Below are 230,686 nucleotides of genomic sequence, written 5' to 3' on the forward strand. Positions count from 1 at the left end.
GCGCCGTAGAGGGCGAGCTGGTCGGCAACCTGCTTCGCTTCCTGCTCCAGCGGAGCGAGCGAGGCGCGCACCTGCTGCTCCTCGATGCGGCGGCTCTCGCCCACGGCCCGCAGCTCATCGAGCTGCCGGTTCGCTTCGGCAATCTCCTCACGCAGCGATACGGCCTTATTCCGCAGGCCCTGCAGCTGGGACTCGGACATGGTAATCTCCTTGTCCATCTCCTCGATCTGCCGCTGCCTTGAGAGCAGGCTGCCCGTCTTCTTCTGCTGCGAGCCCCCGGACATCGATCCGCCCGGGTTGACGATATCGCCGTCAAGCGTCACGACGCGGTACCGGTACTGGACGCGGGCTGCGATGCGGTTCGCCACTTCCAGCGTGTCGGCTATAATCACATTGCCGAGCAGGCTGCCGGCGATATTGCGGTACGGCTCGTCGAACTTCACCAGATCGACCGCGACGCCGACGAACCCTTCCATGTCCTGAATGTTGCGCTGTTCATGCTCCGGCACGCTGCGGCCCCGGATGACATCCAGGGGCAGGAACGTCGCCCGGCCGAGCTGGCGCTTCTTCAGGAAGGCGATCGCCTCCCGCCCGTTCGCCTCGTTCTCGACGACAATGTGCTGCAGCGCCCCGCCGAGCGCCGTCTCTACGGCCGTCTCGATGTGGGCCGGCACCTTGACGAGCTCGGCCACCGCACCGCGGATGCCTCGGAGGTCGCCGCGGTCCTTCGCCTTCAGCACTTCCTTGACGCCGTGCACGAAGCCGTCGTAGTCATTGGCCATCTCCCGCATCGTATCCCGGCGGGAGATCATGCTGTCAATCTTCTGCTCCCACTTGCGCAGCGCGCCCTGTGCCTCTTCGAAGAGCGACTGCTTCGACTTCAGCCCCTGGCTCACCTCGATATAGCGGCTGCGCATCTCCTCGATGCCGGTGACCGCTTCCTCAAGACGCTTCTCAAGCTCCGCCTTGCGCTGGGCGATGCTCTCCTGCTGCTCCTTCCACTTGCGGTTCTCCCCGCCGAGCCGGTCCATCCGGCGGCCGAGCGCCTCGAGCTGCTGCTCTGCGTAACGCGCTTCGTTGCGTGCATTGGCCGCTTCGTTCAGCACCTCGAGCAAGTCGCCCTTCAGGCGTTCCTCCTCTTCACTGGAGATGCCTCCCGCAACGCCAAGCAGCCGGTCCTCCTCGGCGCGCAGCTTGCCTTCCGTCTCGGCGAGCAGCGCCGCCACGTCGCGCAGGCGCCCCTGAAGCTCGGCCATCTCCGCCTCACGGCCGCTGAGCCGCACTTCTTGGCCCCGGATCGCTAATTCGAGCTGCGCGCGGTTCGCGGCGTAGTTCTTTTTTGTCGCTCCTTGAGCACCTCGCCCTGGCCTTCGCACTTCTCGAACTCCGCGCTCAGGTGCAGCAGATGGTGCTGCAGGCGCTCCACCTGCTCCTCGAGGCTGCGCATCTCCAGACGGTGTGTCTCAAGCTGCGCATCATGCACGGATACGAAGTTCGAGAGCTGCAGCTGTTCTTCCTTGAGCACCTCGAGCTTCTTGTTCGTCTCCGTCCACGTCTCATAGATCTGCTCGATCTGGTAGACATACATCGCGATCTCGCTGGATTTGAGCTCCGCCTTCAGCTCCTTGAAGCGGATCGCCTTCTCGGACTGCTCGCGCAGCGGCTCGAGCTGGTCCTCCAGCTCCGTCACCAGGTCATGGATCCGCAGCAGGTTCTGCTCGGTCTCCTGCAGCTTTTTCTCGGTTTCGCGCTTGCGCGATTTATATTTGACGATGCCCGAGGCCTCTTCGAAAATCCCGCGCCGGTCCTCCGACTTCGTACTCAGAATTTCCTCAATGCGCCCCTGCCCGATGATCGAGTACGCTTCCTTCCCGATCCCCGTATCCATGAAGAGCTCCGTAATATCCTTCAAGCGGCAGGCCTGCCGGTTGATCAGATACTCGCTCTCGCCGCTGCCGGTGCACCCGCCGGGTGACCGTCACCTCCTGAAAATCCAGGGGCAGCGACTGGCTCGAATTGTCCAGCGTAAGCGAAACTTCCCCGTAGTTGACCGCCTTGCGGGCGTCACTGCCGGCGAAGATGATATCCTCCATTTTGCCCCCGCGAAGGGACTTGGCGCTCTGTTCGCCGAGCACCCAGCGGATGCCGTCCGAGATATTGCTCTTGCCGCTTCCGTTAGGGCCCACCACGGCGGTAATGCCCTGCACGAACTCCAGTTCGGTCCGGTCCGCGAACGATTTGAAGCCTGAAAGTTCAATACGTTTCAAAAACAACGTTCACTCACCTCTGCACCTATTGTACCACATTCCTCTTCCAAAAAGGGAGAAAGGAGCCGCCGCACGGCCCGTCGTGCCTCACCGCTGCCGGCTTTCTTCAGAACTCCGTCAGCCGTAAATCCTCAATAGAGGCAATCATATCATCACTGCCCTATGTATACGTTCAAACCAACCCTCGGGCTGTTCCTGTTCCTGTTTCTGTTTCCTCCTCAGGTTCCCGCCCCGCCATCCGGACATTCACCGTACGAATGCAGGGCAGCCCCCTTGCGGGAGTCACAACTTGCCCGTCGCATTCGTTCATCTGCCGCGCGGGCCTGCAGCAGCTTACTCCCCGGGCAGAGAACCAGCCGTTCGCCAACCCACCACCCTTGCTGCTCCCAGGCCCCCCGGAGACCTATCGCAGCCGGCCCAGGGTCCCCTGCCCGCAACGCAAAAACGGCGTCCGCCCCCGGCGCCGCCGCTTCCTACGATCTTCTTACTTATGCTCCACTTTGACTTTCAGCTTGGCAAGCGCTTCCGCTGCCGCGTGCTGTTCCGCCTCTTTCTTGGAACGGCCCGTGCCTTCGCCGAGCAGCTGCTCGCCGAGGAACACCCTTGCCACGAACTCGCGCTCATGGGCCGGCCCCCGCTCATCGACAATCTTGTATTCGAGCTGCCCCATGCTGTGCTGCTGGGTATGCTCCTGCAGATGCGTCTTGTAATCGGCTGTCAGCAGCCTGCCCTGCTGGGGAAGATGCGGGAACATATACTGCTGCAGGAAGGTACGGACTCTCTCCAGCCCTTGATCGAGATACAGCGCGCCGATGAAGGATTCGAACACATCCGCCAGAAGTGCGGGCCGTGTCCGGCCGCCGGTAAGCTCCTCACCTTTGCCGAGCAGCACATAGGATCCGAACTCGAGCTGCTCGGCGAAGCCGACAAGCGACGGTTCGCAGACGATGGAAGCGCGGAGCTTCGTGAGCTCCCCCTCCGAACGGTCGGGATATTTGTCGAACAAATATTCCGAGACGGTTAGCTCCAATACCGCGTCACCGAGGAATTCCAGGCGTTCATTGTCTTTGTACTGGCCGATCCGGTGCTCGTTCACATAGGACGAATGGGTGAACGCCTGCCGGAGCAAATCAGGGTTGCTGAATGTGATGTTGAGCTCAGACTGAAGCAGCTTTAGGTTGCGATGCATGTCTTTATCACCTTCGTGTTAGCAGTTTGTTTTCCGGGAAGCGGGTACACGACTTCCCGGAAACAATTATTTTAGTATAGACAGCCGCATAAAAGGTTATGCTTCGTATTTCTTCAGCACGATCGTGGCATTGTGTCCGCCGAAGCCAAACGAGTTCGACATCGCCACGTTCAGGCTCGCTTCGCGGGCCGTGTTAGGGACATAATCCAGATCGCATTCCGGATCCTGGTTCTCGAGGTTGATCGTCGGTGGAATCTTGCCGTTCTTCAGCGCCAGCGCGCAGACAATCGCTTCGACGCCGCCCGCCGCTCCGAGCAGGTGGCCCGTCATCGACTTCGTCGAGGAGACCGCCAGCTTGTAGGCATGCTCGCCGAACGCCTTCTTGATCGCCGTCGTCTCCGAACGGTCGCCCACCGGTGTGGATGTTCCGTGCGCATTGATATAATCCACAGCCTGAGGCTCGATGCCCGCATCCTTCACGGCTTTGGCCATACAGCGTGCCGCGCCGTCCGGATCCGGATCGGTCATGTGGTAAGCGTCGCCGCTGCGGCCGTAGCCGATCACCTCGGCGTAGATCTTCGCCCCGCGCTTCTGCGCATGCTCGAGCGATTCGAGGATCAGGATGCCTGCGCCCTCGCCCATGACGAACCCGTCACGGTCCGTATCGAACGGCCGGCTGGCCTTCTCCGGCTCGTCGTTGCGGGTCGACATCGCCCGCATCGCACAGAACCCGGCGACTCCGGTAGGGGAAATCGTCGCTTCGGCGCCGCCGCAGATCATCGCATCCGCTTCGCCGTACTGGATCGCCTTGAAGGCGTCCCCGATGGAATGCGTGCCCGTTGCGCAGGCCGTGACCGCCGTGCTGTTCGGTCCCTTGGCGCCTGTAAGCATGGAGATCATGCCGGCCGCCATGTTGGCGATCATCATCGGGATGAAGAACGGGCTGACCCGCTTCGGTCCCTTCTCCAGAAGAATCTTATGCTGTTCTTCCCACGTCGACAGCCCGCCGATCCCGGAACCCACGTACACGCCGATGCGCTCGGCATCCACGCCTTCTTTCGGATTCAGGTCGGCATCTTTCAAGGCCATCTTCGTTGCGGCTACAGCGAGCTGCACGTACCGGTCCATCTTGCGGGCTTCTTTGCGTTCCACATAATCTTCCGCATTAAAGTCCTTGATTTCCGACGCGATCCGGGTCGGATACTCGCTGACATCGAAAGACTCGATGAGCGAGATCCCGGATTTGCCTGCAAGCAGGGAGTTCCAAAACGTCTCATGGTCCTTGCCGAGCGCCGACATCACGCCGATTCCTGTAATTACAACTCTCTGTTTCAAATGTGTCCACCTCTATTATGAATAACTCTCGTTATTATGGTCGTTATGGGTAAAGAATCAGGCCGCCTGCAGCATCTGCCGCCTGGCGTTTGGCACTGCCGTGGAATGGAGATAAGTCCCGTTCTATTACAAACGGGACTTATTGCTTAGGTATGAGATTTTATGTACTCCACTACTTGACCTACAGTAGCGATCTTCTCTGCATCTTCATCAGAGATTTCCATATCAAACTCATCTTCCAACTCCATAACCAATTCTACTACATCGAGAGAATCGGCACCAAGGTCATCCTTGAAATTAGCTTCAAGCGTCACTTCCGCCTCATCCACTCCGAGTCGGTCGACGACGATTTTTTTAACGCGATCCAAAATATCGGACATCCGGTTCACCTCCTCCATGGTATTATACTGAACTTAGGGACAAAATGCCATAGCACGTCCCAAGCTTAACAAAAAACAGGAACAGCCTTACATGTACATGCCGCCGTCGACATGAATCGTCTGCCCGGTCAGGTAAGAAGCGTCCTCCGAAGCAAGGTATCTGACGGCCTTGGCGATGTCCTCCGGCTGCCCGAGGCGCGCCAGGGGAATCTGCGTCAGAAGCGCCTGCCGCAGCTCCTCGTTCAGCTTGTCGGTCATGTCCGTCTCGATGAAGCCCGGAGCGACGCAGTTCACGGTAATCCCGCGGGAAGCGAGCTCCTTCGCCGCCGTCTTGGTCATGCCGATCACGCCGGCTTTGGCGGCCACATAGTTCATTTGCCCCGCATTGCCGAGCGCTCCCACCACCGAGGAGATATTGATAATGCGTCCCGAGCGCTGCTTCATCATCGGACGGGTCGCGGCCTTGATGCAGTTGAACACGCCCTTGAGATTCGTCTCAATGACCTGGTCGAACTCCTCTTCCTTCATGCGCATGATCAGGTTGTCGCGGGTGATCCCCGCGTTGTTCACCAGAATATCGATGCGTCCGAAGGTTTCAAGCACCTGCTTGAACATGTCGTCGACTTCCTGCGACTGACCGACGTTCGCCTTGATCTTGACCGCCTTGCGGCCCAGCGCTTCCACGGCCTGCACCGTTTCGGACGCAGCGCCTTCGCTGCCGGCATAGTTCACGACGACGTCGGCTCCCGCCTCTGCCAGTGCGACGGCAATCGCCCGGCCGATCCCGCGCGAAGCGCCGGTGACCAGTGCTACTTTCCCCGTAAGCATAGATTCGTATACCCCTTTCATTGTCGGCAGACCGGCATAAGCATCAGGCCGGGGTTTCCTGCCCGTACTTGTCCAGCGCCTCCAGGCTGTTGATGCTGATAACGGTGACGCTGCGGTCGATCTTCTTGATCAATCCCGCGAGGACGCTGCCGCTCCCAAACTCGATGAACGTATCGACGCCCTGGGCCAGCAGCCAGGCCACACTGTCCTCCCACAGCACGGAGGAGTGTACCTGCTCCACCAGCGCTTCACGGATCGCGCCAGGCTCCGTCAGCGGGCCGGCGTTCACGTTAGCGACAACCGGCACGGAGGCGTCCTGCATTGCAAGGCCTTCGAGCACCTCCGCCAGCTTCGCCGAAGCCGGCTTCATCAGCGACGAATGGAACGGCCCGCTGACCTCCAGCGGGATCACCCGCTTCGCGCCGGCTTCCTTCGCCCGCTCCGCAAGCGCCGCAACGCCCGCAGCACTGCCCGAAACCACGATCTGCCCCGGGCAGTTCAGGTTCGCCAGCTCGACGGGATTCCCGCCTGCGCTGATCTCGATACAGAGCGTCTGCAGCGCTTCGCGCCCGGCGCCGAGCACGGCCGCCATGGCGCCTTCGCCGCTTGGCACCGCCTGGTCCATGAACTGCCCGCGGGCGCGGACGGTTCGGACGGCATCCTCGAAGCCTAGGGACGCCGGCGGCCACCAGGGCGCTGTATTCGCCAAGCGAATGGCCCGCGACGAAGTCCGGACGCACATCATGCCGGCGCCGGAACAGCTCGAGGTAAGCGATCGAGGTGGTGAGCAGCGCAGGCTGCGTGTGATACGTCAGCTTGAGCTCGCTCTCCGGCCCTTCGAAGATCAGGCGGCTGAGGTCATAGCCGAGCGCATGGTCCGCCGCCTCGAACAGGGCTCTCGACGCCGGATCGGCCTCGGCGATATCCCGGCCCATGCCCACAGCCTGGGCCCCCTGGCCCGGAAATACAAAAGCTATTTTGCCCATAGCGTTATCTCTACTCCTTCAGTCGTAAGTTGCAGGGCAGGGCTGCCCTCGTCCTCCCCGTTACCAGATGAGGACGGAGGCCCCCCAGGTCAGACCGCCCCCGAAGCCTACCAGCACGAGGCAGTCGCCTTCCTTCACGCGGCCTTCTTCCACCGCTTCCGCCAAGGCCACCGGAATGGAGGCCGCCGACATGTTCCCGTACTTGTCGAGATTGACCATGCACTTGTCCTCCGACAGCTCAAGACGGTTCAGGGCGGACTGGATGATCCGGATGTTCGCCTGGTGGGGCACCAGCAGATCGATCTCGCTCTTCTCGATCCCCGCCTTGCGCAGCGCTTCTTCGGCTGCGCTGCCCATGATGCGCACGGCGAACTTGAATACGTCGGAGCCGGCCATATAGATGTAGTGGCCCTTGCCCTGGAGCGACTCCGGCGTCGACGGACAGCGGGAGCCGCCGGCCTCCACCTTAAGCAGAGAACCGCCGGAGCCATCCGCTCCCAGCTCGAAGGACTTGAAGCCCCGGCCTTCCGGCACCTGTCCGAGCACTACCGCTCCCGCCCCGTCCCCGAAGAGAATGCAGGTGTTGCGGTCCGTATAATCGGTGATGCGGGAGAGCACTTCGGCTCCCACCACCAAGGCGTATTTGTACATGCCCGTGGCGATGAAGTTCGCCGCATTCGCCAGGCCGTAGATGAAGCCGGAGCAGGCTGCCGAGAGATCGAAAGCCGCCGCCTTCTTCGCCCCCAGCTTGTCCTGCAGGATGCAGGAGGTCGACGGGAACGACATATCCGGCGTCACCGTAGCGACGATGATAAGGTCGATCTCTTCCGGCGTAATGCCGGCCTGGGCGATCGCTTTGAGCGAAGCTTCATACGCCAGGTCGGAGGCCGCCTGCTCGGCGGAAGCAAGCCGGCGTTCGCGGATGCCCGTCCGGGTGACGATCCATTCGTCGTTCGTCTCGACCATCTGCTCGAGCTGTTGATTCGTAAGCACGCGGTCCGGCACATACTTGCCGGAGCCGATAATGCCGACTGGATGTAAATTCATGGGGATTCCCACTCGCTTCCCTTACTGATTTCCACAGAGATGCTGCGGACGAGGTCATTGCTGAGCGCGGTGCGCGCCTGCCGCACCGCATTCTTGAAGGCGGTCGCGTTGGAGGAGCCGTGGCTCTTGAGCACGAGCCCCTCAAGGCCGAGCAGCGGCGCGGCGCCGTGCTCCGTGTAATCCATCTTGCTGCGGAAACGGCCGAGACCGTTCTTCACAAGAGCCGCCGCCAGCTTCGTATACCAGGTGCGCGTGAACTCCGCCTTGAGGACGGAGAAGACCGCCGAAGCGGTGCCCTCCATCGACTTGAGCATGATGTTCCCCGCAAAGCCGTCGCATACGAGCACGTCGCAGGGCTTCTGGAGCACGTCGCGCGACTCCACGTTGCCGACGAAGTCCACTGGTGCCGTCTCCAGCAGCGGGAACGCCGCTTTCGTCACTTCGTTGCCCTTCATCGCTTCCGTCCCTACGTTCAGAAGGCCGACACGGGGCTTCTTCATCCCGTGCACCTTCATCCGGTAGATGCTGCCCATGATGGCGTACTGGACAAGCTGCTGCGCCGTGGCGTCCATGTTGGCGCCGAGATCCAGCGCCAGCACGCCTTCCCCGTCCAGGGTCGGCAGCATCGGGGCCAGTGCCGGCCGTTCGATGCCCTTCATGCGCCCGACCACAAGCAGGCCCGTCGTCATCAGGGCGCCGGTGTTGCCGGCCGAGATCATCGCGCCGACTTCGCCTTCCTTCACCATCCGGCCGGCCACCACCATCGACGAATCCTTCTTGCGCCGGACGGCCTTCACCGGCTCGTCGTCCGCCTCGATGACTTCGGAGGCATGGCGCAGCTCCAGATTCGCCGGCCGTCTGCCCTGCAGCAGCGGCTCGAGCCGGGCGGTATCCCCTACCAGCACGATGACCGTGTCCGGATACTCGGCGGCCGCCGCCAGCGCACCCTCGACACAGGCCCCCGGGGCATGGTCTCCGCCCATTGCATCAATTGCGATCCGCATGATGCTCTCCTCCTTCATGACGGTCCTTGCCCGAATCCTTGCTTGAATGATAGATGGTAAAATGGCCCTGAAACACGACTTCCTCGCCCACGTAGGTGAAGACTTCCACCTTGGCCTTGCCCTTCGAGATGGAACGCACGTAGGCTTTGGCGATGCACTTCTCCTGCAGCTTGACCGAGCGGACAAAACGGATGTCCGCCGCTGCGGTCAGAGCCACCTGGTCGTTGATGAGCGCGACGGCCAGCGAGTTGGCCTGGGCGAAGATATGATGCCCCCGCGCGATCTTCGTCCGGGAGAACACGTGCTCCTCCCGGATTTCAAACATCGATATGCCGCTCTTGTCCAGCTGCAGATCGATCACTTCCCCGATCACCTCGTGAAGGGGCAGCGAGCGGACCTGGTCGTAGGACTGCTCGGCCATCTGCTTCATCCGCTCCCGCAGTTCGGGAATGCCGAGCTCGAGCCGGTCGAGCCGGATCGTCTGGATGGATACCTGAAACAGTTTCGTCAGATCTTCGTCCGTGATGAACGGGTTGTCTTCTATCGCTTTGGCAAGCTGCTGCTGCCGCTGTCGTTTCGGTAGGCGTTCGATCCCGGGCACCACCTTTATATAAGCTTGGATGCGCAATTTCCGCTCTATGTAACGCGTTGTCTCCGCTGGTCTAACACTAAATCTTATGACCAAGTCATAAAAAGTATAATGGATTTTAGTTGAAAATGGAAGGGTTCGCCGGGCAAAAAAAATAGCACTCCGCTAAAGGAAGTACTATCTTTTCGAAACTATAAGAGATTATTGAGTAATGATCTCTCTTTTCTTGTAGTGACCGCAAACCTTGCACACACGGTGAGCCAGTTTCGATTCTCCACAATTGTCACACTTTACCATGCCTGGAACTTCTAATTTAAAGTGAGTCCGGCGCTTGTCACGGCGCGTCTTGGACGTTCTCCTTTGAGGAACTGCCATATTCCCACCTCCTTCAACGAATTCACACCGCCGGTGCAGTGCTCTGTGCTACTCTTGTTTGAAAAAGTCAGCCAGTCCGGCGAGTCTCGGGTCGACCTTGTCCTGCTTGCAGCCGCAAGCCTCGACATTCCGGTCCGTTCCGCAGACGGGACACAGACCCTGGCAATTTTCACTGCATAACGGGACGAACGGCAGCGCGAGCATCACGCTCTCCGCAAGCAAAGGCTTCAGGTCCACCCGGTCCTCGGATATGTAGATGACGGGATCCACTTCCTCGTCGTCGTCCTCCGACTCCTCAGGCTCTTCACCCTTGACGAACGTCTCATGAAAATGCGTGGTCACATGCTGATGCACAGGGGCCAAACAACGGGAACAGGACTGCTCCACATCGATGCGGAGGTCACCGCTGACTTCCGCCGCTCCCTGCCGATCCACAGCTTCCAGCCGCACTTCAAGCGGACCGAACTTCTGCAGGCTGCCGGTTGTCGGCAGTATGCCGGTCAGGTCCTCCGTTCCTTCCAATACGATGGCGCCTTTGGCTGCCACGTCTTTCATATGGAAAAACATGAGTATCACCCCAAACAGACAAAGATTATTATATCGACTGGTGCCGCTCCTTGTCAACATTTTCAGTTGATTTCCGTTTCATGCTATAGTAAATCATCATAGACTCGCCCTCTGCCCCCGCGGAGGAAGCGGCACAAAAGGAGCATTGGAACCATGCGGACGGTGGGCCTGATCGTCGAGTACAACCCGCTGCACAACGGGCATTCTTATCATTACCAACAATCTCTGAAGGTATCGGGAGCGGACGCGGCGGTGTGCGTCATGAGCGGCCATTTTCTCCAGCGCGGCGAACCGGCGCTCGCGGGCAAGTGGGCCCGCGCAGAGATGGCGCTGGCGATGGGCGCCGACCTCGTGCTCGAGCTGCCCGCCGCCTATGCGGCCCAGCCGGCCGAGTGGTTCGGCTACGGCTCCGTCTCGGCCCTTGAGGCGACCGGCGTCGTCGACTCCCTCTGCTTCGGCAGCGAGAGCGGCGACATCGCCTGGCTGGAGCGCGCCGCCGAGGTGCTCGCTTCGGAGCCTCCGCAGCTGCAGGAGGAGCTGCGGCTCGGGCTGAAGGCCGGGCTGCCTTACCCGGCCGCTTACAGCCGGGCGGTCGCCTCGCTCGTGCCCGGCGCAAGCTTCGAGGAGCTCGCGAAGCCGAACAACACGCTGGGACTGCATTATCTCATTGCCCTGCGCAGGCTGGCAAGCCCCATTCGCCCGCTGACCATCGCCCGCACGAAGGCGGACTACCGGCAGGAGGACATTACGGACCGGCGCATTGCCAGCGCGACCGCCATCCGCAAGCTCCTCCTCGAGGGGGGCAGCCTCGACGACACGGCGCCGTATCTGCCTCCCTCCACGCTCGCCATCCTTCAGCGGGAGTACGAGGCCGGACGCTCACCGGTCAGCTGGGAGCGCTTCGCGCAGGGACTGCTGATGAAGCTGGCGACGATGAGCCCGGAAGCGCTCGCGGACTGCCACGAGGTGACCGAGGGGCTTGAGCACCGCATCCGGGCGGCGCTCAGCGAGTGGCAGCCGGTCGCCGGGGAAGGCGCCGTCGCCGCCCTTCTCGAGCGGCTGAAGACGAAGCGCTACACGCGCACGAAGCTGCAGCGGACGCTGCTGCACATTCTGCTCGGGCACTCCAAGGCGATGCTGCGCCCGGAGGTCCTCCGCAGGGGTGTCCCTTACCTGCGGGTGCTGGGCTTCAGCCCGAAGGGGCAGGCGCTGCTCAAGCGGATGAAGAAGACCGCCAGGGTGCCTGTCCTCACCAAGGTGCCTTCCGGCGATGCGCCGCCCCTGCTGGAGCTCGATCTGCGGGCCACCTCCGCTTACGCGCTGGGCTTCGACCGCCCCGATCCCCGCGAGATGTTCCGCGACTACTACCAGGCGCCGGTCCGGCGGGAGGATTCGGAATAAGCGGCGCTGCCGCTCCGGCCCCGGCTCAGTCCACGAGCCTCGTCCAAGCCTGCTTCACGTCCGCCCGGCGTGAAGCGGGCCTGCCGCCGTGCCCGGGCCGCTGCAGCGCGGACTGACCACGAGGAGGGGAGTCCCCCGGCAGCAGCCCCGCCGCTCCCGCAGGGTACAGCCCACGGGCATGCCCCTCCCGAGCGGGCGCTTCCCTCTTTTTACCCCTTTCCCCGCCGGTTCCTTCACCTTGGTTTATCCGCGAAAAAAAGCCGATGCTCCTTCCGAGCATCAGCCTCCGGTCTTGGCCGGCAGCGCCGCCAGATAATCGAGCGCATCCTGCATGGTTCCTACCGGTACGACCTTCATCTCCGTGCCGATCTCCTCGGCCCGCTTCTTGGCCGCGGAGTAATTCTCGATCGTCCTTCCGCCCTCGGTCACATCCTTCGGGGCGAAGAAAAACTCGGCGCCGGCCCGGTCGGCCGCTACCACCTTGTGCTGGATGCCGCCGATGACACCCACCTGGCCCTCCGGATTAATGATACCGGTCCCGGCGATCCGGTACCCCTTGGTGATATCCTCGGGGACCAGCTTGTTGTAAATCTCAAGCGAGAACATCAGCCCCGCGGAAGGGCCTCCGATATCGCCCGCCTGGATCGAGACCTGCTGCGCCTCCGACTCCGCTTTGACGCTCAGCACATCCACCGGCTCCACGCCGAGGCCGATCCGGGCCGGCCCCGTCTCCCCGGACTGCACCGGCAGCGTCTTCAGCGCGATATCCTCCGTCCGCAGAGCGCTGCCGCGCCGGAAGGTGACGGCCGCTTGGTCGCCTTCCTTTTTGCCCGCGAGGGCGCTTCTTACATCCTCATAGGCCTGGATCGGCTTGTTGTCGATCTTCACGAGATAATCCCCGGGCAGCAGCACGTCATGCGCCGGAAACTCGGGATACACCCGCTGCAGCACGACCCCGTCTTTCGAGATCCGGTACGGGATCCCGAGCTTCTTGTAAGCCGCCTGCATGGCATCGGCCTGCGACGTCAGCATGACGACCTCCTGCCGCTGCGAATACTCCTCCTCCGTCTCGCCTTCCTTCAGCAGATCCTGCTTCGGCTGGCGTTCCTGGTAAGGCAGCACGAAGGAGAGCAGGTAGCCCATGAGATTCGCGTTGCTGACCGATACCGTCGTCAGCATGAGTTCGCCCCGGTCCTCGGGCCCCGGCTGGCTCACCTTCACCATCGGGCCAATGACATCGGCACTCCCCGGCTTGAATATATACAAAGGAAGCGGCATGAAATAGATGAAGAAAAGCAGCAGGATCGCCCCGAACACCGAGAATACGATGCGCGACGCCTGCTTGATGTGTCTGGACTCTCCCATGGGAACTCCCTCCGCCCTTCAGGCTTCAAGGTCTGTCTCTCTAGCTATCCTACGCACCGCTGGTCTAAACCATGCGGACAAAGCGTAAACATGTACCATCCGCCGCCGGCCTTGTCATCCTGCGCCCCGGCGCGCCGGCGGACGACAAACCGAAGCTGGAGTGATGCGGATGCACCGCCTGCAAGCCCTCTTGTCGCCGCGGCTGGCCACCCTCTTCCTCGGCATGGCGGCGCTCGCCCTGGTGGCGAGCATTATTGCGTTTCCGGACGGGGCGTTCCAGGCTTCGCTCCAAGGGCTGCACCTTTGGTGGAAGCTCGTCTTCCCGGCTCTGCTCCCGTTCCTGATCGCCACCGAGCTGCTGCGCGGAATGGGCGTGCTGCACGGGCTCGGAGCCCTGCTCGATCCCCTGCTGCGCCTCCTGTTCCGGCTGCCCGGCGCCGCCGGCTGGCCGCTGGCCCTCGGGTTCACGGCAGGCATGCCGGCGGGTGCCTCCGCGGTAGGACCGCTCCGCAAAGACGGCCTGCTGCAGCGGGAAGAAGCCGAACGCCTGTTAGCCGGCTCCCATCTGATGAGCCCCGTCTTCCTCGTGGCTGTCGTCGGAACCGGCTTCCTGCAGAGCCCTTCGGCCGGACTGGCCCTGGCGCTGCTGCATTATGTCTCGGGTGCCCTCGTCATGCTGTGGCACCGGCTGAACTCGCCGTCTTCCGGGGCTGCCTTACCCGGAGGCGCAGCCCGCCGCACAGGTCCCGGCTGGCTTAGACACGCCTGGGAGGCGTATCATGACGCCAAAGCCCGCGACGGCCGAACCTTCGGCAAGCTGCTCGGCGACTCCGTCTCCTCCGGCGTGCAGCAGCTGTTCCTGATCGGCGGCGCCATGATGATGTTCTCGGTGCTTCTCCACGCGCTGAACCTCTCCGGGCTTCCGTCGCTTCTCGCTTCCGCTCTGTCGCTGCTCGGGTTCGCCGCGCCGGAGGCGAAGCACCTGGCATCAGCCCTGCTGGCCGGTGTGCTCGAGCCGCATCTCGGAGCGTATGCGCTGTCCCAGGCGGCGGGCACCACGTCGGCTCCGCTGCCTTATGCGCTGCTCGGCGGGCTGCTCGCCTGGGGCGGCTTCTCCACCCACGCCCAGGTCAAGAGCCTGACCGCCTCCACCGACCTGCGGTATTCGCGGTTTCTGCTCGCCCGGCTGCAGCATGCGGGCATTGCCTTTTTCCTGACCCTCGGGCTGTGGCAGCCGCTGATGAGCCGGCTGCATGCCGAGCGTCCCGCGTTCGCCGACTTCGCTCCCGCCGCCTACGGCTGGTCTCTGGAGCAGGACAGCCTGTGGCCGCTCGTCTCCCCGATGATGCTGCAGTTCGGCACCGCGCTGCTCGTCATGCTCGTCCTGTCCGTCTTCGCGGCCTTCCTCTTCTACCGCGGACAGGACCGCGAATCTCTGTAGCCTGCCGCGGCATGCCTCAGCACTCAGTCGTTCCCGTGCCGTACTTGCCGCGCAGCGCCTGCTCGACTTCCGGCGGTACGAGATCGGATACCGGCCCGTGGAAGCGGGCTATTTCCTTGACGATGCTCGAGCTGAGGTACGAATACTGCGGCGTGGACGTCATAAAGAACGTCTCGATGTCCTCGCACAGCTTCCGGTTCGTGGAAGCCAGCTGCAGCTCGTATTCAAAATCCGATACCGCGCGCAGCCCTCTGACAATGAGGTGCGCGTTTTTTTTCTTCATATAATTAATCAGCAGATCGCGGAACGAATCGATCTCCACATTCGGCAGGTCCCGGGTCACTTCCCGCAGCAGCCCGACCCGCTCCTCCACGGAGAACAGCGGATTCTTGCTCGTATTGTTGAGCACCGCCACCACCAGCTTGTCGAATACCTTCGATGCGCGGTGAATGATATCCAGGTGCCCGTTCGTGACCGGATCGAAGCTGCCCGGATAGACCGCCACTCTGACAAAAGGGACATTGCCCTGATCGCTCGTATGCATATGTATGCTCTCTCCTCTACTCGTTACCGTCCGCCCTCGGGCTCCGGGGCCTGTCCGGTCCGGTGCCTGAAGATCGTGATGGCCGTATCGCCGTACTCGGCCCGCCTCAGCCACTCCAGCGCCCCGGTGTCCCCTTCGAACGCATCCTCCGCATCGTGCTCGATGACCACCTTCGCCCCTTCGGCCAGCAGCCCGCCTTCCTGAAGCTCCGCCAGCAGATCCGGGATCAGCTTCAATCGGTACGGCGGATCCAAAAAGACCAGATCAAACTGCGCCTCCCGCCTGGAAAGCGCTCGCAGGGCGCGCAGGGCGTCGTTGCGGTATACTTCCGCCCGGTCCGTGAATCCTGCCGCCTTCAGATTCTGGTGGATGGTCTCCACCGCTTTCTTATCCGTATCCGTCAGCACGGCCGCTTCCATCCCGCGGCTCAGCGCCTCTATGCTCAGGCCGCCCGTTCCGGCGAACAGATCCAGCACCCGGCCCCCGTCAAAATACGGGCCGATCATGCTGAATACCGCTTCCTTCACCTTGTCCGTGGTCGGCCGGGTCCCCATGCCCGGCACCGCCTTCAGCGGCCGCCCCTTGGCACTGCCCGATATGACTCTCATCCCACAAGCCTTCCTTCCTTAACTGCATCGAATCTAACGCTATCGTACCATAAACGGAATCTCCTGCACAAAAATCAAATTTTTTTTGTCGTCTGCATGTATAACTTTCCTCCTATGGGGCTATCCTGTAATTATCGACATCCGAAAATGTCGTAGACAACCGCGGAGAAGACTTACGTTCCCCATAAGCTCTTCGTCCGGTTTCTCCTCTCCCATGAAAGGGCCTCGTCGTGAGACGGGGCCCGATTTTTTTTGTGCAGTTTCCCGAAACCCTTGATATATAAGGCTTTTATCTTTAGTACACCGCAAAATATAATAACGAATACAGCTTGTTTTTTCTAAATTGTTGGCGACTATTTGGCGACCATAATTTTCAGTTCCCAGGCCTCACGAACCTCCAGAATGAATCCCCAGCTTTTGAAGTTCAATCTCATGGGTATACAAGCCCGCTGCGAAGAAAAGTAAAAAAGCGATAGTTCATTTCGAACTACCGCCTTACATCTCCATATGGTCGCCGTATCCACTCCGAAAACAGCTTGTACTTGGTCAACACACCGCAAACAGAACGCTCACCGCTGCAGCTATAACACTGTGCAGCCGTGTCCAACACAAGCATTGCTTGCAAGAAATCCTTCAGACGAATTGTTACCGCGGAAGGATTCCTACTGCTTTTGCTGCAGCTGTGCTATTTCTAACAAACACTACCGGGTCGCCGACCGATTCCCAGTGAATATACTTAAACTGAACGTTTTGAAACAGCCAGTGATTATGGATAGCTGTTACTTTAATCCCACGTCTACGAAGCTCTGAAACTAACGGGTTGATCTCTCTTTCTAAAATTACGGTTTCTCCCAAATTTAACGTCCGTCCGCGCGCATCGCGGGATTCTACAGATAGGAGGAACGGAATTGTCAAAGGAGATCTGCTCCGACGTCCTAATATTCTCAGATTGAGATTGTTACGGAGCCGCTGAATAACACACGCCCCGTTCGTAATGGATCCTGTTCCACCTGCAATACGGGCTAACCGATTACAAAGCTGTTGGGAGATTACGGCCAATTCGATTACCTCCTAAATAAAGATAAATCATTGTATGAGGTAATCTTTGATATGCGTATTCTTTTGACTATAGTCAAAGCCCGATTTCTAGATAGAGACAGCATACCATAATTGTAAATTTGAATGTTTACAGGTCTCGACCTACATCAATTCATGCCGGATGTATTGCCCCTTCCCCTTCCGTCATCTCCCCCCTTTTTTGACTCCCAAAACGGCCGGATGATACAATGCTAACAAACAATGCAGCGCCGATGCCGGAAAGGAGGAACGAACTTGTCCCGGTTCCTGACCGAACGCGCACCCGCTCTGCTGGTCGTGCTCATCGCACTCATCATAAGCGCATCACTCCCTCCGCAGCAGTCACTGACGATGCCGCAGCGGGATTATCTGGAGAACTATGGCGTCATTGTCCCCGATGTGCTGCCCGTCAAGCAACCGGTCCCCAAATGGAGAGCGGTTCCGGACACGCCGCCCCTCCCCTATCGGGAAGGGCGCGAAAGACCGGCACAGAAGGCCCTGCCGGTTCTGCTGCTGCTCTTCTTCCGCTGTGACGTGCGTAAACGGCTGCGGGCCCGGGTGCTCTCCCCCCTTAAGTTCACTTCGGTTTATGTGGTGCCATGCCGCCGCCCTTTCGGGGTAAACGGATAAGAGAACATAAATTGAAAGAGGGGGACTGTAACCATGAATGCAACACCACCGTCGAACGCCGCACCCGCTCCGCAAAAGCAGCACCGGAGGCTGACCAAAAGCAAATTTTTCCGCCGCGCGGTCTTCATGACTATGGGCTCCATTTTTATGGCGGTCGGACTTGAAATTTTCCTCGTACCGAACAATATCATCGACGGAGGGATTGTCGGGATCTCGATCATCCTCTCCCACCTATTGAGCCTGCCGCTCGGCCTGTTCCTTGTCCTGCTGAACCTGCCCTTCCTGATCATCGGCTACAAACAGATCGGCAAGACGTTCGCGATCTCGACCTTGTATTCGGTCATCGTGATGTCGATCGGCACTACGCTGCTGCATCCCGTGAAACCGCTGACGATCGACCCGCTGCTTGCGGCCGTCTTCGGCGGGATCATTCTCGGCATCGGCGTCGGTCTGGTCATCCGTTCGGGCGGATCGCTGGACGGGACGGAGATCGTGGCGATTCTGCTCAACAAGAAAACCCCGTTCTCCGTCGGCGAAACCGTGATGTTCTTCAACTTCTTCATCCTGGGCAGCGCCGGGTTCGTCTTCGGCTGGGATCACGCCATGTACTCGCTCATCGCTTATTACATCGCCTTCAAATTGATCGACATCACGATCGAAGGGCTCGACCAGTCCAAATCCGTCTGGATCATCAGCGACCAGCACAAGGAGATCGGCGATGCGGTCACCTTCCGCCTTGGACGGGGTGTCACCTACCTGAGCGGCGAGGGAGCCTTCACGGGCGACGAGAAGAAAGTCATCTTCAGCGTCATTACCCGTCTGGAGGAAGCGAAGCTGAAGTCCATTGTAGACGAGCTTGACCCGAACGCGTTCCTGGCGATCGGCAACATTCACGATGTCAAGGGCGGACGCTTCAAGAAAAAAGACATTCACTAACGATCCTTCCAAGGAATCGCTACAGGAGACCCGAGGCTTATGATTGTCGTCATCATTCTCATCCTTCTGCTGCTGCTCGGCCTCGCCGCCGCCAGCCAGTACTTCTACACCATGGCCATCGCCCGGCGGCCGAAGACGTTCCTCGCAGGGAACCCGGACCTCAAAGATACCCCGGCATCCGACCCGGTCTGGCTCGACGCCCAGCCGCTGCAAGCGTGGGAGCTTCTCTCCGGCGACGGTCTGCGCCTGCGCGGGTACTATCTGCCGGCCCTGCGGGATACCTCGCGGATCGTGCTGCTCGCCCACGGCTACAGCGGAAGCGGCAAGATGCACATGAACGCGCTCGCGAAGCTGTATCATGAGCAGCTCGGCTACCATGTGCTCCTGCCGGACGCGCGCGGCCACGGGGACAGCGAGGGCGCGTACATCGGCTTCGGCTGGCCCGACCGGCGGGACGTGCTGCTGTGGATCGGCGAGCTCATCCGCCGCTTCGGCGGCGAGGCGCAGATCGTGCTCCACGGCGTCTCGATGGGCGGGGCCACCGTCCTGATGACGTCCGGCGAGCCCCTGCCCCCGCAGGTCAAGGCCGTCGTCTCGGACTGTGCCTATACCTCGGTGAAGGACGTACTCTCGTATCAGCTGAGGCGCATGTACAAGCTGCCCTCCTTCCCCTTCATCGGCATGACGTCCCTTGTCACCCGGCTGCGCTCGGGCTACTCCTTCGGCGAAGCCTCGGCGCTGGAGGCGGTGCGCCGGGCCGAGAAGCCGATCCTGTTCATCCACGGCAGCGCGGACACCTTCGTGCCCACATCCATGGTGCACCGGCTGATGGAAGCCTGCCGCGGATACAAGGAGCTCTTCCTCGTGCCGGGCGCCGGTCACGGGATGGCTTATACCGCCGCTCCCGAAGAATATGCCTGGCGGGTCCGCCAGTTCACGGAGCGGTTCGTGCGGGAGACCGCACCCCAGCCGGTCGCGCAGCCCTAAGGTTTGCGGCATGCTTCACGCAGCGGACGCTGCAGCCGCGCAATACAGCCCCGTTCTCCCTTACCGGAGAGCGGGGCTGTTTGCTGCATGTGCAGGCCCTTCCGATGCGTGCCGGCCGCCTGCCTGTTCAAGCATGCCGGCCGGAGCCCGCTTTAAGGATACACGAGCGAGAACGTCGCGTCGGCCTTGTCGGTGGCCGTCGTCACGGGCTGCAGAACCAGCTCGTAGTTGTAATGCCGGATATACCGGTCGGGGTAGTTGTAAGAGCGCAGGGAAACCTTGGCGCCGTCGGCAAGACCCGCGGTCATCGTGAAGGTCGCGTCGCCCTTGAACGCCGTGCTGCCGTCATTCGCCTGCTGCTTCAGCACGTAGTTGTAGTGGCGCAGATAAGTACCCGGCTGGTTCACGGACTCGAAGGATACGGCCTTCGGGTCAGCCAGCCCCGGCACGATGCGGTACTGCGAGTCCTCGAGCGGCGCAACGTTCGCGTCGATGCGCATCGTCTCCCCGCTGTGCCGGATGTAGCGGTCCGGGTAATTATGCGACTGAAGACGGTAAGGCCCCCACTTGGCCGCCTTCAGCCGGTCCAGCTCGCTCTGGCTTACCTCGAACGCCGTGGCATGCCGAACGCCGGCCGGCAGGGTGAACGTGCCGGAAGCAAGCTTGGTCCAGACGCCGCTGCCGAGATCCGTCGTGGTCCAGGCGCCGAAGACGCCGCCGCGGGAATAGTAATCGGCATAAAGGTACCACCGGTTCTCGCTGCGCGACTTGATCACGAACGGTCCCTCCGTCCCCGTCTCGGTGATGGCCCCCGTGTAGACGGAGAAGGAACCGGGGGTCAGCGAGGCCGACCGCGCCGCCAGAATGCTTTTGGGTGTCGTGCCTGTGGAGCGTTCATCCTTGAAGAAGAGGTAGTTCGTGCCGTTCCACGGATGGATGTGGCTGTCGATCACATCGTACCCCGGGTCGTAATAGACGCTCGGCGCCGTAACCGTCTTGAAGTCCGAGGTATAGTTCACGTACGTGCGGTTGCGGTCCGTATTGCCCGACCAGATGATGCCGTACTGACCCTTCGCCGCATCCCAGAAAAACTCCGGAGCCCACGTATGCATGGCATTCGTATTCATGCGGACCAGCCTGCCGTTCGTCCAGCGGATGAGATCGGCCGAGTCATAGACCATGATGTACTCGCTGTTCCAGTTGTCGGTACCGAGCAGAACGAAGGTGCCGTCCTGCTTGCGCCCGACGTACGGATCCCGCATGTGCTTCGTGCCGATCGCGGGCCGGAATACCGGCTGGTTGCCGTTCAGCGCCGTCCAGTTCAAGCCGTCCGTGCTGTAGGCCAGGTGCAGGCTGTCGTCATACGGCACGCCCCCAAAATAAGAGAGTACATACCCTGCCGGCGGGTCAGCCGCCTGTACCGTTCCCGGCACGGCCGCCCCTGTGGACAGCAGAGCCAGCACCAGGGCCCATGCAAGCACGATTCTGCCCCATCTGTGTTTCATCTTCCTCTCCTCCTTCAATAATGCAGTCTCTTCGCCAGAGCTGCAGGATGGCCCGCCGGTTCCGGGCCGTTTCATTCCGGCCCGTATCACCTTCCTTTCCTGAAGCTGTTTCCATTGTATAAGCGCTTTCATTAATTGGAAATAGATCCCTTTTCGATAAAAGTGCATTTTCTTACGATTGCCGGTTCCCTGCCCGTCCCAAACCGAGTACACTGGTAAAGCAGCTATGCGACCATACGATCGAGACACGAAGGGGATCGAACAACCGGATGGACGAACACGAATCATGGTATTCCAAGAACCGAAATGAGGATGAGCCCGAGAGCCGCACGGTCAGGCCCTGGATGCGTTACTGGGCCCGCTCTCTGGATCTATTGCTGTGGGCGGCGATACTGGAAGCTCTCTTTGCGGCCTTACCGGCGTTACCGGACTCGCCCCTCATCCCTGTTCCCAAGCTTCTGCTCCCGGTACTCTTCGCCCTGCTCTGGCTCCCTGTGGAAAGCCTGCTGCTCTCCACCTGGGGCACGACGCCCGGCAAGCTGCTGTTCGGCGTGAAGGTGCGGCGTACGGACGGCGGGAAGGCCCATCTTCCGCGGACATTCCGGCGCAGTATGCTGCTGCTGTGGCGTGGACTGGGCCTCGAGATCCCCGTGATCTCCATGCTCACCATGCTGAACGCGCACCACGAGCTCCACCGGCACGGACAGACCTCGTGGGACCGGGATACCGGCCTGCAGGTACAGTACCGCATGAAGTCCTGGGGAGATACGCTCGTGGTCTGGGTGCTGATTGTGCTCCTGGTCTATGCCAGGCTGTACTACCTGCTTCAGGGATGGGCCTCCTTATTCACCGCCCCGGCGCGAGGTCCATACAGACCAAAAAGGCCTCCGTCACTTCCGGAGGCCTTTCAGCTGGGGTATTCCTTCCCTCGTCGTCCGTTCATCAGGCGAACCTCAGCTTGAGAAACATCGTGATGCCCTGCGCCACCAAACGAAACCAGCCGATAGCCGAGATCCAGAGCGGAATACTGAGTAACATGCCGTATACCATACCTACCGAGAATCTGCTTTCCATATGCCGCACCTCCGCGTTTTGTCCTATCCCCATGCGGTTCTCTTTGCTGTTACGCTTACTATATCAAAGGCCTATTTGGAATGATTTAGGGATGTGTTAGGAAAGATTTAGTTTTGAAAGCGTTTTTAACTTGTGTTATGTACCTATTAACCTCATTTGGATAGAACAAAACCGGCACCCTTCGATGCCGGCTCTGTGTTTGAGTCCGTAGATGGTAAAAAGTTCAGGTGAAGCAGCCCCCGGTGCTTAAGCCTCGGGAACCCGGTTTTATTTCTCGTACAGCTCCAGGGGCAGACCGTCCGGGTCGGCGAAAAAGGTAAACCGTTTGCCCGTCGTTTCATCCACGCGGACCGGCTCCACTTCCACCCCATGCCGCGTCAGCTCACCTACCGCCTGATCGATATCATCGACCTCGAACGCCAGGTGCCTCAGCCCTCGGGCTTCCGGGTAGCTCAGGCGCTTCGGCGCATCCGGGAAGGAGAACAGCTCGATCTGCGCTCCCCCTACCTGCAGGTCCAGCTTGTAGGACCTGCGCTCCGCACGGTACGTCTCGAGAATGATCCGGAGTCCGAGAATTTCGGTGTAAAATTTCTTCGATACCTCATAGTCCGAACAAATGATGGCGGCATGATGAATTTGGTTGATCTGCAGCATCTGTGATTCCTCCTTAGTAGCTGATGAGGGACGCCATGAGCAGTCCGGAAGCGAGGCTCAGGCAGAACGAGAAGATCCCGACGGACACATTGCCCTTCGGTATTTCGGCCAATACCTTGAACGGCGTAAGCAGCTCGAACAGGTAGAAAATGATGATCTGGAACGCAATGCCGACCAGGCCCCAGATCACGAGATCGAGGATGCCCACCGAGTGATAGACTGCGGAGGCGAGCACAAGCACCTGGCCGATGATTTTGCCGCCCAGGTCATAAGCGGCCGCCTTGCCCGCCGCGACCTTCGCCGGATCGCTCAGCTCCCCGCCGTCGCGGATCAGTTTGAACTCGCTGTACGGCGTCGTCAGGTTAAAGAACAGGATGCCCACCCCGACGAGCGGCACCGTAACCGCCAAATAGATCAAAAAATTCAAAATGGTCCCGAACTGGTCCATTTCTCCAACCCCTTGCTTATGTATTGTGCGTCAGCCGGGAACCCGCGGGCTTCAAGATCCTGCGGACTCCCGGGCCCTTTTTACGCCAAGGCGCAGGGCAGATAATACGATAAATTGCCGGTAATCCGGCCTCCCACGCGGGCCACGACCGCGGAGCCCTGCCCGTCGATGAGGAAGCAGCCCCAGAGCAGGCTTCCCCGGTACGGCCCGGCCAAGGTCTCGACCTCGACCTCGGGCAGCGGCGCGTACTGCTGGTAGACCATGGGCTGGTGCCCATACTCTTCGTCCCCGCTCGCTTCGGCTGCGGCTCCCTTTTCGTAGATGGTTACCCCGCTGCCTTCCCGGCCGAGGATCGGCTTGGAGACATAGGCGGAGCCTTCGGCGAAGGCCGGCTCAAGATACGTCGGCAGCATGTAGCGCGAGATCGCCTCATGCTCCTCTTCCGTATAGAACTCCCCGGCCTGGTGCAGATTCCAGATCAGCGCCTGCAGCGCCTTGGTCTGCGCCGCAAAGCCTGAGGGCGGATTGATCACCGCCAGCTTCCTCTCCGCGATCAGCCGGAGCACATGCTCTCCTGTCGGATAGCCGTCGGTGTCCCGGTCCTCGGCCAGCTTCTCGATGGCATGCAGCCGGTACAGGATATCGACAGGCACCGGCTCGCCTTCGCCGGGCTTCTCCGCCCACAGCCGCTCCCCCTGCACGCGCAGGTCGGCAAGCGGCACGAACTGCGCGCCCTCCAGGCTGCTGTTGGCCAGCAAATATTTCGTCGTGCCCGCATCCTCCTCGTGCCAATCCAGTGCCGAGAAGAAGATGTGCTCCGCCGGGTACCCCGCCGTGCGGTACAGGTCCAGCATCCGGCCGAAGGCCTTCGGCAGCATGGCCGCGCAGCCCGCGTTGGGGTCCCGGGCCCCGTACGCCGCACAGACCCGGCCGTTCACATGGAAGGCCTCGACGATCCCGGTCGGCGTATCGCTGTTGAACTCAAGCATCTTGAGCCCCTGGGGCGTTTCGGCAAAATCGAACCGGCCGATCAGGGTGGCCTTCTCCCCGTCGAAGCGCAGCCGTATGGCCCCGAACGCCGCCTCCGGGAGGCCGAGCTCCCGCCACAGCTCCTCCCCGCCCTGCTGCACCGTCTCTACGGTCCGTGCATAGAGGCGGCCGAGCTTCTCCGCCGCCCCGCGCATCTCCGCGAGCAGCTCGGGGCTTAGGCGGTGCAGACCCGCCAGCGCGTATTCCTGCTCGTACATGACGTCCCAGGTAAAGACGCCTTCGCTCCGGAGCGCGCCGTACAATGCATCCCGGCGCTCCTTGTAGCTCCTGCGGGAGAAGCCTGATATTCCTTCTTCCATGCGTTCTCCCTCCTTGCAAACTGCGGCTTCTTCACCCGGTTCCGGTCCTCAGGAGCTTGAGCTCCCGCTGGAACCGATACCGCCCTTGGAAATCCCTGAAGAGCTTCCCGAGACGGTGCCGGAGGACGATGCCTTCGAGCTGCCGTAATAATAATGAGAGGAGGAAGAGCTTCCGCCCCCTCCGTCATCGCAGTACCCGTCGCGGTTGTTGTCCACGCAGTCCCGCGAGTCGGAACATCCTGCAGCCCCTCCGAGCACTAACGTGGAAGCAACGAACAGCTTCACCATCCGGTGCGTCCTGCTGCCCTTGTGCTGTTCCATTTTCACTGTCACTCCTGTCTTTGCGGCTCATCTTGACCGCTGCCGCTGCGGTGCCGTCCGTTCTATACCGGGACGGCGTAATACACATACGTCATCCGATCTTCGTCGATCTCCGCCGAAGTCCGGTACCACTCGCGTCCGTCCGTATACAGGTAATTCGCCTGCAGGTGGAGCATCGCCTCCAGCGTATCCCGGAACGTATAGGAGTAGATCAGCGGATAATCCGCCGTCCCTTCCCTGTACTCCCTGAGCTCCATGCGCACACCGGCGAATCCGCGTGCCCCCGGCGCGCCCCAAGGCATGGTCCGCTCGTCCTCGGCTTCCTTCACGTAGACCACATAGCAGCCGGTCTCCACCGCACACGACGTTTTCTCGTACACACGGCCGTCCTTGACGAAGTAGTCGCAGGCGAACCGCAGCGCCGCTTCATCCCGGCCGATCCTGTCATAAGAATACAGCACAGGGAACGTCCGGCTGCCTTCCTCATACAACCGATACTCCAATCGGACCACTGTCCCTCCGCTCCTTTCGCCATGTCGCTCCCTAACCACACCTACCAATACGCACGTTTGCCGCAAAAAGTTGCGTTTTTTCCAGCTGTCCCCTCACAACCCCGTCGTCCGCGCTCCCCCTCCACAGCAAAAAAGCGTGCCTCCCGCAAGGAAGCACGCCTTGATCCAAGCCTGATTAGAAACCGAAATAATTCTTCGCATTGTTGTACGAGATGTTCTGTACCATCGTGCCGAGCAGCTCCATGTCGTCCGGCGCTTCGCCGTTCTCCACCCATTCGCCGATCAGGTTGCACAGGATACGGCGGAAATACTCGTGGCGGGTATACGAGAGGAAGCTGCGGGAGTCCGTCAGCATGCCGACGAAGCGGCTCAGCAGGCCGAGGTTCGCCAGCGCCTTCATCTGGTCGATCATGCCGTCCTTGGTATCGTTGAACCACCAGGCCGAGCCGAACTGGATCTTGCCCGGTACGCCGCCGCCCTGGAAGCTGCCGATGATCGTGCCGAGAACGTAGTTGTCCTTCGGGTTCAGGGAGTACAGAATCGTCTTCGGCAGTGCATCTTCACTGTCGAGGGCATCGAGCAGTCTGACGAGCGGCTGCGCAATGTCGCTGTCATTGATGGAGTCGAAGCCGGTGTCCGGACCGAGCTTGCCCATCAGGCGGGCATTGTTGTTGCGGTGGGCGTTGATGTGCAGCTGCATCGCCCAGCCGAGCTCCGCGTACAGCTTGCCGAGGAACACGAGCGTATACGTCTTGTATTTCTTCTCTTCCTCAAGCGATACCGCTTCACCACGGAGCGCCTTGGCGAAGATGCCGGCGGCTTCTTCCTTCGTCGTCTCGGCATATGCTACGTAGTCAAGCGCATGGTCGGACACCTTGCCGCCTACGGAGTGGAAGAAGCGGACGCGGGATTCGAGTGCCGAGAGCAGGCCGTCATAGTCGTTCACGGACTGGCCGGACACTTCCGCCAGCTTCTGCACCCACGGCAGGAACGTAGGACGGTTGATCTCGAGGCCCTTGTCCGGACGGAACGAAGGCAGCACCTGTACGTCGAAATCCGGAAGATCCTTGATTTTGACATGGTATTCGAGCGAATCGATCGGATCGTCTGTCGTACAGATCACGCGCACGTTCGATTTCTTGATGAGGTCTCTTGCGCCGAAGCCTTCGCCGCTGATCTGGGCATTGAGCTTCTCCCACAGCTCGGGGCCGCTCTTCTCGTTGATGAGATCCGAGATGCCGAAGAAGCGCTGCAGCTCCAGGTGCGACCAGTGGTAGAGCGGGTTGCCGATCGTGTGCGGCACGGTCTTCGCCCAGGCCAGGAAGCGGTCGTAATCGGTCGTGCCCTCGCCGCCGGTCACGAGGTTCTCCTCGGCGCCGTTCGAGCGCATCGCTCTCCACTTGTAGTGGTCGCCGTACAGCCAGGCGTCGGTGATGTTCTTGAACGTCTTGTTCTCGTAGATCTCCTGCGGGCTGAGGTGGCAGTGATAGTCGATGATCGGCATTTCTTTGGCATAGTCATGGTACAGTCGGACAGCGGTTTCATTCGTAAGCAGGAAGTTCTCGTCAAGGAACTTTTTCATCTGATTTCCACCCATTTCTTAATAATGTTAACGTGAACAATATATCTCTATGTTAACCCGAACCCGCAAGAATTGCTACACCATTTTTGTGATTTTGGCTTTGAACCTCTCCTATCTTGCGCTTCCTGCCGTCCCTCCTTCCGAGGGGTGCGGTAATGTGCTTCGTGAATGTCCAGAGGGAGATATCCGCGCTCCGGGGCAGGACGGCGGGGGAGCCTGCGAAAAAGCCGTACGGCACAGGACCGTACGGCTGTCTTCTTCAGGCGTGGGAGGCTGCGGAGCCCATCGCGATGTAGATCGCCATAAGGCCGAACAGCAGCACCACGAAATTCACAAGGACGAACAGGCACCGCAGCACCGGGGAGCGGTGGAACTGGAACGGCGACCGGAACACCCCCTGCCCCTCGATCAGGAACATGATCAGCAGCGTGTGGACGATCGTGTGGCCGACGATCTCGCGGAACCCGAACACCGTCGTCGTCGTGATGAACACCAGGGTGACCACCAGCGAGATGAACCGGTTGAGGATGCCGACGATGAACGTCCACGCCAGCCCCAGCTCGATAAAGGCGCTGATGAGTACGAAGTTCTCCATGCTGAACCCGAAGGTCGGGATCTGATATTCCTCCATGATCCCGTAGGCGAGCTGGGGCAGCGTCATCTTCTCGAGCCCCACCCAGGCGAGCGACAGCCCCGTGAACAGGTACAGCACCGGCGTAGCCGTAGGCCGCCACCGGGTCTGCGCTACGAGGAGGTAGTAGATGATCCCGATGTAGAACATGTAGTCCAGGCCGTGGAACAAGCCGTAATCGGCCAGCGCATGGACGTACAGGACGGCGAGCGCCGCGCCGCTGACGATGAGCGTCCTCGGCGAGAGCAGGCCGGCGAACGCGAGGATCAGGAGCGCGGTGACCCAGTAGCCGTCCGCGGCCAGCTCCGGGGCGAGATACGTTCCGGTTACGAGCTGCAGCAGCAGACCGGCGCCCAGACCGATCCGCAGGATGAGCGTCTCGTACGGCTTCCAGCGGTCGAGCACCGCGTGGACTCTGCTGATCAAGGGCACCCGCTCCAGCGGCTCGTTGAACAGTGCGGAGAGCAGCAGCCCGGCGAGGGTGACGCCCAGCCAGAACAAAAACGCAGGCGTAATCACCTCGGCCATCGGCACGGGGACCTCTTTGCCATGGGGAACGAACCATTTTACATGGGGGTACAGACCGGGAAACAAACCAAGGTGGATCATGCGCAGCAACCTTTCCGGGAAGCGTCTTCTAAGATACGCTTAGGATATCCCCTTTGCCGGAAAACATTGTACGGCGAACCATCCATCTTGGCGGCCGGGAAGACGGCCGGGGAAGAATATCGGGCAGCGCACCGCCCGGCGGCGGCAGCGTGCCGCTCCGGCTGCTCTCCGGCCGCGGCAGGGAGAAGCCCCCTCCGGCCCCCCGGCCTGCTGTGCCCCTCCCTGTCAGGCGCCTCCGTCGTCCTTTTTGAACAGCCCCGCCACATACCGGGACAGCCTGACGCTGATCTCCGAACGCACCACATCGCGCGTCATCGCCAGACGGTCCTCATAGCCGCGGCAGACGTAGCGGTAGTGGACCGCGCTGTCCACCGTCTCGTCGTCGTAGACCTTGATGCCGTGCTCGCGCAGCGACTTCTTGACGAGCACGAGGTCCATGTGAATCCGCCGCATGAGGGCGTCCAGCGCGGTCACATAGAGCTGCTTCATGGATACGGTCGAGAGCTCCATCTGGATCCGGTTCTTCTCCACGATCGTCAGCATCATCGGAAGCAGCGTGTAGTCGCGGATGAGCTCGAGCTCCTCCCTGGTCGGTACCTGCGCCCGCACCGCCGGCGCTTCCCCCGACTGGATGCGCTGCCGTTCGATGAGCTGCGCCCGGTGCTCCGGCAGCATCATGCGCGAAGATTCCCAGCGGCCGTTGCCCTGCAGCTTCTTGCTCATTTATAATGCCCCCCGATCTTGGCGCTGCGCTCGTGCGCCTGGGCGGAGTCGAGCTTGGAGGAGGCGCGCAGGAGCGCCGTGCGACCGAACCGGCTGTTGATGGCGTCGGTCACCCGCTCCAGCCTGCGAACCTTCTCCTTATTGTCGAAGAGCGTAAGCTGGTACTCGCTGTCGCTGCACAGGCCCGACAGCGTCACGCCGATCCGCCGCACCGGCTGGCCGTCCCAGTGGAGATGGGAACAGCCTCCGGGCCGATTCGTAGATCTCCTTCGTGATGTTCGTAGGATCGGGCAGCGTCGTCTGGCGGTAGAAGCCCGTTCCCCGCTCGTAATCGGCCCCCCGGGCGCCGGCGGAGATGACCCGGCCCATGTAGCCCTTGGCCCGGCACCGCCGCCCCACCTCCTCGCTGAGCTCGAGCAGGATCACGTCGATGTCCTCCTTGCGGCCGTAGTCGCGCGGCAGGGTCATCTGGTGCCCGAGCGCCTGCTGGTCGTCGAAGAGGGTGCGCGGACGCACGGGACTCGGGTCGATCCCCCTGGCCGTCTGCCAGTACAGCTCGGCCTGGATGTCGCTGTTCTTGCCGAAGCGCACCCGCATCCGCCGCTTCAGCTCCGCGAGCGGCAGCTTCGCAATATCGCCGATCGTATGGATGTTCATCCGGGCAAAATGCGCGGCCATCCGCGAGCCGACGCCGTACATTTTCTGCACCGGCTGCTCCCATAGAAGCTCTAGCCCCTCCTCGTCCAGCGTGAATATGCCGCTCTTGTTCTTCTTCGCCCAGATGTCGGTCGCCATCTTCGCCAGCATCTTGTTCGGTCCGATCCCGACCCGGGTCCACACGCCCGTCTCCACCTGAATCTTGTGCTGGATCTGCCGGGCAATCTCCTCGGCCGAGCCGAAATAGGAAAGCGAACCGGTCACATCGAGGAACTGCTCGTCGATGGAGAAAGGCTCGACAAGGTCCGTGAACGATTCGTAAATTCCGGTAATCTGTATGGAAATGTCTATATACGTCTGCATCCGCGGCCGGACCACAATCAGCTCCGGACACTTGCCCAGCGCTTCCCCGAGCCGCTCGGCGGTTGTGACCCCGAATTCCTTCGCCACCGGACAGGCTGCAAGAATAATGCCTGACCGGCGGGCCGGATCTCCCGCCACGACGAGGGGCCGGTCCTTGTATTCGGGATGAGCCGCTTTCTCGACGGAGGCATAGAATGACTGACAATCTGCAAGCAGAATAACACGCTGCATAGAAACCCCTCCAAACGGGAATATACGTTCGTATGTATTGTATACAGGATACCGAACAAATATTCGTATTTCAAGAGGAAATAATTGCAAATAGGCTCTCTTTCGTTCTTGCTGCCGGAACAGCGTACGCCAAAAACCCCTGTTCCCGAAAGGACAGGGGCCGGCAGGAGGCCGTCAGAAGAGCCGCAAGCACGCGTGGTGAGCGCATTCGATCGACAGGACGTTACGAGTAAAACAGCAGCTGCGGCCTCACGCGAGGCCGTCTGCAGGCAGCCATCCGCCTCAGAAGCCCGGCTGCACCTTCACCTGCTCGTGCACGATCAGGGCCTCCGCGTTGCCGGCGCCGTTGTTGCCGGACACGACGGTGTCTTCGCAGCCGGCCGCCAGCCGGATGCCCGCCTTGGTGCAGGCCATGAGCATGTTGCCGGACACGAGGTTGTAGCGGCAGAGCGCTCCGTCGCCCGATGCGGACGGCTCGAGCAGGATGCCGACCTCGGCCCGGCGGACCACGTTGCCGGTCACGACCGCGCCGTCGGCGTTCGCCAGCACGAGGCCCCGCGGCACCGAGTCGATCCGGTTGCCCGAGAGGATCGTGCCCGACAGGCGGCCGTCGAGCGACTTGCCGTCTCCCTCGAGCACGATGCCGGCCTCCGAGGCCCGGGCGATGTCGTTGCCCGCCACCGTATTGTCCACGCAGTAGCCGCGCAGCACGATCCCCTGCTTGCACGACGAGCGGTCCTTCGCCAGGCCTGCGGCCGACACGGTGTTATCCGTGATCCGGTTATGCGTGCAGGATTTGCTCGAAGAGGACAGCACGATGAAGGCATCGGCGCTTTCCTCAAGCAGATTGCCGTCCACAGTGCTGGCCGAACAGCCGGCATACAGGTACACGCCCGGCTTCTTCAGCCCGCGGAACCGGTTGGCGCGGATCTGCAGATGGGCGCCGCCTTCCGCCGCAATGCCGTACCCTTCGTAGAAGCTGTCCGAGGACAGCAGGTTACGGAAGGAGCAGCCCTCCACGGTCACATGACGGCTGTCCACGAGCCACATGCCGTTCGGAATCGAGGCGAACGTGCAGTTCTCGATCCGCACTTCCTCGCAGTCCGACAGGTGAATCCCCTTCTCCGCCGCCTCGAACGAGGCGGCCTCGGTCAGGGTGCCGACGCCCTCGAAGCCGATGCCCTCCACCGCGATATGCTCCGCGCCCGATACGCTCACGAGCGGAAGGGCATACCTCATGCCCTTGAGCACCGAAGCCTCGGGGCCGTCGCCGACCAGACGGATCTTCGAGCCGAGCGTGACCGGCCCCGACAGCAGGTACCGGCCCGAAGGCACGTATACGACTCCTCCTCCCGCCCGGTTTGCCGCTTCCACCGCCGAGCGGAACGCGGACAGATCGTCCTGGAACCCGTTCCCCTGGGCGCCGTAGGTTTTGACGTTCAGCCAGAGCGGCGTCTCGCTCACTACAGCCGGGGCGGCGGCCGCCCCGACCCGCGGCGCACCGGCAAGCATCCAGCCGGCCGCGGCGGTTCCCATCACCGTCAGCAGCTTGCGCCGCGACAGCCCTTTTTTGTCATCCGATTGTGAATCCGATCCCGACATGTCGATCCCCCCACCAACTGGCCCCGGACTGCGGGGCTCTTCTCTTGTTCATTTACTGTGTCTATGTCATCCTGCTTCTCTCGTCCATTCAGCAGTCTCTCACGGCTGTCTCTATCTCCTATTCTATCATAGAGACCCGGCCCGGGAATACCGGAGGAGGGGGGCTGCATGAATTTACCGCCCGGCCAGAAGCGGGGGAAGAAGCCGGGCATACTGCAGATGGGCATCGCGCGTAACGCCCAGGTGGGCGGAGGCCGTGTACTTCGGCTTGAGCTTTTCGAGGATGCTCCCGCTGCGCAGCGAGAGGTCCATATCCGCCGTAAATCCGGCAATAGGCCGCTGGAGCCGTCCGAAATAGCGGGTAAACAGATCCCCGGCCAAAAGGATGTCATCCGCCTCGTGATAGAACACCGTATGCCCCGGACTGTGCCCCGGCGTCCAATAAGGCTGCAGCCCCGCGTACGACGCCTCCGGGCGCAGAGCCGTCAGCTTCTCCTCCGGCACCGGCGGAGCATAGCGGGCCCACACCCCCTCCCTCAGGGAACGGTAGGACCGGCTCCCCGTGAGGAACGGAATCTCTTCGGAGTGAACGAGAATCGGAACCTCGGGGTACGCTTCTATGAGCGGCGGCAGAATGCCGATGTGATCCTGATGGCCGTGCGTCAGCAGCACACGCCGCAGCGGCAGGCCGGCGAAGGTCTCCTGGAGCGCCTTCCGGACCCCCTCCCACATCGGCAAAACCCCCCCGTCCACGAGCGTAATGCCTTCTTCCTCCTTCACGAACCAGATCATCACAGGTACGGGAAGCCATACGGATCCGCCCCATACGTGCGGGGTCAGCTGCTGCAGTTTCATGCTCTCTCCACCTCTCCATTTTATACTGATCGGTACATAATCGGACAAAAAAAGGGTTAGCGAAAACAACGCATGCTTAGACGGTATGACGCCGTCCGCCTCCCACCGAAGCCAGGAGTTTGTTTTTGAGCAGCAGGGGAGCGCTGTATGCGGGTAGAAGGTTGATCGTGAGGCCCCGTATCGGAAAGTGCGGCTGGGTCGCCCGAGGTGACGGATCCCGCCCCCTTGGGCGGATTCAAGCCTTCGGGAAGAATACGGCGGAACGCCCCTCTGACCGGAACCGGCGGGGCTTGGGATGAATCAGGAAGCCCTCCTGCGGTAGAGGGCGATGCCCTTATTCACGGTAACTCTGGCGGATCGCGGATCCAAGATAGCGGAACTCAGGTATCTTATTGGGATATTTCCCGTTCTTTCCCGGCGAATAGCGGAACTCAGATGCCTTATGCGGGGCCGGTAAGCCCGGAAACCGCTTCGATCTCACGAATAGCGCATCTGCGTTCCTCTATTCTCAAAAGTGCTCCGGCAGCAGGGGAAATAACGCATCGTACTTCCGCTATTGTCTTGGATAGCCTGCATGAACGTCCCCACTTCGCAAGAACACTTACAGGCCCATTACGACTTCCTGCCTGTTAGGACTATGAGGGGATGCTCCGTGCTCTGCCCCGCCCCTTCACGCCCCGCCGGTTACCGCCGCAAGCGTCCGCTCCACCGCGTCTTCGAGCAGATCCTGCGGCGGATCGCTCTTCAGCAGCAGCGAGAAGCCCCCGAGCGCCATCGTCAGGAAGCGGGCGTTCGCCCTGACCTTCGTGTCCGCGGGAAGCTCTCCGCGCTCCACCGCTTCGGCCAGGACGCCGGCGAACAGGCCGGCGAGGCGCTCCTGAAAGCGCCGGCCGTCCGCCGCCAGCTCCGCATCCCTTCCGGCCAGCTCGGCCATCGTGTTCACGAACAGGCAGCCGCGGCGTGCGCGGGGATCACGGCCCATCTCCACCACCTGCCGGAACACCTCGAGGAGGCCTCCGAGGCCCGGCCCGCCTTGGGCTGCAAGCTGCCGAATGCCCTCATAGTAGTTCTCCTGGTACAGGTTCAGGCACCGGAGGAAGAGCTGCCTCTTGCCTCCGAACACGGCGTACAGACTCGGACGGTTGATGCCCATCCGCTCCGTGAGATCGCTCAGCGAGGCCGCCTCATAGCCGAGGTCCCAGAACACCTCGAGGGCCGCTCCGAGCGCCTGCTCCTCGTCAAACTCCCTTGGCCGTGCCATCCTTCACGCCTCCATTATGTACTGATCGGTATATAATGAATCATACCGCAAGATGGCCTTCTTGGCAAGCGGCGTTTGAACCTCCCCCCTTCCCCGGAACGACGCCCTCCCTTCCTTGGAGGCAGAACCGAATCGGGCCCCTCCATGCTTATCCTGTAAAAAAAGCACGCTCCGCCTCAGCGGAACATGCTCCACAATTTGATCAGATGAAATGTATTGCTCGGGTCGATCTTCTGGCTGATGACGAAATTCACGAGATGCTCCGTCTGCTGATCGGTGACCCTCTCCCCGAGCGTCTTCGTCAGCAGGCCGACGAAACGGCGCACCTTCGCCCGGTCCTGGAGATCGTACTTGGTGACGCCCTGCAGAATCATCTTGACGCGTTCCTTCGTCTCCGGGTTCTTCATCTTGAATTTGATCCGCTCCACCTGGGCCGGATCGAAGCCGTGCTTCGTATAGCTCATGCCCTGCACCTCCGTTATTGTCCTTCCTGTGCTCGGTCTGACTTGATCCCACAGTAAGTTTATGACGGAGGGCCCGGCCATGTTGACTCTTAGCGTATAAATTAGTCCAACATCTCGCTGCTGAGAATCTGCTCCCGCTGGAGGAACTCCCGCAGCGGGGTATATTCGGTGCCGGTCCAGAACTCCGGCCGCTTCACAAGCTCCGCGGCATCGTCGCGCGCCTGCTCCATGACCTCGAAGTCCGTCACCATATCGGCGAGCCGGAAATCCGGCACCCCGCTCTGCTTCGTGCCGAAGAAGTCGCCAGGGCCTCTGAGCTCCAGGTCCCGTCTTGCGATCTCGAAGCCGTCGTTCGTATCGGTCATCGCCTTCATTCGCTCCTTGCCAACCTCGTTCTTCGGATCGGCGATGAGCACGCAGTACGACTGGTGCTCTCCCCGGCCTACGCGCCCGCGCAGCTGGTGCAGCTGCGAGAGGCCGAAGCGGTCGGCATCGTAGACGACCATCAGCGTGGCGTTCGGCACGTCTACCCCGACCTCGATGACGGTCGTGGAGACGAGCACGTGCACCCGGCCCGCGCTGAACTCCCGCATCACCTCGTCCTTCTCGCCGGGCGTCATCCGCCCGTGGAGCAGGCCGACCTTGTAGTCCGGGAACTCGAACTGCAGCTGGGCATGCACATCGATCGCGTTCTGCACGTCGAGCTTCTCCGACTCCTCGATAAGCGGGCAGATGACGTAGGCCTGGCGCCCGGCGGCCACCTCGCGGCGGATGAAGCCGAGCACGCGCTCCAGCATGCCGTGCGTGACCGCATACGTCTTGATCGGCTTGCGCCCCTTCGGCAGCTCACGCAGCGTCGAGACGTCCATGTCGCCGAAGGCCGTGATGGCCAGCGTGCGCGGAATCGGCGTCGCCGTCATCGTCAGCACGTCGGGGTTCATCCCCTTGCGGCGCAGGATGCTGCGCTGGTTGACCCCGAAGCGGTGCTGCTCGTCGGTGACGACAAGCCCGAGCCGCCGGAAGAACACGTCCTCCTGGATGAGCGCATGGGTGCCGACGACGACGTCGATCATGCCCATCTGCAGGGAGGCCAGAATCTCCCGCCGCTGGCGGTCCGTCAGGCTGCCGGTCAAGAGCGCGGTCTGGATGCCGTACGGCTCGAACAGCCGGTCGAGCGAGCGCTTGTGCTGCTCGGCGAGAATCTCGGTCGGCACCATGAGCGCGCCCTGGTAGCCGGCCTTGACCACAGCAAACAGCGCCGAAGCGGCCACGACCGTCTTGCCGGCGCCGACATCCCCCTGCAGCAGCCGGTTCATGCAGTGCGGCTGCTGCAGATCCTGCAGAATCTCCGCGAGCACATTCTTCTGCGAGTCGGTCAGCGTGAACGGCAGCGAACGCACGAAGGCCCGCACGGCGGGCAGATCGACGGGGTGCGCGACCCCGTCGGCCCGCTCGTGGTTCAGCGCGCGGTACGCCTGCATCTTGAGCTGGAAGAGGAACAGCTCCTCATACACCATCCGGCGCCTCGCCCGCTGCCCCTGCTCCATGTTTCCCGGCAGGTGCAGCAGCGTCACCGCCTGCTTGCGGGGCAGCAGCCCGTACTTCTGAAGCAGCTCCTGCGGCAGCACCTCGGGGATCATCTCCCCGTACTGCACCAGCGCCTGCTTCATCGCCTGGCGGAACCACTTCTGCGTCAGGGCCGCCGTCAGGGAATAGACGGGCTGCAGCGTGCCGATCTGGGAGGTTCCCTGTCCCGGGAACTCCACCTCCGTCACGGTCAGCTGCAGCCGCTTCTGATCCCACTTGCCCGTGAGCACCACCTCGGCACCGGCCGTCAGCTTGTCCCGCAGATAGTGCCGGTTGAACCACACGGCCGTTACGAACAAGGGATCGACAACGACCTTGCAGGTCAGCCGGGATTTGGTCCGCCCGTACATCTGCACGAGAGGGACCCCCACGATAGTTCCCTGCACCGTAATCTTGTCTCCGTCCTTGACCTGCGTCAAATCGCGAAGCGTGTAATCCTCGTAGCGGAAAGGATAATAATCGAGAAGCTGCCCGACACTCGAAATGCCGAGGCCGAGCAGCTCTTCAGGCTTCTTGCCTTTGACGCCGGACACTTGCGTAACCGGAAGGGAATACAGATCCAGCATGGTCCTACCGCGGGAAGACGAACGCCGCTACGGTTCCTGGTCCTACGTGGGTGCCGATGACCGGACCGATTGGTCCATACCGCACCTCGGTCACGTCGAAGTTCTGGGCGATCAGCGACTGAAGCTCCGCCGCCGTCTCCTTGTTCGACGTGTAGCCGGGAATCAGCCGGATCGGCCGGTCCCCGAAATCTTCACGGATCAGTTCGACGATCCGGTTCATCGCCTTCTTCTGCCCCCGCACCTTATCGAGCGAGTAAACCTCGCCTCCGGGGTTCAGCGAGAGGATCGGCTTGATGTTCAGCAGCGAGCCGACCAGCGCCGCCGCCCGGCCGATCCGTCCGCCCTTCTGCAGGTATTCGAGGGTATCGACGAGGAAGTAAATCTTCGTCTCTTCCTGCAGCTTGCGGACGATCTCCAGGATTTCCTCCTTGCTCCGGCCTTCGCGGGCCGCTTCGGCCGCCGCGATGACCATGTTGCCTATGCCCCAGGAGGCGGACCGGCTGTCGACGACGGTCACGTCCGCCCCGTCCTCGACCATCGTGCTTGCGAGCACTGCAGACTGGTACGTGCCGCTGAGCACCGAAGCGAGATGGATCGAGAGGATCGGTCCGTCCCCTTCCTTCGCCAGCCGCTCATACACCTCCAGAAACTCGGCCGGCGAAGGCTGCGAGGTGGTCGGCAGGCTGCCTGCCGCCGCCAGTTTGGCATAGAACTCATCGGGTCCGAGATCGACGCCGTCCGCGAACGCTTCGGAGCCGAAGAGCACCTTCAGGGGCACCATCTCGATCCCCAGTTCCTTCCGGATATCGGCGGGAAGATCCGCCGTGCTGTCCGTTACAATACGCACTCCGCTCAAAAAAGCCTCCCCCTCTTCAACAAACGTTTCGGTATGGGTCCTCCGGGCAAAGCTCGCCCGGGGTGACCCGTCTCAAACCCAAAGCCCCTCCGGCAGGCTGCTCCGGGCAGCCGGTTCTCCGGAGGGACTCTCACTGTCTTCTCTATTCAGCCGAAATGATGTAATAGTACAGCGGCTGGCCGCCGGCATGCACTTCCACTTCCACATCGGCATACGTTTGCTCCACATAGCCCACGAGCTCGGCCGTCTGGCTCTCCACCGCTTCCTCGCCGGTATACAGCGTCAGAATCTCGGCTCCGCCGCCGAGCAGGCTGTCGATCAGCCTGCGGCAGGACTCCAGGAGATCCGGCTCCGCCGAAACGATCCGGGAGTTGTGGATGCCGATGTAATCGCCCTGCTTGATATCGATGCCGTCCATCTGTGTATCCCGGACGGCGTACGTCACCTGGCCGGCCTGCCCCCCCTGCAGCGCCTGGCCCATATCCTCGGCGTTCTCTTCCGCGTCCGCCTCTTCGTTAAAGGCCAGGACCGCGGAGATACCCTGAGGAATCGATTTGCTCGGGATGACGATGATCTGTTTGTCCTCCACCAGCTCGACCGCCTGCTGGGCGGCCAGAATAATGTTGGAGTTGTTCGGGAGCACGAAGATCGTGCGGGCGTCCACTTCGGCCACCGCACGGACGATATCCTCGGTGCTCGGGTTCATCGTCTGGCCGCCGTGAAGCACGCGGTCCACGCCCAGGCTCTGGAAGATGCCGGAGATGCCTTCGCCGACGGAGACCGCCACGAAGCCGTACTTCTTCCATTCGGCCTGGCTGCGGGTCCCGGCCGCCTGCTGCGCCTCCGCGATCTGCTCCTCGGCGCGCCGCACCTCGGCGGCCATGTGTCCCGCTTCCTCGCTGAGGATATGCGTATGCTGATCGCGCATATTCTCGATCTTGATCCGGCTGAGGTCGCCGTATTTCTGCGCCAGGTTCATGACCGTACCGGGATATTCGGCATGAATATGCACCTTGACGAGGTCGTCGTCGGCCACCACAAGCAGTGAATCGCCGAAAGCGGACAGCTCCTCGCGGAACACGCTCTCCTCGAATTCGCGGCTCGCCGGCTTGCCCGAATTCAGCGTCACCATGAATTCGGTACAATAGCCGAATTCAATGTCTTCGGTGGCAAGCTTCGACTGGGCGCTGGTCAGCTCGTGAGCGTTCGCGTAAACGCCGGCCCCGCGTCCCGCCCCATACCCGGTCTCCGCCGGCTCGTCGAGCGGCTGGACCGCACCGAAGGCGGCATACGGCATATCGGCCGGTTCTTCAATGACAGCGGGCTCTTCGGATTCCAGGGCCGACAGGAAGCCTTCGTAGATCAGGACCAGGCCCTGACCGCCGGAGTCGACTACCCCGACCTGCTTCAGTACAGGCAGCATGTCCGGTGTACGGTCGAGCGCCTCCTGGCCTTTGCTCAGGATATCCGCCATGACGGACACGACGCTGGTCTGACGCTTCGCGGACAGCAGCCCCTGTTTGGCGGCCTCCTTCGCGACGGTCAGGATCGTCCCTTCCACGGGCTTGACCACGGCCTTGTACGCCATGTCCACCCCGTTCTGGAACGCGGCAGCCACCTGCTGGCTGTTTGCCGCAGGCAGATCCGACACCGCCTTGGAGAAGCCGCGGAAGAGCTGCGACAGGATAACGCCCGAATTGCCGCGCGCTCCCATCAGGAGGCCCTTCGCCAGAGCCTCGGCCGCCTTGCCGAGATGCTCCGAAGGCCTGCGGCGCAGCTCCTCCACCCCGGAGGTCAGCGTCAGGTTCATATTCGTCCCTGTGTCGCCGTCCGGCACCGGGAATACGTTGAGCGCATTCACCCGGTCGACGTTCGTCCGCAGGCGGTATGCCCCTGCCTCGACCATCCGTATAAAGTCTTGCCCGTTCATTTCGTTTAAGCGCTTACTCAAAAAGACCATTCCCCTTCCTGCGATTACCCTGCCCGGCGCGTCAGTCACCTGGCTCGTCTGACAACTGCTGCATGACAGTCTTTACTCTGCGATTCGCACGCCCTGAACGAAAATGTTGACGGAATCCACCTGCAGACCCGCCACTTCCCCGAGCATGTACTTTACTTTGGTTTGAACATTGTGGGCCACGACCGAGATCTTGGTGCCGTAGCTGACAACGATGTATAAATCTATGGTCAGTACGCCTTCTTCGTCACGGTGGACTTCCACACCGCGGCTCAGATTGTCACGGCGCAGCAATTCGGCGATCCCGTCTTTGAACTGGTTTCGGGACGCCATCCCGACGAGTCCATAGCAATCCAAAGCAGCGGATCCTGCAAGTACGGAGATCACTTCATCCGTTACATATATCTTGCCATATTGTGTTGCCAATTCGACAGCCATCTCCATACAGCTCCTTTTCACCCAGATTCGGATGGACTACGTTCCATTGTACTATATCTTTTGGAAGAAATGAAGAAGAGCATCCCCCGGGGCGGCGGAAGGCCTGCAGCGCTTTGTCCCTCTCCTGATTCAAGGCAGGATTAACCGCTTCGTCGTCCTTACAGACGGTACAGGTTCCGCATCCTTGGATTTTGAAAAACACCCTGCATCGGTGTCCCGGATGGCCATCTACAGGCTTGTCGCGGAAGGATGAATAAAATCCAAGGCTTCACGTTGACGGGCCCAATCTTCGTGTGCTATGATATTCGAGTGTGTTTTTGACGCGGTTGGTTTTAAGGAGGTGTAAGCAATGTCCCGCAAATGTTTTATCACTGGCAAAGGTCCGGGTACCGGCAACAACGTATCCCACGCGAACAACAAGACTAGACGCACTTGGGGCGTCAACGTTCAAAAAGTTCGGATCCTGGTAAACGGTAAGCCGAAGCGTGTTTGGGTAAGCGCAAAGGCTCTGAAATCCGGTAAAGTAACTCGCGTTTAATTTTGCGTCAGCAAACAAAAAGCACCTGAGCTCTCAGGTGCTTTTTTATTTGTCCGGCGGGGCCGTGAAAGCGCCGCCTCAAACCCACAGCGCATACCCGCCTCGTTCCCCGCATCACAGCCCCCAGGAAAGCCCTGGGCCGTGGGAAGCAAGCTCTTGGCTGCAACCCTCGCCGGCTCCCCGTAACAACCAAGAAGAGCCCTCTCCTGCCTTAGGAGATGGGCCGAAGCCGCCGTATCCCGCTTGGGGCTTGATGCCCGGCCTTCCTCCGTTCCCTCCGGACCCGATCCCAAACCGGCGCCCCCGGCTGCAGGCCGCTGGCCGCCCTCCAGGGCGGGTTGCTCACCGATTCCGGCCGAGGGCTTCGTCCGGGACGCCTGAGCGCTCTCCCGCCGTCCCCGGGCGGCCCGCTGAAGGCCTGCCTCACGCCGGTCCGCGCCTTCCGGCTATGTTTTCCGTTCAAGATCCTGCACCCCTGCAAGGGCCCGCTGCCCGTCATCCGGGTCCGCAGGCCCGGGAGGCCCGGCCCTATCCGCCGGATGAACCGGCAAAATCGGCGCGGCCTGCCCGGCCGCCGCAGAGCCCGGAGCCCCTTCAGTTTTTGCTGAAGGTGTTCAGGACGGCCTTCACGAACCCACCCAAAAATTTCGGAAGCTTGATCGTGTAAAATTTCATTCTGCGTTCTCCTCCCTCCGGGTTTTGCGGTGCAAAACCGTTTCGTAAGCACTGCGGAGTTCTCTACTGACGCCATGGTCTTCACCGGGCATGCCTCGTGCTGTCCTTCAGAGATTCCGTCCCGGCTTCGGTGCTCTCCACAGCAAATCCGCTCGTAAGCATTATATTCCGCTCCCGCCAAAACGTGCCTATCTTTCCCGTCCCTGACCCTCTCGCCGCTGCCTGAGCCTTCCTTTGCGCTTCCTGTGGACTTACGGCCCGGGAACCCCCGGCTTTGCCCGGCTGCCCTCCGGTACTCCCCGGCTCGCCCCCTGCTTTTTCAGCCGGCAATAAAAAAATGGTTACAAAAATTCAGCCTAAGCCGTACTTTTGTAACCATTTGTATGCCGGGAGGGGACAGAATATGCCCTTCCGGCGCGTCCCGCCGGACTAGGCCGGTATTCCCTGTCCCGTTGCGGCCAGATAGACCGCGTAAAAGACCGTATAGATAAAATAAAAGAGAATCGTCGTAAGCACGAAAGCAATCCGCGGCCCCCGCTCCTCATTTCTCTTGAAGAACTGGATGCCGATGTACAGCGCCCCGAGGGAGAAGAGGTACTTCATGAGATCCTCGATCATCGCGAAAAGAAACAGCAGCGCCGCGCAGACCAGGCTGAAGCCGATGATCTTAAGAACGCGCATTCGCCGCTCCGCTCCCCTCGCGGATGCTGCGGATGGCCGCCGCCCGGTCCGCCTGCCCGAAGATGGCATTGCCGGCCACGAGCACATTCGCACCGGCCTCCACTACAAGCCTGGCCGTTTCGGCATTGATGCCGCCGTCGACTTCGATATCGACGCGCTGCAGCCCCCGATCGTCAAGGCGGCGCCGGAGCTCGGCGATCTTCGGCAGGGTGGCCGGAATGAACTTCTGGCCGCCGAAGCCCGGGTTCACCGTCATGATCAGCACGAGGTCGAGCAGTTCATCTTCCATGACATAATCGAGCGCGGAGAGCGGGGTGGCCGGATTGAGCACGACCCCGGCCCCGATGCCCTGTTCCTTGATCAGGGACAGGGTCCGGTGCAGATGCACGCAGGCTTCCGCATGAACCGAGATCAGGTTGGCCCCTGCTTTGGCGAAGGCCGGGATATAGGCATCCGGGCGTTCGATCATGAGATGCACATCGAGCGGCAGCGCCGTTCTCGGACGGATCGATTCCACCACCAGGGGGCCGATCGTAATATTCGGTACAAAATGGCCGTCCATGACGTCCACGTGGATCCAGTCGGCTCCTCCCCGTTCCACTTCGGCGATATCTTCGCCGAGGCGGGAGAAGTCCGCGGACAGAATTGACGGAGCAATCCGCAGCATGCTAATACCTCCTCTTTTTGTCTCGGATCTCCTGCAGGAACTGCAGGTAATTGTTATACCGGGAGGCGGAAATGAGTCCTTCCTCCTGCGCGGACTGAACCCGGCAGTCCGGCTCATGCAGATGCAGGCAGCCCCGGAAGCGGCACTCCTCCGCATAAGGGAGGAATTCGCGGAAGCACCCGCCGAGGCCCTCCGCTTCGACCTGCAGAAAGTCCAGCTGCGAGAAGCCCGGCGTATCGGCGACGAGTCCGCCGTTCTGCAGCCGGATCAGCTCGACGTGGCGGGTCGTATGCTTCCCGCGGCCGAGCTTCATGGAGATGGCGTTCGTCTCGAGGCTGAGGCCGGGCACCATCGCATTGAGCAGTGAAGACTTGCCCACGCCCGACTGCCCGGCGAACACGCTGATGCGGCCCGCCAGCTTCGCGAGAACATCCTCGACGCCGATGCCTTCCTTGGCGCTCGTGACGAACATCGGGTACCCGATGGACTCGTAGAGCTCCACCACCGGACCGAGGTCCACCGCCTCGGCTTCCCCTTCCTGCCGCTCGATCAGGTCCCGCTTCGTCAGCGCAATGATCGTATCCAGTCCCGCGCTCTCCGTATGGACCAGGAACTTGTCCAGCAGAGGCAGGTTCAAGGCAGGCTCGTCAATGGAGAAGACAAGCACAGCCTGGTCGACGTTCGCCACCGGCGGCCGGATCAGCTCCGACGTGCGGGGCAGTACCTCGGTCACCGTGCCTTCGCCGTTCTCCGTCAGTTCGAACTGCACGCGGTCCCCGACGAGCGGCGAAATGCCGCGCTTCTTGAAGACGCCCCGGGCCCGGCACTGCACCGATTCCACCCCGGCGGCTTCCTCCGGCAGCACATAGTAATATCCGCTTAAAGCCTTCACGATTAATCCCGCTGGCATTATGGATTTTGGCCTCCTGTGCCTGTCGTATTGCCGGACGTCCCCGCCGGCTCCTGCGTTCCGGCTGCCGGCGTTTCCGTTCCCGGCTTGGCGGCTCCCGTACCGCCGGTTCCCGTACCGTTGCCGCCCGTTCCGGTGGTGCCCGACGGGGCGGTCGTACTTCCGGCCGCGCCGCCCGGCTCCGCCGTTCCGGCGCCTGTGCCGGTTCCCGGCGTGAACGGCTTGCCGCTTTTGCCATGATTCTTGAAGTCTTCGTAGGTCACCGTAATAACATCGATCACCGTGTTATCCGCCTTGATCTGGATACTCGCATTCTGTTCCGGCGAGACGACCACATTGACCTGGAACGTCTGCAGCTTGTCCACCCCCGTCAGGGTCTGGTACTCGACACTCTCCCGGGAGGCGTCCGTCAAAATGATCTTGACCGTGGACACGGCTCCTTCCTTGGCCGGACGGACCGGCACGTTGACCGCCATCTGCCCCGCCTCCTTCGGCAGACCGGACGAGACGGTCAGGGAAATCTCCGTTCCCGGCGCCACCACTTCATCCGGCTGGTAAGGGAACTGGCTGATGACCTTGCCCTGGCTGAGCTTGTAGTTCGGCTGGTAGCTGACCCCGTCCTTGGCGATCTTGAGCTTGTTGACGAGAATCTTGTTCTTGGCTTCGTTCTCGGAGAGGCCGATGAGGTTCGGCATCGGGATCGTCTCCGGCCCCTTGCTCACACCAAGAGTGACCTGCGTTGCCGCCGGATCGGTAAATTCCGCGTTCGCCGCCGGCGTTTGGGTGAGAACCAGTCCGGGCTCCTCGTCCATGACCATATCATCGGTCTTGATATTCTCCGCCTTGATGCCGAGCTGCAGCAGCTTCGTCTTCGCGTCCGCGAGCTTCAGCTTCTTCAGATCCGGCATCTTCTGCGGAGGCGGCCCGGTGCTCACCGTCAGCTTGACCCTGGAATCCTTGCGGATCTTCATGTTCGCTTTATCCTGCAGGATGACGGTCTCCTTCGGAACCTCGGTGCTGCTCTGCGGCTCGATGTCCACTCCAAGTCCCAGGCTCTCGAGCGTCTGCCTCGCCTCGGCGACCGGCCTGCCCCTGAGATCGGGCACCATGACGTCCTCAGGCGCCGTGGTAACGGCCTGCACATAGCGGACCAGATACCACATGCCGCCGACCATGACGGCCAGGACCAAGAGCCACATGACGGGCTTGACCCAGCCGCCTTTCTTTTTTTCGGGAGGGTTCTCCGATGCGGCCGGCTTCGGCGGCTCGTCATCCTCCACCGCGCTGATCTCATACTGCCCGGGACGGATGGCCGGCATGACCCGGGTCCGTTCCTCATCCATGTCATCGTCGTCAAAGAAGCTGACCTTGGGCTCCCCGCGCCGGTGGGGCTGCAGGCAGGACTCCAGGTCGCCGAGCATCTCCTTGGCGGAACGGTAGCGCTCCGCCGTGCTCTTGCGCATCGCGCGCAGAATGATGTTCTCCACACTTTGCGGGATGAGCGGATTGACCTTGCGCGGCTCCTCCACATCCTCCTGCAGGTGCTTCAGCGCCACGGAGATCGGGCTTTCGCCGAGGAAGGGCAGCCTTCCTGTCAGCATCTGATACATGACGATGCCAAGCGAGTACAGGTCGGACTGCTCTCCCGTCGTCGTGCCCTTGGCATGCTCGGGCGAGAAATAATGCACCGATCCCACCACCGAGCCGGTCTGGGTGATCGTCGAGGAGGTGACGGCGCGGGCGATCCCGAAGTCCGTGACTTTGACCCGCCCGTTTTTGCCGATGAGAATGTTATGAGGCTTGATGTCGCGGTGGATGATCTGATTATGATGGGCGTGATCCAGCGCATCGCAGATCTGTCCCGCAATATGTACGGCTTCCTCCACCTGAAGGGGAGCCTTTTCCTTGATCCGGTCATTGAGCGTCGTGCCCTCGATATACTCCATGACAATGTAGTGCACGTCATCTTCCTGACCCACGTCGTAGATGCTGACCACGTTCGGATGCGACAATGAGGCTGCGGCTTGTGCTTCGCGGCGAAATCTCTGGATGAATTCTTCATCATGCACATACTGCTGGCGCAGTATTTTTACGGCGACATGGCGATGTAGTAAAATATCTAGTCCCTTATAAACGATGGCCATTCCGCCGCCGCCGACCCGCTCGAGAATCTCATAACGTCCTCCAAGCTGCCTACCGATCATTGATGTCCTCACCTCGCTTCTCCGTCGTTAGATATCTCCGGTCCGGCACCGTCATTGGCTACGAGCACTACCGTCACATTGTCGTCCCCGCCCGCGTCAAGCGCTTCCTTAATCAGCCGGCGTGCTTTCTCTTCGAGCTCTTCAGGTACGCTGGCCGCTTCGAGAATCCGCTCGTCGTCCACCAGGCCGCAGAGCCCGTCGCTGCACAGCAGCAGAAGGTCCCCCTTCTGCCATGACACCTCCTGCACGTCGACCTCGATGGTCGGCTCCGTGCCTAGCGCCCGTGTGAGCACGTTGCGCCGGGGATGATGGCTGGCTTCCTCGCGCGAGATCTGGCCGCTCTTCACGAGCTCGTTGACGAGGGAGTGGTCCTCCGTCAGCTGCTCGATGCGTCCGCCGCCGATCCGGTAGGCGCGGCTGTCGCCGATATGGGCGATCACCGCGCGGTCCGGGGAGGCAAGGGCGGCGACCACCGTCGTGCCCATGCCGTGATAATGCTCCCGCTGCGAAGCGAATTCGAACACTTTCTCGTTGGCGACTTCGATCGCCGATTTCAGCTGGCGCTGCCGCTCTTCCGAGCTCACGCCGGCATCCAGGAACTGGATGCCCACCTGGATCAGCTCCACCGCCATTTGACTTGCAATATCTCCGGCCTGATGGCCGCCCATGCCGTCGGCCACAATGGCCAGACTCCAGCCGTTCAGGTCTTCCTTCACGACCGCCCGGTCCTCATTGACCGTGCGCACACGGCCGATATCGGACAGATAGCAAAGTCTCAGCATCGATTGGTTCACCTCGCACCCGACTCCATATGCTTCGCCCGCAGCTGCCCGCAGGCGGCGGCGATATCGCTGCCCTGCTCGCGGCGTATGGTGGCGTTAATTTTATTTTTCTCGAGAATGCGCTGGAACGTAAAAATATCATTGCGCGGCGTACGTACGAAATTGCGCTCCGATACGAAATTCACCGGGATCAGGTTGACGTGCGCCATCGGGAAGGACTGCAGCACCTGGGCCAGCTCCTCCGCGTGCTCCGGCTGGTCATTCACCCCGCCCATCAGGGCGTATTCGAACGTAATCCGGCGGCCCGTCTTCCCGACATAAAATTTGCAGGCCTCGATGAGGTCGGCAAACGGGAAGCGGCGGTTCACCGGCATGAGCTTCGAGCGGAGCGCATCGTTCGGCGCGTGAATCGAAATCGCCAGATTGATCTGGGTTTCCTCTTCGGCGAATTTGTAAATGTTCGGCACGATCCCGCTCGTCGACACCGTAATGTGACGCTGGCCGATATTGAGGCCCTTCGGGTGGATCATGACGCGAAGGAACGTCATTACCGCATCATAGTTCTCGAACGGCTCGCCGATGCCCATGATGACGATGGAAGAGACCCGCTCTCCCGTCTCGTCGAGCAGCTGCTGCGCCTTCACGACCTGGGCGATGATCTCGCCCGGCGTCAGGTTCCGCTTCAGCCCGCCGAGCGTGGAGGCACAGAACGTACAGCCGATGCGGCAGCCGACCTGCGTCGTAACGCAGATGGAGTTGCCGTAGTTGTGCTTCATGACGACGGTTTCGATCGCGTTCTTGTCGGCAAGCTCGAACAGGAACTTAACGGTGCCGTCCTTGGAACGGTAGTGCGCCACCTCATGAAGCGTGACAAAATCGAACTGCTCCCGCAGCTTGTCCCGCAGCGTTTTGGGCAGGTTCGTCATTTCGTCAAAGTTTGATATTCTTTTCACATACAGCCAGTCGAAAATCTGGCCGGCCCGGAATCCGGACTCCCCGTTCTCCTTGACCCACTCCTGCCACTGGTCCCAGGAATAGTCGTAGACGTACGGCTTGCCTTCGGGCATTTTGTCTTTTGTTCCCATATGGATCACAACCTGTTTATCAAATGTGTGTATGCCTAAGTATGTCAGAACCCGTGAGGGATGGAAAAACAGCTGCGCCGTCCTGCGGGACGGTGCGTGTCGGCTGCAAATGGACGGACAGCGAAAATGCGCCGGCTGGATGCGTTGACAGGCAGCCGGTCCGGCGATGAGACGCGAATAACACGGTTAGCACGTGTTATTCCAGGCAGATGGACCGTTGCCGGGCCGATAACACGGATTTACCGCGTTATCGAGCTTCCGGTTGGGCACTTGAGCCCCCAACAAGCAGATTAACACGGGTTTTCCGTGTTAATCCTGCGCTTTCGGCCAGCCACCGCTTCGATAACACGGGTTTTCCGCGTTAGCGAGCTTCCGGTTTGGCACTTGAGCCCTCAGCAAGCGGATTAACACGGGTTTTCCGCGTTAGCGAAGCTGCAGCAGGGATAAGGACAACCGGGCCTGCCCATTCCTCTGCGCCTATTACGTTCCAAATACAGTATTTGTCAGGCATCTTCCTGCAATTCAACCGTTGATAAGAACGGTTCCCGGCCGTGCGGGACCGGCTGATCTGCCGGCTGCCGCACCCCAAAGCCAACCTATATTATACCATAAATCCGGATGCTATGCCCGTTTGCGCAGCCGGGCGATATAGAAGCCGTCGGAGCCGTAGTCGTACGGCATGATCTGCACCGACGCTTCCTCCACCGCTTCGGCTTCCTTGCCCTCAGGCCGCGCAGCGGCAGGCGGGGCGTCCGGCGTGAACTCCGGGTGGCGTCCGAGGAAGGCGCGGACCGCCTCCCCGTTCTCCGCCGGCTCCACCGTGCAGGTGCTGTAGACGAGCACGCCGCCGGGCTTCAGCAGCCCGTGCACCGCTTCGAGCAGCTCCTGCTGGATCGAACAGATCTCGCCGAGCTCCGCCTCGGTCTTCGTCCACTTCATGTCGGGCTTGCGGCGGATCACGCCGAGGCCCGAGCATGGCGCGTCGAGCAGGATGCGGTCGAAGCTCTCCGGCGCATAATGCTCCCGCAGCCGCCGCGCGTCGGCCGTGAGCGTCGTGATGCTCTCATGCCCGAGCCGCACGGCCTGCTCGCGGATCAGCCCGTGCTTGTGCTCATGCACATCGCACGCCACAATCTCACCGCGGCCCTGCATCTTCTCCGCCAGGTGCGTCGTCTTGCCGCCCGGGGCGGCGCAGCAGTCGAGCACCCGCTCGCCCGGCTGCGGGTCCACCCATTCCGCGACGAGCATGGAGCTCTCGTCCTGGATCGAATACAGCCCCTCCGCATAGTCCTGCGTCAGGGCCATATTGCCGCCGCCGCGCACGATGACGCCCGCGGGGGCCAGCGGGGAAGGCTCGGCCTCGAGCCCTTCCCCGCGCAGCCGCTCGACCAGCGCCTCGCGGGAGAGCTTCCGCGTATTCGCCCGGAGGCTGACCCGCGGCGGTTCGTTGTTCGCCTCGCAGAGCCGCTCCGCCGCCGCCTCGCCGAACTGGGCGATCCAGCGGCGCACAAGCCACTCGGGGTGCGACGCCGAGAGGGCGATGCGCTTCGGGGCCGGAAGCCCCTCCGGCAGCACCAGCTCCGAGCGGCGCCGCAGCACATTCCGCAGCACGCCGTTGACCATGCCGGAGATTCCCTGATGCCCGCGGCGGCGAGCCATGCTCACCGCCTCGTTCACAACGGCATGATCCGGGATGCGGTCCAAGTAGTAGAGCTGATAGAAGCTCAGGCGCAGCAGACTGCGGACCCAAGGCTCCAGCTTGGACAGCCCCTTGCTGACAAAGCCTTCAAGGAAATAATCGATCGTGTTCAGCCGCTGCAGCGTGCCGTACACGATCTCCGTCGCCAGGCCCGCGTCGGGCCGGGACAGCTTGTACTTCTGCAGCGTCTGGTGCAGCAGCAGGTTGCTGTAGCTGCGGTCCTGCTCCGTGCGCACGAGCACGTCGAGCGCCGCTTCCCGCGGCGAGCCCGCTCTTCCGCCCGCAGGCCGGGCCCCGCCGCCGCGCTTCGCGCCGGCTGCAGCAGCTCCGCTGCGGCCGTCACCTCCGGCTGAGGCCGCGCCGCTCTCCGCCGAGTTCACGACGGCGGCCTGTCTCGCCCGGTCCGGCGAAGCCGCACGCGGGCCTCCGGTCCATGCGCTGCGGCCCGGTGGCTTGGCTCCGCCCTGCGGCGGACGCCTGCCTGCGGAGCCGCTGCGCCCTACCGCACTCTCGCGGCCGCGGCCAGGGTTTTTGTTGTTATCGCTCATGATCTTCTGCGCCCCCTAGCTTCCCAGTACCGTACCGCGCTGCAACTGTCCGCCCCGAACCAGCGTGGCGGCGTCCATCGCCTTCTTGCCCGCCGGCTGCACCTCGGTCAGCCTCAGCACGCCGGAGCCGGCCGCCACGGCGATGCCGCGTTCGCCCGCTTCCAGCACCGTGCCCGGCACGGTACCCGCAGGAGCCTGCTCCGCCGCATCGGGCTTCGCACACTGCCATACCTTTAAGACCTCGCCGTTCCACAGGGTGAATGCGCCGAGCCGCGGATGCAGCGCGCGGACGAGCTGCCAGATCTCCACCGCGGAGCGCGACCACTCGATGCGCTCCTGCTCGCGGGTGATGTTGGGAGAATAGACCGCCTCCGCGTCGTTCTGCGGCACGGCCTGCACACGCCCGGCCAGCAGGTCCGGCAGCGTATCCTGCAGCAGCTGGGCCCCCGCCATGCTGAGCTTGTCGAACATCGAGCCGGTCGTATCCGTATCCTCAATCGGCACCTCGATCTTCGAGATCATGTCGCCCGTATCGAGCCCCTCGGCCATGTACATGATCGTCACGCCCGTCACCGGATCGCCGTTCATGACGGCATAATGAATCGGGGCTCCGCCCCGGTATTTCGGCAGGAGCGACGCGTGAATATTGATGCAGCCGAGCTTCGGCAGGTCAAGCACCGACTTCGGCAGAATCTGTCCGTAAGCCGCGGTCACGATGAGATCCGGCGCCAGCGCGCGGAGCTCCTCCACCGACTCGGGACGCCGAAGCCGCTCCGGCTGCAGTACCGGCAGTCCGTGCAGCTCGGCCTCCACCTTGACAGGCGTCGGGGTCAGCACCCGCTTGCGGCCGACCGGACGGTCCGGCTGCGTCACGACGCCGACCACTTCGACGCCTTCATATGCGAGCAGCGTGCGGAGGGGCAGCACGGCAAACTCCGGCGTGCCCATAAAGACGATCCTCATGCCTCTTCACGATCCTTCGACGGCTCGTTGCGGTAGACGCTCTCCGCCAGATCCGTGTACAGCACGCCGTTCAGGTGGTCCACCTCGTGCTGGATGCAGCGGGAGAGGAGCTCCGTGCCTTCGATCACGATTTCTTCGCCGTGGCGGTTCAGCCCCTTGACTTTGACCCGCTCGTAACGCTTGACATCGCCCGTGAAGCCCGGAATGCTCAGGCAGCCCTCCGGCCCGATCATCTCGCCTTCCTTCTCAATGATCTCGGGGTTGATCAGCTCGATCAGCCCGCCCTGATCCTCTCCGCAGTCCATCACGATGACGCGCTTCAGAATACCGATCTGGGGCGCGGCGAGGCCGACGCCTTCCGCATCGTACATCGTGTCGGCCATATCGTCGAGCAGCTTGATAATGTTAGGGGTAATCTTCGGAACCGGCTTGCATTTCTCACGGAGTACCGGATCCGGGTCTTTTACGATCATGCGAATTGCCATAGTCATCCACCATCCTTCAAATATACAACACACCTATAAAAACGCAGTCCCCCGAGGCCTTCCTCCAGGGGCATCCCTTGCATCTATCTATATGCCGTCCACCGGCACGATTACATCAGCAGCTGGGGATCCACATCGATCGACACCGTCAGCTTCTGTGTCTTCACGGCGTCCTCCAGTACGGAGGCCGCCTGTTCCACGATCTGGGCGATGTCCTGATCTCCCCGATATTTTATCATGCATTGGAACCGATATCTATCCTTGATCCGCGAGATCGGCGACGCTACGGGACCTAGCACCTCAAGCTCCCCGCCCTGGTCCCGGCGGTCCTCCGCCAGCTCCTTGAGCCGGGCCGCCAGCACCTCGCCCGAGCGGATCAGCAGCTGCACCTGTTCGTGGGACAGCGTGATGAGCACAAGCCGGTGGAACGGAGGATAGTTATGAAGCCGGCGCATCATCATCTCTTTGCGCATGAAGCCCATATAATCGTGGCGGCTGGCGGAGACGATGCTGTAATGCTCCGGCGTGTACGTCTGCACATACACTTCGCCGGGAAGCTGATGTCGCCCCGCCCGACCGGCCACCTGGGTCAGCAGCTGGAACGTCCGCTCCGCCGCCCGGAAGTCCGGCAGGTTCAGCACGGAATCCGCAGCGAGCGCTCCGACCAGGGTCACATAGGGGAAGTCGAGCCCCTTGGCGACCATCTGGGTGCCGAGCAGCACATCCGCCTGCCGGTTGCCGAACATCGTCAGCCATTTCTCGTGCGAGCCCTTCTCCGTCGTCGTGTCCACATCCATCCGGATGACCCGGATGCCGGGGAACAGCTTGGCCAGCTCCTCCTCGACCCGCTGGGTTCCGGTGCCGAAGTGGCGGATATGCTCGCTTCCGCAGTCGGGACACAGCGACAGCTCCCGCTCGGCATACCCGCAGTAGTGACAGCGGATCGCCCTCGAGCTCTGGTGGTATGTCAGCGAGATATCGCAGTGCGGACAGTCGGCGACATAGCCGCAGGTTCGGCACATGACGAACGTCGCATACCCCCGGCGGTTCAGCAGCAAAACGATCTGTTCTTTCTTGTGTAACCGTTCTTCGATCGCTTTATACAGATCGCGGCTGAACATGGACCGGTTGCCGCTCTTGAGCTCCTCCCGCATATCGATGATTCTCACCGGAGGCAGCGGCCGGCCTTCCACCCGGCTCGGCATCGACAGCAGTTCGAACGCGGGGCGCTCCGGGGTGGCCGCTGCCGCCGCTTCGTTCGTCGTGCGGTACATGCTCTCCAGCGACGGCGTAGCCGAGCCGAGAATGACGGAAGCGCCGTGCTCCGCCGCCCGGGCGATCGCCACGTCACGCGCATGGTACTTGGGGCTCTCTTCCTGCTTGTATGTCGTTTCGTGCTCTTCATCAATAATGATAAGTCCGATCTTGGTAAAAGGGGCAAAAATCGCCGACCGCGCGCCGATGACGACACTGACTTCCCGGCGTGCGATCTTGCGCCACTCGTCATAGCGTTCTCCGTGCGACAGCCTGCTGTGCAGCACTGCCACCCGGTTGCCGAAACGCCCCTTGAAGCGCTCGACCATCTGGGGCGTCAGGGCGATCTCGGGCACGAGCACGATCGCTTCGCGCCCTTGATCCAGACAGGTCTGGATCGACTGCAGGTACACCTCCGTCTTGCCGCTGCCGGTGACCCCGTGAAGCAGGAATACCCGCTGCCGCTCCGACAGCACCGCATCCCGGATGCGTTCGTACACGCCGGCCTGCTCCGGCGTCAGCGGCAGGGGCGACGTCGGCTTGAAGGTCCTGGAGGCATACGGGTCCCGCTGGACCTCGACTTCCTCGATCCGCAGCCAGCCCCGGTCCGCCAGCGCCTTCACGCTGCCCGCCGACAGGTTCAGCTCCGTGAGCAGATCCGTCAGCTTCATCGGCTCCGGCTGCCGGATGAAATGCTCCAGCACCTCGCGCTGCTTCGCCGCCTTCGCCGGCAGCTCGCCGAGCCAGGCTTCGAGCTGCGACGGATCCTCCGGAGCGAAGACCGTCAGCGCCTTCTTGGCGGACATCCGGTCCTTGACCATCTGGATCTCGACCAAGAAGCCCTCGTCAAGCAGTCCCTTCACCAGTCCCGCGTCGTCCGCGAACTTGTCCATCAGGGACTGGAGCTCCACCGTCTCCTGCCGCCGGACGTAGGCCAGAATCTCCTCCTGCCCGGGAAGCAGAAGAGGCAGCAGGCCGGAGGCCCCCGGCTCCGCCGCCTTCACGTGGCGCTCGTACTTGGCTTTGAGCGCGCCCGGAATCATCGCCTGCAGCGCCGTAACCTCATGGCACAGGTACGTCCGGGAGATCCAGCTCGCGAGCTTCACAAGCTCCTCCGTCAGCGGAGGCTGCAGGTCCATAGCCGTCTTGATCGGCTTGACCTTCGACGGATCGAGCTGCGTGCCCGGATGCAGCTCGACTACGAAGCCCTGCACGGTGCGGGGCCCGAAAGGCACCCCCACCCGCGAGCCCACGGCCACGAGCTCCCTCATGTGCTCGGGGATGCTGTAATCAAAGGCCCGGTTGGTGGGCCGGGCCGGAACATCAACGATCACTTTCGCATACATGCTTCGGTTCATTCCCCCTTCGGAAGACGCTCCGCGATCAGGGCCAGCAGCCGTGCCGCCACATCCTGCTTGGACAGCATCGGCAGCGCTTCGACGAGCCCCGCCGCATCATAGATGCGGACGAGGTTCGTATCCGTGCCGAAGCCCGCGCCTTCCACCGTCACGTCGTTGGCGACGAGCAGGTCGGAACGCTTGCGCTTCAGCTTCTCGATGGCGTACGCCTCCACATTCTGCGTTTCGGCAGCGAAGCCGACGATGAACTGGGTCGTCTTGCGCTCCCCAAGCTCCGCCAGAATATCCGGATTCTTGACGAGCTGCAGGGTCATCTCGTCGGACTTCTTCTTGATCTTCTGCTGCGCCGCCTCGGCCGGCCGGTAGTCGGCAACCGCAGCCGCCTTGATTATGATATCCTGCTGTTCCATCCGGGACAGCACGGCCTCTCTCATGTCGAGCGCGGATTCCACGCGGACGACCTCCACGCCGGCAGGAGCCGGAACCGACGCCCTGCCGGTCACCAGGGTCACCCGGGCGCCCATCCGCCTCGCCTCTTCGGCAATGGCATAGCCCATCTTCCCGGACGAATCATTGGTGAGATAGCGGACCGGATCGATCCGCTCCACGGTGCCCCCGGCCGTCACGAGCAGGCGCCGGCCTCTCAAGAGCCCCTCTTCGGCGAAGAAGCGGTGCAGTACGGCGGCAATCTCCTCGGGCTCCGCCAATCTTCCCTTGCCCACGTAGCCGCAGGCCAGCTGACCGACACCCGGCTCGATGAAGCGCACGCCCCGGGCCGCCAGCATCTGCAGATTCGCCTGCACCGCGGGATGGGCGTACATATGCACGTTCATCGCCGGGGCTACGAACACGGGCGCCTCGGTGGCGAGCAGCGTCGTGCTCAGCATGTCGTCCGCCAGCCCCAGCGCCATTTTGCCGATGAGATTGGCCGTCGCCGGCGCGACGATCACCGCATCCGCGGAGTCCGCCAGGTCGATATGCATGATCACCGACGGGTCCTTCTCGTCGAACGTATCGACCGCGACTTCATGACGCGACAGCGCCTGGAAGGTCAGCGGCGCAATGAATTTGGCGGCGGACTCCGTCATGATCACACGGACCTTGGCGCCGGCCTGCGTCAGCCTGCTGCAGAGCGCGGCGGCCTTGTACGCGGCAATGCCACCGCACACGCCGAGCACGATCGTTTTTCCTTGGAGCATCGGGCTCCCTCCTTCTCCCATGAGCTGCTCAGCCCTGCCGGCTCACACGCCTGTTCTCCCGAGAAGCAGGGTACGGCGTGCTGACAACCCGCTTTGTCGAGCTGCGAATCTCAAACATATGTTCGGTTCTAATAAACAGCGGCACCGCCCTGAACGGACGGTGCGTACGCTGCAGCTTTCCTGACGGTTCCGAAGCCTGCTGAAGAAGCCCGGACCGGCATGCGGTGAATGAAAGGTAACGGCTCTCCATCTTGCGGACGGCCCGTTCCGTACAATAAAGGGCTTCTGCGAGGGAGTGCCATTTCAAAAAAATAACAACCCGAGGGTTGTTGTTTTTTTTATTTCAGGGATTCTTTGGCCGGCAGCTTCTCGTAGGATACGTGATCCTCGTAAATCTCTTCGAGCGCGAGGCCTACCTGCTTATGCGAACGCTTCTGGCGCACCTCGGTCTTGGCGCCGTCACGCAGTGCGCGGGCACGCTTGGAAGCGGCCACCACCAGCGAGTACTTGCTGTCGACTTTGTCGAGCAGCTTATCGATAGAAGGATACAGCATTATTTTCTCACCTCCGCCATCCAATGTTGAATCTTGGCAATCATCCGGTCCTTGCGGCAGTGCTCGGCCGTCAGAATACTCCGGATCCGCGAACAGGCCGAATCGACTTGATCGTTCACGATGGCGTAATCGTAGTGCTCCATCATCGCAATCTCGTCTACGGCAACGGACATCCGGCTGCGGATGACGTCCTCGGGCTCCGTGCCCCGTCCGACAATCCGGCTCTCCAGCTCGGTGAGCGACGGCGGCAGCAGGAACAGGAACACCCCTTCGGGGAACTTCTGCTTGACCTTCAGCGCACCCTGCACTTCGATCTCGAGGATAATGTCCTTGCCGCTGTTCAGCGTATCTTCCACGAATTTGCGCGGAGTACCGTAGTAATTACCCACATATTCGGCCCATTCCAACATCTGGTCCTGCTCGATGAGCTGCTGGAATTGTTCCCGGGTCTTGAAGAAATAATTCACCCCGTCGACTTCCCCCTCGCGCGGGCTGCGCGTGGTTGCCGATACGGAGTAAACGATATCGGGAGCACATTCCCGAAGCGCCTTGCAAACCGTTCCCTTGCCTACGCCCGATGGGCCCGACAGCACAATCAGAATCCCTTTGTCCACCGGGGTATCGCTGTAATTACTCGTCATGATCATCGTCCTTGTTGGAAAGTCGATGCGCGACCGTCTCCGGCTGAACCGCGGACAGGATCACGTGGTCGCTGTCCGTGATGATGACGGCACGGGTGCGGCGCCCGTACGTCGCATCGATCAGCATATGGCGGTCGCGCGCTTCTTGGATAATCCGTTTAATCGGCGCCGATTCCGGGCTCACAATGGATATGATTCGATTCGCGGACACGATGTTCCCGAAACCGATGTTGATTAATTTGATCGCCATAGGTATCCCCCTGAACTTTCTTCTGTTTATTCCGGCTGTCCGGCATTCACGCCCCCCTGCAAAGGGACCTGCTCCGCCGCATTCTTACAGGCTCTCCTGCATACGTAAGGAAGCAGGCTCCGGTTTCAAATCCGGCAGCACCATGGCGTCTGCCCTTGTCTGAAGCCGCACTCTCCTTCATCAGGGCCGTCCGCCAACCTGAACCTAAACAAAAGAAAGATGTTAACTAGCTCCTGGTCACTTTACTCGATGTTCTGGATCTGTTCGCGAAGCTTCTCGAGCTCCGACTTCATCTCCACCACAAGGGCGGACAGCCGGGCATCGTTGGCTTTGGAGCCGATCGTATTGACTTCCCGGTTCATCTCCTGAACGAGAAAATCAAGCCGCCTTCCCTGGGGTTCACCGAGGACGAGCAGCTCACGGAACTGGGCCGCATGGCTGAGCAGCCGGGCCAGCTCCTCGTCGATGGAGGCCCGGTCTGCGAACAGGGCCACTTCCATCGCCAGGCGGCTCTCGTCCGGCGGCTGCTGGAGCAGCTCGCCGATCCTCGCCCTCAGCTTCTCCGCGTAGTCGCGGACGACCAGCGGGGCCAGTGCGGCCGCTGCGGTGCGGTGTGTCTCCAGCACGGCGATCCGCTGCTCCAGCTCCTGGAGCAGAAACGCGCCTTCGCGCCGCCGCATGACACACAGGGCAGAGGCGGCTTCTTCGGCGCAGGCCGTCAGCGCCGCCTCCATCCCTTCCTCATCCTCCGGCATGCCGCTGCCGAAGGTGAGAAGGCCGGGAACCGCGATGAGATCGCGGAGCGTCAGCGGATCCTGCAGCGCGAGCCTCTCGCGCAGTTCTTCCGCCGCCTGGCTGTAGCCCAGCGCCAGATTCCAATCGATATGTACATTCTGCGGGGTGCCGCCCGCCCGCTCTACCGTTACGTAGGCGTCCACGCGTCCCCGCTTCACATGCTGGCCGATCGCCGCTTTTACGGCGTTCTCGTAACGTGCGAATTCTTTGGGCATCCGGATGACGATCTCGCAGTAGCGGTGGTTGACGCTCTTGAGATCGATCCCGATCTGATAACCGGCCATGGTGCGTTCGGCTTGTCCGAAGCCGGTCATACTGGTAACCATGGCGCTCACATCCATTACCTTATTCTAATTCATTTTGGAAGTGGGGACAAGTGCCTTCTCCCCGCCTTCTCCCATACGTACTCCGTCAGCTGCACGGTCATTTCGTAGGCGAGGAACGGCGTCATCAGATAAATGCCGTTGAACCGGCGCATGGCCGCATCGAGCAGCTCCCTGCCGATCTGCACGCCCATCGCGCGCCCTTCCTCCCCGCGCAGCCCGCTCATCCGCTTCCGCACGTCGTCCGATAGCTGAATGCCCGGCACCTCGTTGTGCAGGTACTCGGCATTGTTCCCCGAGGCCAGCGGCATGATGCCGATGAAGATCGGCACGCTGAGATGCTTCGTCGCCTCGTAGACCTGCTCGATCAGCTCCGCGTTGTACACCGGCTGGGTCATGATATAGTCCGCCCCGGCCTCCACCTTGCGCTCGAGCCGCTGTACGGCTTTGTCCAGATACTTGACGTTCGGGTTGAACGCCGCGCCAATGATGAAGTTCGCCTGCTTCTTCAGCGGCTTGCCGGAGAAGGCGATGCCTTCGTTGAGCTGCTTGATCATCCGGATGATCTCAAACGAAGTGAGGTCGTACACGGAGCTCGAGCCCGGCAGGTCGCCGAAGCGGGCCGGATCTCCGGTGACGGCGAGCACGTGGTCGATACCGAGGGCATGCAGCCCCATCATGTGCGACTGCGTGCCGATCAGGTTGCGGTCCCGGCAGGCAATGTGGATGAGCGGACGGATGCCCGTGCGCTCCTTCACAATGCTGCCGAGGGCCAGATTGCTCATCCGTGTGACCGCGAGCGAATTGTCCGCCATCGTCAGCGCATCGACGCCGGCCTTCTTGAGCGCCTCGGTGCCTTCCATGAACTTGCCGATATCGAGATCCTTCGGCGGGTCGAGCTCGACGATCACCGTATGCCGCTGCCGGACGAGGTCGACGATCGACGGCTCCGTCGGCACTTCGGCTCCGGCACCAGCCGCGGCCCGCTCGGCCACCTCTGCGGCAGGCGCCGCTGCAGCCCGCTTCGCCGCCTCGGGATTCGGCACATAGCCTGCGAGCGCTCCCGCCACGGCGGCGATGTGCTCCGGCGTCGTGCCGCAGCAACCGCCGATGATGCGGGTGCCGAGATCGGCGAAGCGGCGTGCCGTCTCGCCGAAATACTGCGGCGTGGCCGGGAACGAGTAGCGCCCGTCGACATAGTCGGCGAGGCCCGCGTTCGGGAAGACCGAATACGGCGGATGGTCGGCTTCCGCCGCGGCCGCCCCTTCGAGGGAACGCAGCAGGCCGTTCGGACCGCTGCGGCAGTTGAGGCCGACCACGTCGGCGCCGGCTTCGAGCAGCTTCGCGAACGCCTCCTTCAGCGGCACGCCGTCCTGCGTCACGCCCGCCCCTTCCGTAGCGAACTGGCAGATGACCGGCAGATCGCTGATCCGCCGCACTTCCTTCAGGGCGATGAGCATTTCGTCCAGGTCCAGGAACGACTCGAGCAGCAGACCGTCCACCTTCGTATCGCAGAGAATGGAAATCTGCTCGCGCAGGTCCTCCCTGACCTTGTTCGTTCTGACGTTCTTCCGCTTGCCAGCCCGGATCGACCCGACGGCGCCGACGACATAGGCGTCCTCGCCCACGGCCCGGCGCGCCAGCTCCACGCCCGCACGGTTGATCGCCTCGACCTCGCCTTCGAGGCCGAACTTCGACAGCTTCTCCCGGTTCGCCGAGAACGTATTCGTCTCGATCAGCCTCGCCCCCGCCTCATAATACCGGCGGTGAACGTCCATGATGACGTCGGGCTTCAGCAGATTCAACTCTTCATATGATATGCCGATGGGAAACCCCATCTGGTACAGGTAAGTCCCCATGGCTCCGTCCCCGACCAGTACCTGGCTGCGGAGCGCCTCTCTAAGTCCCGGCTTCATTCGCGGCAGCCCCCTTCTCTCCATGATGAACCATATCTCTTGTCTTCAAACCGTCCTAGAAGCTTCCTTCAAAAACAAATTCGGCCGGACCGGTCATATACACGCGGTTATCTTCCTCATTCCATTCGATGAGGAGGTCGCCGCCCTTCAGCGATACCGCCGCTTCGCGGTCGAGCACGCCGTTGAGCACCCCGGCGACCAGCGTCGCGCAGGCTCCTGTACCGCAGGCCAGCGTCGGACCCGCTCCCCGTTCCCACACCCGCATATCCGCATGCCCCCGGCTGCGGACCGTCACGAACTCCACGTTCGTCTTCCGCGGGAAGAGTTCATGGGTCTCGAGCTTCGGCCCCCAGGCGTACAGGTCTTCGCCCGGCGCGTCGTCCACGAAGATTACGCAGTGCGGATTGCCCATAGATACCGCGGTGAAGCGCAGCTCGCGGCCGTCGACCGTCAGCGGGTATTCCACAATCTTCTCCGCGTCGACCGTCGTAGGGACCGCCAGGCCGCCCAGCACCGGCTCTCCCATATCCACACGGACGGCGGTGACCCGGCCTTCCTCGAACGTCAGCACGACCGGCTGGACGCCGGCCCCAATCGTTTCGATGGTAAGATGGCTCCTGCCTTGCTCGACCAATCCTTTGTCATGAATATATTTGGCTGCGCACCGGATGGCGTTGCCGCACTGCTCCGCCTCCGTGCCGTCGGAATTGATGATGCGCATCGTGTAATCGGCCCGCTCGGAGGGAAGGACGAAGACCAGTCCGTCCGCTCCCACCCCGAAGTGGCGGTCGCACAGACGCAGCGCCAGCGCGCCGGCATCCTCCGGAAGACGGTCATGGCCGTGGAGAACAATGAAATCATTGCCGAGGCCCTGCATTTTCGTAAAATTCGTCGTTTTCATCGAGAGAACTCCCGTTTTTCGCATTTTATCCCATACTATAACGCACTTTGGCAGGGATGCATAGCGTTTTCCGCCAAATTTTAAAGGATACGGGCCCAAAATGCAAACAAGCCGAACCTCACCAGAGGTCCGGCCTGCAGAGCCTTAAGCGGGTGCTTCAACGAACAAGCGGCTCATACCTTCACACGATTACCGCGTGACCGGCTTGGCGCCTTTGGAGCCCGGGCCGTAGACGGCCGGCTTGCGCTTCGCGGGCTTGCTCATCAGGGAGCCAAAGCCCATGAGGAAGGTCGGAATGCCGGCGAAGCCGAGCACGAGCGCCCAGTCGGCAAGACCCAGCGGCACCGTCTTGAAGATCGGCTGAAGCTGCTCCACGTACAGCACGGGGAACATCAGCAGCAGCGAAGACACCACCGCGAGGACGAGCCAGACGTTCTGCAGCGGGTTGCGGTGGAAGATCGAACGCGAGCTGCGGCAGTCGAAGACATGGATGAGCTGCGCCATGACGAGCGTGGCGAAAGCGACCGTTTGGGCTTTGATGAGCGCGTCCGCGCTGTCCCCGCCCTGCTTCAGCGCAATATAGAATGCAGCCAGCGTGCAGACCCCGATCAGGATGCCGCGCGAGATGATCTTCCAGCCGAGCCGGCGGGCGAAGATGTTCTCCTTGGCCGGACGCGGCTTGTGCTGCATGAGGTCCTTCTCTGCCTGGTCGACCCCGAGCGCCATCGCGGGCAGGCCGTCGGTCACGAGATTGACCCAGAGAATCTGGATCGGCACAAGCGGCAGAGGCAGCCCCGCCATCATCGCCAGGAACATCGTCATGATCTCGCCCACGTTCGAAGCGAGCAGGTAGCGGATGAACTTGCGGATGTTCTCGTAGATGCCCCGGCCCTCTTCGATAGCCGATACAATGGTTGCGAAGTTGTCGTCGCTGAGCACGAGCGAGGACGCCTCCTTCGAGACGTCCGTCCCGCTGATGCCCATCGCGATCCCGATATCCGCCGCCTTGATCGCCGGCGCGTCGTTGACGCCGTCGCCGGTCATCGCTACCGTGTGGCCTCCGCGCTGCAGCGACTTCACGATCCGCAGCTTATGCTCGGGGGACACGCGGGCGAACACGAACACATCCTCGATGACCTTGTCGAGCTCGTCGTCTCCCATCGCGGCCAGCTGCTGGCCGTTCAGGGTGCGGCCGTCCTGCGGGAGAATGCTGAGCTGGCGGGCGATCGCCTCGGCCGTCGTCTGGTGGTCTCCCGTGATCATTACGGTCTTGATTCCGGCGCGGCGGCACTTCAGGATCGCTTCGCGGACTTCGCGGCGCGGCGGATCGATCATCCCCGTGAGCCCCACGAACACCAGCTGCGACTCCACCTCCCGCTCGTCCTCGCCCCGTTCACTCCCTTTCAGATCCCGGTAAGCCAGACCGAGTACCCGCAGCGCATTCTTGGCCATCCCTTCATTGGCCGCCAGCACCTTGGACTTCAGCGTCGGCGTGAACGGGATCACCTTCTCGTCCCAGAGCACATAGGCGCACTGCTGGATGAGCAGATCCGGCGCCCCCTTCGTGCAGACCATCCGGCCTCCCTGGTGCTCCACGACCACGGACATCCGCTTGCGCTCCGAATCGAACGGCAGCTCGTGGACCCTGCGGTACAAGCCGTCCAGGGAAGCGTGCGTCAGCCCCGCCTTGGCCCCGAGCACCACCAGCGCCCCTTCGGTCGGGTCCCCCTTGATGTTCCACTGGCTGCCGGGCTCCTCGTCCTTTTTCTTCTTGCCGTCCGTACTGCGTTCTTCTTCATACAGCTGGGCATTGTTGCAGAGGACCGACACCTGCAGCAGCCGGCGCAGCATCTGGTGGTTGCGCACGTCGATGCTCCTGCCGTCCCGCAGAATCTCGCCGTTCGGCACGTAGCCGTCGCCTGTCACCTCCAGCACATCTCCGCCGAGCCACAGGTGGGTGACGCTCATTTTGTTCTGGGTCAGGGTGCCGGTTTTGTCCGAACAGATGACGGACGCGCACCCCAGCGTCTCCACCGACGGCAGCTTGCGTACAATGGCTTTGCGCTGAATCATCCGCTGCACGCCGAGCGCCAGGGCGATCGTCACGATCGCGGGCAGCCCTTCCGGGATCGCCGCCACCGCGAGCGACACGCCCGCGAGGAACATGCCGTACGGCTCCTGGCCGTGCAGGATGCCTGCCGCGACCACCAGCACGGTAAGCCCCAGGGCGACGATAATCAGAATTTTGCCCAGCTGCTCCAGCCGGTGCTGCAGCGGGGTCTCCTGGGCGTCCGTCTGCTGGATGAGATCGGCGATCTTGCCCATCTCCGTCTTCATGCCCGTGCGGATGACCACGCCCTTCGCCGTGCCGCGGGTGAGCATCGTCCCCATGAAGCCGAGGTTGCGCTGGTCTCCGAGCGGAATCTCCTCCCCGAGCAGCGCCTCCGTATGCTTGGCCACCGGCACGGATTCCCCCGTCAGGGCGGACTCCTCGGCGTAGGCGCCGTACGCTTCGATGAACCGGACGTCCGCCGGCACGCGGTCGCCGCTCTCGAGCAGCACGATATCCCCGGGCACGAGATCCCTTGCGGGGACCAGCTCCACCCGGCCGCCGCGCAGCACTTTGGCGTTAGGCGCCGAGAGCTCCTTCAGCGCGCGCAGCGATCTCTCCGCGCGGAACTCCTGCACGAAGCCGAGAATCCCGTTCATAATGATAATGGCGATAATCGTGACCGCATCGAGATATTCGCCGAGCAGCCCCGAGACGAGTGTCGCACCGACAAGCACCAGCACCATGAAATCCTTGAACTGGTTCAGAAACAGGGTGATCGGCGAAATGCCCTGCCCTTCCGCCAGCTCGTTCTTCCCGTGTTCGGCGAGCCGCCCCTGCGCCTCCTCTTCGCTCAGCCCTTGCGAGGGCTCGGTTCCCGACGTCTGAAGGATCTCCTGGACCGTCATGTGAACCCACGATTTCTGACTCATCTGCTTTATCCCTCCCAATAGGTTGTCTAGGCTAAATGTATTCAGACAAGCCGGAAAATAGCACCGGGTACCGGCCGGGACACAGATCCGGAGGGAGCCGAGTGAGGAGCAGCGCAGGCAGGAACTTCAGGGCCTTGCGGGGCAGGAGGAAGCGCTTGCCTTAGCCTGTCTGTAGACGTTCTTCAGGACAAAATGACGCCCCCGCCTCTTCCGTTCTGCGGGCTTTCGGAGACCGCTCTTAAAATTTTCTCAAAAATATGGCATGATAGGGAGTGGCGCAGATCATTTATCGCCAGGAATGGAGTTGTCCCTCATGTCATTCGACGGTCTCGTCGTCCACTGTCTCGTCCGCGAGCTTCAGAGCCTCGTAGGCGGCAGAATCAATAAAATCCAGATGCCCACCGAAAACGACATCCTGCTGCAGGTCCGCGCACCGGGCCGCAGCGTCAAGCTTCTGCTCTCCGCCAACCCGACCTACCCGCGGGTGCATCTCACCGAGGAAAGCTTCCTGAATCCGAAGGAAGCCCCGATGTTCTGCATGCTGCTGCGCAAGCACTGCGAGGGCGGCATCATCGAGAGCATCGAGCAGCCGGGGCTCGAGCGGATCATCCACTTCGGCATCCGCCAGCGGGATGAGCTCGGGGATCTCAGCACCAAAAAGATCATCGTCGAGATCATGGGCCGCCATAGCAATATCATCCTCACCGACCCGGGGGCGGACACGATCATCGACGGCATCCATCACGTCACGCCGGCCATCTCCTCCTACCGGATCGTCATGCCGGGCAGTGCCTACACGGCGCCGCCGGAGCAGTACAAGGCGATGCCGCTCGAGGTGGCGGAGGGGCAGTTCGCCGCCCTGATGACCGAAGCCGCCGAATCGGCCGAGCCGGGTGACGGCGCCGCCCCCCGCTTCTGGGAAGGGGCGCTTGTGCAGCGCTTCAGCGGCTTCTCCCCGCTGGCCGCCCGCGAGCTTGTCCACCGGGCGTCCGGCGGCGGGACGGTCCTCGAACCGGCCACCGCTCCGGCCCGGCTGTGGCCGCCGTTCGCGGAGCTGATGCAGCGGCTGCGCGGCGGCGAAGCCGAGCCGGTGATCGTGGAGCAGACCGCCTCCGGCAAGGCCTTCTTCTCCATCCTGCCGCTGACGCACATCGAAGGCGAGACCCGGCGGTACCCCACCGTGTCCGAGCTGCTTGAGGCGTATTACAGCGACAAGGCGGAGCGCGATACGGTCAAGCAGCGCGTGTCCGATCTCATCCGCCTGCTCTCCAACGAGCGCGCCAAGAATGTGAAGAAGCTCGAGAAGCTGCAGGAGACGATGGAGGACGCCCGCGACGCCGACCGCTTCCGCATCCTCGGAGAGCTCCTGACCGCCTCCATGCACATGCTCCGCAAAGGGGAAAAGCAGATCGAGGTGATCAATTACTATGATGAAGACCAGAAGCCGGTCGTCATCGAGCTCGATCCCCTGCTGACTCCGTCGGAGAATGCGCAGCGCTACTTCAAGAAATACACGAAGAGCAAAAACTCGCTGATCGCGGTGGAAGAGCAGATGAACCAGGCCCATGAGGAGATCCGGTACCTGGACACGCTGCTGCAGCAGCTCGCCTCCGCCTCGCTTCCGGATATCGAAGAGATCCGGGAGGAGCTGATGGAGATGGGCTACCTGCGGGCCCGCGGGCGCAAGGGAACGAAGAAGAAGGCGAACGCAAAGCCGGTGCTCGCCTGCTATACCTCCTCGGAAGGCATTCCGATCTACGTCGGCAAGAACAACACCCAGAACGAATACCTGACGAACCGGCTCGCCCACGCAGGCGATACCTGGCTGCACACCAAGGACATCCCGGGCTCGCATGTCGTCATCCGCAGCCCCGAGTTCGGCGAGAGCACGCTGCATGAAGCCGCCCAGCTGGCGGCGTACTTCAGCCAGGCCAAGGAATCCAGCGGGGTGCCTGTCGACTACACGCTGATCAAGCATGTCCGCAAGCCCAGCGGAGCGAAGCCGGGCTTTGTGATCTACGATCACCAGCGTACGCTGTTCGTGACGCCCGATTCCGAGCGGATCAAGGCGCTGCCTGTGGCCTCCAAATAAAGCGGCCTTTTCCGGGCAGTCCTGACGCACACGACCCAAGCTGGCCCCTCGCTCGGTATAAGAAAGACGGGCGGGGGCGGCATCGGGGGCGTACCGCCGCAGAAAGGTGAGGCATCGTGAGCAGGGGCACAGGCTCCTGCTGCCAAGCGTCAGCAGGCAGATTCAAAGCAGGCTGGTCCCAAGGGGGCCCGTTCCCGGATCAAGGGCGCATAACGCCGCCTCCAGGGCCAGGGGCTCCCCTTCGGCTGCCCCTGCGCTCCGCTGCCGCTTCCTGCCCAAGCGCAGGCATCCGTCGGCACCCTGCTGTGGAACACTTGCTCCGCTCAAAAGGCCGCTCGCCCGCGCTCCCACGTACGCCAAAGAAGCACGCAGCCCGTCCCCCCGGACGGCCGCGTGCTTCTTTTTTATGTCCATGCGATTCATGATGCTGTTCCTCCGGCTTTTCCTGTACAGCCGGCAGTCCGCCGGCCTCAGCCGATCAGCCGCCTCATCTTCTGCACGGCCTCCTGGGCGTCGCCCGCCAAGGTGTGGACGACCTTCGTGCCCGGCAGCACGGCATCCCCGGTCACCGAGCGCCCGCCGATGAACACCTTCGTCCGCAGCCCGAGCCCGCCGATCCGGCGGTCCAGCTCGCGGTAGAACGGAAGCGCCGCCTCCAGCAGCTCCTCCGAGGACGAGCCGAAGGCGAAGGCGGCCGGCTTCATCTGCCCGAGGCAGTCGAAGATCCCCTTCTCGGAGGGCGATGCCCCGAGATAGACGATCTGGTAGCCGGCCTGCAGCATGAAATAGCCGAAGAACAGCACCCCCAGCTCGTGCCGCTCTCCCGGGGAACAGGCCGTCACGATCAGCGGGGTATCGGGAGAGCGGTGATACAGATTGCGGAGCGCCAGCAGCCGCTCCCGGATGAAGTGGCTGCCGAAGTGCTCCTGGTACTCCGAGATCTCCCCGCGTTCCCAGCGGTCCCCGAGCTCTACGAGCACGGGCGCCAGCACCTGGAGCAGCACAAAGTCCATATGGTGCAGCGCGAGCAGCTGGTCGAAGAACCGCTGCGCCCCGATCTGGTCCAGCCGCAGAAAAAGCTGCAGCAGGCTTTCCCGGTAATCCGCCGCTTCGCCGTTCGGCTGCTGCAGCGGCAGCACGGCAGGCTCAGACTCAGGCTTGGACAGGGCAAGCCCGCCGGGCTCCGGCCCCATCGCTTTGAGCTCTTCGGCCGCGAGCCCGATGGGCACGCCTTCGTCGACCTTACGCTTCAGATACAGCAGAACCTCGATATCGTTCTTCGTATAGCCCCGGTATCCGTTCGGAAAACGCGAGGGCGATACCGCCCCGTACCGCTCCTCCCACTTGCGGATCAACTGTGTCGATAAGCCCGTTCTCATCGACACTTCCTTGATGGTATACAATCGCTGATTCATGAAGCCGACCCCCGAACCTTTGGTGGCCTCATTATAAACCATTTACAAAGCTTATACAAGGAAGGAAGGATCAGCCAAAAGCCTGTGCCTTCAGGAGCTCAGCGCCGGCAGCAGGATCTCCACCGTGGTGCCGACGCCCTCCTTCGAGGAGATCTGCATCGTGCCTTGATGGTTCTCGATGATCTTGTACGACACCATGAGTCCGAGGCCCGTGCCCTTGTTCTTCGTGGTGAAGAAGGGCTCGCCGATCCGGGCCAGCTTGCTCTCGGGGATCCCGAGTCCCTGGTCGATGAAGGAGACCCGCAGTCTCCGGTCTTCCGTACGCTTCGCGCGGACTGTGATCGTCCCGCCCTTCGGCATCGCCTCGACGCTGTTCTTGAGCACGTTGATGAACACCTGCTTGAGCTGGTTCTCCACGCAGCTCACATACGGCAGCGGCTCGTCGATCTCCGTTTCGATCTCCACATTCGAGATGATCGCCTGCGTATCGAGCAGCATGATGACGTCCTGGAGAATCGAGGGCACCGACTTCGGCAAATAATCGACGGCCTGCGGCTTCGCCAGCACGAGCAGCTCGCTCACGATCTCTTCGATCCGCTCAAGCTCCGCCGACATGATGGCCAGGTAGCTCTCGTTATGCCCGCCGGTGCCCATCAGCTTGGTGAAGCCCTTGAGCGCCGTGAGCGGGTTGCGGATCTCGTGCGCGATGCCGGCGGCGAGCTGGCCGACGGCCGAGAGCATCTCGCTCTTGCGCAGCAGCTCCTCGGTCTGCTTGCGGTCGGAGATATCCTCGGCGATCCGCAGGTAATGCTGGGTCCGTCCCTCGCCGTCCTTGATTGGCAGGAACCGCACCGACTCCCAATACGTCTCCCCGTCCTTGCGGCGGCTGTGCAGCTCGCCTCTCCATTCCCGGCCGGAGCTCAGGGTGCTCCAGACCTCGGTGAAGGAGACCGAGGAGGCCTGCCAGTCGTTGAGCTCCCGGAAGTGGACGCCGATCATCTCGGACTGGGCATGTCCGGTCACCTCGGCGAACTTGGGGTTCGCGTACATGATTATCCCCTCGAGATTGGCCAGCAGCGTGATCGAAGGGCTCTGCTCGATGGCGTGCGAGAGCTTCAGCAGCTCTTCGTTCGCCGATTTGAGCTCCGTAATGTCGACGAACGTCAGCACGATGCCCTTGATGAAGTGATCGCCCGTCCGGTAAGGCAGCACGCGCAGCATGTACCAGCTGCCGCTGCGGCTCTGGATTTCCTTCTCGACCGGCACGAGGGTCCGAAGCACCGTCTCCGCGTCCTGCACGATGCCTTCGTACAGGAAATTATGCGAGATGTGCCGGATCGGACGGCCGTAATCCACCTCGAGGAGATTGATCTCCCGGGTGATCGCCGGCGTGAAGCGCCGGATGCGCATTTCTTTATCGAGAAAAATCGTGCCGATCTTCGTGCTCACCAGGAAGTTGTCCATGTCGTTGTTGAGGTCCGTCAGCTCCTGGATCTTGTACTGGTACTCCGTGTTCACCGTGACGAGCTCTTCGTTCACCGACTGCAGCTCCTCGTTGGTGCTCATGAGCTCCTCATTGGCTGCGACAAGCTCCTCATTGGTCGCCTGCAGCTCCTCGTTGGACGTCTCCAGCTCTTCAATGGTCGCCTGAAGAGACTCCTCCGCCCGCTGCAGCTCCTGTTCCAGTTCGACGATCCGCTGGTTCACGTTGTGGTCCATATCGAACGCTTCGGGAATCTGCGGGGCCGGCGGCGGCAGATCCGCATCCTCGAAGGTGACGAGCACGAGCCGGTCGAACTTTTTGTTTTTGGTTGAAAACGGCTTCACAGTAAGATTGATGTAAGGCGACTGATCGGAATTATTCAGCCTGATGTCCTGGTAGTAGATCGTCCGCTGCTCCTTGCGTACCTTCTGCACCGCGGTGACGATCGCCACCGCCAGATGCGCCTCCACCATCTTGTAGATGTTCCAGCTCGGCTTGCCCCGGGCCAGCGCCAGATAGGGGTTGATGTTGCCGCTGAGATGGAGCACCTCGTTGTTCTCGTCGAGGACCATGCAGGGCGGCATATGCTCGTCCACGAAGGAGGTGTAGAGATCGTCGGGCTTGCGGTACGCCGGGATCTCCCTCAGCGTGGTGTAGCCTCGGCGCGCCAGCTGGTGCACCTTCGTGATGTCCACGCTGTCGCTGACCTCCACCGCACTCGGAATCGGGGACCCGGACATCCGGCTGCGCTGCTGGAAGATGTTCCACTTCCGGTCGAAGGCGTAGAACAGGGAGCTCAGCTTGCCCACCGTCTCACTCGGGCCAAGGAACATAAAGCCGTTCGGATTCAGCGCAAAATGAAACAAGGACAGCACCTTCTGCTGCACGTCGGACTGAAGGTAGATCAGCATATTGCGGCAGGTCACCAGGTCCAGGTTGCTGAACGGTGGGTCCTTGGTAATGTTATGGGGAGCAAACACGACCATCTTGCGGATGCTCTTGCTCACCTGGTAGTTCTCGCCGACCTGGGTGAAGTGTTGCTGCAGAAGCTCGGAAGGAACGCTCCGCACGGCGGATTCGGGATATACCCCCTGGGAGGCATACTCGATCGAATCCCTGTCGAGATCCGTAGCAAAAATCTTCACCGTGTAAGGCAGCTCCTGCCCCGAGATCAGCTCATCGAAAAGCATGGCCAGAGAATAGGCCTCCTCACCGGTCGAGCAGCCGGCCACCCAGATGCGGATGTGCCCCTCCCGCTTCTTGTTCTCGATAATGGCCGGCAGCACTTTGACGCGAAGGATCTCGAAGGCCTCCGGGTCCCGGAAAAAATGCGTCACGCCGATAAGCAGATCCTTGCTCAGGCTCGCCAGCTCGTCCGGCTGGTTCCCGAGCAGGCGCAGGTAGGCATCGGAGGTGGTGACGCCGAGCAGATTCATCCGCCGCTCGATCCGGCGTAAGATGCTGTTCTCCTTGTAGTAGCTGAAGTCAATCCCGCTTGCGTTCTTGAGCAGCTCAAGGAAAGACGGCAGGGACAGCAGGTCAAGCCGGCCGCTGCTGCCCGGGTCGCTCTCCCCGTCCTCCCACTCGATCTCCGGATCTCCGGTGGTCCACTCGATCAGGTAGTCGGCCATCGCCTGAGGGGTCATCACCTGGTCGACGATGCCGGTCAGACGGGCGCTGTTCGGCATGCCGTCGAACTTGGCCGTAAGCTCGTCCTGCACGATCACAAGCCCGCCGTGCTCCTTGATCGCCTCGACGCCGCGCGTTCCGTCGCTTCCCGTTCCCGAGAGAATCACCCCGATCGCCCGGCTGCCGATATCCTTGGCCAGCGAGGTTAAGAACATATCGATCGGCAGGTTGAGTCCGGTCGTCTGCCGGTGCTCGGTCACCTGCAGCGTGCGCCCGGCGATCGTCATGTCCTTTTTGGGAGGAATGAGATACACGCAGTTGGGGCGCACCTCCATGAGATGCTCCGCCTCATAAATATTCATGGATGTGTTCTTCGTCAGGATCTCGGCCATAAAGCTCTTGTAATTCGGAGACAAGTGCTGAACGACAACGAAAGAAAGCCCGCAGTCGGGCCTCATATGGTCAAAAAACTGCTGAAGCGCCTCAAGCCCCCCCGCGGATGCGCCGATCCCGACGATAAATCCGCCGGGAGGGGATTGTTCCTGCACATCCTGTTCCGATAGAATGGTGCTCATCTGCCTCAACCTCTTTTCCAGCACGGACGCGGCTTGATTTTGCAGCAGTCAAACCGTGACCTGGGATTATAGCAATTCGGCTGTGTTCTGCATCAAAACGACTGTTCATCCATTATAACCCTTTTTAGGCTCCTTGTGCTTTCTTTTTTATAGTGTGAAACGGCTTCCCCGGTGGTAGAACCCGCGTTTCCGCTACAATAATAAGAGCGTCACGGCTTCGACTTCCCGACTAAAGAAGGTGAACTCCAAATGAACTTTCACGCCGAACTCTTGGCCGAAACCCTGCTGTCGGGCGACTTCAAGGCTTCTTGGAGCCTGATCGGCAGCCAGCGGGAGGCCGGCAAAAATTCGCTGTATATATACACCCGGCTGCTGACTCCCGCGATGCGGTACATCGGGGATCTCTGGGAGCAGAACTCGGTCTCCGTCGCGGACGAGCACCTGGCTTCCTCGGTGTGCGACCGGCTCCTCACCCACTATGCGGCCGGCCGGGAGCCGCTTCAGAGCACGGCCGGCAAGGCCATGTTCCTCTGCATGGAACAGGAGATGCACTTTCTCGGACTCAAGACGATCTCCTCCTACTTTCAGGAATGCGGCTGGCATACGCGCTTCTACGGCCCGAACCTGCCGCTCGAATACGCCTTGATCGCGGCTTCGAACTGGAAGCCCCAGGTCATCGGCATCTCGGTTTCCATGGTCTATGCGCTGCCGGCGCTGTCCGCTTATATCGAAGCCTTCGAAGCCCTCCCGCACCGCCCCGTCGTCCTTCTCGGGGGACGCCTCGCCTCCCGCTACCGGCTCCAGCCCCACGGTTCCCCCTCGACCGTCATTCTCCCCGAAATGGAAGATGTGCAGGATTGGATGAGCTCCTATGCCCGGGCCGGCGGGCTGCTCCGCTCCGAGAAAGGCTTAGGGTGAGGGGCTGATGGGAATGCAGGCCTGCCGCTTGCCGCTGCCTTACTTCCGCGTCAACGCGTCGCTCCGGATCCTCGACCGGTCAGACGAGGCGGAGCTGCTGTTCCCCGGGGCATCGGAGATGGCCGGGATCACGGATGAAGGCTCCCTGGAGAAGCTGCGACGGTTCGTACGGCCCGGCAGCGTCACCCGTCTGGAGCTTAACTTCCTGTGCGGCACGGACCGGCGGCCCCAGCTCTTCGAGCTGCACCAGCAGTGGGAGGAAGAGAGCGCAGCGGCCCACCTGCTGCTCTGCCCGCTGCAGGACCGGCTTCAGCGCATGCAGGACACGATGGAGCAGCTGCGCCGGGATCTGCGCCAGCCGGGTGGAGCGGCGCCGCCGGGCCTCCGCCCGCTGAGCGCGGCACCCGCCCGGACTTCCGCCCCCTCCCCCGCAGCGCCGGGGGCCATCCGCGAGGCGATCCATGCGCTGGAGACCATCGAGGACCTGATCGGCATCATCCGGCCGGACATGACGGAAGCCGGCAAGGACGCGTATGCGGTTCTGCTGCTGGAGCAGGCCGCCTTAGCCAGAGGTCATCTGGAGCGGCTGTGAGCAGAGCCTGATTCCGGAACCCGGCCTTCGGCCCGGGTCTTGTCCGGGCGTGCAAAGAGCCCCCTTTTGGATACGAAGAAAACGGAAGATTGGATCAAGCAGCAAAAGACCCGAAGCCGGAGGCTTCGGGTCTTCGGGTTTTGCATCTTGGGATGAACCGGATATAAAAAAAGAACTACGGCGGATAAGGCCTCAAGCATGACGGAGCCGGCGGTGATTTCCTCCAACCGGGAGCCTCGCGTATGCTATCTGCTCCCTTGGGGAACCACGGCCTCGGCGCGCTTGGCTACCCGTTGATGCGGCGCTGAAGGTACTCGAGCAGCGGTTCCCGCAGCTCCTCCCGCTGCAGCGCCATCTCAATGGTCGCCTCGATGTAGCCGAGCTTGTCGCCGACGTCGAAGCGCCGTCCCGGGACCGGGAAGGCCGCCATCTGCTGGTAGCGGTTCAGGATGCGCAGCGCGTCGGTCAGCTGGATCTCTCCGCCGCGGCCCGGCACACTGTCCTCGAGAATGCCGAAGATGTCCGGCGTCAGGATGTAGCGCCCGATGACCGCGAGATTCGACGGAGCGGCATCCCTCTCCGGCTTCTCCACGAGATCCTCGATCGGGCGCCAGGCGGCTGCCCCCTGACCGCCGGAAGCCGGCGAGATGATACCGTACTTGTCGACCTCATCCCACGGCACTTCCTGACAGCCGATGACCGAGGCGTGAGTTTGCTCATGCAGGTCCATCATCTGCTTCAAGCACGGCGGCTCCGACTGGATGATATCGTCGCCGAGGAGCACGGCGAACGGCTCGTCGCCGATGAATTTGCGGGCGCAGAGCACGGCATGCCCGAGCCCGAGCGGCTGCTTCTGGCGGATATAGTGGACATCCGCCAGATTCGATACGGACTGCACGAGCTCCAGCAGCTCGTCCTTGCCGTTCATCTCCAGCAGCGTCTCCAGCTCCGCCGACTTGTCGAAATGGTCCTCGATCGCCCGTTTGTTGCGGCCGGTGATGATCATGATATCCTCAATCCCCGACGCCATCGCTTCCTCTACGATATATTGAATCGCCGGCTTGTCGACGATCGGCAGCATCTCCTTGGGCTGCGCCTTCGTTGCCGGCAGGAAGCGGGTGCCGAGACCCGCGGCCGGTATGATTGCTTTTCGGACTCTCATGCTGTCGTTTCTCCTCTTCTGTTGTATAACTCAGTGACCACCTCAGCAGAAATCCGTCTGGCCCCCACCGGCGCATGGAAGACCACCCCGCCGCGCTCTCCATGGTAGTCGGAGCCAGCCGTCACAAGCAGGCCGTGCCTCTTCGCCAGCGCTTCATAATGCGCTTCCTGCTCCGGCGTATGGTCGGCGTGGTAAGCTTCCACGCCGGCCAGCCCCTCGGCCGCCAGCTCGGCGATCAGCCCGTCCTGGCTGTACAGGCCCGGGTGGGCCAGCACCGGGGCGCCCCCGGCCTCCCGGATCCAGCGCACGGCCTCGGCCGGCGTGATCCGCGGCGGGTTGACATAGGCCGCGGCGCCCTTGGCCAGGTAGCGGTCGAAGGCTTCCGCCATGTTCGCCACGTACCCCTTGCGCACCAGAGCGTCCGCAATATGCGGCCGTCCCACCGTATCCCCTTCCCGCTTCAGCGAACGGACGGACTCCAGCACATCCTCCATCGTCACTTCGAGACCCTGCGCCTGCAGCTTCTCGATGATCATCCCGTTGCGCCGGTCGCGCACCTCGCGGAGCCCCCGCGAGGCGTTCGAGGAAGCGCTCGTTCTTGTAATCGATCCAGTAGCCGAGCACATGGATATCCTCACCGGCACTTACCGTGCTGATCTCCACGCCGGGTACGACCGTGATCCCGTGCGTACGGCCCGCCTCCAGCGCTTCTTCCAGACCGCCCACCGTATCGTGGTCGGTGATGGCGACGGCGGAAAGCCCCGCCTCAGCCGCCAGGCGCACATTATCGGCCGGCGGCCGCGTGCCGTCGGATGCGAGCGTATGTGTATGCAGATCGGCGTATGCCATGCTGCCGTTTCCCCCTTTTTGCATCGTCGTCATGAATACAGCGATGGACCCGGATCCACGTTCATTGATGTTTCGTTCCCATCCGTACCGGAGCTTCTTACAGCCACTGGCTGAGATCGCGCTCTCTCAGGAAGCTGAGGAAGGTCACCGCCGAGATCGGCAGCAGCGTCGAACTGAGGTAGATGGCATGGAAGCTTCGGGCGAACGAGACGCCCTCCACCTGCTTGGCGACGAGCACGCCGAGCGCGGTCTCGTGCTTCACCGAAGACTGGGAGATCACCGAGATGCCGAGACCCGCTTCGACGGCGGACTTCACCGCTCCCGTGCTTCCGAGCTCCATCACGATCTTCAGCGAACTGAGGTCGCAGCCCGCACGCGCCAGCTCCTCCTCCATCACCCGCCGGGTCCCCGAGCCCTGTTCCCGGAGCACGAAGGGGTACGGGAGCAGATCCTGCACCCCGATAGTCTCCTGGCCCGCCAGGGGGTGGTTCTTGGGTACGATGAGGGTCAGCTCGTCGCTCAGCACCGGCTCCGTATGGACATCCGGGTGATGCACCTCCGCTTCGACCAGGCCGAATGTCAGCTGGTGATTCAGCACATCCTCGAGAATCTGCTTCGTGTTGATGACTTTCATTCGATACCGAGATATTCGGGAACTCCTGCGAGAACGGGCCGAGCAGCCGCGGCAGCACGTACTCCCCCACAGTCAGCGAGGCGCCGAGATGAAGGCGGCCTTCGAGCATATGCGTGAACCGGGCCATGCCCGCGTCGGTCTCCTTCATGAGCGAGATGCTCCGGGAAGCGAAGGGCAGCAGCGCCCTTCCCGCTTCCGTCAGCTCCACCCGCTTCGTCGAGCGGACGAAGAGCTTCGTCCCGAAATAATCCTCAAGGGACTGCACCTGCATGGTGACGGCCGGCTGCGTCATGTGCAGCGCCTGGGCCGCATGGGAGAAGCTCCCCTTCTCCGCAACCGTGTGAAATATATGCAGTTGGTGAAAATTAAGCGCCATAACAGACATCCTCCGCTTGCTTGGTTTCCCCATTATAGCAAAAAACAAAGAGGCATGCCGGAAATCTCGGCACACCCCCTGAAGCTCCTAGTCCACCCGAACACGCGATGCCTGCTCCCCCTGCATGCTGGCCCCCGCCGCCGGACTTCGGCGCCCCTCTTATTTGCGTTTGCGGCTGTTCTTGATGAGCGTCATTCTTCTCGAATGCCGCAGCCATGAGTAATAGGATCGAAGATCCCTAAGTTCCATCGTTTCGGACATGCGCCCGAGGAACGTCACGACGATCATCTTGTATCTCGGCGGGGCCCCCAAGGGGAGATCCTGCACGACTGGGGCGAACTCCGCCACCATAACGAGATCGTCATCGATCAAAAACACGTCCTCTTCATTCTTGTAGTACGTACGGATGCTGTCTGACTTCAGCTTATTCCACAAGAAGGCGGTAATATCGTGAAACCCGGTTTTTTCGGTCTCGACGCGGTCTGCCCAGCGGCTGCGTGCATGGTGAGTGACAACAATATCGGAGATTGGTCTGCCGCCGAGCACCGATGCAGTGCCCATGCTTTTTCTTTCCCGGCCGTTGAAACTGCTCCCTTGCACATCACAACCCTCTTCCTAGGAAAATGGTCCATTCGTACTATGTACACGAAATGTTCCTTACATCCATTTTACTCCATTCCCATAGATAATCAAATAAAAAAAACTTTAGAAAGGAGGGCGGGCGAAATTTATGAAAAGGCTGCCAATCAAGCAGCGGCGGGGAATTCAAAACCAAAGGCACCGCAAAATCCGGCGCTGCGGAAACGACAAAAAGGCTTCTGGGTCAGAAGCCGTTCATTCGACACCTTACTACAGAATTTCGTCCGTCTTCGGCAAGGCCCGGGACGCAGCACCCTCCTCCGGTCGAATCGTATACTGTACAATCCCGGATAAAGGATGCCGCATGATCCCGCGGGAGCCGTCCGGAGCTCCCTCCCGTTACAAGGTGTAGAATCTTGTTTTGTCAGGAATATTACTGTTATACTCAGTTTTGATCTCGTTGCGGTAGGAACGCTCCACCTTCTTGACGAAAGGCAGCCGCTGCAGCTGCTTCATGGTCTCTTCCAGCCGGTCCGCATAAGTATACATGGCGGCGTAATGAAGCTTCTTAGAGATATAATGGACGCTGCCGTACTTCTCCAGCTGCTTGCCGGCCGCCTTGAGATCACTGAACCAGACGATGATTCCGGTACGTTCGGTAAACATGGATCCAACCTTCTTTCTGACGTAATGGAATCGATGAATGACAAGAATGCCATGCGTATGAGATGCAATGCGAAAGGATAGTGAATGCAAGAATGCCGCTGCAAGAGCACCATTCGGAAAAATTGATCGAAGTCACCCGCGGACCTCTCACCGAGAGCGTGCACGCCGGCCACCTGGCCGTGGTCGATACGGCAGGCACCCTGATCGCCTCGGCCGGCAGCCCCGGCTATTACACGTATGCCCGATCGGCCGCCAAGCTGCTGCAGGCGATTCCTCTCGTAGAGTCCGGCGGAGCCGAAAGGCTCGGGCTGACCGAAGCGGAAACCGCGCTCTGCTGCGCCTCGCACGGCGGCGAGCCCCGGCACACCGAGACCGCCCGAAGCCTTCTTGCGAAAGCAGGATGCGATGAAAGCGCTCTATGCTGCGGCCCGCAGGAGCCGATGTTCGCACCGGCCGCGGATATGCTAAAGGCCGGCGGACAGCCGGCCACCGCCCTGCACAACAACTGCTCGGGCAAACACGCCGGCATGCTGGCTCTTGCGCAGATTATGGGTGTATCTATACATCAGTATACCGATCCCGGGCATCCTGTCCAGCAAAAGATGCTGGCCGCTGTAGCCGACATGTGCGGGGTGCCGCAGAGCGGCATCACCCTCGGCATCGACGGCTGCGGCGTTCCCGTATTCGGCATGCCGATCTCGGCGCTGGCGCTGGCTTACGCCCGCCTGGGCAGCCCCGCCGGCCTGCCGGAGCAGCGGGCCGAAGCGTGCCGCCGGATCGTGGACAGCATCCGGCACCAGCCCTATTATGTAGCCGGAACCGCCCGCTTCGATACGGCGCTGGTGGAAGCCACCGGCGGGCGGATCATCGGCAAATTCGGCGCGGAGGGCGTCTATGCCGCCTCGATCCCCGAGCTCGGCCTGGGCCTGGCCCTCAAGATCGAAGACGGCGCCGAGCGCGCCATCTATCCGGCGGCGGCCGAAGCGCTGCTCCAGCTTGGGGCTCTGCGCCCGGAAGAAGCGGAGAAGCTTGCGGCCTTCCGCCGGCCGCCGGTATATAACCGGCGCGGTGACACGGTCGGCGAGATCCGCCCGGTCTTCACCCTTACCCGGCACTAAGCCTGCTTTTTAGCCGCACTTGCCGCTGCAGCTTCCGCCGGAAGAGCAGCCGCCGGTGCTGGCCAGCGGGTCGTTGGACGGTACCTTGATCGTATCCGATACGGACCGGGCGATGATCTCCGACACCTCGTAGAGCAGCTCGTCCAGCCTCCGTTCCGCTTCCATGAAGCGGCGGACCGACTCCACGGCTTCCAGCCGCGCCTGCACCTCTTTGACCGCATCCAGCGCTTCGTGATAGTTCGGGTGGTAGTGTCCGAACCGTTCGCATTCCTCGAAGCGCTCTTTGCGCTTCGCAAATTCCTTCACAAACTCCCGCACCTGCAGGTCCGCGTCCTTGCGTTCTTTCCAATATAGATATTCCGCCGTCTCGGCGGACTGTTTGATGTAATCTGCCAGCTCGTACGATCCGAGCAGAAGCGCCGACATGTCCAGCGTTTGCGGTTCCATGATAGCCATAATGGGAATTCCTGCCTCTCCCCCCGCATGGTATCAGATGGCGGGGTCAAGTCCATTATACCATATTCGCCGCGCGCCTGCCTCACGCTAAAATTTATCATTGATCCCCGGCAGAATCAGCTTCATCTCCTGCCATTCGCCTTCGAGCAGTCGGATCTCTTCGCTCACCCGGCTTCCACCCGCCGCCCCTTCGCCGGGCTCTGTGCCGTAGCCGGTGACGCTCCACGTGCCCCGGGTTTCCTGCATCTTGCGCGGCACAAGCTTCACGTCCGTGCCCTTCAGCCGCAGCTGGAGCGCGGTCTTCAGCTCGATCGCCTTCTCCACCATCTCCCGCCGGGTTGAGCTGTGATAGGTCCGGTAGTCCCGGAGCCAGCCGGCCGGGATCTCCCCGAGTCTCGGATACAGATCGGGGGTCTCCGGCACGCTGCCCTCCATCTGGAAGCAGGCCACCGAATGCCGCGAATAGATCAATCCCTTGTCCGAGCCTGCCGCTTCCAAAGATGCCCAGACGCTGCGGGCATCCTGTGCGGAAGCCGGCTCGAGCTTCGGATACCTTCTCTGCTCCTCTTCGCCGCTGCCTTGGGGCAGGCCGGCCATGAAGCCCGCCTTCTCGAGCAGCGCCGAGAACCCCTTCAGCTCCCCGGCCTCGACGATAAAGTCCTTCGCCCCCGCGCTCTCCACCAGATAACGCCCGGCGCCCGGAAGCTTCGCCACCGCCTCCGCCGTCTCCTTATCCGCACAGCGCAGGAGCACCGCCTGGACGAACCGGGTCCGGCCGAAGGGCTTCGCCCACTGCTGCAGCGTATGCTCCACGTTCTCGGGAAGGCCGTACATCGCATGCGCCCGCAGAAAAGAGCAGATCTCATCGGCTGTGCGGCCGTGCTCCAGCGCCCGGCGGACCGACTGCCGGCTCAGCTTGTAGAGGCTGACGTGGTCCGCGGACGCCAGGTCGGACAGGCAGGCGAGCTCCCAGCGCACCGCCTGGGAGACGTCCGGCGGCACCAGAATGTCGAAGTCCGGCTGAACCATGAACTGCCCTTCCTCGGTGTCCGGCATGGCCTCCCCGCCGCCCTCCCAAGGCTGCGCGGTCCAGCGGTAGACCGTCAGACCCGCCGGCGTCCGGCCTTCTTCCAGCCAGCCGAACGCCGTCAGCGGCGCGACCCACTGGCCGCGGAGACGCTCCGCCAGCTCCGCTGCGCTCTCGCCCCCTCCGGCCAGCCCGTTGTCCTGCAGCACCGAGATGACGGCTTCGGCCGGGAACCAGACGCCCTCCGGCACCTTCTCGAGCAGCCGGACCGCATGCTGCAGCGGGGCCCCGCCGGGCAGCGCCAGCCCCTGCCACAAGCCGTAGAGCACGCGGTCCTGCTCCGCTCCCGGCAGCGCCAGCCAGCTCTGCAGCCCTTCGGTCCGAAGAATGAGCTCTTCGTCCCCCTGGACCAGCAGCCCGAGGCGCAGCGCCAGATCGAGAAGTACGGCCAGCTCGAGCGGATAAGTATCGCCGTAAGCGTACTTCAGACCGGCGCCCGCAAGCCTGCCCGGCTCGAAGCGGATACCCTCCGCCAGCTTCGCGATCTGCTTCTTGTGCAGCGTCCCGTGCTTGGTGAGCTTCAGGCCCTGCTGGGCCGCGGCGGCCAGTACGCCGAAGAGCTCTCCTCCGAGCCCCACTCCGCTGCCCCCAAGGCCATCGGCATCCGCGAACAGCGCGCCCTGTCCGAGCCCTTCCGGCAGCCCGGGAAACAGCACATCCTGCCACATCGCAAAGCCGTCCGACGGCAGCAGGTACGTATGCTCGCCCCAGGTTTTGCGGAACGCGAACACGAGGCCCCGGCGCAGCAGGCCGGCAAGCCCCGCCCGGGCTTCCGCCCCGGAGAGATGGCCGGGCAGGGCCCGCTCCAGCGCGCCGGCATCGAAGGGCTCGCAGGCCGCCCGGCGGACGACCGCGTGCAGCACCTCCCGCTCGGCGGCCCCTAGCCGGTTGTATACGGTCTCCATCACGACCTTGTCCGTCCAGAGCTCCTCGAGCGTCATGCCTCGGCGGAGCCAGGGGGCGTAGACCGTCTCCCGCTCCATCCGGGCCCGGAGCTCTCTGGGCATCCGGGCAGCCAGTTCCGCCACCTTCATGGAGCCACCTCCTCTTCCCGTTCCGTGCCTTCCTCCATCCGGTACCGGTAGCCCTGCTCGATCAGGAACAGCTGCCGGTTCAGGGCGAAGTCCTGCTCCCTGGTATCTTCGCTGATCACGGTATAAAAGTAAGCTTTATTGTTCCCCGCCTTCGGGCGGAGAATGCGGCCCAGCCGCTGCGCCTCCTCCTGGCGGGAGCCGTAGCTGCCCGACACCTGAATGGCAACCGCGGCATCCGGCAGATCCACGGCAAAATTGGCCACCTTGGAGACGATGAGCTCCTGGATGGCGCTTTTGCGGAAAGCGTCATAGAGCTCCTCCCGCTTCTCGCTCGGCATGGACCCGGTAATGACGGGAATGCCGGTCCGGCTGCCGAGATCATGGAGCTGCTCGAGATACTGGCCGATGATCAGAATCTGCTCGCCCTTGTGCTGCTCGACCAGCCGGCAGACGAGATCCAGCTTGGCCGGATTGATGCTCGCCATGCGCATCTGCTCCCTCGGCGAAGCGCTGCGGTACGCTTCCATCTCCCGCTCCGGCAGCGGCACGCGCAGCTCGACGCACTCGACGGCGGCGATCCACCCCTGCGATTCGAGGTCCTTCCAGGGCATCTCGTAGCGCTTGGGTCCCACGAGCGAGAAAACGTCCTGTTCCATGCCGTCCTCCCGGATCAGCGTGGCGGTGAGCCCGAGACGCCGCGTCGCCTGGATGTCCGCCGTCACCCGGAACACCGGGGCCGGCAGAAGGTGCACCTCGTCGTACACAATGAGGCCCCAATCTCTTTTATTGAAGAGCTCCATATGGGTAAACGGCTCGTCCTTGGACTTGCGGTGGGTCAGGATCTGGTACGTGGCGATCGTGATCGGCCGGACTTCCTTCTGGGTGCCGGTGTATTCACCCACCATATCCTCGGTGACATCGGTCTTGTCGAGAATCTCCCGCTTCCACTGCCGGACGGAGGTGCTGTTCGACGTAAGGATGAGCGTGGCGCAGCTGAGCTTGCCCATTGCCGCGATCCCGATGACGGTCTTGCCGGCGCCGCAGGGCAGTACGAGTACGCCGCTCCCTCCCTGCGTGCCTCCTTCCCGGTAGAACGAATCGACGGCGGCCCGCTGGTAGGCTCTCAGGGAGAAGGGGCTCTCCTCCCCCCCGTCCCGCAGGCGGATCGGCAGCTCTTCGCCCCGGGAGTACCCGGCCTGATCGTCCACCGGAAAGCCCAGCTTGATCAGCTCCTGCTTCAGCAGTCCCCGGTACTTCGGCGAAAATCTCAGGGTGCGCGCATCCACCTGGCACAGGCCGTAGGAACGCAGCGATTTGTACATCACCATCTCCTTGATCACCGAGAGATCGTCCGAGATCAGCAGCAGGTCTTCGCCGGTCCGCTCCATGCGGACCAGCCCGTACCGTTCCACGAAGCGGCGGATGTCGGTCTTGACGGCGGATGGAATGCCGAACTTCGCCCACCTCTCGAGAAAATCGGTGATCTCCTCCACCGTGATGCCCGCCGCGGCGGCATTCCACAGCGACAGCGAGGACATACGGTAGGTGTGGATGTTCTCCGGCGATTTGACGAGGTCGGCGAAGCGCGACAGGCCCGCACGCACTTCCTCGAACGAGGGATGGCGCGTTTCCAGGAGAATACAGAAATCGTTCTGGATGACGAGAGGCCGGTCCTTGTGAAACTGCATGGGGCTCCCTCCCAACTTTTTAACCATATAAGTGTATTGACAGATACTGTTAGTATGAGGGTTCCCCGCCGAGTTTAAACATGCGGGTGCCTATCCCCCTCCGGTGAGCGGTACCGTTGCAGCCTGCCGCCGCCGGCGCTACAATGGAGATTCCTGCATGTCCGGCATAGGACAATGACAAGTTTGTGGAAGGAGGGCATCATGCATAAACTTTACTTCAACCCCCGTACTCGGCACCTTGCCGTCCGTCTCCTCCTGCTCTGCGCCTTCGTGCTGCTGCTTGGCGCCTGCGGTTCGAAGCCGGCGGCCGACGCGGCCGATCCCGCCATCTACAAGGCCTACCCCGATCTCCAAGGGAGGCCTGTCACGCTGACGGAGGTGAAGCGGGTGGTGGACGGCGATACCTTCGAAACCTCAGCCGGCGAAAAGGTCCGGCTCATCGGCGTCAATACGCCCGAAACCGTGAAGCCGGGCAGCCCCATTCAGCCATACGGCAAGCAGGCGAGCGCCTTCACCAAAGGCAGGCTGACCGGCAAAAGCGTCTACCTCTTCGCCGACACCGGAGACAAGGACAAGTACGGCCGGCTGCTCCGCTACGTGTTCATCCAGGGAGAGAGCGTCATGTTCAATGAAACGCTTGTGCGCGAGGGCTACGCGAACACGATGACAATCCAGCCGAACGTGATGTTCCAGGACCTCTTCCTCGATGCGGAGAAGGAGGCTCGGAAGGCAAAGCGCGGCCTCTGGGGCGACCCGGCCCAGGCGAAAGAGAGCGGCACAAAGAAGAAATAGGACGGTACCGGGGCCGGGTAGTTCGGCCTTGAGGTCGGAGGGATAGATTAGCCTATGGCTATGGGCATCCATATCCCCCGGCCTTCAACACAGCATTCGGCATCTGACATCCATATCAACACACGAAGGAGAGGCGGGCCGCCTCTCCTTCGTGTGTTTGACCGCGATTCATTCGCAATCCGTACATATCCGACTGATGATTACAGACGCTCCGGAGCAGGCAGCCCAAGCACCTCCAGCGCCTCGCCCATCGTCATCTTGAAGCGCCGGGTGAGCCACAGCCTGAACCGGCGCTGTTCTTCGCCGGCGCTGCGGATCGGCAGCGCACTGTAGAAGGTGTTGAACCTGGCACCGAGCTCGTAGGCATAGGTGCATATCTGGTGGGGAGCCAGCTCTGCCGCCGCCGTGCGGAGCGTATCCTCCCACAGGCTCAGCTGCCTGAGAAGCGCATGCTCCGCGGGCTCCGGCACCTCCGGGAACACCCCGGGCCGTGCGGAGGCGCCTTCGTCCACGGAATCCTCCGCCGCCTTGGCCAGCAGCGATGCGGCCCTCGCATAAGCGTAGAGCACATAGACTCCGGTGTTCCCGGTAAGCTCCGTTGCCTGCTTCAGGTCGAACACTACCTCGGTGGCGAGATGAAAGCGGAGCAGATAGTAGCGGATCGCCGCAGCGGCAATCTCCTCGGCGGGCAGCCCCTCCCGCTCCCCGCGCTCCTGTCCGATAACCCCCTGCATCCTCTGCAGCAGGTCGGCGGCCCGGATGCCGACGCCCTGTCTGCCGCTCATCGCATAGGAGGCTCTGCCGTCCGACGTATCGACTCCAAGCTCCCGGGCCGCGGCCGGACTCAGGGAGACGACGCCGTAGCTTACGTGATGCAGGCGGCCCGCCTGCTCCGGGTAGCCCAGCGCCTCCAGCGACTGCTTCACCACCGCCTGGGGGTACGCTTGACGGTAGTCGATGACGTTAATGACCCGGTCGGCTCGGCCGAAGACCCCTTCCTGTTCCCCCGCTCCGTGGGTGGTGCTGACCTCCCCGTCAAAGGCAGCATAGTGGAAATCCTCGGAAAGCAGGCCGAATTTCCACAAATGATAGGCGATGTCTTTGGCCGTGTAGGTGAGAATGCCGTTCGAGCGTACGAGCACCTTGGCCGCCTGATAGCCGGCATCGGCTGAATCGCCCTCCGCCTCCTCCTGCGTCTCCCCTGCCGGCTGAAGCACCCAGCAGCCGGCCTGTGCCCCTTCCTTTACTTTCCGGAAGGCTTCCGTCTGCTGAAGAAGACCGAATGCCGCCTTCCAAAAGCCCCGCTTTACAATGCTGCTCTCCCAGACGAGCAGGTCGTAGCCGATGCCGAACCGCTTCATCTCCTGCAGCTGCTCCCGGACTATTTTCTCTGCGGTCAGAAGGCCGAGCCAGGAGAGGGCCGACTGCCCTTCCTCCAGCGCATGCAGCACCTTCGTGCGTTCTTCCTCGAGTGCAGGCCGCGCCGCGTATTCCCGGTTGACCCAGGCATAAGCATCCCAGCAGAAGTCCCCGAACCTTGCATGCTCCCCCCTGAGCCCGGTATGAAGGAGGCCAACCACCGTATCGGCAAGCTGGTTCCCGAGGTCGTCAATATAGTTGTGAACCTCAACGATGCAGCCGGTTCTCCGCAGCAGGCGCACCAGGGTATCGCCGATGACCGCGTTGCGCAGATGGCCGATATGTGCAGATTTGTTCGGGTTGATCGACGTGTGCTCGACGATGATTTTCTCCGGCTGGGCCGGGTCGGCGGGTGCCTGCCCTTCCTCCTCCGCCCACTTCTTCCAGTCCAGCCGGAAGTTGACGAAGCCCGGGGGCACGGCTTCCACCTGACGGATCAGCCCACCGGCGAGTCCGTTCTCCCTTAGCTTCACCGCAAGGCGTTCGGCCAGGCGCATCGGCGGCATCCGCAGCTCCTTCGCCAGCACCATGGCGGCATTCGTCGAGTAATCGCCATGCTCCAGCAGGGAGGGCGGCTCGACCCGGAACTCCGCCGGTTCGCGGCGCCGGCCCATCACCTCCTCCAGCATTTCCTGCACGCTTTGGCTTACCGCCTGCTTCAATGTTCCGATCACCATGCCTGTTCCCTCCTTCTCGATAATGGCTGTGTCCCCAGAGTACAAATACAAAAAGCCCCCGTCTCCTAAGAGACGAGGGCTGTGACACACACTCGCGGTACCACTCTTGTTGCTATACGCGCTGCTGCGCCTATAACCGCTTGTTAGGAATAACGGCTTCCGCCGGATCTGCCTACCCGAAAAGCCTTGACTCGGCAGACCGTCTCCGGGTCCCGTTTCACCCTCCGCTCCCGTACCGGCTCCCACCCTCCCGGCTCGCTTGGACGTTCGATCGGCGGCTACTCTTCCCATCCCAGACGTTGTGGTATGAATAATTTTATACAGTATATCCCGGAAGGTCCTCCATATTCAAGCCTAATTTTCCGCCCTGCCTATCCTTATCTCCTATCGTTATCGCAAGCTTGACTCGGGCCCTCGCCTCTAATGCGTCCCGCCGACATCCATATCCTTGATCTCCCGGGTCACCTTCTTGTACGTCGAGGAAGCGATCTTCTCCTGCAGCTTCGCATGGAACAGCTCCTCATCGATCGGCAGGTCGACCCAGCCGTCCGTCCACGAGGACAGGTACATCGCGTTGGAGAGCGTGAGGCCCCGGATGCCTTCCTCCCCCGGAGCCAGCAGCGGAGTGCCGTGGAGAATGTGATCCGTGAAGTTCTGCGTGATGCCCTTGTGCTGCGTCCCCTCGGACGATTCCACCGGCACCTCGCACTTCCAGCACTCCGGCTGGCCGAAGCCTCCGCGGAAATTGCGATTGAACTCCGGCTCCGGGATCGTCAGCCGCCAGAAGGTCAGCCTGCCGTCTTCGATGACGATTTTGCCCCGGTCGCCGGTCACCTCATAGCGGTTGGTCCCCGGCGCTTCCCCCGTTGTCGTGACGAAAAGCCCGGTCGCCCCGTTCTCATATTCGACGTAAGCGGTAACATCGTCTTCGACCTCAATGCTGCGGTATTTGCCGAAGTGACAGAAGGCCCTCACCCGCTTCGGCATCATGTCCACGGTCCACTGCCAGAGATCAAGCTGATGGGGATCCTGGTTCAGCAGCACCCCGCCGCCTTCGCCGGCCCAGGTGGCCCGCCAGCCGCCCGAATCATAGTAGCTCTGGGAGCGGTACCAGGTCGTAATGATCCAGTTCGTGCGCCGCACTTCGCCGAGCTCCCCGGAGGTTACCAGATCGCGGAGCTTCCGGTACAAGGGATTCGTCCGCTGGTTGTACATGATGCCGAAGGCTTTGCCCGAGCGCGCCGCGGCCTCATTCATCTCCCGCACCTGCTTCGTATACACGCCGGCCGGTTTCTCCACCAGCACATGATAGCCGTGCTCAAAGGCACGAACTGCAATCGGCGGATGATCGTAATGCGGCGTACAGATCAGCACAGCGTCGAAGCTCTTCGAAGCAAAAAAGTCGTCAAGTCCGGAGAACAGCTGCACCCGGTCCCCACTACTGTGCCTTGGCCCATTCCAGACGCTGCGGGTCCAGATCCGCCGCCGCCGTGAGCTCCGCCCCCTTCACTTCCCCCTGCAGCAAGTAACCCGCATGCCCCCGGCCCATATTGCCGAGTCCCACTATTCCGATGCGCACCGAATCCATTGTCTCCCGCCTCTCCGCATAAGAGTGCCGTACGGCGGCTTCAGGCTCAAGCCGTATTGGTTCCGTCCGGCCTTTCCTTTTATTATACGCTGCACGATACCAGCCACAAGAATGGATGAGGACAAAAAAGAAAACGTCCCTCCCGGGGGAAGGACGCTCACGTTCCGCTATACTCATGAATTAGGAGTGCGTTTTTTCGGAAATTTGGCTGAGGGCTTGTCCGGCCTCGTCCTCATACTTGTTACGGACCGCCAGGTCACCGATCGATACGATCCCGATCAGCTCGCCGTTCTCCACTACCGGCAGACGGCGGATCTGTTCTTTGGCCATGACCTTCGCCGCTTCATCGACCGTGGTTTCCGGTCCTACGGAAACGACGCGGCCGCTCATCACTTCCGAGATGGCCGTGGAACCGGAATGCTTCTCGGCATATCCCCGGATAACCAGGTCACGGTCGGTCAGCACGCCGATCAGCTTGCGTCCGTCAACGACAGGGATGAAGCCCGTGTCTTCCTGCTTCATCTTGACTGCCGCCTCAAAGATGTTGTCCTGAAGTGTCACTACCGCACAATCGGTGGTCATGATTTCACGAAGCGATTTGCTCATGGCTGTATTCCCTCCCAAAAGAAGATGGCAGCCTCCGGCTGCGCAGAGTAATGGGGGTTATCATCGTCCCCAGGGCCTGCTGCAGGAATAGGTTCTCCCCCGCACGCTCTCCCCATGCGCCTTCCGGCTGTTACATATCGGGAAAGGCTGCTAGCCGCGGTGTTCCTTCATATAATCTTCGGTCACCGCAAGAAACAGCCTGGCAGCATTCACCATCGCCTGCTCGTCGATATCGAACCGCGGATGGTGATGCGGATGGACAATGCCCCGCTCCTTATTACCCGCGCCCACGAACATGAAACAGCCGGGAATCCGCTCAAGATAGTAGGCAAAATCCTCTCCGGCCATGATCAGCGGGGAATAGCGCGCCTGTTCCGTGCCGAATACGCCGGCCGCCGCCCGTTCGAACCGCTGCGCTTCTCCGGCATGATTCACCACCGGCGGGTAGCCGAGCCGGTAGTCGATCTGGACCTCGGCTCCGTACATCGCACAGGTCTGCCGCACAATCTCTTCGAAGCGGTCCTTGACCTCCAGGCGGATGCGGCTGTCGAAGGTTCGGACCGTCCCCTTCAGCGCCGCCGATTCGGCGATGACATTGAAGGAGGTTCCGCTGTGGAAGGAGCCTACGCTGACCACACAGGGCTGGGTCGGGTCCGTGCTGCGGGAGACGATCGACTGCAGATTCACGACGAGCTGGGAAGCTACGTAGACGCTGTCCACCGTCTCGTGCGGCAGCCCCCCGTGGCCCCCGCGCCCCTTGACGGTCAAGGTAAACTCATCCGCCGCGGCCATGAACGGGCCGGGCCGTGAAGAGACGGCCCCCGTCTCCAGCGGGGTCCACAGGTGAATGCCGTAGATGACGTCCACGCCGTCCAGCAGCCCGCTTCGATCATCGGGAGCGCACCGCCCGGCGTCGTCTCCTCGGCGGGCTGGAATAAGAAGACCACGCGGCCCCCCACCTGGTCCCGGTGCGAGCTCATCGTCCGGGCCACGGTCAGCAGGGCCGCCGTATGGGCATCGTGCCCGCAGGCGTGCATGACGCCGGGCACCTGCGAGGCGTATTCCGCCGTCTTCTCGTCCTGGATCGGCAGCGCGTCCATGTCGGCCCTCAAGGCGACGGTCGGTCCGTCTGCGGTCCCTTGAAGGATGCCGATGACCCCGTGACCCCCGCCGACGCTCTCGCGCACTTCCAGTCCCCAGCTCCGCAGCTTCTCCGCCACGAAGGCGGCCGTCGCCGACTCCTGATACGAGAGCTCGGGGTTGCGGTGCAGATGGCGCCGCCATTCGATCATATCCGGCACTGCCGACATAAGGGTTTGTTCCATTGATTTCATGGCTATGGCCTCCGCTCCAACGTTCTTTATATGGCACTTCATATGGTACTTCGCTCAGTAGAATTATTTTAACAAATCCGCCGCTGTCTTTGCACCTTCCGGGCGTCACAGGAATTTCAAACTTTGCCAGAGGGCGGATTCGGCCCGTCTGCATTAGGCTTGCACTGCGAAGGGAAACATACTATCATGAATAAAGGGTTTTGGGAAGCTATGGAATGCTAGGCATACATATATTAGGAGGGTTTTACAGTGATCATTGAAAACAGCGGATTAAAAGGACTGAAGAGCGATCTGGCTCACCTCGACCAATCCATGGAGCAGCTCGGCTTCGTACGGTGGCAGTGGGAATACTACCGGGCCACTTACGATCTTCAGCTCAAAGATAGAGATTCCCAGAATGACTTCTACCTCCGCATCAACACGCGTGTTGAAACGGGCAAGCTCGAATCCCCGCATGCGATTCTGTATATCGAAGACGTGTACATCGGACAAGGCACGTTCCCGCACGGCGTGAACTACCAGGCCAAAATTCCGGATTACATTATGAAAGAAGCGACGAGCAAGCTGGCCCAGCTGAAGACGAAGCTGACTTCGTAACAGGGGACCGCTTATGACCCCACAGCGAAGAGGAACGCCCGATTTTTTCCTGCTGTTCTTGACGTTCTCCTTGGTCTGCTTCGGTCTGGCTTTTGTATTCAGCGCGGGAATGGCCTTCCGCAACGATGATCCCTGGTACTTGGTCTTCCGCCAGGGGCTCGCTGTCGGTCTCGGCACGGTGGCCATGTTCTTCTGCATGAATGTCGACTACCGCAAGTTCAAGAAATGGCTGCTGCCCTTCTTCGTTGTCGTCGTCATTCTCCTCCTCCTGGTCCCTCTTATTGGAGCGGGCGCGGACAAAGGAGCGCGGAGCTGGATCAAGATTGCGGGCGGGTTTACCCTTCAGCCTACGGAATTCGCCAAGCTGGCCGTCATCATCTATCTGGCATCCATCATCACCAAGAAGGGTGAGAAATTCCAGGAATTCAAGCGGGGACTCGTTCCTCCTCTGCTTGTCATCGGCTTCATCTCGATGCTGATCATGATGCAGCCCGACTTCGGGTCCACGATGATCATCCTCCTTGCCTCCGCCATTATCATTGTTGTCGGAGGCGCCAACATGAGGCATGTTCTTTATCTTGGCGGAGCAGGGCTGGTCTTTGTCGTCATGGTGGTGTCCTTTTATGTCCTGACCGCCGATCCGGGAAACTACAAAATCGCCCGGCTCACCGCCTATCTCAATCCTTTTTCGGATGAACGGGGGTCTGGCTACCACTTGGTCCATTCCCTCTTCGCCTTCGGCCACGGCGGGTGGACAGGTGCGGGCTTCGGCCAGAGCATCCAGAAGCTTCACTACCTGCCCGAAGCCCATAACGACTTTATCTTCGCCATCATCGGCGAGGAGCTGGGCTTCATCGGCGCCACGCTCTTCCTGCTCGTCTATCTCGCGTTCCTGCTGCGCGGACTGGTTGTCGCCCTGCGCTGCCAGGATCCCTTCGGTACGCTCGTCGGTGTCGGCATCGTCAGCATGATGGGCGTCCAGGCGTTCATCAATCTCGGCGGTGTGACGAACACGATCCCGATGACCGGGGTCACCCTGCCGCTGATCAGCTATGGAGGCACATCAATGCTCACGACGCTCATCGGCATCGGCATGCTGCTCAGCATCTCGCGCGAGTACAACAAGCCGGAACAGGAAGTTCGCCGCTCCACCAGCGTCACCCACCGCAGCGCCGCGGGCTATTTTACCCGGGGCGGCTGATCGGCCGCTACAAAAAAAGAGAGCCCTTCCGGCTCTCTTTTTTTATGTATGGCCCTTACTTCACCCGGTGCAGCGGGTCCTCGACCGGTGCCGGCGTCTCCTCATCGCGGAAGGCCACGCCCTCCACCTTCACGTTCACTTCCACCACCGACAGGCCCGTCATGTTCTCTACCGCTTCCCGCACATTCTCCTGAAGATCGCGGCATACCTCTTGAATCTTGCTGCCGTACGACACGATCACCCGCAGATCGATCGCCGCTTCGACCTGGCCGACTTCCACCGACACGCCGCGCTGTGCGTTCTTCCCGCTCAGGCGTTTGGCCAGTCCTTCCGAGATGCCTCCCGACATGGCGGCAATCCCCGGCGTCTCCAGTGCAGCCAGTCCTGCAATGGTCGCCACGACATCATCCGAAATGCGGATCAGACCCGTTTGTAATTCTTCGCTCAAGAGGATCACTCCTTCAAGGATTATAGCTCTATTGTAATAAGAAGAGTTGCTGAAAGCAAATGTAACGCGGAAGCGGACAGGTGGTACCCCCGGACAAAGTCTTCCATATTATCATTGGCAACCTGGTGAAATGTGGGTATATTATTATAGGCCTGAAGCTCGACTTTCAGGGAATACTTTACATTTAGAGGGGGGAATCACATGATCAAACGCTACGGATTCACCATCGGTCTGGTACTGAGCTTCCTGCTCAGCGCGGTGGCCCACTACATAGGCGAACCTGCCTTCAGTCCAACGGTGCAATTCTTCATTTCCGCCGTCGCCGTCATCTTTGTGGCAGGCTTTCTCGGCAAAGCGACGGAAAGCGTCGCCCACTATGCCGGCGAGCGTCTCGGCGGCTTCCTCAATGCCACCTTCGGGAACGCGGCGGAGCTGATTATCGCCATCTTCCTGGTCAGGAACGGAGCTTTCGAGGTGGTCAAAGCGAGCATCACCGGTTCGATCATCGGGAACATGCTGCTCGTCTTAGGGCTGAGCGTGCTGCTAGGCGGTCTCAAATTCAAGGAACAAACCTTCAACGTCAAGCTCGCGGGCCATAATTCTTCGCTCATGCTGCTCGCGGTGATCGCTCTGTTCATCCCGGCCGCCTTCACCCGAAGCCTGACCACGCTGGAGAATGAAGAGCTCAGCGTCATCGTCTCGGGCATTCTGATTGTCGCCTACCTGCTGTGGCTGTACTTCTCCATGGTCACCCATAAGAACGAGCTTGCCGACGAAGTCGTCGAGCATGGGGAACCCGCCTGGTCCAAAGGGATGTCGGTGGCCTTTCTGATTCTCGCTACCGTCATGGTAGCCTTCGAGAGTGAGTGGCTCGTGAGCACCCTGGAGCAGTTCAGTCATCAATTCGGCTTATCCGAACTGTTCGTCGGCGCCTTCCTGATCGCCATTGTCGGCAACGCGGCCGAACACAGCGCCGCCATTCTGATGGCCCGCAAGAACAAGATGGGGGCGGCGATCGAGATCGCCATCGGCAGCTCGCTGCAGATCGCCCTGTTCGTAGCCCCGCTGCTCGTGCTGCTGTCCCTGTTCTTCGGCAATCCGATGGACCTCGTGTTCACCACCTATGAGCTCGTCGCCATAGGCGTGGCGGCGTTCATCGCCTCCTCCATCTCCCGGGACGGCAATACGACCTGGTATGAAGGCGTGCTGCTGCTCGTCGTCTACCTCATTATCGGGATCGCCTTCTACCTCGTCTAACAGCTTCCATAGGGCAACAAAAAAGAGTAACCCTGAGGGGTTACTCTTTATTTTGGCTCATGGCCTCATACAGCGCTGCCAAGTTGCGCTCCAGCTTCACCAGGATCTGTTTGCCGGCGGTTTCCTGAACCAATTCCGCCCGGATGGCAAAATCGATCTCTCTTGACAGGCCGTAAATCTGCGTATCCAACACCTCTTCATACAGAGGACATTTGCGCGTAGTTAAGTTTTCCATCTGCACTTCGATCAGCTTCTCGATCTTGTCCGCATCTTCCTGAAGCAGCTGCAGCGCTTTCTGCGACAAGCTGAGCAGCACATCTGACGACATGATGCTTCCCCCCTGTATACTCCTGAAGCGAAACCCGGCAGCGTACCGGCCCGTGTTCGCCCTCCGGTTCTCCCGAAATCCGTGAATGGCTGCATTCACGCTCCATACGTTTAATTTTAGTCGAAACCCGGCGAATACACAAGTCGTCTGAATAGATATTGCGTCCGCCGCTGCAAGAACGATAGAGAGCCCGGGCCGGGGGGAACCCATGGACATCGGGGTCTGCTCTGCCCGGCTGAATCGGGCGCATCACCACGGGAAAACCATCGGCATCCGAGAACCGATCCTTGCCGGCAGACCTCCCTTCACCATGGCCGCCCCCCGATGCAAGATAAACAGCTTCGTCGCCCCCTTTACGGACGATTAGATGATAGAAACGGGCATGTGCGAGTTATACGTTCTGATAGTGAAAAAAGGCACCTCCGCCCGATGCGGAAGTGCCTTCCTATGTACGCTGAAAACCGGAATCCAGGTGATTAGTCCTGAATGCTGTTGATCGTCAGACCATGCTTCTGGAATACTTCCGCCATAGCCGCCTTGGCTTCTTCCGCATCCGGACCATGCACGTGCAGGTCATAATTGCTCGTTGTCAGGAGGGTCGTGAACAGGCCGAGGATGCTCTTCACGTCGATGTACTTGTTATCGTACTGAAGAACGATAGACGATCTGAATTTATTAGCGGTTTGTGAGATTTCCACAATTGCTGCATTGTTTGCGTTAGCCATACAAATCCCTCCATGCGTCGGTTGAATAATCGTCAAATAAATCGCTTTCTTCCTTATGATACCTTGGAAAAGGTTAACATGCAAGGGCAAAAATTCGCCCGCCGGACGCGGGTCCCGGCTATTTCAGATGCTCCGGATTCAGCCCCTCGAGCTCCGGAATCACGAATCTACCATCCTTGCGGATGAGCACATCGTCGAAGTAGATTTCCCCTCCGCCGAACTCCGGACGCTGAATGAGCACGAGATCCCAGTGAACCGAGGAACGGTTCCCGTTGTCCGCCTGCTCGTAGGCCTGGCCGGGCGTGAAGTGCAGGCTGCCGTCAATCTTCTCGTCGAACAGCGTATCCTTCATCGGGTACAGGATATGGGGATTGAAGCCGAGCGAGAACTCCCCGATGTACCTGGCCCCCTCGTCCGTATCGAGAATCTGGTTCAGCCGCTTCGTGTCGTTCGCCGTCGCCTCCACGATCCGCCCTTTCTCGAACCGGAACGTGACGTTCTCGAAGGTGACGCCTCCGCTAACCGACGGCGTGTTGTAAGCGATCGTCCCGTTGACCGAATCCCGCACCGGAGCGGAGTATACCTCACCGTCGGGGATGTTGCGTTTGCCGCAGCATTTGACCGAGCCGATTCCCTTGATCGAGAAGGAGATGTCCCGTCGCCCCCGGCCCCACGATCCGCACCCGGTCGGTCCGGTTCATCAGCGCCTGCAGCGGATCCATGGCTAACGACATTTTGGCATAATCCAAATTGCATACGTCAAAGTAGAAGTTCTCGAACTTCGAAGTGCTCATCCCCGCCAGCTGTGCCATGGAAGCGTTCGGATAGCGCAGCACGACCCACCGGGTCTTTTTGACGCGCTGCTCCAGATGCACCTGTTTGCTGTAAATTTGGGAATACAGCTTCATCTTCTCTTCGGGCACATCGGACATCTCGCTGACGTTCTCGCCGGCGCGCACCCCGATATAGCAGTTCATGTCCTTCATACGCAGCAGGTCCATCTGCGTCCAGTGTTCGATCTGCTCCTGCGTCGCCCCTTTGAGGACGGCCGCGCGGACCGACGGATCGATGAGCTCCACATATGGCACGCCTCCGCGTGCGTACACCTGCTCCACCAGACATTTGACCAGCTCGCGCTCGGAGCCGATCATATCGATCAGCACCTTCTCCCCCTTCTGAACATCGAGGGAATACTCCACCAAATTGCGGGCCAGCTGCTCCAGCCGAGGATCTCGCATCTGCCATCGTCTCCTTTATCCTGTATGATGAAATGAAAATCGATCTACCTGCTTCCCTCAATCCGTGCCGCTGTTCGTCCACCGCTTGTTAAGATAGCTGCCTGCAGCCAGCAGCAGACCGAATACGGCAAGAAGAACCAGGAGTCTGCCTTTATACTGCGTAAAATGCAAAAGATCATGCCCGATCAGCGATTCGAGCAGGATCATCGGCGACTTGCCGATCAGCGTGCCGAGAATGAAGTCCCTTGAACGCACGTTCATTACGGCGGCCGCCATGTTGATGCCGAAGGAGGGCAGCACCGGCGTCACCCGGGACAGCGTGATGTACAGCAGTCCATGCTTGCCGAGCTTCTCGTTGAAGCGGCCTGCAATACGGTGCTTCGACAACCGGGCCTGCGCCCATTCCCTGCCGAAGCTGCGGGTGCCGTAGAACGCAAGAATGGCTCCGAGACAGGCGAACACATAATTGACCAGGAACCCCAGCCAGAACCCGAACAGGAGAACGTTCGCTCCCGCCACGACGACGAACGGCACGAACGGCACGATCGTTTGAAGCAGAATGAGCAGCGCCCCGAACACCTGTCCGATGAGGCCCAGGGAGCGCAGTGTGTCCGACAGATGCTGTATATCCCACTCACCCATGCAGCGTCCCCCTCTCCCTCCCTTATTGTACCAAAAATATGCGGTCTTCTCGACTCTGCGGAAGGCGTGTCCCCTCCACTTCCCTTTCGCTCAATTTGCCGCTTCCTTTACTTGACACGCACCTACTCTATCTTATAGAATTAGAAGTCGAGAATGAGTACTGATCCGCTCAAGTGCGGACTGACTTATTTATGGTGGAAGTCGGTGTCACCCTCTATAGGTTTTGTTGCTGTCGGGACCGCGGCTGGGTTCTTCCCGTACAGATGCGCAAAATCGGGCACAAGCTTCACCCGAATCCTAACTTTACTTATAAAGGAGCCCACCATACAATGTCACGTTACACAGGTCCTAAATTCAAACTCTCCCGCCGCCTCGGTATTTCCCTGAGCGGTACCGGCAAAGAACTCAAGCGTCCGTTCCCTCCAGGTCAGCACGGCCCAGGGCAGCGCAAGAAAATGTCCGGCTACGGCGTACAGCTGCAGGAGAAGCAAAAGCTTCGTCACATGTACGGTCTGAACGAGAAGCAGTTCCGCAACCTGTTCGACAAGGCTGCGAAAATGCAAGGGATCTCCGGTGAGAACTTCATGTTCCTGCTCGAGAGCCGTCTTGACAACCTCGTATACCGTCTGGGTCTCTCCAACTCCCGTGCAGGCGCACGTCAGCTGGTTTCCCACGGTCACGTAACGGTGAACGGCAAGAAAGTCGACATCGCGTCCTACCTGGTTTCCACTGGCGACGTAATCGGTCTTCGCGAGAAGAGCCGCAACCTGTCCGCAGTGAAGGAAGCTCTCGCGAACCGCAACTACCTGCCGGCTTACCTCGAGTTCAACGAAGCTGCAGTTGAAGGCAAGTACGTTCGTCTTCCTGAGCGTTCCGAGCTCGCACAAGAGATCGACGAAAAGCAAATCGTCGAGTTCTACAGCCGTTAATCTTCGGCTCACCGAAACAAGCTGCCCGCTTATGCCGGCAGCTTGTTTTTTTGTTGGGGCGCCGCTGGGGTGCCGGGCCGGGATATCCGGACATTTTCTTGCGCTGCCCTGGGCCGTGGTTTCTCCAGCCATAAAAAAGGCAAGCAGCCCGCTCCGCCGGAAATGTCCGGAGAAGCGGGCTGCTTGGCATGATGCCGGGGAGGTTCATCCCCGATTATTGGAACTTCACCAGGTAGTAGTTGCGCTTGCCCCGGCGGATGACGAGGAAGCGGCCTTCGAGGCCGTCGGCGGAACGGACAACCTTATCGAGCTCCGTCGTCTTGACGCCGTTGATCGAGACGGCGCCGCTCTCCACATCCTGGCGTGCCTGCCGCTTCGAAGGGACCGCCTTCACCTGCACGAGCAGGTCCAGCAGCGCGATCTCCGCGCCGGCTTCGAGCTCGGTGGAAGGCACATCGCTGAACGCCTGTTCGATCTCGCTGCCGGAAAGGGAGCCCACATCCCCGCTGAAGAGGACGGTGGAGATGCGGATGGCGCTCTCGGCCGCCTCGGCGCCGTGAACGAGCGTCGTCATCTCTTTGGCAAGCACCCGCTGTGCTTCCCGCTTCTCCGGCGCTTCCTTCACCTGACGCTCCAGCTCGCCGATCTCATCCGGAGACAGGAACGTGAAGTACTTCAGGAACTTCACGACATCATTGTCGTCCGTGTTGATCCAGAACTGGTAGAACTGGTAAGGCGTCGTCTTCTCCGCATTCAGCCACACGGCGCCGCCTTCCGTTTTGCCGAACTTCGAGCCGTCGCTCTTCGTTACCAGAGGCACCGTCAAGCCGAAGGCCTGATTGCCGTTCGTCTTCCCGATGAGCTCCAGCCCCGCCGTGATGTTGCCCCATTGGTCGGAGCCGCCGATCTGCAGGGTGCAGCCCCGCTTCTCATTGAGCTGCTGGAAGTCGTACGCCTGCAGGATCATGTAGCTGAACTCGGTGAAGGAGATCCCCTTCTCGAGACGCGAATCCACGGAGTCCTTGGCGAGCATGTAGTTCACGGTGAAGTTCTTGCCTACGTCACGGAGGAAGCCGATGACATTCAGCTCCGACAGCCAGTCGTAGTTGTTCGCCGTCTGTGCCGGGTTCTTCTGCGCTTCGAAGTCCAGGAACTGCGAAAGCTGGTTTCTCAGCTTCTGCGTCCACTCCTCAACGACTTCCTTCGGGTTCAGCGTACGCTCGGCCGCCTTGCCGCTAGGGTCGCCGATGAGGCCCGTGCCCCCGCCTACCAGCGCTACCGGAATATGGCCGGCCTGCTGGAAGCGGCGAAGCACCAGCAGCGGAAGCAGATGTCCGATATGCAGGGAATCCGCCGTCGGGTCGAAGCCCGCGTAGAGCACCACCGGCTCCTCCGCCAGCTTTTTGGCCAGTCCCTCCCGGTCCGTCACCTGGTTGATCAATCCGCGGAATTCCAAATCGCTCAAAATATCCATTGCCATTACTGCGTCATCCTCTCTATCTTGATAAAAATACAAAAAAAAGCCTTCTCCTCCACAAAGGGACGAGAAGGCTCAGCTCGCGGTACCACCCTAATTAAAGCCCTCCTCCCGGCTGCACAGGGGTCTCCCTGACAGGTCCGGCGGCGGACTTTCACTTCATCATGGATAACGGGCGGTCGGCCCGATCGGAAGCTACGCAAGGGACCCGTGCCATGGCCGGTTCTCCCTCTTCCCCTCCGCTGCTCCGGACGGTAATTCGGATGTCAGGTCAACTGCCGGCTCGCACCACCCGCCGGCTCTCTGAAAGCTGGGTCCCACTCCTACTGAATCCTTCACTGCATTTGGCTTATGGAATTATTAAAACCAGTTATACCACAGGCCCAAAAGACTTGTCAAACCCCGCCGGCGTGTGCAAATTCCCCCGGTTCCCCGCATTATCCCTGAGGGCTTCATCACCGAACCGTCACCGAAGAAGGAGCGGAATCCCATGCCGAACCTTGACGCTTTGTGCTATAATTGTTAAGGAATGTTTGGGCCAGGCAGGAGGAAGCCGTTTCATGGAACTGGATCAAGAGAAAGTAACAGAGAAGCAAACCAAGGAAGCGAAGAAACCCCGCAGTTATAAACGTGCCTTTTTTACCGCAGGAAAAGTGACGCTGAGCGGCATCAAGTGGCTCTTCATCCTCGGGCTGGTCGCCTGCTTTCTGGGAGGAGGCGCCGCCTTCGGCTACGTGACCTCCCTCGTCAAGGACGATCCCGTGCGGAGCAAGGAATCGATGCTGAAGGAAATGCAGGACGACGCGCTGACCGGCTTCGTCTACTTCCGGGACGATTCGGTTGTCGGGCAGCTGAGGACCGAGGAAGACCGGCGGATGGTCGCGCTGAACGACATTCCCCAGCATGTGCTCGACGCCGTCTTTGCCATCGAGGACAAGAACTTCTACGAGCATAACGGTGTCGACCTGAAGGGCACGGCCCGGGCCGTCGTCCAGAAGCTCCTCAAGGAAGACGTGCAGACGGGCGGCAGTACGATTACCCAGCAGCTCGCCCGCCGGGTGTTCCTCACCCTCAGCCGGGACGACAGCCGCAAAGCGAAGGAAATTCTGCTCGCCATGCGGATGGAGCGCCTGATGTCGAAGGACGAGATTCTGCTCGCCTATCTCAACAAGATTCCGTACGGCAACGGCTCGTCCGGCTACAATGTGTACGGGATCAAAGCAGCCGCCAAGGGCATCTTCAACATCGACGACCTGTCGAAGCTCAACCTCGCCCAGGCCGCCTATCTGGCCGGTCTGCCGCAGCAGCCGAGCAACTACTCCGCGTTCACCTCGAAGGGGGAAGTCGACGGGGCGGCCTTCAAACGGGCCGTGCAGCGCCAGCAGCTGGTGCTCCGCCGGATGCTCGAGGAAGGCAAGATCACCGACGCGCAGTACCAGGAGGCGCTGCAGTTCGACCTGAAGAGCACGCTCGCCGAGAAAGTCAAACGGGCCTACACCGAGTACCCTTACCTCATGATCGAGGTGGAGCGGGAGGCGGCCAAGGCGCTGCTCAAGGCGGAGAATCCGAAGCTGGATCCGAAGGAAAGTCCGGAGGAGTACGCCGAGGCGCTGAAGAGCATGCAGACGAAGCTCAGCCGGGGCGGCTACCATGTGTACACCACCATCGACAAGGATATTTACAGCTCGATGCGTGCGATCGCCGCCGACGAGAAGAATTTTACGCCGGAGGACAAGGTCAAGGGCATGGAGCAGATCGGTGCGGTGCTCATGGACAGCAAGACGAGCGCCATTCTCGGCATGATCGAGGGCCGCGACTTCTGGAAGGAGCAGCTCAATCATGCGACGCAGGCTTACCGTCAGCCAGGCTCTACGATGAAGCCGATCGCGGCATACATACCTGCCATGGAGGCAGGCACGATTCAACCGGCCTCGGTTATCGACGATGTGCCGATTATCCTGAAGGACGGCAGCAGAGGCTACCATATCCCGGAGAACTGGGATGACGGGTACCATGGCCTGATCACCGTCCGCCGGGCCTTCAACCAGTCTTACAACATCCCGGCCATCAAACTGTTCCTGAATGACGTGGGTATCGAGAAGGCCTGGACGTTCGCCAACCAGATCGGCGTCACCTCGGTGGGTGAAGAGGACTATGTCGCCCAGACCGGGGTCATCGGCGGCCTGCGGCGCGGGGTTACCGTCAAGGAGCTCACCAACGCATACGCCACCATGGGCAACAAAGGCGTGTTCAACGAAGCTTACATGATCCGCAAAATAACAGACTCGAACGGCAAGGTGGTATTCGAGCACCAGCTGCAGTCGAATCCGGTCTTCTCCGAACAGACCGCCTATCTTATCACGGACATGATGCGTACGGTCATCACGTCGGGTACGGCGACGGATCTCATGAAGACCTTCAAGCACTACGGCAAAGTGCCGATCGTCGGCAAGACAGGCTCCACCCAGGACGATGCCGATGCCTGGTTCATGGGCTATACGCCGGACATCACCCTCGGCGTCTGGGCGGGCTACGACCTGCCGGTGCACAAGCTCAGCAAAAAACGGGCGGCACCAACCGGGCCAAAAACATTTGGGCGATGGTTATGGACACGACGATCGAGAAGCATCCGGAGCTGTTCCCGACCAAGACGTTCGAGCGTCCGGCGGACATTGTGGAGATGACCGTCTCCTCGCTCTCCGGCAAGCTTCCGAGCAATGCTACGAGCCGTGCCGGAAAGCTGACGACGGATCTTTTCAACAAGAAGTATGTGCCGACCGAGGAAGACAATGTCATGGTCCGGCTGCCGGTCATTACTTATAACGGCATCAACTATATCGCAAGGGAAGGAACGCCTTCCGACTTTGTGGAAGAAAAATCCGTGATCAAGCGTCCGGAGCCGCTCGGGAAGCTGTTCCGCGAGCTCCGCAGCATCATCAGCAAGCTGCCGGCGGACCGCAAGCGCAGCCTGGACTTCTACAAGCCGAAGGATTATGCGCAGGACGCGCCGTCCGAGACGGATCCGCGCAAGGACGACGGCAACGCGCCTAACGCACCGACCACGGTCGTGGCGACCCGAAGCGGTGAGTCCAACGTCATCACCTTCGGGGCGAGCGACAGCGGCGACGCGGTCGGCTACCGCCTCTATCGGTCGGTGAACGGCGGCAGCTTCCAGCGGGTGGGCGGCGTGGTGTTCGCCGGGGATGAGACGAAGTTTACCGATACGTCCTCCTCCGGAGGCACGTTCGGGTACTACGTCACTACGGTCGATGTAGCCGGCAAGGAATCTTCGCCAAGCAAGGCCGCTTATACCGACGGCACGACCATGGATCTGCTCTTCGGCGCCGGCACCGGCGAGCCTGCGAAGACGGAGGACGACAAGAAAGCCGATTCCTCCGACGACAAAAAGAGCAGCGAGAAGGAATCGGATGATGACAAAGACAGCACTCCGGCACCCAAGAGTGTCCCTTCGATCCCCAGCGGCGTTACCGTGAAGTCCAGCGGGGGCGGCATCGAGCTGAAGTGGAAGGCCAACCCCGAGAAGGAGAAGGTTACGCAGTACAATGTCTATTTCAGCGACAAGGAGAACGGCAAGTACTCCAAGATCGGAACGGTGAAGGGCGGGACGGAGTTCAAGTATTATGCCGTCTCGACGGAAGGCTACTATATCGTTTCGGCGACCAATGAGGCTGGGGAGTCGAAGTCTTCGGTGGCCGTCAGGTCGAAGAAATAGCACGAGGCCGGTGCGGGGCGGTCGCTTAGGGATAGAGTCCGAGGGAGTTCGCGAGGCGGTCGTACAGAGGGGGGCTCCTCCGGCAGCTGTTCAACCACGTGAAGGACTGATTAGATGTGATGGAATCTTCACGGGGTTAAAAGGCTGACGTAAACTCCTCCGGCTCCCCCCTCTTCCCTCCCTGCTGCGAGCTCTCTCGCCAGGCTGGCAAGTGCCATCTCTCCGCCCTGACTTGGGGAGTAAATAAAAAGTACCGCCGGCGGCTTCGCTCCGCTGGCGGTACTTTTTTTGTTGCTGCTTAGCCTTGGGCAGGCTAAAGCAGGGAGGAACTGCTTGCAAGAGGTGCTGCGGGCTGCAGCACTACAATGGCCAATACCGCACCGCCTCCAGACTCCCTTTCAGGTTCGATGCAGCAGTATAACCGTAAAGACAAGACCTTCAACACAGCACTGCGACCCTGCTTTGCGGGGATAGATAAAGACCGCCAGCGGATGTATTTCCGCTGGCGGTCTTTGTTTAATGAATAAGAGCTGATTACTGACCGGATAAGTGCAGGGCGTATTAATCCTCGATCGTGGACAGGTCGCCTGTAGGGAGGTTCAGCTCCCAGGCTTTGAGGACGCGGCGCATGATTTTGCCGCTGCGGGTCTTCGGCAGCTTGTCTTTGAACTCGATCTCACGCGGGGCCGCGTGGGCGGACAGGCCTTCCTTCACGAAGCGCGAGATGTCGGCCTTAAGCTCGTCAGACGGCGTGTAGCCTTCGCGCAGGGCGATGAACGCTTTGATGATCTCGCCGCGCATCGGATCGGGCTTCCCGATGACACCGGCTTCGGCTACGGCCGGGTGCTCAACGAGCTTGCTCTCGACCTCGAACGGGCCTACGCGCTCGCCCGCGGTGTTGATGACGTCATCGATCCGTCCCTGGAACCAGAAATAGCCGTCTTCGTCCATATAAGCGGAGTCGCCCGAAATGTACCAGCCCTGAATCCGGAAGTACTCTTCGTACTTCGCCGGGTTCTTCCAGATCTTGCGCATCATGGACGGCCAAGGCGTCTTGATCGCCAGGTTGCCCATGCGGTACGGCGGGAGCACGTTGCCCGAATCGTCGATGATGGCCGCCTCGATACCCGGCAGCGGCTTACCCATCGAGCCGGGACGGATCGCCATGCACGGGTAGTTGCAGATGAGCTGGCCGCCGGTCTCCGTCATCCACCACGTATCGTGGATACGCTGGTTGTAGACCTTGAGCCCCCACCGGACAACTTCCGGATTGAGCGGCTCGCCTACGCTCAGCACGTGGCGGAGCGATCCCAGGTTGAACTGCTTCACGGCATCGTCGCCGGCGCCCATCAGCATCCGGAAGGCCGTCGGTGCGCTGTACCATACGGTTACGCCATAGCGCTCAATCGTCCGGTACCAGTCCTGCGGGGAAAAGCGGCCCCCCCGGATGACGTTCGTCGCCCCGTTCAGCCAAGGAGCGAAGATGCCGTACGATGTCCCCGTCACCCAGCCCGGGTCCGCCGTACACCAATACACGTCGTCTTCCTGCAGATCCAGCACGACACGGCCCGTATAGTAGTGCTGCAGCATCGCGTTATGCACATGGAAGACACCCTTCGGCTTGCCTGTCGAGCCCGACGTATAGTGGATGAGCAGGCCGTCCTCCCGGTCCAGCCATTCCAGCTCCAGCTCGTCGGAAGCACTCTCCATTTCCTTGCGGAAATCGACTTGGCCGGCCTCGAGCGTCAGGTCTTCGCCAACCAGGATCACATGCTTCAGATGAGGCAGCTGATCCACAGGGACACGGGACAGCTGCGACGGGGTCGTGACAATCGCGACCGCTTCGCTGTCCTCCAGCCGGTCGCGCACGGCCGTTTCCATGAACGCCTCGAACAGCGGACCGACCACCGCTCCGACTTTGATCGCCCCGAGCAGCGCAAAATAAAGCTCCGGCGTCCGGGGCATGAAGATGAAGACCCGGTCCCCTTTGCCGACACCCAGTCCCTTGAGCACGTTGCCGAATCGGTTCGACTGCTGCTTCATCTCGAGATATGTATATTGTTCATCGCGGCGGTCATCACTGTAGTACAGGGCGACTTTGTCCCGGCGGGACGATTCGGCATGCCGGTCGATCGCCTCGTAGGCCGCGTTCAGCTTTCCGGTCTGCGACCAGGAGAATGTCGCCTCTACGTCTTCCCAGCGGAAGCCCGCGCGTTCCTCTTCATAGTTCTTCATGTTGGATTGTGCCGTTACAGGTGCAATGCTTTCCACATTCGTCTGATCCATGCCGCAGCCCTCCATAACCATTCCATTTGTTTTTGAAACGCTTTCATTTCCACCACCCTTATTATACCATAAGCCTTTTTATTCGACTATTTTTTTGTTATGCTGGAAGGGTCAGTTCTGGAAGGGGGAAACGTTCTACCGGATGAATCACATCAAAATTTATCAGCAATCTTCGGTCCCATATCAGAACACGGAGCTGGTTCTCGAAGGTCCCGTACCTCCCGAGCAGCTGCGCAGGTATACGATGCACCCTGACCTTGATGCCTTCCGCAGGCCCAAGGAGCAGTTTGAAGCGCTGGTGGAGATCGCCGGCCTGCCTGAGGGGCGGATTATTCTCGCCCGGCATGAAGAAGTCATCGTCGGCTATGTTACCTTCCACTATCCTGATGAACTGGAACGCTGGTCCGAAGGCGGCATGCTGGATCTCATCGAGCTCGGCGCCATTGAAGTGGCCAATGCGTACCGGGGACTTGGGCTTGGTAAGAAGCTGATCCGCCTCGCGTTCGAAGACGGGCAGCTGGAGAATGTCATCACCTTTACGACCGAATACTATTGGCACTGGGATCTGGAGTCCAGCGGCCTGACCGTCTGGCAGTACCGCGACATGATGGAGAAGCTGATGAAGAGCGTCGATATGGTCTGGTTCGCCACGGATGACCCGGAGATCTGCTCCCACCCCGCCAACTGCCTGATGGTCCGTATCGGCAAAAACGTACCGCTGTCCTCCGTCGAGCTGTTCGACAGAGTCCGATTCCGGCAGCGGTTCATGTATTGATGGGGGCGCAGGAAGCCATGGAGCGACAAGCTTTGTTTATTTTTGACGAGAATGAAACCGCATACCGGTTCAGTGACGAGCATCCGTTCAACCAAAAGCGCCTGCTGCTGACCGTAGACCTGCTGCGCAGGGCCGGCGCCCTGCCGGCCTCCTGTCTAGAGCCGCCGATGCCGGTCGATCCCGAGAAGCTGTGCACCGTGCATGCCAAGGAGTACGTGGAAGCGGTAATCGCCCTGAGCCATCCGATGCCCGATGAAGCTTGGATGCGGCGGGCGGCCACCTACGGGCTGGACACCGAAGATACGCCTTTCTTCCATGGGATGCATGAGGCGACCTCGACGGTTGTCGGCGGTTCCGTCCAGGCGGTGGATGCCGTCATGACCGGCCGCACCCCGCATGCGCTCCATTTGGGCGGCGGCCTACATCATGCGCTGTCCGGCAAGGGAGCGGGCTTTTGCGTGTACAATGACGCATCCGTCGCGATCGAGCATGCCAAGTGCGAATACGGGGCGAGAGTCCTCTATATCGACACGGATGTGCATCACGGAGACGGGGTGCAGTGGAGCTTCTATACGGACCCTGATGTCTGTACGTTCTCGATCCACGAAACCGGCAAATACCTCTATCCGGGCACAGGAGCCGTTCAGGAACGCGGTGAGGACAGCGGCTTCGGGACGACGGTCAATGTGCCTGTGGAGCCTTATACGGAGGATGAATCGTGGCTGGAATGCTTCGGGGACGTGCTCGTGAAGGTCATCGACCAGTTCAAGCCGGACCTGATCGTATCCCAGCACGGCTGTGACGCCCATGCTTTCGATCCCCTCGCCCATGTACACTGCTCCATGGAGATCTACCGCGCGATGCCGGCACTGATTCACCGGCTGGCCCATGAGTACTGTGAGGGGCGCTGGGTCGCCCTCGGCGGCGGAGGGTATGACATTTGGCGCGTTGTTCCACGGGCCTGGAGTCTGCTCTGGCTGGAGATGACCGACCACCCGCTGCGGGATGCCCTCCAAGCGGATGCAGGCCTCCCGCTGCCCAAGGACTGGGTGACAGCATGGCAGCCGTTCAGCGAGGAGCCGCTGCCCCCGACCTGGCTCGACCCGGTGCATACCTGGACACCGATGCCCCGCCGGGCCGAGATCACGGCCAAGAACCGGCAGACCAAGGAGATCGCGATGCTGTATCTGAAGTAGCTCCCGGTTGCAGCCCTTCGCCTTTTGGATGATCCACACAGGGGATACTCTCTTCGCCGTGAACTTTCTGCACTTGGCTTGAACGCTCATAAGCCTGCCGTAAGCGCTCTCTTGAGCAGCCATTTCGAACATCACAATGCCGCACTCCGATCCCTCATCATCAGAATAAATTACACAGTAAAAAACCCGCAGCCCCATGGGCCGCGGGTTTTGTTGTGCGGTATTAGAATTCCAGCTTGCTCTCGATGAACGCTCTCAGCTCGCTGATCGGCATCCGCGTCTGCTCCATCGTATCCCGGTCGCGCACGGTCACTTGACCGTCGGTCTCAGACTCGAAGTCATACGTGATGCAGAACGGCGTACCGATCTCGTCATGACGGCGGTACCGCTTGCCGATCGAACCTGTCTCATCATAATCGACGAGGAAGTGCTTCGCGAGATCGGCGAACACCTTGTGAGCGCCCTCGGACAGCTTCTTCGACAGCGGGAAGATCGCCGCTTTGTACGGCGCCAGCGCCGGGTGGAAGTGCAGTACCGTCCGGCTGTCGTCGCCTTCGAGCTGCTGCTCTTCGTACGCATCGATCAGGAAGGCCAGGGTTACCCGGTCCGCACCCAGCGAAGGCTCGATGCAGTAAGGGACATAGCGCTCGCCCGTTTCCTGCTCAATGTAGTTAAAGTCTTCACCGGAGTGAGACATGTGCTGCTTCAGGTCATAGTCGGTACGGTCCGCAATGCCCCACAGCTCGCCCCAGCCGAACGGGAACTTGTACTCGATGTCCGTCGTCGCGTTGCTGTAGTGGGACAGCTCGTCCTCGTTGTGGTCGCGCAGACGGATGCTGTTCTCGCTGATGCCGAGCTTCAGCAGCCAGTCGCGGCAGAAGGCGCGCCAGTACTCGAACCACTGCAGGTCCTCGCCCGGCTTGCAGAAGAATTCAAGCTCCATCTGCTCGAACTCGCGCGTACGGAACGTGAAGTTCCCCGGCGTGATCTCGTTACGGAAGCTCTTGCCGATCTGGCCGATGCCGAAAGGCACCTTTTTGCGCATCGTGCGCTGCACGTTCTTGAAGTTGACGAAGATCCCCTGTGCGGTCTCCGGGCGCATGTAAACCACGTTCGCGCTCGACTCCGTTACACCCTGGAACGTCTTGAACATGAGGTTGAACTGGCGGATGTCCGTGTAGTCCATCGCGCCGCAGTCCGGACAAACGATCTTGTGCTCAGCGATCAGCTTCTCCATGTCGGCGAAGGTCATGCCGTCCACAATGATCTCGATGCCCTTCTCGCCGAGCGCATTCTCGATCAGCTTGTCGGCACGGTGGCGCACCTTGCACTGCTTGCAGTCGATCATCGGATCGTTGAAGTTGCCCACGTGGCCGGAAGCGACCCAAGCCTGCGGGTTCATCAGAATGGCAGCGTCGAGACCGACATTGTATGGGGATTCCTGGATGAATTTTTTCCACCAGGCGCGCTTGATGTTGTTCTTCAGCTCCACGCCGAGGGGACCGTAATCCCAGGTGTTGGCCAGGCCGCCGTAAATCTCGGAGCCCGGGAAGACGAACCCGCGGTGTTTGGCAAGAGCCGTAATTTGATCCATGGTTACTGACATGATTGGCAACTCTCCTTCTGGTTATGTAACTGCAGTTCCTCTACTACTGGAGCCGCTGGAGCATTCCGTCGATAATGCGGAACGAATTCTCGGACGCCTGCTGCGTAAACTCGGCAAAATTCACATGCGCCGATCCATCCGCCTTGTCCGACATGGAGCGGATGATCACGAACGGGATGCCGTTCATCGAGCAGGCCTGGGCCACTGCCGCGCCTTCCATCTCCGTACACGCGCCGCTGAGCTCCGTGTAGAGCTGGCTGACGGTCTCCCGGCTCGAGATGAACTGGTCTCCGGAGAGCACGCGGCCTTCCTTGACCCGTGCGCCGAACAGTTCGGCGCTCACTTCCGCCGCCAGCTTCCGGAGCTTCTCATCGGCAGCGAACAGCGATGTCGCTTCATAAGGAATCGTGCCCCGCGGGAAGCCCAGCGCCGTCACGTCCATATCGTGCTGGAGGCATTCCGTCGATACGACGATGTCTCCCACATCGAGCCCCGGATCGACCGCCCCGGCCACACCGGTGAACAGCACCGCTTCCACGCCGAACGTATCGATCAGGATCTGTGTCGTTACAGCCGCGTTCACCTTGCCTACCCCCGACTTGCAGAGCACGATGGAGCGGTCATGAAATGTTCCTTCGTAGAAGGTGATGCCGGCTTTGACCGTCTGCGTCACGCCCTTCATGCCTTCGTGAAACAGCTCGATCTCTTCTTTCATGGCGCCGATGACGCCGATTGTACCGTATGTCAAAATCGTCTCCCCCTCACCCGAACCGCACTATAATTACCAGATATTGGCTTACAAAACTGCGGAAACCCGCCCCTTACGACGCGCCCTGTCAGTACCTGCGCACTTTGACAAAAAGAAGTGGCTCACTAGGAACGTTGAGCCACCGAGTTTCTATGAATGACTTCATGCGGCAGAATGACCTGGGTCAGTTCGGAAGCGTCTTTCGTTTCCTTGTTCATCAGCTTCGTCAGCAGACGCATCGCCACCGCTCCGATATCATACATCGGCTGGGCTACGGTCGTCAGCTGCGGACGCACCATGGAGGCCATACGGATATTGTCAACAGAAATGACGGACATCTCCTCCGGTACGCGCAGACCCGAATCCTGCAGGCTATGTATAGCGCCGATCGCCATCTCGTCGGTTGCGGCAAAAATCGCCGTCGGACGCTCGTCCAGCTCAAGGAAATGCTTGGTCACATCCATGCCGGATTCATACCGGTAGTTACCGATTCGCACGTAATCCTCGTCGATCGGAATGTTCGCGGCTTCAAGCGCTTTCCGGTAACCCTGGTAGCGTGCATATCCGTTCGCTGGATCCTGCAGCGTGCCCGAGATCATCGCGATCTTCGTATGCCCGCTCTGCAGCAGCACGTTGACCGCATCGAAAGCCGCCTTCTCATGGTCAATATCGACCGAAGGAATCACACGCTGTTCATCCGCCGTCGCGCAAAGCACCACCGGTACCGAAGACGTCTTGAACGCTTGAATGTGATCTTCCGTTACGGCGCCGCCCATGAACAGAAGTCCGTCCACCTGCTTCTCGAGCAGCGTATTGATGACCCGGATTTCCTTTTCCTTCTTCTTATCCGCGTTGCACAAGATAATATTGTAGTGATACATGTTAGCGATATCTTCGATCCCACGGGCAACTTCGGAGAATATGGAGTTGGAGATATCAGGAATGACCACGCCGACGGTTGTCGTCTTCTTGCTGGCCAGGCCTCTCGCTACAGCATTCGGACGGTAGCCCAAACGCTCGATCGCTTCGAACACTTTCTTGCGCGTCTGTGGCTTCACGTTCGGATTGTTGTTGACAACCCGAGATACGGTTGCCATGGAAACGCCTGCTTCTCTGGCTACATCATAAATTGTCACAGTCACGGCCATTCTCTCCAATGTTTAAAATGTATAAAGCGATCATGTCATTTAGCCTTATCATACGACAAATTGCTCAGGTACGCAATGAATATAAGGCTAGTCCTATGTATATAGTATCAAATCCATCCCAAAAAAGCCAACTGCTCCGGTTCCCGGCTCTGAGCCCCGAACCCGGACTGGATAAACGGCTGAGGCGTCCTTTGCTAAGAACGATGCGCGTTTATAAGAAATATAAGAGTACAGAGCCGAAGCGCTGCTGAGATATATGCTCTTATATTTTAAAATAAACATACCGTCCCAAAGCCCTGCTCCGTCCCAGTACTGCGGACGGCAGCACGGGGCTGCATGAGACGGTACGTAGGTGCTGCAAGCAGGCGGGCACCCCCGAAGACAAGAACCCGCCTGCGGGACGGCGTTCTTCGGGTTAGGTCAAATCCTGTACGGCCAGCGACGCCCTCTGACGTCCTGCGCCCAGGCTTCGTCCCCGAGGGACTGCGCCAGCAGCAGAAGATCCAGCAGCTCATTGATCCGCTCCCGGATGATCGACTCCACCGGGTCGGACGCCCGGTTCTTCTCGGTCACCTTCACCATCAGGTGGGCCACTTCGCTGATCTCATCGAAGTGCACCTGCTGTTTGCCGGGCTTGCCGCCCAGTGACCCGATCAGACCCGTAAGCTCGGGCTTGATCTCCGCGAACACTTCGTTGCGGCTGCAGGACTCGCAGGAGAAGATCGGCACGTTCTCGATCTCCACCTTGTTTTGATACATAACAGTTCGAAGCCGGATGTTCATTTGATTTCCGCATTTACAAAGCTTCTGCAACGATACCACTCCTTTTTGAGACAAAAGCAGACCTGAGGCAAGCCTCCCGCACCGCATCACATGGGGCTTTGGGCTTGCCGGAAATTACAGATCCCGGAGACGTGCTGAGCGTGCTTGTACGGTCTGTAATTTTCACATAGGTAGAATTATTCTACCTGTCCGCCTCTTTCTCCTGCCGGAGGGACGTTAGTAATATTTAGCATCCACCGCTCTGGCGTATAACCTCCGCAGGGGAGGGATATGCAGCAGCGCCATACCGACGGCCGCTCCGATCACATCGTTGCGGAGGTCCATCAGGGACACCGAGCGGCGCGGTACGAAGGACTGGTGGTACTCGTCGGTAATCCCGTACAGGAAGCAGAGCAGGACAATCCCGAGCATAACCGCCAAGGTAAGACGCTTGGGGCGGAAGGCCCAGACGAACGTCCAGCTAAGCACCAGGTACGAGATGAAGTGGCCGAAATCAAAGCTCTGCAGCGCCGGCAGCCAGCGGTGCAGCACATCAAGCCAGCCGTCCAGATCGTCCCCCGTTTTGGAGGAAAAATAATAGATGACGGCCATCCATAGAACGGCCGGCACCCAGCGGATCGCTAGGATCATCGATTACGGTACGCGGCGAGCACGTCAACGAACGCCTTGCTGAACGCAGGCAGGGTCCGGCGGGCGGCGGCCCGACACGATGTTCCGGTCGACCACGACCTCCTCGTCCACCCAGATCGCTCCCGCATTCTCGAGATCGTCCTTGATACCCGGCGTGGAAGTCATCGTATAGCCCTGGCAGATCTTCGCGGAGGCGAGCACCCAGCCGGCATGGCAGATATGCGCGATCGGCTTCTGCGCCTCGTGGAATTCCCGCGTCAGGCGCAGGACGGAAGCATAGCGGCGGAGCTTGTCCGGCGCCCATCCGCCCGGGACATACAGGCCGATGTAATCCTCCGATTTCACTTCATCGATCGCATACTCGGTCGTCAGCGGCACCCCGTATTTGCCGTGATAAACCGTCCCGCTCTTCGGTCCGGCCAGGTGCACTTCCGCACCTGCCTCGCGCAGGCGCATCACAGGATACCACATCTCCAGATCTTCAAATTCCTCATCGACAAATGCAAGTACGCGTGTGCCTTTCAATTCCATGGTTCCCCACTCCTTCTATCGTTATGAATGTGCAGCAAGTTCTTTCAGCAGTACTCGCCGGCCGGATACGGCGGCGGGACGGGGGCCTTCGGTTCTTCCTTCTGCCCTTCCCCCGCGCCCTTGAAGGACGGCGCAGAGCCCGGAGCCCCGGAATCCGGCGCTTGTGCTGCGTTCCCCGCAGCGGACGGCCCGCTGTCCGTCTCCGCCTCTTCCCCGGCAAGCCCGGATTTCATGTACCGGCCCAGCACCTCCGTCACGGCGGCGCTGCTCGGACATGGCGCAAGCTCCCGCCAGATCTGGGGCCCGTCGCTGCCGCGGCTCTGCAGCAGCGAATTCTTCACCTTCAGGATCGACTGGACCGACATGCTCAGCTCGGTGATGCCGAGCGCCAGCCAGATCGGCAGTGCCCGGATGTCCCCGGCCAGCTCGCCGCAGACGCTGACATGCGTGCCGTGCAGCCGCGCATTGTCGGCCGTCAACTTCAACATACGCAGCACTGCCGGATGAAACGGATCGTAGAGATGCGCCACCTGCTCGTTCATCCGGTCCACAGCCAGCACGTATTGAACGAGATCGTTGGTGCCGATACTGAAGAAGTCCACTTCCTGGGCGAGCAGCTCCGAGATCATGACGGCGGCGGGCAGCTCGATCATGATGCCGACCTCAATGTCCGGCCGATACGGAAGGCCCTCCTGGTCGAGCTCCCGCTTCGCTTCGTCCAGGACGAGATTGGCGCGGCGCAGTTCGTCCAGGGACGAAATCATCGGATACATGATTTTGATCCGGCCGTAGTGGCTTGCCCGCAGAATGGCACGCAGCTGCGTCTTGAACAGATCGGTGCGGTCGAGCGAGATGCGGATCGCCCGGTAGCCGAGTGACGGGTTCTCCTCCTCCGGCAGCGCCAGGTAGTCGAGATTCTTGTCGCCGCCGACATCGAGTGTCCGGATCACGACCGGCCGGCCGTTCAGGCGCTCCGCCACCTCGCGGTAGACCGCATACTGCTCTTCCTCGAGCGGGAAGGTGCTGCGGTCCATATACAGGAACTCCGTGCGGAAAAGCCCCACGCCCGAAGCGTTGCTGCCCATGACGTGCGCAAGCTCCTTCACCGACGAAATGTTCGCCGCGAGGTTCACCTGCACCCCGTCCCGGGTACGGCTCGGCAGGTGGGCCAGCTTCTGCAGGCTCTCCTGCATCGCATTCCAGTTCGCCTTCCGGGCTTTGTACCGCTCGACGACAGGCTCGCCCGGATTCACATACACAATGCCCTCATCCCCGTCGATGATCAGGTAATCCCCGGTCTGGATCGGGGAAGCCAGCTTGCCCTCCAGGCCGAGGACATAAGGCACCCCCATCGCCCTCGCCATGATGGCCACGTGGGAAGTCTTGCCTCCGAGCATCGTGACCACGCCGAGCGCCTGGTTGACATCCAGGTGCACCATCTGCGAAGGCTGCAGCTCCTTGGCCACGAGCACATACGGCTGATCCTTCGGCGGCAGCGTCTCCTCCAGCGCGCCGAGCAGATGCTTCAGCAGGCGGTTGCCGACGTCCTTGATGTCGAGCGCCCTTTCCTTCATATACGTATCGTCGAGAAGATCGAACATGTTCACGAACTTCTCGATCGCTTCCTTGACGGCCACCTCGGCCGCTTTATACTGTCTCTGCATGATGCCCTGCACCTCGCTCATGAAGATGGGATCTTCAAGAATCGCAAGATGGGCGTCGAAGATCTGGGTCTGCTCCTCGCCAAGCACGCTGACGAATTCCTGCTTGATCTGTTCGATCTCGCTCTTCGAATGGCGGATGCCGTCGTAGAGCCTCTCGAATTCATAGGCAAGATCCGTCACGTCAATCAGCTTATCGGGGAAGTCCCACTCCCAGGTCGGAATGACGAAGGCTTTGCCCATCGCGATGCCCGGTGATGCTCCGATTCCTTCAACCATGCGCTTTCCCTCCCCCTGCCTCGGCGTTCTTCAGCACGACAGACATCACGGAAGCCTGTCCTTTTTTGACGGCCTTGAACGGAGCGAAGCTCCAGGACTTGACCGCTTCCACGTTCGTGATCAGCATCGGCGTGGCAAGCGACTTGCAGTTGTTCTTGACCTTCTGAAGATTGAATCGAATAAGCAGCTGTCCCGCCTCCACCTGGTCGCCTTCTTTCACATGGGACGTAAAATATTTGCCCTGCAGGCCGGCCGTATCGATCCCGATATGCAGCAGCACCTGCAGCCCCTGCTCCGTCTCGATCCCGAGCGCGTGCAGCGTCGGATACAAGTGCATGATCCGGCCCGAAACCGGAGCCACCAGCTCGCCTTTCTCGGGAAGGAACGCGACGCCGTTGCCCACAAGCTTCCCGGCGAAGATCTTATCCGGCACCTCTTCTAGTGGAATCATACGTCCCTGCATCGGAGATGAGAACATCACCTGCTGAATATCTTTGCCGCGCGCCTTGATGATCTCCTCGCGGATGAGCTCCGAGTAGGTCCCGAACACGACCTGCACGTTGCCTCCGCCGAGCCGGATGACGCCCGCCGCCCCCAGGTGCTTCAGCGCAGCGATGTCCATCTGGCGGTCGTTCACCAGCGTAAGACGCAGGCGGGTGATGCACGCTTCGATGTTCTTGATGTTCTCCTTGCCTCCCAGCGCCTGAAGAATCAGCGGAGAGCGGTACGGAATATCCCCGGCCCACTCTTCCAGCTGGGAGCCTTCCTCGCGCCCCGGCGTCGGCAGCCGGAAGCGGCGGATCGCCCACCGGAACAGGCCGTAATACACAAGCCCGTAGGCTAGGCCGATCGGCAGCAGCAGCAGCCCGTTCTTCGCCAGGTGCAGGTTGATCAGGTAGTCGATCGCCCCGGCCGAGTAGGAGAACCCATGGTGAATGTCAAGCGCATACGCAATCCACATGGCCAGCCCCGACAGCAGGGCATGAACGACGAAAAGGTACGGCGCAACGAACAGGAATGCGAACTCGATCGGCTCCGTCACACCGGTCAGGAAACAGGCGAAGGCCGCCGTCAGGAAGGTCGTCCGGATCTTCGGCTTGAGGTCCTCCCTCGCCTCCTGAATGATCGCCAGCGCAATGGCCGGCAGAGCGAACATCATGATCGGGTACAGCCCGGCCATATAGATCCCCGCCGACGGGTCGCCGGCGAAGAAGCGCGGCAGATCGCCGAAGACCGGCACGCCCTGCGGCTCATAAGCCCCCAGCTGGAACCAGAAGAAATTATTGAATACATGATGAAGTCCCGAGGGTACGAGCAGCCTGTGAATAATGCCGTAGAGGAACGTACCGAAACCGCCCAGTCCGAGAATAAAATCGGTCAGCGCCTGCATCCCGTTCTCGAGCAGCGGACCGATCTCCAGCGTGAGCAGAACGAGCAGGAAGATCGCCAGGCCCATAAACAGCGGAACCAGCCGCGGCCCGCCGAAAAATTGAATCGATTCCGGCAGCTGAATATGCTTCACCCGGTGATAAATGACGGCGGCGATCAGGCCGATCAGAATGCCGCCCGGCACCCCGAGCTGGAACGACTCGCCGAGATAGCGCTGCAGCGATTCGGAGAACATATAGTGGCCGATGAGGGCCGACATGCCGGCAATGCCCGCGCTTTCCGTCAAGCCCAGCGCGACACCCACCGCAAAGATCAGCGGCAAATACGTAAAAATGCTGCCGCCCAGCAGCAGCAGAATCTCACCGATCCGGGGCAGTCCGGCCTCTTGCCAAGGCAGCGTTCCCAGACGCAGCAAAATCGCCGCCACGGGCAGCGTAATGGTCGGCAGCATGAGCGACCGGCCAAGCTGCTGCAAATTCCCCATCCAGTTCAAACAGGCCGTTCCCCCTTTCCTATTACGATGGTAAGGCCCCGCGCCTTTTTTGTCAAACCGTTGTATGCGCTTGAATGATCGCCGGGGAGGTCCCTGAAACGACAAAAAAGACGGGCTCTGCGCCCGCCTTCCTGTTGAAATGGCAGATTAGAATTGGTAACGGTTGAAGCTTTGTGCGCCCATGCCGAACTGGCTTTGAGCCGGCTGGCTGGAATCCTCGCGCAGGTAAGAGTCATGGCCCGGCTGGTTGCCGCGGTAGTTCGCCGTGTGGTACGCTTGCGGGCTTTGGAACTGGTTGTACTGGGACTGCGAAGAAGCAGCACCGAAGGAGCTCAGCGAGGATGCGCCGAACTGGTTTTGTTGGCCCAGGGACTGGTTGTACTGGGACTGCACATAGCCTACCGGCTGGTATTTGGTTTCCAGGCCGCGGTACTGGGACGATGCTTGACCAAAGTTGTTTTGGAAGCTGTTTTGAAAACCTTGTTGGTTGTACATGAAAAAATCCTCCTTGGATTTCAATTCAAAAGTCTTCCGGTGCAGCCCTTATGGACCCGCCCTTTCCAGAAGCCTTTCTTATTGTCTTCAAGGAGGATTTTTTTTATGACACTACTTTGGGTATAAAGTGCACTTTCATGAAAAAAATTCTGCCGGCGCTTATTTTTTAGCGCCGGCGGCAAACATCGGCCAGACCGCGGGCGGCGGACTGCGGGTCGCTCTGCCGCGTGATGGCCGAGATGACGGCCACGCCCTGAGCCCCGGACGCCAGAACCGGAGCCGCATTGCCCTGATGAATGCCGCCGATCCCGACGAGCGGCAGCTGCGGCCAGCGGGAGCGGATTCGGGCGATGAGGTCCGTGCCGATCGCTTCCCCCGCATCCTTCTTGCTTGCGGTCGCATAGACCGGACCCACGCCCAGGTAATCGGCCCCCTGCGCCACAGCCCACTCCGCTTCTTCCATGGTGCCGGCCGAGACGCCGATGATCGCGTCCGGGCCGAGCAGCCGCCGGGCTTCCTGTGCGGGCAGGTCATCCTGCCCGACATGGACGCCGTCGGCTTCGAGCAGCAGCGCCAGATCCGCCCGGTCGTTGACGACGAACGGAATGCCGGCGCTGCGGCACAGCTCGCGGATCTCTCGGCCGGCCGGCAGCACATCGCGCAGCTGGGCCTGCTTGTCGCGCAGCTGAACCAGCGTCACGCCGCCCGCGACCGCCGCGCGGACGATCTCGGCTGCGGAGCGGTGTTCATAGCCCGCCGTATCCGTGACGAGATAGACGGACAAGGTGTCATGCAGTGATGAACGGTACAACTTACTTCCCCCCGGGCAGCAGGATCGAATCTTCCACCTTGATGCAGCGGTCCATGATGACCTCAAGGCCCGCATCCGCCGCGATCCGCGCCGCTTCATCATTGGATATGCCAAGCTGCAGCCACAGTACCTTGGCCTTGATCGCAGCGGCTTCTTCGGCCACAGGCACCGTCTGTTCGCTGCGGCGGAACACATTCACAATATCGACGGGCTCCGGAATGTCCGTGAGGGACGCGTAGCACGTTTCGCCGAGAATCGTTCCCTGGACCGTCGGATTCACGGGAATGATGCGGTACCCCTTCTTCTGCATCGCTTCCGACACCATATAGGACACGCGGTCCGGCTTGTCGGACAGGCCTACGACGGCAATCGTGTTCGAGCTCTTCAAAATCTCCTTGATGCGCTCACGGGTAGGATTCTCGAATGCCATGGTACACACACTCCTTTGGGCCCCAGGGCCTTGGTATGAATTACTGCACTGAACTTAAGACTTCGAATAGCTGATCGCCTGCCGGCCCATGGCTTCCCAGGTGGCCAGAAACTGCTGTTTGTTGATCGCCTTCTTCTTCAGGCCGGACAGCGGATCATTAATGTACACATGCCGCTCATCGAACCCTACAAGCAGGACAGCGTGTTCCATGAACGTCGTCTTGATCGGGCCGACGGGCGTATCCCATACGCTCCACTTCTGCGGCACCTTGAAGTCGATCGTCGTCCATACAACGACAGGAACGCCGCTGAGCAGCTGCTGCTCGATCACGTGGAACGGCTCGCGGGTCAGGTCGACAGCTGTCGGAATGTATTGGCGGGCCAGCTCGAACAGGGCCGTGTGGTAGATGCCGAAGCCTTTGCTCTTCCCCGTGATGTCACCGACGAATCCGGTATTCGGATTGCCCCAGTAAGCTACCGTGCCGTTGGCATTGTAAGTAATCGGGGTCGTATCGCGCTTCATCTCCGGCAGGAGCTCCATCTTCGTCTTCTGTACGCCGTAATACTGCAGAAGCATCGTCAGGGAAGTCAGCTCGCAGCCGGAGGGAAGCTCGGGCAGCTGCCGGATGATCGGGGCGTCGAGCATCGCACTTGCCGGAGCACCGGCCGGTGCCGCGGCAGGCGGTGGAGCCTGATCTGCAGGTACGGTCTGCCCGGCAGCCGCAGCCGGCTGGGCGGCTGCGGTCACCTCCGCTGCCGTGGAAGCCGGCACAATCACCGACGCTTCCACCTCGGCCCTTACGGAGATTTTATCGTATAGCAGGATGGAGAATACCCCGCTTGCAAATAAAAGTCCCGCGATGAGGAACATCCCCATCGTGACCTGAAGCCCTTTCCACATGATTACCGCTGCCTTCACAGCCTGCACCGCCCTTCCGGTTGTAGATTCTAAGATGAGAGGAGGAAGATCTGCCGGCCGGCTTCTGCCCGCACCTTCTGCTGTCCTGCCTTAGTGTTCTTCCTCCTGGAGGAGTTCAATCTGAGCACCGAGCGACAACAAATGGTCGAAGTACTGAGGATAAGACTTCGCCACGTGATGCGCGTCGTTAATGATAAGACCTTTATCGGAACGAAGGCCGACAATCGTTAACGCCATGATCACGCGGTGGTCGTAATGGGCATTGATCTCCACGCCGCCGGGTACGCCCTGCGGACGGCCGTGTACGATAATCTCGCTCTGGCGCTCTTCCACTTCGGCACCGGCCTTGCGCAGCTCCGCAAGGAAATCCGTAATGCGGTCGCACTCTTTGTATCGAAGGTTCTCGACATTGTAGAACCGGGAAGTGCCTTCGGCGAAGACCGCTGCCGCCACCATGGCCAGCACGCCGTCAGTGAAGTGGTCGCCGTCGAACTCGCCCGCCTTCAGGCTCTGGGTACCCTTCACGTGAACCACGTCATTGTCGTGGGTGAGATCCACGCCCATGGCACGGAGAACGTCGACGACCGCCCGTTCGCCCTGGCGGCTCTGCTCGGCCAGCCGGAGCACACGGACATCGGAGTTCGTGACGCCCGCCGCGGCCAGGATCGCGGCCGAACCCGGATAATCCCCCTGCACGACGTAGTTCTGCGGCTTGTACTGCTGGCGGCCCGGGATGCGGTAGTGCATGAGATCCTCGGAAGCCTCGATCGTGATGCCCGCCTGGGCGATGACCTCGAGCGTCTGGCCGACAATGACCTTGGACTTCAGATCGTGCAGCACGGTAATCTCGCTGTCTTCCTCAAGCAGCGGGGCCACGAACAGAAGCGAGCTCAGGAACTGGGAGCTGACATTGCCCGAGACGGTAATCTTGCCCCCGCGCGGCTTCCCGCCGCGGATCGTGATCGGCAGCTTGCCGTCCCGGTGCTCCACTTCGACGCCCATCTGGCGGAGGGAGTCGATGAGGTCGTCATGCGGACGCTTGCCGAGGGAATCCGGATACCGGTTGATGAACGTCACTTCCGGGCAGAAGGAAGCGACGGACATCAGGAAGCGGAGCACCGCACCCGCGTTGCCTACGTCGAGCTCCTTCACATCCCGCGGATGGCGGCCGAAGCCGCGGATCGTCATCTGCTCTTCGTCTTCCTCGAGCACGGCACCCAGGTCGCGGATACAGCGGCGCATCGCATCGCTGTCTTCGCTGTGGGCCGGATAGCGGACCGTGGAGGTGCCGTCTGCGAGCGCACCGATGAGCAGGTAGCGCGTGGTGTAGTTTTTGGAGGACAGGGCGTTGATCGTCCCTTCGAGTCTCTGGGTTGGCTTGACAATGGCTTTCATGAAGTATGTATCTCTCCTTCAATAGAAGATAATGTACTGGAATCTTGGATGGGGCGCGGAGGGCCGCCGCCTTAAGGGATGGTTACTGCCCGCTTCCCAGGGCATAGCCCGCATAGGCGGCACAGCCGCCGAGCGCATAGGACAGGAGAAGATACAGCCGGGCGGCCCGCATTCTTCCTCCCTGCTCCAGCGCATCGCTTTCCAGCTTGAACGTGGAAAAGGTCGTATAGCCGCCGGCGAACCCGCTGCCGAGCAGCAGCAGAGTTGACTTGGACACCTGGGCTCCCGCCAGCCACCCCAGCAGGAACGACCCTGTCAGGTTAATGAACAAGGTTCCGTAAGGCCACGAAGGAAATCTGCGGGCGGCGAACCGGGACACCCCGTAGCGGGATACCGCACCGGCAAACCCTCCCATGCCTACGAGCAATAAGGCAAGAAACACATTCGACATCATTCGGCAGAATCCTTTCCGCGGGAGCGAAAATAGGCTCCCCGGCCCAGCCGGATGCACGCGAGTCCCCCGATGAAAGACACCGCGCCGTAGACGGCCGCAGAGACCCAGGCACCCGACTCCAGCAGAAGCACCATCTCCAGGCTGAGCGCCGAGAAGGTGGTGAAGGCTCCGACGAAGCCGGTCGTCAGGAACGCCTTGAGGTTCGGAAGCCGGCCCAGCGGCTCCGAGTAGGCCATCCGGCCGAGCAGCACGCAGCCGAGCAGGTTGCAGAGCAGCGTTCCCCACGGGAAGGAGGCGCCGGAGGAAGCGGGATTGAACAGAAGGGACAGCCCGAAGCGGGCCATCGCTCCCGCAGCCCCTCCGGCACCGATGAACCAGACCGTCATGCGGGTGTCTCCTTCTCTGATAGATTCGTGCTGCGGTTTGACAGCGAACAGGCAAGTTTCTTATGATGAATGGGAACGAAGGCTGCCGCCCTACTCTTCCCGAAGCAAAGGAGCATGACCATGCAGACGATTACCCCCGAGGAAGTAAAACGCCGGATCGACAGCGGCGAGAAGCTGGACATTGTGGATGTCCGCGAAGACGAGGAAGTCGCGGCGGGCATGATTCCCGGCGCGATCCACATCCCGCTGATGCAGCTGCCCGAGCGGCTCGCCGAGATTCCACAGCGGGGCGAGACCGTCCTTGTGTGCCGCAGCGGCGGACGCAGCGGACGCGCCTATGAATTCCTTCAGGCCCAGGGTCTGACCGGACTGAAGAACATGACCGGCGGCATGCTCGCCTGGGACCAAGAGGACTAATCGTCCTCAGCCTGGCTTCCGCACCGCTATTGCAGGCAAGACGCGTCCGTCAGGACGCGTCTTTGGCGTGCCTCAGGATCTGATCGGCGATCGTCTGCACGTCGAGCTCCGACGTATCGACCGCCAGGTCCGCGAACGTATAAGCCTCCCTGCGGTTCTCGGCGAGCGTATGCACCCGCTCCTCCAGGTTTCCCTGCAGCAGCGGCCGGTTCGAATCCGTGCGCACCCGTTCGATAATCCGCTCGGGAGAACACAGCAGCGCCACCACGAGGCCGCCCTCGCTCATCGCCCTGCGGTTCTCTTCCCGGAGCACCGCTCCTCCTCCGGTAGCCACCACCTGTCCGCTCTCCTTCAGCACCGCCGCGACAGCCTCCCTTTCCGCTTCGCGGAAGAACGCTTCGCCTTCCCCGGCGAACAGCTCGGGAATCGTCTTCCCGGTGTTTCTCTCAATCACCGCGTCCGTGTCGACGAAGCGCCAGCCGAGACGGGCCGCGAGCGCTTGGCCTACGGTGGACTTGCCGGTTCCCATCATCCCGATCAATACGATATTGCGGTAGTTCACAGTCTCTTTTGCACCCTCTTCTCCACTCGGTAAACTCTCCCTATCATATCACAGCTTGGTCGGACGTGAATAGAAAACCACGCAAAAACATAAGATGGAGGATGTATGCGCACTTCCATATTCATACAGCTTCCGCAGACCTTCAAGCGGCATCCGGCCGCGTACCGAAAGGAGAAGACGTAGTATGCCTCATTCCTCCTGCCGTACGGCAGCACCGGTCCACTCGCCGACCGACTTCAAGCTTCAGCAGATCCTGGACCCCTCCACTCCCCTGTGCAAGGATGACGTCGTCTGGATGCTGGAATATATCAAAAAAAAGGTGGCTGAGGAAGACCCGAACCTCATGGATCTTTCCCAGCCACGCTTGATGCAAAACTTTAGATACTTCGCGGAAATCGCGCTGATGGTCATTCAGCGGCGCAACGGCTTCGACCAGGAAGAAGGCCGGCTCAAAGCCTGGGTGGAGGAAGCCGCCTTCGGGCTGCGCCCGCCGGCGGAATCGTCCCTGCGCCGCAGGTAGGACCTTGGCACGGTCTCTCTCTTACTGCTGGTCCATCCACTGGAAGTGGAAGGTGCCTTCTTTGTCCACGCGCTTGAACGTGTGGGCGCCGAAGTAGTCGCGCTGTGCCTGAAGCAGGTTCGCCGGCAGGCGCTCCGTACGGTAGCTGTCGTAGTAAGCCAGTGCGGATGCGAAGGCCGGTACCGGAATACCGCGCTTGACCGCTTCAGCCACTACATTTCTCCAAGCGTCCTGATAGTTCTGGACCACGCCTTGGAAGTACTCGTCGAGGAGCAGGTTGCGCAGCTCCGGATTCTTGTCGTAGGCGTCCTTGATGTTCTGCAGGAAGCGTGCACGGATGATGCAGCCGCCGCGGAAGATCATCGCGATGGAGCCGTAGTCCAGACCCCAGTTGTATTCTTCGCTGGCCGCACGCATTTGGGCGAAGCCTTGGGCGTAGGAGCAGATTTTGCTCGCATACAGGGCTTTGCGGACCGCTTCGATGAACTCGGACGCGTCCCCTTCGTACTTCGATGCCGCAGGACCCTGGAGCACCTTGCTTGCCGCCACGCGCTCTTCCTTCATAGCGGAGAGGAAACGGGAGAATACGGATTCGGTGATGATGGACAGCGGCACGCCCAGGTCCAGCGCGCTCTGGGACGTCCATTTGCCTGTGCCCTTCTGGCCGGCGGAGTCCAGGATCACGTCGACCATCGCTTTGCCCGTTTCCGGATCCTTCTTCGTGAAGATGTCCGTCGTGATCTCGATAAGGTAGCTGTCGAGCTCGCCTTTGTTCCACTCGGCGAAGATCTCGTGAAGCTGCTCGGTCGATACGCCCAGCACATCCTTCAGCAGCTGGTACGCTTCGCAGATCAGCTGCATGTCGCCGTACTCGATGCCGTTGTGCACCATCTTCACGTAGTGGCCGGAGCCGCCCGGTCCGATGTACGTGCAGCAAGGGTCGCCGTTTACTTTGGCCGAGATCGCCGTCAGGATCGGAGCAACCAGTTCATAAGCGGATTGAGGACCGCCCGGCATAATCGACGGGCCCTTCAGCGCGCCTTCTTCGCCGCCGGATACGCCGGTGCCGATGAAGCGGAAGCCCTGCGCTTCGAGCTCTTCGCTGCGGCGCTGGGTATCCGGGAAGTAAGCATTGCCGCCGTCGATGATGATGTCGCCTTTGTCGAGGTGCGGAATCAGAGATTGGATCGTTGCGTCCGTAGCGGAACCCGCCTGGACCATGATCAATATTTTGCGCGGCGTCTCGAGGGAAGCCACGAATTCTTCAACGCTGTATGTACCTACCAGGTTCTTGCCCTGGGCTTCTTCGAGAAGCGCATCCGTCTTCTCGCGGGAGCGGTTATACACGGATACCGTGAACCCCCGGCTTTCGATATTCAGTGCGAGATTCTTACCCATGACCGCGAGGCCGATGACACCGACTTGCTGTTTGGACATTTGGATTCTCATCCTTCCTATTCCTCTATTTATTTAAACCGTGAAACCCAACCTGAAACAGGCACGAAGGCTTCCCGAAGCACAATATGGCCGTGCTTGTCCGCAATCACGCGAACCGGGCAAAGGAAGCCTTCTCCCCCTATTAGATCGTCATCGATCCGTAGCCCCCGTCGACGCGCAGAAGCGATCCGGTGACGAAGCTGGAAGCTTTGTCCGAAGCGAGATACACGGCAGCGCCCTGCAGCTCCTCCGCATTGCCGAACCGGTTCATCGGGGTATGGCGCATGATGGCCTCCGTCCGCTCCGGCGACAGAATCTTGCGGTTCTGTTCCGCAGGGAAGAAGCCCGGAATGATGGCGTTGACGCGCACGCGCGCCGGCGCAAATTCACGTGCGAGGAACTTCGTCACGTTATTGACGGCCGCCTTCGAGGCCGAATACGTGAAGACGCGGGACAGCGGAGGATCCGAGGATACGGAGGAAATGTTGATGATGCTTCCCCCTTCACCCTGCTCCACCATATGCTTCCCAAAGATTTGGCATGCGAGTACGACGCTCTTCAGGTTCACTTCCATGATAGAGTCCCACTCGTCCATGGTCAAGTCGAAGAACGGAGTCGGGGAGTTCTTACCCGGGCAGTTCATGAGAATGTCGCAGCGTCCCGTCCAGGCGAGCACATCCTCGAGCACCTTCTTCAGGTCCTCCGGATTCGTCGCGTCGGCCGAGAAGCACTTCGCTCGTCCGCCCGCTTCCTCGACGGCACGCGCCACTTCTTCCGCCTTCTCCTGATTGCGGCCGACCACAGCCACATCCGCACCGTGACCGCCGAGCGCTACGGCCATCGAGCCGCCCAGCGTACTGTTGCCGCCGATTACGACAGCCGTCTTGCCCGTAAGATCGAATAAGTTCATCGCCATTGCATGTACCCTCCTAGGATTTGGTGTACATCTGCTGGAAGGCGGCGATCGCGTCGAACTCGTCCTTCAACTGATGGTACACACGATTATAAATGCTTGTCAACTGTTTGTAGGTTTCATGGGTCGGAATACTTGCTTTTAAGGACTGGTTCACCTGCATCCAGTCGTATACGCCGGAGAAATCCTTGATCTCGCCGAGCGCCAGCATGCCGAGCTGCGCCGCGCCGAGGCCAGAGCTCTCGATGGTATTCGGAACGGCCACGGGGGTGCCGAGCACGTCGGCCATGATCTGCAGCCAGAACGGCGAGTTCGCGAAGCCGCCCGAAGCGCGGATCTCCTTCGTCGGCCCGACGAGCTCCTCCAGCGCGCTGTTGACCGAATGAATCCGGTACATTACGCCTTCGAGCACCGCACGGATCATGTGCTTCTTCTGGTGGTACAGGGACATGCCGAAGAACACGCCGCGCGCATTCGCGTTCCAGTACGGCGCCCGCTCGCCTGCCAGGAGCGGCAGGAAGATCAGCCCGTCGGAGCCCGGAGCGACTTCCATGGCCAGCGAGGTCAGGTAGTCGTACGGGTCCATGCCCCGGCGGCGCCCTTCCTCCGCCTCCGCGGTCGCGAGCTGGTCGCGCACCCAGCGGAACATGATGCCGCCGTTGTTGATCGCGCCGCCGACCACCCAGAAGTTATCGGCCAGCGCGTAGCAGAACAGACGGCCCTTCGGGTCGGTGAGCGGCTCGCGCACAACGCCGCGGACCGCGCCGCTCGTGCCGATCGTCACCGCATGGATGCCGGGCTCGAAGGCGCCGACGCCGAGGTTCGCCAGCACGCCGTCGGAGGCGCCGACGACGAACGGCGTATCGGCCGCGAGGCCCATCGACACCGCATACTCCTGCGTCATGCCCTGCAGGGTGTACGTGGTCGAGACCGGGCGGGAGAGCTGCTCCTCCCGGACGCCGCAGGCGGCGAGCGCTTCGCGGTCCCACTGCAGCGCCTTCAGGTTGAAGAGCCCGGTGGCGCTGGCGATGGAGTAGTCGATGACAAGCTCGCCGAACAGCTTCGCGAACACATACTCCTTGATGCCGATGAACTTGTAGGCATTCTCGAAGAGATCGGCCCGGTTGTCGCGGATCCACATCAGCTTGAGCAGCGGGGACATCGGGTGGATCGGCGTGCCGGTCGCCCGGTAAATGTCCAGGCCGTTCGACTCGCGCAGCCCCTTGACATAGCCTACGCTGCGGTTATCCGCCCAGGTGATGCACTGGGTCAGCGGCTGCAGCTCGCGGTCGATGGCGATCAGGCTGTGCATCGCCGAGGAGAACGACACGCAGAGCACCTGGCCGGGCAGCACGCCGGCCTTGCCCACCACCGTCCGTATGCCGGTCACCACGGCCTGGAAGATTTCGTCCGGATCCTGCTCCGCGATATCCGGTCTTGGCGTATAGAGCGGATATTCCACCGCGTGGGAAGCGATGACCCGTCCGTCCCGGTCGATTACGAGCGTTTTGGCGGACGTCGTGCCGATATCCGCCGCGATAATGTAAGGTTTGGTCAGCTGCGTCATCTTATCTCAGGTTCCCTTCCGCGTTGAATTGCAGGTCGTAAGGCTCCGTCAGGATCTCGATGTCCGGGTGCAGCTTCGCTTCCTCCAGGAGATTGACCGAGATCTCGATCTCGCCGAGATGCAGCGTATCCTGAATGCGGACCAGGCGGCATTTCGTGTAGTCGAGAATATTGCACGTCTTCACCGCCGCCTTGATCGCGAGCTCGTCGTTCGCCAGCGTCGTGGCGATCTTGGTCGGCGCACACACGGTGGAGGTCAGCCCGTTCGCATAGGTGGCCGGCAGGTCCGTCTTGTCGACAAGGCGCTGCGTCGTGAAGTCGGCCGTGCCGACCCCGTTGGCGTTGCCGTTCGTCTCATGCGTGAGGTCGAGCACGACCATCTTGGACACGTCGGGTCCGCCGTGCGCATAAGGAGTCGGATAGCGTCCCGTGATGTTCGGGTCCATGCCGTCGCCGCTGATGTTCTTGCCGATGTAATCGATGACGAGCACGTCGATCTGGTCGAAGAGAATCTTCGGCAGGCGGGCCTTCGCGGCCTCGAGCAGCACCATCTCGCGCTCCTCGATGTCGGCGGCCGGCAGCACCTCGACGATGCAGGTCTCGTCGAACGCGTTCTCGACCACGGCCACGCCGAAGACGATCGGCAGCTTGCCCATCATGATCCGCGCCATCGCCGGCACGTTCTCCGCCATGTATTTGAAGCCGAGCTGGTGGCATGCTTCCGCGCCCTTCTGCTTGCCGAGGCCGATGGAGATCATCTTCATGATCCCGCTCTCGATCCGGCCGCGGAATGCGGTATGCGGTTTCACCCGGTTGATGACGACGATCGCATCCGCTTCGGACGCGTACTTGTCGACGTAGACCGGCAGGCCGTTCGGCAGCTCGTCGATCTTCACGACCTCCATCGTCGAGCGGATCGGCGCGCCCATCGCCTCCTCGGTTACGCCGAGGTGGTGAAGCACATCCCGCTGTCCTTCCGCCGTCGCGCCGCCGTGGCTGCCCATACACGGAACAATGAAGGGCTCTCCTCCCACTTCCTTGATCGCGTCGATCGTCGTCTTCGTCAGCGTGTCGATGTTCGCCACCCCGCGGCTGCCGACGGCCACGGCCACCTTCATCCCGGGCTTGATGGTATCGACCGCGCCGGGCTTGGCGAGTTCGCGCTTCAGTTCTTCCGCCGGATTCTCCAGCTTCGTGCCGTCGAACTTCTGGCGGATCCGCACGACCTGCGGAACGGGAATGTCTTCGAGCAGTTTGTTCAGAATGCTCATGGGTTAACGCCCTCCCTGGGTGGATTGGACGGACTCGCGGATCACGAGCTCCGTGTGGAACAGCACGGTGGACTTCTCCACCACTTTATTGTCAATAAAAGTTAAAAGTTTCTCGGCTCCCGCCCTTGAGATCTCCTCGATCGGACGCCGTACGGTCGTCAGAGCCGGGGTCATGAACGCCGAGAACAAATGATCGTCGAAGCCGGCGACCGAGATATCCCCCGGCACGCTCAGCCCCCGCTCGGTGACCGCCTTGACCGCTCCGAGCGCCATGTCGTCATTGGAGCAGAATACCGCGGTCGGCCTCTCCGGCAGATCGAGCAGCCGCCCCATGCCCTGATAGCCGCTCTCGAGATCGTACTCGCCCGGGACGATCAGATTCTCGTCCATGGTGAGACCATGCTCCGCAAGTCCCGCCAGGAACCCTTCGCGCCGGGCCTGCGAGGACTTGAACCCCGCCTTCCCTTCGATGAGGGCGATCCGGCGGTGGCCCTGCCCGATCAGAAACTCCGCAAGCCGGAAGGCGCCGCCCCGGTCGTCGGGCAGCAGGTTCATCACTTCGACCCCTTCCACCGGCCGGTTGAGCACGACCAGCGGGATCTCCTTCTCCGAAGCATACTCGATGAAGGCCTGGTCGCTGGTGCTCTGGCTCATGACGATGATGCCGTCGAAGCTTTTGCGGTTTACTTTATGGAAGCTTTTGTAATCGTCGATCCCGCGTACGATCAAATTGAAGTTATCCTGAATGACGTCGTTGACGCCCTTGATCGCCTCGTACAGAAACCCGGCCGACGTCCCTGTATGAAGTGTTGAAAAAAACAGGCCGAGATTGTATGATCGATCCAATACGAGAGAACGCGCATTGTAATTCGGCGTATAATTCAACGATTCCGCGATGGCGTGGATGCGCTCCTTGGTCTCCGGATTAATCAGGGGACTGTCGTTGAGGGCCCTCGATACGGTCGTATGGGATACGCCCGCAAGCCGTGCGATGTCTTTGATCGTAACGCTCATTCTACCACCTCGAAATTTATGATAACACACTGTTGCACACGTTAACAACGTTCTTTTTTTGCAGGCTGGCCCGCCAAAATGAACGTTTTTTGCTGCGCTTCCTTAGGTCCTCTCCGGTTTAGCCTGCCCACCTGTCCGGGTTCCCTTCCCCCTGCCTCACCGCCTTCTCCGGAGCCGAAGATAAGCACAAAAAAACGGCCTGTGTGCAAACACAGACCGTTCTAAACTATCCTCTTACATCTCAAGCAGTAACATTTCATGCCGCAGCCCCTTCAGCTTTTCTTTGCTTGCCTCCACCTGTTCGTGATCTCCCGTCTGCAGCGCATCGTACAGGGTGGAAAGTTCGTAATCCAGCTCCAGCCGGAGCACCGGAATCCGCTCTTCCGGCCGTCTGGACCGGAACGCCTGCATCATTTCCTCCACCGTTACCACCGGTTCCTTTTGAAAGAGCACCTTATGTTCCACCCCCGAAATTTCCACCATGCGGATGATCTCTCCGAACATGATGTTTTCAATTAAAATTTGACGGTCCTTGAAACGCTTGACGACGGCATGCCCACGGGTGTCGCCGATCATTTTTTCCATCAGTTCGGCGAGCTTCTCATCCTTGAAGGAATAGTTGCCCACGATTTTATATCGTTCGCCGATCCGCTGAAATCTCAGCTTCACGAGCTTCCGTCCGGTCCGGATTGAAACAATGAACTGCTGTTCGCTCTCGTTCCAGTAGAGGGAGTAGCCTTCCTGGATCAGCGTCTTGATGAAGTTACGGATTAGCCGACGGTCAAATCGTAACTCAAGGTTGCAATACTCCACTTCATGACTCTTACTCACGGCAATCCCCTCCTGGATGATATCGGCAGAATTGGGCTTCGACGATTAGCGGCAGCCGCTGCGGCGTCAGGTGCTGCTCTTGGCGGGTCGAGGACTGTGAAAAAGCTGCAACCTTCTTCGATTGAATTTTCAGACTATTCAGTTACTTACTCCTATCTTATTATGAATCATATGATTTAGCAACTTGGATTATTGTCTTTTTTTTAACTTCCGCGCACCTATTTTTTTCGCCCGGCATACACTTACGTAACCGCTGTCATCCCTGTCGGGGCTTGACATCCCGTTGCTTCCCCCGTCCCATGGGCCTGTGCGGACCAAAGAACGTTATGTCACCTGTAAGCGGTGTCATTCGTGCATTCCGGTGCAGACGGGGTTGTCCCTGTGAGCTGGAAGCCCCTCCTTTACATCGGGTTCATATATGCTAGATCATCTTCTCCGGTCGAACTGCTCACCGTTTGTTCGGATGGTTCGGATCGTTCGGTTGGTTCGGTTGGTTCGGTTGGTTCGGTTGATCCGGGTAATGCCCCCAGCCGTTCGCTGTCCGCCGCCCGCTTGCCCCCCTGCCCTGCCGTGGTTTGAACTCCCCCTTTCCCGGGGCCCCTTCGCTTCTCCCGTTCCCCGTACACGGATTATATGAGCGGTCCGGGGCTTTTCATTCCCCTCCGCAGCCTTCTTTGCAAAATGACTTTTTGGAGGCAGGCATCAATATATTCCACCTTTTTCCTCAACTTTTTCCACTACTCTGCCGCAGTAAATCTTTTATAATCGGGTTGCAAGCCCTTGCAAACGCTATCATTTGTGGAAAGGAGGCGTGCTTTCCTATTTCTCCGCTTCTCTGCAGGCGGCATCCTACACTCATCGTAAAAGGAGACGTGAATCGTAATGTCCCGGATTTGGTCCCGGCGTAAAACCGCAAAAGTTATTGTAAGCGCTGCCTTGGCCTTCACCCTGATCGCCTCCCCCGGCACAGAAAAAGCCCATGCCCACCATGACGGCAGCAACGGTGTCATGATGCAGTATTTCGAATGGTATCTCCCGAATGACGGGACCCTGTGGAGCAAGCTGCAGACGAATGCGGCCGCCCTGAAGAGCGCCGGCGTGACGGCCGTCTGGATCCCGCCTGCATACAAGGGCGGAGGCAGCGGCGACGTCGGGTACGGGGTCTACGACATGTACGACCTCGGCGAGTTCAACCAGAAAGGCACTGTGCGTACCAAGTACGGCACGAAGGATCAGCTGATCAGCGCCGTGGATACCCTGCACGCGAACGGCATGCAGGTGTACGGGGATGTCGTGCTCAACCACCGGATGAACGCCGACGCCACCGAGACGGTCACAGCGGTGGAAGTGAATCCGTCCGACCGCAACAGCGAAATCTCGGGAGAATACTCCATTTCGGCATGGACGCAGTTCCATTTTCCGGGGCGTAATAATGCGTACTCCTCCTTCAAGTGGAAATGGTATCATTTCGACGGCGTGGACTACGATCAATCACGGAATGCGAACAAGCTCTTCAAGCTCCGCGGCACCGGCAAAAGCTTCGACTGGGAGGTCGATACGGAGAACGGCAACTACGACTATCTGATGGGCGCGGACCTCGATTGGGATCATCCGGAACGTCATCAGCGAAACGCGCACCTGGGGGAATTGGTTCGTCAACACGGCAAAGCTCGACGGCGTCCGCATCGATGCCGTAAAGCACATCAAATTCGACCGGATGCGCGACTGGCTGAACGGCGTGCGGACCGATACGGGGAAGAGCCTGTTCGCTGTAGGCGAATACTGGAGCGGGGATATTAACAAGCTGAACAATTATATGACCAAAACGAGCGGTGCCATGTCCCTCTTCGACGTTCCGCTGCATTATAACCTGTACGCGGCTTCGAACGGCAGCGGCGGCTATGACATGCGGAACATTCTGAATAACACGCTGCTCAAGACCAATCCGACGAAAGCCGTCACCTTCGTGGACAACCATGACTCCCAGCCGGGGCAGGCGCTCCAATCCACCGTACAGGGCTGGTTCAAGCCGCTCGCCTACGCATTGATCCTCACCCGCCAGGAAGGATATCCGTCCTTGTTCTACGGCGATTACTACGGCACGTCGGACGGTAAGATCGCTTCGTTCAAAACCGTTCTGGACAAGCTGCTCGCAGCGAGAAAAACGTATGCCTACGGCAAGCAGAACGACTATCTCGACCACCAGGACATCATCGGCTGGACCCGTGAGGGCGATGCCGCCCATGCGAACTCCGGCTTGGCCGCGCTCGTGACCGACGGACCGGGAGGCAGCAAGCGGATGTATGTAGGCACTGGGAAGGCCGGCCAGGTGTGGAACGACAAGACCGGCAACCGGACGGATACCGTGACGATCGACGGCAGCGGCTACGGCACATTCCCGGTCAACGGCGGCTCCGTATCCGTATGGGCGAAGCAGTAGCGTTGGTGTAAGGCGGCTGGTTAGGAAATCGGTTTTTGATTGTGCTGTGCCGGATCAACCGCAAGCTTGCATGGAAAAGGCCGATCATGAATGCGGCGGCGTTCGACCGCAGCGGCCTTGGCACGTTGTCTGTCAGCGCCCGGCTTCGGGTCGGTATGAAAGAGGCAGTGAGGCGGCAGTGTACGGCGGCCGTTAGGAAACCGGTTTTCGGCGGCTGCTGTGCGGGATAAACCGCCGGACTTGCCTGGAAAAGCGGCTGGCAGCGGCAGCGCTCGACCGCACAGCCTCGGCTCGTTTCCAGCGGCGGCTCCGGATCGGCAGGCCAGGGGGTGAGTGCCGGCTGAGAAGGGCGGCTGTGAGCCCTCCTTGCGGACGGACTACGGCTCCGTCATACGGCGTGGGAGAGCTTTGGATGCCGGGAGAGGCGTCCGGCGGAAGGGCATCACGCCGCTGCCCCCGGCGGCTGCATCGACGTTCCCCTTCCAGCGGCAGCTCCAGATCGCCGGGGCAAAAACCATGAGGGGGCAGTCTCAGACGGCCACGGGCCGCAACCGACCGCATCGGGCCGCCTGGTTCCTTGGCAGATTGTGAAGGCGAACCGTTGAAAGACGAATTCGTAGAGCTGCCGGCAGACCTTTCCCCGGTGAAACACGGGATAACGCAAAAGCAGGCCGTCTCCGGGGAGCGGCCTGCTTCCTTTTTTAACCTCTGGAGCCGAAGTCCTCCCTTGTAGAGGGCGGTCCGCCAAAGAGCACCGGCCACCCCTCTCCGTCCAGATTCGCCGGTTATTGGCTCTCTCTTTTGTCCGCTTCCGAGTTCAAATCCGTGGTCTGCATGATGTTCACCGTATAGGTCGCGTCGGTTGTCTGCGGATTTTTCGTGAGCCTCAGCACTTCACGCATATAGCGGTTGATGACCGTGCCTTCCTCGAGGCGCACGGTTTCGAAGTAATAATAGGCATACTCGTCTTCCGCTCCCTGCAGCTTGTCGAGAATCACGGGCTTTTTGTAATAATAGTTCTTCCCGTACTGCATGGTAAGCGTGGCTTTGAGGTGCTCGCGCAGCATCTTGAGCTTCTCGGCGTTGATCTCGTCCGTCACCAGATATTCCGTACCCGATGCGGAGTGGGGAACATATACCTGCTCCGGCGTTTGACGCCACCGCTGCTCGAGTTCGCTCTGCAGGATGTATACCTCGTCGGAGTAGCGCTCCTTGGCTTTTTTGAGGCCCGACGTGTTGATGCCCATCCGCTTGACATCCTTCTCGCGGTAATAGACGCCGGCCATGTAATTGTTCTTGTCGTTCGTCTGCAGTACTACATACTCGGCACCAAGGTACTTCAGCTTGACCGCCTGAGGGTTGTCCCAGAGGATCGCCTGGTATTCGGGATCCCCCGTCTCCTCCGGCTGCTCCTCGTTAATCCGTGAGTTGATATAGATCGTGCGGGTATCGCCCTGCCAGTTGATGTTGGCCCCGAGCAGACGGGCAAGCTCCGCGAGCGGCAGATAGCTCTTGTCCTGGTATACCAGCGTGGGCTGACTGAGCTGAACGGCCTTGCCGTCCACCACAATGTTGAAGTCCGGCCGCAGATAGGCCTCCACTTTCTGAAGCACGTCTTCGGCATAGACGCCGGCGGTGAAGGCACTGGTGAGCGCAAGCCCGGCCGCGGTAATTCGTAGAATGCGTTTCATACTGCGTTCGATCCTTTCCGTAATGTCAGTCCTGCGTGGGATTTTCAGTTGTCGATCTTCGGCGCATCCAAAATCTTTATAGTATGTTATCGGTTAGGGGAGCCCGGTTTGTTCACTTTTTGTCGGTTCTTTATAAAGAACAACCGTACGGCACTCGGCGGATAGCCGATGGCGGCAGGTTTGGGGCTTATGTACTGCTGAGGTGCCATCCGCATGTTACCCATTCGACACCCGGAAGCCGAATCCTGCCGATGATAGGTCGTTTGGGGATGGAACATCCTGTTAGGGATGGGCTGAGATCCTCTTTTCCGTCTCAGAGGCTTGGCGCCAGGTGCACAGGGGGCGCAGTTGTGCTATATTAGAATTAGTCTTAATTGTAACTTAGCCTCTGTCTCGGACAGCTGGACAGCGATGAATCTAACAGAAACGGAGTTTACCCCCATGACGTTTAGCGGTTTTACCCCACATGATTTTGATACTTTCTCCATCGAAGGTCTGGAGGGTCGCATGGAAGCGATCCAGAGCCGGATTCAGCCCAAGTTCCGGGAGATCAGCGAAGCGCTGCTTCAGGAGCTGTCCGTCGAGGCGGGCGAGGAGCTGCACCTGCATATTGCGAAGCATGCCCGGCGCAAGGTCAATGCGCCTGTCGATACATGGATGAGCTTCTCCAGCTCGAAGCGCGGCTACAAGCAGCTCCCCCACTTCCAGATCGGCCTGTTCGACGACAGGGTCTTCCTATGGCTGGCGCTCATCTATGAGCTGCCGAACAAGGCGAATATTGCCCGGACCTACTTGAATGAGCTGGATTCCGTGCTCTCGGCAGTTCCGGCGGACTACATGCTCTCTACGGACCATATGAAAAAAGACGCCGACGCCTTCGGCGACCTCGGTGACGAGGGCGTACGCCGCGCGGTCGAGCGGTTCCGCGACGTCAAGAAGGCCGAGCTGCTCATCGGCCGCAATATCCCGGCCGGCAGTCCGGTGCTCGGCAGCGGCGAAGCGTTCCTCGACACGGCGCGCGAAACGTTCCGCACGCTGATGCCGCTGTACCAGCTGGCGGTGCGCGGTGCCGGCACGACTTCGGACGAGCTTCCGGTATTTTCATGAAAAATTTAGGTAAGCCTAAGGTTGTTTTAAGATAAGCCTTAGCCTGCTTGTATATCCTAGGAAATGGCACGAACTGCCAAACCTACAAGCCCCTTTAGAAGGAAGGTGTCCCATGAACAGCTCTTACGCCAAAAAAGCACTCGCCACCTCCCTTGCACTTGCCCTTCTCCTGGGCGGCGGTGCCGTGATCGGCAAGACCCAGCTGGCGCTGGCGGCCGACCCGGCCGACGCCGCCGTCGCCGCACAGCCCTCCGCCGGCTCCGAGGCGGGGAAGGATACCGCAGGCCCGGCCCGCGGCGGCAAGCATGAAGGCCGCGGCATGCCGCTCTATGAGGAAGCGGCCGCCGTACTCGGGATGGACAAGACGGCCCTCAAGGCCGCGCTGAAGAATAAAACCCTGGTCCAGCTCGCTGCCGAGAAAGGCATCTCCGAAGCGGATCTCATCGCGAAGCTGCAGGCCGAGCGCAACAAGCAGATCGACGCGGCCGTCGACGCCGGCCGGCTGACTTCCGAGAAAGCCGAGAAGATCAAGCAGCACATGGGCGAGCATCTGAGCCTCATGGTCAACCGCAAGTTCACCGGCGACGAGGCCCGCGGCAAGCATCACGGCGGCAAGCACGCCATGCTGCCGGCGCCCGATAAGCTTGCGGGCATCCTCGGCATCACCGAGGAAGAGCTCAAAGCCCAGCTCGCCGCCGGTAAGTCGCTGACCGAGATCGCCGCCGCCAAGGGCATGTCGAAGGAGCAGCTCGTGGCGAAGATCAAGGAAGAGATTACCCCGTGGATCGAAAAAATGGTCGACCGCAAGCCCCCAGCGGCCGACGCTCAACCCAAGAAAGCCCAGTAACCATGGGCTTTCCCCACACCCAAAAGCCGTCCGGAGCTTTAAGCCCCGGACGGCTTTTGGGTGTGCAGCGCCCCCTGTCCCGTGGGCAAGGGCGGGGGTTGCCCAACCGCTGCCCACCTGCCCGCGGGGCAGGGCAGCCGGTTGGGCTTGGTTTGGCCTTTTGGGCCCTTGGCCTTCCCCTTGCCCAACCGCTGCCAAGCATCAGGCAGCCTGTTGGGCTTGGTTTGGTTTTTAGGTCCTTGGCCTTCCCCTTGCCCAACCGCTGCCACGGCACCGGGCAGCCTGTTGGGCTTGGTTTGGTTTTTAGGTCCTTGGCCTTCCCCTTGCCCAACCGCTGCCACGGCACCGGGCAGCCTGTTGGGCTTGGTTTAGCTCTTAGGCCCTTGGCCCTTCCCCTTGCCCAACCGCTGCCAAGCATCAGGCAGCCAGTTGGGCCGATTTTTGCCTTGTGGCTGCTGGGTTTCAGAAATAGAGGAACTCAGGTGCGCTATTTCCGCGTTTGGAAGCATCACCATAGAAATAAAGGAACTCAGATGCGCTATTGCTCTGTGAAGCCCGCAAAATGCTAGGCTGAACAAAGAATAAGGCATCTGAGTTCCTCTATTCTTCGGGAAATGGTGGGAAATAATCAAATAAAGAACCATAGTTCCGCTATTTGATCATAGAGGAATTCCTCCGACATTAGGCTGCCGAAATCGCTCCATTACGTCTCATTTCCTAACGCGTTAGTGCCACTACGCTTGGGTCGCCAGCGTTAATCATCAGCTTGCCTTAGCTATCCTCGACAAGCATCTCCATAACAATGCAGCAGCTCGGGACATGGTGCGTCGAAGGAACCCTTTGGGGTTCCGAATTTGCGGCTCGGGTCTAACACTGCTGGCTCGTGTGACTCGACTTCACGTCACTATCCTGCCTTTTCGGACCTGCCTCCACTGGCCTGCCACTATTGGTCCGCCCCCTCAGGACGCCGCCAATGGCCTGCAGCCACTAGCCAGTGCTCTACCGGTCAGCCGCTGCTGCCCTACTGCTGCCGACTTGCCCCTCGGTTTCGTGCTGAGGCTGCATTTCGATTTTGATTGTCATGCTCCCCCTACCAGCGAGGCTGTATCATTTTGTAAGCGACCTTTGTGCGAAGCACAACGGAGCGCAAGATGATACAGCCGAGCGCTCAGCGCATCTACTGGCATGCCGTTGTTCCCCGCAAGGCAAGCTGGCATTTCGATTTTGATTGTCATGCCCCCTACCAGCTCGGCAGTATCATTTTGTAAGCGACCTTTGTGCGAAGCACAACGGAGCTCAAAATGATACTGCCGAGCGCTCACCCGCGCCTCAGACGCTCGCCCAGCCGGGCCGCAATCGCCTCATGCCCCTCCGCCGAAGGATGCACCAGGTCGGCGCTGAGCAGCGAGGCATCGGGCAGCAGTTCCGTGCCCGGGACATAGACCACCCCCGGATGCCCCAGCGCCTCGGCGGCTGAGCGGACGATCCCGCGGAACCGCGCCGCCTTCTCCTGCCCCTCAAGATCGTGCCGGCACAGGAAGAGATCGGTGCAGAGCACCCTCCGGTCCCGAAGGCCTGTGCTCAGCATCGTAAGAAAACGGCGCACCTGCCGCTCGAAGCGCTCCTCCTCCCAGTCCCCGATGACGTTGATCCCCATCTCGACAACGGCAAGGTGCCAATCGCCGCGGGAGGCAATGTACAGCGCCATGGCGTCTTCCATGTGAGCGCTTCCAGCAAAGCCGAGATGGATCAGGTCCATCCCGAGCCGGCGGGCCGTCCGCATCGCATAGGTGCCGGCGGGCCGGACGGAATCGCCCCCGTGCGTGATGGAAGAGCCGTAACAGAGCAGCCGCTGCGCGGGAAGCTGACCGGGTTCCGGCGGCAGCAGATCGCCTTCGATGCTCACCAGCTCATAGATCCAGTCGTAGGGCAGGATGATCCGGACGACGGCCGGATCGAAGCCCATACCGCCGTCCCGGGCCAGCTGCTGCAGGTGTTCCAGATTCCCCGGCCGGCGCACGACGATCTCGCTGCCCTGCCCGTCCACATGAACGGCTGCCCAAGGATACACGCCCTGGAAGGGGCCGAAGTAGACCTCCGCCTGCCCCGACTTGGAGACGGCCGGCCCGGCACCCTTGCGCAGGGTGAGGCGGGCCTCCTCTCCCTTCAGCACGAAGCGGATCTCGCAGCCGCAGGTATGATAGGCTCTCACATCGCGGGCAGCCGGATTCAGCGCCAGCCGGACCGGCTCCGGCACCCGGCTGAGGCGGACGCCGCCTCCCTCCAGCGGCACCACCGCTTCGACGTTATGCAGCTCCACATTTTGGTACCTCATCATCCTTCTCCCCTTCCCGGGCAGGAAGAACCCATGGGATGACTCGCTCCGCATGCCGGTTCTGCCGGGTTGTCCCGCCGCTTCGGATTATGGCCCGTGAGAAAACGCGCTGCTGCCGGTTCGGTGATGACGGGTTCTCATTCCTCATTACCCGCTCCACCCGGGAACGATCCAACCGGGTTCGCGGAATTATTCGATTTCGCCGCCGGGGTACAAGGTGGAATGGGACAGCCGCTTGGGCTGCCGAAGAGGGATGCCGGGTGCGGCCGCCGTCAAGGTCTCGGGCCGGTTCGAATAGACGGAAGCGGTCTGCCCGTCATAGATGATCACCTGCGTCCGGCCCGTGCCGAGCAGATCGCCATGCGCCGCGTACCCTTCGGCATCGAACGCCGCCCTGACCTGCATGCGGCCGTCATAGAGACTCGGATAAACGCCCCCGCCCCTGCGGTAAGCAAGGATGTAATCCAAGCCGCTCTCGTCCCATCCGTGCAGCGTCTCGATAATCGTCAGCCACCCGTCCGTCGTCCGGTCTTCCTTCCAGACTTCGTTCCCCTCGGCATCGAGCAGGAACAAGGCATCTTTCCCTTTTTGCCGCTTCCCTGTGTCCTCCCGCACCATCCGGTCGAGTCCCGCCACCTGAAGCCCCGGCAGATCCGGCCAAAACCGGCCGAGCGCCACGTGCTGCGACTCGATCGAGCCGGTATAGCGCCACAGCTCCCTTCCTTCCCGGTCGTACATGACGGTCACGCTGCCGCCGATCACCAGCTCCTTGTGCCCGTCGCCGTTGACGTCCCCGACCCAGATGCAGTCCGCATGGTCTTCCAGGTCCCGGCAGCTCCACCGCACCTGTCCCTGGGCGTCGAGCAGATCGTAACCCGCCATCACCTCGTCCAAGCCGTCGCCGTCCAGATCGTGGCACCACGGATAATGCCCCGGGTTGCCCTCGAAGGTCCACAAGAGACGCAGCTCGGAATCCAGGGCCCACAGCCGGTGGTAGCGGTCCTTGAGGATGAGATCCCGGGCGCGCGGGCCGCCGGTGAGATTCGCGATGATAATGCAGTCATGTGCATGCGGATCGGGCAGCTCGGCCGTGCGCTTCACGCGGCCGGTGGCTCCCTCGAGCACCTGCAGGCGCCCGTCCATGACGCAGACCACCTCCAGCCGGCCGTCACCGTCGAGGTCATAGATCTGCGCGGGGTAATCCGAGCCCGGTCCGCCGGCGGTGTCGCTCGGCCTGCCAGCCTGCCAAAGCAGACGGCCGTCGAGATCATAAGCGGTCAGGCACTGCACCTGATGGGGAAGGTAGCGCACATCCTGGCGGTCATCCGGCTGCACGAGCAGCAGCTCCATCCGGCCGTCGCCGTCCAGGTCGCCGAGCAGCATTCTGCACCGGGGGCCTGCCGCACGAATATCCAGCTTGGCTATCAAATGGGGAGTGCTTGGGTTGGTCATCTTCGTTTCCTCCTGCTGCCTTCCGGAGCATCCCTTCCGCTCCAGGGCACATATGAAGCCATGATAGCTCCCGCCCCGGCTGTACGGCAACGGTACGATCTTGCCTTTCGGGCTTGCATTATTTTGACCCGGTGCGATGATCTTGAGGAACAGCCCCCTCCTCCTCCATCGTCTCGCGGTACTTGCCCGGCGTGGTGCCCGTGACCTTCTTGAACACGCGGATCAGTCCGATGTCGGCGGCATACCCCACCTGATGCGCGATCTGGGTTACCGTCAGCCGCTTGTCCCTCAGCAGCCTCTGCGCATGTCCGACCCGCACCTTCGCCACGTAATCCGTCAGATTCTCGCCCTGCTGCTTCTTGAAGAAGGCGGACAGGTACTGCGGCGTAATGTGGAACGTATCGGCCATGGAGGTCAGGCTCAGCCCTCCGTCCCCGTACCGCTCCTCAATGTGGTCGCGGATCGCCTGCAGCAGCAGCTGGCTGTGGTCGCTCGAGCGGGCTTTCATGTACCGGCACAGGGTCAGGAACAGGCCGGAGATCTCCGCATGCATCTCCTCGGCCGTCTCGCACTGCGACAGCTTGCGGAACGGGTCGAAGTCGCCCGGGAAGATATCGGCCGGCTGCAGGCTCATGCCGTTCAGGATTTTGAGCAGGGTGCTGACCATGTTGAAAAAAAGGCACCGCCCCATCTCCGGCGTAATCCGGCGGGAGCCGAAATGCAGCGCATAGATGCTCTGCAGCAGCCGCTGCACGCCCTCCGCATCCCCGCTCTTCACGGCCCCCATAAGCTGGACCTCCAGCTCGATCGGGTAGTGGTAATGGTGCGCCTCCCCCTGCAGGTCGGCGAAGCGGATGACGGTCTCCGCGCCGCTCACGATGCGGTGATCCGCCGCCCTCGCCGCCTCCAGGGCGCATTCGCCGATCCGGCCGAGGCCTTCGTGAATGCGGCTGATCCCGAGCGTCAGCGGCACCTTGAACCGGCTGCGCATCACATGCTGCAGCGTCACCGCGGCTTCGAGCAGGTCATCCTCCAGCGAGGCGAACAAGAAGCCTGCCGCAGGCCCCGCCCCTTCCCCGCAGGCCCTCTGCGACCCAGCTCCTTCCTGCGCCGCGCCGGCTCCCCTCCCTTCACGAACCTCCTCCCTGCGGAAATTAACGATTACGCCCATCGTCGTGCGGTCCAGTTCCACGGTGTACCCATGGTGGGCCCCCGCGAGCAGATCCCGGCAGACGTTCGTGACTATAAAGCGCACGAGCGCCCACTGCCGCTCCGACGCGTCCCCGCCGAACTCCCGGATATCGCCGATGCGCACGTAGAGCACGGCGAAGAGGTCCGAGACGAATCTCATCTGCATGAACCGCAGCGACTCCGGCGTAACGGCCTCCGGGTCGACCTCGCCGCGCAGCAGACGCTGGAGGAAGTTCGCCCGGAGCACCGGCGTCTGCCCCGCGACCGTGTCGCGCAGCCGCCGCTCTTCTTCGCGGCTGACCTCGATCGTCTCGCGGATGAGCTCGAACTCGCCGAGCTCATCGTCCCGAGGCTCCCCGGGAGTTCCTCCCGCCCCGCGGCTGGTGCGGATAAAACGCGCGAGCTCGCGGATCGGCGAGGAGTTCCGGTAGGCCATCCGGTAGGCGGCCAGTCCCCCGCCAAGCAGACACAGAAGCAGGAGCCCGAGCGCCCAGGCCTTCAAGGTCTGCAGGCTTTGGAGCACGAGGTCCTTCGGGAGCACAAGCACATACCGCCAAGAGGTCTGCTCGGAACGGGCGTATGTCACGATGTGCTCCCGCCCGCTCTCATCCGTCTGCTCGAAGCGTCCGGCCGTCCCGCCGAGTCGCTCGAGCAGAGCGCCGCCGGGGGCTTCCCCCTCCTTGGAGGAGAGCACAAGCTCCCCGCCCTCGCTGACGATGAAGACGCGGCCCCCGCCCGCCGCCGCCTGGGAGAGCATGGCGCGTACCGGGGCCGCGTCGAGCAGCAGCACGAGAGCGCCCTTGATGTCCTTCGTCTCGACCAGGGGCAGCGACTGCACGTAGGTCAGCACGCTGCGCGAACCTACATCACTGGACGAGATCCGCCGGGCCGGCAGATAGGAACGGTAATGGTAGGACTCCAGCACCTGCCGCGTCCAGTCCTCATAGGACATCCCTTCCACAGGGTAGATCCGGTCGAAGAAGGTGCGGGAGTCCGTCCGTGCGGTGGAGGACAGGATCGTATCCGACCGTCCGAAATACAAATAGGCATCGCTGATCAGCGTGCCCCTTCCCCGGTCCTGGGCCAGGTGGTCTTTCATGAATTCGACCATCTTGTACGCGTCCTCCGGGGCCTCCGATCCGTCGCTGTTGAGCAGCCCCTGCAGTTTCGGGTTCAGCGTGATGCGCTGGGACGCGTGCTCCACTTCCCGCAGCCTCACGTCCAGCGTCTGCCGCAGCTGATCGAGCAGGGCCGTATTGGCCCGCTCCGCGTGCTCCACCATCATGCCCTCGACCTTGGAATACAGGACCACTCCGATGGTGACGGGAAGCAGGAAGATCAGCAGGTAGGAACTGAGCAGGGTGAGGAACACACTCTTGCGGTTCCAGACGGTAGACGGAAGACGGATCAGCTTCGGGATCATGGGGGGCACCTCCAGGGATAAACGGCTTGGCCGTCCTTCCTTGAAGGACGAGGCGCTCGCGCGTTTGATCAAGGCCGCTTACGGACAGGAACGCTTGCGAAACATTTTGCTTCGCAAGCGCTTTCTTTAACCTATTCGCGCCCTGTCCCCGAATTCCTTCCTTCCCTCCCACAAACCATGCCGCGCTATTCCTTGATGGCGCCGATCATGACGCCTTTGACGAAATATTTTTGCAGGAACGGGTACAAGAGCAGGATCGGAATCGTCGCCACAATGATCGTCGCGTACTTGATCGTCTCCCCGATCGGGATCTTATCCAGCGAGGAGGCGCCGGTCGTCATATTGTCGGTCGAGTTCGTGATGAGAATCTCGCGCAGCACCAGCTGCAGCGGATACAGCTCCCTGTCGCGCAGGTAGAGCATCGCCCCAAACCAGGCGTTCCAGTGGCCGACCCCGTAGAACAGGATCATGACAGCGATCACCGGCAGCGACAGCGGGATAATGACCCGGAACAGAATCGTCCAGTCGTTCGCCCCGTCAATGCGCGCCGACTCCTCGAGCGACACCGGCACCGCCTGGAACGAAGTGCGCATAATGATGAGGTTCCAGGTCGAGATCGCACCCGGCAGCAGCATCGCCCAAGGCGTGTCGATCATGCCGAGCGAGCTGACGAGCAGGTAGGTCGGGATGAGGCCGCCCTGGAAGAACATCGTCAGGACGATGAAGAACATCATCGCATTACGGAAATACAGGCCCTTGCGCGACAGCACATAGGCGCCGAGCGAGGTCATGAAGAGATTGATGGCCGTGCCGGCCGTGACATAGAACAGCGTATTGCGGTACCCGGCGGGAATCATCGGGTTGTCGAAGACCGCCTTGTAGGCGTCAAGCGAGAAGCCCTCGGGCATCAGGAGCAGCCCCCGGTGCTGCATCAGCGAGGCCGGGTCGCTCAGTGAAGCGAAAGCCACATAGAGGAACGGATACAGGGTCAGGATGCTCAGGAGCACCATGAACAGCGCGTTCGAGCCGTCGAACGTCCGCTCGCCCCAGGTCCGGCGGTTCAGCATAAGTCACACCTCCTTCATCTTCGGGAGCTACCACAGCTTCGTGTCCGTCAGCCGTTTCGAGAGGCTGTTCGAGACGACGAGCAGCGTGAAAGCGATCACGGCATTGAACAGGCCCACGGCCGCCGTGTAGCTGTAGTTCGATTCGAGAATCCCCTTGCGGTAGACGAACGTCGAGATGACATCGGCCGTTTCGAAGGTCAGCGGCGTGTACATCAGCAGAATTTTTTCGCTGCCGACGGTCATCATCGTTCCCATCTTGAGAATGAGCAGAATGATCACGGTGGGCATGATGCCCGGGATCGTGATATGGAGCGCCTGCTTCCACCTCCCCGCCCCGTCGACCTTCGCCGCCTCGTACAGGGTCGGATCGATCGCGGCCAGCGCCGCCAGATAGATGATCGATCCCCAGCCCACTTCCTTCCAGATTCCCGAAGCCACATAGAGGAAGCGGAACCAATCCGGCTCACGCATATAGGCCGTCTCCGGCATGCCGAACAGCATCAGGAGCTGGTTCACGACACCGTCGCGCGCCAGGAAGTCGACCATCATCCCCACCACCACGACAATCGAGATGAAGTGGGGCAGATACGTCACCGTCTGGATCGTCCGCTTGAACCACTGCACCCGGAGCTCATTAAGCAGCAGGGCCAGCCCGATCGCCGCCGGGAAGCCGAACAGAAGATCATACAGGCTCAGCAGCAGCGTATTGCGGATGAGACGCCAGAAGTAGAACGACTCGAAGAATTCCTGAAAATGCTTGAATCCCACCCAAGGACTGCCGAGAATCCCGTCCCCAAGGCTGTAGTCCTTGAAGGCGATCTGCAGACCATACATGGGTCCATACTCAAACACCCCGTAATACAGCAGTACCGGCAGTGCCATCAGATAGATGACCCGGTTGCGCCGCAGGTCCCTGCCCATTCGCCGGAGAAGGCTGTCTTTGGTACGGGCCCTGCCCGCGCGGGCCAGCTTCTCTTCCATCATTGCCATCCCTTCCCCTCCTCCCGTGTGCGGCTCGCGGGAGACGCCAGGATCGCCCCGGCGGCCTGCCCCCGTATTTCACCGCACCCTTTTGCATCTTTCCATGTCTCAAACATCATCCTGAGCCTATTACCGCTTGTTATACCGCTCGAGCGCCGCCTGCTGGATTTTGACCGCTTCCTCCAGCCCCATGCCCTTCAGCGTCTGCACGTACTTGTCGAAGTTCTCCAGCGGCTCCACGCCCATGATGAACTTGCTGTACATCTCGTCACGGTACGTGTTGATGTCGCTCATGATCGACGCGTACTTGCCGCTCTCCTCGCGGTTCGGCGTGACCAGGGGCATCCGGCGCTCGTTCGTCGGCTCCGCCCACACCTTCAGCGACTCCTTCTGCTCCGGCAGCTCGGCGTACTGCTCCAGGTACCGCTTATCCTGCACGAACATGCCGTCCCAGGAAGAGCGTGCATACTGGGCCATCGCCTGCTGCACCGGCAGCCCGTTCGGGTTCTTCATAACGAGATCGGTAAACTTCGGATAGCCGTTCTCCATCTTGTAGCTGACGCCCTCGATGCCGAAATTCATCAGCATGTGCCCTTCCTCGGAATAGCCGTAATCGAGCCATTTCACCGTTTCCTCGATATTCTTGTTGGAGGAGGAGATGGAGGCCGCCTTGCCGTTAAAAATAAAATCGATCTGCCCCCAAAGCTGCTTATCCCCTTTCTTCAGCACGGGATACGGAATTGCGACAAGCTTGAAGTTCGGATCCTTCCCCTTCATGAGATTCATGTATTTGCCGATCCCGCCGCCTGTGTTCATGACGGTCACGCCGAGCTGGTTCCCCGTGATCTTCGCATCGAGCAGCTTGTTGTCCGTCGCCGCAAAATCCTTGTCGAGGAGCCCCTCCTTGTACCACTTGTTCATGAGCGTCAGGTATTCCTTGTACCCCGGCTCGACCGGCCCGTACTTCACCTGTCCGTTCTCGTGATGGAAGCCGTAGGAGATGCCGTAGGCCCCCAGGATCGCGGCAGACGAGTTCAATTCACCGGTGGCCGGCGTAAAGGCGCGCATGAGATACGGGATCTCGTCCGCCTTGCCGTTGCCGTTCGGATCCTTCTCCTTGAACGCTTTGAGCACGGTGTAGAGCTCGTCGATGGTCGTCGGGATCTGAAGACCCAGCTTATCGAGCCAATCCTTGCGGATCGCAAGCCCTTGGTATACCTGAAGCGCTTTATCCCCCCGCAGGAACGGGAAGCCCCAGATGCTGCCTTCGTCGGTGGTGACCTGCTTTTTCATCTCGGGATTGGCGTCGAGCACCTTCTTCAGGTTCGGGGCGTACTTGTCGATATACTCGTTGAGCTTGATGATCTTGCCGTCCTTGATCGCCTTCTCGGGACCTCCGGGATAATCATTGATGAAATAATGCTCGATGACATCCGGCAGCTTGCCGCCCGTGATCATGAGGTTGAACTGATCCTTCTCCTGCCCCTGCGGCGGATGCTGAAAATCAACCTTCACGCCCGTTCGCTTCTCGAGTTCTTTGTACATGGCGATCTCATTGTAGCTCTTCATCGTGGCGGCCACCTGTGTCGCCATGCCGGTCCAGTACGTCACATTCGTCAGCTTGGCCGGCTCCTTGCCGCTTCCCTGGGATGCCGCACCGCCTGCCTCCGGACTCCCGCCCGAGCATCCCGCCGTCAGTACGGCCAGAGCCGCTGCCGCCGCCGCACCCGCCTTGAGGTTTCTGCGCCGCTGCCGTTTCCCGTTCTTCTTGTTCATCCGTGTAACCTCCCCTTGTTCGATGCGCTTCTCCAGTGTCTTGCCGCCCGCCTGTCATCTTCTTCTAAAACGCTTACACGCAGCTGCAGCGGAAGTCCTCCCGCTTTTCTCCTGATGTCATGGCTGCATCATACGCCGGTACAGGCTTTCCTGTGAACTGCGAATTCTTCAGAGACACCTTACAGATTCGAGAATCCGGGCTATCCGTTCTTCAGTCCACCGCTTATTTTTAGCATTGAAACGTTTAAATAAAAATGAATACCTTTTCATTCCCGGGCACGTCCGGATAATCGATCCGCCTGAGTGGTTACTCACACTCGCGGTTCGATTTGTTTTATACTATAGATTATGAGCATCAGAGCAGCAAGAAGGAAGGTGTCGCCCATGTCAACCGAACCGTCAACAGAGGACGCCTGGCTGCAGCAGCTGCTGGAGCTTGGGGAGTCCGGCAAAGCGATGACGAATAAACAGCGCAGAATCGTGCAGGCGGCCGTCGAGATCTTTGCGGAGAAGGGCTACTCCGCCGCTTCCACGAGCGAGATCGCGCAGAAGGCCGGGGTCGCGGAAGGCACGATCTTCCGCCATTACAAGACAAAGAAGGACCTCCTTCTGTCCATCATCGGCCCTACCATGGCCAAGCTCGTCGCCCCGTTCGTGCTCCGCGACTTCACGCCCGTGCTTGAGGCTTCGTATGCGGGCTACGACGACTTCCTGCGGGCGCTCGTCCGCAACCGGCTCGAATTCGTGCGCCGCCACCTGCCGGTCATCCGCATCCTCCTGCAGGAGATTCCCTTCCAGACCGAGCTTCGCGAGGAATTCAAGGCGGTGCTGATGAGGGAAGTGTATGTCCGGGTCGAAAAAGCGATTCACCACTTCCAGGCCCAGGGCCAGCTCATCGCCCTCCCGGCCTTCACCGTGGTCCGGCTGACCGTCTCCGTCGTGGTCGGATTCCTTATGACCCGTTTCATGCTGTTTCCCGAGCTGGACTGGAATGAGGAAGAGGAGCTTGAGATTTGTGTCAACTTCATCATGAACGGGCTGTCCGCCGGGCCGTCCGTTCCCCGGGGAGAGGAGTGACCGCCATGCTCATGCAGGGACAAGCGGTCTATACCCGCATTCTGCTTCATTCGGATGCCGAGGCCTTGTGGCGTCTCAAAACGGAGAACCGCGGCTTCTTCCAGCCGTTCGAGCCCGTGCAGGACGAAGCTTCTTATACCCGTGAAGCCGTCAAAGAATATATATCCCACTCGCTCGCCGAACAGGAGCAGGGCGGCAGCTTCTCCTTCGGCATCTTCACGCCGGACGACGAGCTGATCGGCAGAGTCCGCCTCTCATGCATCGTGCGGGGGGCATGGCAGAACGCCAACCTCGGCTATATGCTCGCCGAGAGGTGGAACGGCCGGGGCCTGATGACCGAGGCGGTCGGGCTGACCCTGAAGTTCGCGTTCGAGCATGCGAACCTGCACCGGGTGCAGGCCGGCATCATGCCGCACAACCTGGGCTCGCAGCGCGTGGCCGAGAAGAACGGCATGCGCTTCGAGGGCCTGGCGGAGCGGTACCTGCGGATCGCCGGCGTCTGGGAGGACCACCGCATCTACGCGATCACCGCGGAGGAGTGGCGGGAGCGGCGGAGCGCGGCCGGGTAGCTGGCCTGTCGCCCGGCAGGCCGGGCCGCCTGGCACTTGGGGCCGGATGCAAGAGTCCATGCGCTCTCCGATCTGGTACCGTACGGAAGTGCGTTCCGGCTTGCACCCCGCGCCGCCTCCCCTGCGTTTTTGTCGGGTCTCTCATCCGCCGACACCTGACAACCCCAAAAGGCTGCCCCGCGACCGGACGAATCCGGTGCGGGGCAGCCTTTTGGGGCATGACTGCAGAGGAGCAGCAGGACTGCACGCTCCCCCGGTGCAAGAAGCTCGGCCTGCGGAAGCGCTAGGCCGTCTGGCGCAGACGTCCGCCTTCGATACGGTCCGCCGCAACAAAGCGGAAGAGCAGGAACACGGCGGCGGCCGACATCAGGGCGCCGGAGTAGAACGGCAGGCTGTGGCTGTAGTCGTACACGCCGGCGCCGAGCAGCGGGCCGGTGATGCGCCCGAGGCTGTCCATCGACGAGCTGAGGCCGGAGGCCACCCCCTGCCCGACCTTCGTCTTCTGCGTGATGAGCGAGGTGACGCAGGGGCGGATCAGCGCGTTGCCCGCCGCGAAGACGCTTAAGTAGATCGACGCGGTCAGCAGGGACGTCGAGAACAGAATGAGCACGAAGCCGATCGCCGACAGCACCAGTCCGATGCCGATCACCATGGACTCCTGTCCTCTCTTGATCAGACGGCGCACGACGCCGCCCTGGATCAGGGCGCCTACGATGCCGCTGACGGCGAACATGATGCCGAGCTGCTGCGCGTCCGCGCCGATCTTATCCCGCTGGAAGAGCAGGAGCGTCGCCTCGAGCCCCGCCAGGGAGAACGAGACGAAGAACGAGAGCACGTACAGGTACTTCAGCGGCCCGTCGAAAGCCTTCCAGCGCGATACCTTCGGCTCCTGCGGCTTGCGTCGCTTGTCCTCGGTCAGCGACTCCGGCAGCATGAAGAAGGCGAAGATGAAGGTCGCAAAGGCAAGCGCGGAGGCTGCGAAGAACGGAACCTCCGTGCCGAAGCCGCTCAGCAGTCCGCCGAACGCCGGACCGAAGATGAAGCCGAGGCCGATCGACATCCCGACCGCCCCCATGCCCTTCGTCCGGTTCTCCTCCGTGGTGATGTCCGCGACGTACGCCACCGCGCAGGCCGTAGCCGCGCCGGAGAACAGGCCGCCGAGAATCCGCGAGAGATACATCAGCACGAGGTTGTCCCCTGCGATGCCGAACAGGAAGAAGGACAGGCTGAATCCGAACGCCCCGGTCATGATCAGCGGACGCCGGCCCACCCGGTCCGACAGCGCGCCCCAGAAGGGCGACATGAGGAAAGAGGCGAGCGAGTACACCGAGAGCAGCAGCCCGAGGTGGAAGCTCCCGGCGCCCGACCCGGTAATGGCATCCGGCAGGACGGGGATGATAATGCCAAAACCGATAAAAATCGTCATCAGAAGAATCATGACGACACCCAGCTGTTTATTCATATGTGTGCAGGTTCCCTTCAAAGGAGGATAGGTATAGGGTCATGACCTCCGCAGCGCCGGCCGATGCCAAAAACAGGTGCGGGGTCCCTGTTATCGTACCATATCTTGAGAAGCGAATGAAACGCGCTGCCCGAAGATTAACAAAATCGACAAACCTTGTGCCCGTTCAAAGGTTTTTTAACGATTTCTGAAAACTGCTTGCATCCTCGTCCTATTTTGCTATACTCAGTTTGTTTGCTTTTTTCCAACAAATTTCGCACACGAAGGGTAGGGATGACCGTGGATCAAACGAAAACTCCCCTGTTCACCGCACTGAAGGAGCATGCCGGACGCAACCCGGTACAGTTTCACATTCCAGGACATAAGAAAGGTGTCGGCATGGACCCGGAATTTCGGGAGTTTATCGGCGACAACGCGCTGTCCATCGACCTGATTAATATAGCACCGCTTGACGACCTGCATCAGCCGACCGGCGTCATCGAGGAGTCGCAGCAGCTTGCCGCCGAAGCCTTCGGGGCGGATCATACGTTCTTCTCCGTCCAGGGCACGAGCGGCGCGATCATGACCATGATCCTCACCGTCTGCTCGCAGGGCGACAAGATCATCGTTCCGCGCAACGTGCATAAATCCGTCATGGCCGCCATCATCTTCGCCGGGGCGAAGCCCGTCTTCCTGAAGCCGGTCCGCGACGAGAACCTCGGCATCGAGCACGGCGTCACGACCAGCTCGGTAAAGCGGGCGCTCGACCGCCATCCGGACGCGAAGGCCGTGCTGGTCATCAACCCGACCTATTACGGCGTCTGCGCGAACCTCAAGGAGATCGTCGAGATCGTGCACGGCTACAACATTCCGGTGCTTGTCGACGAAGCGCACGGCGTGCTCATCCACTTCAACGAGAAGCTGCCGATGTCCGCGATGGAAGCGGGCGCCGATATGGCCGCCACGTCCGTACACAAGCTCGGCGGCTCGATGACGCAGAGCTCCGTGCTCAACATCAAGGGTACCCGCGTCAGCGTGCGCCGCGCGAAGACGATCATCTCCATGCTGACGACGACCTCGACGTCCTACATCCTGCTCGGCTCACTCGATACGGCCCGCCGCCATCTGGCGCTGAACGGACGGGCCATGGCCGACCGGGCGATCGAGCTCGCGAACTACGCGCGCACGGAGATCAACCGCATTCCGGGGCTGTACTGCTTCGGGGAGGACATCCTCGGCTCCGAGGCCACCTTCGACTTCGATCCGACGAAGGTGAACATCCACGTCCGCCACCTCGGCATCACGGGCTATGACGTCGAGAACTGGCTGCGCGACGAGTTCAACATCGAGGTCGAGCTCAGCGATATGTACAACATCCTCTGCCTCATCACGCCGGGCGATACGCGCGACAACGTCGAGTCGCTGCTCACCGCGCTGCGCCGCCTGTCCGAGGAGAACTACAACATCCGCCAGGCGAACGAGCTCGTGATCAAGAATCCGAAGATCCCGCAGCTGACGCTGACGCCGCGCGACGCGTTCTATGGCGATACGGAGATCATCCCGTTCAAGGAATCCGCCGACCGCATCATCGCGGAATTCATCTATGTCTACCCGCCGGGAATTCCGATCCTGCTTCCGGGCGAGGTCATCTCCCAGGAGCTTATCGACTACATCACGGAGCATGTCGAAGTCGGCCTCCCGGTCAAGGGGCCCGAGGACCGCAGCATCGAATTCGTCAAAGTGATTGTGGAGACGCCGGCGATTTTCTAAGCCTGATGTTCTATCCCTGCAGCATCCGCTTTTCCGTTCAAGGAACGGGAGGCGGGTGCTGTTTTTTTGTGAGCTGCAGCAGCGAGCAGGCGCAACCCTGAAGAGGCGGGTCCCGTCTGGTAAGCAAACAGCCTTCCGCAGGCGGTCCAGTCAGCGCCTGCGCCAGAAAGGAGTCCATATGAAGCTCCCCTCCCGCCCCATTCGTATCCTCCTCCTCTTCAGCAGCCTGCTCGCCGCGGTGCAGCCGCTTCCTCCGGATTCAGCCTACGCCTGTTCAAGAGGCGAATTCCCTGCTCCCCTGCAGGAGTATATGGACGCCGACGCCGTCTTCACGGCCGAAGTGATCTCGGACCGGAAAGTCTATTACGGCGGCAGTCCGATGCGCCAGCTCACCCTGGCTCCGGAGAGTCCCCCCTTTAAAGGCCAGGCTCCCCGGACCGTCTTGACGGCGCTTGACAGCGACCAGTGCGGAGCTTCTGCGGCCACCGGTGACCGGTATTTGTTTTACTCGCACCGCTCGGGCGGACTCCTTCACCGTATTTCGATCTTTGATATGAAGACGGCCCCCTCTCCCGGCGGACCGGCACCGGCAGGCCTTCACCAGCCCGCCTCCGCCGCAGGTCATCCCGAGCCGGCGTGGCACCTGTACTACAGGCCCGACGTACGCATCCATGGTGAAAAAGGACCGCTCCCTACAGAAGGCATGCCGGTGATCTACGATCACTCGCTTTATTTGCCGCTTTCCTTCTACCGCGGTGCTTTCGGGCTGGCCGCCGACTGGCTGCCGGAGGAGCACACGGTGAGCTTCCGCAGCACCGGTGCGGCCATTTCTACGACAGGGAGCGCCGCCCTTCCGGAAGATGAACATGCTGCGGCGTCCGGCGTTCCTTTCTTTCCCGGCATCCGGATCGTGTTCGACGGCACGGAAGTGCCGTCCTCCGAGGAGCCCTTCCTGCTCTGCGGCGAGCTGTACGTCCCTCTGCGCCCCGCAGCGGAGCAGTTCGGCTATGAGGCGGCCTGGACGGACGGGACGGTGGAGCTGTCCCCGCGCGCCCCTTTCGCCAGCGCAGCGGACGCCAAGCTGGCCCTGAAGCTGGTCTCCGGCCGCATGGACGGCCCCGATCTGGTGATGGAGCAGCTTGGCTCCGAAGGCTTCACCTACCGGATCCCGGAATCAGGGCATGCCGAAGAGCCCGATGCCCGTATACGTACCGGAAGCTTCAAGGATCTCACGGATCCCGATTCTCCCCTGTACGAACACGGCATCCGGCTGTTCCTGAGCTCCGCGGAGCGCGAAGCGGAGCTTGCCGTCGACGAAGCGCTGATCAGCCGCCTGCCGCTCGACCCAGTCCTGCGCACCAGGCTAGGGGCGGCGCTGGGGCGGCCGCTGCCGGAGCTTCCGGCCGGCTGGCTGCTGACCGAAGATCACCTGCCGGCGCCGGCGCGGCCGCTTTCGCCTTAAGCCGCACGCAGCGTTTGCCGCCTAGGCTTCCTCTCCGTCAATGCGCCGCTCGAGCCAGGCGACGGCGTCGGCAATCGCATGCTCGTTGTGATGCACGCCGCGGCGCTTCGCTTCGCTCAGCAGGTTCGGGTGTGCATTCGCCACGGCGATGCCTGTACCGGCCCGGCGGATCATCTCCAGGTCGTTGAGATGGTCGCCGAGCGCAATGGTGTTCTCCCGCGGAATGTCCAGCATGTCCATCAGGCGTTCCAGCGCATGCCCTTTGGTCGCCCCGAAAGGCAGAATCTCCAGGTACCGGTCGTCGGAGCGGACCCATTCGATCTCGGCCCCCTGCGTCTGCGCGACGATGGTGTCGGTGTATTCGTCGAGGAGCTCCGGATCCCAGGCGAACAGGATCTTGCTCCATGGCCCCGGCGCTTCGCCCGGGGAGGAGATCGGCCGCTCCGGGAAGCCTTCGATCCGGCGGTGGCGCTCCGTCATCAGATTGTCCTGCAGGAAGAACGGGATGTCCGCCCCCTGCGGATAAATCTCGATGCCGATGCCGGGAAACTTCGACTTCACGCGCTCGAGCACCCCGGCGCATGACACGGGAAGCGTCTGCTCCCATACGTTCTCGCCCCGCTTGAAGTCATGGATGACCACGCCGTTGTAGAGAATCGCCGGCGCATTGAGCGGCAGCCGGTCGGCATAAGGCTTCGCCGAGGCGGCGATACGGCCGGTCGCCAGCGTGAAGCGCCCTCCCTGCTCCGTGAACCGCCGGATCGCCGCCTCATTCTCCGGCGAGATCCGCTTCTCGCTGTCGAGCAGCGTACCGTCCATATCCGTCACCAGCAGATAGCCGGCAAATTTGTTCCTATCCATGTCTACATCCTCTCTCTCCGGCACGGGATTCGGCCTCACGGCTTCCCTGCCCTGGGCCTTGTTGTTTTCCCCGGGGGGGAATGCTATGATGTTGCTTGAGCACGTTTGCAGCATCATGTTGGAAGAACTTTTCGAAGTCCATTCATAGGCAGGTGCATTGATCATGGCGCAAAGCGCGTATATCAAATTCGTTGACGGTTCCGCCCGCTCCACCCTGACGCTGGACGAATTGAAGGCCCAGCTTGAGCACTACCGGGGCCAGCTCGCGCAGACCGGACGGCAGCTCGGCTGGGAATACGACGATGCCGGTTTCCCTTATACCATCGAAGAGAAAGCCGAGGGCGGGAACCGCTGGTTCTATCTCAAAGGCAAGAATCCGCTCTACAAGTACATCGTCATGGGCATCGGCTCGGAGCCGGCCGGTGAGACCGAGCGCCATTATGTCCAGGTTGTGCTTCCCGACGGCGCCACCCACGGCGACAAGTCGAAGGGCAATGAATTCTGCAAGTATTTCGGGCGTCTCTGGAAGGCTGAGCTGCATCTGTTCAACGGACGCACGATGTACTTCAATCCCCGCAAATGATCAGCGACTCGGGCCCGCTCCGGCCCGTGACACAGCCCTGCTTCAAGGCGTCCGGTCCCCGGCGTGCCTCAGGCAGGGCTATTGACATCAACGCCTTCCGCTCCGCACGAAAAACCCTTCCCGCCCACGAATGCGTGAACAAGAAGGGTCTTCAGACCATATCAGTTAGGGCTGCTCTTGTTCTTCTACAATCTCATTGTAGATAGCAACAACGCGATCCCACTCTTCTTCGTCTTCAATGCTTGCCAAGAAAGCTTCACCGTCTTCTTCCTCGATGCGGAAGATGACTCCGTCAGCCTCCACGTCATTGCGATCAAGAAGGACCGCATAAGCACGGTCGTTCGCTTCGAAGGTATATACCATCACCATCTCATGCTCTACACCGTCTTGGTCGGTTACGATAAAAATATCATCTTCATGATCATGGTCGCAGGAAGCGTCATGGATGTGATCGCTCATGGGGAAAACCTCATTTCGTCATTTAATTGAATGCTTCCCCCGTATCGTACCATGTGCCGTCCGCTCAAGTCAATGAAGACGGGCCCTGCAAGGGCCTCTGCGGCCTTATTCCGACGCGATTGTCTTCTCCGAAACGACGGTGTAGGCTCCGCCTTCGTCGGTCTGAATCGCGAATTTGACCTTGTAGCTGCCGGCTTCTTCGAAGGCTACATCGAACGGCCACGTGTACCAGAAACTCTCACGCTGGCCGACCACCGGCTTTTCATGAACTTGAACCTCCTCGCCGCTCGGGGATACGATCGAGAGCTTGAACGCCGTAATCGGCGTCGTCAGAGAGTCCACCTGCGCCACGACGGCGAATTCCAGGCTGTCCCCCTTCTTCACTTTGCCGAAAGGCTGCTCGATCGAGTAATCGTTGCTGATCTTCTTCGCCACAAACATATGCACGTTCGGTTTGTATATCGCAACGGTTTTGTTGGCGTCATCCCACTTCACCAGCGCCTGCAGCGAATCGGACAAGACGCGGACCGGGAACACCGTACTGCCTTTAATCAGAAAAGCGGGCGCCTCATTCTCACTGAAGGACTGTTCCGCATCATTAATCAATACTCTGGCTTTCGCGAAGCCTTCGTAATCGCCCCATAAGGAGCTGGCCACTGCCCCCGCTGTCCCGAACAGGGATAACGACAGCACCAGCGTCAGCAAGCGCGGCACTTTCATTTCGAGCAACCTCCATCATGTTTGGCATATCTGCTAGGTTATACTCCGGCCGTCCGCAAGAGTTGCGCGGATTCTTAAGAATTTCGTTTAAAAAAATATGGAAGCTCCTCAAGATGTAGTAGGTCTTCACGTTTCCGGGGACTTTTCAAACAAAATATGGTAACCCCATATTACAGCAGCAGAGCGAATGCACTCATCCCCGTCCTATAAATTTGACCAAGAATGACGAAGGCTGGGTTTTCCCGGGAAATAATATCGGATGATGCCGGCCCTGGAGCCTCCGTTTTGTGGTAAATTTCTCATTGAAGGAAAGCCTCCCGGCAGGTAAGATGGAGCGTAAGAAAAAATGCAGGGCTGCCAGCCCTATCCAGGGAGTGTAAGATCAAGCGCCCGGCCCCCCCATGATCATCATCAAGTTCCATGCCGGAACGCGAGAGCCGTGGTATACAGTTAGATGAGAGACAGAACATAGAGAGCGGAGGAAACACCCTTGAGTCTGACGATCCGGATGATCGGAACGGGAAGTGCTTTTGCAAAGAAATACTTCAATAATAATGCGCTGGTGGACGCGGCCGGCGGACGTCTGCTGATCGATTGCGGGGTGACCGCTCCGCATGCGCTCCACGCCCTGCGCATTCCGCTGGATACGCTGGATGCCGTGCTCATCTCCCATATTCACGCGGACCACATCGGCGGACTGGAGGAGCTCGCCTTCCAGCTGCTCTACATCCATAAGCGCAAAATCAAACTGCTCATTGCGGACACCCTCGTCGACGTGCTGTGGAACCATTCCCTGCGCGGCGGTCTTGAGAACCGGGAGGACGGTCTGGCCGGGCTTCATGATTACTTCGAGGTCATTCCTCTGCAGGAGGGCGTACCTTATTCCCCCTTCGACGGGCTCCGCCTGAAGCTGCTGCGGACCGCGCACATCCCGAACAAAGCGAGCTATTCCATCCTCCTTGGCGATTCGGTCTTCTACAGCGCGGATGCACGTTTCGATGCGGGACTGCTGCATTCGCTCCATGCGCAGGGAGTCCGGCATATTCTCCATGACTGCCAGCTGTTCTCCCCGGGGACGGTGCACGCCTCGCTCGACGAGCTGCTCACACTGCCGGAGGAGCTGCAGGAGAAGGTGCTCCTGATGCATTACGGCGACAATATGCCCGAGTATATGGGCCGGACCGGACGCATGGCCTTCATGGAGCAGGGCCGCGTCTATCCCCTTAACTAGGCGGCAGTCCACTTGTCCTTGGCACAGTCCTTTGAAATTGCCCAAGGGCCGATTGGGCCTTCCCGCTGTGCTCCCCTCGGACGCATCTCCGCTTGACTCGCCCGGGACCCTCTGCCTGAGCGGGTTCTTCCTTCCTATTCCTTGCCCGAACGCTGCGGCCGAATCCTCCCGCCGCACGGCCGGCGCGGATTCCATAGATGCTGCCCGGTTCTGCTCCGGCCTCGCCCCGGTCGGGACGCCTTCCCTGCTCTCGTATAGCGTTAAGCCCTGCACCCAGCCCGTTCCCTGTTCGGGCTTTTTGGCATGCACACCTTCCCCCCAGCTTCCATACAATGGCATGACCATGAGATGCAGACAGCCTTTTTCCAAATCGTAAGCGTCTTCATTCTGACGATAAAGTCTCTTTCGGCAGACAACCCGAATAGACTGTAGCAGTGGAGGCTTCTGCCGCTATGCACCCGGGGGCCGTCTCATCCCGCCGGGTTCCCACCCAAGCTCGACAGGAGGTTATGTATCATGAGCGCAGTAAAGGACATCTCTGTCCTGTGTGTCCCCTTTGATCTTGGGGCCGGACGCAAGGGCGTACGCCTCGGGCCGCATGCCATCCTCCAAGCCGGACTCGAACGCCGGCTGCGCGGGCTGGGCCTCCAGGTGGAGGTGCTGCAGCCGTTCCCTGTACCGCAGGCCGGCATATCCGAGCCCGCCGTCCGGACGGAAGAGGCCCTGCTCCACCTGGATGAGGTCGCCGGACTGAACGAGCTGCTGGCCCAGGCCGTCTGGGGCATTCTCGGGCGGGGACGGTTCCCGCTCGTGCTCGGCGGAGACCACAGCATCGCCATCGGCACGCTCGCCGGCATCGCGCCGCACCTCAAGAACCCCGGTGTGATCTGGTTCGACGCCCATTCGGATCTCAATACCCCCGAGACCAGTCCGTCCGGCAACATCCACGGCATGTCCCTTGCGGCCGCTCTCGGCCTTGGGCATGACCGGCTCGTGCGGATCGGCGGGATTACCCCGAAGATCAAACCGGAGCACACGGTCATCATCGGTGCCAGGTCGCTCGATCCCGGGGAGAAGGAGAGAATCCGGTCGCTGGGCATCCGCTGCTTCACGATGCACGAGATCGACAGGATGGGGATCTCCCGCGTCATGGAAGAAGCCCTGCACATCGCAGGTGCCGGAACGGACGGCATCCACGTCTCCTTCGACATCGACAGCATGGACCCCGGCGAAGCCCCCGGCACCGGCACCCCCGTACGCGGAGGACTCAGCTACCGCGAAGCGCACTGCGCGCTCGAGATGCTGTCCGAATCGGGCCTGGTCCGCTCGGCCGAGGTCGTGGAAGTGAATCCGGTGCTCGATACCGACAATAAAACCGCCCGGCTGGCGGCCGAACTCATGGGCTCGCTGCTCGGCCAGCGAATCTTATAGAACAAACCGGCGCCGTTTCCCCAAAGTACCGTCTGCCTTTCCCCGCATAAAGCGAAGCTCTCCCGGGCATGCTACTCTACCAGGAGGCGATACCTATGGAATCCCCTAAAGAACAAGTCGTAGCCGTACGCAAGAACGGCGACGGCGACATTGTGGAACTGAAGCTGTCCAGCGGCCAGGTGGTCGATTACCTCGAAGCCCAGGCCATGGCGAAGAGCGGGCAGATCGCAAACGTGAACGTATTCCGCGGACGCGACGGCGATGAGCATCTGCGCTCCAATGCGGATGGCGACCCGAGCAATAACCTGGATAACCTGCCGGGCTTCTAGCCCTTGGCATACGCGGCTTGCCTGTTCGAGACAGCCGGAAGGACACGATCCTTCCGGCTGTTTTTTTGTATTTTGCGTCCCTGCGTATAACCCTTCCGCCGATGTACGCCTACGTCCTTGCGTCCGCCCTGAACGAAAGCCCCTCCTTCTCCCGCAAACCGCAAGTGCCCACATATTCCGCAGCATTAGGAATGCATTCTCTGCATTCCCTTTTCACTATGTCTTCTAGGTTTCCCCCCACACACATACAAGCTGCCTTTTCCTGAGAAAGATGGTCATCATCTCCTTCCCTGCCCTGCCTTCGCTCCCCCGCCAGAACCTCCCTGAACTTTGCCTCTTCACAATCTTTTTGCCGCTGTCGATAAAAGTACCCGTGAGTTATTTACGAACACAACGACCGCTGCAGTCATCCGCTGCTTCCATCCCTAAACTTCCAGGAGGATACAGATGAAAAATTTGAAAGTCAGTGTCAAACTGCTGATTCTTACCGTATTGTCCATTCTGATCATTATCGGCATCGGCACCTTCGGCTATAACGCAACCGGCGACATGTCCCATGCTTCTTCCTCCATGTACGGGGACAACCTGGTGCCGATCTCCACGACGGCCCAGATCCGGATCAACAACCGGGCCATTGATACTTCCGTACTCGAGCTTATGCTGACGACAGACCCTGCGAGAAACGAGAGCCTGAACAAGAACATCCAGGACCGTGCCAAAAAGAACCAGGAGCTCACAGACGAGGTCGCATCCATGCTTAGATCGGAGGAGCAGCTCAAGATCTTTGCAAGCTTCAAAGAGCAGCTGCCTACTTATTCCGCTTCTACCAAGAAGGTCATCGATCTCGCCATGGCCAATCTGAATGAGGAAGCCTATGCGATCTACGTCCAGGAAACGTCTGTTCTTCGTGAGAAACTGAATGCAACGGCGTCGGAGCTCACCGAAGCTCTCCAGAAGGAAGCCGCGGCGAATAACGCCAACACGCTCCAATTGTCCGGCTTCATTCAGACCTTGAACCTCACGGTGGTCATTGTCTCCACGCTACTGTTCCTTGGCATGGGCTTCTACATCTCCCGGCTCATTACGCGTCCGCTGCGCTCCATTCAGGAGCTGATGGCCCAGGCGGAGAACGGCGACCTTACGGTGCAGGGCACCTACCATTCCAAGGATGAAATCGGGCAGCTGACGGGCTCGTTCAACACGATGGTCCGCGGACTTCGCGAGCTGGTCACGAAGATCAGTGACCAGGCCATGACCCTGTCCGCTTCTTCGGAGGAACTGACCGCAAGCAGCGAGCAGACGGTCCGCGCCTCGGAGCATATCGCTTCGGCTACGGGCGAGATGGCGGCAGGCTTCGATACGCAGGTGCGCACCGTGGCGGCGGCTTCCCGCTCCGTCGAGAGCATGCACGTCAAATTCACGGATATTGAAGAAAATGGTTCCGAAATGGCCCAGCTCGTGGGCAGCGCCGCTTCGGCAACCGATCAGGGCGTCCACGCGGTAAGCTCCATTCTCCGTCAAATGGGCGAGATCGAGAGCAGCGTATCGGAAACGCAGCAGCGAATCCTTACGCTCGGCGAGCGCACCGAACAGATCGGCACCTTCGTAACGACGATTAACGAGATTGCAAGACAGACCAACCTGCTGGCCCTGAACGCTTCTATTGAAGCTTCGCGGGCCGGGGATGCCGGACGCGGCTTTGCCGTCGTCGCGGAAGAGATCCGCAAGCTCGCCGACGCTACCAGCCAGTCCTCCAAGCAGATCGCTGATATTATTACCGGCGTTCAGGCGGAGAGCCACCGTGCAGTGGAGTCCATGAACCGCGGCGCCGAGCGCGTCGAGCAGGGCGTGAAGCAGAGCGGAGAAGTATCCGACGCGTTCGAGTCGATCGATACCGCCATCCGCCGCGTAAGCGAGAAGGTGCATGCCGTAGAAGCCGCGATCCGTGCGGTTGCCGCCGAATCCCGTGCCATTACGGAAGCGATGGAACAGGTGAACTCCGTATCGGAGCAGGGCGCCGCCAGCATCCAGCAGACGACCGCCGCCAGCGAAGAGCAGCTGTCCACTATGGAGGAGGTTGCCGGCTCCGCCCGTTCCCTGGCTCAGCTCGCCGAAGAGCTGCAGCACACCCTCTCCCGCTTCCGGGTGTAATCTTCATCTTCCTTGCCAGACCTGTACGCCCCCGCGTACAGGTCTTTTTGCAAATCTAAGAATTTAGATCTCTCCGCGGCTCAGGTGGAGCGAACCGCCAAAAAAGAAAGTGCTTGACAGGGAGATGCTGGCAGGATTTTAGGGCCGGGCACAGAATTTTTGTTTAAAGTAAAGGTACTGGGTGCACCTTCAGCATGAAGAAAGAGCCACACTCCCCCCGAGGCTCCCTTGTACCGCCGCCGCCGATTGAACGGGTACCTGAAGTCTAACCGCGAACAAAGAATACACAACACCGGGAGTTGGAGTACCGAATGAACGCGAACTGGATTTTCTACTTTTTCACAGGTGCAGTCTGTCTGTCTTCCCTGTACTATGATCAATCGCCGAATCCCGTACTGCTTGTGCTTGCGGCATCGGCGTATGCCCTCTCCCTGTTGAAGAAGCAGCCCGGCCTGCCGCTGCGCGGAGTGCAGCTGCTCCTGCTTGTCGTCTTTCACTACATGAGCGCTTCCTGGTGGATCCTGGTGCTCTACTATCTGCACATGAGCTTCCTCGCTTACCGGCTCCACCGTCTGTGGGCGGCCCTGGTGGTGAATGGCGCCCTAATGGCCGCCTTCTCGGCCGTCACGCTGATCCATACGCCGATTCACCGTGACACCTCCCTGCTCATCCTGTTTGCAGCCGTGAGCTGCCTGGCGCTCTCCTTCCTCTTCCGCAGCTACATCCACGATATCGAGAAGCAAAAACAGCGCCTGAGCAATGAGAAAAAACATCTCAGCACCCATGACGCGCTTACCGGACTCTATAACTTTCAGGAATTCCACCGTCAGCTCGAGGGGCTGGCGGGGGCCGGGAACCCTTTTATTCTCGTGCTCATCGATTGCAAAGACCTCAAGTCCCTGAACACTACGAACGGCTTTCAGGGCGTGAACCGCATCCTGAAGCAGGCCGCGCAGCTCCTGCGGATCATGTTCCCGGACGCTTGTCTCATCTCCCGCTACGGCGGAGACGAATTCGCCCTTGTCGTCCAGGCGGAGGACCTGGAAGAGAACCACCAGCGGATGACCCAGCTGCTCGCTTCGGAATTCCCCAGGCTTGCGGCCATCGAAGTAAATTTCGGCATGGCCTGCTACCCCCAGGAAGGACAGCACAAAGACGACCTGATCCTGGTCGCCGAACACAATCTGTATCTGATGAAGCGGGACAGCTGGCTGAAACGGGAGGAGCATATGCTGCGAAGCGAGAAGCTTCGTGTGGTGGGGGAGCTTGCCTCGGGCATGGCGCATGAAATCCGCAACCCGCTGACGACGGTGAAAGGCTTCCTGCAGCTGTCCAAAGCGGGGGATTACAACGTGGAACCCTGGTATGACCTCATCATGGACGAAATCAACCGGATGAGCATGCTGACGGCCGAGTTTCTTCAGTTCTCGCGGCCCCATGTCACCCAGTATAAGGTGCAGTCCATCACCGGCTGCATCCACCGGATCATTCAGCTGCTCGAATCGGAGTCCACGCGGCTCGGGCACGAGATTCATTTTGAACATCCCGGCCAGGATCTCCGGATGCTGATGGACCAGGACAAGATGCTGCAGCTGCTGCTGAACCTGGTCAAGAACGCCTACGAGGCCATGCCCGAACAGGGGATCGTCGACATTCGCCTCGGAGCCCGTGACGGGATGGCCGTCATCGAGATTGCCGACAACGGCAAAGGCATCCCCGAAACGGAACTCGATAAAATTTTTATACCTTTCTATACCACCAAAGATTCCGGCACCGGGCTCGGCCTTTCGATCTGCCACAAGATCGTACAGGATCACGAGGGTGTCATCGAGGTCGAGAGCGTGCTCGGCCTGGGCACCAAATTCACCATTACTCTACCGCTCACGGAAGCGGAAGAGCAGCCCGGCGAGCCGCTGATTACGACAAGCCGGCCAACGATTTCCGTATAAGTCCGTTCCACAGCTCGGCAGCCTGCTGAAGCGGATCATTGCGCCGCTCGGACGCGTAGCTGAGCCAGCCGACCGCCATGCCGAGGAGCGCACCGCCGAGCACTTCTTCCGGCAGGTGCCCCAGGCTCTCTTCCAGTTCTTCCTTGGGCTTATCCCCCGGCTCTCGCATCGCCGGGTTCGTAAGCTTGAGCAGAGCCGCACCGATATCGTTGACCTCTTCGGCGATCAGTCCGGCATGCCGGCGGATGCCCATGGCATCGTACATGACGATGAGGCTGAGAATCGTCGACAGGGCGAACGGAATGGAAGCGAATCCTTTCTTGAGGCCCACATAGGTGGCGAGCGACACTACCGCAGCCGAATGGGAGCTTGGCATCCCTCCGGTGCCGAACAGATCCTTCCACTCGATCCGTCCGGTCTGTCGCAGCTTCATCGGGACCTTGAGCGCCTGCGCGGCACCGATCCCGGCAATGGACGTCCATAACGCCCGGTTCATTACACATCACCCCCGGATTTAGCATCCGAAGCTTGCGCTGTTTCTATGCCTTCCATCGTCTCCTAGCTCCGGCCTTCGGCGGGAGCTTGTCTGCGTTTATTGGCGCGAAGCCGCATCCTGGGCGAGAGCTCTCCAGTAATCCTCCGCATGCCGGACCCGCAGCATATAGCCCGGCTCGATCCCCTCTGCCGCCAATTCCGCCTCGTCTACCGCCGATATCGTCAGCCGGTCCAGCAGGGCGCTCCATTCCTGCACGGACACCTCTCCCTGCAGCACTTCCTCCAGCGGATCGAGGCAGCGCGTCGAGAAGACGCCGTGCAGCGGGAACAGCCCCTGCTCCCCCTTCGGCAGGCAGGCGAGATTCCCCTCCCGGGTCATCCGCTCCAGAAGCCGCAGGGCCGCCTGCGGAGACACGCACGGCATGGCGTATCCCGTGACCCAGACCGCGTTATTCTGCGCCAGGGCCACTCCTGCATGCAGCCCGCCCAGTGGCCCCCGCCCTTCATAATAATCCGCAAGCACGCGAACATGCCTCGGCACATGCTCCAGATAGCGCCGCGGATCGTCCGTCACGAGGATGATCTCGCTGCAGCAGGATTCCATCACCTGAAGCTGGCGCTCCAGGATCGTGCCCTCCGCGTAAGGCAGCAGACCCGCTTCCCTTCCTCTTAACCGCCGCATGGCACCGCCCGCCAGAATGATTCCTGTCATCATGCTGTTCGTTTCCTCCTCTGGCTTCGAAAATAATCCTGTTCCCACTATACCGTCTTTCGCGCGGACTGCCTGTCACAACGGTCACAGCCCCCGCAGGAAAAGTTCGCCTGACGTGATAAGCGTCACATCAAGGCCCGGGAAATTGGGGTATCTTAAGAAGAAAGAGCTACAGCCCGGGGATCCCAGGAAGAGCAGGAGGGTGCTAGAACCATCATGACAGACACCAAACAAGGCGGCATGATCCGCCATAAAGCGAACTCGGAGTGCTTCTCCTCACAGAACCTCGACCGGCTCAAGGCAACCATGTACGAGATGAACGTAAAAGCCGGTGACCACCTCTTCTGGGAAGGCGATCCGGCTGATAAGCTGTACTATGTCAAAAGCGGAAGTGTGCGCATCACCAAGGACAGCGGTGACGGCAAACACTTTATTCTCTATACCCACGGGGAGGGAGACCTCTTCGGCCAGCTGGATCCGTTCCAGGCCTCCCTGCACAGCTTCAATGCCGAGACGCTGGAAGACAGTGTCATCGGGGCCATCCAGCAGAAGGATCTGGACACCCTCCTCTGGCAGCATGGCGACCTTGCCGTGGAATTCATGAAATGGATGGGACTCATGCACCGGATGACCCAGACCAAATTCCGCGACCTGATGATGTTCGGCAAGCCGGGTGCGCTCTGCTCCACGCTGATCCGTCTGTGCAACTCCTACGGGGAAAAGCAGGGCGACGCCATCCGCATCACCCGCAAGGTAACGAACACGGAGCTGGCCGAGATGATCGGCTCCACCCGGGAGAGCGTGAACCGGATGCTCAGCGACCTCAAGAAAGCCGATGTCGTCACCCTCGAGGGCGGGTATACCATCGTCAAGGATCTCTCCTATCTAAGGGACATCTGCCAGTGCGAAAACTGCCCGCTGGACATGTGCCGCATCTGATTATGCCTGGAAGCGGGTCAGCATCGAGATCGGGAAGCTGGCTTCTTCCCGGCCGTCCAGCGTTCCCCAGGCCATAATGCCGTTCAGGTAGACTACATGAAACGGCAGCTGCACGTTGTGCACTTTATACAGACCCGGCGGGAAATCCGCAGGATCGAGTGTATAGGACTTCGCCGTTTCATATTTGCTCTCAAGCACGGCCTTCTGGCTTGGGAATTCGGCCTGCTCCATTTCTTCGCGGAGCCTCTTCATTTCGTGTTCAATTTCTTCGCGTGTCATCTGACTGTACAGTTTCTTCATGCCTGCCGCTCCTTCCGAATATAACGCTCCGCCAGCGCCGTGAGCCGGAGCCCGTGCTCCGCGATCAGGCGCTGAATTTTGGCGAAGCCTGCAAGATAATACTGCGCCCGGTCCTCCGCCTCCACGCCCGCCAGGCTGCGGCCCAGAAAGTGCGGCACAAGCACCAGCCGCCGGAGCAGCAAAAGCTGCGGCAGCGCCTGAAGCTCCGCCTCCGTCAAGCCGGCTGCCCGGCCGTAGCCTTCCAGCGCCCGCTCCGCCGCCTGCCAGCAGGCCTCTTCCGCTTCCGGCGAACCGAGGCGGTCCGGCGGGAAGAGCTCGGCGAGGAAGACGCCAAGCTCCATCGCACGCCAATCCGGCGTAACGAATTCAAAGTCCAGGACCGCGGTGATCCGGTCACCGGAGGCCAGCATATTGCCGTACACGATATCGGAGTGTACGAGCTGTACCGGCAGCTGAAGCAGCTCCGGCAGTGACTGCTCCAGCCCGTCCAATGCATTGCGGACGCTTTCCGCCTCGTCCTTCATGCCCCGGCCGCTCATCTCCTCCAGCCATGTCCGCAGTACTTCCCGGCTTACCAGCGGATGGACATGGTAAATGTCATAATAAGGCTCGTACGCAGGGGCATCGGCAATCTTCACCTGCTCCAGTGCCGCCGTGAGCTGTCCTACGGCTTCGCCGGCCGCCAGGGCCACTTCCGGAATGTCGAGCTCCGCCCGCTCCCCTTCGATGTAATGGAACAGCACGGCCAGCTTGCCGTCCCCTGAGAATACATACGTTCCGCCTTCCAGAGACAGACAGGGCTGCGGTACGGCATAGGGCAGACGGGCTTCGCCCAGGGCCCGCAGCACGGCGTGCTCGAACGCCGCTTTCTGCTCGTCCGCATGATTTTCATAGATGCGGAGCACATAGAGTGCCCCGTTCATCCGTATGTATCGGGTCGTGTTGTTGACACCGCTCTCTTTTTCTTCGACAATCCATGACGGGCTTGTGAAGTATTTGGCAAGGATCGAGCTTATTCGCTCCTCGGATGTGCAGAACATGTCCTATTCCCTCGATTCATGTCACCTTATGTAACAAAGTTAGGATCGTTTTTTGCTAGAACTATTGTATAATAGAATTATCCGAAGAGGAAAGGGAGGAATAGATTCCGATGACGACTGAACTCATTATCGGCGACCGCAAAATTCCCGTTCGATTCATTTCGAGTGACCAGAAAGCGATTCCAAGGCTCCTGACCGTGCTGGAAAGTTCGCAGCTGAAGCAGTCGATGCCGTCCTGCCCTCCGATCCAAGAGATCGACCATATCGAAGTCATCGGCAACAACGCCGTCCTGTACGACTCTAAAGCCCGCAGCAGCGTTCAACTGCCGCTCTACTAAGAGCGGTTTTTTCATATTTAAGCATTTATATCTCACCAGGCCCGATTCTGTCATCTTAGATTTCGGATAACCGCCCTTTTGTCCTTAAAGCCGGTGAGGCCGATGATCCTGTTTCCTTTCATGCTATCATTTTACCGATTGCCCGCGATGAACGGCATGCGGTATAGTAGACATACCATTCCCCATCCGAACAATCAGGAAGGACGGTCCGCCACATGAGCGAACAACCCAACAAACGCCGTTTCTTCCGGCTGAAGCTTCAGCGGCCGCTGGGCGCCGAGCTGCGCATGGTCGGTGTTCATGACAGCCATACGGTGACCCGCACGATGAAGACGGCCCTGCTGGACCTCTCGGCGGGAGGAGCCCGGTTCATTGCAACCGACCCGCTCCCTGATGAGAAGCACCTGCTGGTCGAGCTGCGGTTCACTGCGCTCGGGAGGGATTACAAGCCCCTTGGCGTCATCGTCCGTACGGTGGATACGGGCGGCCATCCGCAGTACTGTGCGCAGTTCTCGCTGGACGAGCAGGATACCGCGACTCTCGCCAGCGTGATCAATCAGCTGTCGATCAAGCTGCGCCGCAGTCCCGTCCTCTCCTCCTGCAGCTTCGTGCCCGAGGAGGAACTGGAAGGACTCGGCCCCTTCTAACGGGCCCGGCCGGACATGCCTGCCACGAGGTACCGCTTGCCCGACTCCGTATGCCAGGACCAGCTGCGAAACAGCAGCTGGTCCGTTTTTAATTTGTCGTGAAGATCCTTCAGGCCAAGCACCGCCGCATCGATCCCGTACTTGCCGAAGACGGAGAACAGATAAGCGGTCCGCTCCGAGCCCAGCGTCTTCCCGTTCAGCTCTTCCATCACTTCTTCCTTGCTCTCGTCGACCAGAATCATCTCGGTCCACACGACGATCCGCCCATCCGGCTTCAGAAGAGACAGCAGCGTCTGATTGTATGCTGTTACGAGTGAATTTCGGAGCGACCGGATCGCTTCGATGACCGCCTTCCGCTCCGCCTCGGTATACTGCTCCACATAACCGTGGAACTGCGCCAGAGCATCCGCATAGAAGAGCTGGGTGTGCACGCCCGAAGATACGACGAGCGAGAACGACTTCTTGAGATGCGGCATGATTTCGATCCGCCTGGCTTCAAAGGCGCTGTCCCGAAGGAACGCGATCAGCTTGTCCGCCGGCGCCCCGCCGCTGAGCAGCTCTTCGTACCGTTCATAGAATGAGATCTGATCAAGCCCCGTATAATCCACGCGGGTCAGCGACTTGATCCGTCCTGCGGCGGAGCTGCCGGTGGACTCCAGCACCTCTTCGAGGACGTTGTCCTCCGTGTCCAGCACCGTCAGGCCCTGGAACTGCGTGCTGACATCCGGCAGGTCCACATCGCCGTGATTCCCGGCGCCCAGCACGGCCGCCTTCTCGCGCGGACCGAGCTGCGCGATGGTGTCATGAATCAGCCTCCGGATATGGTACCGGTGGGTCCCCCACTCCGCTTCCCCCCAATCGAGCGTTTCCTTCTCTATAGACTCGGCCGAATCAGCCGGGAGCTGCGGTTCCATTCCCCAACGAAAGTCTCTCATGCGCTTCCCTTCCCTTCAGAGGCTTGGTTTTCCTGTAATTATAGCATAACGATTCCGGCGAAACCTATGCGAACCGTCACAGCCTGTTCCCCTCAGGCAGGGAATCTTTACAAAAAATATATAGAGGTGTTGACAAGGGGGAGCTCCCTTGATATGATAAGAATCGTCCCAAGCAAAACGAGATCAGATTTGATCCGTTCCTATTATGACTTGTTAGCTCAGCTGGGAGAGCACCATCTTGACAGGGTGGGGGTCACTGGTTCGAGCCCAGTACAGGTCATCAAGAAAAAACCTCTTCGATTCTCGAAGAGGTTTTTTCTTCTGTTCTCATGTACCGGCTGCGCCCCAAATCTTACGTATAGGGCCATACACATTCCTCCGGCTGCTTATCCCACAGGAAGGCTAAGAATTCCGTATCTTCGAGCTGGTGCATCTCGCTTCGGTCCCGGTATGAGATCCGGCAGCACAACCGGGGCTCAATCCACTGGACCCCTCCCTCCTGCCGCACACGCAGCTCCCGGGCAGCCTGAAGAAAGCGATCCCGGTCCTCCACCGTGAGGCCCTTGGAGACCCGGCCCACCGGTTTGTTCTTCACGGTGCGGAACTGCAGGCCGACCACCAGCTCAAACGGCTCGGAGCGGCAGCCCAGGATGACCGTGTCGATCAGGCGCGGGTGCTTGATCTTGATCCAATCGGAGCTTCGGCGGCCCGGTATGTAGAGGGAGGTCTTGCGTTTCGCCACGATCCCCTCCAGCTCCTGCGCGGCCGTCAGCTCGTACAGCCGGCGGCCCTGGGCTTCCACCGACACGGTAGGCGTGAGGATCCCGCCGCCTCGCTGCAGCAGCTCCCCGAGCCGGGCCTTGCGCTGCGTCAGCGGCTCCTCCAGATGCGGCCGGTCCGTGCAGAGCACGTCAAAGGCCGCGAAGACGACCGGATGCGTCTGGCGGGCGGTACGGATCTTGGCGGCCTGGCTGATCCGCAGCCGGTACGCCCAATCGTCGAAGACGGGACGGCCGCCGCGCAGCACGATGCCCTCGCCGTCGAGGAGGACGGAGCGGACCGGGAGGTCCGCCAGAGCCTCCCGCAGCTCCGGCAGCTTCTCGGTCACGATGCGCCCGCTTCGCGTATAGATCTCGCAGCGTTCCCCCTGCTTGTGCAGCAGCAGGCGCCCTCCGTCCCACTTGGGTTCGAACAGGAACGCCTCGTCATCGAAGGGCTCGCCCGCCGCCTCAGCCGTCATCGGGGCGATTGCCGTCAACAGCATGGATGCTCCTCCTCTCTCCGGGGGATTCCTCCCCCGCCTCCTTGCTCCTTCAGGCGCCTCCCTTGAATACAGTTATGCCTTCGTCGCTAGGTGAGCTCGCTGACCACGGCCTCCGCGGCGGAGGCCAGCGCTTCTCCCGCAAGGAAGATCTGCATTCCCCGGCGTCCCGCGCTGATGCTGACCGGGTCCAGGGCGAGCGCCTTCCGGTCGAGATACAGCGGATAAGCCTTCTTGATACCGAGCGGCGATACGCCCCCGCGGATATATCCGGTCAGTCCCTGGATCTCTTTGACGGGCACCATCTCGACCTTCTTGTTGCCGCTGACGGCCGCCGTTTTCTTCAGATCCAGCTCTTGGTCCCCCGGGATACAGACGACCAGCACGCCGGTCTTATCACCTCGAAGCACCAGCGTTTTGAACAGCTGGCCCGCCGGCAGACCCACTTTGGCCGCTACCGTCCCCGCGTCCAGCTGTTCCTCCTCCCATGTGTATTCATGCAGGGTATACGCCACCCTCAGCTGATCGAGCAGCCGGCAGGCATTGGTTTTGGACGCCACAGGAATCCCCTCTCTTGTTTTCTTCTCAGTTCATTCCCTTTCCTCGCTTCCCCCTATCATACCATAATCTCCCCGGCGTCCTGCAGTCTGCTGTGTTCATGCAGTCTGGCAGCCAAAAAACAGCGTACGAAGCATGAGCCCGTACGCCGTCTATGGGTACAATCTGTCGGATCTTGTCCTTGTTCCCAGAAAATTACACAATCTTCCTATGATTCGACAATTTTCCTGCCCCTCACCGATTCAGGTTTGTCGAATGAGGGTAAGGGAGAATAACCGCTTCATCCAATGTTCTTTAAATATGTGTCATACTGCACCTTCCTGAAGCATACACTTTGTCTATAATTGTCATAATGTGAATAAAAGGAGACAACCCCTATGTACTATTGCATCGTATGCAAACAGCTGCATTCGTCCGAGTCGTCCCCGGATCACATGGTATTTACGACAGGCTTCCATTACGTTCATGACAACCTGTACCGTGCCGGTATGTGTGTTCGGCTCTCTAAGCGCGCAGAGACGCCCGCACCCGTAAACGTACTGCAGTCCACCTCGGCCTGATCTCATCCTCCCCGCGAGGACACGGCCGCATCGCTCTGCCGAACCCGTCCGCCGCCCTTTACCTTTCCCAGGCTTTCGGCACCGTCTTCGGACGCAGAGACCGCCTCTTCTCAAGCGGCGACCGCTTCTTCTTGGCTTCGAGCAGGGAACGGATCTCCATCATGAGCAGCCTCAGCCGTTCCCCTTCATCTCTTCCGTTCGTCTTCAGTTCATCGTACAGATTGCTCTTCACTGCCTCCAGCTCCTTACCCCGGCCCAGCCTCTATCCCGCAGGACAAGCTACGCACCCCTGCCCCGGAGCGGCTGATATGCCAATATTCCTCCGAGTGCAAAGCTGCGGACGGCCCTGCGCTCCGTACAATAGGCCAATACATAGCTTCCGTGCACCGACAAAATCCGGACGACCCGCTTCGTGAAGCGCTCGGCTCCATCGGAATAAATAAGCTCCACCATGCTTCCCTTGTACTTCTGCATCCAGGCTTCCAACAGCCATCCCTCCTCCGGAACAAGAACACCCGTTCTCTTGTAATCTTATTATGCCAAACATTCGTTCGTATTTCAAGTGGTACATTCCGCTCATTTTGGTGTAATATCTTAACAAAACGCCGATGCTAAGAGCAGGGGGAATCCTTATGAAAATCATGATAAGCGTGGAGGAAGCCATGCAGCGCGGGATCTGGCCGCAGCTGCTGAAGATGTTCGGACGGGACCCTGAGGAGGATTTCTGGCCGAAGGAAGAATTCATTCTCACCGAAGATCAGGCGGCGGAGCTCAATCTGATCCCCAGAGCCTGAAGCAGCGCATACAGCAAAGAGGCACCTCTCTTAGGAGAAGGCGCCTCTTGTTTTGTTCTTGGCTATGTACCGTCACCGTTTGGGCCGGCCGCGGCTTCCCCAATCGATGGAGCTGTCGCGCGGGTCCGTGATGTTAATGTCCTCATTGCGGACCGTCTGGAGCAGGTCGGCGATCGTCCGGTCCAGCAGTTCTCCCTTATGCCTGGAGAACAGCCGCCGCCGTTCTTTCATCAGAATCTCCACAATGAGCTTCTTCTGCTGTTTGCTGAGCAGCATGGCCCTCCCGCCTTACCGTGTGGATTGGAAGAACTCGATCCACTCTCCGTCCGGACCGTGGAAGAAGAAATACCGGGAGCCGTTCGGCAGCGTGATGATGTCCTCATCGATCCGCTTGACATCCAGCTTCCCGATCCGCTCGAACTCCTCTTCGATATCGTCCACCGTGAACGCCAGATGATGCACCTTGCCCTCCTGGGGAAGCCCGTCGTTATACCCCTGGATGAGCTCCACTTCCGTCTCCCCCTGTTCGCCGAAGCCGAGAAACGCCAGCTTGATGACGCCGTTCGTATGAAGCAGGGTGTCCTTCAGCTTGAGGCCCACCACTTTCTCATAAAACTCGACGGAGGTATCCATATCTTTGACCATAATGCCGATGTGCTCAATTCGGGTGCGTGCCACTTCGCCAGCTCTCCTCTCATATCCCTTGGTTTTCACCGTATTATACCATACCCGGCCTTGGCTCGGCTTCCTTCCGAGGATGCTGTCGTTCGCCTGAGCTTCCTCCCGGCTTGCCGTCAATGAGCCTTTAGGGCAGGATGCTTCTGGGCACCCCGCCGCTGTTGCAGGCATATAGTGGTAGAAAAACCAACAGCGATTCCCTAGGGAAATCGCCCTGAAAGGATGCGGCTGCTCCATGAACCGTAATGCGATACTTCGAGCTCTTGCTCCATCGGAGGCCGGATACGGCGCCTCCCCCTCTTCTCCTGTTCCCGGGCCCGCCAACGAAGCTCATACCCTCCAGCAGCTCCTTCAGCATGGCATAGACCCGGTCAGTGCCTCACGGATCGTGGAATCCTGGGAGGCCGGCGAGCTGTTTCCGCCGTACCAGAGCGGGTCGGTGTTCCATCTCTGGGGCAAGTACCTCGTATAACCGGCCTTCAGCTGTCATTGCGGGCCCGCAGCAGCTGCCGGATATGCTTCACCCGGGATTCCGCCCGGACGGAGCGGTTCGAGCCCACCTGAACCATGGAGGAGGAGGAGACGGCGGTTATCCGAACCCGGTCCACCTCGATCCGGGCACAGGTCTGTCTTGCGGTCAGGCTTACGGGCTGCTCTTCGGAAGGCAGCGGAATCGGCATAACGAACAAGGGAAAGTCTTCAAACTTTCCCTCATTCCCGTAATAACGAGGGATTTCCCGCTGCACGGCCAAAGCCAGTGAGACCGGTGCAAAATCGACCAGATCCCCTATCAGCAGCGTGGACGCATAGCCTATATCAATGACCCGGATGCTTCCGACGACGGAGGTCCTTATCCCGCTGCTCACTCGGGCTCCTCCGGGTTTAAGGGCTCCAGCGGACCGATAATCAGCGACTCAGGCGGTGTATCGAACACGCTGGAGAGGCGGATAAGGTTCGCATCACCGATCAAGAACAGGGAAGCACTCGCTACCCCTGTAATATGTACGTTGCCCACATGCAGCCCTTTGTTGTCCACGAACAGATTCATGTCCCACCCTCTCCCTTCAGATCAGCTTGCTTCTTCACAAAATACTGCTGCATCCCCCTGCGGACGTCTTCGATCACCCGGGTTTCGACCCACTTCTCCTGCTCCTCCGAAAGCTCGGGCTGTTCTGGATCCCCTGCGGATTTCAGATAATGATCAATCCTTGGCCCCACCTGGTTCTGGAGATCACCGATCATCATATTGTGAAAATCCTTGCCAAACTCCACGCCGTATTGGCGCTCGAGCTCACTGAGCTCAGCCGGACAGGACCGTTCCAGATAATCGAAAACGTTCTTCTGGATACGTGAGAAGGACTCGGACTTTGAGGTATTCGTGCGGATCGTCTCCCCGCCCGCGGTGGCATCCTCCAGGGAAGCCGCGCCAAGACCCGCGGGAGAGAGTCCCACATTCAGCGTTCCTTCGAGCGTATCCACCTTAAGCTGATCAAAATTGTATTCGATTTTCTCGATGGTAATCCCCTTCTGTTTCTTCAGCGTCTCCACTTCCTGTGCCAAGGATTCCACCCGCATCTCCAGCCAGCGGATTCGGTCCGTCTGCCAAGCCAGGTATTCGTTCAGCTTTCGGAAGTACGACTCGGGAGTCATGAGGTTCATCGATTATTCCTCCGTTTCACCTGGGTGATGGCAGCGGAACCAAAGGCAGGGGAGATTGTTCCTCCCCGCTTGCCCCCCCTTCAAAGCCCGGAGCCGGCCCGGTGAATCCGCCCGTATTGTATAAATTGGACAGCGATCGGATGGTGCCCGCCGTTCCAATCTGCAGAACGGATGAATTGGACACGGACCCTATTTTCAATTGGTGGATCACGATCTGTTGATGGATCACCAGCTGCACGACTCACACCACCGCCTTATCTGCCGACGTGATCGTAGAATCGGCGAAGTCCGCGTCATAGGTATTGGTTGTGCTGACCATATTATAAATCCGCAGTCCGTCGCCCGTATTGAATGAGCCTGCTCCGGCAAAGGTTTTGGCCGCAGAGTTCGGCGCGATTTGGATCGAGTCGCCAATATGCACTACGGAGCCTGTACCGACGTTGACAATCTTGATTGCACCTACGACTGCCGGCATGAGCAACACCCTATCCGTTATTGGATTTGATACAGTATATGATTCTGTGCCTTCAAGTATGTTTTTGGCGGGGGAGCGCTCCGCAGGCAATCATGCTTTGGTGCGCGGGGTCATATACTTGAAGCAGCGAGGAGTTGATGACATATGGAGGGTCCGAACCCCAATCCGTTCGAGATGAATTGGAAGCAGTTCGAGCAGTTCTTTGGCGGCAGGATGCCGTTTGCCGGCCAGGCCGGCATGCCGGAGGCCGGTGAAGGGATGGCCTGGGTGGAGAATTACGTGAAGGACGTGCTGCGTCAGGCGATACCCGCTGCGGAGGCGCCGTCCATCAAGCATCATTTTCACTCCGAAATCTTCGATACCCATAAGAGCGTTATCGTCAAAGTGCATATTCCCGACCGGGCCCAGGCACGCCAGCTGCGTCTCCTGCTCAGTGTCAGCCAGGTGCGGCTGGAGAACCTCCCGGATGATAATACGCAGACGATCCGCCTCACCTCGCCCATCGTCCCGGGAAGCTGCAAAGCCGTCTACCGCCAAGGTGTCCTGCAGCTGCATCTTCGCAAACAGGCCGCCGACCATCTGTTTCATGAGATCGATATCCGCTTTTCCTGAAGAGCTCCGGCTGCCGTGCAGTAACCTTTGAATAAAAAAACGCGCACCGTCCGTCTCATCCGTATAGATGAGCGCCAGTGCGCGCACGTTCCCGAATCATCGGAAGGCCGAAGCCTCCGGCTAATTGTTCGCCGTGTTGTTCGAATCAGCGATATCGGGATCCAGGGTGTTGGTGAAGCTTACCAGGGTAAAGGTCGCACTGAAATCGCCGGTATTGCCGCCGCCGGCGCCTGAGGCGCTCTTGGAAGTGCTCTTCGGGGTAATCTGCAGCACGTCGCCGAAGACCAGCTCCCCGTCGTTGCCCGTAATCTTGATCGGTGCCAGAATAATGGAAGGCATAGGGCTTCCTCCTCTGCTTGTAGTGATAAAGTATATGCGAGCGCCCACGAAAAACAACCGTCCATCCTGGCAAAATGAAAAAGGGTTTATCTCCCACGTCCGAAGACGAAATGGAGATAAACCCTATAGTGTCAAAAGCATCTGCCGAAGACCGGGATCGAACCGGTACGGTGGTCACCCACCGCAGGATTTTAAGTCCTGTGCGTCTGCCAATTCCGCCACTCCGGCATGAGAGTGGTGGGCCCTGAGGGACTCGAACCCCCGACCAATCGGTTATGAGCCGACCGCTCTAACCAACTGAGCTAAGGGCCCACAATGGAAGCAGGATGTTTGGTTGCGGGGGCAGGATTTGAACCTGCGGCCTTCGGGTTATGAGCCCGACGAGCTACCGGGCTGCTCCACCCCGCGCCAGTTAGAGATCCAATGCTTTATGGCGACAAAAATAAATATACACCATGCCAAACACAGGAGTCAAGTATAAATTTATACCGTATACCGGACGCCGAAACGCCCTTTGCGCGAACGGAATACCTGCACCTCGGTCGGGCATTCGTATCCATAAATCCACCAGTCCTCTTCCATCCGCTTGGCCAGACAGCCTGCCTGAAACTTGCTGTCGTATAATTTTACCCAATAGATCCAATTCATCGGTTCACGCTCCGCTTGCCAGCCGTTGATGATTTCCTTCCCTTATCATAACCAAAAAGAAGCTTCCTTATTTGGGAGAGAAGCTTCTTCTTGTGCACGGTGTATGAATGAAACCCGGAGCAAGCAGCGGTCAGCTTGCATTCTCCTCCGGTTTGGCGATGTAGGTCACGACACTTTCCTTCTCTTCGAGATCCCGCTGGTGGTGTGCGATACGGGACGAAGCTGAAGAAGCGATGGCGGCGACGAGGTCATCAAGGAACGTATGCACCTGCTTGCCGTTCTTCGTATCCAGCCGCTTAATGATGCCGATCTTATGCTTGTCTAAGTGGCCGAAGGTCGTGACGGCAATGCTCCCGTAGCCGAATACCGAGCCGAGGGCGAGCGTTTCGTCGCACCCGAAGAGGCCTTCATCCGACTCGATGATCGACTGGATCGGTTCCGACAGCAGCCCCTTCTCGGTCAGCATGTCGAGCTCGATCCCGACCAGAATCGCATGCTGGAGCTCGCGCTTCTTCAGCACCGCGTGCACGGAACTCACGCAGTCCTCTAAAGTCAGATGGGGCTGGTAAGGCAGCTGCATTTCCCGAACGATCTCGGCGATATCTTCTATGGTAACCCCGCGCTCTTCCAGTTTCTGATAAACGGCGGTTTTGACTTCGACGCTGTGAACCTGACGCTTCATGGAGATCGCCCCTTTTACCGGAATGCGTTCATTATAACATACAATGATAGCGCTTGCATTAGGCTCGTGCAGGGAAAAGGGACATCTTTTTCCACGGAAGGTTTTTCCCTTGGAATGCTTGCCCAGCAGGCGTTATAATGAATAAAAGGAGGGAATCCCATGTTCTATGGTATCGCCGTATTTCCGTCTCAAGAAATAGCCGAGATCGCAGCGCCGCTGCGCAAACGATATGATCCCCGCGACTTTCTGATCCGTCCGCATCTCACGGTGTACGAGAAGCAGGAGTGGACGCACGAGCAGCTGAATGACGCCATAGCCGTTCTCCATTCCATCGCAGGCGCCTGGAAGCCGTTCCCGCTTCACTTTAACCGGTTCTCCAGCTTCTATCCTGCCAGCAATGTCATCTATATGGCCCTCTCCGATCCGGAACCGATGCGCCGCCTGCATGAAGCCATCGCCCAAGGTCTCCCGCGGCCCGTACCGAAGACTTACACGTATACGCCGCATCTGACGGTCGCTCAGGAGCTTGGTGACGACGAGCTCCACGATGTCCTGTCGAGCCTGAAGAATCAGACGCTGGACCTGCAGTGCACGGTTGACCGGTTCACCCTGCTGCGTCAGGAGCAGAACGGCGTCTGGAAGACGATCAGCGAGTTTGTGCTCTCATAGATTTATACCTAAAGAATCCGCCCTGCGAGGGGCGGATTTTTTCTGTTCCTGATCCTTAAGGAGTTTGGGCGCTTGGCCAGGAACGGACGGCAAAAAGCCGGCCTCTTGGACCGGCTGATCTGCGGTATAAGTAAAGATAATAGTGCAAGAGACAGATTCTACTGTTTGAATGTGCCTACGAGTCGTTTCGCCACTGCGCCATTTTCAGTTGTGAAAGTTTCATATACTTTGATCATAAGCGGGAAACTTCCTTGTGTATTCGTACCACCAAAGGTAAGCTTGTTCTCCCCAGGCAGCAGTCGCCCTTCTCCGATGAAAGGTTTGGTTGCCGTACCTATGAAACTGCCCAAACCATCGTAGAGCTCGAAAAGGAGTCCCGTGGAGCTGGCATCAAGCTGCACCAGATCCTGACGCTTTAGCTCTACAAAAGGTCTTGCACTATAAACGTAACCCTCCGCACTATACGCATAGGAGAGATTTAGGATTTTGAGGGTTACCTCGTACGGATAAGCGACAATGGTTTGATTGAGATCACCCGACGGCTGCAGCGGTACCTTGTATGCCGCGATGGTTGTCTTGTAAGGTGCAGCCAGCTTCGGATCCTGTACTTTCACTCCTAGATCCGTACCAGGCTCCGATAATGGAACCGAATAAGAGTAGTTGATCATGATAGCCGATTTCGGAAGAATCTGCGCGGTAGAGATCTTCTGTCTCGCCCCGGTGTACTCATAGCCGTCGCTGCTTACGAGATCTGCTTGGAAAGTCGGCACCGCCACCGGCTTATCACTCTTGTTGTACAGCTTGAACTTGGCGGTGACCGTCTTCGCGCCTTCTTCGGTATTCTCGTACATATCGAACTGTGCCACCGACACATCCAGCTCCGCCGGAATCAGCTCGCTGCGCTTGTCGAACTGCATGACATCGCCGAGATTGTAAGGCACAACTCTCGTATCCGTCGGCCCGGCCGGCAGCAGAATGTTCAGCCGGCCCACGTAGTAACCGCTGCGGGCCGTATTCACGGCACTCATCGCGCTTGCAGCGCCTGCATCCCCGCCGCCTGCTGCCGCCGCATCCGTACTGCCCGCGCCGGCTGCGGTGCCGGCGGACGAGCCTGCCGCGCTGGCGGCAGATGCCGCTGAAGAGTCGCCTGCCGAACCCGCTGCCGCGCCGCCGAACTGCTCCTCCGTCAGTACGTTCAGCGAGGTCAGCACCGTATCCTGGTCCGTCGGGATCGCGAAGTGAATGTACTTCTCTTCCTTCGGCTGAAGGGATAAGGCTCCCTGCTCTACACGCGAGCCCGCGAACACCTTCTCTTCGTTTCTGCCGTCGATGACGAACGCAGGAATCTCTTCCTTCTTTGCGGATGGATTATAAGCGAGCAGCTGCACGACGAAGACCGTGCCGTTCTGCGTCGATTCCTTCTTGATATTCACCGGCGTGTACTGGATCGGTGAAGTCAGAGTAGGAATGACAAATGCGTCGGACCATTTTTTCACGGCCTTCGGGTCGGTAATGAGCGATTCGCTGCCCTGCCATACGGTGCCGGTTATCGGAGCGGCCACGATCACGGTTTCCGTCTTCGGATAGACGTACACGTCCACGTCCGTCCAGTTGACTTCCGTCAGCGTGATCTCATCCGTGCGGTCTACAACGGAGATATAGCCCACCTCGGTGGTCGCTTTCGGCTGAATCGATTTGGGGCTTCCGGCGCTCGGCTGCAGCGTATAGACAGTGCCGTCGCTCGATTTGACGCGGAGCTCATAGTCGGGCACACGCGTAACGCTGCTGCTGTTATTCTTAAGCCGTACGACGACCCCAAGGCGGGTTCCTTCGTCCACCTTCTCGTTCAGCACGGCCTTCACTTCAAAATCAAGCAGGTCCGTCAGCTTATAGCTTACGACCGCCGGCACAGCCGTTTCGGCAGCCGGCGCCTCAGCAGCCAGTGCGGCATACCCGGGAGTTACGAGAGATGCAGAGAGTATAACGGATGCTACGGTCATTTTCAGTTTGCGGTTCACTTGGTTCTCCTCCTGTCGGATCCTTTGTGGTTTGCTTGGCCCGTTACTTCGCCAGCTGTACTTTCTCTTTGTCCTTCAGCTGGTTCTGGCCGGAGATGATGAGCTGCTCCCCTTCTTTGACGCCGGAGATAACCTCTTGAATCGTCTCATTGAGCCGGCCGAGCTGCACCTTGCGCTTCTCCGCCTGGTCCCCTGCGAGAACGAAGACGAAAGTGTCGCCTCCTTCACGCACGACGCTCAGGGTTGGAACGGCAACAACCATCTGCTCATTCTCCCCGGTGAGCTGGATCTGGGCCTTCATGCCCGGCTTAAGCTTGCGGTCGGCGTTCGGGACTTCGAGCTCCAGGGAGTAAGCCTTCGTCTCCCCGCTCATCACATCCGCCAAATAGCTCACTTTGGCCGCGGTCTTGTCCACAACGCCCGGGATATAGAAGATGAGCTCGCTCTTGCCGCGGACAAGATTCGCCGCATCCTCCGCCAGCTCCGCCTTGATCTTGATCGGATCAAGCTGCTGGATCTTCGCCGCGCTGAAGCCTGCGCTCAGCGTCATGCCCTCTTGAATCGGCAGGTCGGTCAGCACGCCGCTGACGGCCGCCTTCACTTCCATATTGCCGAGCGTCCGGTCCGCTTCGCGAAGCGACACGTTGGCCGTCTGGATCCCCTGCTCCAGCTCGATGAAGTTATTCGTGTTGTCGAGGGTCTGCAGTTTGCTGCGGTTGGCCTCCAGATCCAGCTTCTGGCTGTTCAGCTGCGTTTCGGCCTGCTCCAGCTGAATTTTGGTCACGAGCCCGAGATCATAGTCGTTGCGCAGTTTATTGTAATTTTTCTCCGCATCCTTGATGGCCTGCTCCAGCTTCGTAATCCCGTTCTGCAGCTCTTTGCGGCTATCCGCGAGCGTGGCCTTCGCCTTGGAGATCTGCTCCTGCGAGCTGTTCAGCGTGATTTGCGCCTTCTCCTTCTGGATCAGGACATCGGTCGGATCCATACGGAAGATGACCTCGCCCTTCTCTACCATGTCGCCGCGTTTCTTCAGGATCGCCTGCACGTCACCGCCCGATTTCGTGAGAACATCCAGCTGGATCGACGACGCGACGTCAGCCACCTGCTCCAGCGGTTCCCCGATCTTCTGCTTCTCGACCGGAGACACCTTAACGGTCTTGATCTGAGCCTCGGTACTTGCGGCCGGAGCGGCTTCCGGTTTGGCTGCCGAGCAGCTGGCCAGGAGTGCCGCGGACAAGACCGCGGCCCCCAATACCTTAACGGCAGGTTTCATCGATTTGGACTTTCTCTTCATCCGATTCATCGCCTAACTCTCCTCTTTTCCCTTGAGCTTATCTGGAATATGACCCGTTATTCTTGATCAATGGGGCGTTACCGGGACGGGGGTGCAGCCTCGGCCGGCTTCCTGCGGAACAGCCGGGCCATCCGGCGCTTCAAGTTCTCGATCATCTCATACACGATCGGCACGACGAGCAGCGTCAGCAGCGTCGACGTCGTCAGACCGCCGATAACCACCACGGCAAGGCCCTTGGAGATCAGCGTGCCTTCCGACAGGCCGAGGGCCAGCGGCATCAGGGCTATGATCGTCGCCCCGGCCGTCATGATGATCGGACGCAGCCGTGTCAGCCCCGCCTCGATCAGCGCATCCCGTACGGTATAGCCCCCTTGCGGAGCTGCTGCACCCGGTCTACGAGTACGATCGCATTCGTAACGACGACGCCGATCAGCATCAGGAATCCGATCAGGGAAGTAATATTGATGGATTCACCGGTTACCAGCAGGCCCAGGAGTCCCCCGATCGCTGCAAGCGGCAGCGAGAAGAGGATGGCGAACGGCGCACTGCCGTTGCCGAAGGCGAGCACCATGACCAGATAGACGATGAAGACGGAAGCGCCCATAGCCACGAACATCTGCTGGAAGCTTTCCTGGATGTCGTCGGTGACACCCTTTACTTCCGCCCTTACGCCGTCCGGCAGTTCGACGCTCTTCAGCGCTTCGGATATCTTCGCACTGACGCCGCCCTTGTCGGCCGAATCGATCTTCGCCGTTACGCGCACATACACGTCCTGCATCTCGCGGGAGATGGAAGCCGGCGCTTCGATCTGCCGGATTTTGGCGAGATCGCTGAGCTTCAGCACGGCACCGGAAGGTGTGGTGATCAGGAAGCTGCCGATTTTATCCACGGAGTTCTTGTCGTTATTGTCGAGCATGATCTTCGTCTCGAAGGTTGTATTGTCGAACTTGAGATCCCCGATCTTCTCTTCGGCGAGCCAGGAACGCACGTTATCGATCAGCTGGGCGGAAGAGAGGTTATACAATCTCGCCTTGTTCTGGTCGACGTTGATCTCGATCTCGTTCTTCGATTCGCTCAGGCTGTCCTCGATATCGATCAGCTCAGGGAACTCCTTCATTTTCTCTCGCACAGCCTGCGCACCTCTGATGAGGGCCTCGGTTTCGTCGCCCTTCAACTGATACGAGAAATCCACGCCGGAAGACGGAGGTCCTCCAGCTGAGAGCAGGATCGTGTCAACCTCGGAGCCTTTGGGTAAAAGGTATAAGATCTGTTCTTTGAGGTCATTCGTGACATCCCCCGCCCTCACACCTTCCGTGGTGGAGGCGAAGAACTGCGAGCGGTAAGCGATCCGCTCATCATCGTCGTTATAGCCGATGAGGGATTCTACAAATTCATAGATCGGCTCACCGGATGCGGTCTTGGCTTCGCGCATCATCGCTTCGATCTCCTGAACCTTCAGGTCCATCGTCTCGAAGGAGGTTTCGCGCGGCATCTTCAGTTGGATCTGCATCAGCCGGTCCGAGTCGCTGCTCGGCATGAATTCCGTAGGCAGGAAGGGCACGGTGCCGACCACGGAGACTACAAATGCGATAATAGCCATCAGCATCGTCTTTTTCCGGTATTGAGGGACCACCTCAGGATCGAGAGGTACCCGCCGGAGAACTTGCCGACCTGCGTTTCGTCGTGATGCTTGATGTTCTTCGACTTCAGGACCATGAGCTTGGCGAGCATCGGAATGACGGTCACCGCCACGATCAGAGAAGAGAGCAGTGCCACGGACAGCGTAATGGCGAACGGGCGGAAAATCTCCCCGAGCACCCCGCTGACGAAGGCGATCGGTGCGAATACACCGACAGTGGTAATCGTAGAGGAGGTAATGGCCGAAGCCACCTGGGCCGTAGCCAGCTTGATGACGGATTCCCCGCGCTCCTCCGCCTTCACGAGCTGACTGTAAATATTCTCGATAACGACGATACTGTCGTCGACGACCCGCCCGATCGCAATGGCGATACCGCCGAGGGTCATGATGTTGAGGGAGATGTCAAGCGGTGCCATGATGAGCAGCGTCACCATAATCGATAACGGGATGGAGACCAAAACAATCAGGGTCATCCGAACATTTCTTAGGAAGATCAGAATCATGACCGAAGCGAGCAGCGCCCCGAGCGCCCCTTCTTTGACCATGCCGTTCACCGACTTCTGGATATCGACGGCGGAGTTGTAGATCGTCTTGAACGTGATGTTCGGGTACTGCTGTTTCCACTGGGCCATAAGCGCATCCGCTTCGGCGGCGAACTCGATCGCATTCGCGTTCTTCGTCTTGAACAGGTTCACGCCGATCGCCGGCATACCGTTCAGACGGGCGTTGAACGTCGATTCCGTGATCGCCTCCACCTTGGCGATATCCTTGAGCAGAAGCGTGATGCCGCTCTCGGTCGTCAGCTTCATGTTCTCGAGGCTGTAGATCGTGTTGAGATCGCTCTTCACCCGGACCATCTGCGAGTTCCCGTTAAAATCGACCGTTCCAGCCGGGCTTGTCATGATGGCGGACTTGATGCTCTGCGATACGCCGGCCGGTGTCAATCCGTAGCTGTTAATCGCATTGGCATCCAACTTCAGCGTCAGAACCGCTTCCTGGTTCCCGATCGAGTCGACGTGGTCAATCCCTTTGATGCTGTTGAAGCCGGGAAGAATCACGTCCTTGTAGATCTTGTCGAGCTCCTGCTGGTTCATGTTGTTCTCGCCGTATACCGCCAGGTAGTACACAGGCTGGGATGCAAAACCCAGGGTGGTGACCTGTGGCTTCTCCGAAGACTGCGGCAGGTTGACGTTCGCGATCAGACTCTCGACATCCCGCTTCGCTTCCTCCGGATCTTCGTCCTGTTCGAGCTCAATCACCACGGTGGAGAAGTTGTCACTGGACGTGGAGGTCAGATTCTTCAACCCGTCGAGCCCCGCAACGGCCTTCTCCAGAGGCTTCGTCACGTCTTCCATAACGTCATTAGGAGGAGCCACGTAGGTAGTGTTGATCAGAACGACCGGGAAGGAGATATCCGGCAGACTCTCTACCTTCAGCGTAGTCGTCGCATAAGCGCCGCCCCCGAACAGCAGCAGCACGATAATGAAAACGGCCGTGATGTTCTTCATCGAAAAATTAGTTAACCAGTTCATGCTTCTACTCCTCCATTAAATGGCTGACTTCCCCTTAGACGGTGCCCGCTCCGGCACCCCTTCAAAAATCCGCATAAAATTTACTGGTTGAGGAAACCTTATCCTTTTGTACCTGGCCGCCGTCTCATCCGGTATACTTCCCGCCCCCCATTTCCTCCCGGAACAGCCGCTCACGAAGCTGAACCCATTCTTCCTCGATGCCTTCCATCCGAGACAAAAAAAGCTGGTACATCGCCGACATCTCGATAAATCTGCGTCTTGAAGCATCCAGAGCGGACACTTCCTCGAGCTCTACGGCACCAAGCGATTCCAGAGTAGAGAGGATTACATCGCACTGTTCCTTGATCGAATGGATTTTCTGCTTCGTGCTTCTCATCGTTGTCAAACTGAAATCCTGTGCTATGTAATAATAATCCCGGCGGTCGCTGCCGGTCGGCACCTTCTGGCACATGCACTGCCGCTCGAGCGCCCGGACCTGCACGCTGACGGCCGCTTTCGTTACACCGAGGTGCTCGGATAAATCCTGGAGACTCATGGGGTCCTTCGAGAAAAGAAGCAGGGCAAAAATGCGTCCCACCAGCGGGGAAAAGCCTTCGCTCTCGAATGCCAGGGACATGTGATTGCTGAAAGTTCGGCGTACCTCAGCAAAGGTCGTCTCATGGGGCGGTCTGTTCATTCCATTCTCCTCGGATTGCGATGTTATGATCGTTAAGAAGGTTGTTAACGTTAATAACATAATTCACGGGTGCTTGGGATGTCAATATATTCCTTAGAAACTTTACCCAATCTTGATAATTGTTCCCCTTCCGCCCATCCGCTTCCCGCTTCCCTGGTTTCACGGCCGCTCTTCGATCAGTAGTTCCCCCCTCAATAAGACGGTTCAGCGCCCCAAAAACTATCAGGTACCGACATCCTTCTTAGCAAGCATTCATGGCCTCCCCCCGCTTCAAGCATCCCGTTTGGAACGTTCCGGCCCCGCCGCTAAGATAACACCAACGCCGTTTTTCTAAGGTCGATGCGATCGATTAAACAGATCGGATGACAGAACCGAGCCGGCGCGAGTTATCCCTTCTGAATATATTCAAAAAAATACCGCTGCTTCGTGTTTACGCAGCAGCGGTTCGGCAAGTTTCTTAAGGGTTGATTAAGTTTGTGTGAACGTGACCTTATTCCATGGTGGTAAACCATTGAATCTGTTTGGAGGCGATGAGCTTCTTCTGCCCCTGGTACGAATCATAGACATTCAGCTTATAGTGCTTGATGAAGGAAATGGAATAAATGGCGTCCGGGTCGGCTACCTTGATTTCCTGGTTCTTGTGGGAACCTACCGTGAGCCGTCCCTCGTCGTTCTGCACCCCGGAATCCCCTTCCTTGGCGGCCGTTCCCTCGAAGTCTTTTCCATCATATTCACGGGAGAACTTGAACTTGCCTGCTTCATCCGCGACTTCGATGACAATCTTGCGGCCTTCCATGTTGACCACCGCCGGCTCCTTCTTGAGCAGGTCGTAATCGAATTTAAATTGGATCCCAGTCTGGTCCATGGTCGTGCGGACATTGTTCAGCGTCAGCTCATAAGGGGCCAGCGAGATGTTCTTGACGTTGTCCTGAACAGTAAAGTTCTCGGCCGGCAGCCAGAAGGCAGCCGCATTCACATACGCTTCCGGCTTGCTCTCCTCCTCGCCCTCCGCGAGCTTCTCGCCCGTAACGGCGTCTCCGATAATGACGTGCATGCCAACCGACGGCGAACCCTTCGGAACGGTGGTGGACAGCGTCAGCAGTGCCGGGTTGCCCGGGCCCACCTTCGTCTTCACCTCCGACACGGCGGCCGGGAATACCGTCCCGTCCGATGTCTTGAACTGGGCTACGAGCTTCGCGATATCCGTGAACCGTTTCTCCGTATTCGTCACTTCAAGCTGTGCCGTGAGGATGTCGGACGTCTCGCCGGGATAGGTAGTGATGGAGCGGACCTTATAGTTCATGCTCCGTCCGACGGCCGTGGACTTGTAGGACTCCCCAATGTTGTTGTAAGGGATATTCATCATCTCGGAGCGGTGCGTAAACTCGAGCAGGTCGCTTGTCTCCCCCGAGGAGTCCGAACTGCTTCCGGAGTCCGAGCCGGAGGAGTCTGTCCCCGTGTCCGCCCCTTCCTTCTCCTGAAGCACCAGCTTGACCGTGCCGAATTCGTACGTGTAAGGAATCTTCCCGACGAACTGGAACGAGGCCGACGCATTCGGCGCAAGCCCGATCACCTTGTCGGTCTTTACGAGCTTCGCTTCCACCTTCACTTTATCCTCGAGCATAAAGTAGCCTGCCAGATTCGGGATCGGCAGCGACTCGGGCCCTTTGTTCGTGAGCGTAATACCTGCGGTGAGCAGGTCCTCATCTTCCCAAGGGAGACGCTGTACCGTCTTCAGCTGGGCGGTATACGTGCCCTCTTCGTTCGTAAAGCTGTATTCCTTGCCCGTATCCGCCCCCTCCGTCTTCGTGACGGCCGGCAGGGCATAGAAGGCCACCGGCAGATTGAGCTTCAGGTCGGCTGCGTTCTGCACGATCACGAGCTGCCAGCCTTCCGTGGACACCGAGATGGGAACCGAGCCAGTCAGCTCGATATCCTTGGTCACCTTCGGGTTAATCACCAGATCTTTGACCCCTTTGGCGTCCAGCGGATACATATAGCCTTCCGAGGTTCGCAGCAGGTACTGGTAGGCGGGAAGCGCGCTGCTCCGGGTCCCCGTATTCTCCAGCGTCAGCACCACTGTGGGCGTATAATTTTTCTCATTCCTGCTGAGCAGCACCTTCTTGATCGAAGACTTGACCGGGTTGCCGGCCAGATCGATCGTATGGGAGGCGTCCGCCGGCGTAACGAGATTGTAGGTCTCCGGCACGGCCACCTCTCCCAGCTTGCTCTCGAAATTCGGCTGCGAGAAATCCCAGCGGATAAAATCAAAGACGAGATCGGTTAAAGCCGTCTTCTCGTTGACCGTCGCATAGAAGGAAATGTCCTCGCTCGACTTGGCGGCGATCCGGTTCTTCTCCTTGTCCTGCGGAAGCAGGCGGACGGAGATCTGCTGCCCGCTCTTCGTGCGCATGCGCACCCAGTAGTCGATGAAGAGCAGCTCGCTGTCTCCGTCGTTATGTACGGTGACGGTGAAGGTGACGGTGCGGTTCCCCGGTTCCGGCAGCATCGTCAGGTTCCTCAGCTCGAACGAGGCGCTGTCCGTCACGCGGACCTGCCCGATCGCAGGAGCGCTGCCGAGCGAGAGTACGGCCGCCGAGCCGGCGGAAGAGGTGCTGCCGCCGCTCTCCGCCGCAAAGCCCGGCAGGGCTGACCCGAGGGTCAGCGCCGCTGTAAGCAGCATGACCCCGGTACGGTACGATTTGGATTTACGTTTCATCTGGCTGTACCTCCCTGTGCGGTTCACACAAAATATCCGAAACTAGCAGCCTAGCCTTTCCTTACTTGCCCGTGCCCATATCGATCGGGGCATTCGGGTTCTCCTTCAGCTTCTGCAGCATGGCATCCCCTTCGGTCTGCCACTGCTTGAGCGCCTCGCGCACCTGCAGCTTGCCGCTGACCACCTCCTGGAACTTCATCTGGCCGATCTGCGCCACCTGCCCGATATACGGCTTCTCCGTATAGAGCTTGGAATTGTCCGGATTCGACACCGGGAGCAGCGTCGTGAACGCCTTGATGTTGAACTCCGCTCCGTCCTTCGGCTTGATGTACTTCTGACGGGCAACCAGCGAGCCCTGTCCGCCGGACTTCAGACGCGCCCAGTCCTCCCCGTTCACGAACTTGATGAAATCCCAGGCATCATCCGGATTCTGTGCGTTGCTGTTGACACCCATCAGGCCTTCCATGTAGATATTGCCGCCGACATTCGGCTCTTCCGGATGAACAGGCAGCGTGACGACATCCCAATCGAACGGCGTGAAGTTCTTCATATTCTGGGAATGCTTCATAGCATTGGCAATCTGTTCGATCTGATGGTAGTTTATCACCGCCATTGCCACTTTACTAGAGAGGAAATCATCACCTTGATAGGGCATATACTCCTCCGGATTGCCGGACATCATTGCCTGCCGCATCTTCTCCTGATCCACCGGCTCAGGGGTCAGCTTCTCGGTTTGGAGTCCCTGGAGCGTCTTCCAGACCTTCTCCCACTGATCCGAATCCACGGTCATCTTCTCCCCGGCATCGTCGAACATCTTGAGCTGCAGCGGAGCGGAATAGATCTGGGAAGAATAATAGTTATTATCGCCGCCGTTATAGGTAGAGAAGGTGAAGCCGTACTTGCGGTCCTTGCCTTCCCCCTTGGCCACCCGGCGCGCCAGATCGAAGACCTGATCCCAGGTCATCTTGTCCGTAGGGTGATTAACCCCCGCTTCGTCGAACAGTTTTTTGTTATAGACAAGGGCCGAGGAGCTGAAGAGCGGCGCCAGCGCAAAAATCTTGCCGTCCCCCGCCTTCTTGATGCCTTCGATCACCGCCGGAACGTAATCGCTCGTATCGAACTTGTCCTTGGTGATCATCGGGTCGAGCTGCTTAAGCAGGTTGTTCTCGATCAGCTCGGGCATCTGCTCGAAGTTGACCATGACCACGTCCGGCGGATTCGGACCGGTCATCTTCTCTTTCATCATCTCCATCGGGCTCTTCTGCTTCTCGCCTTCCTTCGGCGGCCCGTACATCATGCTCTCGTCCATCAGCGGAACCATCTCGATCGTGATGTTCTTGTTCGCAAACTCGTAGAGCTCGGTGAACCGCTGGCGGAACCACTCGTCGTTCGGGCTGTAGCTCATGGTGCCGATGCGCAGGGTGCGCGGGGTTTCATTGTCTTTGCCGCCCTGGTTCATGCAGGCGGCCAGGGGCATCGTCATCAATACGCTGAGGGACAGCAGGGCGCCCCGTTTGATCATGGAATTCATCGGTACAGCTCCTTTATAGGAATGGATATAGATAGAATGGAAGAATCAGAATAAAACCGAATGATCTGATAGGCGGAGCTTCAACTTGGCAAGGCAGCTTAAGCAGCATGCCTTCACCCGAGCTCCTTCGGGGTCCGGATAATAATCTTCTCGCCGTCGAACTCCATCGACGCCTTCCCTTCGATACCCAGCGCGGTCAGATAGGCCCTCGGAATCTGCAGCCGCCCCGCCCGGTCCAGAACGACATATTCCTCGTGGACGCCGCCAAGGGCCGCGGCCGCTTCCTGCTCCGCTTCATCGAGGTTCGGATTGCGCTTGATGAACTCCGTGCTCGTCATGCCGTCGCGGATCGCCACCACGCGGTCCACCTTGCCGGCCAGGGCCATATCATGGGTGACGATCACCACCGTCACGCCCAGCTCCCGGTTCAGCCGGCGGAAGATGTCCATGATGAGATCGGAGGTCCGGGTATCGACCGAGCCCGTCGGCTCGTCGGCGAGCAGCATGGCGGGCCGGTTCGCCAGTGCAATGGCGATCGCCACCCGCTGCTGCTCCCCGCCCGAGAGCTGCTGCAGCTTGTTGTTCATCCGCCCCCCGAGGCCGACCCACTCGAGGAGCTGCTTGGCGTAAGCCCGGTCATAAGCGCCGCTGAGCATCATCGGCATCTCCACGTTCTCCAGCGCCGTGAGATACGGCACCAGGTTGCGGGCATTGTTCTGCCAGATGAACCCCACGGTCTTCCGCTTATACTTCACGAGCTCCTCATCGGAGATCTTGAGCAGGTTCCACTCGCCCACCTGCACCTGCCCGGCGGACGGCCGGTCGAGGCCGCCCAGGATGTTCAGCAGCGTGGATTTGCCGCTGCCGCTGTTGCCGATAATGGCCATCATCTCGCCCTGAGCGACGGAGATGTTCAGGCCCTGCAGCGCGACGACTTCGATATCGTCGGTTTTGTAGATTTTGACCAGCCCTTCGCAGTGGATCATGGACTCACCTCTCCTCTCCGAGCTTCACGGCCTGATGCACGCGCAGGCGCCGGATATGCAGCAGGAGCAGCATCGCTCCGGTCAGCATCATGACGCCGACCACGATATACAGCTGGCTCGTATCCCGGGTATCGAAGATGACCCGGAACGGCGGCACCTGCGTCTTCACGTTCTCCGCCGTCTGCAGGAACGGCAGGAAGAGATAGCTCGTGAGCTTGCCGATCCCGAAGCCGAGTCCGATCGCGAGGCCCGCCGTGAAGATTTGCTCGAGAAGGAGCATCCCGGTCAGCTGCCGGCGCGAGAGACCCATGGCCCGCAGCACGCCGAACTGGACGACACGCGAAGACAGGTTGAAGAACCAATACAGAATGTATCCGATCAGGGAGACGAGCGCCGAGACCAGGAAGCCGAGGCTCAGAATGCCGAAGACGCCGCCGCGGGCCGGATGCTTCTTCTGGGTGATAAGCTCGTTGCGCACATCCTTGACCGTGGCAATCCCCACCTTCTTGGCGCTGAGCGCCTCAAGCAGCGGAGCCACCTTCGCCCCGTCCTCCATCTTCAGCCACACATCATACGGCGTAACCGGGGATTGGTCGAACACATAATCGAGGTTCGCGATGAAAAACGGCATCTCATCCGGATACTGGCTCGGCCAGTACGGTACAGCGGCCACGACGATGAACTCGACGGGCTGCTGTGAGATCGTGATGCTGAGCAGGTCGCCCGGCTTCAGGTGATGCTTCTCCGCGAAGGACTCCGGGATAATCACCGCCTGCTCGTATTCCCCGAGCAGATTCAGATAGTTGTTCGGATGCGTCTTGAACAGGTCGGGCCGGAACCACGCCACCTCGGCGAAGTCCACGTTGTCGATGCCCATGAGCATGCCCTGCCCGAGCGTCTTGCCCGAGAGCACGACATTGCCCTTCGTGGTCAGCACACGGGCCGCATGCTTCACGCCCTCGAGCTCGCGGAACACGGCGAACGGCGGCTCGATGTAGCGCATCTTCACCTGCGTGTTCTCGCCGCCTCCTTGCCCTCCGGACTGGCCTCCGCCCGGCCCGCCCTGTCCGCCTTGGCCTCCCTGACCGCCGGAGCCGCCCTGCTGGCCCTGGCCGCCGCCCTGTCCCTGCCCTTGTCCTTGCCCGCCGGTCTGCGGTGCGGTCGGCAGCTCCAGCGGCACGGCCTCCCACTCCGCCCGCACGATCACATCGGTGCCGTAGGCATAATGGATGCGGTCGGTGGAGTTCAGGTCGATGGTCCGCGCCGCGGAGGCGTTATACACGCCCAGCCCCAGGGTAAGAATCAGGAGCAGCATGAGAGGATAATAAGCGGTGGACGAGCGCGAGAGCTGCGTCAGTGTCAAATAGACCGGCACCGGCAGCAGCCGCTTGCCGAGCCAGTTGCCGAAACGCAGCAGCCAAGGGAACACCCGCAGGAAGAACAGGCCGAGCGCGATGATCGACAGGGCCGGAATGAAGAAGAGCAGCGGATGCACCGACAGCTGGTCGGTCGTCATCCCCGTGGCGCGGAACAGGTCCTGCCGCTGGGCGAACAGGTAATACCCGTAGCCGACGAGCCCGAGCAGCAGCACGTCGAGGAACCAGCGCTGCCAGAAGGGCTTGCGGTCCGAGCGGGCCAGCTGCTGCTTATACGAGACGATGGACGCCCGCGCGTAGACGACCGCAGGAATGACACTGGCCAGCAGCGCGATCACTACCGCGGCCGCCCCGTAGAGCAGCGCTTCAGCAGAGACGCCGACCGGCACGTCCTTGCGGTCGACGAAGGTCAGGAAGCCGCTGGACGAGCCGATGCTCTTGGCCATGAACCAGCCGAGCATCGGACCGAGCGCCATCGCCGCTCCGCCGAGCAGCAGGCCTTCGAGAAGATAAATCCAGATAATCTGCCCCGTGCTGCCGCCCCGGCTGCGGATCACCGCAATGACGGTCCGCTGCCGGTCCAGCGACTGGCGGGCGTTCATCACGATGTAGTAGAATACCATCGCGATCATCGGTGCCGCCAGGGTGAAGAGCAGCAGCTGCAGCTGCAGGCTCTGGACCTTGAACTCCTGCAGGAGCTGAATGAACGACACGTCCACCCGGGTGTTCTTCAGCTTCTGGAAGAGCACGATGTCCAGGCGCTCGAGCTTTGATTCGAGCGGCGACAAGTCGCTCGTCTGAATATTCTTCAGGTCGAACGCGTAATACCAGTTCGCCAGGTTGAGGGGGATCTTTTTGTTCTTCAGGATGTAGTCCTGGAAGCCCGCCTCGCTCATGAAGAAGGTGCCGAGCAGCCCCTCCATTCCCTGGTACCAGTACGGATCGCCTTCGTTCTTCGGCTTGAAGGCACCCGCGATCTTCACCTTGACCGGCGCAATGCCGCCTCCTCCGGAGATCGGATAGATGAAAACGTCGCCGATATGCATATCGGCCCGGTACAGGGCCTCTTCGAGCAGCGCCACCTCGATGACGCCTCCCTGCGGCTGCTCCGCAGGCCACTGGCCCAGCGTCAGCTCGGCCTGCTCCTGCAGGCCGTTCTGCGCCATGAGCGTCATCTGCCTCCGCTTGCTCGGATCGACCTTCGACGTGTCCTCCGGCGTCAGCTGCGAGGCGCGGATCGACAGGCTCCGCACGTAGGCTGTATAAGGAAAGGCGATCTCCGCGGGAAGCTCCTCCCGGATATAGCGGTCCACCTCCTCGAAGGCCGCCACATCCGCCTTCTCGCTGCCCGTCGCCTGATACCGCGCCATCACCGAGCCGGCCGGCAGGCCGCTGCTCTTCTCCTCGAGCGACTTCGCCACCACCCGCTTCAGCGACCCGTCGGCATACATCGGAATCGAGGTGGTGAAGGCGACGGCCATAATCAGGCCGGCCAGCGTGCTGAGCGTCAGCCAGCGCGTATTCCACATCTTACGGAGCAGAAACCTCAGCATCAGCATCAGCGGCCCACTACTTTCTGTCCCGGGGTCAGGCCCTTCAGGATCTCCACATCCGTGGCCGTCTGCTGGCCGATCTCCACATCCACCTCGCGCTTCGAGCCCTTCTCGTCCACAACCTGGACATAGTTGCGTCCGGCATACGAGCGCAGCGCCGCCGCCGGAATCGTCACGGCATTCTCCTTGCGCTGCGTGATGATCTGCACGCTGAGCGGCCGGCCGCGGTCAAGTCCCTGCGGGAACTCGTCGAGGGCGACCAGCAGGTAGTTGTCGATCGAGTCGGGCTTCGAGTCCCCGCTGCCGCCGCTCTGGCCTTCCCCGCCCCCGCCGGACGCATCCTCGTCCTTCGGGGCCGGCAGGCGCAGCACCTTGCCCTTGTGCTGTCCGGCAGCGTTGATATCGACGACCGCTTCCATACCGACGGCGACCTTCTTGAGATCGTCCGAGGAGATCGTCGCGGCCACCGTCAGCTGCGACAGGTCGGCGATCTTCGCTACGGCGTCATAGGCCTTGGCCGTGTCGCCCTTCTTGAGATACACGGATACGATCGTGCCGCTGTAAGGCGCCGTCAGCTTCGCGCCGGCGATCGTCTTCTCCAGCTTGTTCAGCTCCTCGCGCTTCAGCTCGAAGTCGATCTTGGCCTTCTCCAGCTCCTCGGAGGTCAGCTCGTCGGCCTTGCGCAGCGATTCGATCATCGTGAGCTCGTCCTTGCGGGTCTGCAGCTGTTTCTGCTTCAACTGGCTCTCCTGCTCGGTCACGTCCAGCTCCGCGATGACCTGCCCGGCCTGCACCTGGTCGCCCGTCTTCACGGCAATGCTCTTGATGCGCCGGTTGTCTTCATCCGTGAAGTACAGGTCCTCCTCCACGGTCGCCATCAGCTTGCCGGAGCCCCTTACCTTCGTCTCAAGCGTCTGCGTCTTCACCTCATACTCCGGCTTCTTCGACAGCTGCGGAGGCTTGATCTCCGGCAGCACTTCTTCTTCGGCCTCCTTCGGCAGCAGGGAACAGCCGGATGTCAGCATCAGCGCGCCGGCCAAGAAACCGATGAGCAGCCTCCGGCTTCCTTGAAGGCCCGGGGCGCTTTTCGGCGCCTGTCCCCGTTCAGCCCGCATCCCTGCCGACGAATTTTCCATCCACCATTTCGAATACACGGTCGGCAACCTCCATTATGGTCTGATCATGTGTTGTCATGCAGATGGTCGTACGCTCGGTGCGGATGATCTCCCGGAACACCGCCATCACCTGAGCGCCCATCTGCGAATCCAGCTCGGCCGTCGGCTCATCGGCCAGCAGCAGGCTCGGCTTGTGGGCAATCGCCTTCGCGATCGCCACCCGCTGCTGCTCCCCGCCGGACAGCTCGAAGGGACGGTGATGCATCCGCTTCGTCAGTCCCACAAGCTCCAGACAGTGGGCGATTCTCCCCTTCCACTGGCTTCTCGGCACACCGGCCATGCGCAGCGACAGCTCCACGTTCTCCCAAGCGGACAAGAGGGGCATTAAGGCAAACGATTGAAAAATAAAACCGATATCCTGTCTTCGTATGTACGTCCGCTTGTCGTCGCTGCTGCTGTGAAACGGGTGGCCCTTGAACAGGATCTCTCCCCGGTTCGGCTGGTCCAGCCCCCCAATGAGATTCAGCAGTGTCGTCTTGCCGGAACCGGAACGGCCCTTGAGCATCACCAACTGGAGCGGATACAGCTCCATGTTGATGCCTTTGAGCACATGAAGCGTATCCCCTCCTACGGAAAAAGAACGCTCCACCCCTCTGACGGTGAGCAGCGGCGTGCTCGTGTCCACCTCCGGAAGCTCCCGATCCTCCGCCACGGCAGCTGCCAATGCCCCGCCGTCCGGGTTCTCCCCGGCTGCTTCCGCCGTCCCCGCTGCGGCCGCCGAAGGCTCGCCGGGCACTGCTGCAGATGCTTTTCTCCGCAGCCAAGACATCATCACAATCCTCCTCCGTCTTCTCCTTGTGCACGGGGTACCGCGCTCCAAAGACAGCCGCAGCGCAAGGGCTCGTGCCCCTTTAGCTCTGTGCAGGCTGTCTATGAATCTGGGGAAATGACAAATTGTTACAGCACTAATAGAATAGACGGGCGCCGCCGATAAAAGGTTACATGAGCACGGAAAATTTTTTGGCTGGATTTTCCTTTTAGTGAAAAACGGAATTTACATATGACACCGAAGGAGTGCACTAGAATATGAACGCAAACAAAGAAATTAGGAAAACATTGGTGAAGTATTGTCTCCGGACCTTCGCCCAGGGCGTATCGATCGGCGCCGCCGCCGTACTTGTCAACGGACTCTTCACCGGGGAGGAGCTGCTCTCCCTGGAGAACCTCGGCATTCTGCTGCTGGTCGGACTCGGCACAACGGTCGTCGGCGTATCCAACTTCATGGCTTACGCCAAACCGTTCCGTGAGATCGAAGGCTTCATCTCCACCATTGCCAAGGGCGATCTGACGCAGGATATCCGCCTCGACCAGCTCGGTTCGCTGAAGCGCTTCGGCATACCGATGAACGGCATGCGGGAAGCCCTGCAGAAGCTGGTCTCCGAGGTCAAGCTGACGTCGGACCAGGTTCAGGCTTCGATCGATGTGGTACAGCGTCAGATGGAGAGCACGCGAAGCGACTATGCCCTGATTCTGCAGAACCTGCAGACGATGGACAGCGGCATGCGCACCCAATCGGTCGCGGCCGCCGAAAGCGCCAAGGCCGTCGATGAGATGGCTCAGGGCATTCTCCGGATCGCGGAGACGTCCACTTCCGCCTCGACGGAAGCCGCGGAAGCGGCCGTCTCGGCCGTCCGGTCCCGGGAAGACCTCTCCGGCATGAACGCGCAGATGGGACGCATCCGCGAATCGTTCGGCACGCTGACGGCAACCATCCACGAGCTCGTCGGCCGTACGCAGGAAATCAGCGGCTTCATCCAGTCGATCCGCGGCATCTCCGAGCAGACGAACATGCTGGCGCTCAATGCCGGCATCGAGGCGGCCCGCGCCGGCGAGCAGGGCAAAGGCTTTGCGGTGGTCGCCAGCGAAATCCGCAAGCTTGCGACGCAATCGGGCGATTCCGCCCAGAAGATCGGCGACGTGATCGGACAGATCCGCACGAATTCGGAGCAGGCTTCGAGCGCGATGCAGCTCTCCGAGCAGGAAATCTCCCGCGGCCTGTCGGTCGTCGCCTCGACGGAAATGACGATCCGCCGCATTCTTGAAGCGTTCGAGCATATCAATGACCAGATCCGCGAAATGTCCGCGGTCGGCGAGCAGATGGCTGCAGGCAGCGAGGAAGTCGCCGCCACGGTGGACAACATGGCCGGGACCGCCCGCCACTCCGCACAGGGCATCTCCCAGATCGTGAAGCTGACCGACAATGTGCAGGGCAGCATGGATGAAGTCAGCGGTGCAGCCGAACGCCTCGAGCACATGGGCGGCAAGCTCAGCGAGCTCATGAACCGGTTTAAGGTGTAAGCAGCCTGCGCAAGCAATCCGCAGAGTACCCGAGCACCCTTATGGCACGGCAAAAACCCCCTCCGCTCTCTCCAGAGCGAAGGGGGTTTTGTGTGTTTTGACTGCGAATCAATTAACGCGAGCGGAACTTCTGCGAATGCTCCTTCGCCTGTTCCACGCTCGTGATGCGGTTGCGCTGCCACTCGAGCAGGATCCGGTCGATATACCGGAAATGCACTTTGCCGGCGAAGACCGCTTCCTTGAGCCCGGCGAGTATCAGCTCCTCCGGATGCCCATCCTTGTCTAGCCAGCCGGCGATCGATTCGAGCTCCATCGGCGTCAGCGGACGGCCGAACTCCTTCTCGAAGATCGTGAACACGTCCCTGCTCCCCGCCCCCGGAGCGGCGCCAGGCCGGATGCGCCTCGCGGCCTTCTCCTCCTGGAGATCCTCCAGCCGGCACTCCGCAAGACGCTCCAGGAGCGGAGTCCAGTTGTACTTCTCGCTGTGGACGCCGGAGGCCGGATCCATCTCTTCGTCGATCTGCAGCAGCCCTTCTTTAAGCAGCTTCTGCAGCGCAGCGATGACCTTCTCCGGCGGCAGCGACATCCTCGACTGAATCTCTTCGAGCGTCGGGAAATCCTTCTGCTCCTTCTGCTTGAAGGCCATGACATGCAGGATCAGCATGACCTCCGCTTCCTGCAGGCGCAGGCGCGAGTAATACTGCAGGAGCCAGTAAGGCACATCCACCTGTCCGTCCTGCCAACCGAGAAGAAGCGCTGCTGACAGTTCCTTATTCGTTCCCTGACTTGATCTCATACCGAGCCCCTCTCCCTTTCCTATGCCGACAGCGGGACTTAAGGGTACAGACGATAGAGCAGACGAGGGAACGGAATCGTCTCGCGGACATGATCCAGCCCGCAGATCCAGGCTACGGTGCGCTCAAGCCCAAGACCGAAGCCGGAGTGGGGAACGGAGCCGTATTTTCTCAGGTCCAGATACCACTGGTAAGCTTCCTTCGACAGCTCGTGCTGCAGGAAACGCTCTTCCATCAGCTCCGGATCGTCGATCCGCTGGCTGCCTCCGATAATCTCCCCGTAGCCCTCCGGCGCGATCATATCGGCGCAGAGCACCACCTCCGGACGGCTTGGATCCGGCTTCATATAGAACGCCTTGATCTCCGTCGGATAGTGGGTGATGAACACCGGCTTGTCGTAGCTCTGGGCGATGGCGGTCTCATGCGGCGCACCGAAGTCTTCGCCCCATTCGAACTCGTGGCCGTTCTTCTTCAGGAACTCGACCGCTTCGTCGTATGTAATGCGCGGGAACGGCGCCTGAATGTTCTCCAGCTTCGAGATGTCGCGCTCCAGCGTCTCGAGCTCCTTGCGGCAGTTCTTCAGCACCGACTGTACGACATGCGAGACGAACTGCTCCTGGATCTCCAGGTTCTCCTCATGCGTAACGAAGGCCATCTCGGGCTCGATCATCCAGAACTCGATGAGGTGGCGGCGGGTCTTGGACTTCTCCGCACGGAACGTCGGCCCGAACGAGTACACCCGGCCGAGCGCCATCGCAGCCGCTTCCATATAGAGCTGTCCGCTCTGCGTCAGGTAGGCGTCTTCTTCAAAGTACTTCGTATGGAACAGGTTCGTCGTTCCTTCGCAGGAGGAAGGCGTCAGGATCGGCGGATCGACCAGATGGAAGCCCCGCTCGTCGAAGAACTCCTGGACGGCGCGGATGATCTGGGCGCGCACGACCAGAATAGCCCGCTGCCGCGGCGAACGGATCCACAGGTGGCGGTGGTCCATCAGGAAATCCACCCCGTGCTCCTTCGGCGTGATCGGATACTCGCTCGCAATCTGGATGATCTCCAGACCTGTGACCGTCAGCTCATAGCCGCCCTTGCTGCGCGTGTCTTCCTTAACGATCCCCGTGATGTAGAGGGAGCTCTCCTGCGTCAGCTTGCCCGCATTCTCCCATACCTCTTCGGACACTTCGCTCTTCACGACCACACCCTGCATAAACCCCGACCCGTCCCGCAGCTGCAGGAAACGGATCTTGCCGCTGGAGCGGATGTTATGCAGCCAGCAGCCGATCGTCACCGGTTGTTCCACATGCTTGCCCGCTTCGCGGATCGTGCACAATGTACGGCTCATAGGTTTGATCTCCTCCTTGTTCGCTTACCGTTACAACTATCCCCGGAAGACCGAGAAAACGGGCCCTGTCCCCGAAGGGAAGGCGAGCCCGCTCTCTTCTGCAGGAACGCGCCTTACGTTCATAGAACAAACGTTTGCGCTCCTGTCCGTCTTCTTATTCTACATCATTGCGGTTCAAAATCAACCCGTACGTATCCCGGGCGATCACCAGTTCTTCATTGGTCGGAATGACGAGCACCTGCACGCGCGAGCCCGGCTTCGTAATTGCACGGTCATCCGGGGAGCGGCGGGCGTTCGCTTCTTCGTCGAACTCAATGCCGAGGAAGCTCAGCCCGCGGCACACGGCCGCACGCAGCAGCGCGGAGTTCTCGCCGACCCCTGCGGTGAACACAATCGCGTCAAGCCCGTTCATCGCCGCCGCATAGGAGCCGATGTACTTGCGCAGCCGGTATTCGTACATCTCGAAGGCCAGCGCCGCGTTGCGGTCTCCGGCTTCCATCGCCTCCGCGATCTCCCGCATATCGCTGCCGATATTCGAGATCGCGAGCAGGCCGCTGTGCTTGTTGAGCATCGAGTTCACTTCGCTCAGCGTCAGGTCTTCCTTCGCCATGGTGAACGGCACGATAGCCGGGTCGATGTCCCCGCTGCGCGTGCCCATCATCAGGCCTTCGAGCGGTGTCATCCCCATGCTCGTGTCGATCGACTTGCCCCCGTCTACGGCCGTGCAGGAAGCACCGTTGCCGATATGGCAGGTCACCAGCTTGAGCTCCTCCAGCGGACGGCCGAGGAACTTCGCGGCCTGTTCGCTGACATAGGCGTGAGACGTGCCGTGGAAGCCGTAGCGGCGGATCTTGTGCTTCTTGTAGAGCACCATCGGAATCGGATACAGATAGGATACCGGCGGCATCGTCTGGTGGAAGGCCGTATCGAAGACGACCGCCTGCGGCACCTCCGGCATGTTCGCTTCCACCGCATGAATCCCGAGCATGTGCGCCGGGTTGTGCAGCGGAGCCAGATCGAAGAGGCGCTTGATCTCCCGCTTCACCTCTTCCGTGACGAGTACGGAGCTCGAGAACGACTCCCCGCCATGTACGACGCGGTGTCCGACCGCATCGATTTCGCTGACGGACTTCAGCACGCCGTGCTCCGGGTGCACGATCATGTCGAGCACTTTACGGATCGCCGTCGTGTGCTCCAGAATTTCACGCACTTCACGCACTTCCGGCTTGCCGGTCGGCTCGATCGTGACGATCGCCGATTCCATGCCGATCCGCTCCACGCGGCCCTTAGCCAGGACGGATTCGTCTTTCATCTGGTAGAGCTGGAACTTGAGCGAGGAGCTCCCCGCGTTGATTACGAGTACGATCATATCCGGTCACCATCCTTATCATAACGGAAGAAGCCTTGTCCCGTCTTCATGCCGAGGTGGCCTGCGCGCACCATCTGCTTCAGAATGACCGCCGGACGGTATTTTACATCGCCGAATTCGCGGAACATCCGCTCCATCGCCGCAAGGACCGAATCGAGTCCGAAGCGGTCGCACATCTCGAGCGGCCCGTAGTGGAAGTCATAACCGATGCGCATCGCGCTGTCGATGTCCGCCGCTTCCGCCACGCGCTCGGAGAGCACGTGCAGCGCCTCGTTGATCAGCACGCAGATCAGACGCGTCGTCACGAAGCCCGGCGATTCATAGACCTGAATGCCCCGCTTCTGGATCGTATCTTCGACGAACTGCTTCGTCTGCGCGAAGGCCTCTTCGCTTGTGCGGAGCCCGCGGATAATTTCGACCATGTGAATCTTCGACACCGGATAGAGGAAATGCAGTCCGATCACCCGCTCCGGCTGCTTCGTCTCGGCCGCAAGCTCCGTCAAGCTGAGCGTTGACGTATTGCTCGCCAGCACCACATGCGGAGGGCAGACCTCGTCCAGCACGCGGAATACTTCCTTCTTCATGTCGAGGTCTTCGCTGATCGTCTCGATGACGAGATCGCAGTCCGCAAAGCTGTCCAGCGACGTTTCTTTATGAATTCTCGAAAGAATCAGCTTTTTCTCCACAGGCGTAATCGCCCATTTTTCCATCTGTTTATCAAGTGAAATCTCGAGCTGCTCGAGCGCATGGTCGAGCTTCTCCTGCGTGCGCTCCACCAGTACGACTTCCAGGCCTTTGCCTGCAAGCATCTCGGCAATTCCTTGTCCCATTGTGCCGGCGCCGACGACGCCGATCTTGTTCCATGCCATAGTCCGAACACCCTTTCTGACCTGCTTCAGATGTATTATACACAACCGAATTGAGAAATGAAAAAGCGTGTGGCAATTTTCACAAATAAGACAAATTGCGAGCGGGTACATTTCCACTCCATGACAATTCACCCATTTTCGATCAGAAGAAACGGGCCAAAAGTACTCAATTTGTCACCGGTTACGGCCCCCTGCCTGCCTCTCTTTGGCCTTAGGATACCCGAAATTTTCAAGATTCAACGATTGCTGGAAACAAGAAAAAAGGACCCGCATCCGCTTCACAAAGAAGGGGATAACGGGTCCGTCAGCATTAACGGTTATAGGACAGGCGTGCTTCGTGCGCCTGCTCGTAAGCAGCGATCTTGTCGGCATGTTGGAGCGTCAGGCCGATATCGTCGAGCCCCTGCAGCAGGAACTGGCGGCGGTGCTCGTCAAGATCGAACGCGATGTTCAGGCCCTGGCCGTCGGTGATCGTCTTGTTCTCGAGATCCACGGTCAGCTGGTAGCCTTCCTGCGCCGTAGTGCGCTGGAACAGCTCTTCCACCTGCTCCTCGCTCAGCTTGATCGGCAGGATGCCGTTCTTGAAGCAGTTGTTGTAGAAAATGTCGGCGAACGACGGCGCGATCACGACGCGGAAGCCGAAGTCCTGGATCGCCCAAGGCGCGTGCTCACGGGAGGAGCCGCAGCCGAAGTTGGCGCGGGAGATCAGAACCGATGCGCCCTGGTAGCGCGGCTGGTTCAGGCTGAAGCTCGGAATCTCGGCGCCGCTCTGGTCGAAGCGCCATTCGTAGAACAGGAATTGGCCGAAGCCGGAGCGCTCGATGCGCTTCAGGAATTGTTTAGGGATAATCGCGTCCGTGTCCACGTTCACGCGGTCCACCGGAGCCACGAGGCCGGTATGCTGGTTGAAAGCTTCCATTGTGATAACTCCTCTACATTCGATATCTATAAGTGCATCGGATAAAATGAGATCGTAAGATTCTTACGCTTCCTGCTTGACCTTGAACTGCCAGTCGCGCACATCGACGAAGCGTCCTTCGATCGCAGCGGCTGCCGCCATCGCAGGAGAGACGAGATGCGTCCGGCCGTCGCGGCCCTGGCGTCCTTCGAAGTTCCGGTTGGACGTCGAAGCGCAGCGCTGGCCCGGCTTCAGCACGTCAGGGTTCATCGCGAGGCACATCGAGCAGCCCGCATCGCGCCATTCGAAGCCCGCTTCGGTGAAGATGGCATCCAGGCCTTCCTTCTCGGCTTGGATCTTGACACGGCCCGAACCCGGAACCACGATCGCAGTCACGTTAGGAGAAACCTTGTAGCCTTGGGCAACCGCAGCAGCGGCGCGCAGGTCTTCAATCCGGCCGTTCGTACAGGAACCGATGAACACGTAGTCTACAGGAATTTCCGTCATCGGCGTACCCGGCGTGAGGCCCATGTACTCGATGGCTTTCTCAGCCGCTTTGCGCTCGTTCTCCGTAGTGAAGTCCGCCGGATTCGGTACGGTTGCCGTTACGCTGGTACCCATGCCCGGGCTTGTGCCCCAGGTCACCTGCGGGATCAGGGAGTCGGCATCGAATTCAACGACCCAGTCATACTGCGCGCCTTCGTCCGTAGCGAGCTTCTGCCATTCGGCTACCGCCGCTTCGAAAGCTTCGCCCTGTGGTACGTACTGGCGGCCGCGGAGATAATCGAACGTCGTCTGGTCCGGGGCGATCAGACCCGCTCTTGCGCCCGCTTCGATGGACATGTTGCACACGGTCATGCGCTCTTCCATGGACAGGCCGCGGATCGCTTCGCCGGTGTACTCGATAACATAGCCCGTCGCGAAGTCCGTGCCGTACTTGGCGATGACGCCGAGGATCAGGTCCTTCGCCGTAACGCCCGGCTTCAGCTTGCCATTGATGCGCACTTCGAGGGTCTTCGCTTTGGACTGCTGAAGGCACTGGGTGGCGAGCACGTGCTCCACCTCGGAAGTACCGATACCGAAAGCGAGTGCGCCGAATGCGCCGTGCGTCGAGGTGTGGCTGTCGCCGCAGACGATCGTCTTGCCCGGGTGCGTAAGGCCGAGCTCAGGCCCCATAACGTGCACGACACCCTGGTCGATGGAGTCGAGGTCGAAGAGCGTAACGCCGAAGTCCGCGCAGTTCTTGGACAGCGTGTCGATCTGCTGCTTCGAGATCGGGTCGGTGATGTTGTAGCGGTCTTTCGTCGGTACGTTGTGGTCCATCGTCGCATACGTCAGGTCCGGACGGCGCACCTTGCGGCCGCTCAGGCGAAGGCCTTCGAAACGCTTGCGGGGAGGTTACTTCGTGGACCAGGTGCAGGTCGATATAAATAATGCTCGGTTTGCCCGGCTCCGATTGAATTACGTGATTGTCCCAAATCTTCTCGAACATGGTTTTGGCCATTGGTTCCACCTCAATTAATAAGTCGTCTCTTTTGTAAACCCATCGTACCATTTCCTTCTTCATTGTTCCAAGATATAATATCTATAACATTCATAGGATTTGATTATAAACAATAGACCGATCACCACCGCCGACCCATTCCCTATAGAAAAGAGGACCTTCCATGGAACTTCGCCAGCTGCAGTACGCCCTGCAGATCGCCATCGACAAGAATTTCTCCCGCGCCGCCGAGAAGCTGCACATCGCCCAGCCCTCTCTAAGCCAGCAGCTCTCGAAGCTCGAGAAGGAGATCGGCGTGCTGCTCTTCCAGCGCACGACCAACTCCGTCGAGGTGACCCATGCCGGCTCCCTCTTCGTGGAGAAGGCCCAGGCCATCCTCGACATGGTCGAGCAGCTCAAGCGCGAGATGGAGGACATCTCGCAGATGCGCAAGGGCAAGCTCGTCGTCGGCTCCCTGCCGATCACCGGAGCCCATGTGCTCCCGCTCGTGCTGCCCGTCTTCCAGGCGCGCTACCCCGAGATCGAGATCAACCTCGTCGAGGAGACCTCGGCGAATCTCGAGCATCTTACCGGCATCGGCCAGGTCGACATCTCGCTGCTCTCCATCCCCCTCTTCGACGAGACGCTGGCCGCCGAGCCGATCATCGAGGAGGAGATCGTGCTCGCGCTGCCGCCGAGCCATCCGCTGGCCCTCCGCAGCGAGCCCTCCGAGAGCTTCGACGTCGCTTCGCTGCAAAGCGAGCCCTTCATCGCGCTGAAGAAGGGCCAGGGCTTCCGGCAGATCACGCTGGAGCTCTGCCACCAGGCCGGCTTCTCCCCGAACATCGTCTTTGAGAGCAGCAACATCGATACGGTGCAGGCGCTCGTCGCCGCCGGGATGGGCATCAGCTTCATCCCCCGCATGGTGCGCCGGCGCGGGGGCGGCGAGCTCTCCCCGGTGTACCGTCCGCTGGCGGGCCGGCCGACGCGGACGCTCGTCATCGCCTCGCGCAAGGGACGCTACCTCTCGAAGGCGGTGGAAGCCTTCATCGAGACGTTCCGCGATGTGATGAAGGAGGCGACGCCGCAGTAAGGGACAGGCTCTGTTCTCCGCTGTCCCCACATCCTGGTCTTGGCTGAGAGCAGCGGAGGAGCGGGAGGCGTCAATCGTTAAAAGCTGCGGACGATACGAAAGGAGCCCCCCGGCCAAGCCGGAAGGCTCCTTTGCTGCGTTGACTTGCCCGCACCTGACCGGCTGTACCGCGGTCTTATAGGCTTTCCGCTTACTCCTGGTACAGAGACGGCCGGCGGTCCTCAAAGATCGGAATCCGGCTGCGCACCTCCGGCACGAGCCCGAGATCGATCGTCGCCCGGATGATCCGCTCGGATTCATCGCCCTCGGCGATCACCTCACCCCACGGGTCGATGACCATGGAGTGGCCGAAGAACTCCGTCGTGCCGCTGACGCCCACCCGGTTGCAGGAGACGACGAACATCTGGTTCTCGACCGCCCGGGCGGTGAGCAGCGTGCGCCAATGGTGCAGCCGGGGCTTCGGCCACTCCGCCGGCACGAACAGCACCTGGGCGCCCCCCAGCGCCAGCCTGCGGGCCAGTTCCGGGAACCGGATATCGTAGCAGATCATCGCGCCGGCCGGCACCCCGTCGAGCTCCAGGCGGCCCACCTCGCTGCCGCTCAGCAGGAACTTCTCCTCATCCATCAGGCGGAAGAGATGGATTTTGGAATACGCCCCCGCCTGCTCCCCTTCACGGTCGTAGGAGTAGATCGTGTTGTACACGCCGTCCTCCCGCAGGTCGGCCACCGAGCCGCCGACGATCAGCACGCCGTGCTTCCGGCTGAACGCCGACAGCAGCGCCCGGGTCCGCTCCCCTTCGCGGTCCGCCAGCTCGCGGATCCGCTCCAGCGCATACCCCGTATTCCACATCTCGGGGAAAATAATGACGTCCGGCTTGACGTCCCCGGCTACCGCTTCCTCCAGCAGCGCTTCGAGCTTCGCGAAGTTCTTGTCCGGCTCCCCGATCGCGATATCCATCTGCAGGAGCGCGAGATTCCACTTTTTTGCTTGTCATGTGCTTCCCATCTTTCTGTGCCTGGGACGCGCCGATTCCGGCCGTGCGCCCCTTCTTTTTCTTCTAATGATAGAGGATGATTCCCCGAACTTCAATGCTCTCCTGCCGCATCCCCCTGCGGGTGCTGAGGAAAACTTCCGTCAGCGGTGTACACTCCGGCGGATTCATGTTACATTATTCCTATCTGCTGACCGTGAATTACGGGAGCGGGCTTCTTTGGCTATGCTCCCCTACGCTTTCAGCCTTCTTCTTCCATTCTATAAACCATTGGAGTGACATACATGACTTCTTCCACACCGGGCGTGGTCAGCGCCTTCCCGATGCGGCCCGCCCAGCGCCTGCAGGAGCTGCCGACGCAGTTCTTCTCGAAGCTCGTGCGCAAGGCGAGCGAACAGATCGCCCTCGGCCACGATGTGATCAACCTCGGCCAGGGCAATCCCGACCGCCCTACCCCGCCGCATATCGTCAAAGCGCTGCAGCAGGCGGCCGAGAACCCGCTCTACCACCGCTACCCTCCGTTCAGCGGCTTCGGCTTCCTGAAGGAGGCCGTCGCCCAGCGCTACAAGGAGGACTACGGCGTAGATCTCGATCCCGAGACGGAGGTCGCGATCCTCTTCGGCGGCAAAACGGGTCTTGTCGAGATCGCCCAGTGCCTGCTCAACCCGGGTGACGTGTGCCTTGTGCCGGATCCCGGCTATCCCGATTACTGGTCCGGCGTCGCCCTGGCCGGAGCCCGGATGAGCTTCATGCCGCTGCGCGAAGAGAACGGCTTCCTCCCGGACTACAGCGCGCTGCCGGCCGAGGACGTGAGCCAGGCCAAGCTTATGTTCATCAACTATCCGAACAACCCTACGGCGGCCGTCGCGGATGCTTCCTTCAATAAAGAAACGATCGAATTCGCAGCGAAGCACGGCATTGTCGTCTCGAGCGATTTTGCCTACGGGGCGGTCGGCTTCGACGGCCAGCGTCCGCTGAGCTTTCTCCAGTTCCCCGGCGCCAAGGAAGTCGGCGTGGAGTTCTACACGCTCTCGAAGACGTACAACATGGCCGGCTGGCGCGTAGGCTTCTGCCTCGGCAACCCGGAGATTGTCCGCATGATCAACCTGATCCAGGACCACTACTACTGCTCCCTCTTCGGCGGGATTCAGGTGGCGGCGGCCGAGGCGCTGAGAGGCCCGCAGGACTGCGTCCACGAGCTCGTCTCCGTCTATCAGGGGCGCCGGGACGCCCTGTTCGTCGCGCTGGACCGGATCGGCTGGAAGGCCGCCAAGCCGGCCGGCTCCTTCTTCACCTGGCTTCCGGTGCCCAAGGGATACACCTCGGAATCGCTGGCCGACCGGCTGCTAGAAGAGGCCAAGATCGTCGTTGCGCCGGGCATCGGCTTCGGCACCCACGGCGAGGGCTATGTGCGCCTCGGCCTCCTCACCGGCGAAGAGCGCCTGCAGGAAGCGGCCGAGCGGATCGACAAGCTCGGGTTGTTCGGCTGACGCACCGCAGCAGAAGCGAAACCCGAAGCGCTGACTTCTTTACAAATCCCGCGGTCCCATGCTATGCTTAGAAGAACCAAACGTTATGATGGGAATAGTAGGAGAGCCCCTTCACGCTCAGAGAGTAAATTCCACTGGCTGCGAGAATTTACCGTGAACCTTTGCCGAACCCGCCCCTGAACGGCCGGTGATGAACCGGACGGTACCCTGCCGTTATGAGGATCGAAAGACGGATGAATTATTCATCAACTAAGGTGGTACCGCGGAAGTCAAGGCTTTCGTCCTTACAGGACGGGGCCTTTTTGTTTTATTCCGGCCGTTTGCCGTGCCGGATGCCGTTTTGTAGATTGAAGGAATGAGGGATAAGCAATGCAGGGAACGATCGTAGTCAAAATCGGCAGCTCCTCGCTGACCTCCGACGAAGGGGGACTGAACAGGGACTCCATCGCCTTCTTCGCCTCGGAGCTGGCCCGGCTGCAGCGTGAGGGGAACCGGGTGCTGCTGGTCACCTCCGGTGCGGTGGCCGCCGGCTTCCGGGCCATGGGCTACACGGTGCGGCCGAAGCTGCTCCACGAGAAGCAGGCGTCGGCGTCGGTCGGGCAGGCGCTGCTCATGCAGGCCTACCAGGCCGCCTTCGCGGAATACGGGGTCGGCATCGGCCAGATTCTCCTGACCCGCTCCGACTTCTCGAACCGCCGCCGCATCCAGAACGCCCAGTCGACCATCGAGGAGCTGCTCCGCCGGGGCATTCTCCCCGTCGTCAACGAGAACGATACGGTGGCTGTGGATGAGCTCAAATTCGGAGACAACGACACGCTGTCCGCTCTCGTCGCCAACCTCGTCCGGGCGCGCCGCCTGCTCATCCTGACGGATACCGACGGCCTCTACACCGAGGATCCCCGCCGCAATCCCGAGGCCAAGCGCATCGACCGCGTGACGGAGATCGATGAGCACATCTACCGGATCGCCGGAGGCTCCGGCTCCATGGTGGGCACAGGGGGCATGCGCTCGAAGATCGAGGCGGCCCGGATCGCGATGCGGGGCGGAGTGCCCTGCTTCGTCGGCCGGGTGACCGAGCCGGGGGATCTGCTGCAAGCGGCCGGCGGCACCGGTCGTGGCACCTACTTCGACACGAGCGAGCACAACCTGCCGATGAAAAAGCAGTGGCTCGGCTTCCACTCGCAGCCGAAGGGTCTCGTTACCGTGGACGAAGGAGCCGAATCGGCGCTCGTCAGCGGCGGCCGCAGCCTTCTGCCGGCCGGCGTGCGCGAGGTCGCCGGCGAGTTCCACCCCGGCGACGTGATCGAAGTGGCCGGCGTGAACGGCCAGATCATCGGCCGGGGCTCGTCAACTACGAATCGTGGCAGCTGCAGGCGGTGGCCGGCCTCGGCTCCGACGAAGTGCAGCGCCGCATCGAGGTGCCCCGCATCGAAGTGATCCACCGGGACGAGTGGATTACCCTGGCCCAGTCCCTGCGGACGAAGGACACCGCCCAGTAGGGCGGCAGGAAAGCGGACGGAGAAGCAGAGGGAACACCTAAGCAGGCAAACACGGAATACCCGGCACGTCCCATAAGGCAAGCCCACCAACCCGATCAAGGAGGAGACAGCGATGTCCCAATTGGAAGGCGCAGTAGCGCTCAGCGAAGTGAAACAAAAGGCGGGCCTGGCCAAGCAGGCCGCCCCCCTGCTTGCTCAGCTTACCACCGAGCAGAAGAACCACGCCCTGCTGTATATGGCGGAGTGTCTCGAGAAAGAAGCGGAATCGATCATCACAGCCAATGCCGAAGATCTGCAGCGCGGCCGGGAGAGCGGCATCTCCACCTCCCTGCTCGACCGTCTCGCCCTGAACCGGCAGCGGATCGAGGCGATGGCCGAAGGCCTGCGCCAGATCGTCACGCTGCCCGATCCGATCGGCGATACGCTGGAGGCGTTCAGCCGCCCGAACGGCCTGCACATCCGCAAGGTGCGCGTGCCGATCGGCGTGATCGGCATCATCTATGAAGCGCGCCCGAATGTGACCGTGGATGCGGCAGGCCTCTGCCTCAAGACCGGCAATGCGGTCGTGCTGCGCGGCGGCTCCTCCGCCCTGTCCTCCAACAAGCGCATCGTCGAGGTGCTGCACCAGGCGCTCGAGCAGACCGATGTGCCGCCGTTCGCCCTGCAGCTCGTGCTGGATCCCAGCCGCAGCTCCGTGGACGAGATGCTGAAGCTGAACGGCCTGCTCGACGTGCTCATTCCGCGGGGCGGCGCTTCGCTGATCCAGAACGTGGTCAAGAACGCGACCGTTCCGGTCATCGAGACCGGCGCAGGCATATGCCACACGTACCTGGACGAAACCGCCCAGCCGGAGATGGCCCTGCAGATTGCGATCAACGCCAAGGTGCAGCGCCCGTCTGTCTGCAACTCCATGGAGACACTGCTCGTGCACCGCGGCTTCGCGGCCCGGCATCTGCCGATGATCGCCGAACAGTTCATACAGCAGCGCGTCGAGCTGCGCGGCGACGAAGAGACCCGGGCCCTGGTTGCCGGCATCTCCGCAGCCACCGAAGAGGACTGGGACACGGAATACAACGACTACATCCTTAATGTGCGGATCGTCGGCGGACTCGATGAAGCCCTGGAGCACATCCGCCTTCACGGCACGATGCACTCCGAGTGCATCGTTACCGAGAATACGCTGCATGCAGCCCGCTTCCTCCAGGAAGTGGACGCGGCCGCCGTCTATCATAACGCGTCCACCCGCTTCACCGACGGCTTCGAATTCGGCTTCGGCGCCGAGATCGGCATCTCGACCCAGAAGCTGCATGCGCGCGGGCCGATGGGACTGCCGGCGCTGACCTCCAGCAAATACTGCATCACGGGCAGCGGCCAGATCCGGGGATAAGACGGGGCTTTGTCCCGCTGTCTTGCCTCCCGGCCGCAGCGGGCGGGGCATCCGCACGGTGACTGATCTTTTGTCGCCGGCGGACCGTCCTTAGCCGCTTTGCTGCGCGCGTGTGCTGTGCTATTTTGTTGAAGCTTTTTAGTTTGAAAGATAGGGTACTCATTTCTAGTATCAGGAGTCAAAGCTATGACCAGCCTATCAAAAAGAAAGCGAAAAATATCATTTTTAGCGCTGGCCGCTGGGGTAGCAATCCGCCTTCTGCAACCTCCTGTACCGGTTGTCGCAGAAGAGGCTTACTCAAGCACTATGCCAAAGAATGACATTATTATGAATGGGATCAATCACAACAACAGCACGCTCGCCCCTCTTCGTCAGTTTGCTGAAACGCTGGGTTTTGCCGTTGAATGGCACCCAGACACACAATCTATTACTGTCTCTAAAGATAAAAAGACCATCAGCATGACCTTATACCAGAATACTGTATATATCGACGGAACTCCCATCCAACTAGATATATCGCCTGTTTTGCACCGAGACCTGACAATGGTTCCCATTAGATTCATCAGCGAAGCTTTTGGCTCAACTGTCGAGTGGGACAACGAACACCGAAGAGTCATTATTAATGACAGGATCATCGTATTGATGGAGCCGGACGAATCAACCCTCAATGCGATGATCGAATCCGCAAAGAACGGTACAATGGGGGCTCGTCTACGCTTTCAATACATCTATGCCTCCGAAGACCGCATCACGGTAAAGGCTCTTTTCACGGCCAACCCAGTACATTCTACAGATCAAGGATATGTTACATTCACTTTTACTCGTGACAGCGAAGGCTGGAACCTCGACAAGGACGACTTGGAATACTCTAAGGAATTGAATTTACAAATTGATGAAAATGAAGCCATTTACCTAACTTCTCTGACAACTGCAGATACCATCGTGAAAGCACACGGATCCTATGCGTTCACCGCTGTCAACAATAATAAACAATGGGACGGGGACTCCTTCTTGTTCACCACCCAGACGCCGAACGGTGCGTACCGAACAGTTGTGGTTAATACCGCTAACGGAAGCGCAGCTGTCTTTGCCGGCTTTCAGCATGAGGCACCTCAATTAGCGAAAACGTTGGGGCCATAGCTCCAACGGACACAAAATTAAGGATCCGAAGCTTTTTATTAAAGTCCTTATTTTATTGAATCCACTTGGAAACTTACAGTTACTCGGCCGCCCTTATTCCATCTTTACCGGCGTTTTCCCCTAAACCACCGCCGTACTGAATCGAATGATCCTTGGTCTCGGGCATAGGCCGGCAGCACAACAACGAAGAATACTAAAGGAGCATGATCATACCCATGGCCACAGGATTGCCACAACAGCAGATTGCATTCGTCGGAGCCGGATCCATGGCCGAGGCCATCATCCGCGGACTCATCGACAAGGGCGGCGTGCCGGGCGCAAGCCTGTTCGTCGTCAACCGCTCCAACGGGGAACGGCTGGCTGAGCTCAGCGCACGCTACGGCATCCGGTATGCCCTGGAGCAGAGCGGCAAGGACGAGGCCGTCCGTGCGGCCGACATCGTCGTACTCGCCTTCAAGCCGAAGGATGCCGTAGAGGGCATCCTCGCGCTGAAGAGCCAGCTGCGTCCGCAGCAGCTCATTGTCTCGGTGATCGCGGGACTGTCCGTCGCCACCATTCACGGCCTGCTCGGCAGCGACGCCTTTGCGGTCGTCCGCACCATGCCGAACACGTCCAGCACGATCGGGCTCGGGGCTACCGGCATCGCCTTCTCGGAGAGCGTAACGGAGCCGCAGCGCGAACTGGCCTATGCGATGTTCGCTTCGACGGGGATCGTCGCCATCGTCGACGAGAACCAGATCGACGCCATCACCGGCCTCTCCGGCAGCGGACCGGCTTATGTCTACTACATGATGGAAGCGATGATGGAAGGCGGCATCCGCTGCGGACTCTCCCGGGAGGAATCCCGGCGCCTCACAATCCAGACGTTCCTCGGCGCAGCCGGCATGGTGCAGGCTACCGGGGAAGAGCCCGCCGAGCTGCGGCGCAAGGTGACGTCGCCGAACGGCACGACGCAGGCCGCCATCGAGGTCATGGACCGCGTTGGCTTCCAGGAAGCCCTCATGGCCGGCATGCACCGGGCGATGGAACGTGCGGGCGAGATGGGCGAAGCGATCTCCCAGTCCGTTACCACCCCCAGCAAATAAGCGCAGCCCGGGACCGTTCCCGGGCCTGTATACACACGTCAGCAGAAAGAAGGTGTCCGCATTGACCTCCGAATTCAGCCAGGCTGCCTCCGGCGCCTACTGCACAGCAACGTACCGCCTTTACGACGACAAGGCGGACTTTCATAAAAAAGCAACCGGCATCGCCGTAGGGCTCACCGTGGGCTCCTGGACCGACCTTCCCGAAGCGCGCAAAGCCGAGATGGAACGACATCTCGGCCGCGTGGTTTCGGTCGACGTCCATGAGCCGGCGGGCGCCGCTTCCGGCGAGCGTTTCGCCGACATCACCATTGCCTATCCGGACGTGAACTTCTCCCGGGACATTCCGGCGCTGCTCGTCACCGTGTTCGGGAAGCTCTCGATGGACGGCCGGATCAAACTCACCGATCTGTCGTTCTCGGGTGATTTTCTCTCCGCCTTCCCGGGGCCCCGCTTCGGGCTCAGCGGCGTCCGCGAGCTGCTTGGCGTTCCAGAACGCCCGCTGCTCATGAGCATTTTCAAATCCGTCATCGGCCATGACCTTCCAGCGCTGAAGGAGCAGTTCTACCAGCAGGCGCTCGGCGGCGTCGATCTCATCAAGGATGACGAGATCCTGTTCGAGAACCCGCTGACCCCGATCGAGCGCCGCGTGGAAGCCTGCATGCAGGCGGCCGCCGATGCACAGAAGGAGACCGGGCAGAAGCTGCTCTACGCCGCCAACCTCACAGGTCCTACCTTCGACCTCGTGAACCAGGCCCGCCGGGCGATCGGCGCAGGCGCCAACGCCCTGCTCTTCAACGTGCTCGCCTACGGCTTCGACGCCCTGAGCGAACTCAGCCGCCACCCTGACATCCGGGTGCCGATTATGGCGCACCCGGCCCTCGCCGGCGCGTTCTACCCGTCGGCCTACCACGGGATCTCGGCCCAGGTGCTGCTCGGCAAGCTGATGCGGCTGGCCGGTGCCGACCTTGTCCTGTTCCCTTCCCCTTACGGCTCCGTCGTAATGCCGCGGGAAGAGAACCTGGCCATCAAGGAAGCGCTGCTCGACACGACGGGTGCCGCCGAAGGCACCGGCTTCGGCCGTCTCAAGACGAGCTTCCCGGTCCCTTCGGCCGGCATCCATCCGGGCCTCGTGCCGCTGATTCTGAAGGACTTCGGCACCGATGTCGTCGTGAACGCCGGGGGCGGCGTACACGGCCATCCGATGGGCGCTGCCGCCGGCGGAAGAGCGTTCCGCCAGGCGATGGACGGCTGCCTCTCCGGCGCCTCCCTCCGGGAGTATGCCGCAGCCGGACGGCCGGAGCTGCAGGCCGCCATTGACGCATGGGGGATCCGCGAATGAGCAAACAGCGCGTCATCTTCTGCGACTTTGACGGCACCATCACGGTCAACGACGACATCGTCGCCATCATGAAGCATTTTCAGCCTCCGGGCTGGGATACGATCGTGGAGGACGTACTGGCGAAACGGGTGTCGGTCCGGGAAGGCGTAGGGCGCATGTTCGCCCTGCTGCCTACGGAGCGCCGCCAAGAGATTACCGACTATGCGATCGGGAACGTCACGATCCGGGAAGGCTTCCGCGAGCTGCTCGAGTACTGCCGCCGGGAAGGCATCACCTTCCTCGTCACCTCGGGCGGCATAGACTTTTTCGTCTATCCCGTGCTGTCGCCGTTTCCGATTCCCGAAGAGAACATTTACTGCAACGGCAGCGACTTCAACGGTTCGCACATCGAAATCCTGTGGCCGCATGCGTGCGACGAGCACTGCCATAACGATTGCGGCATGTGCAAGACCGCGATCATCCGCTCCTATCCGTCCGATACGCATGAGCGGATCCTGATCGGGGACAGCATTACCGACTTCGAAGGCGCGAAGCTCGCCGACCTGGTCTTTGCGCGTGCGCATTTGGTGGACCTGTGCCGGGAGCTCGGCCTGAATTATAAGCCGTTCGAGACGTTCCATGAAGTGATCCGGGGATTAGAGGAGTTGAAGGTACGATGAGCCTCACGATTCGGTTGGAGGACAAGCAGCAGGCGTTTGAGGAGCTGCGCGATATCAAAACATACCTGGCGGGGCGCAACTGGTTCCCGGGCACGAGCGGCAACCTGTCCATCCGTGTCGGGGAATTCACGCCCGAACAGTTCGCCTTCGCCGTAACGGCCAGCGGTAAGGACAAGTCGGTGAACACCCCTTCCGACTACCTGCTTGTCGACCAGAGCGGCAAGCCGATCGAAGCGACGGGACTGAAGCCGTCCGCCGAGACGCTGATTCACTGCGAGATTTACCGGGCTACGGGGGCGGGCGCCATTTTTCATGTGCATACCGTCTTCAACAACCTCGTCTCCGAGCTGTACGGGGACCGGGGCAGCGTGCCGATTGACGGCGTAGAGCTCATCAAGGCCTTCAACATCTGGGAGGAAGAAGCCCAGATCGAGATTCCGATCGTGCCGAACTACGCGGAAATCCCGCGGATTGCGGAGCTCGTCGAGCAGGCGATTCTCCCGCGCATTCCCGGCATCCTGATCCGCAAGCACGGCATCTGCGCCTGGGGAGCCAACGCCTTCGAAGCGAAGCGTCACCTCGAAGCATTCGAATTCCTGTTCGAGTACGCCTACCGTCTGGCGCTGCTGCGCAAGTAATCCGGACGTCTTGCGGGGGAACCCATCCGTGCATGCCCGAGCTTGCACGCCCAATCACGGGGAGCTCCCGCCTGACCGGTGCATAAGCACAGCATCCATTGTACCGGCTGAGACGGGAAGAACCGGCCAAGAGAGGTTTTTTCTATCCGACTCGGTTTAATCCCTCACGCCCGAACAGCAAACGCCTGTAACCGGCTCCTGGAGCCGGTTTACAGGCGTTTTTGGTATGTATGCTTTTGTGCCGCGAACTGCTTCGGTCCAGGTTCTGTGTTGTGTACATCCCGTCAAAAGTCTCTGCGCCGGAAAGCGATCACTCCCGCCGCCAGCATGACGGCCGTGTATGCCGCAGCGTACCACAGGTAGGCGTTGGATGGAATCTGGCCGAGCGTCGTGCCCAGCGTCAGGTTCCCGTCAAACAGCTCGCTGACGTCCGAGACGGAGAACAGCTCCGCCAGCATGCGCCGCGATAGCGAGTCGGCCGGCATAAGCAGGGCGAATATGCCTGCAATCGTCTGCATCGGCTTCAGCGCCGCTTCGCCCGGAGGAATCCCGGATGCAATCTTCTCGATCATCCCCCCGAGCCAGCCGGCGCCGAAGAGCATCGTCATCAACACCCCGTTGCCGAGACTGGAGAAAAAGCAGGAGCCGAGCATCCCCAAGGAGACGAGCAGCGGCACCACCGAGGCAAACAGCAGATAGCCGCGGACCCAGGACGCAGGATCTCCCGGAACGGTGGCGTGCATCCCCGTAATCGTCAGAATGGCGGTAAACAGGATCGCCCCGTACAAGAGCCCTACGGTCACGTAACCGGTCCAGCGTCCGATGTACCACTGGGTGCGGCTGACCGGCCTTGGCAGCAGCGCCTGCAGCACGCCGGTTTCGGCTTCGCCCGAGACGGCCGAGAAGGAACTGAAGATGGCCAGAAACGCTAGCACGAACGAGCCGAAGAAAAAGCCGAGGGTCAGCGACATCACTCCCGCACGGTAGGCATCCATCAGGGTGGTGAGATCCCGCGCGCCGGCCCCGCCGGAAGAAGCCGCATCGGATCGGAGCGAGCCGGCCAGGAACCAGAAGGCCAGCAGGAACACGGCCGTCAGGATCAGGGTCAGCAGGAGCACCCGTTTGCGCAGCATTTCCTTCCAGGTCATGCCCACGATGGTTATCATCATCCCTGTTCCCTCCCCTGTGCACGCCCGGCTACCGCTCCATAGAACCACTCGTCGAGCTTGTTCTTGGCAGGGACCACTTCATACAGTGTGAGCCCGTGGGCCATCAATTGGTGATTCACCCAGCCCAGCTGTTCATCACTCTCCACCTCTGCCTCCAGCCACACACTCTCAAGGCCCCCTTCTCCCCCTTCTTCCGACAGGGTGATTGGAAGATTCGCAGCCCTGCACAGCTCCGCAAGCCCGGACAGCAGGAAACCGCCGACGCGAAAGCGCCAGCGGGTCTTCTCCTGCAGCATCCCGGCCACACTGCCTTGATGCAGAATCTCACCCTGGTGAAGCAGGGCCACCCGGTCACAGAGCAGCTCCACATCTTCCAGCAGATGGGTATTGAGGAAGACGGTCTTCCCTTCCCTCCGGAGCTGAATGAGCAGCTCCCGGACCTCCCTGCGGCCCAGAGGATCCAGCGCGGACGCCGGCTCGTCCAGGAACACGACCGGCGGGTCGCTGATCAGCGCACAGGCCAGACCAAGGCGCTGCTGCATGCCCTTGGAGTAGTGCTTCACCCGGTCCCCGGCCCGCTGTCCGATCCCAACGGCATCCAGCAGCTGAAGGATCCGGCGCTCGGCGGCACTCCCCTTCAGCCCGCACAGCTTGGCGTGCAGCTCCAGCACCTCGCGGCCGGTCAGCCACTCCTGATAGCGGAACAGCTCCGGCAGGTAGCCGATCCTCCGCCTCGCCTCCAGCGAGCCGACCGGATGGCCCAGGATGGCTGCGCTGCCCCCCGAGGGGCGGACCAGGCCCACGAGCATCTTCACGAAGGTGCTCTTGCCCGCTCCGTTGGGACCGAGGAAGCCGAAGGCTTCCCCTTGTCCCACCGAAAGCGTGATTCCCCGGCAGCCGAGGCCGCTGCTGTACATTTTGGTTAAGCCTTCGGCCGAAATGGCGGGAATCAAGATCCCATCAGCTCCTTCACCTTGGCCAGCACCGCATCCGCGGTAGGCAGAGCCTGCTGTCCGTTCAGTTCATAGATCATGCCGTTGTGTACCCACAATGCCTCATAGCGGGAATCCGCACCACTTCCGGCCCGGTCCCGGTGGACAAAAACCCTCACCCCGTCCACGGTGAACTGCTGCGTCTGCTTGCCGATCACCACCGGCAGAGGGACATTGCCCTCACGCAGCCCGTTGGAGGCCTCCAAGCTCTTGCGCAGAGGCTCGGGAAGCAGCGGGAACTGCAGCACGGCTTGGGCCGCCTCCTCTACCGGAATGGACGGATCGACGGTGATTACTGGCGCAGCCTGCTGGGCGTACGTATAGGCGCCTTCTTCCGTTTCTACCCGGACCTCCACGCGGTTTCCGAGCTCCAGCGAGATCGGCCGGCCGTCAATGGACTCCGGCAGAAGGGTAACGGCCCCGAGCCGCTTCATGGCTGCGTTCACCTCCGCCACATTCATCTGGAACGTGACCGCATTGGAAGGGGTGACCCCGATCCTCACCCGGCTCCCCTCCTTCGGCAGCTTGACCTTCTGCCCCAAATAACGGGACGCCTCCTCCGCATTCACTTCGCCTGCCGGCACATCCGGTCCCGTCGTCTGCGTGAAGGTGCCGAAGCGGTTGGCCGCTTCTCTCGTCTCCCCTTCGGGCGCCATACCGTCAAAGATCGCCTGGATGTCGTTCTCCGACACGGTGGTGACTTCCTGCATCCGGAATTTGCCCAGAATGGAAGCAAGCGCCTCGTTGCCCGCCGGTGTCGCCAAGACCAGAGCGACGGCGCATACCGCCGCTGCCGAGGCCATCCACTTGCGGCCTCTGCGCAGGGCTTGCATCCATCCGCTTCCCCCGGCTGCCCCTGCTCCTGCCGGAGCTGCCCAGCCGCCTTCCGGTTGAACCGCCGGAACAAGGACCGGCCCCGTCACGAACGGAACGGCACCAGCCCCCTCCGCACTTTCGATTCCTGCATCCGTCTGCCGCGGCACGCTCCAGGCATCCCAATTCGGATGCCGCTCTTCCTTCCTCAGGGCCGAATTCAGCCGGACCCATGCGGCATCGGTCTGCTCATCCTGTTCCCGCTTTCTCTGATCGCTGTCCATGCTCGCGTCCTCCTTTGCTTATTTTGCTTTCCTCTTTACCTGTGCCGCTCCGCCCGCGCACCGCTTCAGCCTCGCCGTAGCCCGCTGGATCAGCATGCCGACAAGGGGCTGCCTGACCTGAAGCCGCTCGGCGATCTCGGCATAGCTGTAGCCCGAATGCCTCAGCAGCAGCACTTCCCGGTCCCGCTCCGACAGCTGGCTCAGCCAGGCCCTTACTTCTTCCTGATCGAGCTTCTGCAGAACTTCCTCTTCCCCTGACCGGCCCTCCGGCCGCGTCTGTACCTCGTGTTCCTGTTTCTCGAGCAGCGCCCTCTCGCGCGTTAATTTGTTCAAGTAATCGTAGGCCGTCCGGGTCAAAACCCGATGAAGCCAGGCTCCCACGGCACCCGGATCATCCGGCGGGGTTCGGTAGAGTCTGAGGAAGACCTCCTGAGCCAAATCCTCGGCAGCCGCCTCATTGCGCACCAACGCCATCAGCTTGCGGCGTACGCTCGGATAATGGGTGTAGAAAACGTCTTGAAATGCATCCCTTTCCGGAAAGTTCATGAGTTTGAGTTGTCCTCCTCTCGGCTGCAGCCATACATAAGACGTCCCGAATGAGGATTTTGTATCAAGGACTACAAAAAAAGCAGCCTTTCCGAAATGGAAAGACTGCCCTTCACCCTGTCTTGCTATATTGGCTGTACTGAGGCTCACCGGCCCGTCCAGCCTTATTTGCCGTATTCGCTCGGATTCGAGCTCCACGCTCTCAGTGCCTGCAGGTCGCTCTCCTGAATGCTGCCGTTCTTCACCGCCACATCGAGCAGGACGGAGTAGTTCGTCAGCGTCTCGAACGGTACGCCGGCTTCGCCGAACGCCGCTTTGGCTTTCTCGAACTGGTAGGAGAAAATGCCGAGTACGCCAAGCGCCTGTGCGCCTGCGTCATTGACCGCGAGAGCAACCTTCAGCGAGCTGCCGCCGGTCGAGATCAGATCCTCGATCACTACGGTCTTCTGGCCGGCCTCGATATGCCCTTCGATCAGGTTCTCCTTGCCGTGGCCCTTCGCTTTATCACGCACATACACCATCGGCAGACCGAGCTTCTGTGCAACCCATGCTGCGTGCGGAATGCCGCCTGTCGCCGCGCCCGCGATGACTTCCGCATCCGGGAAGTTGTCGCGGATCAGCTGGACGAAGCCGTCGGCGATCCGCTCACGGATCTCCGGATAAGAGATCGTCAGGCGGTTGTCGCAGTAGATCGGCGACTTGAGGCCGGACGTCCACGTGAAAGGCTGCTGCGGACGCAGAGCAACCGCTCCGATCTTCAGGAGGTCGGAAGCAATCTGCTCGGCGAGAGCGGGACTTGTAACGATGGTTTTTTGACTCATGGTATCGTCTCCTTTGAATAGGTTGTGTCTGGTTCAAAAAATGGAAGCTCTTAAGGCTTGCTGTCTACTCCGATATCGAAGCGATGATGGCTTCCAGCGCCGCTCTAGGGTCCGCTGCGCCTGTAATCGGCCGTCCGATCACCACGTAATCCGTACCTTGGGCAAAAGCCTCCGGAGGCGTCATGACGCGCGACTGGTCGCCGATATCCGAGCCGGCCGGCCGGATCCCCGGCGTAACGGTAAGAAAGCCGCTGCCGCAGGTTTCCTTGATCCGTACCACCTCGAGCGGGGAAGCGACAACACCGTGCAGTCCCGCCGTGCGGGTCAGCTGGGCATACCGCAGGACAGCTTCCTCCACTGTGCCGGCCAGCCCGATCTCCTCATTCATGACCGCCTGGGAGGTGCTGGTCAGCTGCGTCACGCCGATGACCGCCGGACGCACGGCAGATGCGCCAAGACCCGTCAGCGCCTTGTCCACACCCTCCATGGCGGCTTCCATCATGGCCCGTCCCCCGGCGGCATGCACGTTGAACATATCCACGCCAAGCCGCGTGATGCTCTCCGCCCCGCCCTTGACCGTATTCGGGATATCGTGCATCTTGAGGTCCAGGAAGACATGATAGCCCTTCTCCTTCAAACTGTTGACAAACCCGGGGCTTGCACTGTAGAACAGCTGCATTCCCACCTTCATGTAACAGGGAATCCCCGCCAGGGATTCCACCAACGCCTGCGCCTGCTCCGCATGCGGATAATCCAGGGCCACCATAATCCGCTGTGCTGCGTTCGACATCCGGCTCCGCCTCCTTGTAGGGGTTCAACTGGTGAGATTTATGTAAGACCGGGCCACAATCATGGCCCAAGCATGGGATTAGCACAGTCTCCCATAAGGCTCGGGGATCCTGTGCTAATCGGGTTCAGATCATTTAAGCGTGAACGACCGGCATAGCCGTCGATTGGAAGTAGATCGACTCCAGTACGTGGAGCAGCGCCTTCACCGTATCGAGCGAGGTCATGCACACGACGCCGTTCTCCACCGCTTCGCGGCGGATCCGGAAGCCGTCGCGCTCCGGTGTTTTGCCCTTCGTCAGGGTGTTCACCACGAAGTGCGCTTCGCCGCCGCGGATCAGGTCAAGAATGTTCGGCGTGCCTTCGCTCAGCTTGTGAACGCGGGTCACCTTCAGACCGGCATCCTCAAGCGTCTGCGCCGTGCCGCCTGTCGCGATGATGCGGTAGCCGAGCCGGTCGAAGCCGCGGAAGATCTCCGTCGCTTCCTCTTTGTCCTTATCGGCGATCGTCGCGATAATCGCGCCGGCCGGCGGCACCTTCATGCCGGAGCCGATGAAGCCTTTGTACAGCGCCTTGGCGAACGTTTTGTCGCGGCCCATGACTTCGCCTGTCGATTTCATCTCCGGTCCGAGCGTCGTGTCTACGCGGCGCAGCTTCGCGAAGGAGAAGACCGGCACTTTCACCGATACATAATCATCTTCCGGCCACAGGCCCGTTTCGTAGCCCATGCTCGCGAGCGATTCGCCCGTGATGACGCGGGTGGCGATGTTGGCCATCGGAATCTTCGTCACCTTGCTCAGGAACGGCACGGTCCGCGAGGAACGAGGGTTCACCTCGATCACGTACACTTCATCCTGGAAGATAACGAACTGGATATTGACGAGACCGACGATCTGCAGGCCTCTGGCAATCTTCGTCGTGATGTCGACGATCTTCGCTTTGAGCTCTTCCGAAACCGTCTGCGGCGGATATACCGAGATGGAGTCACCGGAGTGAACGCCCGCTCTCTCGACGTGTTCCATGATACCCGGAATCAGAACGGTCTCTTTGTCGCAGATCGCGTCGACTTCCACTTCCTTGCCGAGCATGTAGCGGTCGATCAGAACCGGATGCTCCGGATTGATCGTCACGGCGTACTCCATGTAGCTCAGGAGCTCTTCATCGGAGTAAACGATCTCCATCGCGCGGCCGCCCAGTACGTACGAAGGACGGACGAGAACCGGATAACCGAAGCGCGAAGCCATGCCCACCGCTTCGTCCACGGAAGTAACCGTGCCGCCCGGCGGCTGGGCGATGTCCAGCTTGCGCAGCAGCGCTTCGAACTTCTTGCGGTCTTCCGCCGCATCGATGTTCTCCAGATCGGTACCCAGGATGCGCACGCCGGCTTTGGCCAGCGGTGCCGCCAGGTTGATGGCCGTCTGGCCGCCGAACTGGACGATAACGCCGATCGGCTTCTCGCGCTCGATGATGTTCATGACATCCTCGAAGAAGAGCGGCTCGAAGTACAGGCGGTCGGACGTATTGAAGTCCGTCGATACCGTCTCCGGGTTGTTGTTGATGATGACCGCTTCGTAGCCCGCGTTCTGGATCGCCCATACCGCGTGAACCGTCGAGTAGTCAAACTCGATGCCCTGGCCGATCCGGATCGGACCGGAGCCGAGCACGACGATCTTCTGCTTCTCGGTTTCTTTCACTTCATCTTCCACTTCATACGTGGAGTAGTAGTAAGGTGTCGTTGCTTCGAACTCGGCTGCGCACGTATCGACCATCTTGTAGACCGGCTTCAGGCCGAGGCCGAGGCGGTAGGAACGGACGTCCGCTTCCTTCGTCAGGTTGAGCCCATTGCTTGCGGCCGCGCGGATCTCGGCGATCGCACGGTCCGTGAAGCCTTTGCGCTTCGCTTCGAGCAGCAGCTCTTCGGTCAGCTCCGGCTGGAGCAGCTCGGCTTCGAACTTGATCATCTTCTCGAGCTTGTGCAGGAACCACCAGTCGACCTTCGTCAGATCCTGCAGCTGCTGCACGGTGTATCCGCGGCGCAGCGCCTCGGCGATAAGGAACATGCGCTCGTCGTCCGGCTTCACAAGACGCAGCTCCAGCGTCGCCTGGTCAAGCTTGTCGGTATCCTTCAGGCAGAGGCGGTGTACACCGATCTCCAGGGAACGGATCGCCTTGTGGATCGACTCTTCGAAGGTCCGGCCGATCGCCATGACTTCACCTGTTGCCTTCATCTGCGTACCGAGCTTCCGGTTCGCCGCCGTGAACTTGTCGAACGGCCAGCGCGGAATCTTCGATACGATGTAGTCGAGCGTAGGCTCGAAGCAGGCATACGTCTGGCCCGTTACCGGGTTCACGATCTCATCGAGCGTGTAGCCGATCGCGATCTTCGCCGCCATCTTGGCAATCGGATAACCGGTTGCCTTGGAAGCCAGGGCCGAGGAACGGCTGACACGCGGGTTCACTTCGATAACATAGTACTGGTAGGAATGCGGGTCCAGTGCGAACTGCACGTTGCAGCCGCCCTCAATGCTCAGGGCGCGGATGATCTTCAGCGATGCCGAACGGAGCATCTGGTACTCGCGGTCGGACAGCGTCTGGCTCGGCGCTACGACGATACTATCGCCGGTATGTACGCCGACCGGGTCGAAGTTCTCCATGTTGCAGACCACGATACAGTTATCGTTCGCGTCCCGCATGACTTCGTATTCGACTTCCTTCATGCCCGCGATGCTTTTCTCGACCAGACACTGGTTGATCGGGCTGTACCGGATCCCGGAAGCGACGGTCTCGATCAGCTCTTCTTCATTGGCGCAGATCCCGCCGCCCGTACCGCCGAGCGTATAAGCCGGACGCACGATGATCGGGAAGCCGATTTCGTTCGCGAAGTCAACCGCTTCCTGCACCGTCGTCACGATGACGCTCTCCGGCACCGGCTGCTCGAGCTCGCGCATCAGGTCGCGGAACAGGTCGCGGTCCTCGGCCTTCTCGATCGCCGTCAGCTGGGTGCCGAGCAGCTTGACGTTCTCGCGCTCAAGCACGCCCGCACGTGCCAGTTCTACCGCCATGTTCAGGCCCGTTTGGCCTCCCAGCGTAGGGAGAAGTCCGTCCGGACGCTCCTGGCGGATGATCTGGGTTACAAATTCAAGGGTGATCGGTTCGATATATACTTTGTCGGCCATGTTCGTATCGGTCATGATTGTGGCCGGGTTGGAGTTGATCAGAACAACTTCGTAGCCTTCTTCTTTGAGTGCCTGGCAGGCTTGGGTGCCGGCATAGTCGAATTCCGCCGCTTGTCCGATGACGATAGGTCCCGAACCGATAACGAGGATTTTTTTGAGCGAATTATTTTTCGGCATAGTGCAGCTCCCCTTTCGATACGGATGTGTACTCCGTGCTGCCCGCTTGGTAAATCGCGGCGATCTGCGCCTGTCTTGGCAGCATCGGATGGTTGGCTTTATGGTCGCGGATCAGCTGAAGGAAGTCGTCGAACAGATAGCTCGAGTCGAACGGTCCCGGAGCCGCTTCCGGATGGTATTGTACCGAGAAGGCCGGATACTTCTTATGACGCAGGCCTTCGATGGTCCGGTCGTTGTTGTTGATATGCGTAACTTCCAGCTCGGTACCGGCAATGGATTCTTCTTTCACCGTGTAGCCGTGGTTCTGGGAGGTAATGTAGCAGCGGCCGGTAGCCAGATCCTTCACCGGATGGTTGCCTCCGCGGTGGCCGAACTTGAGCTTCTCGGTATCGGCGCCGGCAGCCAGTGCGAACAGCTGGTGTCCGAGGCAGATGCCGAAGATCGGGAATTCGCCGAGCAGCTGGGCGACCGTCTTCACCGCATGCTGTACATCCTTCGGATCCCCAGGGCCGTTGGAGAGCAGCACGCCGTCCGGAGCGATACGGCGGATCTGTTCAGCCGTGGTGTTCTGCGGCACCACGACGACATCGCAGCCGCGCTTGGTCAGGTCGCGCAGAATCCCGCTCTTCGAGCCGAAGTCGATCACGACGATGCGTTCTTTGGTGCCCGGGCAGTGGAACACGTTGTTCGTGGAGACGCGCGGCACTTGATCAGTCATCAGCGGAACGGCTTTCATCTGCTCGAGAAGCTCTTCCACACGCTTGTTCGAAGTCGTGAGCAGCCCCTTCATGACGCCGTGGTGGCGGATGCGGCGGGTCAGCATCCGGGTGTCGATGCCGGAGATGCCCATGATGTCATATTCCTTGAGCAGCGAGTCGATCGAGTACTGGGATCTCCAGTTGCTCGGCACTTCCTCATGCTCGCGCACCACGAAGCCGTGGATGAACGGGCGGATCGACTCGAAGTCGTCCCGGGTGATCCCGTAGTTGCCGATGAGCGGGTATGTCATCGTCACGATCTGGCCGCAGTACGACGGATCGGAGAGAACCTCCTGGTAACCTGTAATCCCTGTATTAAAAACGACCTCGCCGACCGAGTCGCCGGAACCGCCGAATGCTTTGCCGGTAAACACTGTACCGTCTTCCAACACCAATCTTGCTTGCATGAAGTCTCACTCCTTTGTCGTAAATGCACCGGGTACCTCTGTTAAAAGAGGGGCTTTGTGCTGTGACTGCTCCTTTTGCGGGCTTCGGATTCCGAACAATCTGCCCCCGTGGGCTCTGCCTGTTTCGGATCCGCCTTCCCGAAGGGAGGTCAATGGTACTTCGTTTATCCGATCATAAACCTCGATTATTCGCCTAAATACGTTATGCTTGAGAGCTCGGCACGGTTACTGCCCATACCAGTGGTGATGTGCCGGGCTGCCGCGCCAAAGCGGTCCAGTCCGGGCGTCTTCCTTATTCGGCCGACCAGACCACCTGTCCGCCGACCATCGTCAGGGACGGCCAGCCGCGCAGCTTCCAGCCGGTGAACGGCGTGTTCTTCCCTTTGGAGAGGAACTCCTCCGGATTCACTTCCTTCTCCGTCTCCAGGTCGATCAGCGTGAGATCCGCCGTCTTGCCGACCTCCAACGTCCCCCACGGCAGACCGAACACCTGCGCCGGCAGCTTCGTCATTTTGTCGACGAGGAACTCCAGCGTCCACTCCCCTGTCGCCACGAACTTCGTGTACAGGAGCGGGAAGGCCGTCTCGAAGCCGGTGATGCCGAACGGCGCGAGCTGCATGCCGCGGGCCTTCTCTTCGGCGCTGTGCGGCGCGTGGTCGGTGACCACGATGTCGATCGTGCCGTCCACCAGGCCTTCGATGCACGCCTGCACGTCGCGCGGGGTGCGCAGCGGCGGGTTCATTTTCCAGTTGGCGTCCATGCTGTCCGGAATGTCTTCGTCCGAGAGGATCAGGTGGTGAGGGCACACCTCAGCGGTGACCTTGATGCCGAACTGCTTCGCATGGCGGATGAGGCGGACCGACTGTTCGGTGCTCACATGGCAGACGTGGTAGTGGACTCCCGTGGCTTCCGCAAGCAGAATGTCACGGCCTACGTGAATCGCTTCGGATTCGTTCGGAATGCCCTTCAGTCCGTGCTTACGTGCGAACGCGCCCTCGGATACCGCCGCCCCTTCGACGAGCGTGTTTTCTTCGCAGTGGGCGATGATCGGCATGCCGATCGAAGCGGCCTTCGCCATCGCATCCTTCATCATCTGCGCGCTCTGCACGCCGACGCCGTCATCCGTGTAGCCGATGACGCCGGCTTCCTTCAGGGCATCGAAGTCCGTCAGCTCGCGCCCGAGCTCGTTCTTCGTGATACACCCGTAAGGCAGCACGCGGACGATCCCTTCCGTCTCGGCCTTGTCCAGCACGTACTTCACCGTCTCCACCGTATCGATCACCGGCCGGGTATTCGGCATGCAGGCGATCGTCGTGAAGCCCCCCTTGGCTGCCGAGCGCGTACCGGAGGCGATGTCCTCCTTGTACTCAAACCCCGGCTCGCGCAGATGAACGTGCATGTCGATGAGCCCTGCCGTCAGCAGCTTGCCCGCCGCATCCACCACCGTGTGTCCTGCCGTGTCCGGCTGACCCGCTTCCGCATCCACGATGCGCTCCACGACACCGCCGTCCACCAGAATGTGCTTCTTCGTTACCTCACTGCCGGCTGCCACCACGCTGGCGTTCACTATCCAAATCCCCATGGAAACCTCCGATCCTGTTATCAACAGCTTCTTATATATAGTAGAGAGCTTGGTTCAAGCTCCGGAACCACGTTCAGGTCTTAGCTCAGTGCCCGTTCGATGACGGCCATCCGGATCGGTACGCCGTGACTCATCTGCTGGAAAATCTTCGATTTCTCGCACTCGACGAGCTCGTCGTCGATCTCGACGCCCCGGTTCACCGGAGCCGGGTGCATGATGATCGCGTGGGGCGCCATGCGCGCCGCCCGCTCCACCGTCAGCCCGTAGGCCGCCCGGTATTCCTCGGCCGAGCCGAAGAGCGTGCCTTCGTGGCGCTCGAGCTGCACGCGCAGCATCATGACCACATCCGCCTTCAGCGCTTCGTCGATCGTCACGTACGGGGCGTGGCCGGCGAGCTCGGCGGCCTGCATCCCCTGCGGCGCACAGAAGCTTACTTTGGCGCCCAGCGCCTGCAGCGCCCACAGGTTCGAGCGGGCCACCCGGCTGTGCTGGATGTCGCCGATGATCGCCACGTTCAGGCCCTTGATCTCGCCGAACTGCTTGCGCATCGTGTAGAGATCGAGCAGCGCCTGCGTCGGATGCTCGTTGTTGCCGTCCCCCGCGTTGATCAGCGGGAACTTGATCTTCTGGGCGAGCTCGGCGAGCAGCCCGTTCGGCTTCATCCGGATGACGCCCGCGTCGACGCCCATCGATTCGATCGTGCGGACCGTATCGTAGATCGACTCCCCTTTTTGCACCGAGGAGACGGCGGCGGCGAAGTTCAGCACCTCCGCCCCGAGGCGCTTCTCCGCGACTTCGAAGGAGAACCGCGTTCTCGTGCTGTTCTCGAAGAACATATTCGCTACAAACCGGCCCTGCAGGCCGTTCGATACCTTCACCGGATACTGTTCCCAGTATGCCGCTCTATCCAGAATGGACGTCAGTTCGCCGGCCGTCATGCCTTTGGTGCCAAGCAGATGCTTGTCTGTGTGTACGCTGAGCTGTGTCATTCGGTTGGCCTCCTCTGTCCTGTAATGATGACCTGGTCGACGCCGTCCACCTCGGACAGCTTTACTTCGATCGACTCCTGCTTGGAAGTCGGGATGTTCTTCCCGACGAAATCCGGCCGGATCGGCAGTTCCCGGTGTCCCCGGTCCACCAGCACCGCGAGCTGGATCATCTGGGGTCTGCCGAGATCCATCAGCGCGTCCATCGCCGCCCGGACCGTCCGGCCCGTGAACAGCACGTCGTCGAACAGGATGAGCTTGCGTCCCTGCACAACCAGCTTCTCCTGCCCGTCGGCCGCAGCCGATTCCTCACCGCCCGTGACCGCCGTCTCCAGCGAGACGATACGGTCGTCGCGGTAGCGCGTGACATCCACTTCCCCTACCGGCGCCGGGATGCCCTCGATCTCGCGGATCCGCTCCGATACCCTCCGGGCCAGATGGATGCCGCGGGTCCGGATTCCGATCAGGAGGCAGTTCTCGAAGCCTTTGTTCTTCTCCAGTATTTCATGGGCAATCCGGGTGAGCGCCCGCCGCACAGCGATTTCATCCATGAGCACATGCTCTGTTTGCAGCATCGCGGTCCGTCCTCCTTCATCTCTCAAGGCCTGAGCCTCTGTGAAACTCCTGCGAAAATAAAATAACCTTGCCGTCATGGCAAGGTTATGTGTACACCCGAACAGAACCGTCCCAGGGAGATTTCTACGCATGGCAGCGCCAGCGGAAATGCTCCGAGTGGAGAATCCGATTCATCGTTCACCTTGCCAGCCTCACGGGACTGTTTTTAAAGGTGCTATGCAGTTACCAAGGATTATCCCACGTTCGACACGGCTTGTCAATACTTCCCGAATTCCCGTTAGGGTTTCATTCGATCTTCACCCCGCCAGGATTGCCCTACCCCGGTGTTTTATGCTATGAAAGGAGGAGTGCTCTCTCACTTCCTCCAAGCCTTTTATAATGCGTATTTCACATCTCTTTCTTCCATTAATTATTTTGATTACTTGAAGTGGATTGTGTTTTGTGAGCACTGTTGTGAGCATGGAAACTTCTATTGTTTCAACCGTTCTCCCAGGAACACGAAATCCCTCGGCTACTATATCCTTCTCCTGTAGAGAATTCACCAGGACGTTAGGTATTAAGCCTCCCCCCTTTTTAAACCTCTGCCAACTCGCCTGCAGGTAATACCCTCCTCCAAAGTACTCATTCCATCGCTGCCATTTCTTCGACCACTCCGTCCGGCTCATGCGCTTGATCTGCACCTCCATGAGATAGGCGCGGCCTCCAAATATGAAGAACACATCCGGAGCGAAAACCCGCTCCTTGCCGGAATACATGTATGGCTCCCGCAACTCCTCTTCAAAATAAGCCCTTGGATTGTTAACTAGTAGCTTCAGTATACCAGTCACCAGCAATAAAACTGTTTTGCAGGAGTCAGGGCTGCTAACGCTACATTATTAAAGAAAAAAGGCAGATTACCAATTTTGGGAATCCACCTTTAAAAAAGATTATTAAGTTGTTGATTTACTGTTTTTATATCTGTCAAAAGCTTTATTTGAGGCTTCCAGGCTTTTATCACCATAAGCGAGATCAACAGTCCCCCCATATATGCGCCACAATTCTTTCAACTGATTGTATATATTATTATCCTCTACAGTAAATAGGTCCGAAAAATAAGGGTGGACTTTGAGTTCTTTTAACCACGCGACACCTTGTGATAATTTCTTACTCTCATCATTTTTCATAGCCTCGAGATTATTTTTGGGTACAGGAGCATCGAACCCCATCTTCGGCCAAACATTATAGCCCCATTGAATAGTTCCAATTTCTGCTCTAATTGCACTAGTTGTATACGATAGGTTTGGATTATCTTTCTTAGCAGTGAAAAAACCTCTGCGCTGTTCTTCTACCATGTTTCCAAAGACTCGCGGAGGGTCTGTTGTGCCTTTAGTACTTTTCTGACGGTGGACTTCCAGCAAAGAGTATCTTAGTTCATTCTTTCGCCGTACGAATTTAAATAGAGTATCTTGAAATCTGATCCCCTCCCTAGCATTGTACACTCTTGCACAAAACGAGCCATCCCTTAGATCTAATTCAACATCCATATCATGACCATCCTTAGTTACTTCATGGGTCTGATTACCATAATGTTCAGTTAGTGAATCATATGATATTAATTGCAAGAATAACCTTGGATTATTATTAAAGAGTCGGTTGACCACCTTGTCTTCTAGTAGCATATTCTTGACTTCTTCGTATTTCCCTTTACACTTTTTTAAAGCAGAACCGGAACTGACAATTATTAAATAACCATTTTCTTTTTTATCAATTATCTGCTGCAGTTCTACATCATTATTTATGTACTGCGGTTCTTCATCCTCATTTATGTGCTCCAGTTCTTCAACCTCATTTATGTGCTCCAGTTCTTCATCATCATAGAAATTATACTTCTCCTTCAGCTCTTCTTCTCCAGCATACAAGACTCGATTTGGCAATTTTTCAAACTTTATATTTTTATATAGTGCTTTGAAATCTGTGGTGTCCGATTCCTTCTGTTCTTCACCATCCAAATTAGTAAATAAAAGTATAAGTTCATTCAGCCCCATTGTGTTCAAAATTGCCCGTTCGATTTTTTTATTTAACTTTTTTATGATCTCTTGTTTAATTTCACCTATAATACTCGTTTCATTTTTCTCTGAAAGAATTCCAATGAGTTCAACCAAGTCATCCCTGCCAAGTTTCTTGGTATCTAATACTTCATTTTGTTTAAACTTTTTCGGAAGTTGTTCCCATAAATCTTCATTATTAAACTCATCAATAATCACTCTCTGTACCGTCCCTCGATTTACCCCTAAGTTTGCTTTTGGTTTAAGGTTTAAAGGTTGAGTCACGGAAATGTCCTGACCAACTTTGTTTACCCTCTCCCCAATCTCCTCTGCTTCTTTTTCCAAATTTGGTTCATCATTCACTATTATTCCATTGTCCATCTGATATGTAGGCTTAACTCTCCCCTGTCTTTGCTGTACTACATGCCACCCCTCGTGGGAAAGATGCCGTTCTTGGCCAGAACCAACATGAATCTCATTTCCCTGAGCGTACGCTAATGCTTGTACTCCTGCAGGTTTACTTGAATTGTAATGCACCCGAACGTCAGATAGATCCATCCCAGACAGTTTTTCCAGCCCAGATTTTATGTGCTCTGGAAAACCTGTTTTATTCTCTTTTTTCTCCGTGGATTGGGGAGTATTGGTATAGTTAGGGATAGACGATCGTAATAATTGTGTCACAGCTCGGTTGCCAAATTTTTTTTGTAATTGCATGATTGAGGCCGGGGTAAGTTTTGACAATGAAGGAGTAAGATTACTAAGGCTATAACCTTGGCTTGCTTTGGTAGCAACATCAGATGTTTTGGATGGTGATTTTCCTTTATAGTCAGATTGATGCATAGGCATTTAATCACTCCTAAAATTATTGTTGGTATAAAGAATCAAGGCTGCCTCAACCACTCCCTATGGCGCTCTAATCTCCTTAAGGGAAACATAACTCCTATTTTTTCCTATATCTAGTATACACAAAAAATACTTATAATTCCTTTCTTTATAAAAGTAGGAAAATCTTTGATTTTTGGTTACCAGAGTAGGAGTGGCAAGCCGAAACTCAATGCTCTGGTGAATGGTCACACCTTGCCGACGCTGCCGGTAGCGTGTACCGGATCTCGAGGGGGCTTGGCCGACCTGTGGAAGAAATTTGGGTGTCAAAGGATGAAGCGAAGGAGAATGACTATGTACCCACCAGAAGTGCTGAGGGAGATCGACTTCATGACGAAAGAACTGGAGAAGATTAAAAAGCGTCATGGAGAGGACTCCTTTATCTATCGGATCGCTCTCGCCGGTGCTCGGTCAAGATTGTTGGAGCTCACTCCAATCAAGAAAGACGACAAAGAAGCCCCCTGATGATCAGGAGGCTTCTTTGTCGCAAACTACCTTGTATGGGCACGTGGTTGCATCCAGCTGGTCGTGGCGTTTCAAGTCTAAAATAAAATTTAGAAAACTTATACAGTTTCAAAGTTCGGTATAATTATGTCTGTATTTATTTTCCTACAATATAAGGGAGTGTTTCTTTTGAAAGAGATTATTTACTTAGACACATCATTCCTGCATTCATTCATTGCCCAGCTAAAAGAAGGACTTCCGACCAGCCACGTGAGAGAATTTTTGGAGCAAGAGACACAAACTACTTTAGATGCTACCCAAAAAGAAAGCACTCATGAGGTATCTGGAGAAGCTTCGACTGGCAGTGTTACCATCCCACAATTCTTTGCTACACCGTCTGGCAAAGGAGCATATAAGTATATAAATAAAAACCGTCTGGATAACTCTTTCACATTAAGCCAATTAGACGCCGGTAAAGAAATTATCTCTAAGCAATTACATGACAATGCATTAAGCGACTTCGAGGAATATCTGAATGATGATAATGTCTACTGCACTACTAATGACGCTTTTGATAAACAGATTGATATTGGGAAATATATAAAAATTATTCATCCATTTGAGATTTTTGATTTAAGTTATGTTAAAAAGTCTCTTGATGTCTCCATCCTAAAAGAAATGGCACTACTTGCAAATTCGGGTGTTGTTCCCGCAAAAAATGGACAAAAAAAATTGAATCCAGATGTAGAGAAAGGTATGAATTCCTTTGATGTAATACTCCGATTTCTCACTAATATTTTGCCTTCTAATCTATGTATTAGACAAGGGAATTTTATTTCCGCATTGAAAGAAAAATATGTACGTGAGACAAACTCAGAATTAATATTTAAATATGGCACGAAATCTTCATTAAAACTAACGGTATTAGGGAAAGTAACTAGGGAGTTTGATGAGTTTGATATTGATATGTTTAATAAGGGAGGGATGTTCTCTCATATTACTGAATCAATCACAGGCGTTACCCGTCAATTTATTGATGAAGTCAAGTTAATAAAAAAAGGAGATATTATTATCTCCCCTATTGCTATTTATTTCGAATAAGCTTGCGATTTTTTGAGCGTTCTTCCATATGCTTTCTTCCTGCTTCTATACGTTTGGAGGTTTGTTCTAACTCCGAATCAAAGTCTTTTTGTTTTTGGTTGGTTTTGCGAAACCCCTCAGTTATAAAGTCGATGATTCCTTTATGAGTGAACATTGTTCCTTCACCTCCTAACGTTATTATATGCAACATAACTTAAGATTGCCACTTTTTCTTATTATTTAAACACAATCAGCGCTTCCAATCGCAGTGATAAATGGAAGCGCTGATTTATCTAGAGAATTCTTCACTTATACTGCTCGAATGAATTTAACTTTTTCCCGTGCCAAGAATATATAATTTTCATCAGAGCTTATTGTGATCGACTCCTCAGAAATCTGATCGACTACTCCTCTTGCCACTTCTTCCTTTGTTCCTCTGGGCGTCTCCAATTGATATACCACTTCTACTGTGTCGCCCACTTTGACATTCTTGTCCATGATAATCGCCTCCCGATTAGAATAGTTTTCCACATCACTCCTTTATTTATCGGTATAATAATAAATTTATTAACACGAAAAAATCCCCCCAGCCGCAGCCAGTGGGGGATTCGTTATTTCTTCTCCACAGCGTTGTGATCAGCACGGGATTCTTGATCGTTGAGCAAATCCCACATAAAGCTATCTTAAGGCTAAAATGATTTTCTTTACAGAGTCCAGGTTGATGCACATTACGCCTTCATATATACCTTCAACGACTATGAATGCCGATGAATACTGTTCACAAATATCGATGAAGATTTGGACATGGTTTCTATCCAATGCTAAGCTAAGCTATAGTTACCATACATATGGCTGCGTATAATTGGTGACGAAAAGAAAAGGAAATTCTAAATGAATGCGGAGGCTTAATTGAATGGCAGAGAAGATTGTTTCACTCTCATCTTTATGGACAGAGGAAATCAATAAAGTACCTCCCAATTTTTATAAAGATCGTTTTCAGAATTTGGTTGCTGTTTTACACACCTCGGATGTACTATTAGAGGCTTTAAATAAAAAAAAACTAAACCCAGTTAAAATGAAGCCCCTTGATTTTATTTGTATGCATTATTTTGCTCACGCTTATAATCTTGCAACCTCTATTTTTTATCTTTGCAAAAATGGAATGGGTTCCAGTTGCATTATACTTATTAGGGCCTTATTAGAATCATTGATAAACTGTTCATATTTATGGCTTTGCAAGAAAATTAATGGAAATGAAAATGAAAGAAATGCTTGGATGGAATACGAATATATAGAACGATCTAAAATGTCAAATCTATGGAGTAATATGCAAAAGAACCGACAAAAAATTAATATTCCCTTAGTACAACCTAATGATCTGTTCACTCAGGAAAAGAGAAACGAACTGAGTGTTGCAAGAAGTCAATTCAAATTAAAATATGGAAGTGAGAACTGGGCGGTGCACCCAAATGTTGATGAGCGAGCACGAAGAGTTGATTCATGTAGAAGTTTTTATGATCATACTGGAATTTTTCTTGAAGAAGACTATGTAACAATCTATAAATGGGCTAGTGAACTTGTTCACGGCTCACCAGCAAGTGCGAGTTCTTTTATTGATGAATCATTCAATTGTGGTTTACAATTTGAAATCGGAGCTTCAAAGAAAAATATTGATATTATCCTTCCTATATGCACAAGAATAATGATTGGCATGTTATTCCTTCTCAATCACATTTATCATTTAGATGTGGATTTAACGGCTCAACTTAGGACAGCAGGGTTAAACAAAGTTCAGGACAGAAAGTAACCGCTTGAGCCATATTGTAGCCTATCGGCAATACTATTGGACATGAAAAGAATGCAAAATAAATCGCCCCACCATTTCGGCAGGGCGATTTTTCTCATTTCTTTGCAACAACGTTATGATCTAACACGGCCTTCTCGATAGCGGCACGGGTCTCTTCTGAGTTAAGGGTAAGGCCGATCTAGTTCAAATGGCCCAGCACATACTGCTTGGCCTCTTGCTGTTTCTTATCGCCGCCAAAATCCTTGAAGGCCGCCTCAACCAGTGGTGGACTTTGCGTTAGATCACCTTTTGATCGCTGCTAGTGCCCGAGTCTGTCAGTTT

Annotated in this window: 201 protein-coding genes, 4 tRNA genes, 14 pseudogenes and 2 other annotated features (2 of these 221 only partly in view); of the genes and pseudogenes, 56 read left to right on the top strand and 163 right to left on the bottom strand. The window is 59.8% G+C overall.

Features of this window, described 5'->3' with window-relative positions; translation table 11 throughout:
- The 11 genes and pseudogenes from smc to PM3016_RS25490 all read right to left on the bottom strand — a co-directional run.
- Positions 1–2,273, bottom strand: a pseudogene (smc, locus tag PM3016_RS25445) (chromosome segregation protein SMC) (it extends 1,306 nt beyond the left edge of the window).
- Positions 2,274–2,751: 478 nt separating this feature from the next.
- A complete protein-coding gene (gene rnc, locus PM3016_RS25450) occupies positions 2,752–3,456 on the bottom strand; it encodes a ribonuclease III (protein ID WP_013919532.1) in 705 nt (234 codons plus the stop codon).
- Positions 3,457–3,552: 96 nt separating this feature from the next.
- Positions 3,553–4,791, bottom strand: coding sequence for a beta-ketoacyl-ACP synthase II (gene fabF / locus PM3016_RS25455; RefSeq protein ID WP_013919533.1), 1,239 nt, complete (start codon positions 4,789–4,791; stop codon positions 3,553–3,555).
- Positions 4,792–4,937: 146 nt separating this feature from the next.
- Positions 4,938–5,171: an acyl carrier protein gene (gene acpP / locus PM3016_RS25460; protein WP_013919534.1), complete on the bottom strand. Its 234-nt coding sequence runs from the start codon at positions 5,169–5,171 to the stop codon at positions 4,938–4,940.
- An 87-nt stretch (positions 5,172–5,258) separates the two neighbouring features.
- On the bottom strand, positions 5,259–5,999 hold the full coding sequence (gene fabG / locus PM3016_RS25465; protein WP_013919535.1) for a 3-oxoacyl-[acyl-carrier-protein] reductase: 741 nt from the start codon (positions 5,997–5,999) through the stop codon (positions 5,259–5,261).
- A 43-nt stretch (positions 6,000–6,042) separates the two neighbouring features.
- A pseudogene (gene fabD / locus PM3016_RS25470) lies at positions 6,043–6,985 on the bottom strand (ACP S-malonyltransferase).
- Positions 6,986–7,045: 60 nt separating this feature from the next.
- Entirely contained in the window at positions 7,046–8,032 is a 987-nt protein-coding gene (locus PM3016_RS25475; protein ID WP_013919537.1) for a beta-ketoacyl-ACP synthase III, read from the bottom strand.
- Positions 8,029–9,036: a phosphate acyltransferase PlsX gene (gene plsX / locus PM3016_RS25480; RefSeq protein WP_014371440.1), complete on the bottom strand. Its 1,008-nt coding sequence runs from the start codon at positions 9,034–9,036 to the stop codon at positions 8,029–8,031. Before plsX ends, PM3016_RS25475 begins: the two co-directional genes overlap by 4 nt.
- Positions 9,020–9,664, bottom strand: coding sequence for a transcription factor FapR (fapR, locus tag PM3016_RS25485; protein ID WP_014371441.1), 645 nt, complete (start codon positions 9,662–9,664; stop codon positions 9,020–9,022). The genes plsX and fapR overlap by 17 nt, the downstream gene beginning before the upstream one ends.
- 162 nt (positions 9,665–9,826) lie before the next feature.
- A complete protein-coding gene (gene rpmF / locus PM3016_RS37575; RefSeq protein ID WP_014652177.1) occupies positions 9,827–10,000 on the bottom strand; it encodes a 50S ribosomal protein L32 in 174 nt (57 codons plus the stop codon).
- Positions 10,001–10,048: 48 nt separating this feature from the next.
- Positions 10,049–10,567 carry a YceD family protein gene (locus PM3016_RS25490; protein ID WP_013919540.1) on the bottom strand — a complete coding sequence of 173 codons (519 nt, stop codon included), beginning with the start codon at positions 10,565–10,567 and terminating at the stop codon, positions 10,049–10,051.
- Between the two features lie 153 nt (positions 10,568–10,720).
- Between PM3016_RS25490 and PM3016_RS25495 the strand changes: the two genes are divergently transcribed.
- Positions 10,721–11,968, top strand: a complete 1,248-nt coding sequence (locus PM3016_RS25495) for a nucleotidyltransferase (protein ID WP_014371443.1) — start codon at positions 10,721–10,723, stop codon at positions 11,966–11,968.
- Positions 11,969–12,247: 279 nt separating this feature from the next.
- Here the strand turns inward: PM3016_RS25495 and PM3016_RS25505 are convergent, their stop codons facing one another.
- Positions 12,248–13,333: a YlbL family protein gene (locus PM3016_RS25505; protein WP_014371444.1), complete on the bottom strand. Its 1,086-nt coding sequence runs from the start codon at positions 13,331–13,333 to the stop codon at positions 12,248–12,250.
- Positions 13,334–13,502: 169 nt separating this feature from the next.
- Between PM3016_RS25505 and PM3016_RS25510 the strand changes: the two genes are divergently transcribed.
- On the top strand, positions 13,503–14,774 hold the full coding sequence (locus tag PM3016_RS25510; RefSeq protein ID WP_014371445.1) for a nucleoside recognition domain-containing protein: 1,272 nt from the start codon (positions 13,503–13,505) through the stop codon (positions 14,772–14,774).
- A gap of 16 nt (positions 14,775–14,790) precedes the next feature.
- On the opposite strand, the gene coaD is transcribed toward PM3016_RS25510, so the two are convergent.
- The 3 genes from coaD to PM3016_RS37580 all read right to left on the bottom strand — a co-directional run bounded on the left by coaD (position 14,791) and on the right by PM3016_RS37580 (position 16,985).
- Positions 14,791–15,318 carry a pantetheine-phosphate adenylyltransferase gene (coaD, locus tag PM3016_RS25515; protein ID WP_013919545.1) on the bottom strand — a complete coding sequence of 176 codons (528 nt, stop codon included), beginning with the start codon at positions 15,316–15,318 and terminating at the stop codon, positions 14,791–14,793.
- A gap of 23 nt (positions 15,319–15,341) precedes the next feature.
- Positions 15,342–15,926, bottom strand: coding sequence for a 16S rRNA (guanine(966)-N(2))-methyltransferase RsmD (gene rsmD / locus PM3016_RS25520; protein ID WP_014371446.1), 585 nt, complete (start codon positions 15,924–15,926; stop codon positions 15,342–15,344).
- Between the two features lie 645 nt (positions 15,927–16,571).
- A complete protein-coding gene (locus PM3016_RS37580; protein WP_014652181.1) occupies positions 16,572–16,985 on the bottom strand; it encodes a DUF1259 domain-containing protein in 414 nt (137 codons plus the stop codon).
- Positions 16,986–17,258: 273 nt separating this feature from the next.
- Here PM3016_RS37580 and PM3016_RS25525 point away from each other — a divergent pair, with 273 nt between their 5' ends.
- Genes PM3016_RS25525 through PM3016_RS25535 form a run of 3 tightly spaced genes read left to right on the top strand, consistent with a single transcriptional unit; the run spans position 17,259 to position 19,556 of the window.
- Positions 17,259–17,633, top strand: coding sequence for a hypothetical protein (locus tag PM3016_RS25525; RefSeq protein WP_014371447.1), 375 nt, complete (start codon positions 17,259–17,261; stop codon positions 17,631–17,633).
- 33 nt (positions 17,634–17,666) lie between these two features.
- Entirely contained in the window at positions 17,667–18,569 is a 903-nt protein-coding gene (locus tag PM3016_RS25530; protein ID WP_013919548.1) for a YitT family protein, read from the top strand.
- A gap of 39 nt (positions 18,570–18,608) precedes the next feature.
- Positions 18,609–19,556, top strand: coding sequence for an alpha/beta hydrolase (locus PM3016_RS25535; protein ID WP_014371448.1), 948 nt, complete (start codon positions 18,609–18,611; stop codon positions 19,554–19,556).
- A gap of 152 nt (positions 19,557–19,708) precedes the next feature.
- Here PM3016_RS25535 and PM3016_RS25540 read toward each other — a convergent pair whose 3' ends face one another.
- Positions 19,709–21,061, bottom strand: a complete 1,353-nt coding sequence (locus PM3016_RS25540; RefSeq protein ID WP_014371449.1) for a glycoside hydrolase family 43 protein — start codon at positions 21,059–21,061, stop codon at positions 19,709–19,711.
- A 269-nt stretch (positions 21,062–21,330) separates the two neighbouring features.
- Here PM3016_RS25540 and PM3016_RS25545 point away from each other — a divergent pair, with 269 nt between their 5' ends.
- Positions 21,331–22,023 (top strand): RDD family protein, encoded by a 693-nt coding sequence (locus PM3016_RS25545; RefSeq protein WP_014371450.1) that lies wholly within the window; start codon positions 21,331–21,333, stop codon positions 22,021–22,023.
- Here the strand turns inward: PM3016_RS25545 and PM3016_RS40920 are convergent.
- The 18 genes and pseudogenes from PM3016_RS40920 to PM3016_RS25630 form a co-directional block, all read right to left on the bottom strand.
- The gene (locus PM3016_RS40920; protein WP_014371451.1) at positions 22,004–22,135 is read right to left on the bottom strand and encodes a hypothetical protein; all 132 of its coding nucleotides are present in this window, start codon (positions 22,133–22,135) and stop codon (positions 22,004–22,006) included. The two genes, PM3016_RS25545 and PM3016_RS40920, sit on opposite strands and share 20 nt — an antisense overlap.
- 267 nt (positions 22,136–22,402) lie before the next feature.
- Entirely contained in the window at positions 22,403–22,789 is a 387-nt protein-coding gene (gene gloA2 / locus PM3016_RS25550) for an SMU1112c/YaeR family gloxylase I-like metalloprotein (RefSeq protein WP_014371452.1), read from the bottom strand.
- 13 nt (positions 22,790–22,802) lie between these two features.
- Entirely contained in the window at positions 22,803–23,237 is a 435-nt protein-coding gene (locus PM3016_RS25555; protein WP_014371453.1) for a DUF350 domain-containing protein, read from the bottom strand.
- An 80-nt stretch (positions 23,238–23,317) separates the two neighbouring features.
- Positions 23,318–24,586 carry a glutathionylspermidine synthase family protein gene (locus PM3016_RS25560; protein ID WP_014371454.1) on the bottom strand — a complete coding sequence of 423 codons (1,269 nt, stop codon included), beginning with the start codon at positions 24,584–24,586 and terminating at the stop codon, positions 23,318–23,320.
- 48 nt (positions 24,587–24,634) lie between these two features.
- Entirely contained in the window at positions 24,635–24,907 is a 273-nt protein-coding gene (locus PM3016_RS25565; RefSeq protein ID WP_014371455.1) for a hypothetical protein, read from the bottom strand.
- Positions 24,908–24,969: 62 nt separating this feature from the next.
- Positions 24,970–25,419, bottom strand: coding sequence for a hypothetical protein (locus PM3016_RS25570; protein ID WP_013919558.1), 450 nt, complete (start codon positions 25,417–25,419; stop codon positions 24,970–24,972).
- A gap of 175 nt (positions 25,420–25,594) precedes the next feature.
- Positions 25,595–27,001 carry a glucuronate isomerase gene (uxaC, locus tag PM3016_RS25575; RefSeq protein ID WP_014371456.1) on the bottom strand — a complete coding sequence of 469 codons (1,407 nt, stop codon included), beginning with the start codon at positions 26,999–27,001 and terminating at the stop codon, positions 25,595–25,597.
- A gap of 259 nt (positions 27,002–27,260) precedes the next feature.
- Entirely contained in the window at positions 27,261–28,160 is a 900-nt protein-coding gene (locus tag PM3016_RS25580) for a hypothetical protein (protein WP_041619243.1), read from the bottom strand.
- Positions 28,161–28,466: 306 nt separating this feature from the next.
- The gene (locus tag PM3016_RS25585) at positions 28,467–28,964 is read right to left on the bottom strand and encodes a YhjD family protein (protein ID WP_013919563.1); all 498 of its coding nucleotides are present in this window, start codon (positions 28,962–28,964) and stop codon (positions 28,467–28,469) included.
- Positions 28,961–30,215, bottom strand: a pseudogene (locus PM3016_RS25590) (DNA polymerase IV). Before PM3016_RS25590 ends, PM3016_RS25585 begins: the two are co-directional and overlap by 4 nt.
- A 282-nt stretch (positions 30,216–30,497) precedes the next feature.
- On the bottom strand, positions 30,498–31,817 hold the full coding sequence (locus tag PM3016_RS25595; protein WP_014371458.1) for a right-handed parallel beta-helix repeat-containing protein: 1,320 nt from the start codon (positions 31,815–31,817) through the stop codon (positions 30,498–30,500).
- 174 nt (positions 31,818–31,991) lie between these two features.
- Positions 31,992–32,672, bottom strand: coding sequence for an MBL fold metallo-hydrolase (locus PM3016_RS25600; RefSeq protein WP_013919567.1), 681 nt, complete (start codon positions 32,670–32,672; stop codon positions 31,992–31,994).
- A 670-nt stretch (positions 32,673–33,342) separates the two neighbouring features.
- Positions 33,343–33,933, bottom strand: coding sequence for a TetR/AcrR family transcriptional regulator (locus PM3016_RS25605; protein WP_013919568.1), 591 nt, complete (start codon positions 33,931–33,933; stop codon positions 33,343–33,345).
- Positions 33,934–34,109: 176 nt separating this feature from the next.
- Entirely contained in the window at positions 34,110–34,397 is a 288-nt protein-coding gene (locus PM3016_RS25610; RefSeq protein WP_013919569.1) for a stage VI sporulation protein F, read from the bottom strand.
- A 101-nt stretch (positions 34,398–34,498) separates the two neighbouring features.
- On the bottom strand, positions 34,499–36,550 hold the full coding sequence (gene recG, locus PM3016_RS25615) for an ATP-dependent DNA helicase RecG (RefSeq protein WP_013919570.1): 2,052 nt from the start codon (positions 36,548–36,550) through the stop codon (positions 34,499–34,501).
- Between the two features lie 4 nt (positions 36,551–36,554).
- Entirely contained in the window at positions 36,555–37,406 is an 852-nt protein-coding gene (locus PM3016_RS25620; RefSeq protein WP_014371459.1) for a DegV family protein, read from the bottom strand.
- Between the two features lie 142 nt (positions 37,407–37,548).
- Entirely contained in the window at positions 37,549–39,366 is a 1,818-nt protein-coding gene (locus PM3016_RS25625) for a DAK2 domain-containing protein (RefSeq protein ID WP_014371460.1), read from the bottom strand.
- Positions 39,367–39,438: 72 nt separating this feature from the next.
- The gene (locus PM3016_RS25630; protein ID WP_014371461.1) at positions 39,439–39,801 is read right to left on the bottom strand and encodes an Asp23/Gls24 family envelope stress response protein; all 363 of its coding nucleotides are present in this window, start codon (positions 39,799–39,801) and stop codon (positions 39,439–39,441) included.
- A 349-nt stretch (positions 39,802–40,150) separates the two neighbouring features.
- Between PM3016_RS25630 and rpmB the strand changes: the two genes are divergently transcribed.
- Entirely contained in the window at positions 40,151–40,339 is a 189-nt protein-coding gene (gene rpmB / locus PM3016_RS25635) for a 50S ribosomal protein L28 (RefSeq protein ID WP_014371462.1), read from the top strand.
- A gap of 594 nt (positions 40,340–40,933) precedes the next feature.
- Here rpmB and spoVM read toward each other — a convergent pair.
- The 19 genes from spoVM to PM3016_RS25730 form a co-directional block, all read right to left on the bottom strand.
- A complete protein-coding gene (gene spoVM / locus PM3016_RS25640; protein WP_014652194.1) occupies positions 40,934–41,014 on the bottom strand; it encodes a stage V sporulation protein SpoVM in 81 nt (26 codons plus the stop codon).
- Between the two features lie 429 nt (positions 41,015–41,443).
- Positions 41,444–41,695 carry a hypothetical protein gene (locus PM3016_RS25645; protein ID WP_014371464.1) on the bottom strand — a complete coding sequence of 84 codons (252 nt, stop codon included), beginning with the start codon at positions 41,693–41,695 and terminating at the stop codon, positions 41,444–41,446.
- The gene (rpe, locus tag PM3016_RS25650) at positions 41,682–42,362 is read right to left on the bottom strand and encodes a ribulose-phosphate 3-epimerase (protein WP_014371465.1); all 681 of its coding nucleotides are present in this window, start codon (positions 42,360–42,362) and stop codon (positions 41,682–41,684) included. The genes PM3016_RS25645 and rpe overlap by 14 nt, the downstream gene beginning before the upstream one ends.
- A 1-nt stretch (position 42,363) precedes the next feature.
- Positions 42,364–43,272, bottom strand: coding sequence for a ribosome small subunit-dependent GTPase A (gene rsgA / locus PM3016_RS25655; RefSeq protein WP_013919577.1), 909 nt, complete (start codon positions 43,270–43,272; stop codon positions 42,364–42,366).
- Positions 43,272–45,476, bottom strand: coding sequence for a Stk1 family PASTA domain-containing Ser/Thr kinase (gene pknB / locus PM3016_RS25660; protein WP_014371466.1), 2,205 nt, complete (start codon positions 45,474–45,476; stop codon positions 43,272–43,274). Before pknB ends, rsgA begins: the two co-directional genes overlap by 1 nt.
- 8 nt (positions 45,477–45,484) lie before the next feature.
- Positions 45,485–46,258 (bottom strand): Stp1/IreP family PP2C-type Ser/Thr phosphatase, encoded by a 774-nt coding sequence (locus PM3016_RS25665; protein WP_014371467.1) that lies wholly within the window; start codon positions 46,256–46,258, stop codon positions 45,485–45,487.
- A gap of 8 nt (positions 46,259–46,266) precedes the next feature.
- Positions 46,267–47,343 carry a dual-specificity RNA methyltransferase RlmN gene (gene rlmN / locus PM3016_RS25670; protein WP_014371468.1) on the bottom strand — a complete coding sequence of 359 codons (1,077 nt, stop codon included), beginning with the start codon at positions 47,341–47,343 and terminating at the stop codon, positions 46,267–46,269.
- A gap of 621 nt (positions 47,344–47,964) precedes the next feature.
- Complete coding sequence (rsmB, locus tag PM3016_RS25675) at positions 47,965–49,590, bottom strand: 16S rRNA (cytosine(967)-C(5))-methyltransferase RsmB (protein ID WP_014371469.1); 1,626 nt, start codon at positions 49,588–49,590, stop codon at positions 47,965–47,967.
- A 15-nt stretch (positions 49,591–49,605) separates the two neighbouring features.
- Positions 49,606–50,553, bottom strand: coding sequence for a methionyl-tRNA formyltransferase (gene fmt, locus PM3016_RS25680; protein WP_014652197.1), 948 nt, complete (start codon positions 50,551–50,553; stop codon positions 49,606–49,608).
- Positions 50,550–51,038: a peptide deformylase gene (gene def, locus PM3016_RS25685; RefSeq protein ID WP_013919584.1), complete on the bottom strand. Its 489-nt coding sequence runs from the start codon at positions 51,036–51,038 to the stop codon at positions 50,550–50,552. The genes fmt and def overlap by 4 nt, the downstream gene beginning before the upstream one ends.
- Positions 51,039–51,148: 110 nt before the next feature.
- Complete coding sequence (gene priA, locus PM3016_RS25690; protein WP_014652198.1) at positions 51,149–53,638, bottom strand: primosomal protein N'; 2,490 nt, start codon at positions 53,636–53,638, stop codon at positions 51,149–51,151.
- Positions 53,639–53,646: 8 nt separating this feature from the next.
- Entirely contained in the window at positions 53,647–54,849 is a 1,203-nt protein-coding gene (coaBC, locus tag PM3016_RS25695) for a bifunctional phosphopantothenoylcysteine decarboxylase/phosphopantothenate--cysteine ligase CoaBC (protein WP_014371473.1), read from the bottom strand.
- Positions 54,850–55,187: 338 nt separating this feature from the next.
- The gene (gene rpoZ, locus PM3016_RS25700; RefSeq protein ID WP_013919588.1) at positions 55,188–55,403 is read right to left on the bottom strand and encodes a DNA-directed RNA polymerase subunit omega; all 216 of its coding nucleotides are present in this window, start codon (positions 55,401–55,403) and stop codon (positions 55,188–55,190) included.
- Positions 55,403–56,044 carry a guanylate kinase gene (gene gmk, locus PM3016_RS25705; protein ID WP_013919589.1) on the bottom strand — a complete coding sequence of 214 codons (642 nt, stop codon included), beginning with the start codon at positions 56,042–56,044 and terminating at the stop codon, positions 55,403–55,405. The genes rpoZ and gmk overlap by 1 nt, the downstream gene beginning before the upstream one ends.
- A complete protein-coding gene (remA, locus tag PM3016_RS25710; RefSeq protein WP_009672664.1) occupies positions 56,034–56,294 on the bottom strand; it encodes an extracellular matrix/biofilm regulator RemA in 261 nt (86 codons plus the stop codon). The genes gmk and remA overlap by 11 nt, the downstream gene beginning before the upstream one ends.
- Before the next feature lie 242 nt (positions 56,295–56,536).
- Complete coding sequence (locus PM3016_RS25715; RefSeq protein ID WP_014371474.1) at positions 56,537–57,415, bottom strand: YicC/YloC family endoribonuclease; 879 nt, start codon at positions 57,413–57,415, stop codon at positions 56,537–56,539.
- Between the two features lie 29 nt (positions 57,416–57,444).
- Complete coding sequence (locus tag PM3016_RS25720; protein ID WP_013919591.1) at positions 57,445–59,328, bottom strand: bifunctional homocysteine S-methyltransferase/methylenetetrahydrofolate reductase; 1,884 nt, start codon at positions 59,326–59,328, stop codon at positions 57,445–57,447.
- 55 nt (positions 59,329–59,383) lie between these two features.
- Positions 59,384–60,229 (bottom strand): diaminopimelate epimerase, encoded by an 846-nt coding sequence (gene dapF / locus PM3016_RS25725; RefSeq protein WP_014371475.1) that lies wholly within the window; start codon positions 60,227–60,229, stop codon positions 59,384–59,386.
- 189 nt (positions 60,230–60,418) lie between these two features.
- On the bottom strand, positions 60,419–63,211 hold the full coding sequence (locus PM3016_RS25730) for a calcium-translocating P-type ATPase, SERCA-type (protein WP_014371476.1): 2,793 nt from the start codon (positions 63,209–63,211) through the stop codon (positions 60,419–60,421).
- A 313-nt stretch (positions 63,212–63,524) separates the two neighbouring features.
- On the opposite strand from PM3016_RS25730, the gene PM3016_RS25735 reads away from it, so the two are divergent.
- Positions 63,525–65,303, top strand: a complete 1,779-nt coding sequence (locus tag PM3016_RS25735) for an Rqc2 family fibronectin-binding protein (protein WP_014371477.1) — start codon at positions 63,525–63,527, stop codon at positions 65,301–65,303.
- Positions 65,304–65,465: 162 nt separating this feature from the next.
- On the opposite strand, the gene PM3016_RS25740 is transcribed toward PM3016_RS25735, so the two are convergent.
- From PM3016_RS25740 to PM3016_RS25750, 3 genes are read right to left on the bottom strand one after another with little or no spacing between them, the layout of a single operon-like run.
- Entirely contained in the window at positions 65,466–65,726 is a 261-nt protein-coding gene (locus PM3016_RS25740; RefSeq protein WP_014371478.1) for a hypothetical protein, read from the bottom strand.
- Positions 65,727–65,773: 47 nt separating this feature from the next.
- A complete protein-coding gene (locus tag PM3016_RS25745) occupies positions 65,774–66,760 on the bottom strand; it encodes a MerR family transcriptional regulator (RefSeq protein WP_016362867.1) in 987 nt (328 codons plus the stop codon).
- 48 nt (positions 66,761–66,808) lie between these two features.
- Entirely contained in the window at positions 66,809–70,405 is a 3,597-nt protein-coding gene (locus tag PM3016_RS25750; protein WP_014371480.1) for a chemotaxis protein CheB, read from the bottom strand.
- 249 nt (positions 70,406–70,654) lie between these two features.
- On the opposite strand from PM3016_RS25750, the gene PM3016_RS25755 reads away from it, so the two are divergent.
- Positions 70,655–71,323 (top strand): cobalamin B12-binding domain-containing protein, encoded by a 669-nt coding sequence (locus tag PM3016_RS25755; protein WP_014371481.1) that lies wholly within the window; start codon positions 70,655–70,657, stop codon positions 71,321–71,323.
- 7 nt (positions 71,324–71,330) lie between these two features.
- Positions 71,331–71,915, top strand: a complete 585-nt coding sequence (locus PM3016_RS25760; protein ID WP_013917574.1) for a hypothetical protein — start codon at positions 71,331–71,333, stop codon at positions 71,913–71,915.
- A gap of 286 nt (positions 71,916–72,201) precedes the next feature.
- Here PM3016_RS25760 and galU read toward each other — a convergent pair whose 3' ends face one another.
- The 5 genes and pseudogenes from galU to PM3016_RS25785 all read right to left on the bottom strand — a co-directional run bounded on the left by galU (position 72,202) and on the right by PM3016_RS25785 (position 76,181).
- Positions 72,202–73,077, bottom strand: coding sequence for a UTP--glucose-1-phosphate uridylyltransferase GalU (gene galU, locus PM3016_RS25765; protein ID WP_013917576.1), 876 nt, complete (start codon positions 73,075–73,077; stop codon positions 72,202–72,204).
- Positions 73,074–73,926, bottom strand: a pseudogene (locus PM3016_RS25770) (PHP domain-containing protein). Before PM3016_RS25770 ends, galU begins: the two are co-directional and overlap by 4 nt.
- A 97-nt stretch (positions 73,927–74,023) precedes the next feature.
- Positions 74,024–74,936, bottom strand: a pseudogene (locus PM3016_RS25775) (selenium metabolism-associated LysR family transcriptional regulator).
- 159 nt (positions 74,937–75,095) lie between these two features.
- Positions 75,096–75,497, bottom strand: coding sequence for a hypothetical protein (locus PM3016_RS25780; RefSeq protein ID WP_013917579.1), 402 nt, complete (start codon positions 75,495–75,497; stop codon positions 75,096–75,098).
- Between the two features lie 417 nt (positions 75,498–75,914).
- On the bottom strand, positions 75,915–76,181 hold the full coding sequence (locus PM3016_RS25785) for a YlbG family protein (protein ID WP_013917581.1): 267 nt from the start codon (positions 76,179–76,181) through the stop codon (positions 75,915–75,917).
- Between the two features lie 92 nt (positions 76,182–76,273).
- On the opposite strand from PM3016_RS25785, the gene PM3016_RS25790 reads away from it, so the two are divergent.
- On the top strand, positions 76,274–77,299 hold the full coding sequence (locus PM3016_RS25790; protein WP_013917582.1) for an asparaginase: 1,026 nt from the start codon (positions 76,274–76,276) through the stop codon (positions 77,297–77,299).
- A gap of 9 nt (positions 77,300–77,308) precedes the next feature.
- Here the strand turns inward: PM3016_RS25790 and PM3016_RS25795 are convergent, their stop codons facing one another.
- From PM3016_RS25795 to PM3016_RS25805, 3 genes are all read right to left on the bottom strand, one after another.
- Positions 77,309–77,755 (bottom strand): YlbF/YmcA family competence regulator, encoded by a 447-nt coding sequence (locus tag PM3016_RS25795; RefSeq protein WP_014371485.1) that lies wholly within the window; start codon positions 77,753–77,755, stop codon positions 77,309–77,311.
- A gap of 87 nt (positions 77,756–77,842) precedes the next feature.
- Positions 77,843–79,876: a helicase-associated domain-containing protein gene (locus PM3016_RS25800; protein WP_014371486.1), complete on the bottom strand. Its 2,034-nt coding sequence runs from the start codon at positions 79,874–79,876 to the stop codon at positions 77,843–77,845.
- Positions 79,873–81,564: a DNA repair helicase XPB gene (locus PM3016_RS25805; protein WP_013917585.1), complete on the bottom strand. Its 1,692-nt coding sequence runs from the start codon at positions 81,562–81,564 to the stop codon at positions 79,873–79,875. Before PM3016_RS25805 ends, PM3016_RS25800 begins: the two co-directional genes overlap by 4 nt.
- 201 nt (positions 81,565–81,765) lie before the next feature.
- Between PM3016_RS25805 and PM3016_RS25810 the strand changes: the two genes are divergently transcribed.
- On the top strand, positions 81,766–82,356 hold the full coding sequence (locus PM3016_RS25810; protein ID WP_013917586.1) for a thermonuclease family protein: 591 nt from the start codon (positions 81,766–81,768) through the stop codon (positions 82,354–82,356).
- Positions 82,357–82,556: 200 nt separating this feature from the next.
- On the opposite strand, the gene PM3016_RS25815 is transcribed toward PM3016_RS25810, so the two are convergent.
- From PM3016_RS25815 to PM3016_RS25830, 4 genes and pseudogenes are all read right to left on the bottom strand, one after another.
- A complete protein-coding gene (locus tag PM3016_RS25815) occupies positions 82,557–84,452 on the bottom strand; it encodes an arginine--tRNA ligase (RefSeq protein WP_014371487.1) in 1,896 nt (631 codons plus the stop codon).
- A gap of 420 nt (positions 84,453–84,872) precedes the next feature.
- Positions 84,873–86,040, bottom strand: a pseudogene (locus PM3016_RS25820) (Gfo/Idh/MocA family protein).
- A gap of 180 nt (positions 86,041–86,220) precedes the next feature.
- The gene (locus PM3016_RS25825) at positions 86,221–86,646 is read right to left on the bottom strand and encodes a CBS domain-containing protein (protein WP_013917589.1); all 426 of its coding nucleotides are present in this window, start codon (positions 86,644–86,646) and stop codon (positions 86,221–86,223) included.
- Between the two features lie 150 nt (positions 86,647–86,796).
- Positions 86,797–87,980, bottom strand: a pseudogene (locus tag PM3016_RS25830) (amidohydrolase).
- Positions 87,981–88,229: 249 nt separating this feature from the next.
- Here PM3016_RS25830 and PM3016_RS25835 point away from each other — a divergent pair.
- Both PM3016_RS25835 and ftsW read left to right on the top strand, forming a co-directional pair.
- Positions 88,230–88,577, top strand: coding sequence for a YugN family protein (locus tag PM3016_RS25835; protein ID WP_013917591.1), 348 nt, complete (start codon positions 88,230–88,232; stop codon positions 88,575–88,577).
- Positions 88,578–88,590: 13 nt separating this feature from the next.
- Positions 88,591–89,778 carry a putative lipid II flippase FtsW gene (gene ftsW / locus PM3016_RS25840; RefSeq protein WP_014371488.1) on the top strand — a complete coding sequence of 396 codons (1,188 nt, stop codon included), beginning with the start codon at positions 88,591–88,593 and terminating at the stop codon, positions 89,776–89,778.
- 55 nt (positions 89,779–89,833) lie between these two features.
- On the opposite strand, the gene PM3016_RS25845 is transcribed toward ftsW, so the two are convergent.
- A complete protein-coding gene (locus PM3016_RS25845; protein ID WP_013917593.1) occupies positions 89,834–90,226 on the bottom strand; it encodes an Asp23/Gls24 family envelope stress response protein in 393 nt (130 codons plus the stop codon).
- A 201-nt stretch (positions 90,227–90,427) separates the two neighbouring features.
- Between PM3016_RS25845 and cax the strand changes: the two genes are divergently transcribed.
- Positions 90,428–91,483, top strand: coding sequence for a calcium/proton exchanger (gene cax / locus PM3016_RS25850; protein ID WP_013917594.1), 1,056 nt, complete (start codon positions 90,428–90,430; stop codon positions 91,481–91,483).
- A gap of 40 nt (positions 91,484–91,523) precedes the next feature.
- Here the strand turns inward: cax and PM3016_RS25855 are convergent, their stop codons facing one another.
- From PM3016_RS25855 to PM3016_RS25870, 4 genes and pseudogenes are all read right to left on the bottom strand, one after another.
- Entirely contained in the window at positions 91,524–91,811 is a 288-nt protein-coding gene (locus tag PM3016_RS25855; protein ID WP_014371489.1) for an Fpa/YlaN family protein, read from the bottom strand.
- Between the two features lie 476 nt (positions 91,812–92,287).
- A complete protein-coding gene (locus PM3016_RS25860; RefSeq protein ID WP_013917596.1) occupies positions 92,288–92,536 on the bottom strand; it encodes an HPr family phosphocarrier protein in 249 nt (82 codons plus the stop codon).
- A gap of 118 nt (positions 92,537–92,654) precedes the next feature.
- Positions 92,655–93,774: pseudogene (locus PM3016_RS25865) on the bottom strand (aminopeptidase).
- Between the two features lie 57 nt (positions 93,775–93,831).
- On the bottom strand, positions 93,832–94,416 hold the full coding sequence (locus tag PM3016_RS25870) for a TVP38/TMEM64 family protein (protein ID WP_014371490.1): 585 nt from the start codon (positions 94,414–94,416) through the stop codon (positions 93,832–93,834).
- Between the two features lie 329 nt (positions 94,417–94,745).
- Between PM3016_RS25870 and rpsD the strand changes: the two genes are divergently transcribed.
- Positions 94,746–95,345, top strand: a complete 600-nt coding sequence (gene rpsD, locus PM3016_RS25875) for a 30S ribosomal protein S4 (protein ID WP_013917599.1) — start codon at positions 94,746–94,748, stop codon at positions 95,343–95,345.
- A gap of 214 nt (positions 95,346–95,559) precedes the next feature.
- Here the strand turns inward: rpsD and tyrS are convergent, their stop codons facing one another.
- Positions 95,560–96,819: a tyrosine--tRNA ligase gene (gene tyrS / locus PM3016_RS25880; RefSeq protein WP_041619519.1), complete on the bottom strand. Its 1,260-nt coding sequence runs from the start codon at positions 96,817–96,819 to the stop codon at positions 95,560–95,562.
- Positions 96,820–96,880: 61 nt separating this feature from the next.
- Positions 96,881–97,170: a binding site (T-box leader), on the bottom strand.
- A gap of 212 nt (positions 97,171–97,382) precedes the next feature.
- Between tyrS and PM3016_RS25885 the strand changes: the two are divergent.
- Positions 97,383–100,555 (top strand): annotated as a pseudogene (locus PM3016_RS25885) (transglycosylase domain-containing protein).
- A 561-nt stretch (positions 100,556–101,116) separates the two neighbouring features.
- Here the strand turns inward: PM3016_RS25885 and acsA are convergent.
- Entirely contained in the window at positions 101,117–102,841 is a 1,725-nt protein-coding gene (gene acsA, locus PM3016_RS25890) for an acetate--CoA ligase (protein ID WP_013917603.1), read from the bottom strand.
- 142 nt (positions 102,842–102,983) lie between these two features.
- Between acsA and PM3016_RS25895 the strand changes: the two genes are divergently transcribed.
- Together PM3016_RS25895 and PM3016_RS25900 are read left to right on the top strand one after the other, a co-directional pair.
- Positions 102,984–103,616 carry a GNAT family N-acetyltransferase gene (locus PM3016_RS25895; protein ID WP_014371492.1) on the top strand — a complete coding sequence of 211 codons (633 nt, stop codon included), beginning with the start codon at positions 102,984–102,986 and terminating at the stop codon, positions 103,614–103,616.
- A complete protein-coding gene (locus PM3016_RS25900; protein ID WP_014371493.1) occupies positions 103,616–104,812 on the top strand; it encodes an acetoin utilization protein AcuC in 1,197 nt (398 codons plus the stop codon). The genes PM3016_RS25895 and PM3016_RS25900 overlap by 1 nt, the downstream gene beginning before the upstream one ends.
- 223 nt (positions 104,813–105,035) lie before the next feature.
- Here the strand turns inward: PM3016_RS25900 and PM3016_RS25905 are convergent, their stop codons facing one another.
- From PM3016_RS25905 to crcB, 15 genes and pseudogenes are all read right to left on the bottom strand, one after another.
- Entirely contained in the window at positions 105,036–106,418 is a 1,383-nt protein-coding gene (locus tag PM3016_RS25905; RefSeq protein WP_013917606.1) for a glycine--tRNA ligase, read from the bottom strand.
- 43 nt (positions 106,419–106,461) lie between these two features.
- Positions 106,462–107,166 (bottom strand): 5'-methylthioadenosine/adenosylhomocysteine nucleosidase, encoded by a 705-nt coding sequence (locus PM3016_RS25910; RefSeq protein WP_013917607.1) that lies wholly within the window; start codon positions 107,164–107,166, stop codon positions 106,462–106,464.
- A gap of 125 nt (positions 107,167–107,291) precedes the next feature.
- Complete coding sequence (gene ccpA / locus PM3016_RS25915) at positions 107,292–108,314, bottom strand: catabolite control protein A (protein WP_016362873.1); 1,023 nt, start codon at positions 108,312–108,314, stop codon at positions 107,292–107,294.
- A gap of 420 nt (positions 108,315–108,734) precedes the next feature.
- Positions 108,735–109,127: a hypothetical protein gene (locus PM3016_RS25920; protein ID WP_014371494.1), complete on the bottom strand. Its 393-nt coding sequence runs from the start codon at positions 109,125–109,127 to the stop codon at positions 108,735–108,737.
- Between the two features lie 186 nt (positions 109,128–109,313).
- Positions 109,314–109,727 (bottom strand): VanZ family protein, encoded by a 414-nt coding sequence (locus tag PM3016_RS25925; RefSeq protein WP_013917610.1) that lies wholly within the window; start codon positions 109,725–109,727, stop codon positions 109,314–109,316.
- Positions 109,724–110,258 (bottom strand): annotated as a pseudogene (locus PM3016_RS25930) (type 1 glutamine amidotransferase domain-containing protein). The gene PM3016_RS25925 and the pseudogene PM3016_RS25930 overlap by 4 nt, the downstream one beginning before the upstream one ends.
- 44 nt (positions 110,259–110,302) lie before the next feature.
- Complete coding sequence (gene ptsP / locus PM3016_RS25935; RefSeq protein ID WP_013917612.1) at positions 110,303–112,198, bottom strand: phosphoenolpyruvate--protein phosphotransferase; 1,896 nt, start codon at positions 112,196–112,198, stop codon at positions 110,303–110,305.
- The gene (locus PM3016_RS25940) at positions 112,191–114,080 is read right to left on the bottom strand and encodes a glucose PTS transporter subunit IIA (RefSeq protein WP_013917613.1); all 1,890 of its coding nucleotides are present in this window, start codon (positions 114,078–114,080) and stop codon (positions 112,191–112,193) included. Before PM3016_RS25940 ends, ptsP begins: the two co-directional genes overlap by 8 nt.
- A 147-nt stretch (positions 114,081–114,227) precedes the next feature.
- Positions 114,228–114,575, bottom strand: coding sequence for a hypothetical protein (locus tag PM3016_RS25945; protein WP_014371496.1), 348 nt, complete (start codon positions 114,573–114,575; stop codon positions 114,228–114,230).
- A gap of 166 nt (positions 114,576–114,741) precedes the next feature.
- Complete coding sequence (gene thiE / locus PM3016_RS25950) at positions 114,742–115,386, bottom strand: thiamine phosphate synthase (protein ID WP_013917616.1); 645 nt, start codon at positions 115,384–115,386, stop codon at positions 114,742–114,744.
- Between the two features lies 1 nt (position 115,387).
- Complete coding sequence (locus PM3016_RS25955) at positions 115,388–115,816, bottom strand: CoA-binding protein (protein WP_013917617.1); 429 nt, start codon at positions 115,814–115,816, stop codon at positions 115,388–115,390.
- A gap of 54 nt (positions 115,817–115,870) precedes the next feature.
- Positions 115,871–116,734, bottom strand: coding sequence for a C39 family peptidase (locus PM3016_RS25960; RefSeq protein ID WP_014371497.1), 864 nt, complete (start codon positions 116,732–116,734; stop codon positions 115,871–115,873).
- A gap of 90 nt (positions 116,735–116,824) precedes the next feature.
- A complete protein-coding gene (gene aroA, locus PM3016_RS25965; protein WP_014371498.1) occupies positions 116,825–118,129 on the bottom strand; it encodes a 3-phosphoshikimate 1-carboxyvinyltransferase in 1,305 nt (434 codons plus the stop codon).
- Between the two features lie 82 nt (positions 118,130–118,211).
- Positions 118,212–118,583, bottom strand: coding sequence for a fluoride efflux transporter FluC (locus PM3016_RS25970; protein WP_013917620.1), 372 nt, complete (start codon positions 118,581–118,583; stop codon positions 118,212–118,214).
- Entirely contained in the window at positions 118,580–118,969 is a 390-nt protein-coding gene (crcB, locus tag PM3016_RS25975; RefSeq protein ID WP_013917621.1) for a fluoride efflux transporter CrcB, read from the bottom strand. Before crcB ends, PM3016_RS25970 begins: the two co-directional genes overlap by 4 nt.
- Before the next feature lie 120 nt (positions 118,970–119,089).
- On the opposite strand from crcB, the gene PM3016_RS25980 reads away from it, so the two are divergent.
- On the top strand, positions 119,090–119,386 hold the full coding sequence (locus PM3016_RS25980) for a rhodanese-like domain-containing protein (protein WP_013917623.1): 297 nt from the start codon (positions 119,090–119,092) through the stop codon (positions 119,384–119,386).
- Positions 119,387–119,435: 49 nt separating this feature from the next.
- Here the strand turns inward: PM3016_RS25980 and PM3016_RS25985 are convergent, their stop codons facing one another.
- Positions 119,436–119,948 (bottom strand): shikimate kinase, encoded by a 513-nt coding sequence (locus PM3016_RS25985; protein WP_013917624.1) that lies wholly within the window; start codon positions 119,946–119,948, stop codon positions 119,436–119,438.
- A 184-nt stretch (positions 119,949–120,132) separates the two neighbouring features.
- On the opposite strand from PM3016_RS25985, the gene PM3016_RS25990 reads away from it, so the two are divergent.
- On the top strand, positions 120,133–120,468 hold the full coding sequence (locus PM3016_RS25990; RefSeq protein WP_013917625.1) for a hypothetical protein: 336 nt from the start codon (positions 120,133–120,135) through the stop codon (positions 120,466–120,468).
- A gap of 21 nt (positions 120,469–120,489) precedes the next feature.
- On the opposite strand, the gene gndA is transcribed toward PM3016_RS25990, so the two are convergent.
- From gndA to PM3016_RS26020, 6 genes are all read right to left on the bottom strand, one after another.
- A complete protein-coding gene (gndA, locus tag PM3016_RS25995; protein WP_014652229.1) occupies positions 120,490–121,905 on the bottom strand; it encodes an NADP-dependent phosphogluconate dehydrogenase in 1,416 nt (471 codons plus the stop codon).
- A 142-nt stretch (positions 121,906–122,047) separates the two neighbouring features.
- Entirely contained in the window at positions 122,048–122,815 is a 768-nt protein-coding gene (locus PM3016_RS26000; RefSeq protein ID WP_187296781.1) for an SDR family oxidoreductase, read from the bottom strand.
- Between the two features lie 19 nt (positions 122,816–122,834).
- Entirely contained in the window at positions 122,835–124,385 is a 1,551-nt protein-coding gene (locus PM3016_RS26005; protein WP_014371500.1) for a gluconokinase, read from the bottom strand.
- 1 nt (position 124,386) lies between these two features.
- A complete protein-coding gene (locus PM3016_RS26010; RefSeq protein WP_014371501.1) occupies positions 124,387–125,655 on the bottom strand; it encodes a nickel pincer cofactor-dependent isomerase, group 22 in 1,269 nt (422 codons plus the stop codon).
- Between the two features lie 3 nt (positions 125,656–125,658).
- Entirely contained in the window at positions 125,659–126,669 is a 1,011-nt protein-coding gene (locus PM3016_RS26015) for a LacI family DNA-binding transcriptional regulator (protein WP_013917630.1), read from the bottom strand.
- A gap of 234 nt (positions 126,670–126,903) precedes the next feature.
- Positions 126,904–127,500 (bottom strand): hypothetical protein, encoded by a 597-nt coding sequence (locus PM3016_RS26020; protein WP_013917631.1) that lies wholly within the window; start codon positions 127,498–127,500, stop codon positions 126,904–126,906.
- 882 nt (positions 127,501–128,382) lie between these two features.
- Between PM3016_RS26020 and amyS the strand changes: the two are divergent.
- A pseudogene (amyS, locus tag PM3016_RS26025) lies at positions 128,383–129,940 on the top strand (alpha-amylase).
- Between the two features lie 785 nt (positions 129,941–130,725).
- Here the strand turns inward: amyS and PM3016_RS26035 are convergent.
- On the bottom strand, positions 130,726–131,631 hold the full coding sequence (locus PM3016_RS26035; RefSeq protein ID WP_014371503.1) for a stalk domain-containing protein: 906 nt from the start codon (positions 131,629–131,631) through the stop codon (positions 130,726–130,728).
- Between the two features lie 441 nt (positions 131,632–132,072).
- On the opposite strand from PM3016_RS26035, the gene PM3016_RS26040 reads away from it, so the two are divergent.
- Positions 132,073–132,738, top strand: coding sequence for a DUF1054 domain-containing protein (locus PM3016_RS26040; protein WP_081484345.1), 666 nt, complete (start codon positions 132,073–132,075; stop codon positions 132,736–132,738).
- Between the two features lie 112 nt (positions 132,739–132,850).
- Positions 132,851–133,585 (top strand): hypothetical protein, encoded by a 735-nt coding sequence (locus tag PM3016_RS26045; protein ID WP_014371505.1) that lies wholly within the window; start codon positions 132,851–132,853, stop codon positions 133,583–133,585.
- Positions 133,586–134,903: 1,318 nt separating this feature from the next.
- Here PM3016_RS26045 and PM3016_RS26050 read toward each other — a convergent pair.
- The 6 genes from PM3016_RS26050 to PM3016_RS26075 all read right to left on the bottom strand — a co-directional run bounded on the left by PM3016_RS26050 (position 134,904) and on the right by PM3016_RS26075 (position 143,810).
- Positions 134,904–135,923 (bottom strand): GDSL-type esterase/lipase family protein, encoded by a 1,020-nt coding sequence (locus PM3016_RS26050; RefSeq protein ID WP_051044999.1) that lies wholly within the window; start codon positions 135,921–135,923, stop codon positions 134,904–134,906.
- Positions 135,924–136,109: 186 nt separating this feature from the next.
- Positions 136,110–137,372, bottom strand: a complete 1,263-nt coding sequence (locus tag PM3016_RS26055; protein WP_014371507.1) for a rhamnogalacturonan lyase family protein — start codon at positions 137,370–137,372, stop codon at positions 136,110–136,112.
- 118 nt (positions 137,373–137,490) lie between these two features.
- Positions 137,491–139,986 (bottom strand): AraC family transcriptional regulator, encoded by a 2,496-nt coding sequence (locus PM3016_RS26060; RefSeq protein WP_014371508.1) that lies wholly within the window; start codon positions 139,984–139,986, stop codon positions 137,491–137,493.
- Between the two features lie 185 nt (positions 139,987–140,171).
- Positions 140,172–141,053, bottom strand: coding sequence for a carbohydrate ABC transporter permease (locus tag PM3016_RS26065; RefSeq protein WP_013917643.1), 882 nt, complete (start codon positions 141,051–141,053; stop codon positions 140,172–140,174).
- Positions 141,054–141,080: 27 nt separating this feature from the next.
- Positions 141,081–142,043 carry an ABC transporter permease gene (locus tag PM3016_RS26070; protein WP_014371509.1) on the bottom strand — a complete coding sequence of 321 codons (963 nt, stop codon included), beginning with the start codon at positions 142,041–142,043 and terminating at the stop codon, positions 141,081–141,083.
- A 120-nt stretch (positions 142,044–142,163) separates the two neighbouring features.
- Positions 142,164–143,810 (bottom strand): extracellular solute-binding protein, encoded by a 1,647-nt coding sequence (locus PM3016_RS26075; protein WP_014371510.1) that lies wholly within the window; start codon positions 143,808–143,810, stop codon positions 142,164–142,166.
- Between the two features lie 384 nt (positions 143,811–144,194).
- Between PM3016_RS26075 and PM3016_RS26080 the strand changes: the two genes are divergently transcribed.
- On the top strand, positions 144,195–144,887 hold the full coding sequence (locus tag PM3016_RS26080; RefSeq protein ID WP_014371511.1) for a TetR/AcrR family transcriptional regulator: 693 nt from the start codon (positions 144,195–144,197) through the stop codon (positions 144,885–144,887).
- Between the two features lie 5 nt (positions 144,888–144,892).
- Complete coding sequence (locus PM3016_RS26085; protein ID WP_014371512.1) at positions 144,893–145,456, top strand: GNAT family N-acetyltransferase; 564 nt, start codon at positions 144,893–144,895, stop codon at positions 145,454–145,456.
- Positions 145,457–145,739: 283 nt separating this feature from the next.
- On the opposite strand, the gene PM3016_RS26090 is transcribed toward PM3016_RS26085, so the two are convergent.
- A complete protein-coding gene (locus tag PM3016_RS26090) occupies positions 145,740–146,918 on the bottom strand; it encodes an MFS transporter (RefSeq protein WP_013917649.1) in 1,179 nt (392 codons plus the stop codon).
- A gap of 279 nt (positions 146,919–147,197) precedes the next feature.
- Here PM3016_RS26090 and PM3016_RS26095 point away from each other — a divergent pair, with 279 nt between their 5' ends.
- On the top strand, positions 147,198–148,667 hold the full coding sequence (locus tag PM3016_RS26095; protein WP_014652238.1) for an aminotransferase class I/II-fold pyridoxal phosphate-dependent enzyme: 1,470 nt from the start codon (positions 147,198–147,200) through the stop codon (positions 148,665–148,667).
- A 178-nt stretch (positions 148,668–148,845) separates the two neighbouring features.
- Complete coding sequence (locus tag PM3016_RS26100; RefSeq protein WP_014371514.1) at positions 148,846–150,129, top strand: stalk domain-containing protein; 1,284 nt, start codon at positions 148,846–148,848, stop codon at positions 150,127–150,129.
- Positions 150,130–150,150: 21 nt separating this feature from the next.
- Here the strand turns inward: PM3016_RS26100 and PM3016_RS26105 are convergent, their stop codons facing one another.
- The gene (locus tag PM3016_RS26105) at positions 150,151–150,990 is read right to left on the bottom strand and encodes a Cof-type HAD-IIB family hydrolase (protein ID WP_041618750.1); all 840 of its coding nucleotides are present in this window, start codon (positions 150,988–150,990) and stop codon (positions 150,151–150,153) included.
- A 163-nt stretch (positions 150,991–151,153) separates the two neighbouring features.
- On the opposite strand from PM3016_RS26105, the gene PM3016_RS26110 reads away from it, so the two are divergent.
- On the top strand, positions 151,154–151,573 hold the full coding sequence (locus PM3016_RS26110) for a DUF1885 family protein (RefSeq protein WP_013917653.1): 420 nt from the start codon (positions 151,154–151,156) through the stop codon (positions 151,571–151,573).
- Between the two features lie 165 nt (positions 151,574–151,738).
- Here the strand turns inward: PM3016_RS26110 and PM3016_RS26115 are convergent, their stop codons facing one another.
- Positions 151,739–152,032: a DUF1292 domain-containing protein gene (locus PM3016_RS26115; RefSeq protein ID WP_013917654.1), complete on the bottom strand. Its 294-nt coding sequence runs from the start codon at positions 152,030–152,032 to the stop codon at positions 151,739–151,741.
- 105 nt (positions 152,033–152,137) lie between these two features.
- Complete coding sequence (locus tag PM3016_RS26120; protein WP_013917655.1) at positions 152,138–152,752, bottom strand: stalk domain-containing protein; 615 nt, start codon at positions 152,750–152,752, stop codon at positions 152,138–152,140.
- 490 nt (positions 152,753–153,242) lie between these two features.
- Here PM3016_RS26120 and PM3016_RS26125 point away from each other — a divergent pair, with 490 nt between their 5' ends.
- The 5 genes from PM3016_RS26125 (at position 153,243) to PM3016_RS26145 (ending at position 159,843) form a co-directional block, all read left to right on the top strand.
- Positions 153,243–153,983 carry an MBL fold metallo-hydrolase gene (locus PM3016_RS26125; RefSeq protein WP_014371516.1) on the top strand — a complete coding sequence of 247 codons (741 nt, stop codon included), beginning with the start codon at positions 153,243–153,245 and terminating at the stop codon, positions 153,981–153,983.
- Between the two features lie 516 nt (positions 153,984–154,499).
- Positions 154,500–155,414: an arginase gene (gene rocF / locus PM3016_RS26130; protein WP_013917658.1), complete on the top strand. Its 915-nt coding sequence runs from the start codon at positions 154,500–154,502 to the stop codon at positions 155,412–155,414.
- 95 nt (positions 155,415–155,509) lie between these two features.
- Entirely contained in the window at positions 155,510–155,743 is a 234-nt protein-coding gene (locus PM3016_RS26135) for a DUF3892 domain-containing protein (RefSeq protein WP_014371517.1), read from the top strand.
- Between the two features lie 447 nt (positions 155,744–156,190).
- Positions 156,191–157,894, top strand: a complete 1,704-nt coding sequence (locus PM3016_RS26140) for a methyl-accepting chemotaxis protein (RefSeq protein WP_014371518.1) — start codon at positions 156,191–156,193, stop codon at positions 157,892–157,894.
- 311 nt (positions 157,895–158,205) lie between these two features.
- Entirely contained in the window at positions 158,206–159,843 is a 1,638-nt protein-coding gene (locus tag PM3016_RS26145; protein WP_014371519.1) for a sensor histidine kinase, read from the top strand.
- On the opposite strand, the gene PM3016_RS26150 is transcribed toward PM3016_RS26145, so the two are convergent.
- The gene (locus PM3016_RS26150) at positions 159,812–160,339 is read right to left on the bottom strand and encodes a divergent PAP2 family protein (RefSeq protein WP_014371520.1); all 528 of its coding nucleotides are present in this window, start codon (positions 160,337–160,339) and stop codon (positions 159,812–159,814) included. The two genes, PM3016_RS26145 and PM3016_RS26150, sit on opposite strands and share 32 nt — an antisense overlap.
- A gap of 96 nt (positions 160,340–160,435) precedes the next feature.
- Positions 160,436–161,053 carry a molybdenum cofactor guanylyltransferase gene (mobA, locus tag PM3016_RS26155; RefSeq protein WP_014371521.1) on the bottom strand — a complete coding sequence of 206 codons (618 nt, stop codon included), beginning with the start codon at positions 161,051–161,053 and terminating at the stop codon, positions 160,436–160,438.
- A 213-nt stretch (positions 161,054–161,266) separates the two neighbouring features.
- Here mobA and PM3016_RS26160 point away from each other — a divergent pair, with 213 nt between their 5' ends.
- Positions 161,267–161,989 carry a Crp/Fnr family transcriptional regulator gene (locus tag PM3016_RS26160; protein ID WP_013917664.1) on the top strand — a complete coding sequence of 241 codons (723 nt, stop codon included), beginning with the start codon at positions 161,267–161,269 and terminating at the stop codon, positions 161,987–161,989.
- On the opposite strand, the gene PM3016_RS26165 is transcribed toward PM3016_RS26160, so the two are convergent.
- Positions 161,990–162,289: a YfhH family protein gene (locus PM3016_RS26165; RefSeq protein WP_014371522.1), complete on the bottom strand. Its 300-nt coding sequence runs from the start codon at positions 162,287–162,289 to the stop codon at positions 161,990–161,992.
- Positions 162,286–163,329 (bottom strand): phosphotransferase, encoded by a 1,044-nt coding sequence (locus tag PM3016_RS26170; protein ID WP_014371523.1) that lies wholly within the window; start codon positions 163,327–163,329, stop codon positions 162,286–162,288. The genes PM3016_RS26165 and PM3016_RS26170 overlap by 4 nt, the downstream gene beginning before the upstream one ends.
- 110 nt (positions 163,330–163,439) lie before the next feature.
- On the opposite strand from PM3016_RS26170, the gene PM3016_RS26175 reads away from it, so the two are divergent.
- Positions 163,440–163,667 carry a hypothetical protein gene (locus PM3016_RS26175; RefSeq protein WP_014371524.1) on the top strand — a complete coding sequence of 76 codons (228 nt, stop codon included), beginning with the start codon at positions 163,440–163,442 and terminating at the stop codon, positions 163,665–163,667.
- A 215-nt stretch (positions 163,668–163,882) separates the two neighbouring features.
- Positions 163,883–164,314, top strand: a complete 432-nt coding sequence (locus PM3016_RS26180; protein WP_014371525.1) for a PilZ domain-containing protein — start codon at positions 163,883–163,885, stop codon at positions 164,312–164,314.
- Here the strand turns inward: PM3016_RS26180 and PM3016_RS26185 are convergent.
- On the bottom strand, positions 164,311–165,249 hold the full coding sequence (locus PM3016_RS26185) for a hypothetical protein (protein WP_014371526.1): 939 nt from the start codon (positions 165,247–165,249) through the stop codon (positions 164,311–164,313). The two genes, PM3016_RS26180 and PM3016_RS26185, sit on opposite strands and share 4 nt — an antisense overlap.
- 207 nt (positions 165,250–165,456) lie before the next feature.
- On the opposite strand from PM3016_RS26185, the gene PM3016_RS26190 reads away from it, so the two are divergent.
- A tRNA-Val gene (locus PM3016_RS26190) sits at positions 165,457–165,529 on the top strand.
- 72 nt (positions 165,530–165,601) lie between these two features.
- Here the strand turns inward: PM3016_RS26190 and PM3016_RS26195 are convergent.
- Positions 165,602–166,513, bottom strand: a complete 912-nt coding sequence (locus PM3016_RS26195; RefSeq protein ID WP_014371527.1) for an ATP-dependent DNA ligase — start codon at positions 166,511–166,513, stop codon at positions 165,602–165,604.
- 86 nt (positions 166,514–166,599) lie between these two features.
- A complete protein-coding gene (ybaK, locus tag PM3016_RS26200; protein WP_014371528.1) occupies positions 166,600–167,070 on the bottom strand; it encodes a Cys-tRNA(Pro) deacylase in 471 nt (156 codons plus the stop codon).
- A 375-nt stretch (positions 167,071–167,445) separates the two neighbouring features.
- Between ybaK and PM3016_RS26205 the strand changes: the two genes are divergently transcribed.
- Positions 167,446–167,628 (top strand): DUF3973 domain-containing protein, encoded by a 183-nt coding sequence (locus tag PM3016_RS26205; protein ID WP_013917672.1) that lies wholly within the window; start codon positions 167,446–167,448, stop codon positions 167,626–167,628.
- 58 nt (positions 167,629–167,686) lie between these two features.
- Here the strand turns inward: PM3016_RS26205 and PM3016_RS38840 are convergent, their stop codons facing one another.
- Positions 167,687–167,860: a hypothetical protein gene (locus PM3016_RS38840; RefSeq protein WP_013917673.1), complete on the bottom strand. Its 174-nt coding sequence runs from the start codon at positions 167,858–167,860 to the stop codon at positions 167,687–167,689.
- A 47-nt stretch (positions 167,861–167,907) separates the two neighbouring features.
- The gene (locus PM3016_RS26210) at positions 167,908–168,114 is read right to left on the bottom strand and encodes a WYL domain-containing protein (protein WP_013917674.1); all 207 of its coding nucleotides are present in this window, start codon (positions 168,112–168,114) and stop codon (positions 167,908–167,910) included.
- 146 nt (positions 168,115–168,260) lie between these two features.
- Between PM3016_RS26210 and PM3016_RS38845 the strand changes: the two genes are divergently transcribed.
- A complete protein-coding gene (locus PM3016_RS38845; RefSeq protein ID WP_013917675.1) occupies positions 168,261–168,422 on the top strand; it encodes a hypothetical protein in 162 nt (53 codons plus the stop codon).
- Positions 168,423–168,494: 72 nt separating this feature from the next.
- Here the strand turns inward: PM3016_RS38845 and PM3016_RS26215 are convergent, their stop codons facing one another.
- On the bottom strand, positions 168,495–168,698 hold the full coding sequence (locus tag PM3016_RS26215) for a hypothetical protein (protein WP_013917676.1): 204 nt from the start codon (positions 168,696–168,698) through the stop codon (positions 168,495–168,497).
- Positions 168,699–168,710: 12 nt separating this feature from the next.
- Positions 168,711–169,100, bottom strand: coding sequence for a VOC family protein (locus PM3016_RS26220; RefSeq protein WP_014371529.1), 390 nt, complete (start codon positions 169,098–169,100; stop codon positions 168,711–168,713).
- A gap of 235 nt (positions 169,101–169,335) precedes the next feature.
- Here PM3016_RS26220 and PM3016_RS26225 point away from each other — a divergent pair, with 235 nt between their 5' ends.
- Positions 169,336–169,572 carry a hypothetical protein gene (locus PM3016_RS26225; RefSeq protein ID WP_013917678.1) on the top strand — a complete coding sequence of 79 codons (237 nt, stop codon included), beginning with the start codon at positions 169,336–169,338 and terminating at the stop codon, positions 169,570–169,572.
- A gap of 7 nt (positions 169,573–169,579) precedes the next feature.
- Here the strand turns inward: PM3016_RS26225 and PM3016_RS26230 are convergent, their stop codons facing one another.
- From PM3016_RS26230 to PM3016_RS26245, 5 genes are read right to left on the bottom strand one after another with little or no spacing between them, the layout of a single operon-like run.
- Positions 169,580–169,966, bottom strand: a complete 387-nt coding sequence (locus PM3016_RS26230) for a spore germination protein GerPE (protein WP_013917679.1) — start codon at positions 169,964–169,966, stop codon at positions 169,580–169,582.
- On the bottom strand, positions 169,963–170,148 hold the full coding sequence (locus PM3016_RS26235) for a germination protein GerPD (protein WP_013917680.1): 186 nt from the start codon (positions 170,146–170,148) through the stop codon (positions 169,963–169,965). Before PM3016_RS26235 ends, PM3016_RS26230 begins: the two co-directional genes overlap by 4 nt.
- Positions 170,145–170,759, bottom strand: a complete 615-nt coding sequence (locus PM3016_RS26240) for a spore germination protein GerPC (RefSeq protein WP_013917681.1) — start codon at positions 170,757–170,759, stop codon at positions 170,145–170,147. Before PM3016_RS26240 ends, PM3016_RS26235 begins: the two co-directional genes overlap by 4 nt.
- A gap of 16 nt (positions 170,760–170,775) precedes the next feature.
- Entirely contained in the window at positions 170,776–170,997 is a 222-nt protein-coding gene (locus tag PM3016_RS37585) for a spore germination protein GerPB (RefSeq protein WP_013917682.1), read from the bottom strand.
- A 3-nt stretch (positions 170,998–171,000) separates the two neighbouring features.
- On the bottom strand, positions 171,001–171,234 hold the full coding sequence (locus PM3016_RS26245; protein WP_013917683.1) for a spore germination protein: 234 nt from the start codon (positions 171,232–171,234) through the stop codon (positions 171,001–171,003).
- 144 nt (positions 171,235–171,378) lie between these two features.
- Between PM3016_RS26245 and PM3016_RS26250 the strand changes: the two genes are divergently transcribed.
- Positions 171,379–171,846, top strand: a complete 468-nt coding sequence (locus PM3016_RS26250) for a hypothetical protein (RefSeq protein ID WP_013917684.1) — start codon at positions 171,379–171,381, stop codon at positions 171,844–171,846.
- Between the two features lie 120 nt (positions 171,847–171,966).
- Here PM3016_RS26250 and PM3016_RS26255 read toward each other — a convergent pair whose 3' ends face one another.
- The 6 genes from PM3016_RS26255 to PM3016_RS26275 all read right to left on the bottom strand — a co-directional run bounded on the left by PM3016_RS26255 (position 171,967) and on the right by PM3016_RS26275 (position 173,515).
- On the bottom strand, positions 171,967–172,185 hold the full coding sequence (locus tag PM3016_RS26255; protein ID WP_013917685.1) for a spore germination protein: 219 nt from the start codon (positions 172,183–172,185) through the stop codon (positions 171,967–171,969).
- Positions 172,186–172,327: 142 nt separating this feature from the next.
- Positions 172,328–172,413, bottom strand: a tRNA-Leu gene (locus tag PM3016_RS26260).
- Positions 172,414–172,420: 7 nt separating this feature from the next.
- Positions 172,421–172,497 (bottom strand) — tRNA-Ile (locus PM3016_RS26265).
- 19 nt (positions 172,498–172,516) lie between these two features.
- Positions 172,517–172,593 (bottom strand) — tRNA-Met (locus PM3016_RS26270).
- Between the two features lie 75 nt (positions 172,594–172,668).
- Entirely contained in the window at positions 172,669–172,833 is a 165-nt protein-coding gene (locus PM3016_RS38850; RefSeq protein WP_013917686.1) for a hypothetical protein, read from the bottom strand.
- A gap of 130 nt (positions 172,834–172,963) precedes the next feature.
- Positions 172,964–173,515, bottom strand: a complete 552-nt coding sequence (locus tag PM3016_RS26275) for a phosphatidylglycerophosphatase A family protein (protein WP_013917687.1) — start codon at positions 173,513–173,515, stop codon at positions 172,964–172,966.
- A 159-nt stretch (positions 173,516–173,674) separates the two neighbouring features.
- Between PM3016_RS26275 and PM3016_RS26280 the strand changes: the two genes are divergently transcribed.
- A complete protein-coding gene (locus PM3016_RS26280) occupies positions 173,675–174,184 on the top strand; it encodes a 2'-5' RNA ligase family protein (RefSeq protein WP_013917688.1) in 510 nt (169 codons plus the stop codon).
- Positions 174,185–174,342: 158 nt separating this feature from the next.
- Here the strand turns inward: PM3016_RS26280 and PM3016_RS26285 are convergent, their stop codons facing one another.
- The 10 genes and pseudogenes from PM3016_RS26285 to PM3016_RS26330 form a co-directional block, all read right to left on the bottom strand.
- Positions 174,343–176,202, bottom strand: coding sequence for a hypothetical protein (locus PM3016_RS26285; protein WP_014371530.1), 1,860 nt, complete (start codon positions 176,200–176,202; stop codon positions 174,343–174,345).
- Between the two features lie 43 nt (positions 176,203–176,245).
- Positions 176,246–177,505: an efflux RND transporter periplasmic adaptor subunit gene (locus PM3016_RS26290; RefSeq protein WP_013917690.1), complete on the bottom strand. Its 1,260-nt coding sequence runs from the start codon at positions 177,503–177,505 to the stop codon at positions 176,246–176,248.
- Positions 177,506–177,562: 57 nt separating this feature from the next.
- A pseudogene (locus PM3016_RS26295) lies at positions 177,563–180,667 on the bottom strand (efflux RND transporter permease subunit).
- Between the two features lie 124 nt (positions 180,668–180,791).
- Positions 180,792–181,343, bottom strand: coding sequence for a GbsR/MarR family transcriptional regulator (locus tag PM3016_RS26300; protein ID WP_013917692.1), 552 nt, complete (start codon positions 181,341–181,343; stop codon positions 180,792–180,794).
- Positions 181,344–181,833: 490 nt separating this feature from the next.
- Positions 181,834–184,062, bottom strand: coding sequence for a hypothetical protein (locus PM3016_RS26305; protein ID WP_013917693.1), 2,229 nt, complete (start codon positions 184,060–184,062; stop codon positions 181,834–181,836).
- A gap of 61 nt (positions 184,063–184,123) precedes the next feature.
- A complete protein-coding gene (locus PM3016_RS26310) occupies positions 184,124–185,593 on the bottom strand; it encodes an ABC transporter substrate-binding protein (protein ID WP_013917694.1) in 1,470 nt (489 codons plus the stop codon).
- A 113-nt stretch (positions 185,594–185,706) separates the two neighbouring features.
- Positions 185,707–186,579 carry an ABC transporter ATP-binding protein gene (locus PM3016_RS26315; RefSeq protein WP_013917695.1) on the bottom strand — a complete coding sequence of 291 codons (873 nt, stop codon included), beginning with the start codon at positions 186,577–186,579 and terminating at the stop codon, positions 185,707–185,709.
- Positions 186,580–186,583: 4 nt separating this feature from the next.
- Positions 186,584–189,514: an ABC transporter permease gene (locus PM3016_RS26320; RefSeq protein ID WP_013917696.1), complete on the bottom strand. Its 2,931-nt coding sequence runs from the start codon at positions 189,512–189,514 to the stop codon at positions 186,584–186,586.
- Entirely contained in the window at positions 189,514–190,662 is a 1,149-nt protein-coding gene (locus tag PM3016_RS26325) for an efflux RND transporter periplasmic adaptor subunit (protein ID WP_014371531.1), read from the bottom strand. Before PM3016_RS26325 ends, PM3016_RS26320 begins: the two co-directional genes overlap by 1 nt.
- Entirely contained in the window at positions 190,613–191,455 is an 843-nt protein-coding gene (locus PM3016_RS26330) for an ABC transporter ATP-binding protein (protein ID WP_013917698.1), read from the bottom strand. The genes PM3016_RS26325 and PM3016_RS26330 overlap by 50 nt, the downstream gene beginning before the upstream one ends.
- A 254-nt stretch (positions 191,456–191,709) precedes the next feature.
- Here PM3016_RS26330 and PM3016_RS26335 point away from each other — a divergent pair, with 254 nt between their 5' ends.
- On the top strand, positions 191,710–192,981 hold the full coding sequence (locus tag PM3016_RS26335; RefSeq protein ID WP_014371532.1) for a methyl-accepting chemotaxis protein: 1,272 nt from the start codon (positions 191,710–191,712) through the stop codon (positions 192,979–192,981).
- Between the two features lie 112 nt (positions 192,982–193,093).
- On the opposite strand, the gene PM3016_RS26340 is transcribed toward PM3016_RS26335, so the two are convergent.
- From PM3016_RS26340 to leuC, 6 genes and pseudogenes are all read right to left on the bottom strand, one after another.
- Complete coding sequence (locus PM3016_RS26340) at positions 193,094–193,777, bottom strand: DnaD domain-containing protein (protein WP_013917701.1); 684 nt, start codon at positions 193,775–193,777, stop codon at positions 193,094–193,096.
- Positions 193,778–193,815: 38 nt separating this feature from the next.
- Positions 193,816–195,114 (bottom strand): asparagine--tRNA ligase, encoded by a 1,299-nt coding sequence (gene asnS / locus PM3016_RS26345; protein WP_013917702.1) that lies wholly within the window; start codon positions 195,112–195,114, stop codon positions 193,816–193,818.
- A gap of 154 nt (positions 195,115–195,268) precedes the next feature.
- The gene (locus PM3016_RS26350; RefSeq protein ID WP_013917703.1) at positions 195,269–196,483 is read right to left on the bottom strand and encodes an acetate kinase; all 1,215 of its coding nucleotides are present in this window, start codon (positions 196,481–196,483) and stop codon (positions 195,269–195,271) included.
- Positions 196,480–197,352 carry a 3-hydroxyacyl-CoA dehydrogenase family protein gene (locus PM3016_RS26355; RefSeq protein ID WP_013917704.1) on the bottom strand — a complete coding sequence of 291 codons (873 nt, stop codon included), beginning with the start codon at positions 197,350–197,352 and terminating at the stop codon, positions 196,480–196,482. Before PM3016_RS26355 ends, PM3016_RS26350 begins: the two co-directional genes overlap by 4 nt.
- 310 nt (positions 197,353–197,662) lie before the next feature.
- Positions 197,663–198,271 carry a 3-isopropylmalate dehydratase small subunit gene (gene leuD / locus PM3016_RS26360; RefSeq protein ID WP_014371533.1) on the bottom strand — a complete coding sequence of 203 codons (609 nt, stop codon included), beginning with the start codon at positions 198,269–198,271 and terminating at the stop codon, positions 197,663–197,665.
- Between the two features lie 63 nt (positions 198,272–198,334).
- Positions 198,335–199,754 (bottom strand): annotated as a pseudogene (gene leuC / locus PM3016_RS26365) (3-isopropylmalate dehydratase large subunit).
- Between the two features lie 163 nt (positions 199,755–199,917).
- Here leuC and PM3016_RS26370 point away from each other — a divergent pair.
- Entirely contained in the window at positions 199,918–200,826 is a 909-nt protein-coding gene (locus PM3016_RS26370; RefSeq protein WP_013917706.1) for a LysR family transcriptional regulator, read from the top strand.
- Between the two features lie 190 nt (positions 200,827–201,016).
- Here the strand turns inward: PM3016_RS26370 and PM3016_RS26375 are convergent, their stop codons facing one another.
- Positions 201,017–201,790: a carbon-nitrogen family hydrolase gene (locus PM3016_RS26375; protein WP_041619247.1), complete on the bottom strand. Its 774-nt coding sequence runs from the start codon at positions 201,788–201,790 to the stop codon at positions 201,017–201,019.
- A 312-nt stretch (positions 201,791–202,102) separates the two neighbouring features.
- Here PM3016_RS26375 and PM3016_RS26380 point away from each other — a divergent pair, with 312 nt between their 5' ends.
- The 8 genes and pseudogenes from PM3016_RS26380 (at position 202,103) to PM3016_RS26415 (ending at position 211,055) form a co-directional block, all read left to right on the top strand.
- Entirely contained in the window at positions 202,103–203,308 is a 1,206-nt protein-coding gene (locus PM3016_RS26380; protein ID WP_014371536.1) for a pyridoxal phosphate-dependent aminotransferase, read from the top strand.
- Between the two features lie 76 nt (positions 203,309–203,384).
- Positions 203,385–203,597: a binding site (T-box leader), on the top strand.
- 80 nt (positions 203,598–203,677) lie between these two features.
- Positions 203,678–204,807: pseudogene (gene proB / locus PM3016_RS26385) on the top strand (glutamate 5-kinase).
- Between the two features lie 94 nt (positions 204,808–204,901).
- Positions 204,902–206,194, top strand: a complete 1,293-nt coding sequence (locus PM3016_RS26390; protein ID WP_269083276.1) for a glutamate-5-semialdehyde dehydrogenase — start codon at positions 204,902–204,904, stop codon at positions 206,192–206,194.
- A 186-nt stretch (positions 206,195–206,380) separates the two neighbouring features.
- A complete protein-coding gene (locus PM3016_RS26395; protein WP_014371538.1) occupies positions 206,381–207,334 on the top strand; it encodes a copper amine oxidase N-terminal domain-containing protein in 954 nt (317 codons plus the stop codon).
- Between the two features lie 215 nt (positions 207,335–207,549).
- Positions 207,550–208,419 (top strand): pyrroline-5-carboxylate reductase, encoded by an 870-nt coding sequence (proC, locus tag PM3016_RS26400; protein WP_014371539.1) that lies wholly within the window; start codon positions 207,550–207,552, stop codon positions 208,417–208,419.
- A 52-nt stretch (positions 208,420–208,471) separates the two neighbouring features.
- Complete coding sequence (locus tag PM3016_RS26405) at positions 208,472–209,758, top strand: 2,3-diketo-5-methylthiopentyl-1-phosphate enolase (protein ID WP_013917715.1); 1,287 nt, start codon at positions 208,472–208,474, stop codon at positions 209,756–209,758.
- Positions 209,755–210,417: a 2-hydroxy-3-keto-5-methylthiopentenyl-1-phosphate phosphatase gene (locus tag PM3016_RS26410; RefSeq protein WP_014371541.1), complete on the top strand. Its 663-nt coding sequence runs from the start codon at positions 209,755–209,757 to the stop codon at positions 210,415–210,417. The genes PM3016_RS26405 and PM3016_RS26410 overlap by 4 nt, the downstream gene beginning before the upstream one ends.
- Positions 210,414–211,055 (top strand): methylthioribulose 1-phosphate dehydratase, encoded by a 642-nt coding sequence (locus PM3016_RS26415; RefSeq protein WP_013917717.1) that lies wholly within the window; start codon positions 210,414–210,416, stop codon positions 211,053–211,055. Before PM3016_RS26410 ends, PM3016_RS26415 begins: the two co-directional genes overlap by 4 nt.
- Positions 211,056–211,339: 284 nt before the next feature.
- On the opposite strand, the gene PM3016_RS26420 is transcribed toward PM3016_RS26415, so the two are convergent.
- The 13 genes from PM3016_RS26420 to PM3016_RS26480 form a co-directional block, all read right to left on the bottom strand.
- Complete coding sequence (locus PM3016_RS26420) at positions 211,340–212,224, bottom strand: ABC transporter permease (RefSeq protein WP_014371542.1); 885 nt, start codon at positions 212,222–212,224, stop codon at positions 211,340–211,342.
- Positions 212,221–213,177 carry an ABC transporter ATP-binding protein gene (locus PM3016_RS26425; protein ID WP_014371543.1) on the bottom strand — a complete coding sequence of 319 codons (957 nt, stop codon included), beginning with the start codon at positions 213,175–213,177 and terminating at the stop codon, positions 212,221–212,223. The genes PM3016_RS26420 and PM3016_RS26425 overlap by 4 nt, the downstream gene beginning before the upstream one ends.
- Positions 213,174–214,313: a hypothetical protein gene (locus PM3016_RS26430; RefSeq protein WP_013917720.1), complete on the bottom strand. Its 1,140-nt coding sequence runs from the start codon at positions 214,311–214,313 to the stop codon at positions 213,174–213,176. Before PM3016_RS26430 ends, PM3016_RS26425 begins: the two co-directional genes overlap by 4 nt.
- 18 nt (positions 214,314–214,331) lie before the next feature.
- Positions 214,332–214,859 carry a sigma-70 family RNA polymerase sigma factor gene (locus tag PM3016_RS26435; protein ID WP_013917721.1) on the bottom strand — a complete coding sequence of 176 codons (528 nt, stop codon included), beginning with the start codon at positions 214,857–214,859 and terminating at the stop codon, positions 214,332–214,334.
- Between the two features lie 164 nt (positions 214,860–215,023).
- Positions 215,024–215,680 carry an orotate phosphoribosyltransferase gene (gene pyrE / locus PM3016_RS26440; protein ID WP_013917722.1) on the bottom strand — a complete coding sequence of 219 codons (657 nt, stop codon included), beginning with the start codon at positions 215,678–215,680 and terminating at the stop codon, positions 215,024–215,026.
- Positions 215,681–215,744: 64 nt separating this feature from the next.
- Positions 215,745–216,470, bottom strand: a complete 726-nt coding sequence (pyrF, locus tag PM3016_RS26445) for an orotidine-5'-phosphate decarboxylase (protein ID WP_014371544.1) — start codon at positions 216,468–216,470, stop codon at positions 215,745–215,747.
- A gap of 133 nt (positions 216,471–216,603) precedes the next feature.
- The gene (gene carB, locus PM3016_RS26450) at positions 216,604–219,819 is read right to left on the bottom strand and encodes a carbamoyl-phosphate synthase large subunit (protein WP_013917724.1); all 3,216 of its coding nucleotides are present in this window, start codon (positions 219,817–219,819) and stop codon (positions 216,604–216,606) included.
- Positions 219,806–220,984 (bottom strand): carbamoyl phosphate synthase small subunit, encoded by a 1,179-nt coding sequence (locus PM3016_RS26455; protein WP_014371545.1) that lies wholly within the window; start codon positions 220,982–220,984, stop codon positions 219,806–219,808. Before PM3016_RS26455 ends, carB begins: the two co-directional genes overlap by 14 nt.
- A 292-nt stretch (positions 220,985–221,276) precedes the next feature.
- Positions 221,277–222,566 (bottom strand): dihydroorotase, encoded by a 1,290-nt coding sequence (locus PM3016_RS26460; protein WP_014371546.1) that lies wholly within the window; start codon positions 222,564–222,566, stop codon positions 221,277–221,279.
- 80 nt (positions 222,567–222,646) lie between these two features.
- Positions 222,647–223,555, bottom strand: coding sequence for an aspartate carbamoyltransferase catalytic subunit (locus tag PM3016_RS26465; protein ID WP_013917727.1), 909 nt, complete (start codon positions 223,553–223,555; stop codon positions 222,647–222,649).
- Entirely contained in the window at positions 223,552–224,127 is a 576-nt protein-coding gene (gene pyrR, locus PM3016_RS26470) for a bifunctional pyr operon transcriptional regulator/uracil phosphoribosyltransferase PyrR (RefSeq protein WP_013917728.1), read from the bottom strand. Before pyrR ends, PM3016_RS26465 begins: the two co-directional genes overlap by 4 nt.
- A gap of 297 nt (positions 224,128–224,424) precedes the next feature.
- A complete protein-coding gene (locus tag PM3016_RS26475) occupies positions 224,425–224,955 on the bottom strand; it encodes a hypothetical protein (protein WP_148279708.1) in 531 nt (176 codons plus the stop codon).
- A 102-nt stretch (positions 224,956–225,057) separates the two neighbouring features.
- Positions 225,058–226,998 carry an eCIS core domain-containing protein gene (locus tag PM3016_RS26480; RefSeq protein ID WP_014371548.1) on the bottom strand — a complete coding sequence of 647 codons (1,941 nt, stop codon included), beginning with the start codon at positions 226,996–226,998 and terminating at the stop codon, positions 225,058–225,060.
- A 330-nt stretch (positions 226,999–227,328) separates the two neighbouring features.
- Here PM3016_RS26480 and PM3016_RS38855 point away from each other — a divergent pair, with 330 nt between their 5' ends.
- Positions 227,329–227,499, top strand: a complete 171-nt coding sequence (locus tag PM3016_RS38855) for a hypothetical protein (protein ID WP_014371549.1) — start codon at positions 227,329–227,331, stop codon at positions 227,497–227,499.
- Positions 227,500–227,667: 168 nt separating this feature from the next.
- Positions 227,668–228,579 carry a DUF6414 family protein gene (locus PM3016_RS26485; RefSeq protein WP_014371550.1) on the top strand — a complete coding sequence of 304 codons (912 nt, stop codon included), beginning with the start codon at positions 227,668–227,670 and terminating at the stop codon, positions 228,577–228,579.
- Here PM3016_RS26485 and PM3016_RS38860 read toward each other — a convergent pair.
- Entirely contained in the window at positions 228,563–228,733 is a 171-nt protein-coding gene (locus PM3016_RS38860) for a hypothetical protein (protein ID WP_014371551.1), read from the bottom strand. The genes PM3016_RS26485 and PM3016_RS38860 overlap by 17 nt on opposite strands.
- A gap of 134 nt (positions 228,734–228,867) precedes the next feature.
- Complete coding sequence (locus PM3016_RS26490) at positions 228,868–229,056, bottom strand: hypothetical protein (protein WP_041619521.1); 189 nt, start codon at positions 229,054–229,056, stop codon at positions 228,868–228,870.
- Between the two features lie 415 nt (positions 229,057–229,471).
- On the opposite strand from PM3016_RS26490, the gene PM3016_RS38260 reads away from it, so the two are divergent.
- The gene (locus PM3016_RS38260; protein WP_014371553.1) at positions 229,472–230,365 is read left to right on the top strand and encodes a DUF5677 domain-containing protein; all 894 of its coding nucleotides are present in this window, start codon (positions 229,472–229,474) and stop codon (positions 230,363–230,365) included.
- 276 nt (positions 230,366–230,641) lie between these two features.
- Here PM3016_RS38260 and PM3016_RS26495 read toward each other — a convergent pair whose 3' ends face one another.
- A protein-coding gene (locus PM3016_RS26495; protein WP_014371554.1) for a phage holin, LLH family crosses the window boundary here: on the bottom strand, positions 230,642–230,686 show its end. It continues 351 nt past the right edge of the window; the window shows 45 of its 396 coding nt (coding positions 352–396); its start codon lies beyond the right edge, outside the window — the gene reads right to left on this strand; its stop codon occupies positions 230,642–230,644.

Source organism: Paenibacillus mucilaginosus 3016, from assembly GCF_000250655.1.
Classification (GTDB): Bacteria; Bacillota; Bacilli; order Paenibacillales; family NBRC-103111; genus Paenibacillus_G; species Paenibacillus_G mucilaginosus.

Coding starts and splice junctions, on each gene's coding strand:
- rnc (WP_013919532.1), bottom strand. CDS start 3,456: ATGCATCGCAACCTAAAGCTGCTTCAGTCTGAGCTCAACATCACATTC.
- acpP (WP_013919534.1), bottom strand. CDS start 5,171: ATGTCCGATATTTTGGATCGCGTTAAAAAAATCGTCGTCGACCGACTC.
- fabG (WP_013919535.1), bottom strand. CDS start 5,999: ATGCTTACGGGGAAAGTAGCACTGGTCACCGGCGCTTCGCGCGGGATC.
- PM3016_RS25475 (WP_013919537.1), bottom strand. CDS start 8,032: ATGAATTTACATCCAGTCGGCATTATCGGCTCCGGCAAGTATGTGCCG.
- plsX (WP_014371440.1), bottom strand. CDS start 9,036: ATGCGGATCGCAATTGATGCAATGGGCGGAGACCATGCCCCGGGGGCC.
- rpmF (WP_014652177.1), bottom strand. CDS start 10,000: ATGGCAGTTCCTCAAAGGAGAACGTCCAAGACGCGCCGTGACAAGCGC.
- PM3016_RS25490 (WP_013919540.1), bottom strand. CDS start 10,567: ATGTTTTTCCATATGAAAGACGTGGCAGCCAAAGGCGCCATCGTATTG.
- PM3016_RS25495 (WP_014371443.1), top strand. CDS start 10,721: ATGCGGACGGTGGGCCTGATCGTCGAGTACAACCCGCTGCACAACGGG.
- PM3016_RS25505 (WP_014371444.1), bottom strand. CDS start 13,333: ATGGGAGAGTCCAGACACATCAAGCAGGCGTCGCGCATCGTATTCTCG.
- PM3016_RS25510 (WP_014371445.1), top strand. CDS start 13,503: ATGCACCGCCTGCAAGCCCTCTTGTCGCCGCGGCTGGCCACCCTCTTC.
- coaD (WP_013919545.1), bottom strand. CDS start 15,318: ATGCATACGAGCGATCAGGGCAATGTCCCTTTTGTCAGAGTGGCGGTC.
- rsmD (WP_014371446.1), bottom strand. CDS start 15,926: ATGAGAGTCATATCGGGCAGTGCCAAGGGGCGGCCGCTGAAGGCGGTG.
- PM3016_RS25530 (WP_013919548.1), top strand. CDS start 17,667: ATGAATGCAACACCACCGTCGAACGCCGCACCCGCTCCGCAAAAGCAG.
- PM3016_RS25535 (WP_014371448.1), top strand. CDS start 18,609: ATGATTGTCGTCATCATTCTCATCCTTCTGCTGCTGCTCGGCCTCGCC.
- PM3016_RS25540 (WP_014371449.1), bottom strand. CDS start 21,061: ATGAAACACAGATGGGGCAGAATCGTGCTTGCATGGGCCCTGGTGCTG.
- PM3016_RS25545 (WP_014371450.1), top strand. CDS start 21,331: ATGGACGAACACGAATCATGGTATTCCAAGAACCGAAATGAGGATGAG.
- PM3016_RS40920 (WP_014371451.1), bottom strand. CDS start 22,135: ATGGAAAGCAGATTCTCGGTAGGTATGGTATACGGCATGTTACTCAGT.
- gloA2 (WP_014371452.1), bottom strand. CDS start 22,789: ATGCTGCAGATCAACCAAATTCATCATGCCGCCATCATTTGTTCGGAC.
- PM3016_RS25555 (WP_014371453.1), bottom strand. CDS start 23,237: ATGGACCAGTTCGGGACCATTTTGAATTTTTTGATCTATTTGGCGGTT.
- PM3016_RS25560 (WP_014371454.1), bottom strand. CDS start 24,586: ATGGAAGAAGGAATATCAGGCTTCTCCCGCAGGAGCTACAAGGAGCGC.
- PM3016_RS25565 (WP_014371455.1), bottom strand. CDS start 24,907: ATGGAACAGCACAAGGGCAGCAGGACGCACCGGATGGTGAAGCTGTTC.
- uxaC (WP_014371456.1), bottom strand. CDS start 27,001: ATGAAAAAGTTCCTTGACGAGAACTTCCTGCTTACGAATGAAACCGCT.
- PM3016_RS25580 (WP_041619243.1), bottom strand. CDS start 28,160: ATGGCCGAGGTGATTACGCCTGCGTTTTTGTTCTGGCTGGGCGTCACC.
- PM3016_RS25585 (WP_013919563.1), bottom strand. CDS start 28,964: ATGAGCAAGAAGCTGCAGGGCAACGGCCGCTGGGAATCTTCGCGCATG.
- PM3016_RS25595 (WP_014371458.1), bottom strand. CDS start 31,817: ATGTCGGGATCGGATTCACAATCGGATGACAAAAAAGGGCTGTCGCGG.
- PM3016_RS25600 (WP_013919567.1), bottom strand. CDS start 32,672: ATGAAACTGCAGCAGCTGACCCCGCACGTATGGGGCGGATCCGTATGG.
- PM3016_RS25605 (WP_013919568.1), bottom strand. CDS start 33,933: ATGGCACGGCCAAGGGAGTTTGACGAGGAGCAGGCGCTCGGAGCGGCC.
- PM3016_RS25610 (WP_013919569.1), bottom strand. CDS start 34,397: ATGAGCTATACGAAGCACGGCTTCGATCCGGCCCAGGTGGAGCGGATC.
- recG (WP_013919570.1), bottom strand. CDS start 36,550: ATGCTGGATCTGTATTCCCTTCCGGTTACGCAAGTGTCCGGCGTCAAA.
- PM3016_RS25625 (WP_014371460.1), bottom strand. CDS start 39,366: ATGGTCTTTTTGAGTAAGCGCTTAAACGAAATGAACGGGCAAGACTTT.
- PM3016_RS25630 (WP_014371461.1), bottom strand. CDS start 39,801: ATGGCTGTCGAATTGGCAACACAATATGGCAAGATATATGTAACGGAT.
- rpmB (WP_014371462.1), top strand. CDS start 40,151: ATGTCCCGCAAATGTTTTATCACTGGCAAAGGTCCGGGTACCGGCAAC.
- spoVM (WP_014652194.1), bottom strand. CDS start 41,014: ATGAAATTTTACACGATCAAGCTTCCGAAATTTTTGGGTGGGTTCGTG.
- PM3016_RS25645 (WP_014371464.1), bottom strand. CDS start 41,695: ATGCGCGTTCTTAAGATCATCGGCTTCAGCCTGGTCTGCGCGGCGCTG.
- rpe (WP_014371465.1), bottom strand. CDS start 42,362: ATGCTGCGGATTGCTCCGTCAATTCTGTCCGCGGACTTCTCCCGCCTC.
- rsgA (WP_013919577.1), bottom strand. CDS start 43,272: ATGCCAGCGGGATTAATCGTGAAGGCTTTAAGCGGATATTACTATGTG.
- pknB (WP_014371466.1), bottom strand. CDS start 45,476: ATGATCGGTAGGCAGCTTGGAGGACGTTATGAGATTCTCGAGCGGGTC.
- PM3016_RS25665 (WP_014371467.1), bottom strand. CDS start 46,258: ATGCTGAGACTTTGCTATCTGTCCGATATCGGCCGTGTGCGCACGGTC.
- rlmN (WP_014371468.1), bottom strand. CDS start 47,343: ATGGGAACAAAAGACAAAATGCCCGAAGGCAAGCCGTACGTCTACGAC.
- rsmB (WP_014371469.1), bottom strand. CDS start 49,590: ATGAGCGATAACAACAAAAACCCTGGCCGCGGCCGCGAGAGTGCGGTA.
- fmt (WP_014652197.1), bottom strand. CDS start 50,553: ATGAGGATCGTCTTTATGGGCACGCCGGAGTTTGCCGTGCTGCCCCTC.
- def (WP_013919584.1), bottom strand. CDS start 51,038: ATGGCAATTCGCATGATCGTAAAAGACCCGGATCCGGTACTCCGTGAG.
- priA (WP_014652198.1), bottom strand. CDS start 53,638: ATGTATGCGAAAGTGATCGTTGATGTTCCGGCCCGGCCCACCAACCGG.
- coaBC (WP_014371473.1), bottom strand. CDS start 54,849: ATGCTCCAAGGAAAAACGATCGTGCTCGGCGTGTGCGGTGGCATTGCC.
- rpoZ (WP_013919588.1), bottom strand. CDS start 55,403: ATGCTGTATCCTTCTATCGATAAGCTGCTCGACAAAGTCGACAGCAAG.
- gmk (WP_013919589.1), bottom strand. CDS start 56,044: ATGACGAGTAATTACAGCGATACCCCGGTGGACAAAGGGATTCTGATT.
- remA (WP_009672664.1), bottom strand. CDS start 56,294: ATGGCGATCAAATTAATCAACATCGGTTTCGGGAACATCGTGTCCGCG.
- PM3016_RS25715 (WP_014371474.1), bottom strand. CDS start 57,415: ATGGTTACCAGTATGACCGGCTTCGGACAAGCCGAACGCACCATGGCC.
- PM3016_RS25720 (WP_013919591.1), bottom strand. CDS start 59,328: ATGAAGCCGGGACTTAGAGAGGCGCTCCGCAGCCAGGTACTGGTCGGG.
- dapF (WP_014371475.1), bottom strand. CDS start 60,229: ATGAAAACGACGAATTTTACGAAAATGCAGGGCCTCGGCAATGATTTC.
- PM3016_RS25730 (WP_014371476.1), bottom strand. CDS start 63,211: ATGAGTCAGAAATCGTGGGTTCACATGACGGTCCAGGAGATCCTTCAG.
- PM3016_RS25735 (WP_014371477.1), top strand. CDS start 63,525: ATGTCATTCGACGGTCTCGTCGTCCACTGTCTCGTCCGCGAGCTTCAG.
- PM3016_RS25740 (WP_014371478.1), bottom strand. CDS start 65,726: ATGAATCGCATGGACATAAAAAAGAAGCACGCGGCCGTCCGGGGGGAC.
- PM3016_RS25745 (WP_016362867.1), bottom strand. CDS start 66,760: ATGGTTTATAATGAGGCCACCAAAGGTTCGGGGGTCGGCTTCATGAAT.
- PM3016_RS25750 (WP_014371480.1), bottom strand. CDS start 70,405: ATGAGCACCATTCTATCGGAACAGGATGTGCAGGAACAATCCCCTCCC.
- PM3016_RS25755 (WP_014371481.1), top strand. CDS start 70,655: ATGAACTTTCACGCCGAACTCTTGGCCGAAACCCTGCTGTCGGGCGAC.
- PM3016_RS25760 (WP_013917574.1), top strand. CDS start 71,331: ATGGGAATGCAGGCCTGCCGCTTGCCGCTGCCTTACTTCCGCGTCAAC.
- galU (WP_013917576.1), bottom strand. CDS start 73,077: ATGAGAGTCCGAAAAGCAATCATACCGGCCGCGGGTCTCGGCACCCGC.
- PM3016_RS25780 (WP_013917579.1), bottom strand. CDS start 75,497: ATGGGCACTGCATCGGTGCTCGGCGGCAGACCAATCTCCGATATTGTT.
- PM3016_RS25785 (WP_013917581.1), bottom strand. CDS start 76,181: ATGTTTACCGAACGTACCGGAATCATCGTCTGGTTCAGTGATCTCAAG.
- PM3016_RS25790 (WP_013917582.1), top strand. CDS start 76,274: ATGCCGCTGCAAGAGCACCATTCGGAAAAATTGATCGAAGTCACCCGC.
- PM3016_RS25795 (WP_014371485.1), bottom strand. CDS start 77,755: ATGGCTATCATGGAACCGCAAACGCTGGACATGTCGGCGCTTCTGCTC.
- PM3016_RS25800 (WP_014371486.1), bottom strand. CDS start 79,876: ATGAAGGTGGCGGAACTGGCTGCCCGGATGCCCAGAGAGCTCCGGGCC.
- PM3016_RS25805 (WP_013917585.1), bottom strand. CDS start 81,564: ATGCAGTTTCACAAGGACCGGCCTCTCGTCATCCAGAACGATTTCTGT.
- PM3016_RS25810 (WP_013917586.1), top strand. CDS start 81,766: ATGCATAAACTTTACTTCAACCCCCGTACTCGGCACCTTGCCGTCCGT.
- PM3016_RS25815 (WP_014371487.1), bottom strand. CDS start 84,452: ATGGTGATCGGAACATTGAAGCAGGCGGTAAGCCAAAGCGTGCAGGAA.
- PM3016_RS25825 (WP_013917589.1), bottom strand. CDS start 86,646: ATGAGCAAATCGCTTCGTGAAATCATGACCACCGATTGTGCGGTAGTG.
- ftsW (WP_014371488.1), top strand. CDS start 88,591: ATGACCCCACAGCGAAGAGGAACGCCCGATTTTTTCCTGCTGTTCTTG.
- cax (WP_013917594.1), top strand. CDS start 90,428: ATGATCAAACGCTACGGATTCACCATCGGTCTGGTACTGAGCTTCCTG.
- PM3016_RS25855 (WP_014371489.1), bottom strand. CDS start 91,811: ATGTCGTCAGATGTGCTGCTCAGCTTGTCGCAGAAAGCGCTGCAGCTG.
- PM3016_RS25860 (WP_013917596.1), bottom strand. CDS start 92,536: ATGGCTAACGCAAACAATGCAGCAATTGTGGAAATCTCACAAACCGCT.
- PM3016_RS25870 (WP_014371490.1), bottom strand. CDS start 94,416: ATGGGTGAGTGGGATATACAGCATCTGTCGGACACACTGCGCTCCCTG.
- rpsD (WP_013917599.1), top strand. CDS start 94,746: ATGTCACGTTACACAGGTCCTAAATTCAAACTCTCCCGCCGCCTCGGT.
- tyrS (WP_041619519.1), bottom strand. CDS start 96,819: ATGGATATTTTGAGCGATTTGGAATTCCGCGGATTGATCAACCAGGTG.
- acsA (WP_013917603.1), bottom strand. CDS start 102,841: ATGGATCAGACGAATGTGGAAAGCATTGCACCTGTAACGGCACAATCC.
- PM3016_RS25895 (WP_014371492.1), top strand. CDS start 102,984: ATGAATCACATCAAAATTTATCAGCAATCTTCGGTCCCATATCAGAAC.
- PM3016_RS25900 (WP_014371493.1), top strand. CDS start 103,616: ATGGGGGCGCAGGAAGCCATGGAGCGACAAGCTTTGTTTATTTTTGAC.
- PM3016_RS25905 (WP_013917606.1), bottom strand. CDS start 106,418: ATGTCAGTAACCATGGATCAAATTACGGCTCTTGCCAAACACCGCGGG.
- ccpA (WP_016362873.1), bottom strand. CDS start 108,314: ATGGCCGTGACTGTGACAATTTATGATGTAGCCAGAGAAGCAGGCGTT.
- PM3016_RS25925 (WP_013917610.1), bottom strand. CDS start 109,727: ATGATCCTAGCGATCCGCTGGGTGCCGGCCGTTCTATGGATGGCCGTC.
- ptsP (WP_013917612.1), bottom strand. CDS start 112,198: ATGGTTGAAGGAATCGGAGCATCACCGGGCATCGCGATGGGCAAAGCC.
- PM3016_RS25945 (WP_014371496.1), bottom strand. CDS start 114,575: ATGTACAACCAACAAGGTTTTCAAAACAGCTTCCAAAACAACTTTGGT.
- PM3016_RS25955 (WP_013917617.1), bottom strand. CDS start 115,816: ATGGCATTCGAGAATCCTACCCGTGAGCGCATCAAGGAGATTTTGAAG.
- aroA (WP_014371498.1), bottom strand. CDS start 118,129: ATGAAAGCCATTGTCAAGCCAACCCAGAGACTCGAAGGGACGATCAAC.
- PM3016_RS25970 (WP_013917620.1), bottom strand. CDS start 118,583: ATGATGTCGAATGTGTTTCTTGCCTTATTGCTCGTAGGCATGGGAGGG.
- crcB (WP_013917621.1), bottom strand. CDS start 118,969: ATGACGGTCTGGTTCATCGGTGCCGGAGGGGCTGCGGGAGCGATGGCC.
- PM3016_RS25980 (WP_013917623.1), top strand. CDS start 119,090: ATGCAGACGATTACCCCCGAGGAAGTAAAACGCCGGATCGACAGCGGC.
- PM3016_RS25990 (WP_013917625.1), top strand. CDS start 120,133: ATGCCTCATTCCTCCTGCCGTACGGCAGCACCGGTCCACTCGCCGACC.
- gndA (WP_014652229.1), bottom strand. CDS start 121,905: ATGTCCAAACAGCAAGTCGGTGTCATCGGCCTCGCGGTCATGGGTAAG.
- PM3016_RS26000 (WP_187296781.1), bottom strand. CDS start 122,815: ATGAACTTATTCGATCTTACGGGCAAGACGGCTGTCGTAATCGGCGGC.
- PM3016_RS26005 (WP_014371500.1), bottom strand. CDS start 124,385: ATGACGCAGCTGACCAAACCTTACATTATCGCGGCGGATATCGGCACG.
- PM3016_RS26010 (WP_014371501.1), bottom strand. CDS start 125,655: ATGAGCATTCTGAACAAACTGCTCGAAGACATTCCCGTTCCGCAGGTC.
- PM3016_RS26015 (WP_013917630.1), bottom strand. CDS start 126,669: ATGAGCGTTACGATCAAAGACATCGCACGGCTTGCGGGCGTATCCCAT.
- PM3016_RS26035 (WP_014371503.1), bottom strand. CDS start 131,631: ATGAAACGCATTCTACGAATTACCGCGGCCGGGCTTGCGCTCACCAGT.
- PM3016_RS26040 (WP_081484345.1), top strand. CDS start 132,073: ATGACGTTTAGCGGTTTTACCCCACATGATTTTGATACTTTCTCCATC.
- PM3016_RS26045 (WP_014371505.1), top strand. CDS start 132,851: ATGAACAGCTCTTACGCCAAAAAAGCACTCGCCACCTCCCTTGCACTT.
- PM3016_RS26050 (WP_051044999.1), bottom strand. CDS start 135,923: ATGATGAGGTACCAAAATGTGGAGCTGCATAACGTCGAAGCGGTGGTG.
- PM3016_RS26055 (WP_014371507.1), bottom strand. CDS start 137,372: ATGACCAACCCAAGCACTCCCCATTTGATAGCCAAGCTGGATATTCGT.
- PM3016_RS26060 (WP_014371508.1), bottom strand. CDS start 139,986: ATGATCCCGAAGCTGATCCGTCTTCCGTCTACCGTCTGGAACCGCAAG.
- PM3016_RS26065 (WP_013917643.1), bottom strand. CDS start 141,053: ATGCTGAACCGCCGGACCTGGGGCGAGCGGACGTTCGACGGCTCGAAC.
- PM3016_RS26070 (WP_014371509.1), bottom strand. CDS start 142,043: ATGGCAATGATGGAAGAGAAGCTGGCCCGCGCGGGCAGGGCCCGTACC.
- PM3016_RS26075 (WP_014371510.1), bottom strand. CDS start 143,810: ATGAACAAGAAGAACGGGAAACGGCAGCGGCGCAGAAACCTCAAGGCG.
- PM3016_RS26080 (WP_014371511.1), top strand. CDS start 144,195: ATGTCAACCGAACCGTCAACAGAGGACGCCTGGCTGCAGCAGCTGCTG.
- PM3016_RS26085 (WP_014371512.1), top strand. CDS start 144,893: ATGCTCATGCAGGGACAAGCGGTCTATACCCGCATTCTGCTTCATTCG.
- PM3016_RS26090 (WP_013917649.1), bottom strand. CDS start 146,918: ATGAATAAACAGCTGGGTGTCGTCATGATTCTTCTGATGACGATTTTT.
- PM3016_RS26100 (WP_014371514.1), top strand. CDS start 148,846: ATGAAGCTCCCCTCCCGCCCCATTCGTATCCTCCTCCTCTTCAGCAGC.
- PM3016_RS26105 (WP_041618750.1), bottom strand. CDS start 150,990: ATGGATAGGAACAAATTTGCCGGCTATCTGCTGGTGACGGATATGGAC.
- PM3016_RS26110 (WP_013917653.1), top strand. CDS start 151,154: ATGGCGCAAAGCGCGTATATCAAATTCGTTGACGGTTCCGCCCGCTCC.
- PM3016_RS26115 (WP_013917654.1), bottom strand. CDS start 152,032: ATGAGCGATCACATCCATGACGCTTCCTGCGACCATGATCATGAAGAT.
- PM3016_RS26120 (WP_013917655.1), bottom strand. CDS start 152,752: ATGAAAGTGCCGCGCTTGCTGACGCTGGTGCTGTCGTTATCCCTGTTC.
- rocF (WP_013917658.1), top strand. CDS start 154,500: ATGAGCGCAGTAAAGGACATCTCTGTCCTGTGTGTCCCCTTTGATCTT.
- PM3016_RS26135 (WP_014371517.1), top strand. CDS start 155,510: ATGGAATCCCCTAAAGAACAAGTCGTAGCCGTACGCAAGAACGGCGAC.
- PM3016_RS26140 (WP_014371518.1), top strand. CDS start 156,191: ATGAAAAATTTGAAAGTCAGTGTCAAACTGCTGATTCTTACCGTATTG.
- PM3016_RS26145 (WP_014371519.1), top strand. CDS start 158,206: ATGAACGCGAACTGGATTTTCTACTTTTTCACAGGTGCAGTCTGTCTG.
- PM3016_RS26150 (WP_014371520.1), bottom strand. CDS start 160,339: ATGAACCGGGCGTTATGGACGTCCATTGCCGGGATCGGTGCCGCGCAG.
- mobA (WP_014371521.1), bottom strand. CDS start 161,053: ATGATGACAGGAATCATTCTGGCGGGCGGTGCCATGCGGCGGTTAAGA.
- PM3016_RS26160 (WP_013917664.1), top strand. CDS start 161,267: ATGACAGACACCAAACAAGGCGGCATGATCCGCCATAAAGCGAACTCG.
- PM3016_RS26165 (WP_014371522.1), bottom strand. CDS start 162,289: ATGAAGAAACTGTACAGTCAGATGACACGCGAAGAAATTGAACACGAA.
- PM3016_RS26170 (WP_014371523.1), bottom strand. CDS start 163,329: ATGTTCTGCACATCCGAGGAGCGAATAAGCTCGATCCTTGCCAAATAC.
- PM3016_RS26175 (WP_014371524.1), top strand. CDS start 163,440: ATGACGACTGAACTCATTATCGGCGACCGCAAAATTCCCGTTCGATTC.
- PM3016_RS26180 (WP_014371525.1), top strand. CDS start 163,883: ATGAGCGAACAACCCAACAAACGCCGTTTCTTCCGGCTGAAGCTTCAG.
- PM3016_RS26185 (WP_014371526.1), bottom strand. CDS start 165,249: ATGAGAGACTTTCGTTGGGGAATGGAACCGCAGCTCCCGGCTGATTCG.
- PM3016_RS26195 (WP_014371527.1), bottom strand. CDS start 166,513: ATGCTGTTGACGGCAATCGCCCCGATGACGGCTGAGGCGGCGGGCGAG.
- PM3016_RS26205 (WP_013917672.1), top strand. CDS start 167,446: ATGTACTATTGCATCGTATGCAAACAGCTGCATTCGTCCGAGTCGTCC.
- PM3016_RS38845 (WP_013917675.1), top strand. CDS start 168,261: ATGAAAATCATGATAAGCGTGGAGGAAGCCATGCAGCGCGGGATCTGG.
- PM3016_RS26215 (WP_013917676.1), bottom strand. CDS start 168,698: ATGCTGCTCAGCAAACAGCAGAAGAAGCTCATTGTGGAGATTCTGATG.
- PM3016_RS26225 (WP_013917678.1), top strand. CDS start 169,336: ATGAACCGTAATGCGATACTTCGAGCTCTTGCTCCATCGGAGGCCGGA.
- PM3016_RS26235 (WP_013917680.1), bottom strand. CDS start 170,148: ATGAATCTGTTCGTGGACAACAAAGGGCTGCATGTGGGCAACGTACAT.
- PM3016_RS26240 (WP_013917681.1), bottom strand. CDS start 170,759: ATGAACCTCATGACTCCCGAGTCGTACTTCCGAAAGCTGAACGAATAC.
- PM3016_RS26245 (WP_013917683.1), bottom strand. CDS start 171,234: ATGCCGGCAGTCGTAGGTGCAATCAAGATTGTCAACGTCGGTACAGGC.
- PM3016_RS26250 (WP_013917684.1), top strand. CDS start 171,379: ATGGAGGGTCCGAACCCCAATCCGTTCGAGATGAATTGGAAGCAGTTC.
- PM3016_RS26255 (WP_013917685.1), bottom strand. CDS start 172,185: ATGCCTTCCATTATTCTGGCACCGATCAAGATTACGGGCAACGACGGG.
- PM3016_RS38850 (WP_013917686.1), bottom strand. CDS start 172,833: ATGAATTGGATCTATTGGGTAAAATTATACGACAGCAAGTTTCAGGCA.
- PM3016_RS26275 (WP_013917687.1), bottom strand. CDS start 173,515: ATGAAGCGTCAGGTTCACAGCGTCGAAGTCAAAACCGCCGTTTATCAG.
- PM3016_RS26280 (WP_013917688.1), top strand. CDS start 173,675: ATGTTCTATGGTATCGCCGTATTTCCGTCTCAAGAAATAGCCGAGATC.
- PM3016_RS26290 (WP_013917690.1), bottom strand. CDS start 177,505: ATGAATCGGATGAAGAGAAAGTCCAAATCGATGAAACCTGCCGTTAAG.
- PM3016_RS26300 (WP_013917692.1), bottom strand. CDS start 181,343: ATGAACAGACCGCCCCATGAGACGACCTTTGCTGAGGTACGCCGAACT.
- PM3016_RS26305 (WP_013917693.1), bottom strand. CDS start 184,062: ATGAAACGTAAATCCAAATCGTACCGTACCGGGGTCATGCTGCTTACA.
- PM3016_RS26310 (WP_013917694.1), bottom strand. CDS start 185,593: ATGAATTCCATGATCAAACGGGGCGCCCTGCTGTCCCTCAGCGTATTG.
- PM3016_RS26315 (WP_013917695.1), bottom strand. CDS start 186,579: ATGATCCACTGCGAAGGGCTGGTCAAAATCTACAAAACCGACGATATC.
- PM3016_RS26320 (WP_013917696.1), bottom strand. CDS start 189,514: ATGCTGATGCTGAGGTTTCTGCTCCGTAAGATGTGGAATACGCGCTGG.
- PM3016_RS26330 (WP_013917698.1), bottom strand. CDS start 191,455: ATGATGTCTTGGCTGCGGAGAAAAGCATCTGCAGCAGTGCCCGGCGAG.
- PM3016_RS26335 (WP_014371532.1), top strand. CDS start 191,710: ATGAACGCAAACAAAGAAATTAGGAAAACATTGGTGAAGTATTGTCTC.
- PM3016_RS26340 (WP_013917701.1), bottom strand. CDS start 193,777: ATGAGATCAAGTCAGGGAACGAATAAGGAACTGTCAGCAGCGCTTCTT.
- asnS (WP_013917702.1), bottom strand. CDS start 195,114: ATGAGCCGTACATTGTGCACGATCCGCGAAGCGGGCAAGCATGTGGAA.
- PM3016_RS26350 (WP_013917703.1), bottom strand. CDS start 196,483: ATGATCGTACTCGTAATCAACGCGGGGAGCTCCTCGCTCAAGTTCCAG.
- PM3016_RS26355 (WP_013917704.1), bottom strand. CDS start 197,352: ATGGCATGGAACAAGATCGGCGTCGTCGGCGCCGGCACAATGGGACAA.
- leuD (WP_014371533.1), bottom strand. CDS start 198,271: ATGGAAGCTTTCAACCAGCATACCGGCCTCGTGGCTCCGGTGGACCGC.
- PM3016_RS26370 (WP_013917706.1), top strand. CDS start 199,918: ATGGAACTTCGCCAGCTGCAGTACGCCCTGCAGATCGCCATCGACAAG.
- PM3016_RS26380 (WP_014371536.1), top strand. CDS start 202,103: ATGACTTCTTCCACACCGGGCGTGGTCAGCGCCTTCCCGATGCGGCCC.
- PM3016_RS26395 (WP_014371538.1), top strand. CDS start 206,381: ATGACCAGCCTATCAAAAAGAAAGCGAAAAATATCATTTTTAGCGCTG.
- proC (WP_014371539.1), top strand. CDS start 207,550: ATGGCCACAGGATTGCCACAACAGCAGATTGCATTCGTCGGAGCCGGA.
- PM3016_RS26410 (WP_014371541.1), top strand. CDS start 209,755: ATGAGCAAACAGCGCGTCATCTTCTGCGACTTTGACGGCACCATCACG.
- PM3016_RS26415 (WP_013917717.1), top strand. CDS start 210,414: ATGAGCCTCACGATTCGGTTGGAGGACAAGCAGCAGGCGTTTGAGGAG.
- PM3016_RS26420 (WP_014371542.1), bottom strand. CDS start 212,224: ATGATGATAACCATCGTGGGCATGACCTGGAAGGAAATGCTGCGCAAA.
- PM3016_RS26430 (WP_013917720.1), bottom strand. CDS start 214,313: ATGGACAGCGATCAGAGAAAGCGGGAACAGGATGAGCAGACCGATGCC.
- PM3016_RS26435 (WP_013917721.1), bottom strand. CDS start 214,859: ATGAACTTTCCGGAAAGGGATGCATTTCAAGACGTTTTCTACACCCAT.
- pyrE (WP_013917722.1), bottom strand. CDS start 215,680: ATGAGTCAAAAAACCATCGTTACAAGTCCCGCTCTCGCCGAGCAGATT.
- pyrF (WP_014371544.1), bottom strand. CDS start 216,470: ATGTCGAACGCAGCACAGCGGATTATGGTGGCCCTGGATTATCCGCAT.
- carB (WP_013917724.1), bottom strand. CDS start 219,819: ATGCCGAAAAATAATTCGCTCAAAAAAATCCTCGTTATCGGTTCGGGA.
- PM3016_RS26455 (WP_014371545.1), bottom strand. CDS start 220,984: ATGCAAGCAAGATTGGTGTTGGAAGACGGTACAGTGTTTACCGGCAAA.
- PM3016_RS26460 (WP_014371546.1), bottom strand. CDS start 222,566: ATGGGGATTTGGATAGTGAACGCCAGCGTGGTGGCAGCCGGCAGTGAG.
- PM3016_RS26465 (WP_013917727.1), bottom strand. CDS start 223,555: ATGACACAGCTCAGCGTACACACAGACAAGCATCTGCTTGGCACCAAA.
- pyrR (WP_013917728.1), bottom strand. CDS start 224,127: ATGCTGCAAACAGAGCATGTGCTCATGGATGAAATCGCTGTGCGGCGG.
- PM3016_RS26480 (WP_014371548.1), bottom strand. CDS start 226,998: ATGCCTATGCATCAATCTGACTATAAAGGAAAATCACCATCCAAAACA.
- PM3016_RS38855 (WP_014371549.1), top strand. CDS start 227,329: ATGTACCCACCAGAAGTGCTGAGGGAGATCGACTTCATGACGAAAGAA.
- PM3016_RS38860 (WP_014371551.1), bottom strand. CDS start 228,733: ATGTTCACTCATAAAGGAATCATCGACTTTATAACTGAGGGGTTTCGC.
- PM3016_RS26490 (WP_041619521.1), bottom strand. CDS start 229,056: ATGGACAAGAATGTCAAAGTGGGCGACACAGTAGAAGTGGTATATCAA.
- PM3016_RS38260 (WP_014371553.1), top strand. CDS start 229,472: ATGGCAGAGAAGATTGTTTCACTCTCATCTTTATGGACAGAGGAAATC.